Source organism: Brevundimonas sp. GW460-12-10-14-LB2 (assembly GCF_001636925.1).
GTDB classification, from domain to species: domain Bacteria; phylum Pseudomonadota; class Alphaproteobacteria; order Caulobacterales; family Caulobacteraceae; genus Brevundimonas; species Brevundimonas vesicularis.
On record NZ_CP015511.1, the window covers coordinates 112,706 to 337,449 of the forward strand.

At 66.5% G+C, this 224,744-nt stretch carries 227 protein-coding genes, 2 tRNA genes and 2 other RNA genes (2 of these 231 running past the window's edge); 93 read left to right on the forward strand and 138 right to left on the reverse strand.

Translation table 11 applies throughout. From position 1 onward, the window contains the following. The 3 genes in view from A4249_RS00625 to nadC are tightly spaced (each overlapping or abutting the next) and all read left to right on the forward strand, a layout consistent with a single transcriptional unit that may run on beyond the window. A protein-coding gene (locus A4249_RS00625) for a metalloprotease (protein ID WP_066549918.1) crosses the window boundary here: on the forward strand, nt 1-483 show its 3' portion. It extends 378 nt beyond the left edge of the window; 483 of the gene's 861 nt are visible here — the last part of the coding sequence; the start codon falls outside the window, past its left edge; its stop codon occupies nt 481-483. Then, on the forward strand, nt 480-1,994 hold the full coding sequence (locus tag A4249_RS00630; protein ID WP_066549921.1) for an L-aspartate oxidase: 1,515 nt from the start codon (nt 480-482) through the stop codon (nt 1,992-1,994). Before A4249_RS00625 ends, A4249_RS00630 begins: the two co-directional genes overlap by 4 nt. Further along, nucleotides 1,991-2,848 (forward strand): carboxylating nicotinate-nucleotide diphosphorylase, encoded by an 858-nt coding sequence (gene nadC / locus A4249_RS00635; protein WP_066549924.1) that lies wholly within the window; start codon nt 1,991-1,993, stop codon nt 2,846-2,848. Before A4249_RS00630 ends, nadC begins: the two co-directional genes overlap by 4 nt. Nucleotides 2,849-2,869: 21 nt before the next feature. Here nadC and A4249_RS00640 read toward each other — a convergent pair whose 3' ends face one another. After that, the gene (locus A4249_RS00640; protein WP_082853989.1) at nt 2,870-3,994 is read right to left on the reverse strand and encodes a cell wall hydrolase; all 1,125 of its coding nucleotides are present in this window, start codon (nt 3,992-3,994) and stop codon (nt 2,870-2,872) included. A 448-nt stretch (nt 3,995-4,442) separates the two neighbouring features. Here A4249_RS00640 and A4249_RS00645 point away from each other — a divergent pair, with 448 nt between their 5' ends. Then, nucleotides 4,443-4,628 carry a hypothetical protein gene (locus A4249_RS00645; protein WP_066549928.1) on the forward strand — a complete coding sequence of 62 codons (186 nt, stop codon included), beginning with the start codon at nt 4,443-4,445 and terminating at the stop codon, nt 4,626-4,628. Between the two features lie 246 nt (nt 4,629-4,874). After that, nucleotides 4,875-5,231 carry a DUF6481 family protein gene (locus tag A4249_RS00650; RefSeq protein ID WP_055752926.1) on the forward strand — a complete coding sequence of 119 codons (357 nt, stop codon included), beginning with the start codon at nt 4,875-4,877 and terminating at the stop codon, nt 5,229-5,231. A 79-nt stretch (nt 5,232-5,310) separates the two neighbouring features. Here A4249_RS00650 and A4249_RS00655 read toward each other — a convergent pair whose 3' ends face one another. Next, nucleotides 5,311-8,550 carry a PAS domain S-box protein gene (locus A4249_RS00655; RefSeq protein ID WP_231868737.1) on the reverse strand — a complete coding sequence of 1,080 codons (3,240 nt, stop codon included), beginning with the start codon at nt 8,548-8,550 and terminating at the stop codon, nt 5,311-5,313. Between the two features lie 235 nt (nt 8,551-8,785). On the opposite strand from A4249_RS00655, the gene A4249_RS00660 reads away from it, so the two are divergent. The 4 genes from A4249_RS00660 to A4249_RS00675 all read left to right on the forward strand — a co-directional run bounded on the left by A4249_RS00660 (nt 8,786) and on the right by A4249_RS00675 (nt 13,486). Continuing rightward, nucleotides 8,786-9,967, forward strand: coding sequence for a cell wall hydrolase (locus A4249_RS00660; RefSeq protein WP_066549932.1), 1,182 nt, complete (start codon nt 8,786-8,788; stop codon nt 9,965-9,967). Between the two features lie 79 nt (nt 9,968-10,046). Next, the gene (locus tag A4249_RS00665; RefSeq protein WP_231868738.1) at nt 10,047-11,984 is read left to right on the forward strand and encodes a PAS domain-containing protein; all 1,938 of its coding nucleotides are present in this window, start codon (nt 10,047-10,049) and stop codon (nt 11,982-11,984) included. 63 nt (nt 11,985-12,047) lie between these two features. After that, on the forward strand, nt 12,048-12,455 hold the full coding sequence (locus tag A4249_RS00670; protein ID WP_066549933.1) for a response regulator: 408 nt from the start codon (nt 12,048-12,050) through the stop codon (nt 12,453-12,455). A gap of 71 nt (nt 12,456-12,526) precedes the next feature. Beyond that, a complete protein-coding gene (locus A4249_RS00675) occupies nt 12,527-13,486 on the forward strand; it encodes an aldo/keto reductase (RefSeq protein WP_156494565.1) in 960 nt (319 codons plus the stop codon). A 16-nt stretch (nt 13,487-13,502) separates the two neighbouring features. Here A4249_RS00675 and trxB read toward each other — a convergent pair whose 3' ends face one another. Continuing rightward, entirely contained in the window at nt 13,503-14,510 is a 1,008-nt protein-coding gene (gene trxB, locus A4249_RS00680; protein ID WP_066549935.1) for a thioredoxin-disulfide reductase, read from the reverse strand. A gap of 69 nt (nt 14,511-14,579) precedes the next feature. Between trxB and A4249_RS00685 the strand changes: the two genes are divergently transcribed. Continuing rightward, on the forward strand, nt 14,580-14,870 hold the full coding sequence (locus A4249_RS00685; RefSeq protein WP_066549938.1) for a hypothetical protein: 291 nt from the start codon (nt 14,580-14,582) through the stop codon (nt 14,868-14,870). A 124-nt stretch (nt 14,871-14,994) separates the two neighbouring features. On the opposite strand, the gene A4249_RS00690 is transcribed toward A4249_RS00685, so the two are convergent. From A4249_RS00690 to A4249_RS00710, 5 genes are all read right to left on the reverse strand, one after another. Next, entirely contained in the window at nt 14,995-15,975 is a 981-nt protein-coding gene (locus A4249_RS00690) for a mitochondrial fission ELM1 family protein (RefSeq protein ID WP_066549940.1), read from the reverse strand. A 5-nt stretch (nt 15,976-15,980) separates the two neighbouring features. Continuing rightward, nucleotides 15,981-16,454 carry a transcription elongation factor GreA gene (greA, locus tag A4249_RS00695; RefSeq protein WP_055752933.1) on the reverse strand — a complete coding sequence of 158 codons (474 nt, stop codon included), beginning with the start codon at nt 16,452-16,454 and terminating at the stop codon, nt 15,981-15,983. A 147-nt stretch (nt 16,455-16,601) separates the two neighbouring features. Further along, entirely contained in the window at nt 16,602-16,802 is a 201-nt protein-coding gene (locus A4249_RS00700) for a hypothetical protein (protein ID WP_055806048.1), read from the reverse strand. 54 nt (nt 16,803-16,856) lie between these two features. Next, entirely contained in the window at nt 16,857-17,522 is a 666-nt protein-coding gene (locus A4249_RS00705) for a glutathione S-transferase family protein (RefSeq protein WP_066549942.1), read from the reverse strand. Nucleotides 17,523-17,592: 70 nt separating this feature from the next. Beyond that, nucleotides 17,593-17,793 (reverse strand): hypothetical protein, encoded by a 201-nt coding sequence (locus A4249_RS00710; protein ID WP_055752936.1) that lies wholly within the window; start codon nt 17,791-17,793, stop codon nt 17,593-17,595. Between the two features lie 128 nt (nt 17,794-17,921). Between A4249_RS00710 and A4249_RS00715 the strand changes: the two genes are divergently transcribed. Then, a complete protein-coding gene (locus A4249_RS00715) occupies nt 17,922-19,220 on the forward strand; it encodes a dicarboxylate/amino acid:cation symporter (RefSeq protein WP_066549945.1) in 1,299 nt (432 codons plus the stop codon). Here the strand turns inward: A4249_RS00715 and A4249_RS00720 are convergent. The 5 genes from A4249_RS00720 to A4249_RS00740 form a co-directional block, all read right to left on the reverse strand. Continuing rightward, nucleotides 19,210-19,488 (reverse strand): DUF1294 domain-containing protein, encoded by a 279-nt coding sequence (locus A4249_RS00720; protein ID WP_066549948.1) that lies wholly within the window; start codon nt 19,486-19,488, stop codon nt 19,210-19,212. The genes A4249_RS00715 and A4249_RS00720 overlap by 11 nt on opposite strands. Nucleotides 19,489-19,558: 70 nt before the next feature. Continuing rightward, on the reverse strand, nt 19,559-22,858 hold the full coding sequence (gene carB / locus A4249_RS00725) for a carbamoyl-phosphate synthase large subunit (RefSeq protein ID WP_066549952.1): 3,300 nt from the start codon (nt 22,856-22,858) through the stop codon (nt 19,559-19,561). 25 nt (nt 22,859-22,883) lie between these two features. After that, nucleotides 22,884-23,201: a ribonuclease E inhibitor RraB gene (locus A4249_RS00730; RefSeq protein WP_231868739.1), complete on the reverse strand. Its 318-nt coding sequence runs from the start codon at nt 23,199-23,201 to the stop codon at nt 22,884-22,886. Between the two features lie 231 nt (nt 23,202-23,432). Continuing rightward, nucleotides 23,433-26,753 (reverse strand): TonB-dependent receptor domain-containing protein, encoded by a 3,321-nt coding sequence (locus A4249_RS00735; RefSeq protein ID WP_066549957.1) that lies wholly within the window; start codon nt 26,751-26,753, stop codon nt 23,433-23,435. A gap of 274 nt (nt 26,754-27,027) precedes the next feature. Continuing rightward, nucleotides 27,028-27,729, reverse strand: a complete 702-nt coding sequence (locus tag A4249_RS00740; RefSeq protein WP_066549961.1) for an HAD family hydrolase — start codon at nt 27,727-27,729, stop codon at nt 27,028-27,030. A gap of 41 nt (nt 27,730-27,770) precedes the next feature. On the opposite strand from A4249_RS00740, the gene A4249_RS00745 reads away from it, so the two are divergent. Next, the gene (locus A4249_RS00745) at nt 27,771-28,481 is read left to right on the forward strand and encodes an SDR family NAD(P)-dependent oxidoreductase (protein ID WP_066549964.1); all 711 of its coding nucleotides are present in this window, start codon (nt 27,771-27,773) and stop codon (nt 28,479-28,481) included. A gap of 50 nt (nt 28,482-28,531) precedes the next feature. Then, nucleotides 28,532-29,803, forward strand: a complete 1,272-nt coding sequence (locus A4249_RS00750) for a S41 family peptidase (protein ID WP_231868740.1) — start codon at nt 28,532-28,534, stop codon at nt 29,801-29,803. A gap of 1 nt (nt 29,804) precedes the next feature. Here the strand turns inward: A4249_RS00750 and A4249_RS00755 are convergent, their stop codons facing one another. The 6 genes from A4249_RS00755 to tkt form a co-directional block, all read right to left on the reverse strand. After that, nucleotides 29,805-30,044 (reverse strand): YbdD/YjiX family protein, encoded by a 240-nt coding sequence (locus A4249_RS00755; RefSeq protein WP_066549975.1) that lies wholly within the window; start codon nt 30,042-30,044, stop codon nt 29,805-29,807. Next, nucleotides 30,028-32,115: a carbon starvation CstA family protein gene (locus A4249_RS00760; protein WP_066549978.1), complete on the reverse strand. Its 2,088-nt coding sequence runs from the start codon at nt 32,113-32,115 to the stop codon at nt 30,028-30,030. The genes A4249_RS00755 and A4249_RS00760 overlap by 17 nt, the downstream gene beginning before the upstream one ends. A gap of 252 nt (nt 32,116-32,367) precedes the next feature. Next, nucleotides 32,368-33,564, reverse strand: a complete 1,197-nt coding sequence (purT, locus tag A4249_RS00765; RefSeq protein ID WP_066549981.1) for a formate-dependent phosphoribosylglycinamide formyltransferase — start codon at nt 33,562-33,564, stop codon at nt 32,368-32,370. 5 nt (nt 33,565-33,569) lie between these two features. Further along, nucleotides 33,570-33,974: a VOC family protein gene (locus A4249_RS00770; RefSeq protein ID WP_197458422.1), complete on the reverse strand. Its 405-nt coding sequence runs from the start codon at nt 33,972-33,974 to the stop codon at nt 33,570-33,572. Next, a complete protein-coding gene (locus A4249_RS00775) occupies nt 33,971-34,810 on the reverse strand; it encodes an alpha/beta hydrolase (RefSeq protein WP_066549983.1) in 840 nt (279 codons plus the stop codon). The genes A4249_RS00770 and A4249_RS00775 overlap by 4 nt, the downstream gene beginning before the upstream one ends. A gap of 197 nt (nt 34,811-35,007) precedes the next feature. Further along, on the reverse strand, nt 35,008-36,957 hold the full coding sequence (gene tkt, locus A4249_RS00780) for a transketolase (protein WP_066554575.1): 1,950 nt from the start codon (nt 36,955-36,957) through the stop codon (nt 35,008-35,010). A 136-nt stretch (nt 36,958-37,093) separates the two neighbouring features. Here tkt and A4249_RS00785 point away from each other — a divergent pair, with 136 nt between their 5' ends. The 5 genes from A4249_RS00785 (at nt 37,094) to A4249_RS00805 (ending at nt 39,359) form a co-directional block, all read left to right on the forward strand. Further along, complete coding sequence (locus tag A4249_RS00785) at nt 37,094-37,357, forward strand: hypothetical protein (RefSeq protein ID WP_066549987.1); 264 nt, start codon at nt 37,094-37,096, stop codon at nt 37,355-37,357. Beyond that, complete coding sequence (locus A4249_RS00790) at nt 37,357-37,680, forward strand: cell division protein ZapA (protein WP_055752950.1); 324 nt, start codon at nt 37,357-37,359, stop codon at nt 37,678-37,680. Before A4249_RS00785 ends, A4249_RS00790 begins: the two co-directional genes overlap by 1 nt. 63 nt (nt 37,681-37,743) lie before the next feature. Then, nucleotides 37,744-37,904, forward strand: a non-coding RNA gene (gene ssrS / locus A4249_RS00795) — 6S RNA. Between the two features lie 50 nt (nt 37,905-37,954). Beyond that, on the forward strand, nt 37,955-38,527 hold the full coding sequence (locus A4249_RS00800; RefSeq protein WP_231868741.1) for a 5-formyltetrahydrofolate cyclo-ligase: 573 nt from the start codon (nt 37,955-37,957) through the stop codon (nt 38,525-38,527). 10 nt (nt 38,528-38,537) lie between these two features. Continuing rightward, nucleotides 38,538-39,359 (forward strand): TIGR00282 family metallophosphoesterase, encoded by an 822-nt coding sequence (locus A4249_RS00805; RefSeq protein WP_045809851.1) that lies wholly within the window; start codon nt 38,538-38,540, stop codon nt 39,357-39,359. Here the strand turns inward: A4249_RS00805 and A4249_RS00810 are convergent. From A4249_RS00810 to purL, 7 genes are all read right to left on the reverse strand, one after another. Continuing rightward, nucleotides 39,338-40,429, reverse strand: coding sequence for a glycosyltransferase family 4 protein (locus tag A4249_RS00810; protein WP_231868742.1), 1,092 nt, complete (start codon nt 40,427-40,429; stop codon nt 39,338-39,340). The two genes, A4249_RS00805 and A4249_RS00810, sit on opposite strands and share 22 nt — an antisense overlap. 65 nt (nt 40,430-40,494) lie before the next feature. After that, a complete protein-coding gene (locus tag A4249_RS00815; protein ID WP_231868799.1) occupies nt 40,495-41,037 on the reverse strand; it encodes a phosphatase domain-containing protein in 543 nt (180 codons plus the stop codon). 26 nt (nt 41,038-41,063) lie between these two features. Next, nucleotides 41,064-41,852, reverse strand: coding sequence for a COG4705 family protein (locus A4249_RS00820; protein ID WP_197458423.1), 789 nt, complete (start codon nt 41,850-41,852; stop codon nt 41,064-41,066). Between the two features lie 61 nt (nt 41,853-41,913). Then, nucleotides 41,914-43,317 (reverse strand): cytochrome P450, encoded by a 1,404-nt coding sequence (locus A4249_RS00825; RefSeq protein WP_082853994.1) that lies wholly within the window; start codon nt 43,315-43,317, stop codon nt 41,914-41,916. A 94-nt stretch (nt 43,318-43,411) separates the two neighbouring features. Continuing rightward, nucleotides 43,412-43,873 (reverse strand): hypothetical protein, encoded by a 462-nt coding sequence (locus A4249_RS00830; RefSeq protein WP_066549995.1) that lies wholly within the window; start codon nt 43,871-43,873, stop codon nt 43,412-43,414. 2 nt (nt 43,874-43,875) lie between these two features. After that, nucleotides 43,876-44,325, reverse strand: a complete 450-nt coding sequence (locus A4249_RS00835; protein WP_066549998.1) for a DUF305 domain-containing protein — start codon at nt 44,323-44,325, stop codon at nt 43,876-43,878. After that, nucleotides 44,322-46,550: a phosphoribosylformylglycinamidine synthase subunit PurL gene (purL, locus tag A4249_RS00840; protein ID WP_066550001.1), complete on the reverse strand. Its 2,229-nt coding sequence runs from the start codon at nt 46,548-46,550 to the stop codon at nt 44,322-44,324. Before purL ends, A4249_RS00835 begins: the two co-directional genes overlap by 4 nt. Before the next feature lie 110 nt (nt 46,551-46,660). Between purL and A4249_RS16445 the strand changes: the two genes are divergently transcribed. Further along, complete coding sequence (locus A4249_RS16445) at nt 46,661-46,801, forward strand: hypothetical protein (protein ID WP_156494566.1); 141 nt, start codon at nt 46,661-46,663, stop codon at nt 46,799-46,801. Then, entirely contained in the window at nt 46,798-47,043 is a 246-nt protein-coding gene (locus A4249_RS00845; RefSeq protein ID WP_066550003.1) for a Tat pathway signal protein, read from the forward strand. The genes A4249_RS16445 and A4249_RS00845 overlap by 4 nt, the downstream gene beginning before the upstream one ends. Nucleotides 47,044-47,046: 3 nt before the next feature. Here the strand turns inward: A4249_RS00845 and A4249_RS00850 are convergent, their stop codons facing one another. Beyond that, complete coding sequence (locus A4249_RS00850) at nt 47,047-47,844, reverse strand: hypothetical protein (protein ID WP_066550006.1); 798 nt, start codon at nt 47,842-47,844, stop codon at nt 47,047-47,049. 75 nt (nt 47,845-47,919) lie between these two features. On the opposite strand from A4249_RS00850, the gene A4249_RS00855 reads away from it, so the two are divergent. Both A4249_RS00855 and A4249_RS00860 read left to right on the forward strand, forming a co-directional pair. Further along, a complete protein-coding gene (locus A4249_RS00855; RefSeq protein WP_197458424.1) occupies nt 47,920-48,339 on the forward strand; it encodes a hypothetical protein in 420 nt (139 codons plus the stop codon). A 55-nt stretch (nt 48,340-48,394) separates the two neighbouring features. After that, a complete protein-coding gene (locus A4249_RS00860; protein WP_197458425.1) occupies nt 48,395-48,598 on the forward strand; it encodes a hypothetical protein in 204 nt (67 codons plus the stop codon). 6 nt (nt 48,599-48,604) lie between these two features. On the opposite strand, the gene A4249_RS00865 is transcribed toward A4249_RS00860, so the two are convergent. From A4249_RS00865 to purC, 6 genes are all read right to left on the reverse strand, one after another. Next, complete coding sequence (locus A4249_RS00865; RefSeq protein ID WP_231868743.1) at nt 48,605-49,456, reverse strand: hypothetical protein; 852 nt, start codon at nt 49,454-49,456, stop codon at nt 48,605-48,607. A 13-nt stretch (nt 49,457-49,469) separates the two neighbouring features. Continuing rightward, nucleotides 49,470-50,132, reverse strand: coding sequence for a phosphoribosylformylglycinamidine synthase subunit PurQ (purQ, locus tag A4249_RS00870; RefSeq protein WP_066550011.1), 663 nt, complete (start codon nt 50,130-50,132; stop codon nt 49,470-49,472). 33 nt (nt 50,133-50,165) lie between these two features. Beyond that, nucleotides 50,166-51,368: an MFS transporter gene (locus tag A4249_RS00875; RefSeq protein WP_066554589.1), complete on the reverse strand. Its 1,203-nt coding sequence runs from the start codon at nt 51,366-51,368 to the stop codon at nt 50,166-50,168. A gap of 60 nt (nt 51,369-51,428) precedes the next feature. Then, nucleotides 51,429-51,908: a YbhB/YbcL family Raf kinase inhibitor-like protein gene (locus tag A4249_RS00880; protein ID WP_066550013.1), complete on the reverse strand. Its 480-nt coding sequence runs from the start codon at nt 51,906-51,908 to the stop codon at nt 51,429-51,431. A gap of 96 nt (nt 51,909-52,004) precedes the next feature. After that, nucleotides 52,005-52,241, reverse strand: a complete 237-nt coding sequence (purS, locus tag A4249_RS00885; RefSeq protein WP_066550016.1) for a phosphoribosylformylglycinamidine synthase subunit PurS — start codon at nt 52,239-52,241, stop codon at nt 52,005-52,007. Further along, a complete protein-coding gene (gene purC, locus A4249_RS00890) occupies nt 52,241-52,999 on the reverse strand; it encodes a phosphoribosylaminoimidazolesuccinocarboxamide synthase (RefSeq protein WP_055752965.1) in 759 nt (252 codons plus the stop codon). Before purC ends, purS begins: the two co-directional genes overlap by 1 nt. Nucleotides 53,000-53,287: 288 nt before the next feature. Between purC and A4249_RS00895 the strand changes: the two genes are divergently transcribed. Further along, nucleotides 53,288-53,611: a DUF1476 domain-containing protein gene (locus tag A4249_RS00895; protein ID WP_039244540.1), complete on the forward strand. Its 324-nt coding sequence runs from the start codon at nt 53,288-53,290 to the stop codon at nt 53,609-53,611. Nucleotides 53,612-53,796: 185 nt separating this feature from the next. Here A4249_RS00895 and A4249_RS00900 read toward each other — a convergent pair whose 3' ends face one another. From A4249_RS00900 to purB, 5 genes are all read right to left on the reverse strand, one after another. Next, entirely contained in the window at nt 53,797-54,429 is a 633-nt protein-coding gene (locus tag A4249_RS00900; protein ID WP_055752966.1) for a fasciclin domain-containing protein, read from the reverse strand. Between the two features lie 148 nt (nt 54,430-54,577). Then, nucleotides 54,578-55,087, reverse strand: a complete 510-nt coding sequence (locus A4249_RS00905) for a DNA-deoxyinosine glycosylase (RefSeq protein ID WP_197458426.1) — start codon at nt 55,085-55,087, stop codon at nt 54,578-54,580. Then, a complete protein-coding gene (locus tag A4249_RS00910) occupies nt 55,084-55,812 on the reverse strand; it encodes a 2OG-Fe(II) oxygenase (protein WP_066550018.1) in 729 nt (242 codons plus the stop codon). Before A4249_RS00910 ends, A4249_RS00905 begins: the two co-directional genes overlap by 4 nt. Beyond that, a complete protein-coding gene (locus A4249_RS00915) occupies nt 55,809-56,144 on the reverse strand; it encodes a hypothetical protein (protein ID WP_066550020.1) in 336 nt (111 codons plus the stop codon). Before A4249_RS00915 ends, A4249_RS00910 begins: the two co-directional genes overlap by 4 nt. Beyond that, the gene (purB, locus tag A4249_RS00920) at nt 56,141-57,442 is read right to left on the reverse strand and encodes an adenylosuccinate lyase (RefSeq protein WP_055805957.1); all 1,302 of its coding nucleotides are present in this window, start codon (nt 57,440-57,442) and stop codon (nt 56,141-56,143) included. Before purB ends, A4249_RS00915 begins: the two co-directional genes overlap by 4 nt. 162 nt (nt 57,443-57,604) lie before the next feature. Here purB and A4249_RS00925 point away from each other — a divergent pair, with 162 nt between their 5' ends. From A4249_RS00925 to A4249_RS17015, 3 genes are read left to right on the forward strand one after another with little or no spacing between them, the layout of a single operon-like run. Continuing rightward, nucleotides 57,605-57,925: a DMT family transporter gene (locus A4249_RS00925; protein WP_066550022.1), complete on the forward strand. Its 321-nt coding sequence runs from the start codon at nt 57,605-57,607 to the stop codon at nt 57,923-57,925. Nucleotides 57,926-57,947: 22 nt separating this feature from the next. After that, nucleotides 57,948-58,616 (forward strand): glutathione S-transferase family protein, encoded by a 669-nt coding sequence (locus tag A4249_RS00930; protein ID WP_066550036.1) that lies wholly within the window; start codon nt 57,948-57,950, stop codon nt 58,614-58,616. A gap of 35 nt (nt 58,617-58,651) precedes the next feature. Next, nucleotides 58,652-58,783, forward strand: coding sequence for a hypothetical protein (locus A4249_RS17015; protein ID WP_257722452.1), 132 nt, complete (start codon nt 58,652-58,654; stop codon nt 58,781-58,783). Between the two features lie 4 nt (nt 58,784-58,787). On the opposite strand, the gene A4249_RS00935 is transcribed toward A4249_RS17015, so the two are convergent. After that, nucleotides 58,788-60,473, reverse strand: a complete 1,686-nt coding sequence (locus tag A4249_RS00935) for a lytic transglycosylase domain-containing protein (RefSeq protein ID WP_066550039.1) — start codon at nt 60,471-60,473, stop codon at nt 58,788-58,790. A gap of 84 nt (nt 60,474-60,557) precedes the next feature. Further along, nucleotides 60,558-61,370 carry a uracil-DNA glycosylase gene (locus A4249_RS00940; RefSeq protein ID WP_066550041.1) on the reverse strand — a complete coding sequence of 271 codons (813 nt, stop codon included), beginning with the start codon at nt 61,368-61,370 and terminating at the stop codon, nt 60,558-60,560. 195 nt (nt 61,371-61,565) lie between these two features. Here A4249_RS00940 and A4249_RS00945 point away from each other — a divergent pair, with 195 nt between their 5' ends. From A4249_RS00945 to glyS, 6 genes are all read left to right on the forward strand, one after another. Then, nucleotides 61,566-63,221 (forward strand): electron transfer flavoprotein-ubiquinone oxidoreductase, encoded by a 1,656-nt coding sequence (locus tag A4249_RS00945; RefSeq protein ID WP_156494734.1) that lies wholly within the window; start codon nt 61,566-61,568, stop codon nt 63,219-63,221. A 64-nt stretch (nt 63,222-63,285) separates the two neighbouring features. Then, a complete protein-coding gene (locus A4249_RS00950) occupies nt 63,286-65,163 on the forward strand; it encodes a tetratricopeptide repeat protein (protein ID WP_082853996.1) in 1,878 nt (625 codons plus the stop codon). 3 nt (nt 65,164-65,166) lie between these two features. Beyond that, nucleotides 65,167-66,045 carry a 4-(cytidine 5'-diphospho)-2-C-methyl-D-erythritol kinase gene (locus tag A4249_RS00955; RefSeq protein ID WP_066550046.1) on the forward strand — a complete coding sequence of 293 codons (879 nt, stop codon included), beginning with the start codon at nt 65,167-65,169 and terminating at the stop codon, nt 66,043-66,045. 203 nt (nt 66,046-66,248) lie between these two features. Then, nucleotides 66,249-67,145: a fasciclin domain-containing protein gene (locus tag A4249_RS00960; protein ID WP_066550049.1), complete on the forward strand. Its 897-nt coding sequence runs from the start codon at nt 66,249-66,251 to the stop codon at nt 67,143-67,145. 100 nt (nt 67,146-67,245) lie between these two features. Next, nucleotides 67,246-68,139 (forward strand): glycine--tRNA ligase subunit alpha, encoded by an 894-nt coding sequence (locus A4249_RS00965; protein WP_066550052.1) that lies wholly within the window; start codon nt 67,246-67,248, stop codon nt 68,137-68,139. After that, entirely contained in the window at nt 68,139-70,304 is a 2,166-nt protein-coding gene (glyS, locus tag A4249_RS00970) for a glycine--tRNA ligase subunit beta (RefSeq protein WP_066550055.1), read from the forward strand. The genes A4249_RS00965 and glyS overlap by 1 nt, the downstream gene beginning before the upstream one ends. Nucleotides 70,305-70,433: 129 nt before the next feature. On the opposite strand, the gene A4249_RS00975 is transcribed toward glyS, so the two are convergent. Continuing rightward, nucleotides 70,434-70,787, reverse strand: coding sequence for an endonuclease domain-containing protein (locus A4249_RS00975; protein ID WP_066554596.1), 354 nt, complete (start codon nt 70,785-70,787; stop codon nt 70,434-70,436). A gap of 209 nt (nt 70,788-70,996) precedes the next feature. Here A4249_RS00975 and ppdK point away from each other — a divergent pair, with 209 nt between their 5' ends. Further along, nucleotides 70,997-73,678: a pyruvate, phosphate dikinase gene (gene ppdK, locus A4249_RS00980; RefSeq protein ID WP_156494569.1), complete on the forward strand. Its 2,682-nt coding sequence runs from the start codon at nt 70,997-70,999 to the stop codon at nt 73,676-73,678. A gap of 232 nt (nt 73,679-73,910) precedes the next feature. Further along, on the forward strand, nt 73,911-74,438 hold the full coding sequence (locus A4249_RS00985; protein WP_066550058.1) for a porin family protein: 528 nt from the start codon (nt 73,911-73,913) through the stop codon (nt 74,436-74,438). A 72-nt stretch (nt 74,439-74,510) separates the two neighbouring features. Here the strand turns inward: A4249_RS00985 and A4249_RS00990 are convergent, their stop codons facing one another. After that, nucleotides 74,511-74,771: a hypothetical protein gene (locus tag A4249_RS00990; protein WP_105625219.1), complete on the reverse strand. Its 261-nt coding sequence runs from the start codon at nt 74,769-74,771 to the stop codon at nt 74,511-74,513. A gap of 145 nt (nt 74,772-74,916) precedes the next feature. Here A4249_RS00990 and A4249_RS00995 point away from each other — a divergent pair, with 145 nt between their 5' ends. Beyond that, complete coding sequence (locus A4249_RS00995; RefSeq protein ID WP_066550064.1) at nt 74,917-76,122, forward strand: M48 family metallopeptidase; 1,206 nt, start codon at nt 74,917-74,919, stop codon at nt 76,120-76,122. A gap of 40 nt (nt 76,123-76,162) precedes the next feature. Further along, nucleotides 76,163-76,624 (forward strand): DoxX family protein, encoded by a 462-nt coding sequence (locus A4249_RS01000; protein ID WP_066550066.1) that lies wholly within the window; start codon nt 76,163-76,165, stop codon nt 76,622-76,624. A 4-nt stretch (nt 76,625-76,628) separates the two neighbouring features. Here the strand turns inward: A4249_RS01000 and A4249_RS01005 are convergent, their stop codons facing one another. The 5 genes from A4249_RS01005 to A4249_RS01025 form a co-directional block, all read right to left on the reverse strand. Further along, nucleotides 76,629-77,783 (reverse strand): beta-ketoacyl-ACP synthase III, encoded by a 1,155-nt coding sequence (locus tag A4249_RS01005; RefSeq protein WP_066550069.1) that lies wholly within the window; start codon nt 77,781-77,783, stop codon nt 76,629-76,631. Nucleotides 77,784-77,897: 114 nt separating this feature from the next. Next, nucleotides 77,898-79,952, reverse strand: a complete 2,055-nt coding sequence (locus tag A4249_RS01010) for a capsular polysaccharide biosynthesis protein (protein WP_231868744.1) — start codon at nt 79,950-79,952, stop codon at nt 77,898-77,900. A gap of 52 nt (nt 79,953-80,004) precedes the next feature. Further along, nucleotides 80,005-80,841 carry an HpcH/HpaI aldolase/citrate lyase family protein gene (locus A4249_RS01015; RefSeq protein ID WP_066550072.1) on the reverse strand — a complete coding sequence of 279 codons (837 nt, stop codon included), beginning with the start codon at nt 80,839-80,841 and terminating at the stop codon, nt 80,005-80,007. Continuing rightward, entirely contained in the window at nt 80,841-81,518 is a 678-nt protein-coding gene (locus A4249_RS01020; protein ID WP_066554615.1) for an SDR family NAD(P)-dependent oxidoreductase, read from the reverse strand. Before A4249_RS01020 ends, A4249_RS01015 begins: the two co-directional genes overlap by 1 nt. 60 nt (nt 81,519-81,578) lie before the next feature. Further along, nucleotides 81,579-82,076 carry a GAF domain-containing protein gene (locus tag A4249_RS01025; RefSeq protein WP_066550075.1) on the reverse strand — a complete coding sequence of 166 codons (498 nt, stop codon included), beginning with the start codon at nt 82,074-82,076 and terminating at the stop codon, nt 81,579-81,581. A gap of 143 nt (nt 82,077-82,219) precedes the next feature. Between A4249_RS01025 and A4249_RS01030 the strand changes: the two genes are divergently transcribed. Beyond that, nucleotides 82,220-82,717, forward strand: a complete 498-nt coding sequence (locus tag A4249_RS01030) for a hypothetical protein (protein WP_156494571.1) — start codon at nt 82,220-82,222, stop codon at nt 82,715-82,717. Between the two features lie 261 nt (nt 82,718-82,978). After that, nucleotides 82,979-86,227, forward strand: coding sequence for a S8 family serine peptidase (locus A4249_RS01035; protein WP_231868745.1), 3,249 nt, complete (start codon nt 82,979-82,981; stop codon nt 86,225-86,227). Between the two features lie 62 nt (nt 86,228-86,289). Here the strand turns inward: A4249_RS01035 and A4249_RS01040 are convergent, their stop codons facing one another. The 4 genes from A4249_RS01040 to A4249_RS01055 all read right to left on the reverse strand — a co-directional run bounded on the left by A4249_RS01040 (nt 86,290) and on the right by A4249_RS01055 (nt 91,910). Next, nucleotides 86,290-86,967, reverse strand: coding sequence for a hypothetical protein (locus A4249_RS01040; protein ID WP_156494573.1), 678 nt, complete (start codon nt 86,965-86,967; stop codon nt 86,290-86,292). Nucleotides 86,968-87,240: 273 nt separating this feature from the next. Then, a complete protein-coding gene (locus A4249_RS01045; RefSeq protein WP_066550086.1) occupies nt 87,241-88,365 on the reverse strand; it encodes an osmoprotectant NAGGN system M42 family peptidase in 1,125 nt (374 codons plus the stop codon). Between the two features lie 10 nt (nt 88,366-88,375). After that, the gene (gene ngg, locus A4249_RS01050; RefSeq protein ID WP_066550088.1) at nt 88,376-90,145 is read right to left on the reverse strand and encodes an N-acetylglutaminylglutamine synthetase; all 1,770 of its coding nucleotides are present in this window, start codon (nt 90,143-90,145) and stop codon (nt 88,376-88,378) included. Next, nucleotides 90,135-91,910, reverse strand: a complete 1,776-nt coding sequence (locus A4249_RS01055) for an N-acetylglutaminylglutamine amidotransferase (protein WP_066550089.1) — start codon at nt 91,908-91,910, stop codon at nt 90,135-90,137. Before A4249_RS01055 ends, ngg begins: the two co-directional genes overlap by 11 nt. A gap of 65 nt (nt 91,911-91,975) precedes the next feature. Here A4249_RS01055 and A4249_RS01060 point away from each other — a divergent pair, with 65 nt between their 5' ends. Continuing rightward, nucleotides 91,976-92,488 (forward strand): MarR family winged helix-turn-helix transcriptional regulator, encoded by a 513-nt coding sequence (locus A4249_RS01060; RefSeq protein WP_055805891.1) that lies wholly within the window; start codon nt 91,976-91,978, stop codon nt 92,486-92,488. Between the two features lie 86 nt (nt 92,489-92,574). On the opposite strand, the gene A4249_RS01065 is transcribed toward A4249_RS01060, so the two are convergent. From A4249_RS01065 to A4249_RS01085, 5 genes are all read right to left on the reverse strand, one after another. Beyond that, nucleotides 92,575-94,350 (reverse strand): SLC13 family permease, encoded by a 1,776-nt coding sequence (locus A4249_RS01065; protein ID WP_066550090.1) that lies wholly within the window; start codon nt 94,348-94,350, stop codon nt 92,575-92,577. A gap of 218 nt (nt 94,351-94,568) precedes the next feature. Then, entirely contained in the window at nt 94,569-95,030 is a 462-nt protein-coding gene (locus A4249_RS01070) for a DoxX family protein (RefSeq protein WP_066550093.1), read from the reverse strand. Next, nucleotides 95,027-95,812: an HvfC/BufC N-terminal domain-containing protein gene (locus A4249_RS01075; protein ID WP_066550096.1), complete on the reverse strand. Its 786-nt coding sequence runs from the start codon at nt 95,810-95,812 to the stop codon at nt 95,027-95,029. Before A4249_RS01075 ends, A4249_RS01070 begins: the two co-directional genes overlap by 4 nt. Further along, a complete protein-coding gene (gene bufB, locus A4249_RS01080) occupies nt 95,793-96,656 on the reverse strand; it encodes an MNIO family bufferin maturase (protein ID WP_066550099.1) in 864 nt (287 codons plus the stop codon). Before bufB ends, A4249_RS01075 begins: the two co-directional genes overlap by 20 nt. Nucleotides 96,657-96,670: 14 nt before the next feature. Next, entirely contained in the window at nt 96,671-96,961 is a 291-nt protein-coding gene (locus tag A4249_RS01085; protein ID WP_066550102.1) for a BufA1 family periplasmic bufferin-type metallophore, read from the reverse strand. 197 nt (nt 96,962-97,158) lie between these two features. Here A4249_RS01085 and A4249_RS01090 point away from each other — a divergent pair, with 197 nt between their 5' ends. After that, nucleotides 97,159-97,686 (forward strand): sigma-70 family RNA polymerase sigma factor, encoded by a 528-nt coding sequence (locus A4249_RS01090; protein ID WP_153922620.1) that lies wholly within the window; start codon nt 97,159-97,161, stop codon nt 97,684-97,686. Continuing rightward, nucleotides 97,676-98,317, forward strand: a complete 642-nt coding sequence (locus tag A4249_RS01095) for an NrsF family protein (protein WP_066550112.1) — start codon at nt 97,676-97,678, stop codon at nt 98,315-98,317. The genes A4249_RS01090 and A4249_RS01095 overlap by 11 nt, the downstream gene beginning before the upstream one ends. A 311-nt stretch (nt 98,318-98,628) precedes the next feature. Here A4249_RS01095 and A4249_RS01100 read toward each other — a convergent pair whose 3' ends face one another. The 3 genes from A4249_RS01100 to copM are packed head-to-tail and all read right to left on the reverse strand — an operon-like array spanning nt 98,629 to nt 101,155. Next, nucleotides 98,629-99,300, reverse strand: a complete 672-nt coding sequence (locus tag A4249_RS01100; RefSeq protein WP_066550114.1) for an MBL fold metallo-hydrolase — start codon at nt 99,298-99,300, stop codon at nt 98,629-98,631. A gap of 11 nt (nt 99,301-99,311) precedes the next feature. Further along, complete coding sequence (locus A4249_RS01105) at nt 99,312-100,751, reverse strand: YncE family protein (RefSeq protein WP_055808301.1); 1,440 nt, start codon at nt 100,749-100,751, stop codon at nt 99,312-99,314. Then, complete coding sequence (gene copM, locus A4249_RS01110) at nt 100,748-101,155, reverse strand: CopM family metallochaperone (RefSeq protein WP_066554618.1); 408 nt, start codon at nt 101,153-101,155, stop codon at nt 100,748-100,750. Before copM ends, A4249_RS01105 begins: the two co-directional genes overlap by 4 nt. 115 nt (nt 101,156-101,270) lie before the next feature. Between copM and A4249_RS01115 the strand changes: the two genes are divergently transcribed. The 7 genes from A4249_RS01115 (at nt 101,271) to A4249_RS01145 (ending at nt 106,781) form a co-directional block, all read left to right on the forward strand. Next, a complete protein-coding gene (locus A4249_RS01115) occupies nt 101,271-102,155 on the forward strand; it encodes a LysR substrate-binding domain-containing protein (RefSeq protein WP_055808299.1) in 885 nt (294 codons plus the stop codon). Between the two features lie 110 nt (nt 102,156-102,265). Then, on the forward strand, nt 102,266-102,757 hold the full coding sequence (locus A4249_RS01120; protein ID WP_162237593.1) for a uracil-DNA glycosylase: 492 nt from the start codon (nt 102,266-102,268) through the stop codon (nt 102,755-102,757). A gap of 127 nt (nt 102,758-102,884) precedes the next feature. Next, entirely contained in the window at nt 102,885-103,406 is a 522-nt protein-coding gene (locus A4249_RS01125; RefSeq protein WP_066550120.1) for a hypothetical protein, read from the forward strand. A 22-nt stretch (nt 103,407-103,428) separates the two neighbouring features. Continuing rightward, entirely contained in the window at nt 103,429-104,610 is a 1,182-nt protein-coding gene (locus A4249_RS01130; protein WP_055808292.1) for a TDT family transporter, read from the forward strand. A 33-nt stretch (nt 104,611-104,643) separates the two neighbouring features. Next, nucleotides 104,644-105,267 (forward strand): DsbA family protein, encoded by a 624-nt coding sequence (locus A4249_RS01135; RefSeq protein WP_066550121.1) that lies wholly within the window; start codon nt 104,644-104,646, stop codon nt 105,265-105,267. Between the two features lie 7 nt (nt 105,268-105,274). Then, nucleotides 105,275-106,264 carry a malate dehydrogenase gene (locus A4249_RS01140; RefSeq protein WP_066550122.1) on the forward strand — a complete coding sequence of 330 codons (990 nt, stop codon included), beginning with the start codon at nt 105,275-105,277 and terminating at the stop codon, nt 106,262-106,264. Nucleotides 106,265-106,355: 91 nt separating this feature from the next. Continuing rightward, nucleotides 106,356-106,781, forward strand: a complete 426-nt coding sequence (locus A4249_RS01145) for an OsmC family protein (protein ID WP_055808285.1) — start codon at nt 106,356-106,358, stop codon at nt 106,779-106,781. Nucleotides 106,782-106,879: 98 nt separating this feature from the next. Here the strand turns inward: A4249_RS01145 and A4249_RS01150 are convergent. Continuing rightward, nucleotides 106,880-108,069, reverse strand: a protein-coding gene (locus A4249_RS01150) for an IS3 family transposase (RefSeq protein WP_156494575.1) whose coding sequence is annotated in 2 segments (ribosomal slippage) — nt 106,880-107,811 and nt 107,811-108,069 — 1,191 coding nt in all. Because the reading frame shifts where the segments join, the coding sequence is not laid out codon by codon here. Between the two features lie 510 nt (nt 108,070-108,579). Beyond that, nucleotides 108,580-109,440 (reverse strand): DNA adenine methylase, encoded by an 861-nt coding sequence (locus A4249_RS01160; protein WP_066550130.1) that lies wholly within the window; start codon nt 109,438-109,440, stop codon nt 108,580-108,582. 171 nt (nt 109,441-109,611) lie between these two features. Here A4249_RS01160 and A4249_RS01165 point away from each other — a divergent pair, with 171 nt between their 5' ends. Beyond that, nucleotides 109,612-109,881: a hypothetical protein gene (locus A4249_RS01165; protein ID WP_066550131.1), complete on the forward strand. Its 270-nt coding sequence runs from the start codon at nt 109,612-109,614 to the stop codon at nt 109,879-109,881. Nucleotides 109,882-109,884: 3 nt separating this feature from the next. Then, the gene (locus tag A4249_RS01170; protein ID WP_066550132.1) at nt 109,885-110,223 is read left to right on the forward strand and encodes a hypothetical protein; all 339 of its coding nucleotides are present in this window, start codon (nt 109,885-109,887) and stop codon (nt 110,221-110,223) included. 320 nt (nt 110,224-110,543) lie between these two features. Here A4249_RS01170 and A4249_RS01180 read toward each other — a convergent pair whose 3' ends face one another. The 3 genes from A4249_RS01180 to A4249_RS01195 all read right to left on the reverse strand — a co-directional run bounded on the left by A4249_RS01180 (nt 110,544) and on the right by A4249_RS01195 (nt 114,520). Then, nucleotides 110,544-112,868, reverse strand: coding sequence for a P-loop ATPase, Sll1717 family (locus A4249_RS01180; protein WP_156494577.1), 2,325 nt, complete (start codon nt 112,866-112,868; stop codon nt 110,544-110,546). 735 nt (nt 112,869-113,603) lie between these two features. After that, nucleotides 113,604-114,011, reverse strand: coding sequence for a hypothetical protein (locus A4249_RS01190; RefSeq protein ID WP_066550147.1), 408 nt, complete (start codon nt 114,009-114,011; stop codon nt 113,604-113,606). Beyond that, entirely contained in the window at nt 114,008-114,520 is a 513-nt protein-coding gene (locus A4249_RS01195) for a TIGR02594 family protein (RefSeq protein WP_066550150.1), read from the reverse strand. The genes A4249_RS01190 and A4249_RS01195 overlap by 4 nt, the downstream gene beginning before the upstream one ends. Before the next feature lie 351 nt (nt 114,521-114,871). On the opposite strand from A4249_RS01195, the gene A4249_RS01200 reads away from it, so the two are divergent. Then, nucleotides 114,872-115,063 carry a hypothetical protein gene (locus A4249_RS01200; protein WP_066550153.1) on the forward strand — a complete coding sequence of 64 codons (192 nt, stop codon included), beginning with the start codon at nt 114,872-114,874 and terminating at the stop codon, nt 115,061-115,063. A gap of 576 nt (nt 115,064-115,639) precedes the next feature. On the opposite strand, the gene A4249_RS01205 is transcribed toward A4249_RS01200, so the two are convergent. From A4249_RS01205 to A4249_RS01255, 12 genes are all read right to left on the reverse strand, one after another. Beyond that, nucleotides 115,640-116,107 carry a hypothetical protein gene (locus A4249_RS01205; RefSeq protein WP_156494578.1) on the reverse strand — a complete coding sequence of 156 codons (468 nt, stop codon included), beginning with the start codon at nt 116,105-116,107 and terminating at the stop codon, nt 115,640-115,642. Between the two features lie 113 nt (nt 116,108-116,220). Next, entirely contained in the window at nt 116,221-116,736 is a 516-nt protein-coding gene (locus tag A4249_RS01210; protein WP_066550156.1) for a hypothetical protein, read from the reverse strand. Beyond that, nucleotides 116,733-117,074, reverse strand: a complete 342-nt coding sequence (locus tag A4249_RS01215; RefSeq protein WP_066550159.1) for a hypothetical protein — start codon at nt 117,072-117,074, stop codon at nt 116,733-116,735. Before A4249_RS01215 ends, A4249_RS01210 begins: the two co-directional genes overlap by 4 nt. Before the next feature lie 56 nt (nt 117,075-117,130). Continuing rightward, nucleotides 117,131-117,460, reverse strand: a complete 330-nt coding sequence (locus A4249_RS01220) for a hypothetical protein (RefSeq protein WP_066550162.1) — start codon at nt 117,458-117,460, stop codon at nt 117,131-117,133. Nucleotides 117,461-117,486: 26 nt separating this feature from the next. Further along, on the reverse strand, nt 117,487-117,621 hold the full coding sequence (locus tag A4249_RS17020; protein WP_257722453.1) for a hypothetical protein: 135 nt from the start codon (nt 117,619-117,621) through the stop codon (nt 117,487-117,489). A 26-nt stretch (nt 117,622-117,647) separates the two neighbouring features. Next, nucleotides 117,648-122,702, reverse strand: a complete 5,055-nt coding sequence (gene gpJ, locus A4249_RS01225; protein WP_066550170.1) for a TipJ family phage tail tip protein — start codon at nt 122,700-122,702, stop codon at nt 117,648-117,650. Nucleotides 122,703-122,730: 28 nt separating this feature from the next. Next, nucleotides 122,731-123,177 carry a hypothetical protein gene (locus A4249_RS01230; protein WP_156494580.1) on the reverse strand — a complete coding sequence of 149 codons (447 nt, stop codon included), beginning with the start codon at nt 123,175-123,177 and terminating at the stop codon, nt 122,731-122,733. A 7-nt stretch (nt 123,178-123,184) separates the two neighbouring features. Further along, on the reverse strand, nt 123,185-123,658 hold the full coding sequence (locus A4249_RS01235; RefSeq protein ID WP_066550173.1) for a hypothetical protein: 474 nt from the start codon (nt 123,656-123,658) through the stop codon (nt 123,185-123,187). Then, on the reverse strand, nt 123,658-124,575 hold the full coding sequence (locus A4249_RS01240) for a hypothetical protein (protein WP_156494582.1): 918 nt from the start codon (nt 124,573-124,575) through the stop codon (nt 123,658-123,660). Before A4249_RS01240 ends, A4249_RS01235 begins: the two co-directional genes overlap by 1 nt. Beyond that, entirely contained in the window at nt 124,575-127,094 is a 2,520-nt protein-coding gene (locus tag A4249_RS01245) for a hypothetical protein (RefSeq protein WP_066550181.1), read from the reverse strand. Before A4249_RS01245 ends, A4249_RS01240 begins: the two co-directional genes overlap by 1 nt. A gap of 5 nt (nt 127,095-127,099) precedes the next feature. Further along, nucleotides 127,100-127,945, reverse strand: coding sequence for a hypothetical protein (locus A4249_RS01250; protein ID WP_066550184.1), 846 nt, complete (start codon nt 127,943-127,945; stop codon nt 127,100-127,102). Beyond that, nucleotides 127,945-128,934, reverse strand: coding sequence for a phage tail tube protein (locus A4249_RS01255; protein WP_066550186.1), 990 nt, complete (start codon nt 128,932-128,934; stop codon nt 127,945-127,947). The genes A4249_RS01250 and A4249_RS01255 overlap by 1 nt, the downstream gene beginning before the upstream one ends. A gap of 39 nt (nt 128,935-128,973) precedes the next feature. Here A4249_RS01255 and A4249_RS01260 point away from each other — a divergent pair, with 39 nt between their 5' ends. Beyond that, nucleotides 128,974-129,210 (forward strand): hypothetical protein, encoded by a 237-nt coding sequence (locus tag A4249_RS01260; protein WP_066550189.1) that lies wholly within the window; start codon nt 128,974-128,976, stop codon nt 129,208-129,210. A gap of 65 nt (nt 129,211-129,275) precedes the next feature. On the opposite strand, the gene A4249_RS01265 is transcribed toward A4249_RS01260, so the two are convergent. The 23 genes from A4249_RS01265 to A4249_RS01375 form a co-directional block, all read right to left on the reverse strand. Further along, on the reverse strand, nt 129,276-129,785 hold the full coding sequence (locus A4249_RS01265) for a hypothetical protein (RefSeq protein WP_066550192.1): 510 nt from the start codon (nt 129,783-129,785) through the stop codon (nt 129,276-129,278). After that, entirely contained in the window at nt 129,785-130,654 is an 870-nt protein-coding gene (locus A4249_RS01270; protein ID WP_066550199.1) for a DUF6441 family protein, read from the reverse strand. The genes A4249_RS01265 and A4249_RS01270 overlap by 1 nt, the downstream gene beginning before the upstream one ends. Continuing rightward, nucleotides 130,630-130,968 (reverse strand): head-tail joining protein, encoded by a 339-nt coding sequence (locus A4249_RS01275; RefSeq protein ID WP_066550200.1) that lies wholly within the window; start codon nt 130,966-130,968, stop codon nt 130,630-130,632. The genes A4249_RS01270 and A4249_RS01275 overlap by 25 nt, the downstream gene beginning before the upstream one ends. Before the next feature lie 17 nt (nt 130,969-130,985). Then, nucleotides 130,986-132,065, reverse strand: a complete 1,080-nt coding sequence (locus tag A4249_RS01280; RefSeq protein WP_066550202.1) for a major capsid protein — start codon at nt 132,063-132,065, stop codon at nt 130,986-130,988. Nucleotides 132,066-132,160: 95 nt separating this feature from the next. After that, nucleotides 132,161-132,559 carry a head decoration protein gene (locus A4249_RS01285; protein WP_066550204.1) on the reverse strand — a complete coding sequence of 133 codons (399 nt, stop codon included), beginning with the start codon at nt 132,557-132,559 and terminating at the stop codon, nt 132,161-132,163. Between the two features lie 56 nt (nt 132,560-132,615). Continuing rightward, nucleotides 132,616-134,178, reverse strand: coding sequence for a S49 family peptidase (locus A4249_RS01290; RefSeq protein WP_066550206.1), 1,563 nt, complete (start codon nt 134,176-134,178; stop codon nt 132,616-132,618). A 9-nt stretch (nt 134,179-134,187) separates the two neighbouring features. After that, nucleotides 134,188-135,870 (reverse strand): phage portal protein, encoded by a 1,683-nt coding sequence (locus A4249_RS01295; RefSeq protein WP_066550208.1) that lies wholly within the window; start codon nt 135,868-135,870, stop codon nt 134,188-134,190. A gap of 10 nt (nt 135,871-135,880) precedes the next feature. After that, nucleotides 135,881-136,093, reverse strand: coding sequence for a gpW family head-tail joining protein (gene gpW, locus A4249_RS01300; RefSeq protein ID WP_066550210.1), 213 nt, complete (start codon nt 136,091-136,093; stop codon nt 135,881-135,883). After that, complete coding sequence (locus A4249_RS01305) at nt 136,093-137,961, reverse strand: terminase gpA endonuclease subunit (protein WP_066550216.1); 1,869 nt, start codon at nt 137,959-137,961, stop codon at nt 136,093-136,095. The genes gpW and A4249_RS01305 overlap by 1 nt, the downstream gene beginning before the upstream one ends. A gap of 149 nt (nt 137,962-138,110) precedes the next feature. After that, nucleotides 138,111-138,677 carry a hypothetical protein gene (locus A4249_RS01310; protein WP_156494585.1) on the reverse strand — a complete coding sequence of 189 codons (567 nt, stop codon included), beginning with the start codon at nt 138,675-138,677 and terminating at the stop codon, nt 138,111-138,113. A 237-nt stretch (nt 138,678-138,914) separates the two neighbouring features. After that, nucleotides 138,915-139,712, reverse strand: a complete 798-nt coding sequence (locus A4249_RS01315; protein WP_066550221.1) for a hypothetical protein — start codon at nt 139,710-139,712, stop codon at nt 138,915-138,917. Beyond that, nucleotides 139,705-140,682, reverse strand: a complete 978-nt coding sequence (locus tag A4249_RS01320) for a hypothetical protein (protein ID WP_066550224.1) — start codon at nt 140,680-140,682, stop codon at nt 139,705-139,707. The genes A4249_RS01315 and A4249_RS01320 overlap by 8 nt, the downstream gene beginning before the upstream one ends. Further along, complete coding sequence (locus tag A4249_RS01325; RefSeq protein WP_156494587.1) at nt 140,679-141,020, reverse strand: hypothetical protein; 342 nt, start codon at nt 141,018-141,020, stop codon at nt 140,679-140,681. Before A4249_RS01325 ends, A4249_RS01320 begins: the two co-directional genes overlap by 4 nt. After that, nucleotides 141,017-141,247, reverse strand: a complete 231-nt coding sequence (locus tag A4249_RS01330) for a hypothetical protein (RefSeq protein ID WP_066550242.1) — start codon at nt 141,245-141,247, stop codon at nt 141,017-141,019. The genes A4249_RS01325 and A4249_RS01330 overlap by 4 nt, the downstream gene beginning before the upstream one ends. Further along, nucleotides 141,237-141,632: a hypothetical protein gene (locus tag A4249_RS01335; protein WP_066550244.1), complete on the reverse strand. Its 396-nt coding sequence runs from the start codon at nt 141,630-141,632 to the stop codon at nt 141,237-141,239. Before A4249_RS01335 ends, A4249_RS01330 begins: the two co-directional genes overlap by 11 nt. Next, nucleotides 141,629-142,774 carry a phosphoadenosine phosphosulfate reductase domain-containing protein gene (locus tag A4249_RS01340; protein ID WP_066550247.1) on the reverse strand — a complete coding sequence of 382 codons (1,146 nt, stop codon included), beginning with the start codon at nt 142,772-142,774 and terminating at the stop codon, nt 141,629-141,631. The genes A4249_RS01335 and A4249_RS01340 overlap by 4 nt, the downstream gene beginning before the upstream one ends. Continuing rightward, nucleotides 142,771-143,187 carry a helix-turn-helix domain-containing protein gene (locus A4249_RS01345; RefSeq protein WP_066550249.1) on the reverse strand — a complete coding sequence of 139 codons (417 nt, stop codon included), beginning with the start codon at nt 143,185-143,187 and terminating at the stop codon, nt 142,771-142,773. Before A4249_RS01345 ends, A4249_RS01340 begins: the two co-directional genes overlap by 4 nt. A 13-nt stretch (nt 143,188-143,200) precedes the next feature. Next, nucleotides 143,201-143,551, reverse strand: a complete 351-nt coding sequence (locus A4249_RS01350) for a hypothetical protein (RefSeq protein ID WP_066550252.1) — start codon at nt 143,549-143,551, stop codon at nt 143,201-143,203. A gap of 166 nt (nt 143,552-143,717) precedes the next feature. Further along, a complete protein-coding gene (locus A4249_RS01355) occupies nt 143,718-144,368 on the reverse strand; it encodes a hypothetical protein (RefSeq protein ID WP_156494589.1) in 651 nt (216 codons plus the stop codon). Between the two features lie 34 nt (nt 144,369-144,402). Further along, nucleotides 144,403-144,804 (reverse strand): hypothetical protein, encoded by a 402-nt coding sequence (locus A4249_RS01360; protein WP_066550257.1) that lies wholly within the window; start codon nt 144,802-144,804, stop codon nt 144,403-144,405. Continuing rightward, nucleotides 144,801-145,247, reverse strand: a complete 447-nt coding sequence (locus A4249_RS01365; RefSeq protein WP_066550259.1) for a hypothetical protein — start codon at nt 145,245-145,247, stop codon at nt 144,801-144,803. The genes A4249_RS01360 and A4249_RS01365 overlap by 4 nt, the downstream gene beginning before the upstream one ends. After that, nucleotides 145,244-145,492, reverse strand: coding sequence for a DUF6525 family protein (locus tag A4249_RS01370; RefSeq protein WP_066550261.1), 249 nt, complete (start codon nt 145,490-145,492; stop codon nt 145,244-145,246). The genes A4249_RS01365 and A4249_RS01370 overlap by 4 nt, the downstream gene beginning before the upstream one ends. Continuing rightward, nucleotides 145,489-145,950 (reverse strand): hypothetical protein, encoded by a 462-nt coding sequence (locus A4249_RS01375; protein WP_066550263.1) that lies wholly within the window; start codon nt 145,948-145,950, stop codon nt 145,489-145,491. Before A4249_RS01375 ends, A4249_RS01370 begins: the two co-directional genes overlap by 4 nt. 47 nt (nt 145,951-145,997) lie before the next feature. Here A4249_RS01375 and A4249_RS16455 point away from each other — a divergent pair, with 47 nt between their 5' ends. Then, on the forward strand, nt 145,998-146,615 hold the full coding sequence (locus A4249_RS16455; protein WP_156494591.1) for a helix-turn-helix domain-containing protein: 618 nt from the start codon (nt 145,998-146,000) through the stop codon (nt 146,613-146,615). Between the two features lie 652 nt (nt 146,616-147,267). Here A4249_RS16455 and A4249_RS01390 read toward each other — a convergent pair. Beyond that, complete coding sequence (locus A4249_RS01390) at nt 147,268-147,498, reverse strand: hypothetical protein (protein WP_066550271.1); 231 nt, start codon at nt 147,496-147,498, stop codon at nt 147,268-147,270. Between the two features lie 181 nt (nt 147,499-147,679). On the opposite strand from A4249_RS01390, the gene A4249_RS01395 reads away from it, so the two are divergent. The 10 genes from A4249_RS01395 to A4249_RS01440 are packed head-to-tail and all read left to right on the forward strand — an operon-like array spanning nt 147,680 to nt 155,495. Continuing rightward, on the forward strand, nt 147,680-148,150 hold the full coding sequence (locus A4249_RS01395) for a hypothetical protein (RefSeq protein WP_066550274.1): 471 nt from the start codon (nt 147,680-147,682) through the stop codon (nt 148,148-148,150). Between the two features lie 13 nt (nt 148,151-148,163). Next, nucleotides 148,164-150,125, forward strand: a complete 1,962-nt coding sequence (locus A4249_RS01400) for an HVO_A0114 family putative DNA-binding protein (protein ID WP_066550277.1) — start codon at nt 148,164-148,166, stop codon at nt 150,123-150,125. Further along, the gene (locus tag A4249_RS01405; protein ID WP_066550280.1) at nt 150,125-150,541 is read left to right on the forward strand and encodes a hypothetical protein; all 417 of its coding nucleotides are present in this window, start codon (nt 150,125-150,127) and stop codon (nt 150,539-150,541) included. Before A4249_RS01400 ends, A4249_RS01405 begins: the two co-directional genes overlap by 1 nt. Further along, a complete protein-coding gene (locus tag A4249_RS01410; RefSeq protein WP_066550283.1) occupies nt 150,541-151,209 on the forward strand; it encodes a hypothetical protein in 669 nt (222 codons plus the stop codon). The genes A4249_RS01405 and A4249_RS01410 overlap by 1 nt, the downstream gene beginning before the upstream one ends. Nucleotides 151,210-151,211: 2 nt before the next feature. Next, a complete protein-coding gene (locus A4249_RS01415) occupies nt 151,212-152,318 on the forward strand; it encodes a DUF5131 family protein (protein WP_066550287.1) in 1,107 nt (368 codons plus the stop codon). A gap of 29 nt (nt 152,319-152,347) precedes the next feature. Beyond that, entirely contained in the window at nt 152,348-153,004 is a 657-nt protein-coding gene (locus A4249_RS01420; RefSeq protein WP_197458429.1) for a hypothetical protein, read from the forward strand. After that, nucleotides 153,001-153,507, forward strand: coding sequence for a hypothetical protein (locus tag A4249_RS01425; RefSeq protein ID WP_066550295.1), 507 nt, complete (start codon nt 153,001-153,003; stop codon nt 153,505-153,507). Before A4249_RS01420 ends, A4249_RS01425 begins: the two co-directional genes overlap by 4 nt. After that, on the forward strand, nt 153,504-154,196 hold the full coding sequence (locus A4249_RS01430; protein ID WP_066550297.1) for a DUF7168 domain-containing protein: 693 nt from the start codon (nt 153,504-153,506) through the stop codon (nt 154,194-154,196). Before A4249_RS01425 ends, A4249_RS01430 begins: the two co-directional genes overlap by 4 nt. A gap of 52 nt (nt 154,197-154,248) precedes the next feature. After that, the gene (locus A4249_RS01435) at nt 154,249-154,443 is read left to right on the forward strand and encodes a hypothetical protein (protein WP_066550299.1); all 195 of its coding nucleotides are present in this window, start codon (nt 154,249-154,251) and stop codon (nt 154,441-154,443) included. Between the two features lie 5 nt (nt 154,444-154,448). Then, a complete protein-coding gene (locus A4249_RS01440) occupies nt 154,449-155,495 on the forward strand; it encodes a tyrosine-type recombinase/integrase (RefSeq protein ID WP_066554623.1) in 1,047 nt (348 codons plus the stop codon). A gap of 49 nt (nt 155,496-155,544) precedes the next feature. On the opposite strand, the gene A4249_RS01445 is transcribed toward A4249_RS01440, so the two are convergent. After that, nucleotides 155,545-155,620, reverse strand: a tRNA-Ile gene (locus A4249_RS01445). A gap of 212 nt (nt 155,621-155,832) precedes the next feature. On the opposite strand from A4249_RS01445, the gene A4249_RS01450 reads away from it, so the two are divergent. After that, the gene (locus A4249_RS01450; RefSeq protein WP_066550302.1) at nt 155,833-156,624 is read left to right on the forward strand and encodes an SIMPL domain-containing protein; all 792 of its coding nucleotides are present in this window, start codon (nt 155,833-155,835) and stop codon (nt 156,622-156,624) included. A 72-nt stretch (nt 156,625-156,696) separates the two neighbouring features. Here A4249_RS01450 and panD read toward each other — a convergent pair whose 3' ends face one another. Then, complete coding sequence (panD, locus tag A4249_RS01455; RefSeq protein ID WP_039246844.1) at nt 156,697-157,053, reverse strand: aspartate 1-decarboxylase; 357 nt, start codon at nt 157,051-157,053, stop codon at nt 156,697-156,699. A 227-nt stretch (nt 157,054-157,280) separates the two neighbouring features. Between panD and sppA the strand changes: the two genes are divergently transcribed. From sppA to A4249_RS01530, 15 genes are all read left to right on the forward strand, one after another. After that, nucleotides 157,281-159,059, forward strand: a complete 1,779-nt coding sequence (gene sppA / locus A4249_RS01460) for a signal peptide peptidase SppA (protein ID WP_066550303.1) — start codon at nt 157,281-157,283, stop codon at nt 159,057-159,059. Between the two features lie 105 nt (nt 159,060-159,164). Further along, nucleotides 159,165-159,488: a hypothetical protein gene (locus tag A4249_RS01465; protein WP_066550306.1), complete on the forward strand. Its 324-nt coding sequence runs from the start codon at nt 159,165-159,167 to the stop codon at nt 159,486-159,488. 13 nt (nt 159,489-159,501) lie between these two features. After that, nucleotides 159,502-160,263, forward strand: a complete 762-nt coding sequence (locus tag A4249_RS01470; protein WP_066550309.1) for an N-acetylmuramoyl-L-alanine amidase — start codon at nt 159,502-159,504, stop codon at nt 160,261-160,263. Nucleotides 160,264-160,295: 32 nt separating this feature from the next. Next, nucleotides 160,296-160,673, forward strand: an RNA gene (rnpB, locus tag A4249_RS01475) — RNase P RNA component class A. Nucleotides 160,674-161,157: 484 nt separating this feature from the next. Further along, nucleotides 161,158-161,634, forward strand: a complete 477-nt coding sequence (locus A4249_RS01480; RefSeq protein ID WP_017504538.1) for a division/cell wall cluster transcriptional repressor MraZ — start codon at nt 161,158-161,160, stop codon at nt 161,632-161,634. Beyond that, entirely contained in the window at nt 161,631-162,611 is a 981-nt protein-coding gene (gene rsmH / locus A4249_RS01485) for a 16S rRNA (cytosine(1402)-N(4))-methyltransferase RsmH (RefSeq protein ID WP_066550311.1), read from the forward strand. The genes A4249_RS01480 and rsmH overlap by 4 nt, the downstream gene beginning before the upstream one ends. Beyond that, nucleotides 162,608-163,057 (forward strand): cell division protein FtsL, encoded by a 450-nt coding sequence (gene ftsL / locus A4249_RS01490; RefSeq protein ID WP_066550313.1) that lies wholly within the window; start codon nt 162,608-162,610, stop codon nt 163,055-163,057. The genes rsmH and ftsL overlap by 4 nt, the downstream gene beginning before the upstream one ends. Further along, entirely contained in the window at nt 163,054-164,838 is a 1,785-nt protein-coding gene (locus A4249_RS01495) for a peptidoglycan D,D-transpeptidase FtsI family protein (RefSeq protein WP_017504535.1), read from the forward strand. The genes ftsL and A4249_RS01495 overlap by 4 nt, the downstream gene beginning before the upstream one ends. Next, nucleotides 164,835-166,295, forward strand: coding sequence for a UDP-N-acetylmuramoyl-L-alanyl-D-glutamate--2,6-diaminopimelate ligase (locus A4249_RS01500; protein ID WP_066550322.1), 1,461 nt, complete (start codon nt 164,835-164,837; stop codon nt 166,293-166,295). Before A4249_RS01495 ends, A4249_RS01500 begins: the two co-directional genes overlap by 4 nt. Further along, nucleotides 166,288-167,706: a UDP-N-acetylmuramoyl-tripeptide--D-alanyl-D-alanine ligase gene (locus tag A4249_RS01505; RefSeq protein ID WP_066550325.1), complete on the forward strand. Its 1,419-nt coding sequence runs from the start codon at nt 166,288-166,290 to the stop codon at nt 167,704-167,706. The genes A4249_RS01500 and A4249_RS01505 overlap by 8 nt, the downstream gene beginning before the upstream one ends. Nucleotides 167,707-167,715: 9 nt before the next feature. Then, entirely contained in the window at nt 167,716-168,825 is a 1,110-nt protein-coding gene (gene mraY / locus A4249_RS01510) for a phospho-N-acetylmuramoyl-pentapeptide-transferase (protein WP_017504532.1), read from the forward strand. 4 nt (nt 168,826-168,829) lie between these two features. Further along, nucleotides 168,830-170,215, forward strand: coding sequence for a UDP-N-acetylmuramoyl-L-alanine--D-glutamate ligase (gene murD, locus A4249_RS01515; protein ID WP_066550328.1), 1,386 nt, complete (start codon nt 168,830-168,832; stop codon nt 170,213-170,215). Further along, on the forward strand, nt 170,212-171,387 hold the full coding sequence (locus A4249_RS01520; RefSeq protein ID WP_055805836.1) for a peptidoglycan glycosyltransferase FtsW: 1,176 nt from the start codon (nt 170,212-170,214) through the stop codon (nt 171,385-171,387). Before murD ends, A4249_RS01520 begins: the two co-directional genes overlap by 4 nt. A 285-nt stretch (nt 171,388-171,672) precedes the next feature. Then, on the forward strand, nt 171,673-172,764 hold the full coding sequence (gene murG / locus A4249_RS01525; protein ID WP_066550329.1) for an undecaprenyldiphospho-muramoylpentapeptide beta-N-acetylglucosaminyltransferase: 1,092 nt from the start codon (nt 171,673-171,675) through the stop codon (nt 172,762-172,764). Between the two features lie 170 nt (nt 172,765-172,934). Next, the gene (locus A4249_RS01530; protein ID WP_055805830.1) at nt 172,935-174,110 is read left to right on the forward strand and encodes a mechanosensitive ion channel family protein; all 1,176 of its coding nucleotides are present in this window, start codon (nt 172,935-172,937) and stop codon (nt 174,108-174,110) included. Here A4249_RS01530 and A4249_RS16190 read toward each other — a convergent pair. The 8 genes from A4249_RS16190 to A4249_RS01565 all read right to left on the reverse strand — a co-directional run bounded on the left by A4249_RS16190 (nt 174,031) and on the right by A4249_RS01565 (nt 181,941). After that, on the reverse strand, nt 174,031-174,417 hold the full coding sequence (locus tag A4249_RS16190; protein WP_082854001.1) for an endonuclease domain-containing protein: 387 nt from the start codon (nt 174,415-174,417) through the stop codon (nt 174,031-174,033). The genes A4249_RS01530 and A4249_RS16190 overlap by 80 nt on opposite strands. A gap of 72 nt (nt 174,418-174,489) precedes the next feature. Next, a complete protein-coding gene (locus tag A4249_RS01535) occupies nt 174,490-174,903 on the reverse strand; it encodes a surface-adhesin E family protein (protein ID WP_066550331.1) in 414 nt (137 codons plus the stop codon). Then, nucleotides 174,900-178,337 (reverse strand): chromosome segregation protein SMC, encoded by a 3,438-nt coding sequence (gene smc / locus A4249_RS01540; RefSeq protein WP_066550333.1) that lies wholly within the window; start codon nt 178,335-178,337, stop codon nt 174,900-174,902. The genes A4249_RS01535 and smc overlap by 4 nt, the downstream gene beginning before the upstream one ends. A 12-nt stretch (nt 178,338-178,349) precedes the next feature. Next, entirely contained in the window at nt 178,350-178,961 is a 612-nt protein-coding gene (locus A4249_RS01545; protein ID WP_066550334.1) for a thioredoxin domain-containing protein, read from the reverse strand. A gap of 15 nt (nt 178,962-178,976) precedes the next feature. Continuing rightward, a complete protein-coding gene (locus A4249_RS01550; RefSeq protein ID WP_066550336.1) occupies nt 178,977-179,621 on the reverse strand; it encodes a DsbA family protein in 645 nt (214 codons plus the stop codon). A 107-nt stretch (nt 179,622-179,728) separates the two neighbouring features. After that, on the reverse strand, nt 179,729-180,184 hold the full coding sequence (locus tag A4249_RS01555) for a response regulator (RefSeq protein ID WP_082854002.1): 456 nt from the start codon (nt 180,182-180,184) through the stop codon (nt 179,729-179,731). Then, nucleotides 180,185-181,279: a PAS domain-containing protein gene (locus A4249_RS01560; protein ID WP_066550338.1), complete on the reverse strand. Its 1,095-nt coding sequence runs from the start codon at nt 181,277-181,279 to the stop codon at nt 180,185-180,187. Between the two features lie 107 nt (nt 181,280-181,386). After that, the gene (locus tag A4249_RS01565; RefSeq protein ID WP_066550340.1) at nt 181,387-181,941 is read right to left on the reverse strand and encodes a DUF721 domain-containing protein; all 555 of its coding nucleotides are present in this window, start codon (nt 181,939-181,941) and stop codon (nt 181,387-181,389) included. Nucleotides 181,942-181,961: 20 nt separating this feature from the next. Between A4249_RS01565 and mutY the strand changes: the two genes are divergently transcribed. Beyond that, nucleotides 181,962-183,011, forward strand: coding sequence for an A/G-specific adenine glycosylase (gene mutY, locus A4249_RS01570; RefSeq protein ID WP_066550343.1), 1,050 nt, complete (start codon nt 181,962-181,964; stop codon nt 183,009-183,011). Between the two features lie 3 nt (nt 183,012-183,014). Here mutY and A4249_RS01575 read toward each other — a convergent pair whose 3' ends face one another. The 4 genes from A4249_RS01575 to A4249_RS01590 all read right to left on the reverse strand — a co-directional run bounded on the left by A4249_RS01575 (nt 183,015) and on the right by A4249_RS01590 (nt 189,260). After that, nucleotides 183,015-185,162 carry an amylo-alpha-1,6-glucosidase gene (locus A4249_RS01575; protein WP_066550346.1) on the reverse strand — a complete coding sequence of 716 codons (2,148 nt, stop codon included), beginning with the start codon at nt 185,160-185,162 and terminating at the stop codon, nt 183,015-183,017. A gap of 148 nt (nt 185,163-185,310) precedes the next feature. Then, nucleotides 185,311-186,726: a VWA domain-containing protein gene (locus A4249_RS01580; RefSeq protein WP_066550358.1), complete on the reverse strand. Its 1,416-nt coding sequence runs from the start codon at nt 186,724-186,726 to the stop codon at nt 185,311-185,313. Between the two features lie 119 nt (nt 186,727-186,845). Next, nucleotides 186,846-187,958 carry a glycosyltransferase family 4 protein gene (locus A4249_RS01585; RefSeq protein WP_066554628.1) on the reverse strand — a complete coding sequence of 371 codons (1,113 nt, stop codon included), beginning with the start codon at nt 187,956-187,958 and terminating at the stop codon, nt 186,846-186,848. A gap of 210 nt (nt 187,959-188,168) precedes the next feature. Next, nucleotides 188,169-189,260 carry a site-specific DNA-methyltransferase gene (locus A4249_RS01590; RefSeq protein WP_066554632.1) on the reverse strand — a complete coding sequence of 364 codons (1,092 nt, stop codon included), beginning with the start codon at nt 189,258-189,260 and terminating at the stop codon, nt 188,169-188,171. Between the two features lie 193 nt (nt 189,261-189,453). On the opposite strand from A4249_RS01590, the gene A4249_RS01595 reads away from it, so the two are divergent. Beyond that, the gene (locus A4249_RS01595; RefSeq protein WP_228763748.1) at nt 189,454-189,657 is read left to right on the forward strand and encodes a hypothetical protein; all 204 of its coding nucleotides are present in this window, start codon (nt 189,454-189,456) and stop codon (nt 189,655-189,657) included. 7 nt (nt 189,658-189,664) lie between these two features. Here the strand turns inward: A4249_RS01595 and A4249_RS16715 are convergent, their stop codons facing one another. From A4249_RS16715 to A4249_RS01625, 7 genes are all read right to left on the reverse strand, one after another. Next, complete coding sequence (locus tag A4249_RS16715; protein ID WP_174085204.1) at nt 189,665-189,841, reverse strand: hypothetical protein; 177 nt, start codon at nt 189,839-189,841, stop codon at nt 189,665-189,667. Nucleotides 189,842-189,891: 50 nt separating this feature from the next. Further along, the gene (locus tag A4249_RS01600; protein ID WP_066550361.1) at nt 189,892-191,007 is read right to left on the reverse strand and encodes an HlyD family secretion protein; all 1,116 of its coding nucleotides are present in this window, start codon (nt 191,005-191,007) and stop codon (nt 189,892-189,894) included. 13 nt (nt 191,008-191,020) lie between these two features. After that, nucleotides 191,021-192,718: an MFS transporter gene (locus tag A4249_RS01605; RefSeq protein WP_066550362.1), complete on the reverse strand. Its 1,698-nt coding sequence runs from the start codon at nt 192,716-192,718 to the stop codon at nt 191,021-191,023. Beyond that, entirely contained in the window at nt 192,718-193,293 is a 576-nt protein-coding gene (locus A4249_RS01610; RefSeq protein ID WP_066550364.1) for a TetR/AcrR family transcriptional regulator, read from the reverse strand. The genes A4249_RS01605 and A4249_RS01610 overlap by 1 nt, the downstream gene beginning before the upstream one ends. Before the next feature lie 46 nt (nt 193,294-193,339). Next, nucleotides 193,340-193,849: a GNAT family N-acetyltransferase gene (locus tag A4249_RS01615; RefSeq protein ID WP_066550366.1), complete on the reverse strand. Its 510-nt coding sequence runs from the start codon at nt 193,847-193,849 to the stop codon at nt 193,340-193,342. Beyond that, a complete protein-coding gene (locus A4249_RS01620) occupies nt 193,846-195,924 on the reverse strand; it encodes a S46 family peptidase (protein ID WP_066550369.1) in 2,079 nt (692 codons plus the stop codon). The genes A4249_RS01615 and A4249_RS01620 overlap by 4 nt, the downstream gene beginning before the upstream one ends. Before the next feature lie 171 nt (nt 195,925-196,095). Next, on the reverse strand, nt 196,096-198,189 hold the full coding sequence (locus tag A4249_RS01625) for a S46 family peptidase (protein WP_066550372.1): 2,094 nt from the start codon (nt 198,187-198,189) through the stop codon (nt 196,096-196,098). A gap of 214 nt (nt 198,190-198,403) precedes the next feature. Between A4249_RS01625 and A4249_RS01630 the strand changes: the two genes are divergently transcribed. The 3 genes from A4249_RS01630 to A4249_RS01640 are packed head-to-tail and all read left to right on the forward strand — an operon-like array spanning nt 198,404 to nt 201,367. Beyond that, nucleotides 198,404-199,576, forward strand: coding sequence for an ABC transporter permease (locus A4249_RS01630; RefSeq protein ID WP_055805778.1), 1,173 nt, complete (start codon nt 198,404-198,406; stop codon nt 199,574-199,576). Further along, on the forward strand, nt 199,573-200,328 hold the full coding sequence (locus A4249_RS01635; protein ID WP_066550374.1) for an ABC transporter ATP-binding protein: 756 nt from the start codon (nt 199,573-199,575) through the stop codon (nt 200,326-200,328). The genes A4249_RS01630 and A4249_RS01635 overlap by 4 nt, the downstream gene beginning before the upstream one ends. Before the next feature lie 34 nt (nt 200,329-200,362). Further along, nucleotides 200,363-201,367, forward strand: a complete 1,005-nt coding sequence (locus A4249_RS01640) for an HlyD family secretion protein (RefSeq protein WP_039248126.1) — start codon at nt 200,363-200,365, stop codon at nt 201,365-201,367. A gap of 9 nt (nt 201,368-201,376) precedes the next feature. Here the strand turns inward: A4249_RS01640 and A4249_RS01645 are convergent, their stop codons facing one another. Together A4249_RS01645 and A4249_RS16720 are read right to left on the reverse strand one after the other, a co-directional pair. Then, nucleotides 201,377-202,174: a crotonase/enoyl-CoA hydratase family protein gene (locus tag A4249_RS01645; protein ID WP_066550377.1), complete on the reverse strand. Its 798-nt coding sequence runs from the start codon at nt 202,172-202,174 to the stop codon at nt 201,377-201,379. 116 nt (nt 202,175-202,290) lie between these two features. Next, nucleotides 202,291-202,443, reverse strand: coding sequence for a hypothetical protein (locus A4249_RS16720; protein WP_017505113.1), 153 nt, complete (start codon nt 202,441-202,443; stop codon nt 202,291-202,293). A gap of 156 nt (nt 202,444-202,599) precedes the next feature. Here A4249_RS16720 and A4249_RS01650 point away from each other — a divergent pair, with 156 nt between their 5' ends. Together A4249_RS01650 and A4249_RS01655 are read left to right on the forward strand one after the other, a co-directional pair. Then, the gene (locus A4249_RS01650) at nt 202,600-202,821 is read left to right on the forward strand and encodes a DUF1289 domain-containing protein (protein WP_066550378.1); all 222 of its coding nucleotides are present in this window, start codon (nt 202,600-202,602) and stop codon (nt 202,819-202,821) included. Nucleotides 202,822-202,896: 75 nt separating this feature from the next. Next, nucleotides 202,897-203,412: a retropepsin-like aspartic protease family protein gene (locus tag A4249_RS01655; RefSeq protein ID WP_066550379.1), complete on the forward strand. Its 516-nt coding sequence runs from the start codon at nt 202,897-202,899 to the stop codon at nt 203,410-203,412. Here A4249_RS01655 and pgsA read toward each other — a convergent pair. The 6 genes from pgsA to A4249_RS01685 are packed head-to-tail and all read right to left on the reverse strand — an operon-like array spanning nt 203,409 to nt 208,204. Continuing rightward, nucleotides 203,409-204,053, reverse strand: coding sequence for a CDP-diacylglycerol--glycerol-3-phosphate 3-phosphatidyltransferase (gene pgsA, locus A4249_RS01660; protein WP_026108402.1), 645 nt, complete (start codon nt 204,051-204,053; stop codon nt 203,409-203,411). The genes A4249_RS01655 and pgsA overlap by 4 nt on opposite strands. Before the next feature lie 44 nt (nt 204,054-204,097). Continuing rightward, nucleotides 204,098-204,721 (reverse strand): carbonic anhydrase, encoded by a 624-nt coding sequence (locus tag A4249_RS01665; RefSeq protein ID WP_055753092.1) that lies wholly within the window; start codon nt 204,719-204,721, stop codon nt 204,098-204,100. A gap of 21 nt (nt 204,722-204,742) precedes the next feature. Next, on the reverse strand, nt 204,743-206,623 hold the full coding sequence (uvrC, locus tag A4249_RS01670) for an excinuclease ABC subunit UvrC (protein ID WP_055805754.1): 1,881 nt from the start codon (nt 206,621-206,623) through the stop codon (nt 204,743-204,745). 16 nt (nt 206,624-206,639) lie between these two features. Further along, on the reverse strand, nt 206,640-207,086 hold the full coding sequence (locus A4249_RS01675; RefSeq protein WP_066550381.1) for a DMT family transporter: 447 nt from the start codon (nt 207,084-207,086) through the stop codon (nt 206,640-206,642). Beyond that, nucleotides 207,083-207,691 (reverse strand): hypothetical protein, encoded by a 609-nt coding sequence (locus A4249_RS01680; protein ID WP_066550383.1) that lies wholly within the window; start codon nt 207,689-207,691, stop codon nt 207,083-207,085. The genes A4249_RS01675 and A4249_RS01680 overlap by 4 nt, the downstream gene beginning before the upstream one ends. 42 nt (nt 207,692-207,733) lie before the next feature. Further along, complete coding sequence (locus tag A4249_RS01685; RefSeq protein ID WP_066550386.1) at nt 207,734-208,204, reverse strand: NUDIX domain-containing protein; 471 nt, start codon at nt 208,202-208,204, stop codon at nt 207,734-207,736. 251 nt (nt 208,205-208,455) lie between these two features. On the opposite strand from A4249_RS01685, the gene A4249_RS01690 reads away from it, so the two are divergent. From A4249_RS01690 to A4249_RS01715, 6 genes are all read left to right on the forward strand, one after another. Continuing rightward, nucleotides 208,456-211,527: a TonB-dependent receptor gene (locus A4249_RS01690; RefSeq protein WP_082854212.1), complete on the forward strand. Its 3,072-nt coding sequence runs from the start codon at nt 208,456-208,458 to the stop codon at nt 211,525-211,527. A 267-nt stretch (nt 211,528-211,794) separates the two neighbouring features. After that, the gene (locus A4249_RS01695) at nt 211,795-212,556 is read left to right on the forward strand and encodes an SDR family oxidoreductase (RefSeq protein ID WP_066550388.1); all 762 of its coding nucleotides are present in this window, start codon (nt 211,795-211,797) and stop codon (nt 212,554-212,556) included. Nucleotides 212,557-212,559: 3 nt separating this feature from the next. Beyond that, the gene (gene folB / locus A4249_RS01700; RefSeq protein ID WP_197458431.1) at nt 212,560-212,958 is read left to right on the forward strand and encodes a dihydroneopterin aldolase; all 399 of its coding nucleotides are present in this window, start codon (nt 212,560-212,562) and stop codon (nt 212,956-212,958) included. 82 nt (nt 212,959-213,040) lie between these two features. After that, nucleotides 213,041-213,697 carry a hypothetical protein gene (locus A4249_RS01705; protein ID WP_066550390.1) on the forward strand — a complete coding sequence of 219 codons (657 nt, stop codon included), beginning with the start codon at nt 213,041-213,043 and terminating at the stop codon, nt 213,695-213,697. A gap of 10 nt (nt 213,698-213,707) precedes the next feature. After that, nucleotides 213,708-214,091, forward strand: coding sequence for a hypothetical protein (locus A4249_RS01710; RefSeq protein WP_066550392.1), 384 nt, complete (start codon nt 213,708-213,710; stop codon nt 214,089-214,091). A gap of 54 nt (nt 214,092-214,145) precedes the next feature. After that, a complete protein-coding gene (locus A4249_RS01715) occupies nt 214,146-214,430 on the forward strand; it encodes a GNAT family N-acetyltransferase (RefSeq protein ID WP_082854005.1) in 285 nt (94 codons plus the stop codon). Between the two features lie 42 nt (nt 214,431-214,472). Here the strand turns inward: A4249_RS01715 and A4249_RS01720 are convergent, their stop codons facing one another. From A4249_RS01720 to msrA, 6 genes are all read right to left on the reverse strand, one after another. After that, the gene (locus A4249_RS01720; RefSeq protein ID WP_066550395.1) at nt 214,473-215,459 is read right to left on the reverse strand and encodes an SDR family oxidoreductase; all 987 of its coding nucleotides are present in this window, start codon (nt 215,457-215,459) and stop codon (nt 214,473-214,475) included. A gap of 78 nt (nt 215,460-215,537) precedes the next feature. Beyond that, on the reverse strand, nt 215,538-215,855 hold the full coding sequence (locus A4249_RS01725) for a hypothetical protein (protein WP_039248149.1): 318 nt from the start codon (nt 215,853-215,855) through the stop codon (nt 215,538-215,540). A 112-nt stretch (nt 215,856-215,967) separates the two neighbouring features. Further along, a complete protein-coding gene (mdoH, locus tag A4249_RS01730; RefSeq protein ID WP_066550397.1) occupies nt 215,968-217,932 on the reverse strand; it encodes a glucans biosynthesis glucosyltransferase MdoH in 1,965 nt (654 codons plus the stop codon). 153 nt (nt 217,933-218,085) lie between these two features. Continuing rightward, entirely contained in the window at nt 218,086-219,933 is a 1,848-nt protein-coding gene (locus A4249_RS01735; RefSeq protein ID WP_231868746.1) for an acyltransferase family protein, read from the reverse strand. A gap of 86 nt (nt 219,934-220,019) precedes the next feature. Next, entirely contained in the window at nt 220,020-221,342 is a 1,323-nt protein-coding gene (locus A4249_RS01740; protein WP_082854006.1) for a VOC family protein, read from the reverse strand. Nucleotides 221,343-221,413: 71 nt separating this feature from the next. Continuing rightward, the gene (gene msrA, locus A4249_RS01745; RefSeq protein WP_066550400.1) at nt 221,414-222,064 is read right to left on the reverse strand and encodes a peptide-methionine (S)-S-oxide reductase MsrA; all 651 of its coding nucleotides are present in this window, start codon (nt 222,062-222,064) and stop codon (nt 221,414-221,416) included. Nucleotides 222,065-222,203: 139 nt separating this feature from the next. Here msrA and A4249_RS01750 point away from each other — a divergent pair. Beyond that, nucleotides 222,204-222,293: transfer RNA gene (locus A4249_RS01750), tRNA-Ser, on the forward strand. A gap of 402 nt (nt 222,294-222,695) precedes the next feature. On the opposite strand, the gene A4249_RS01755 is transcribed toward A4249_RS01750, so the two are convergent. The 3 genes in view from A4249_RS01755 to A4249_RS01765 are tightly spaced (each overlapping or abutting the next) and all read right to left on the reverse strand, a layout consistent with a single transcriptional unit that may run on beyond the window. Next, complete coding sequence (locus A4249_RS01755) at nt 222,696-224,282, reverse strand: recombinase family protein (protein ID WP_066550402.1); 1,587 nt, start codon at nt 224,280-224,282, stop codon at nt 222,696-222,698. After that, a complete protein-coding gene (locus A4249_RS01760; protein WP_066550403.1) occupies nt 224,282-224,671 on the reverse strand; it encodes a DUF2924 domain-containing protein in 390 nt (129 codons plus the stop codon). The genes A4249_RS01755 and A4249_RS01760 overlap by 1 nt, the downstream gene beginning before the upstream one ends. Next, nucleotides 224,668-224,744, reverse strand: partial view of a DUF3489 domain-containing protein gene (locus A4249_RS01765; protein ID WP_066550406.1) — the final stretch only. The gene runs 364 nt beyond the window's last position; only the last 77 of its 441 coding nucleotides appear in the window; its start codon lies beyond the right edge, outside the window; it ends in the stop codon at nt 224,668-224,670. The genes A4249_RS01760 and A4249_RS01765 overlap by 4 nt, the downstream gene beginning before the upstream one ends.

Sequence of the window (224,744 nt, forward strand, 5' to 3'; positions counted from 1 at the left end):
GGACCGGCCTTCGGCCTGCTGGCCATGATCCCGTTCGTCGGGGTCTGGATGGTTCTGGGGCAGGGAGAGTGGCTGATGGGCGCCTTCTTCATCGCCATGCTCAATCTGGTGAACCTCGTGCCGGCGCCGCCTCTGGACGGGTCCAAGGCTCTGGGCCCGGTGCTGACGCGTGTGCATCCGCGTCTGGAGCAGATCGTGCTGCTGGTCATCGGCGTGGCGGTGGTCTGGTGGGGGCTGACGACCGGGCGGTTCATTCTGGCCGCCTTTCTGGCTCTATCGGTGTTCAGCCATTTGAAGCGCGGCGTCTGGCGTGCGGCCTGGGGAACGCTGAGCTGGCCCGAGGCGGGCAAGAGCTTGGCCCTCTATCTGCTGACCCTCGCGATCTGCGCGGCGGCGGCCGTCGGCGCCTTGATGCCGATGACCGGGGGCGATCCGGCCGGCGCGGTGCAGTTCGGCCTCAACTATTTGGGCTTTGGACGATGAACCGAACGCGGCACGATGGACCTCTGATCGTCGGGGCGGGGCTGGCGGGGCTGTCGGCTGCGCTTGAGGCGGCGAAGGCTGGGGCCAAGGTTCTGGTCGTGACGCCCGAGCCGTTGCTGAACGCCTGTTCGTCCGCGTGGGCGCAGGGCGGGATGGCGGCGGCGCTGACAGGGCAGGACTCGGCCGCATTGCACGCCAAGGATACCGAGGCGGCGGGCGCGGGTCTGGTCGAGCCGGTCGCGGCGCGCGCCCTGACCGAAGCCGGGCGCGAGACGGTCGAGTGGTTGGCGGCCTTGGGCGCGCCGTTCGACCGGGATGCGGACGGCGGCTTTGTGGTCAGTCTGGAGGCGGCTCATTCCGTTCCTCGCGTGGCCCGGGTCGGCGGCGACGGCGCTGGCCGAGCCATCCTGTCTGCTGTCGTTGCGGCGGTGCGGGCTGAAAAGTTGATCGAGGTCTGGGACGACGCGCGGCTGAAGGCCCTGTCGCAGGATGCCGACGGCCGAGTGGTCGGGGCGATGGTCGTGCGCGGCGACCGCCTGGTCGAGATCACGGCGACGGCGGTGGTGTTGGCCACGGGCGGGGCGGGCGGTCTGTTCGCAGCGACCACGACCCCGGCGGCGTTGAAGGGCGAGGGGATGGCCCTTGCCGCGCGCGCCGGCGCGGAAATCCTCGATCCCGAGTTCGTACAATTCCACCCGACGGCTATCGACGTGGGACTGGACCCCACGCCGCTGGCGACCGAGGCTTTGCGGGGCGAGGGCGCGCGGCTGATCGATGGTCAGGGGCGCTTTCTATTGGGCGAGGCGGACGACGCCGATCTGAAACCGCGCGACGTGGTGGCGCGGGCGGTCCATGCGGCGCGCGCCGACGGGCGAGGGGCCTTTCTGGATGCGCGGGCAGCGATCGGGGGCGAGTTTCCTCACGCGTTTCCCGCCGTCTTCGCCGCCTGCATGCGCGCCGGGCTGGACCCACGCATCAGTCCGATCCCGGTGATGGCGGCGTGCCACTATCATATGGGCGGGACCGCCGCCGACGCGGACGGCCGTACGACGGTTGCGGGCCTTTATGCGGTCGGGGAGTGCGCGGCGACCGGCGTGCACGGCGCCAACCGGCTGGCGTCCAACTCTCTGCTGGAAGCGGCGGCCTTCGGTCGGCGCGCGGGCCGGTCGGCGGCCCAGGAAGTCGGCGGCGGCCGCGCGTTGGCGGCTGATATCTCGCCTGACCTGCCGGATGCGGCGATGGCCGAACTGCGGACCGCCATGACGGCGCATGCGGGTGTGGTGCGTGATGCGGAGGGACTACAGACCCTCATCTCCCTGATTGACCGGCTGCAGAGCCAGCACGGGCCGGCGGCCGTCCTGTTGGCGGCGAGGCTCATTGCCCAGGCGGCTCTGGACCGGCGCGAGAGCAGGGGCGGGCACTACCGCTCGGACTATCCGCAGACGGACGGGGTCGCTGTGCATACGCGGGTGCGGATGCCATACCCGGCGGCGTTGGAGGCGGCGGAATGAGACGACTTCCAGACGTTCTGATCGAGCCTGTCGTACGCCTGGCGCTGGCCGAGGATCTGGGTCGGGCCGGCGACATGACCGCCATTGCCTGCATCCCTGAGGGTGCGCGGATGAAGGCGGCCTTTTCGGCCAGAAAGCCCGGCGTGCTCGCGGGCATCGACTGCGTGCGCTTGGCCGTGCTGGCCATGGACCCCAAGGCCTCGGTCGATCTGCGGCTGAGAGACGGCGACGCCTTCGAGGCCGGCGACGTGCTGGCGGTGGTGGAGGCTGACGCGCGCGCCTTCCTGTCGGCCGAGCGGACAGCGCTCAATCTGGTCGGACGGCTCAGCGGCGTGGCGACTCTAACGCGCACCTATGTCGAAGCCGTCGCCGGGACCAAGGCGCGGATCGCGGATACGCGCAAGACCACGCCAGGCCTGCGCGCGCTGGAGAAGCACGCCGTGGCCTGCGGCGGCGGTATCAACCATCGCTTCGGGCTGGATGACGCCATCCTGATCAAGGACAACCACGTCGTTGTCTGCGGCGGCGTCGCCGAGGCGGTGCGGCGGGCCAAGGCCTTCGCCCCGCATTTGATGAAGGTCGAGGTCGAGGTCGATGGGCTGGATCAACTGGGCGCCGTATTGGCCCTGATCGACGAGGGCGCGGCGCCCGATGTCATCATGGTGGACAACTTCAGCCTCGACGACCTGTGCGCCGCCGTGGCGCGCGTCGCAGGGCGGATCGTGCTTGAGGCCTCGGGCGGGGTCGATCTGACAACCGTGCGCGGCATCGCCGAGACGGGGGTGGACGTCATCTCGGTCGGCGCCCTGACCCATTCGGCGCCGGTTCTGGATATCGGCCTGGACGCGCTCTGACGGCCTCCAGGCCTCCGCCGATCAAGCGGGGCTGGAGGCCGTTTCGGCGACGTCGGTCTTGGCCGAGGTCTCGTTCGCCCGCGCAGGGCGGGAAGCCGGTTGGGACACGGCGGCGCGCGTGGCGGCAGGCGAGGACGTCGTCGACTGGGCCGCCGGCGCGGGCAGGGCGCGGCCTTCCTGCGCCAGCACCATCGAATAGGCGACCGCTTGTCCGGCTTGGCGCGCGGTTTCGACCGGGTTTAGGCCGGCCTGGATCAGGCGCGGCTGGTCCGCCGGCGCCGCGCGACGGGCGGCGTAGGTGAAGGTCCCGCCGGTGCTTGAACGGCCGCCGAAGCGATAGAACAGATGGCTGCCGACCTGGCTGACCTGCACAAGCGACGAACGCCAGCCCGGCGTCACGGCTGTGGTGTGGAAGTGGGTCGCATTGCCGACGCGCGAGAAGACCGACCCCGACATGGCGTTCGAGGCTACGGTCTTGGCGCGGTTCCAGGCGGCCTGGTTGACGCGGCCGCGCATCGCGCCCGAGCAGGTGAAGGAGAACTGGCAACCGGTGCTGCGCGCCGCGCCTTGGAAGACGACGCCGCAGACGGTCTTGGGGAAGGCGGGGTGGCGCACGCGGTTCAGGACGACCTGGGCCACGGCCTTCATGCCGTCGGCGCCCTCGCCGCGGGCTTCATAATAGACGGCCTGGGTCAGGCAATCGAGATCGCGGCTGGCGTCCAGGGCGTTGGCGACGCGGAACGCGGGCGCGGCGGTCGGTGCTGTCAGGCTGGCGCGGCGAAGGTTGGGGTCGCCCGGCGCACGGAGTTGTTCGAGACGGGCGGCCAGCAGTTCGGCCTGGCGATCGCGCTGGGCCGAGCCCGCGCTGGTGTAGGGATCGTGTCGACGCGCGATGGTCAGGGCGCTGGCGTCGAGGCCGCCGGCGGCGGCGGCGAGAGCTTCTTCCGTGAAACCGGCGGCGGTGGCGCCTTGAATCCGTTCGGCCTGGGCGCGCAGCGTCGTCGCGCGCGCCGTCGTGCCGCCCAGATAGGCGCATCCGATCGCCAGTCCCAACAGACCGCCAAAGGCTGCAGCAGCCGTCATGGGCTTGATCTTGGCCACACGATCGGCGCGCAAAATGGCGCGCGTCTGCGAGGAATGCGACAACGAGATAGTCCTGTTCAGCAGGGCGAGAAACGCGGCCCCCGGGGTAGTCTTGCCGGCGAGGCGACCCATTGCGGTCGCGGTCCAGCCTGCAAATTCCGGCGCTCGGCTCAGTGGCCCGGGCGTCGAGGACGGGCCTTTAGCCAGCCTTTTATGGCCTCAATGTGTTCGATTCGCAATCCGATGGTTAACGCATCGGATTCGGTAGGTATTTTTCAGTCGCGGCGACCCGTGTGGCTGCAAAACGGCAAGACTGGATAAATCTATAGGCCGAATACTGTATCCATCAACTGTTGAACTTGTTATGTCTATATATGCTGCATCGCAGCAAACTAAATGGAGCGAACAAAGCTGTTTAGAATTGTGGCGGTGGTTGTCGGCGCAACTAGACCCCAAGCCAGGAACCGCTATGCCGCGTTCGCGTTCAAGCGTGGCCTTTGGAGAGAAGCTCATGACGAAAATCATCACCCTGACTGCGGCCGCTGCGGCGGCGTTCGCCCTGTCTGCCTGCGGCGCGACCATCGAACAGAAGGCCGCCAGCGGCGCTATCGCGGGCGCGGTCGTCGGCGGGCCGGTCGGCGCCGCCGTGGGCGGTGCTGCTGGGACGGCTGTCGGCCAGGCGCAAAAGCCGAACTAAGACCGCCTCGATCGACGCACGCTCTTATCGCCGCGCTTGCGATCAGGGCTGCGTCGCCTATCTGAACGAAGTGTTGCGGCCACGCCGCCGCGACGCCCCAAATGACGCATCAAGCCGATTTGCGGGCTGCGAACCTTGATTTTCGCGCGCTTATCGGCTTTGTGCGCCCCGCTTCGGGCCGTGCGTGGCGCAGCCTGACCCCCGACGACCGCCCTGGTCGCTCACAAGGAACCCTGACGCTTTCGCATGAAAGATCTGAAGACCGGATTCTCCGACCGCATTACCGCCCAGCAAGAGGCCAAGAAGGCCCTGCTCGCCAAATTCAAGCCCAAGGCCGCCGCGCCCGATCCCGAGTTCGAGCGTCTGGCTGAAAAGCGCGCCGCCGAAAAGGAAGCTCTGCGTCAGCAGCACGAACTAGCCAAGGCCGAGCAGCGTCGTGAAAAGGCTGAAAAGGAAGCCGCTCGTCTGGCCGCCGAACTCGCCGCTCAGGAAGAGATCGACGCCGAAAAGCGCGCCGACCGCAAGGCGCGCAAGCAGCTAACCAAGGAAGAGCAGAAGGCCAAGCGCGACGCGCGTTACGCCGCCCGCAAGGCCCGCCGCTAAATCCAGCTGCAGCTCCAAATAGATCGACGCGTCGCATTGCTGCGGCGCGTTTTTCTTTGGCCGTCAGTTCCCTTGTTAGTTAGTTCGTCGTCGCGGCGCTGAGGCGTTCCAGCAGAGCACGCAACTGGTCCGACGAATAGGGTTTGCGCAGCAGGGGCCAGACCGTGTCGGCCAGCACCGCATCCACGTCCTCGCCGACGTAGCCCGAGGTCAGCGCGATCCGCAGATCCGGCCAGCGCGCCGCCGCCTCGCGCGCCAAATCGATCCCGCTCATGCCGCCGGGCATCACAACGTCGGTCAGCATCAGGTCGAAGTCGTCGGCTTGAAGGAACTTCAGCGCATCGTCGCCCGTCTCGGCCCAGTCGACCTCCAGCCCGAAACCTTCCAGGATTTCGAGCGCGATGGCGGCGACGCCCGCGTCGTCCTCCACCAGCAACATCCGCCCGCCCTCGACCAAGGGGGCGCCATCGGCGGCGACCAGGTTCGACGTCATCGCGGCGTCTTCCGCCGACAGGGGCGGCAGGAAGATGCAGATCTCGGCCCCGCGCCCCGGCTCGGAGATGATCTGGACGCCGCCGCCGGATTGGCGCGCGAACCCATAGACCTGGCTCAGCCCCAGGCCCGTCCCCTTGCCGACGCCCTTGGTGGTGAAGAAGGGTTCGAACACTCGGTCGCGGATGTCCGGCGACATGCCTTCGCCGTTGTCGGCGACGCTGACGCAGACATAGTCGCCCGCCGCCAGTTCGGCGATCTGTCCGGCCTCGACGGTGCAGGCCCGCGTCTGCACGGTGATGCGGGCCTGGCGGCCCTTGGCCCCGGTCACATCGCCCAGGGCGTCGCGCGCATTGACGATCAGGTTCAGCAGCGCGGCTTCGAACTGGGCCGGATCGACATTGGCGGGCGCGCCGCCACGCTTCAGCTTGACCTTGAAGTCCACGGCCTCGCCGACGGCCCGACGCAGCAGCGGTTCGCTCTCGCGGATCAGGGCGTTCAGATCGATCGGCTCGGGCCGCAGAGCCTGACGACGCGAGAAGGCCAGCAACTGATGCGTCAGGCTCTCACCCCGACGCGCCGCCGCCAACGCCGCCTCGCCCAGCTTCTTACGCTTGGCCGCGTCCTCGCTGCGCAGGATGATGTCCAACGCCCCGATCACGACGGTCAGCAGATTGTTGAAGTCGTGCGCGACCCCGCCGGTGAGCCGCCCGACCGCCTCCATCCGCTGGGCATGGACCAGTTGCGCCTCGGCCTGAGCCTTTTCGATCAGGGCCTCGTCGACCCGTTCTTCCAGCAGTTCATTGATGCGTTTCAGGTCGTCTTCGGCCCGCTTGGCGTCGGTCACATCTAGACAGGCGCCGACATAGCCCTGGAAAAGGCCCGAGGCGTCGAAGCGCGGCACGCCTTCAGTCCGCAGCCAGCGCGGGCCGAGCGTTGGATGATTGATCCGCGTCAGCGCCTCGAACCGATCCCGGGCCTCGAAGGCGCGCATGAAGGCGGCGGCGAAGACCCCCTCGTCGTCCGGATGGATCAGTCGCCTCCAACTGTCGGGCAGATGCGCGTCCGCCTCGACGCCGAAGAAGGTGCGATAACGCCTGTTGGCGAACACCATCTGCGCGGCGTCGTCGCTCATCCAGATCAGGGCGGGCGCGCTGTCGGCGACCGTGCGGAAGCGGTTCTCGGATTCTTCTAGGCGCGCCTGGGCCGTACGCATGTCCGTCACGTCGAACGCCACGCCCACGAAGCCGACGACCTCCTGGCCCGCCAGACGGGGACGGGAGAAGGACTTCAGCCAGCGCCATTCGCCATCGTGACGGCGATAGCGCGCCTCCATCGAAAAGGGCTCGCGCGTCGCTTCCCCGTTAATCGATTCCGCCAGGATGCGCGCCTGATCTTCGGGATGCAGCGCGCTGCGCCAATCCAGGTTGAGCACGGTCTGATAGTCTGAGCCGTGGAAATCGACATAGGCGCGGTTCACGAAGGCGCGCGTGCGATCCTGTTTGGTGACCCAGATCAGCACCGGCGCGGTGTCGGCGATGGCGCGGAACCGCTGTTCGCTCTCACGGGTCTCGTTTTCCGCGCGGGCGCGCTCGACCTCGGCCCAGGTGCGCGCCGCGACTTCTTCGACAAGGCTGACCTCGGCCTCGGTCCAGTCGCGCGGTGTCGCCGAATGGACATAGAGAAACGCGCGCAAACGTCCGGTGCGGATCAGCGGTGCGCGCACCAGGGCGCGGGTCTGGATGGCGTCGAAGGCGTCGGCGACCGCCGCCGTGCGAGGGTCCTCGCGCACATCTGAAATCTGGATGGTGCGGCCTTCATTCAGGTCCGAGATCAGACCTTCGCCAAAGGCGTTCAGGCTGAACTGTCCCTGGGCACTCTCGACGCCGGCGGTCCAGTCGCGGCTCATGGACACGACGCCCGCCGACTGATCGACCTCGCCATAGCCGACCCGGTCGACGTCCAGCAGCGCGCCAAGCGTGCTCTCCACGTCGGCCATGATGTCTTCGGGATCGGTCAGGTCGCGGAGCCGGTCGCTGAGGTCGAGCAGGAACGCCTGACGTCGCGCGGCGCGCGCCGCCGCATCCAGCGCCTCACGGGTTTCGGTCACATCGAACGAAATGCCGGCATAGCCGACGAAGGCGCCTTGCCCATCGAAGCGCGGCCGCACGACGGCCCGCATCCAGCGCCAGACGCCGTCCTGCCCCTGAACGCGCGCCTCCATCTGAAACGGCTTGCGATCAGCGGCGCCGGCCTTCTCGGCCGCCTTTACGGTCTCCAGATCGTCGGGGTGGACGGCGGTCTTCCAGCCGCCTTCGCGCAACGCCTCGATGTCCAGTCCATGCAGGGTGAAGACGGCGGCGTTGACGAACTCGAACTCGCCCTTGGCGTCCAGCAGCCAGATCGGCGAGGGGGCGGTATCGGCCAGTTCGCGGAACCGGGTCTCGCTTTCACTCAGCCGCGACAGGGCCTTGCGGAGCGACGCCCCCACCGCCGCGATGAACAGGCCGACGAGAACGAAGTTCCAAGTCGCCGCACCACCGATGGCGTCAAGCACGCCATCCCGGCCGGTCGCCGTCAGCGCGACGATCGCCCAGCCGCCGCCGGTGCACACCGCCAGCGCCGTCAAGGCTCCGGTCCAGCCGGCCGCCAGAGCCGCCAGGGTCACCGCCGGCAACAGGATGGTGAAGCCGGTCACCTCGCCATACAGCGGCGACGCCGCCGCACGGATCGCCAAACCCGCGAGGGCGACGCCGATCCCGATCAAAAGGCGATGCGTCGGCGAGGCCGTCGACAGGCGCGCCAGGCCGATCAGCCAGCGATCCATGACCGCGATCCGCCGTTTCGATCCGCCTGCGCTCATATCGTCGGTTCGCCCCACCAGCGACGCGTTTGCCTCGCTGGAACATAGTTTTACACCTTGCGTTTGGGGCGACCACCCCTGACGCGCAGGGGGTTTGATAACGGCGGTCGTCGTGACGCCGGAAAATGGCCTATAAGTCGGACTAGACGCGCGATCTCAGCGAAAGGCCGGTGCGCCGATCGCGGCTATTGGACCCTGAATGACCCGGTTGCCCTGGAAGACGATGTGGAAGGCGCTGCGGCGTTCGGCGGCGGCCTTGCCCGCAGCCGGCGCGGTGCTGGGCGTCGCCATGGCGGCGGGGTCCAGCGTGCGGCCCGATATGGATCGGACTGCTGAGGCGGTTTCGCGCATCACTGGCGGCGACCTCGGTGCGGGCGGATTGGCCGCGATCAAGGGGCGACTGACGCCGTCACAGCTGGCCGTCGCCATGCGGCATGATCCCAACCTTCTGCAGCCGGCTCTCTACGGGCTGACGCCAGGCTGGGAGAGTTTGACGCTGGCCGGAAAGCCAGGTCTGGAATCGGGCAAGAGCGGCCTTGAGGCCCAACGTCTGAACGCGGCCATGGCGCCCGCGTCCGGCGCGCTGCGTCCCGCCTTGCCGTTCGTGTTCAAGGGCAGCGCCGAGGATCGCAGGCGGGCTTTGCGCTGCCTGACCCAGGCGGTCTATTATGAGGCGGCGCTTGAGCCGGACAACGGCCAGGCGGGCGTGGCGCAGGTGGTCCTGAACCGCGTGCGCGATCCGAATTACGCCAGCACCGTCTGCGGCGTGGTGTTCGAGGGCGCCGAACGCGTCACCGGCTGTCAGTTCAGCTTCACCTGCGACGGTTCTCTGGGCCAGGCGCCGGTCGGCTGGGCTTGGGAGCGGGCGCGCAAGGTGGCGGAGCGTGCGCTGAACGGCGCCGTGGCTCAGGAGGTGGGGACCGCCACACACTATCACGCCGACTATGTGCATCCCTGGTGGGCGCCGACGGTGGCCAAGGTGACGCAAATCGGCGCGCACATCTTCTATCGCTGGAAGGGCGTCTATGGCGAAACGGCCGCCTTCCGCAAAACCTACAATGGGCGCGAGCCGGCGATCGACGAGGCGCGTTTCTCGCGTCCGCGCATGACGATCGCGGCCGGCTCTGCAACCGGCGGCGCCGATCCCGACGCTCCGCTGAAAGACGCGCCGTTGAAGACGGTCGAGATCCATGGTCAGCAGCGGGTCGTCGGCGTGGTCAGCCTGGGCGGTCGCCGCCTGCCGACGCGTGATGAAGTCGCCGCCATCAACGCGCGCCTGAACGCTCTGGAGCGGCCAGCATCGTCGACCAAACCCGCCGACACGGCGCCCACAGGCGTCACGACAATGGATGTGGAGGAAGTCGGTCGCCCCGCGAACTGACATCCTGCATTGCAACGCTTCGCCACTCCAAGCATTGATGTCGATGGCCGGACCTGACCGGCCCAGCGAGGACGCCTGCTTGACCCACCCCGAAGTCGATTGTCCGAGGTGGGACGAAGCCGACCGTCTGAAGGCCCTGACAAGCTACGGCGTCCTGGACACGACGCCCGAAGGGTCGTTCGACGATCTGGCGTCGCTCGCCGCGCGCATCTGTGAAGCGCCTATGGCCGCCTTCAGTCTGGTCGATTCCCAGCGTCAGTGGTTCAAGTCCGAGGTCGGTCTGGGCGTGCGCGAAACGCCGCGGCCGCTGTCGTTCTGCGCCCACGCCATGCTGGGCGACGACGTCATGGTCATCCCCGACGCGACGCAGGATGACCGCTTCATCGACAATGACCTGGTGACGGACGCGCCGCACATCCGCTTCTATGCCGGCTATCCGCTGAGGACGCCCGACGGCGTGCCGCTGGGCGCCTTGTGCGTGCTGGACGACACGCCGCGCCCGCAAGGTCTGACCGAGCTTCAGCTGATGGCGCTCAAGACCCTGGCGCAACAGGTGATGACGCAACTGGAGCTGCGTCGCGCCCTGTTGGACCGGGACCTCAGCGACCGCACCGCGCGGTTGGCGATGGAGGCCTCGGCCTATGTGGGGGCTTGGGACTGGGACATTCCTGAGAACCGCGTGATCGCCGACGAACGCTTTGCGCGGATGTATGGCGTGGATCCCGAAGCGGCGCGCGAGGGCGCGGCCATCGAGGTTTTCACCTCCAGCGTCCATCCCGACGACGCCGAGCGGGTCGCCGACGAAATTGACCAAGCCATGACGGGCGACGGCGCCTTCGTCAGCGAATATCGTTTGGGCCAGAGCGATGACGTGCGTTGGATTCTGGCGCGCGGTCAGGTCTATTTCGACGCGGAGGGTAAGCCGATCCGCTTCCCCGGCGTCGCGGTGGACATCACCGAACGCAAGACCATCGAGACAGACCTCGCCGAAACCGCCGTGGCCCTGAGCGAAAGCGAGAGTCGGTTTCGGGTGTTGGCTGACGCCATGCCGCAGATGGTGTGGTCCACCCTGCCGGACGGTTTTCACGACTACTACAATGCGCGCTGGTACGAATTCACGGGCGTGCCCCTGGGCTCGACGGATGGCGAGGGCTGGAACGACATGTTCCATGCCGACGACCGCGAACGGGCGTGGACCGTGTGGCGCAACTCGCTGGAAACCGGCGAGCCCTATGAGATCGAATACCGGCTGAAGCATCACAGCGGCGTCTATCGCTGGACCCTGGGCCGCGCGGTGGCGATCCGCGACGAGGCGGGCGAGATCACCCGCTGGTTCGGCACCCTGACCGATATCGACGAGTTGAAGAGGCTGGAGCAAGGCCGCGAGCTGGTCAGCCAGGAGCTGAGCCACCGGATCAAGAACATCTTCGCCGTCGTCACCGCCCTGGTCGCCCTGTCGGCGCGCCAGTATCCGGAGGCCAAGGCGTTTTCGGCCTCGCTGCGCACGCGCATCGCCGCCCTGGCCCGGGCGCATGAGTTCGTGCGGCCGCACACCGAGACGTCCAAGACCACGATCGGGGCGACGACCCTGCATTCCTTCCTGTCCGACCTGTTCAAGGCCTATGCGGACGAGACGGGCGGTTCACGCGTCGTCATCCGCGGCGAGGACGCCGTGTTCGACGATCAGGCAGCGACCTCCGTGGCCTTGCTGTTCCATGAATTGGCGACCAACGCCGCCAAATACGGCGCGCTATCCGAGCGTGGCGGCGTGGTCACGCTGACGACGGAACGGCAGGAAGACCGCTTCGTCCTGACCTGGTCGGAAACGGGCGGTCCGGTCATCCAGGGCATGCCGCAACGCACCGGCTTCGGCTCGTCCCTGGCCAGCCTTTCAGTCGAGGGACAACTCGGCGGGCGGTTGTCGCGCGAGTGGCGGCCGGAGGGGCTCCAGGTGGTCGTGGACCTGCCGGCGACGGCCCTGTCGAGGCGCCGCGCGGCAGGCGGATATTCAAATTAGTCTTCTATTGAAACCTATCCCTCACACTGACGTTACGTACGCTCCCGAGCACTGATTGAACCCATGACTGCGCGTATCCTCATCATCGAAGACGAAGCTCTCGTTGCGATGGAGCTCAGGTTCGTCCTGGAGGATCTCGGTCACGAGGTTCTGGGCGTCGCCGCGACCGCACAGGCCGCGCGCGATCTGGTGAGCGAGAATGACGTTGATCTGGCGCTGGTCGATATCCACCTTTCCGATGGTCCTACAGGGATCAACCTGGGTCGCGAACTGGGTCAGGATATGGGCGTCTCCGTCCTGTTCATGACGGCGAACCCCGGCATGGTGCGAGACGGCGTCGCCGGCACCATCGGCGTCTTGTCCAAACCGACAGACGAACATGCAGTGCAAACGGCTGTGGATTACGCTCTTCGTCGTCGCCAGGGGCAGCCGGTCGATTACGCGCCCCCGGGTCTTCAACTCTTCGCCTGACCGCCGCCGAGGCGGTTGCGGTCGCCGCCATGCGGCATATGTCGAGGCCTCCCTACAAGGAGACCTCCCCCATGACGACCCTGACCAAACGCAAGCTCGGCTCCAGCGACCTGGACATCGCCCCCCTGGTGTTCGGCGGCAACGTCTTCGGCTGGACGGCGGACGAGGCGACCTCCTTCGCCCTGCTGGACGCCTTCGTCGAGGCCGGTTTCGACGCCATCGACACCGCCGACGCCTATTCGCGCTGGGTTCCGGGCCACTCCGGCGGCGAAAGCGAGACGATCATCGGCAAGTGGCTGAAGGCGCGCGGCCGGCGCGACGACGTCAAGATCCTCACCAAGGTCGGATCGGACATGGGACAGGGCCACAACGACCTGTCGCCAGCCTGGATCGAGACGGCGGTCGAGGCGTCGCTGCGCCGGCTGCAGACCGACTATATCGACCTGTATCAGACCCACTGGCCCGATCCGAAGACACCGCAGGAGGAGACGCTGCGCGCGCTGGATAAGCTGGTGCAGGCCGGCAAGGTGCGCGCCATCGGCACGTCCAACCATTCGGCCGAACAGGTGTCCGAAGCTCTGGATATTTCGCAGCGCGAGATTTTGGCCGCCTATGCGACGATCCAGCCGCATTACAACCTCTACAGCCGCGACACCTTCGAGGGCGAACTTCAGGACCTGGCCGTCGAACAGGGCCTGGGCGTCATCACCTACTTCAGCCTGGAGAGCGGTTTCCTGACCGGCAAATACAAAAGCGTCGATCAGATCGCCGGGACCAAGCGCGAGGGAATGCTGAAGGACAAGTTCGACGTGCGCGGCGTGCGTATCCTGGCGGTCCTGGACGCCGTGGCCCAGAAGGCCGAGGCCACCTCGGCCCAGGTCGCCTTGGCCTGGCTGCTGGCCCAGCCGGGCGTGACGGCCCCGATTGTAAGCGCGACCTCGACCGAACAGCTGGCCGACACGCTGAAGGCGGCGACCCTGATGCTGTCGGACGAGGACGTGGCGGAACTGATGGAGGCGAGCGCCTACTGATCGCGCAGGATCGGGGTCACCAGACCCCGATCTTCTCCGCCTCGGCGTGGCTGATGGGGTTGTGGGCCTTGGCGTGGTCTTCCTCGGCGAGGAAGCGGCTGACTTCCAGGGCGGCCATACAGCCCATGCCGGCGGCGGTGACGGCCTGGCGATAGACGTCGTCGGTCACGTCGCCGGCGGCCCAGACACCTTCGATCTCGGTCGAGGCCGTGCCGGGCTTCACCCGCAGATAGCCGCCGGCGTTGGTCTCCAACTGGCCCTTAAACAGTTCCGACGACGGGGCGTGGCCGATGGCGATGAAGACGCCGTCGGCGGGGATTTCCCGGGTCGAGCCGTCCTGGACATTCTTCAGCCGAACGCCGGTGACATTTTTGGCCATGCCGTCCACGACGCCGACAATCTCCTCGATCGCCGAGTTCCAGATCACCTCCACCTTGGGGTGGGCGAACAGCCGGTCCTGGAGGATCTTCTCGGCGCGGAATTCGTCGCGACGGTGAACGACCGTGACCTTGGAGGCGAAGTTGGTCAGGAACAGCGCCTCTTCGACGGCGGTGTTGCCGCCGCCGACGACCACGACTTCCTTGCCGCGATAGAAGAAGCCGTCGCAGGTGGCGCAGGCCGAGACGCCGAAGCCCTGATAGGCGGCCTCGCTCTCCAGCCCCAGCCATTTGGCCTGGGCGCCCGTGGAGATGATGATGGTCTCGGCCAGCATCTCTTCGCCGCTGTCCAGCTTCAGGCGGAACGGGCGTTGCGACAGGTCGGCGGAGACCACGATGTCGTGGATGACTTCGGTCCCGACATGCAGGGCCTGGGCCTGCATCTGCTCCATCAGCCAGGGGCCCTGGATGGTGTCGGCGAAGCCGGGATAGTTCTCGACGTCGGTGGTGATGGTCAGCTGGCCGCCGGGCTGAATGCCGGCGATGACGACGGGGTTCAGCGAGGCGCGGGCGGCGTAGATGGCGGCAGTCCAGCCGGCGGGGCCGGAGCCGATGATGGCGACGCGAACGGTACGAGCTTGGGTCATGGCCCCTATTTAGGCGGTGATTCCCGTTTGCGCGATGCTAGTCTCGCCTGACACGCAGGGGAGATGGGGATGACGAACAAGAACGCAGCCTTCCTGCCGATCGGGATCGGCATGGGCTTGTCGATCGGCGTGGCGCTGGGCGTGGCCCTAGACAATGTCGGCCTAGGTCTCGCGCTGGGCACGGCCATCGGATCGGGCTTTGGCGTGGCCCTGATGAGCGCGGCGAACGCCAAGGCCAAGAAGAGCGGCGGGTCGGACGGCGGCGCGGTTCTGCCGTCGTCGGATACGTCGCAGCACAGCGGCTCAGACTGCAGCGGGGACAGCGGCTGTGACGGTAGCGGCGGTGGCGGCGGCGACTGAAAAGGCCACTCCAGAATCTGTTAGTGCACTTTCGTGCAGATTTTTGTGAGCCGTTCTTTGAAAATCTCCTGATGACGGTCGTCACCATGGGGCATGACGGCGTCAGGAACGGATGTGGGTCTCGCTATCGCGTCTGCATCGCTTCCAGGACGGCGCGCGCGGCGCGGTCGGTTTCGGCCAGCGGGTCGTAGGTCCAGCCTTCCAGCGCGCCGTCGAACGGACGGGTTGCGCCGCGCGATTGCAGGTCGTCGTACAGGCGAGCGAACTTGTCGCCGGCCTTCAGCGGGATCATCGGCAGGACGTGGACCGGCTTGCCGGTCGAGGCGGCCTCGGCGGCCATGTTGGCGCTGTCCTCGGTGACCAGGATGTGGTCGGCGAAATGCAGGAAGCCGAACAGAGGGTTGTCGCCTGTCCCGTCCCAGATCCAGCCCGGCAGGTCCGACAGCCGAGCGGTCATGACGGCCTTCGCCGCGTCGGGCGTGCGACGTGAGAAGGTCAGCATCAGTGCGCCGCCAGATGCTCGCACGGCGTCCGCGATCTGGTCGGCCAGGTCCGCCGCATGGGCCTCGGTCAGGTCGAAAGCCTTGGACTTGCCGCCGATCAGCACGGCGATACGCGGATGGGGCAGGGGGGCGATCCGGTCGGCGAAGAGCGGCGCGGCCTCGGCGATCCGCTGCGGTGTGATGCGGTGGGGTGAGCCGGTGATTTCGAAGACATTGTCGCCCGACAGACCGTCATGGGCGGGCGCGACGATCAGGTCGTAGCGATCGTCGGCCCAGCGTGGATCCTGGGTCTGGACGACGAAGGTCTTGCCGCCGCTCCAGGCCTTGACGCGGGTCGACAGCGGCAGGGTCGCACGACCCGTGGCGATCCACAGATCGGGCCAGGGGGCGGTCAACGGCGCGGACGCCAGCATGGCAGGAATCTTTAACGCCGACGGCAGGCGGTCGAAGATCGGCCGCCAGCGGGTATGTTTGATCGTAACCTCGGCCGGGGTCAGGCGCTGGACGGCCTCGGCGAGACCCAGCGCCTGATTCTCGATGCCGGCGCGGCCGTCGGAGACGACCCAGATGGAAAGGGGCTGCGCGGACGCTGCCCCAGCCACCGCTATTACTTCCACTCGACCTTGAGGATCTCGTAGGCCTTCACGCCGCCGGGGGTGTTGACCTCCACGACGTCGCCGACCTCCTTGGAAATCATGGCGCGCGCGATCGGCGAGGCGATCGAGATCTTGCCCTTCTTCACATCGGCTTCGTGTTCGCCGACGATCTGATAGGTGGCCTCTTCCTCGGTGTCCTCGTCCACCACGGTGACCGTGGCGCCGAACTTGACCTGACTGCCGGACAGTTTGGACACGTCGATGACCTGGGCGCGGCTGATCTTGTCCTCGATCTCGGCGATCTGGCCTTCGATCCAGCCCTGACGCTCCTTGGCGGCGTGGTATTCGGCGTTTTCGGACAGGTCGCCGTGCTCACGCGCCTCGGAAATGGCGGCGATCACGCTCGGCCTTTCGACCGACTTCAATTGCTTCAGTTGATCGTCGAGGGCACGGTAGCCCTCGCCCGTCATCGGCACTTTTTCCATTTGTGTCGTGATTTTTCTGGTTCGCCCGGAGACTGGAAAGACGCGAGATAAGCACACAAAAGGCCGCGGGGCGGGCGCGGCCGGGCATCAAGACTAGGGTTTCTCGCTCAGGAATTCAAGAGCGCGATGCCCGCGCCGGTTGACCGCTCAAGCGCGGGCCGGCGGTTCGGGCTTGTGGTCGCGGCGCAGGACGCCCTTTATGAGGCTGTAGGCCAGCCAACCGACGGCGGCGAGGCCGGCGAGCATGAACAGGCCGGAAATCAGGGCGGCTCCTGCCGCCATGAAGGCGAGGACGAAGGCGACGGCCGCAGCCAATCCGGCGACGATCTGAATGGTTTGAAGGCGCATGAGACCTTAACGCCCTCGACCACGGCGGGTTGCGCCGCCGCGATCACGATCCGATCACGCGTAGCTGTAGGGACCGCCGCGTTCGAGCGCGCGTTGATAGGCAGGCCGCGCGTGGATGCGGTTCAAGAAGGCCTTCAGATGAGGTTTGGTCTCGGCATTGAAGGCGCGGTCGGCACCGGCCTCGACTGGAAAGCTCATCATGATGTCGGCGGCGGTGAACTGATCGCCCGCGAACCATTCCGAGCGGCCCAGTTCGTCCTCCCAGAAGCCGACATGGGTGCGCAGCTGTGGATCGACGAAACTGGTGATCGCCTTGTTGGCGACGCCATTGACGATCGGCTTCAGCAGGGCCGGCGCACGGCGTGGGAGCATGCTGAACACTAGCTTCAGCAGCAAAGGGGGCATGGCCGACCCCTCGGCATAGTGCAGCCAATAGGTGAAACGACGGCCGTCCTCGGTTCCCGCCGCCGGACGCAGCCGGCCCTGACCATAGGTATCGAGCAGATATTCGACGATGGCCCCGGTCTCTGCGACCTTGACCGCGCCGTCCTCGATGACCGGCGACTTGCCCAGCGGATGGATCGCCAGCAGTTCGGGGGGCGCCAGCCGGTTTCCAGGGTTTCGTTCGTAGCGCACGACCTCATAGTCCAGGCCCAGCTCTTCGAGTAGCCACAGGACGCGTTGCGAGCGGCTGTCGTTCAGATGGTGGACTTTGATCATGGGTCGGCTCCGGGCGGCGAGGCGTGACTATTCGCAACGCCGCCCCAGAAGTCGAGCGGCGATTGCGGCCTCAGCGCGGGCGGCGGCCGCTCCAGCGTCCGCGGGGTTGCGGCGCGACCTTGGGCTTGGCGCCTTCGCGGCGGTTGCGCCAGACCTCATAGGCCAGGGTCGCCAGAGCCAGTTTGCCGGCGTGACGACCGGCGACGCGGCGGCCGCCCTTGGAGAGCAGCAGGCTGCCGATCAACGGGACGAGTTTGTTCAGACGGGACATGATTGAGTTCCTTTCGTCGTCCCAACGCGCCGTGCGTGATCGGGGTTCGCCCTGCGACGACATGAACTGTCAGCGACCCACAGAAGGTTTGGCGCGCGCGACGCGCCGAGCGGTGCTAGCGCTAGGGCATGAGCCAATCCCGCATCGCCGCCTTCTTCACCTCTCTGAGCTTTTTCGTCATCGCCGCCCTGGTCGCCGGCGTCGTCGTCGGCGCCCTGGCGCAAGGGTCGCAGGCCGCCTGGCTGACCGGCGCCTTGGGCGTGGTCGAGAGCCTGGGCCAGGTGTGGCTGAACGCCCTGCGCATGACCGTCATTCCCCTGGTGTTCAGCCTGCTGGTGACCGGCATCGTCTCCATCGCCGATGCGGCGGCGACGGGCCGGATCGCGGTGCGGTCGCTGGTGGTGTTCGCGGTGCTGCTGGTCGGGGCGACGATCTATGCGATCCTTGCGGGCCTGGGCCTGCTGGCGGTCTGGCCGATCGATCCGGAGGCGGGGCGTGGCCTGCTGGCGGGCGTCAGCGCCGAATCCTTGGCGACCGTGGGCGAGGCGGCGCGCACCGACGGCCTGCGCGCCTTCCTGGCCAGTCTGGCGCCGGCCAATGTCATCAAGGCGGCGTCCGACGACGGGGTGCTGGCGGTGGTGGTCTTCGCCGTCGCCTTCGGCTTCGCCGCGACGCGGATCAAGGCCGAGCTGCGACGGCCCCTGGCCGGCTTCTTCGAGGCGGTGGCCGAGACCATGGTGGTCATCGTCCACTGGGTGCTGCTGGCCGCGCCTTTCGGTGTGTTCGCTTTGGCGCTAGGCGTGGGTTTGCGTGCGGGCCTCGGGGTGGCGGGGACGCTGGCCCATTATGTCGCCATCGTCTGCCTCAGCCAGATTGGGCTGATCCTGATCATCTATGTCGTGGCGATTGTGTGGGGGCGGATTTCGCTGGCCCGTTTCGCGCGCGCCGTGGCCCCGGCCCAGGTGGTCGCCGTCTCGACCCAGTCGTCGCTGGCCAGCCTGCCGGTCATGATCGAGCGCGCGCGCGACTGGCTGGGCGTGCCCCAGACCTCCGCCGGCCTCGTTCTGCCGCTGGCGGTGGCGGTGTTCCGCATCACCAGCCCGGTCGCGAACCTGGCGGTCTGCCTCTATGTCGCGCAGTTGCACGGGGTGGAGTTGGGGCTCGGCGTGCTGATCGCCGGCGGTCTGACGGCCATCGCCGTGTCCATCGCCTCGGTCGGTTTGCCGGGCCAGGTCAGCTTCTTCGCCGCCATCGGCCCCATTTGTCTGGCCATGGGCCTGCCGCTGGGGGTGCTGCCGCTGCTGCTGGCGGTCGAGGTCATCCCCGACATCTTCCGCACCGTCGGCAATGTCACCGCCGACCTGGCCGCAACCCGGATCGTGGCGGGCGAAGATGGGGCGGGCGAAGACGGTCGCGCTACAGAATGACCCAGGCGGCGCCGCCCGCCAGCAGGATAACGTGGAGCAGGACGACCAGGCCGAACTGCGTCCTGAACGGCTCCTTGCGGGTCTTGTGGCGCAGGATGTGCTGACCCATCCAGGCGCCCAGACCGCCGATCAGGTCGAACAGGAGCAGCGTCGATTCCGGCGTGCGCCACAGGCCGGCCTTGGCGCGCTGCTTGTCCCTGGCGAAGGCGATAAACCCTAGGACTTCGCCGCACAGAATGGCGATCAGGGCGAGGTCGAGATTGGACATCGGCGTGGCTCCGGCGTTCGGCCGCTACAACCTTGCGGCGTGCGGCCGAAAACCGGAGATTTCGTCAACGTCAGGCGTAGTCCTGGATCGCCCGCACATCCAGGTCGCCGGCCTTGATGGCGCCGATGGCCTGGGCCGCCGCCAGGGCCCCGGCTGTGGTGGTGTAGTAGGGCATCTTCATCATCAGGGCGGTGCGGCGCAGCGAGAAGCTGTCCTGCAGCGACTGCTTGCCCGATGTGGTGTTGAAGACCAGCTGGACCTCACCGTTCTTCATCGCGTCCACGATGTGCGGGCGGCCTTCCAGCACCTTCTTGACCAGCTTCACCTCCAGCCCCTGTTCGACCAGATAGGCGTGGGTGCCGCCGGTGGCCATCAGGCTGAAGCCTTCGGCCAGCAGCGTCCGGGCGGCGTCGACGATGAAGGGCTTGTCCTCATCCTTGACCGAAATGAAGGCGCAGCCCGAGGTCGGAAGGGTGGTGCCGCCGCCGATCTGGGACTTGGCGAAGGCGCGGGCGAAGGCGGGGGCCATGTCGGCCTCTCCCGGCCGCTTGAAGTCCAGCCCCATGACCTCGCCGGTCGAGCGCATTTCCGGGCCCAGGACGGTGTCCACCCCGGCGAAACGGGCGAACGGGAAGACCGCTTCCTTGACGGCGATATGGTCGTAGGGCTTGTCCGTCAGCCCGAACGACTTCAGCGGCACGCCAGCCATGACCTTGGCGGCGATGGAGGCGATAGGCTGGCCGATGGTCTTGGCCACGAAGGGCGCCGTGCGGCTGGCGCGCGGATTGACTTCCAGCACAAAGATGCGCGGGTTTTCGCTGTGCGGCTCCTCGATGGCGAACTGCACGTTCATCAGGCCGCGCACCTTCAGGGCCTTGGCCATTTCGGTGGTCTGACGCTTCAGCTCGTCCACGATCTCGGGCCGCAGCGAGAAGGGCGGCATGGAGCAGGCGCTGTCGCCCGAGTGCACGCCGGCTTCCTCGATATGTTCCAGAACGCCGGCGACGAAGACCGTCTCGTCGTCGCACAGGGCGTCGACGTCCACCTCGGTGGCGCGGTTCAGATAGTGGTCGATCAGGACCGGATCGTCGCCCGAGACGCGCATCGCCTCGTGGACGTAGCGGTCCAGTTGCTCGCGGTCGTGGACGATCATCATGCCGCGTCCGCCCAGAACGTAGGAGGGGCGCAGGACGACGGGATAGCCGACCTCCTCGGCCGTCTGCGCGGCCTCTTCGGCCGAACGGGCCAGGCCGTTGGGCGGCTGGCGCAGGCCAATGCCCTCCAGCATCTGCTGGAAGCGTTCGCGATCCTCGGCCAGGTCGATGGAGTCGACGCTGGTGCCCAGGACCGGAATGTCATCCTCCTGCAGGGCGTGGGCCAGTTTCAGCGGGGTCTGGCCGCCGAACTGGACGACGCAGCCGATCAGGTCGCCGTTCGAGCGCTCGACCTCGATCAGCTCCAGCACGTCCTCGGCCGTCAGCGGCTCGAAATACAGGCGGTCGGAGGTGTCGTAGTCGGTCGAGACGGTTTCGGGGTTGCAGTTGACCATGATGCTCTCGACGCCGATCTGGCCGAACGCAAAGGCTGCGTGGCAGCAGCAGTAGTCGAACTCGATGCCCTGGCCGATCCGGTTCGGACCGCCGCCCAGGATGATGGCCTTCTTCTTGTTCGTCGGCTCCGACTCGCACTCGGGAATTTGGCCGAGCGCGCCGGTCTCATAGGTCGAATACATATAGGCGGTGGCGCTGGCGAACTCGGCGGCGCAGGTGTCGATCCGCTTGAACACCGGGCGGACGTTCAGGCCGCGACGGGCGGTCCGGACGGATTTTTCGCTCTGGCCGGTCAGTTGCGCCAGACGGGCGTCTGAGAAGCCCTTGGACTTCAGGCGGCGGAACTCGGTCGGGTCGGTCGGCAGGCCCTTGACCCGCACATGGCCTTCCTCGCGCACGATGTCGGCGATCTGGCGCAGGAACCAGGGTTCGTAGGAACAGGCGGCGTTGACCTCCTCGACCGTCAGGCCGTGGCGGAAGGCCTGGGCGATGACGCGGATACGGTCGGGGGTCGGAACGCCCAGGGCACGCACGACGGCGCCGCGGGCCGTAGCGTCGTCTTCGGCGCCGGCCACACCTTCAATCTCGATCTCGTCGAAGCCCGACAGGCCGGTCTCCAGCCCGCGAAGCGCCTTCTGCATCGATTCCTGGAAGGTGCGGCCGATGGCCATCACCTCGCCCACCGACTTCATCGAGGTGCCCAGCAGGGGCTCCGAGCCCGGGTATTTCTCAAAGGCGAAGCGCGGGATCTTGGTGACGACATAGTCGATCGACGGCTCGAAGCTGGCCGGCGTCACCTGGGTGATGTCGTTGGTCAGTTCGTCCAGGGTGTAGCCGACCGCCAGACGCGCCGCGACCTTGGCGATGGGGAAGCCGGTGGCCTTGGACGCAAGGGCCGACGAGCGCGACACGCGCGGGTTCATCTCGATCACGACCATGCGGCCGTCGGCGGGGTTGATCGCCCACTGGACGTTCGAGCCGCCCGTCTCGACGCCGATCTCGCGCAGCACATTGATCGAGCCCGTCCGCATCCGCTGATATTCCTTGTCGGTCAGCGTCAGGGCAGGGGCGACAGTGATGGAATCGCCGGTGTGGACCCCCATCGGGTCGACGTTCTCGATCGAGCAGATGATGATGCAGTTGTCCGCGGTGTCGCGGACGACCTCCATCTCATATTCCTTCCAGCCCAGGACCGATTCCTCGATCAGCACCTCGGTGGTCGGCGACAGGTCCAGCCCGCGCAGGACGATCTCCTCGAACTCCTCGCGGTTGAAGGCGATGCCGCCGCCTGTGCCGGCTAGGGTGAAGGACGGGCGGATCACGGCGGGCAGGCCGACGAACTCCAGCCCCTCCAGCGCTTCTTCCATCGAATGGGCGGCCTTGGAGCGGGGCGATTCCAGGCCCAGCTTGTCCATCGCGTCGCGGAACTTCTGGCGGTCCTCGGCCTTGTCGATCACCTCGGCCTTGGCGCCGATCATCTCGACGCCGTGCTTGGCCAGCGCGCCGGATTCATGCAGGGCCAGGGCGGTGTTCAGCGCGGTCTGGCCGCCCATGGTCGGCAGCAGGGCGTCGGGCTTTTCCTTGACGATGATCTTCTCGACCATCTCGGGCGTGATCGGCTCGATATAGGTGGCGTCGGCCACCTCCGGGTCGGTCATGATGGTGGCGGGGTTCGAGTTGACCAGGATGACCCGATACCCTTCAGCCTTCAGCGCCTTGCAGGCCTGAACGCCGGAATAGTCGAACTCGCACGCCTGGCCGATGACGATCGGGCCGGCGCCGATGATGAGGATGGACTTGATGTCTGTGCGCTTGGGCATCGCCAGCTCTTCTTCTTATTGAACGCTAGTGGGTCACGACCGCGCATTCCCAGCCGTCATACTCCAGCTGGAAGGCCGCGGCCCAGGTCTGCATCATGGCCGAGACGGGCGCGAAACTGACCGCATCGACCGCCATGGTGGTTTCGAGAATCGTCATGTCGCCCTCGCCACGGGCGATGAAGCCCGCCCGTCGCGCCACCTCGCACAGGTCGCCGTGCGCGTCCTCGTCGCCGAGGAAGAAGAACAGCGTATGGCGCGGCGTCACGCCGCTGTCGCCCTGTTCGGCCAGCGCCGCGCGCACCATGGCGTCGCGTTCGTCATGACAGATGTCCGAGGCGTCCAAGGGAGTGCGTCGTCCTTCGTTCTCTACGCGCGCGAGAAGCCCCCGCAGAGCCTGGCCCTGCGACGCTCACGTCTGCTTGTCGGTCAAGCGGCCCGTTTAGAGAGGGAGGGGCGAGGGGGCAAGATGCAAAGCAGAATTCCCAGTGTTTGGGCGCGGCATGGATTGCGCAAAAAGAAAGGGGCGACCGTCGCCGGTCGCCCCCTCGTTTCAAGATCATAGGATATGTGAGTCTTAGAACACCTTGTAGTTCAGGCCGATGAAGAAGCGGCGGCCGTAAGGATCAAAGTTCGAATACAGCGTCGTGCCGAGGTATGGCGCTTGTTCCGAATCGAAGGCGTTCACGACGCCGGCGCGCAGCGTCAGATCTTGGTTGACGTTGTAGCGGACGGTGAAGTCGTTGCGCACGAAGTTGCCCGTGTCCAGCTGATCGGCCGAACGGCCGTCCGCATTGTTCACGAAGTCGCGGCGGAAGACGATGTTCTGAGCCGATTGCCAGTCCGCAGTCCAGTTCACGCTCCAGGTTTCGTTGGGGGTCCAGGTCAACGAGGAGGTGAAGCGAACGCGCGGGTATTGCAGCGTGCTGGCCAGTTCATCGAAATCGCCGGGATCGGCTTCATTCAGGAACTGCTTCTGTTCGATCAGCCACGAGCCGGCGAGCGAGTAATCGAACACACCCCAGTTACGGCCGAAGCTGTCGCTGGTGTCGAGGCGATAACGACCCGTGAAGTCCAGACCGCGGGTTTCCAGCGACGCATAGTTGAACGAACGCTCGATGAAGCCGCCGATCGGATCGCTAGCCGGCGCGCCAATGCCGAACGGAATGTTCGGATTGTTGCGGAAGATTGTCGAGCAGGCATCGACGTTCAGTTCCGCACCATTAACGCAGTTCGCCGCCGCAGTATCGGCGGTGACAGCCGCAATAACGCGGTCAATCTTGATCTCGTAATAATCGAGCGCAAGGCTGAAGTTTGGCATGAAGCGCGGACGCAGCACCGTCGAGAAGGTGAAGCTGTTCGACTCTTCAGGTTGAAGGTTCGGGTTGCCGCCGGAGACGCCCGAGATGCCCGAAGTGTAGGTCGGGTTGAAGTCGTCGGTATTTTGCGGTGTCGCGCCGGCGAAGTCGAACGTCAGACCTTGCTGCGCGGCCAAGGCCGTGCAGTTCCGGATGCGGTTGGCCTTCGTTTCATTGTCGTTGACCGCGGCGATCGCAGCCGTGGTGCAGGGATCGGTGAACGAGTTGAGGAAGGTCTCGCTGTTCGGAGCGAAGTTTTCGGCCAAGTCGGGAACGCGAACCGAGGTGTTGTAGCTGGTCTTGAAGGTGATGTCCCGGATCGGACGGTAGACCAAGTTCACGCCATAGACGTCGACATTTCCGACTGTCGTATAGTCGGCATAACGATACGAACCGCTAAGTTCGGCATATTCGCCTAGCATGCTGTCGCGGAAGAGCGGAAGCGAGACTTCCGTGAAGACTTCCTTAGACTCATAGCTGGCTTCGGGGAAATCAGGGCCGGAGTTGAGGAACAGCAGGCGCCCGTCGGTGTCGCGGTCGCGACCCGTGGCTTCCGTCGTTTCCTTGCGATACTCACCACCCAGAGCGACGCCGATCGGGCCAGCGCCCCAGAAGTCCCAGAGGCTACCGGAAACCGACGCGATCGCCTGCTGCTGCTCATTACGCTCGGTGATGCCGATTTCGGCGCCGACATAGTCAAGCGCTGCGGCGCTCTGGTTGCCCTTGCCAAACACGTTCAGCGGGGCGCATTGCGCCACCGAGTCGCGACCATACTGCGTATCACGCAGATCTCCGCCACGCTGATAGTCGTCCAGGGCGGCGCCCTGTTTCAGCAACAGTTGCGACCGGCAGACAATCTCACCGGCTCGGCCATTTACAACACCCAGGGTGTCGACAACCGCGTCCGCTGCGAGCGCGAAGCGTTGACCGTCGACCGCGCGTTCACGGTTTTCGATCTCAACCTTGCCGTAGGTGTAGCCGATATCCCAGCTGACGTCCTTGACGAACGAAATCTGGTCATGGTTGCCGCGGAGGCCCAGCACGTAACGCTGCAGTTCACGCGTGTTGTCTTGCGTACGATCCGGCCCGAACAGGGTGTGGCGCGCATTCTGAAGCAGGACGCCCGTTTGCGCGGCGCCCGGGTTGGTCGCGGTCGGCGGCGCGTAGGGCGTAACGACGTTGGTGCGGATCGCATCCTTGATGTTTTGCGGCAGGAAGGCGTTGTCCGACCAACGCAGATCGAAGTTGTTGACGGCATAGATCGGGTTCACGGCGTTTGCGCCGTAAGAGTTCACCAGGTCGATGTCGAAGAAGGTCGGCTGACCCACGTCGAAGGTGTCTTCCGTCACATATTTGGCTTCGGCGTACGCTTCGATCGAGTCGGTGACCTTGAAGGTGCTTCCGACTTGATAGCGTTGCGATTCCGAGCGCGGAACGCGCGAGCCGGTCGAGAAGTCGGCCGGGTTTTCGCCGTCACCGCCGATGTTGTACGGACGGTTGATACCCGTGTTGCCGACCCGCTGGCCAAAGTCGGCCAGGCGCGCGGTCGTGCCGTCGTACCAGTAAGTCTTGCCAGGCGTCACGCCGAAGCAGTTGGCGCTGTAGCTGAAGTTTCCGGCAGCATTGCCACCCGGGAAGCAGTTTGCGTACGGGACGTTCGGATTCGTCAGGTCGCTCGGCTGCTGCACATTAGCGAGCGTGGTCTGACCCCAGCGCGGGATGTCGAGGCGACGAACGCCGGTGAACAGGAAGGCGTCCTGACGACCGTCAAAGGGCGCCGAGGTTGGGTCGGCATCGACGCCGATGCGGACCGGCGCGCGACGGATCCAATCGATGTCCATCGACGTGACTTCATCGACCTTCTCATACTCGGCATGAGCGTAAACGTTCAGGCGATTGTCGAAGAAGTTCTTGCCGATTAGCGCCGAGACACGCTGGTTGGCTTCGCCGTCCTGGTTGATCTGGCCATAGTTGGCGTCGATTTCCAGGCCTTCAAAGTCCTTGCGCAGGATGAAGTTCAGAACGCCGGAGACGGCATCTGCGCCATACACCGACGAGGCGCCGCCCGTGACGATTTCGATGTTCTGGATCAGCAGGCGCGGAATGGTGTCGATATCCACCGAAAGCGAACCGCCCGACGAACCGACGTGACGGCGACCGTCGACCAAGGTCAGCGTGCGGTTGGAGCCCAGCGAACGCAGGTTCGGCAGCGACAGGCCGCCGTCACCCAGGTTGGAGCCCGTCGTATCCGACGGAACGACCGAGTTCGACAGGGCCGGAATGGTGGACAGGTAATCGATGACCGTGGTCTGGCCGGTCGACAGCAGTTCGTCGCGCGACACCTGGATCAGGGGGGTGGGGGCGTTGGTTGCGTCGCGACGGATACGCGACCCGGTCACCACGATTTCACCAAGCTCGGCGGCTTGTTGGCTATCAGCAGCGGGGGCGGTGCTGATGGGCTGATCTGCAGTCTGGGCGAAGGCGCTAGAGGCCGCCAAGGCGCCCGCAAGGACCGTCGAAGTCAGAAGGAAGTTGCGCATTTACTCTCCAATGATCGCAGCAGGGGGGATCAGGAGTGCTAGTAGAGCCGTCGCTGAACTGCCGCAGGCGTGCCACAGACCGGACACATCCAAAGGGGTCAAGCTTCGCCTTTGACTTTCGTGTCAATATAACGTCGGTATTGCGATAATGTGGTCTCAATGCAACGCCTTATTTGTCGCATTGATTTTCAGTCAGATGCCGTCTTCCAGTCTAAAAATGAGTGGTAAGGGCGTTGGATTATTGAGCTAATATTGATCTGGTGTTGGATGAAATCTATTCAGTACACCAACTGTCGATTGTGTCTTTTAAATCCGCAATGCTGTACAAGGAAGTATAGCGGGACTCGTCCACCGGGGCGTCGGCCAGTTCATGGGCCCAGGTGACGTGATAGGGGATGTGGACGCCGAAGGCGCCGGCGGCGATGGCGGGCAGGACGTCGGACTTCATGGAGTTGCCGGCCATGACGGCTTCGGCCGGGCCCGTGCCGTGGCGGGTGAAGACCCGCTCGTAGGTGGCGCGATCCTTTTCGGAGACGATCTCGACGGCGCTGAACAGGTCGCCCAGGCCTGAGGCGGCCAGTTTGCGCTCCTGGTCCAGCAGGTCGCCTTTGGTGATCAGGACAAGTCGGTATTTTTCGGACAGTTCGGCGACGACCGCGTCTACGCCGGGCAGGGTCTCGACCGGGTGGGCCAGCATCTCGCGACCGGCGGCCAGGATCTCGCGCACGACATGGGGCGGAGCCTCGCCGTTCGTCAGCTCCATCGCCGTCTCGATCATCGACAAGGTGAAGCCCTTGATGCCGTAGCCATAGAGCCGCAGGTTGCGTTGCTCGGTTTCGGCCAGGCGCGCCTCGATGGTCGCCTCGTCGCCGTGGTCGGCCAGAAGATCGACGAACCGCGCATGGGTCAGGCGGAAGATCGTCTCGTTGTGCCAGAGGGTGTCGTCGGCATCGAGGCCGACCGTGGTGATGCTCATGCCGCGCCCCTATCATGGGACGAACGAGGAAGGGAGACGCGATGAACGGATCGGCGGTGGTGATCGGGGCGACGGGCGGCATCGGCCGGGCGATGGTCGAGCGGATCGTGGCGGACGGCGCGTTCGAGACCGTGTGGGCCGTGTCGCGCTCAGGCGCGGATTTGGCGGGCGCGCAGGCGCTAGCCGCCGATCTGGAGGATGAGGCCAGTCTGGCGACCGCCGCCGAGCGGATCGGCCATGGGCCGGCCCCAACCCTGATCGTCATGGCGACCGGGGTGCTGCACGACGGGCTTCAGCCGGAACGGTCGTTTCGTCAGTTGGATGCGGAACACCTGTTGCGGGACTACCGCGTCAATGCAGTGGGGCCTGCGCTGGCGGCGAAACATCTGCTGCCGCTGATGCCGCGCGATCGGCGGGCTGTGTTCGCGGCCCTGTCGGCGCGGGTGGGGTCGATTTCCGACAATCGGCTGGGCGGGTGGCATGCCTATCGGGCGTCCAAGGCGGCGCTGAACATGATCCTGCGCACTCTATCGGTCGAGATGGCGCGCAGCCATCCGCAGGCGGTGATCGCCGGTTTGCATCCGGGTACTGTGGCGACAGACCTAAGCGCGCCGTTCCAGAAGGGGGTGGCGGAGGGCAAGCTGTTCACGGCCGACCATTCCGCAGAGCGGTTGCTGGCGGTGCTGTCGGGCCTGACGCCGGGCGACAGCGGCGGGGTCTTCGCCTGGGACGGGGCGCGGGTGCCGGAATAACGCGCAGTCGTGACTTGAGCGAAAGAGGCGTCTGGCGTCAGATGCCGTTCATGCGCGTCAGAGTTTCCGCTCGGCTTTTCAGCCTCCTGTTGCTCGGCCTGCCGTTGAGCGGCCCGGCCATGGCCCACCCGGGCGGTTCGACCCTGTCCATCCAGTCCATAGCGGCGCCCCAGACGCGTGACCGCGCGCGGCTGAATCAGCGGGTGTTCGACCGGGTGTGGAGCGAGGTGCGGCGGGGCTATTACGATCCAACCCTGCACGGCGTGGACTGGAACGCCGCGCGGGCGACGTTCCGGCCCCAGGCCCTGGCGGCTAGCGATGAGCGCGGGCTGTACCGCGTCATCAACGCGATGCTGGATCTGCTGGACGACGGTCATGCGGCGGCCAGTCCGCCGGCGGCGGTGCGGCGTCAGGAGGCGCAGTTCGCCCGGCGCGCCGTGATGGGCCTGACCCTGATGCGGGGCGAGACGCCGGACGACTGGACCGTCGAGCGTGTCCGGCCAGGGTCACCGGCCGAGGCGGCGGGGGTGCAGATGGGCTGGGCCCTGAAGTCGGTCGATGGGAAGCCCTGGGGACCGGATGTCGAGACCTATGACGGGGTTCCGGTGCAGTTGGTCCTGACCGACGATGCGGGACAGAGGCGCGAGATCGCCCTGACGCCGCGGGTGATGGAGGCCATCGAGCCGTTCACCGCCGACAAGTCGCGGCCGGGGGTGCTGGTGCTGCGCGTCGAGCAGTTCGACAAAGGCCTGGGCGCCTGGATGGGCAGTGAACTGGAAGGCCTGCCGCCGGATGTCGACGTGGTGCTGGACCTGCGCGGCAATCCCGGCGGGCGGCTGATGGAGGCGGAATCGGTCCTGACCTGCTTCCTGCCGCGCGATCAGGTCTGGGCGACGCGGACGGGGCGCAGCGGCCGGCCGGTGGTGCTGAGGGCGGCGGGCGACTGCGGCGATCGGCGCGATCCCCTGGCCAATGATGTGGCGGTTCTGGTGGATCAAGGCAGCCGCAGCGCCGCCGAACTGACGCCGGCCGCCTTGCAGGAGGCGCGGCGCGGCATCGTGGTGGGCGAGAAGACGGGGGGATCGGTGCTGATTGCGCAGGAGACCAATCTGCCGGACGGCGGGCGGCTGACGCTCAGCCGGGCGGACTTCGTGACTTCGGGCGGGATTCGGCTGGAGAAGCGGGGGGTCACGCCTGACATCGCCGCGCCCCGCACGGTGGCCCAGCGCCGCGCGGGCGACGACCCGACACTGGAAACGGCGATCGCCGCCCTTCAGGCCGAGGATCGCGCCAGGGCCGACACCCGCGCCAGCGGCCTCTAGATCAGCAGCATTTGAACCCGCCGGCGCCGCCGAAGCGGCGCTGTTCGTGCAGGCGGAAGAAGGCGGTCTTGTCCAGCGGCGGCTGGTCGGGATGGGTCGCCGCCGCGTGATCGACATAGGCCTGATAATCCGGCTGACCGATCATGGCGCCGGCCGTGCGCCTGACGCCGCGACCCCACCGCAGGGCGGTGTCGCGGCACAGGCAGAGCAGATCGTCCTGGACCTCAGGCACGGGCCGCATCCGCCGCCTCGTCGGCCGCCGTCAGTTGGTGGCTTTCCGGATATTCGCGGACCGTCGGGCGGTTGTTCGCATAGGCCTTGCGGCACGCCAGGACGCCATAGACGACCATGGTCACGACCACGAAGAGGAAGCCCGCCGTCAGCGTCGAGTTGACGTAGTCGTTGACCACGATGCGGTGCATGTCGCCGATGCTCTTGGCCGGGGCGATCAGTTCGCCGGCGCCCAGCGCCTCCTGATATTTGCGGGCGTGGGACAGGAAGCCGATGCGGACATCCGGGTGGAACAGCTTCTGGAAGCCCGCCGTCAGTGTGCAGATCAGCAGCCAGGTCGCAGGAACGACCATGACCCAGGCGAACTTCTCGCGCTTCATCTTGAACAGGACGACGGTGCCCAGGATCAGGGCGACGGCGGCCAGCATCTGGTTGGCGATGCCGAACAGGGGCCACAGGCTATTGATGCCGCCCAGCGGATCGACCACGCCGGTGTAGAGGAAATAGCCCCACAGACCGACCGTCAGGGCCGTGGCGACGACGTTGGCGCCCCACGACTTGGTCTCGCGCATCTTGGGCACGGCGACGCCCAGCAGGTCCTGGATCATGAAGCGACACACGCGGGTGCCGGCGTCCACGGTGGTCAGGATGAACAGGGCCTCGAACAGGATGGCGAAGTGATACCAGAAGGCCATCATGGCCTTGCCGCCGATCACGCCGGACAGGATGTGCGCCATGCCGACCGCCAGGGTCGGGGCGCCGCCTGCGCGCGACAGGATCGAATGTTCGCCCACGTCGCGCGCCAGCTGTTCAAGCTCTCCGGGCGTGATGTGGAAGCCCCACTGGGCCACGGCGGCGGCGGCTGAGACCGCATCGTTGCCGATGACGGCGACCGGGCTGTTCATGGCGAAATAGACGGCCGGGTCCAGAACCGTGGCGGCGATCAGGGCCATGACGGCGACGAAGCTTTCGCACAGCATGGCACCGTAGCCGATCATGGGGATCTGGGCTTCGTTCTCCAGCAGCTTGGGCGTGGTGCCCGACGAGATCAGGGCGTGGAAGCCCGACACCGCGCCGCAGGCGATGGTGATGAACAGGAAGGGGAACAGGGCGCCGGCGAAGACCGGGCCGGTGCCGTCGATGAAGGGGGTGATGGCCGGCATTTGAAGGTGCGGACGCACGATCAGGATGCCGACGGCCAGGGCCACGATCGCGCCGATCTTCAGGAAGGTCGACAGATAGTCGCGCGGCGCCAAGAGCAGCCACACCGGAATGACCGAGGCGATGAAGCCATAGACCATCATCAGGATCGCCAGGGTCGGGCCGGTCAGGGTGAAGGCCGGACCCCAGAACGGATCGGCCGCGATATGGCCGCCGCCGATGATGGCCAGCATCAACAGGACGACGCCGATCACCGACACCTCGCCCACGCGGCCCGGCCGCAGGAAGCGGGTGTATAGGCCCATGAAGATGGCGATGGGGATGGTGGCGGCGACGGTGAAGGTGCCCCACGGGCTTTCGGCCAAGGCCTTGACCACGACCAGGGCCAGAACCGCCAGGATGATGACCATGATCATCAGGACGCCGACCTGGGCGATGATGCCGGGGATGTTGCCCATTTCGGTGCGGATCATGTCGCCCAGCGACTTGCCGTCGCGACGCGTGGACATGAACAGGACCATCATGTCCTGCACTGCGCCGGCCAGCACGGCGCCGACCAAAATCCACAGGACGCCCGGCAGATAGCCCATCTGGGCGGCCAGCACCGGCCCGACCAGCGGGCCTGCGCCGGCGATGGCGGCGAAGTGGTGGCCGAACAGGACGTTCTTGGGCGTCGGCACATAGTCCAGCCCGTCGTTGCGGCGCATCGCCGGGGTCAGGCGCGCGGGGTTCAGCTGCATTACCTTGTTGGCCAGGTAGCGGCTGTAGAACCGATAGGCGATCGCATAGGTGCAGACGGCGGCGACCACCATCCAGACCGCGCTGATGCTTTCGCCCTGATGCAAGGCGATGATGCCGAGGGACACCGCCCCCAGGATGGCGATGGCGCCGAAGATTATGGGTGTGCTGAGTTTGCCCACGACAGATCCCTCCCGGCCGGCTGACTGCGACCCTCGCCCTTGGTTTGCACCACAATGCGGGACAAGGCCAATCGACTAAAGTCGTAGAAATGAGGGATCAGGCGTCTCCTCCTTGCGGAGCGGGAGGTGGCGCGGCGCGCCTTCGCGTCGTGACGGAGGAGTTCTGCGACGCATCGCGGGCGCGAGTGGGATTTCAACAACCTCAACCGCTTCGTGGTCCCCCTCCCCACAGGTGGGGAGAAGACGGCAGTGTCAGTTCCGAACGACTTTCACACAGCCTGCGGCTTCACGCGCGCGTTCGCGGGCCTGTTCGACGTCGGTCCCGCGGGCGACAGCCACGCCCATGCGGCGGCGCTCGAAGGCTTCGGGCTTTCCGAACAGACGCAGATCGGCGGTCGGGACCGACAGGGCCTCCGCAACGCCCTCGAAGGCGATCCCTTGCGCGTCAATGCCGCCATAGATGACGGCGCTGGCGGCGGGTTCACGTTGGCTCACGTCGATGGGCAGGCCCAGGATGGCGCGGGCGTGCAGCGCAAACTCACTCATGGTCTGGCTGGCCAGGGTGACCAGGCCGGTGTCGTGCGGGCGGGGCGAGACTTCGGAGAACCAGACCTGGTCGCCCTTGACGAACAGTTCGACGCCGAAGACGCCGTAACCGCCCAAGGCCGCAGTAACCTTGGCGGCGATGTCCTGGGAGGCGGCCAGCGCAGCGGGCGTCATGGGCTGCGGCTGCCAGCTTTCGACGTAGTCGCCCTTGACCTGGCGGTGGCCGATGGGCGCGCAGAAATCGGTGCGGGTCGTGCCGTCGGCGTCGCGCGAGCGGACGGTCAGCAGCGTGATCTCGAAGTCGAAGTCGATGCGTCCCTCGACGATGACGCGGGCGCCGGCGACGCGACCGCTGTCCTGGGCGTAGGTCCAGGCGTCGGCGATTTCATCGGCGCTTTCGACGAAGGATTGCCCCTTACCGGATGACGACATGACCGGCTTGACGAAGTTGGGATAGCCGACGGCCTCTGCGCCGGCGGCCAGTTCCTCGGCCGAGCCCGCGAAGGCGTAGGGGCTGGTGGTAAGACCCAGCTCTTCGGCGGCCAGTTTGCGGATGCCCTCGCGGTTCATCGTCAGTTGCACGGCGCGAGCCGTCGGGATGACCGTCGCCAGGCCGGCGGCCTCGATATCGGCCAGAACCTCGGTGGCGATGGCCTCGATCTCGGGCACGATGAAGTGCGGGGCCTCGGCCAGGATGACGCCGTTCAGCACCTGTGCGTCGGTCATCGGAATGACGTGGCTGCGGTGCGCGACCTGCATGGCCGGCGCGTTGGGATAGCGATCGACGGCGATGACCTCGACGCCGAGCCGCTGAAGCTCGATGGCGACCTCCTTGCCCAGTTCGCCCGAGCCCAGCAGCATGACGCGCACGGCGGTGTCGGAAAGCGGGGTGCCGAGTTTCATGGGCGTCAGGCTCCGGTAGCGGGTTCGATCAGGTCCCAGGCGTTGCCGTAGAGGTCTTCGAAGACCACCACCTTGCCATAGGTCTCATGTCGCGGGGTTTCGCGGAAGTGGACGCCGGCGGCAAGCCAGGCGGCGTGGTCGCGTATCAGGTCGTCGGTTTCCAGAAACAGCCAGACCCGGCCGCCGGCCTGGTTTCCGACCTGGGCCTTCTGGGCGTCTGTCATGGCGCGGGCGAGCAGCAGGCTGGTCTCGCCACCTTTGGGCGTGACCCGCACCCAGCGTTTACCTGCGCCCATGTCGGTGTCTTCGCTGAGCGCGAAGCCCAGCTTGCCGACATAGAAGGCGATGGCCGCGTCATAGTCGTGGACCAGCAGGCTGATCGCGCCGAGCCGGTGCATGGGCCGGCTCATTTCGCAGGCTCCGCATAGAGCTGGCGGAAGGCGTCCAGGGCCGCGCCGTGATAGATGGTGGCGTGGGTCTCGGTCGGGCGCGGCGTGAAGCTCCAGGTCACACCGGGCATGGCGTAGTCGCGCAAGTTGCCGGTCAAAACGTCCATCGGCGCCTGCATTTCCGGGCCTTCGTCGCCCAGGGTCAGGATCAGGGTCCGCGGGTCGTTCGATTGGTCGCGCAGACGGGCCCCCGCCTGACGCGCCAGCTCACCGCCATCCCACCACAGGCTGGGGCTGACGGCGACATAGGCGTCGAACATCTGCGGTTCCTTCAAGAAGGTTTCGACCACGAACAGGCCGGCGAGCGATTCGCCCACGAGGGCGGTTTCGCCGCTGGTGCGGAAGCGGGTCTGGATAAAGGGCAGGACCTCTTCGGCCACGAAACGGCGGAAACGGTCCGAATGGCCCTGGGTCGGATAGCGGGCGATCAGGTCAGGATCGGTGGTGGGCAGGGCCAGTTCGTCGCGGCGATCCACCGAGGCGATCCCGACCACGATGACGTCGCGGGTCGTGCCGACGACGGTTCCCAACTGGGCGATGCCCGAGATGTGGTGAAAGTCCTGATCCTGACCGCCGTCGAGTACATAAAGGACGGGATAGGTCTTGCCGCTGTCGGCATAACCAGGCGGCAGCCAGATGTTGATCTCACGCGTCGCGCCCATGATCCCGGAGGGCAGGGCGTAGGACCGGCCGATGACGATGGGGGTTTCGGCTATGGCGGGCGTCTGGGGAACGGTCTGGGCGAGGGTCGGTGCCGCGCCGAGAGCCAGAAGAAGACCGAGTGTGAGGCGTTTCATCGGAGGCTCCTGAAATCCTCCCCCGTGAAGCGCAGCGAAACGGGGGAGGGGGACCGCGAAGCGGTGGAGGGGGCGGACCTCGCACCGGCGGTCGCCATTATAGTTCGAGAGCCGGCGGATACATCTCGCCCATATCCGCCCTCTCCACCACGCTGCGCGCGGTCCCCCTCCCCCGCAAGCGGGGGAGGACCTGAGACTTACAGGCGCGCCTTGACCGCCGAGACGATGGCGTCCGAGGTGATGCCGAACTTCTCGTACAGAACCTCGGCCGCGGCCGAGGCGCCGAAGCCGGTCATGCCGACGAAGGCGCCGTCTTCGCCGATGAAGCGTTCCCAGCCTTGCTTGATCGCGGCTTCCACGGCGACGCGGACCGTGCCGCGGCCGATGACCGAGGCCTGATAGGCGGCGTCCTGCTGTTCGAACAACTCGAACGAGGGGACCGAGACGACGCGGGTCGCCACGCCCTCGGCTTCCAGCGTCTCGGCGGCCTTCAGCGCCAGAGCCAGTTCCGTGCCGGTGCCGAACAGGGTGGCCTTGGCCTCGCCGTTGGCGGCCTTGATCTCATAGGCGCCCTTGGCGGACAGGTTTTCGGTCGCGGCGACGGTGCGGACGGCCGGGGTCTTCTGGCGCGACAGGGCCAGGGCCGACGGCGCGGTCTTGGTCTGCAGGGCGATCTGCCAGCACTCCATCGCCTCGATGGTGTCGGCGGGGCGGAAGACCAGCAGGTTCGGAATGGCGCGCAGCGCCGCCAGATGTTCGACCGGTTGGTGCGTCGGGCCGTCTTCGCCCAGGCCGATCGAGTCGTGCGTCAGGACGTGGATGGCGCGTACCCCCATCAGGGCGCCCAGACGGATGGCCGGGCGGCTGTAGTCCGAAAACACCATGAAGGTGCCGCCATACGGGATGACCCCGCCGTGCAAGGCCAGGCCGTTCATGGCGGCGGCCATGCCGAACTCGCGGATGCCCCAGTTGACGTAACGCCCCTCATAGGTCGGCGCGTCCAGGATCGGCGTGCCCTTGACGAAGGTGTTGTTCGAGCCGGTCAGGTCGGCCGAGCCGCCGACCAGTTCGGGAATGGCGGCGAACAGTTCGTCCAGCGCCGCGCCCGACGACTGGCGCGTCGCCTGGGCCGGCTGGGTCTCGACCAGTTCGGCGATCTTGGCGTTCAGGGCGTCGAAGGCGGCCTCGGGCAGGTCGCCCTTCATGGCGCGGGTGAAGTCGGCGGCCTTGGCCGAGGCGGCGAGGCGGGCCTCCCACTTCTTGCGGTCCTTGGCGCCGCGACGGCCGACCTTCTTCCAGGCGTCGGCGATCGTGTGGGGCATTTCAAAGGGATCGTGATCCCAGGCCAGGCCGAGGCGCGTGGCGGCGATCTCGGCGGCGCCCAGGGCCGCGCCGTGGGTCTTGTGGCTGCCTTCCATCGTGGCGGCGCCCCTGCCGATCTTGGTCTTGCAGGCGATCAGGGTGGGCTTGTCCTGACGCATGGCCCACTTCATCGCGCCCTTGATGGCGTTCATGTCGTGGCCGTCGATGGCCTTGACCGCCCAACCGGCGGCCTTGAAGCGAGCCTTCTGGTCGGTTGTGTCCGACAAGGAGACCTTGCCGTCGATGGTGATCTCGTTGTCGTCCCACAGGACGTGCAGCTTGTTCAGCTTGTAGCGGCCGGCAAGCGCGATCGCCTCCTGCGACACGCCTTCCATCAGGCAGCCGTCGCCGGCGATGACCCAAGTGCGGTGATCGACCAGATCATCGCCATACTTCGCCGCCAGATGGCGCTCGGCCATGGCGAACCCGACCGAGGTCGCCAGGCCCTGGCCCAGCGGGCCGGTGGTGACCTCTACGCCCGGCATATGGCCGTATTCCGGGTGGCCCGCGGTCTTGGAGCCCCACTGGCGGAAGTTGGACAGCTCTTCCTTCGTGGCACCCTTGTAGCCGGTCAGGTGCAGCAGGGCGTAGATCAGCATCGAGCCGTGGCCGGCCGACAGGATGAAGCGGTCGCGGTCAGCCCAGTCGGGGCGCGAGGCGTCGAACTTCAGGAACCGAGAAAACAGCACAGTGGCGACGTCGGCCATGCCCATCGGCATGCCGGGGTGGCCGGACTTGGCCTTCTCGACGCCGTCCATGGCGAGGACGCGAATGGCGTTCGCCATCTGCTCGGGCGTGGCCTTTGGTGCGGTTTTGGCGTCGGTCACTGTGGAGACCTCTGTTGGGAAGGCGGAAAAAGGGGGCGCGCCCCTTTACCCCGGCGCGTCCTCGGCTTCTATACGGAATCTAAAGGAGCGACCGATGGCAGACGCCACCACGGCCGCACGGGCGCGTATCGACCGCGCCCTGGCCGAATTGGAACGCAAGATTCTGGAGCTGAAGGCGCGGCCCGCCTCGGCGCCCGCGATCGCGGACGACGATCTGTTCGCGCCCCGGTCTTCGGATCATGGGGCCGCAGATCAGCGCGTGGCCGAGCTGGAGGCCGCCGGGCGCGAGGCGTCCGATGCGCTGGGCCGCGCCGCCCAGGCCGTGCGCGACGCCCTGGCCGAAGGCGAGGCCGGCTGATGGCGACGGTGACGGTCGAGGTCAACGGACGCCCCTATGCAGTGGGCTGCGCCGACGGGCAGGAAGAGCGGGTCCGCATCTTGGCCAAACAGTTCGACAACCAGGTGCGTCAGGTCGCAGGCGACGTGGGCCATGTCGGCGATCTGCGGCTGTTTCTGATGTCAGCCCTGATCCTGGCCGATGAACTGCATGAGGCGCGGCTGAACGCCGGCAAGGCGGGGCCTTCGTCAGCGACAGCCCCGGCTCCGGCCTCGACGGACGGGGTCGCCGAGGCGTTGAACGCCGTCGCCGCACGGATCGAAAAGATCGCCCAAAACCTGTAGTCGATTATTCGTCTGCGGATGCTGGCGTCGGGGCCGGTGAACGCCTATCTTGATCGACGGCGGGTCATGCTGCGGCTCACGTCGAAGACAACATATCCTTCTGACCTTAATTCACTCTACGGGATCTGTCCCTGTCCGGGCTTGAGGGCTTGGGCATACGGAGCCCACCTGGCTACCCAGGTCGAGAGGATTTAAACGTTCTTCACGGTTCGCGCGGCGCCGCCACCCTCTCTCTCTGTGATGTGCTATCGCTCGCCGCGCGGCGGCTCCCTGCATGAGCACGCGTAGGGGCGGTTCGATGATCCAGGACAAGCACGAACTTCGATCGGCCGCCCGCGCCTTGCGCAAGCGTTTGGCCGAGGCCGATCCGCTGGCCGCCAGCCGGACGGCGGACCATGCCGGTGCGCTTCCGGCCGCCCAGATCGTCGCGCTCTATCGCGCCATGGGGTCGGAGCTGGATACCGACGGCCTGGCCGCGGCACTGGAGGCGGCGGGCCGTCGGCTGTGCCTGCCGGTCGTGGTCCAGCGCGACGCGCCGATGGCGTTCCGCGCCTGGTCGGCCGGCGAACCGCTGGAGATGGACACCGCCGGATGCCCCGCGCCGCTGCCGCTGGCCGAGGTCGTCCTGCCGGACCTGATCCTGACGCCGCTGCTGGCCTTTGACGATCAGGGCGGGCGCCTGGGGCAGGGCGGCGGCTATTATGACCGGACCTTCGCCGCGCGACCCGACGCCATCCGCATCGGTTTCGCCTACGCCGGCCAAAGGGTCGAGCGGCTGGCGTTGGAGCCGCACGACATTCGACTGCATGGCGTTCTGACCGAGACCGGCTATACGGCTTTCGAATGAGACTTTTTGCATGAGACTGGCATTTTTCGGCGACGTCATCGGCAAGTCCGGCCGTGACGGGATCAGCGATCATCTTCCGGGCCTGAAGCGGGACCTGAAGCTCGACTTCGTGGTCGTGAATGCGGAGAACGCCGCGGGCGGCTTCGGCATCACCGAGAACACGGCGCGCGAGCTGTTCATGGCGGGCGCCGACTGCCTGACGCTGGGCAACCACAGCTGGGACCAACGCGAGGCCCTGACCTATATCGTGCGCGAGCCGCGCCTGATCCGTCCGGCCAACTATCCGCGCCTGATGGATGCGCCAGGGGCCGGGGCCAATCTGTTCGAGACCCATTCGGGCCGGACGGTCCTGGTCATGAATGTGCTTGGCCGAGTGCACATGGATCCGATGGACGATCCGTTCGGAGCGGTGGAGCGCGAACTGGCGGCGGCGCCGCTGGGCGCGGTGGCGGACGCCGTTATCGTGGACATGCATGCCGAGGTCACGTCCGAGAAGATGGCCATGGGCCATTTCTGCGACGGCCGCGCGTCGCTGGTGGTCGGCACCCACACCCATGTGCCCACCGCCGACTGCCAGATCCTGCCCGGCGGCACGGCCTATCAGACCGACGCCGGGGGCTGCTGCGACTACGACAGCGTGATCGGCAACGAAAAGGAAGAGCCGCTGCGCCGCTTCACCACCCGGATTTCGGGCGGTCGCTACATGCCGGCCTCCGGACCCGCGACGGTATGCGGGGTCTTCGTCGAGACGGACGACAGGACAGGGCTGGCCGTGCGGGTCGAGCCGATCCGGGTCGGCGGGCGGTTGTCTCAGGCGATCCCGGTCGTCTGACGCGCCCGGCGACGGTCGATCGCGGTCTGGCGGACGGCCGCCAGTTCGGCCGCGCGGCGCTCAGGCGTATGGGTCGCCAGCACATAGGCCTGGGCGAATCGCGCCAGCGCCAATCGTTCCTCGGGTGAAGAGATCAGCCGATCCATCGCCGCCGATAATGTCTTCGGCGTCACCGCATCGATATAGACGGCGTGTGGTCCGCTGGCTTCGCGCAAGCCCCCTCGTCCGGATGAGATCAGGGCTGCGCCTGCCGCATGGGCCTCGATCGCTGTCAGTCCGAACGGCTCGTCCCAGACGGACGGCGTCAGGGCGATGGCCGCCGTCTGCATCCGCCGCCGCACCTCGGCCAAGGGTGCCGACTTCAGCACCTCCACCCGACCGCCATACCGCTCCAGCGGCGCGACATGTCGGGCCGCCCAGCGCACATGATCGTCCCAGTCGTTCAGCATCAGCACAGCGCGCCAGTCGGGATGGGCGTCCAGGACGGCGGGCAGGGCGGCGCACAGCGCATCGACGCCCTTTTCCGGCATGGCGCGCCCGGCAAAGGCGATAACCGGCTGTCGATCCTCAGGCGATGCCAGCCACGCGCCGGCATCGATGGGGTTGGGCACCGCGAACGCCCGGTCGTGCAGATCCGGGAAGGTGCGCACGAAGGCATCGCGCTCCGCCACGCTGACGAAGACCAGGCCGTCCAGCCGCTCATAACGCGCCCGATAACGCCAGCGGTCGATGGGGTGGCGCGGGGCGCGCAGGGCGTTGTGGCGATAGAGCAGGTGCGGGGTGTCCGCCAGCGCTTGCTGGACCGCCAGCGCTTGCTTTACCTGCTGATGATGTTCGATCACATCGGGTCGAAAGGCGCGCAGCCGTTCGATAAGTGTCGGCATGCGGATGCGCCCCGCCGGCAGGGCGTCGACGGCCGTCGAAACGCCGTCGTTCGCGCCCTGACAACAGAAGATGCGCGTCTCGCCACCTTGATCGGCACCCGCCATCGTCCGCACCACCGTCTCCATCGAGTTCGGTTGGGCTTTGGAAAACAGGCATCCCGGAGGGAGCAGGATGGCGGTGCGCAAGGTCGCCTCCAGTAGGAAGGTCGGCGCGACCTATAGACGGTTCGTGGCGGAACGGCGACGGCGCCTTAGCTGTTCGGGTAGCCCAGTTCCGGCTCCATCCTCTCGAAGGTGCGGTTCATGGCGTAGGCGTCCAGATTGGGCAGGGCGATATGGCCGAAGCGCAGCGACAACTGGTCCTCTGCGGCGGACTCTCCGCCCTTCGATACCGCCGCGACGTAGAAGGCCGACGCCAGCCCGGTGCGATCCGATCCGCCGGCGCAATGGATCAAAAGGGGTTTTGGTGCATCGCGCATGATGGCGATCAGGGTGCGGACCTCCTGCGGCGTCAGCTCTTCCTTGGCCGACATGCGAAAGTTGATGTGCTGGATGCGCAAGCGACGACTTTCGGCGACCTCGTCGTCATACCAGGGTGAGCCGGGGTTGTGGCCCCGCAGGTTCAGCACGGTGCGGATGCCGTGCTGGCGCTCCATCCGGTCCAGCAGGCCGGGGCGCGGCTGACCGGCCCGATAAATCTCTCCGGCGATGACGGTGTGGACATTGCCGCTCAGGGCGACGCCGAAGATGTAGGCGATCAGGCAGACGAGACTGACGGCGGCCGAGATCAGCACGAGCTTCAAGGGTGAGAGCCGGCGGATCACGCGGGGCGCGCTCCCGTAAACCATTTGCGATAGTTGGCCGTGGTGGCGATCAGCAGCACGACCAGCAGGCCTAGCAACGCCGCCGTCGATCCGATGGTGCCCAGGTCCAGTCCGCCCTTGGCGTGCGATTTCGTCAACAGGTCACCCATTGTGGCTCCGAAGGGGCGGGTCAGGACGAAGGCGATCCAGAACAGGACGGTGGTCGAAATCCGGGTGAATTTCCAGGCCAGGATCGTCAGGACGATGCCGCCCGAGATCAGGGCGTTGCTCCACAGATACCCCAGGCCCGAGGTGTCGGCCAGAAAGTCGCCCAGGGCCGTACCCAGCGTGTTCGACGCCAGGATGGCCAGCCAGTAGAAGGTCTCCACCCCCGGCTCGCGAATATGATCGACCTTCAACGAGCCATAGGTCAGCCGCCAGGCCGCCAGAACGGCAATCAGGACGCCGGCGATGATCGTCGCACCCGTGGCGTAACCCAGGCCGAGGCTGCGATCCATGAAGTCGGACAGGGTCGTTCCCGCCGTGCTGGTGGACAGGATCACCAGCCAATAGAGGGCGGGATTAAACCGCTTTGACCGCAACTGAGCGATCAGGGTGATGACGAAGAAGCCCAGCAGGATCAGCGAACTGACGGCATAACCGACCTTCAGCGTCATCGACACCAGATCGCCGCCGGTCTCGCCGACCGTCGTCGCGCAAATCTTCATCAACCAGAAGGCCAATGTGACCTTCGCCACCTTGTCCACCGTGCCGGCGATAGACGGTTCAGCGGGCGTGGTGCTCATCGTGGCGATCCGGTTTCGACGGCCCACGACGCGCCGGATTTGCGGCCAAGTTTGGGCTGGATCAGCCCTTGCGCCTCGCCCTCAGCCGCAATCGCATGGGCTCGCGGCTGCGCAGGGTGATCTGGTGGACCGGACGGGGTTCCACCGTGGTCAGGGCCTCGACATCGGCGATGCGCAGGATGGCGGCCAAGGCGATCATCGCCTCCTGCAGAGCGAAGGCGGCGCCGATGCAGACGCGAGGTCCGGCGCTGAATGGGATGTAGGCGTAGCGATCAATGGCCTTGCGGTTCTCAGGCAGGAACCGCTCGGGTTTGAAGGCGTCTGGGTCGTCCCACAACAGCTGGTGACGCTGGAGGATCCACGGCGAGATGATGACGGTGGCGCCGGCCTTGATCGTCTGTCCGCCGATCTCGTCGTCGGCCAGGGCCTTGCGGGCCATGGTCGGGGCGGGCGGAAACAGGCGCATCGTCTCCTCCAGCACGGCCCGGGTCCAGGGCAGGGCCTCGGCCCATTTGGGATCGGAGACGTCGAAGGCGTCGGCCTCGGCCTGGAGCCGCGCCAAATACTCCGGCTGGCGCGACAGCAGATGCAGGGCCCAGCCCAGGGCGCGGGCCGTCGTCTCGTGCCCCGCCAGGATGAAGGTCAGAATGTTGGCCGCGACCTCTTCGTCGGTCAGACCCGGACCGCCGTTCTCATCCCGCGCCAGCAGAAGCGCGCTGAGCAGATCGGCCGGCGGCGCATCGCCCGTTTCGACGCCACGCTCGATCCGGGCGCGTCGGGCCTCGACCAGCTTCGTGACGCGCTGCTCGAAGAAGCGGGCCGAGCGGAAACTGGCCAGCCGGCCCAAGCGCGGCGCCCAGTCCGGCGCGCCCAGCACGTCCAGCGGATCGATGCGCGCGCCGTTGGCCAAGAACTGGTTCAACGCCCGCTCGAAACCGCGCGCCTCACCGCCCAGCTCGTCCGAGAACATGGTCGCGGACAGGATGTCGAAGGTCAGGCCCGACATTTCGCTGTCGATATCCAGCACCCGCCCGCGCGCCGACAGCGACCAGGCGGCCACGCGCGTGTGACAGACCTCGGCCATCCGGGCGTTCAGCGTCGCCATCTTGGCGGGGGTGAACAGGGGCGCGAGGATACGCCGGGCGCGACGCCAGACCTCGCCCTCGGTCAGCAGCAGGCCCTCGGCCAGCATCGGCCCCAGCACACGCCGTTGCAGATCGCCCTTCACATAGTTGGCGGCGTTCTCGGTCAGGACATGCCGCACGCCCTCGGGATGGCTGACAACCAGGATTTCGCCAAAGGCCGAAGATCCATGCAGTTGCGGCTCGGTGAAATGCCGCTCGGACCACATCTGGATCGGATCGCGCCAGCTGATCCACAGGAAGGGCAGCAGCGACAGCGGTTTGCCCGCGCGCCGGGGCGGTATGGCAGGGCGGAAAATGGTGTCGGCGGTCGTCGCGTCCATCAGACGCTCCCTGTTCAAGTCGCCGGTTCAGCCAGGCGCATCGCTTCTGAAACGCGCCATCCGGCTCCTGCGTTCATGCGGGATCAATGCGAAGTCAACGCGACGGGCGCGCCCTGCCGATCGCGGCGAGCAAGCGCGTCATATCTTCAGCAGCCAGATCTTTCGCGCGCTGGCTGGACACGGCGGGTTTTGAAATCGTCGCTGCGGGGGCCGCGGCTTGAGCCGCTCTCTTCTTTTCGCGCCTTTCGAAAAGGAAGCGTTGAAGACCCCAGACCAGGTGAGGCGTCCACGGCTGGCCGCAGGCGGTGCTCTTTCCCGCCTTGTTCAGCAGGCCGGCGACCTCGTTAGGCCGGGTGAAGCCGCTTTTGAAACAGGCGCGGAGCAGGGGGTCGAGCTCGTCCAGAAATGCCTCTTTGGAGCGATCACGAAACGCGAAATGCCTCAGCTCGTCTCTGGTGATCTGCGAAGGCTTGGACGACGGGCGCCCAGTCGACGGAGCCTTGGTGCGGGTGGGCGCCGCTGGCTTTCCGCCGCCGCGATAGGGTCCCTTGGCCAATCTCAGTTCGCCGGAGGGGCGGTCGGCGCCCAGGCCTTCATCTCGGCGATCTCGCGCGTCTGCGTGTCGACGACGCTCTGGGCCATGCGGCGGATTTCGGGGTCGCGGCTGTCGCGCAGGGCGACCTTGGCCATGGCGACGGCGCCTTCGTGGTGGGCGATCATCTTGGCGACATAGGCCTGATCGATCGTCTGACCCGAGGCGGCGGCCATCTTGCGGTGCATCTCGGCCTCGGAGGCGGCGAAGGCCCGATCTCCAGACGTGGCTTCGGGGGTAGAGCCGCCCATGTCGTGACCGGCATGACCCGCGGCTTCCATCTGTTCCGTCGTGCGCGCCGCCGCAGCCTGGTTGGCGGCGGAGGTATCCCGAAGCGCCTGCTGCACCGGATCGCCGCCGCCATCGCAGGCGCTCAGCAGGCCGAGCAGGGCGAGCGGCGTCAGGACGCGGATCATGCGGCGTCGCCCAGCCAACCCGGCATCCAGCCTTCGTGCCATTCGCGCAGGTGGGCGATATGGATGCTGAACAGTTCGCCCTTGTCGCCCTTGGAGGCGAAGGCGGCGCCACCCGCATGGCCGACGACCGAAGCGTGCAGACCCGCCTCGCGCGCCTTGGCGATGATGGCGTCGGCGTCGGGGACGGCGACCAGGTAACGGGCCTGATCCTCGGCGAAGAGGAAGATGTGGGCGTGGGCCGCGCTGGAGGCGTCCAGGGTCACGCCGACGTCGGAGGCCAGCACGAGATCGGCGGCGGCGCCGATCAGGCCGCCGTCCGAGAGGTCGTGAACCACGGTCAGCTCGCCCGCCTCGATCCGGTCGCGCACGAAATCACCGGTCTTCTTTTCGAGCTTTAGGTCCACGGGCGGCGGAGCGCCGTCCTCACGGCCCAGGACCTCGCGCAGATAGATGGAGGCGCCCAGTTCACCCTGGGTCTGGCCGATCAGGACCAGCGCATCGCCTTCGGCCATGGTCGAGAAGCCGGTCACCACGTCGTAGTTGGGCAACAGGCCGACGGCGCCCACGGTCGGGGTCGGCGGAATGGCGACGCCGTTGGTCTCGTTATAGAGCGACACGTTTCCGCTCACGACCGGGAACACCAGTTCGCGGCAGGCCTCGGCCATCCCGTCGATGGCGCGCACGATCTGGCCCATGATCTCCGGGCGCTGCGGATTGCCAAAGTTCAGGTTGTCCGTGATGGCGATCGGACGCGAGCCCACGGCCGTCAGGTTGCGCCAGGCCTCGGCCACCGCCTGTTTGCCGCCCTCATAGGGGTCGTTCTGGACGTAGCGGGGGGTGCAGTCCGAGGTGACGGCCAGACCCTTGTCCGTGCCATGCACGCGCACCACGCCGGCGTCGGCGCCGGTCGAGGAGTCCTGCAGCGTGTCGGCCATGACGTGGCGGTCGTACTGTTCCCAGATCCAGCGCTTGGAGGCCATGTCGGGGCAGGCGACGACCTTCATCACCGCATCAGCCCAGTTTTCGGGCGCAGGAATGTCCGAGTGGTTCAGCTTGGGCTGAAGCGCCGGCTGGACCCACGGGCGGTCATACAGGGGCGCGTCGTCGAACAGGGGCGCCAGCGGCACGTCGCAGACGGTCTCGCCGTGATGCTTCAGCACCAGATGGCCGGTGTCGGTGGTCACGCCGATGATAGCGAAGTCCAGGCCCCACTTCTGGAAGATGCGATAGCCGACGTCCTCATAGCCGGGCTTCAGCACCGCCAGCATCCGCTCCTGGCTTTCCGACAGCATCATCTCATAGGCCGTCATGCCGGTTTCGCGCTGGGGCACCTTATCGAGGTTCAGTTCGATGCCGACGCCGCCTTTGCCCGCCATTTCGACGGAGGAGGAGGTCAAGCCCGCCGCGCCCATGTCCTGAATGGCGGCGACAGCGCCGGACGCCATCAGCTCCAGCGTCGCCTCGATCAGCAGCTTTTCGGCGAAGGGGTCGCCGACCTGGACCGTGGGGCGCTTGGCCTCCGACTCGTCGTCGAACTCGGTCGAGGACATGGTGGCGCCGTGGATGCCGTCGCGACCGGTCTTGGACCCGAAATAGACGACGTCATGGCCCGCCTCCGGCGCGGCCGAATAATAGATTTCGTCGGCGCGGGCCAGGCCGACGCACATGGCGTTGACCAGGATGTTGCCGTTGTAGCCCTTGTGGAAGTTGGTCTCGCCCGCGACAGTGGGCACGCCGACGCAGTTGCCATAGCCGCCGATGCCCGAGACGACACCCTTGACCAGACGCTTGGTCTTCTCATGGCTGGGATCGCCGAAACGCAGGGCGTTCAGCAGGGCCACCGGCCGGGCGCCCATGGTGAAGACGTCGCGCATGATGCCGCCCACGCCGGTCGCCGCACCCTGATAGGGTTCGATGTAGGAGGGGTGGTTGTGGCTCTCCATCTTGAAGATGCAGGCGTCGCCGTCGTCGATGTCGATCACGCCGGCGTTCTCGCCTGGCCCGCAGATGACGCGCTCTCCGGTCGTGGGGAACTTGCCCAGGTGGATTTTGGACGATTTGTAGGAGCAGTGCTCGGACCACATGACCGAGAAGACGCCCAGCTCGACGTGGTTGGGCTCGCGCCCCAGTCGGTCGAGGACGACCTGATATTCGTTGGGGGCCAGGCCGTATTCGGCGGCCAGTTCAGCCATCGACTTCTGGGGTGTCTTTTGCGGAGCGCTCATGGGCGGCGCTTCTAGCCGCAGATGGGCCGAATGTCAGCCCGCGCGGCGCAAGAACGGGGAACATCGTCCATCGCAGGTGGTTGATTTCGTCGACAGCCAAAGGAGCCGCCATGACCGACACGCCCATCGACCCCGCCGCCACCCCCGAAGATGACGACCTGCCCGAGATCGCCGCCGACGACGCCGGCGCCTCCGCCCTGGCCGAACGGGCTCAGAAACAGGCCGATGACGCCGAGGAGGAAGAGGCGTGAGCAAGCCGCACACCGACCGCATCCTTCCGGCCTCGGGCCAGCAGATGGATCGTTCAAATGATCCAGAAACCACCGCAGAGATGGACGCCGCGGCGCCGCAAGCGGCTCTGGCCAGCCGGCGTCAGCGGCTGACCGGTTCGGCCGTCGGGATCGGCAGCGTCGGCTTCGATGAAACCGGCGCCTTCGACGTGGGCGCCGATGACCACGCGCCTCAGGACGACGCGGTCACCGACAAACCTTGAGGCTTAGCGAGCGCGTTCGACGCCGGGTCGCAGGCGGAAGGTCAGCAGCAGGCCGCCGATCAGCAGGACAATCGCGCCGGCCAGGGCCGTGAAGGCGACGGTCGGCTTGTCCGCCTGTTCGGCGACGAACGCGCCCAGAAGACCCCAGGCCGTCGGCAGCGGATAGGCGAGGGTGCGCAGCACCGCCGTCACCGCCAGTGCGATGACTGTCACGGCGACGATGGCGACGATGGCCCACAGGTCAGGCGACAGGGCGGCGGGAAGAGCGTTGAACGCGGTCGCCGTCGTGATCAGGTTCAGCGGCGCAGCCACCGTCAGCCAGCCCGCCAGGGCCGCCAGCGGCCAGACCAGCAGGATGCGCTCGCGATCGAACATCCTCAGCGCGCGGATATGGCTGGATACGGCCAGCATCGGCAGCAACAGCGCGATCAGCGAGGCGAAAATCACGCCCACGCTGGCGGCCTTCAGGTTCAAGGCCGCCACGATGATCCAGAATCCGATGCCGAAGAAGGCGACGGCGGACGGCAGACCTATCCGGCCCAGCAGCGGGCTTTCACCCGTCTGCGGCAGGGCCTGACGGATCGCATAGGCCAGAATGCCGATATAGATCAGGCCCCAGATCGAGAAGGCGTAGCCCGCAACGCGCAGGGTGCTGTTGCCGTCTGCGGCGAACTCGGCCTGATTCAGGCCCAGGCCCGCCAGGTTCTGAACCAGGGGCACGACGATGGCGAACAGGGCGGCGGCCAGGACGACCAGACGACGGGTGCGTTGGCGGGGCGTGGGACGGATGATGGAGGACATTCGAGTTCCAGTGCGACGCGTGTTCCCGCCTTTACGCCTCGCCACGCCAGAAGGTTCACCGCGGCCGGCAGAAAAGTGAAGCTTGCATTGGCCGCCGGCGGCTTCATCCTGCCCGACATGACGCTCAAAGCCTCCCTGCCGGCTCTGTTCATCGCGATCGTCGTGGCAGCGGGCCAAGCGTCCGCCCAGACGAGCGGAGCGGCTTTGCCGACTTCAATCCAGACCGCTTGGTTACGTGTCCGCGCAGCCTTGACGCCTCAGCAGCAGGCCAATGAGGTGCGGGGTTTCCTGTCGGCGCTCGCCAATGAGAACGGGCGGCCGACGACGCCGGCGCTGGATGCGCGCGATATCGCCTCGGGCCGCGCCGTGTCGCTGGATGATCCGGCCCTGCTGCAACGTCCGCAAGCGCATGAGGTCACAGTGACGGTGGACGGTCAGTTCCTGATCTTCCGCCCGCTATCCCGCGCCAGCCTGGACCCGTTTTTCGGCCGTTAGGAACAATCGGCCCGACCACGTGGTTGTCAGGGGCAGTCCATACTCAAGGGAGCCCATGATGGCCGATATCGACAATACTCAGCCCTCGCTCGAAGACGAAGTCGCCGCCAACCGCGCCATCGAACAAGGTCTTGGTGTCGGCGCCCGCGAACTGGCCGCCCAGCGCGAAGCCGGCGAAAAGGCGTTCGATGATGAAGAGACGGAAGACGATCAGGCTGATGACCTGTCCGACGGGCGCTCTCAAATCAAGGACGCCTGACCGGTTCTAGGGCTCAACCTTGAAGTTGACTGAGAAGCGAACCATCCGGTCAGCCAATGTCAAACGAGCTGCCGACGCTTCATCCGATAGCTTGAGCCGTGCTCGCGGCAACGACCGCTCAACCGCCTTCCACAAATCATATCCTGCTGGCTGCTCGCTTTCAGGCTGACACTCGGTCAACTGGCCCGAGGCGGTGACGACGCAAGAGAGCACAACGTAGCCCTCGAGCGGAGATCTGTCCCTGACGGGATTTGGGAAGGTGGGTCGTGGCATTGTTTGCCACTGAACTGTATTCGGCAGTCCGTCTTGACCATTGCCGTCAACTTCGGCTGCTCGGGTTTCGCGCGGATCAACCATCGGCCGGCCACAAGCCGTCAAGGTTTGTTCGATAGCAGTGCTCGACGGATCAAGCTCCATCACATAACGCGTGCGCGGCCCGCCGTTGTTTCCAGGCACGATAACCTGCAGCTTGCCGCCTTTCGCCAAATCGCGGGCGACCACGGCAGGGAGGCGACTGAACGCCATGCTGCGTTGCGTGCCTACAGTCCACACGGATGTGTAGGGCTGTTCTTGATCGCCGGCCTGGATCCCGAGTTCCCGCGACGTTGACCCTCTCGTGGCCTCAGGCAATCCGGTGATCAGCACGTCGTACGCATTATCAACGCAACGTGCTGCGATCGTCAGACCTGAGGTGAAGTCGATCGTGGCCAGCACCGCCTTGCGTTCAGGGGCAGAAGTGAGAGTCCAGTCTTCACTCTGGGGCGTGATCTCCTGCGCGAAGGCAGGGGTGGTGGTGGCGACCGCCACAAGATAGGCGGAAAGTAAAAGAAGGCTTCGCATACGCTCAATGCGCACCAACTTGCGATTGCCGTCAAGCGGCCGCGTAGATGCTCTGGAACAAAGTTGCGCCGTCGGCGGAGCCGAGTTCGGCTTCGAAGGCTCGATCCGGGTGGGGCATCATGCCCAGGACGTTGCCGCGCGCGTTCTGGATGCCGGCGATATCGTTGACCGAGCCGTTCGGGTCGTCGACGTAGCGGAAGACGACCTGCCCCTCGCCCTCGATCCGGGCCAGGGTCTCGGCGTCGGCGAAGAAGTTTCCGTCGCCGTTGCCCTGGGTCATCGTCACTTCGCGCTGGCCCTGATAGCCGGCGGTGAAGCGGGTCTGGCCGTTGGCGACGGTCAGGGCGATCGGCTTGCAGACGTATTTCAGACCCTTGTTGCGCAGCAGGGCGCCGGGCAGCATTCCGGCCTCGCACAGGATCTGGAAGCCATTGCAGATGCCAACCACGGCGACGCCGTCGTCCGCCGCCTTCTTGACCGCCTGCATCACCGGCGACTGGGCCGCCATGGCGCCGCATCGCAGATAGTCGCCGTAGGAGAAGCCGCCGGGAATGACGATCAGGTCCAGGCCTTGGGGCAGTTCGGTCTCGGCGTGCCACACCATGGAGACCGGCTCGCCGGTGGAGCGTTCGACGGCGACCTTGCAGTCGCGATCACAGTTGGAACCGGGGAAGACGATGACGGCTGCGCTCATGGCGCGGGCCTTTAGCAGGGTTCTTTGGCCTTGTCAGGCCGTCGCGCGCGCCCGACCGGTCAGCCAGGCGATCAGGAAGATGACGAAGCCGCCCAAGGACAGGCCCATGCCGACCCAGCCGGTCGAGGCCCAGCCATAGCCGGCCGCGATCGCCATCCCGCCGAGCAGCGGGCCGATGGCGTTGGCCGTGTTGAACGCCGAATGATTGAGCGCCGCCGCCAGGGTCTGGGCGTCGCCGGCGACGTCCATCAGCCGCGTCTGGAGGATCGAACCCAGGCCGCCTCCGCCGCCGATCAGGAAGACCACGACCATCACGGCCCACAGGTGAGGCGCCGCGAGCGGATAAAGCGCCAGCGCCGCTGCGCTCCAGAGCAACAGGCCGCCCGCCGCCTTGAACCCGAGATGATCCGCCGCCCAGGCCCCCAGGATATTGCCCAGGAACATGCCGACCCCGAATACGGCGAAAACCCACGGCAGCACGCCGGGGCCGGCGCCCGTCACCGCCTCAAGCGTCGAGGCCAGATAGGCGTAAACCGCGAACATCCCGCCAAAACCGATGGCGCCCACGCCCAGCGTCAGCCAGACCTGGCTGCGCTTCAACGCGCCCAGTTCGCGCCAGGGGCTGGCGTCAGGGTGGGCCGGATCGCGCGGGGCGAACAGGGCGACCAGGGCCATGGTGATCACCGCCAGCACGCCGACGATGGCGAAGGTCCAGCGCCAGCCGTGGGCATGGCTGATGATGTTGACGACGGGCACGCCCAAAACGGTGCCGACCGTCAGCCCCATCAGGATGGTCGATACTGCACGGGTGCGGAAATGCAGCGGCACGATGGAGGCCGCGACCAGGGCCGCCACGCCGAAATAGGCCCCGTGCGGCAAGCCGCTGAGGAAGCGAAAGACCAGCATCCAATGGTAGGTTGGGGCCAGGGCGCTGGCCACATTGCCGATGGCGAACAGGGCCATGAAGGCGATCAACAGCAGCCAGCGTGGGTAGCGTGCGCCTAGGACCGCTAGGATCGGCGCGCCGACCACGACGCCGGCGGCATAGGCGCTGATGACATGGCCGGCGGTCGGCGCATCGACGCCAAGCCCGGCGGCGAAGTCCGGCAGGATGCTCATGGCCGCGAACTCGGTCACGCCGATCGCGAACCCGCCCATGGCCAGGGCGATCAGCACGAGGGCGACCGCCCCGCGCGAGCGGACGGGAAGGCGGGTGTCAAGGGCGGCGTCGGTCATGTTGCGCTGCAAACTAATCAGCGTTCATGACGCCACAAGGGCCACGCCGCCCTGCAACGATCACGCTTTGTTTTCGTAGGTGGCGGTGATCGACGCCTTGGCCAGGGTGTGGAAGTGCAGGTTGAAGCCGAATACGGCGCCGGAGTTGTCGGCCGTGACGTCCAGGCTTTCGACATCCACCGCAAAGACGGTGAAGATGTAACGGTGCGGGCCATGGCCGGGGGGCGGGGCGGCGCCGCCGAAGCCGGGCTGACCATAGTCGGTGCGGCCCTGGATGGCGCTGTGGGGCAGATGCCCGCCCGGCGAGCCGGCGCCGGCCGGCAGCTCTGTCACATCCGCCGGAATATTGGCCACCGTCCAGTGCCAGAAGCCCGAGCCGGTCGGCGCATCGGGATCAAAGCAGGTGATCGCATAGCTTTTGGTCCCCTCCGGCGCGCCTGACCAACCCAGTTGGGGCGATTGGTTGCCCTTGGCGTGAACCTGAGCATCCGGCAGCACGCCGCCGTCCTGGATATCGGTGGAGGTAAGGATGAAGGTCATGGGCGCTCCGTCAATCAAGCCGTTTGCTAAACTGGCGTGGATGCCGAAGGATGCAACCGTCTCCTTCCCGCGACATGAGAAAGGAGACAGCAGAGTTTACGCCGCCTCGATGCGGTAGCTTTCGATCACCGTATTGGCGAGCAGCTGCTCGCACATCTTCTTGGCTTCCCCTTGCGGGTCTTCGGCGCCGGCGAGGTCGAACTCGATCAGCTTGCCGACGCGGGCATTGGAGACGCCCGACCAACCCAGACCCTGCAATGCGCCTTCGACGGCCTTGCCCTGAACGTCCAAGACGCCGGGCTTGAGGAAGACGTGAACTTTTACCTTGGCCATCAGTGCAGTCCTCCCTGGATCACCGTCGGCATACCCTTCATGATGCCCAGGCGACGCGCGACTTCGGTATAGCTTTCAATCACATTGCCCAGGTCGCGGCGGAAGCGATCCTTGTCCAGCTTCTCGCCGGTCGAGGCGTCCCACAGGCGGCAGCTGTCGGGGCTGATCTCGTCGGCCAGCAGGACGCGGCTGAAGTCGTTTTCCCACACCCGGCCGAACTCGATCTTGAAGTCCACCAGGGTGATGCCGACGGCGCTGAACATGCCGGAAAGATAGTCGTTCACCCGCACCGTCATCGCCAGCATGTCGTCCAGCTCCTGGGTCGAGGCCCAGTTGAAGGCGGTGATGTGCTCTTCGGTGACCATCGGGTCGTTGAGCTCATCCTTCTTGTAGTAGAATTCGATGATCGAGCGGGGCAGGGGCGTGCCTTCCTCGATGCCCAGGCGCTGGCTCATCGAGCCGGCGACGATGTTGCGGCACACGACCTCGAGCGGAATGATCTCGACTTCGCGGATCAGCTGCTCGCGCAGGTTCAGACGCTTGATGAAGTGGTTGGTCACGCCGATGCCGTTCAGGCGCGACATGATGAACTCGCTGATCTGGTTGTTCACCACGCCCTTGCCTTCGAGAACGGCCTTCTTCTGCGCGTTGAAGGCGGTAGCGTCGTCCTTGAAATACTGGATCAGGGTGCCGGGCTCGGGTCCTTCGTACAGGATCTTGGCCTTGCCTTCGTAGATCTTCTTGCGCTTGCTGTTCATGGTCCGGTCCCGGCTTACGGGCGCCCTCCAGAAACAAAAATCGCGCGGCCATATGTGGAGGGGGAAGACCCGGTCCTGGCGGCGCGTTTCGGAATCGTTCGGGCAGTCAATCTCGTTCGCGGTCTCCTTAGCCGAAGGCGGCCCTCTATACAAATGAGATGGCCTGCGGCGCATTCATTGGGGACAGGATGTCCATGCGACGGAAGTCAGGTTGCGTTCGCGGGCGGGCGGTCTATAGACGGCGCTTGCCCCGACGTTAGCGGGGTGGACGGAGCTTTGCTGAGCGAAATGACGACCTTCGACGATCGGGAAAAGGCCTTCGAAGCCAAATACGCCCTCGATCAGGAGCAGGAGTTCAAGGCCATCGCCCGGCGCAACCGGATGCTGGGCCTTTGGGCTGCGGAAAAGATGGGCCTGTCGAGCGAAAGCGCGGACCAGTACGCCGCCGCCGTGGTGCGCGCCGATTTCGAGCAGCCGGGAGACGAGGACGTGTTCCGCAAGGTCGCCGGCGACTTCAAGGCCTCGGGCCTGTCGGTGTCGGAGGGCGAGATTCGCTCCAAGATCGACGAACTGGCCTCGATCGCCCGCGAGCAGATCCGCGCCGGCGAGTAATCGCCTCGGTCTTTGGACTGATCTGAGAATTCGAAAGGGCCGCACCCGGGGGAAAGTGCGGCCCTTTCTTCTTGCCGGGGACGTTGGGGGGATGTCTCACCCGGCGTACTGTGCGTCTCGCGCCCCTGAAGAACACCAGGGCCGAGATTTGGTTTCAGGCGTCGCCGCCCGAAACCAAATATTTTTTACGGCATCAGAACCGTGTCGACGACGTGGACGACGCCGTTCGATTGGCCCACGTCGGCCTGGGTGATCGTGGACTTGCCGCCCTTGGCGTCGGTGATGACCCAGGTGTTGTTCGGGCCGGCCGAAACCTTCAGTTCTTCACCCTGAACCGTCTTCAGCGTGGCGGTGCCGCCGTTGGCCTCGGCCTGGGCTGCGATATCGGCGGCCGTGAGACGACCGGCGACCACGTGGTAGGTCAGGATCTTGGTCAGATCAGCCTTCATCGCCGGCTGCATCAGGCTGGTGCGCGTCGCCTCGGGGATCTTCTCGAATGCGGCATTGTCAGGGGCGAAGACCGTGAACGGACCCGCGCCCTGCAGGGTGTCGACAAGGCCGGCGGCCTTCACGGCGGCGACCAGGGTGGTCAGATTGGAGGCTTTGGAGGCGTTAGCGACGATAGTCTCGTTCGGGCTCATGGCAGCGCCGCCCACCATCGGGTCGGTCGCGGGGGCCATGGCGGCGCCGTCGGCCGGAGCCATGGCGGTCGATTCCGCCGGCGTCGTGGCGGCCGGCTCGTTGTTGCCGCAGGCGCCGAGCGCCATCAGCGCGCCGCCGGAGACGGCGACGAGCATAAGATTGCGAAGTTTGGTCATGTGTTTCGTTCCCTTTGGGCCGCTCTCAAGGCGGTAACGGGAACGTTACGCGCGACACCGCACAATGGATGCATGCCGCGCGACAAGACATCGCAGCTTCACCATTCAGTTTTCGCGCGCATTTCTATGCTGCTTTGCAGCAAGAGAACTATCGTTCGATCAGATCAGTCAACGAATTCCAGATCTTCGCCTTGCCTGCCAGTGGAATCGCATGAGCCGGGCTGGATGAAGGCAGGTCGATAAGGCCAACCCCTGCGACGTCGCCGATAATGCGCCGTCCCAACTTGGCCGCCAGCTTGCCGTTGAAGGCGACCGCTCTCAGCTGCGGCAAGCTGCCGATCAGGCCGCGCAGATCAGCCGCCTCCGGCGAGCGGATCGCGGCATCCAGACTGCCCGACCTTTCCGCCGACGCAATCACATCCCACAGGCCCACGCCGCGCGCCTTCAATCGATCCAGCCGCTGCTCGTACGGCAGGACCGCCAAGTCTTCACCCAGCATCCCGCTGATCAGCGGCCAAAAGGCGTTGCGCGGATGGGCGTAGTACTGGGCCGCCTTCAGCGAGGCGTCGCCGGGCAGGCTGCCCAGGATCAACAATCGGGTTTCCGCATCGACGACGGGTGCGAACCCCAGCCTGCGACCGCCCGTATGGTCCGTCACTTGACCGGCGGGTCGTCGCGCAGCCAGCCGGTGATCGAGCGGCGCTTGCCGCCTGCGTAAGCGGCGACTGGTGCCACAGAGTGCTGGCGGGGTGTCCTGAACACCGTCCAGACGTTGAAACCCGGCTTGAAGCCGCGTTCGATATCGCCGTTTGCGTCGTGAAACAGCAACTGGCCGCCCCAATCCGGCCGCCAATCGCGCGACAGACCCAGCGTATAGGCTGCGCGCCGCTCGCCGACACCTGTGTCGTCGTGCTGGGTCAAGAAGTCGCCGGGCCGGAACCAGGTGGCTTGCGCGTCGATCTTGGTCACGCTCGCTTCGCCGGTCACGGCCTTGGCGAATGTGGTGAAGGGCGTGTCGTTGAAAAACTGCACCAGGGCGTGCGTCGCATGGCCTTCGTCCTTGCCAGTCAGCAAGGTCGTGATGATCGGATAGGCCAGATAGATGAAGGAGAAGCCGTCGCGACCCTCCGCCAGCGCGCGCTGTATCTGGGCCCCGATCGCATCGCGGCCCATGGCCTGCATGTCTTGCGGCGACAGCAGCTTGCCGCCTTCCGACGTTTTCAAAGACAGATGCCAAGACGTGTCGTGTTCGAGCGCAAGCTCCAGCCATTCGGCGCTCGCCTCATCCAGCAGATCGGGCACCTGCACCATGCCGTCGCGCTCATAGGCCGCCGCATAGTCGCGGGGATCGAGCCGGGGATTAAGCCGGATTACCCTGTTCAACGCGCGTTGACCGTGATTGTCACGACCATCGTCCTGCCGACTGAAGATGCGGATGGAGCCGATTGTGTTTGGGCGATACAGCGCAGAGTTTCCAGATCGCGCACGCTCATATGACGGTCGTCAGTCAAGTCGCAGCCGCCCAACTGCCTGCCCGCACTCACCACGCATCGCATGTCTGTCTTGATCGAGCGCGAACCCTTGTGACGCCGCAGGCAGACTTCAGCCCGGGCGTCATCAGACAGCAGAGCGGTAGGTGCATACACCGACCAGCCGATGTAGCTGATCTCAGGCGTGTTGGCCTGAATGAACAGAGCGAGCAGCGCGGCGATCATGCCTCATTGAACACCCGCTTGAACACCACGTCCACGTTCTTGGTATGGTAGCCGAGGTCGAACAGGGCCTCGAGCTGGTCGGCCGGCAGGGTGACGCGGTCGTCGGCCTTCAGGAAATCCAGGAAGGCGCCCTCGCCGCGCCAGACCTTCATGGCGTTCTCCTGAACGGCGGCATAGGCGTCTTCGCGCGACACGCCGGCCTGGGTCAGGGCCAGCATCACCCGCTGCGAGTGCACCAGACCGCCCAGGCGGTCGATGTTCTTCTGCATATTCTCTGGGTAGACGTTCAGCCGCTCGACCACATTCGCCAGCCGGTGCAGGGCGAAGTCCAGGTGGATGGTCGCGTCAGGGCCGATGCCACGCTCGACCGAGGAGTGGCTGATGTCCCGCTCATGCCACAGGGCGACGTTTTCCATGGCCGGCGTCACGGCCGAGCGGACCAGACGGGCCAGGCCGGTCAGGTTCTCGGTCAGAATCGGGTTGCGCTTGTGCGGCATGGCCGACGAGCCCTTCTGACCCTTGTCGAAGAACTCCTCGGCTTCGAGGACTTCGGTGCGTTGCAGGTGGCGGATCTCGACGGCGAGACGTTCGACCGAGCTGGCGACGACGCCCAGGGCGGCGAAGAAGGCGGCGTGGCGGTCGCGCGGGATGACCTGGGTCGAGACGGGTTCGACGGTGAGGCCCATCTGGTCGGCGACATATTGTTCGACCGCCGGATCGACATTGGCGAAGGTGCCGACGGCGCCCGAAATGGCGCAGGTGGCGATCTCTTCCTTGGCGGTGATCAGGCGGCGTTTGGCGCGCTGGAACTCGGCGTGATAGCCGGCCAGCTTCAGGCCGAAGGTGACGGGTTCGGCGTGAATGCCGTGCGAACGGCCCACGGTCGGGGTGTATTTATGCTCCTTGGCGCGGGTCTCCAGCGCGGCCAGAACTCGATCGACGCCCTCGATCAGCAGGTCCGAAGACCGCGCCAGCTGAACCGCGAAACAGGTGTCCAGCACGTCCGAAGAGGTCATGCCCTGGTGCAGGAAACGCGCTTCCTCGCCGACGATCTCGGCGACGTGCGTCAGGAAGGCGATCACGTCGTGTTTGGTGGTGCGTTCGATCTCGTCGATGCGGTCGGCGTCGAAGGTCGCATCCTTGCCTTTGGCCCAGATGGCGTCGGCCGATTCCTTGGGGATCACGCCCAGTTCGGCCATCTTGGTGGCGGCGTGGGCCTCGATCTCGAACCAGATCTTGTACTTGGTTTCCTGGGACCAGATGGCGGCGGCGACGGGGCGGGAGTAGCGCGTGATCATGGGCGGGTCGTGTCGGTCGTGGGGGGCGCGGAGTCAAGGTTTGCGGGACGGCGCGGTTGACTTTGCCGGCCGTTGTCCCTGATTCAGCGCGCTTTCAGGAGGACGACCTCCCCCACATTGGACCAACGCCGGGACGACCCGACGCCATGCAGGGAGAATGTCATGGCCTGGATATTCCTTGTTTTCGCCGGCCTGCTCGAAGTCGTCTGGGCGTTTCTGATGAAGGCGTCGGCCGGCTTCACGCGACCGTGGCCGACCGTGGGCATGATCGTCGTCATGATCGGTTCGTTCGGTCTGCTGTCGCTGGCGATGAAGACCCTGCCGCTGGGCACGGCCTACGCCATCTGGACCGGCATTGGCGCGGTCGGCGCCGTTGTGGTGGGCGCGGTCTTTCTGGGCGAGCCGCTGACGCCGCTCAGGATCGCGGGCGTCGCCCTGGTCGCATCGGGCCTGGTTGTGCTGAAGCTGGCGGCGAGCCATTGATGGCGGCGACAGGAGACGCGTGATGGAACTGGTGATCGGCGACAAAGCCTATTCGACGTGGTCGCTGAGGCCGTGGCTGGTTCTGAAACATTGCGGTGCGACCTTTGACGAAATCCTCGTGCCGCTGAACCAGCCCGACACCGATCAGCGCATCCGCGAGCATTCGCCGTCCGGTCTCGTCCCGGTGTTGAAGGTCGAAGGCGAGGTGATCTGGGATTCGATGGCCATCGCCGTCTGGGCGGCCGAACGCTATCCGCAAGCCCGCCTCTGGCCGTCGGACGCCCATGCGCGCTGGCTGGCGCGTTCGGCGGCGTGCGAGATGCACGGCGGCTTCACCGCCTTGCGCACGGCCTGTTCGACCGGCCCGGATCACTGGATGGTCGGCCCCAGCCGGGCGCCCGCACCGGACCATCCGGGACTGGCCAAGGATCTGCGCCGCATCGTCGAACTGTGGCGGAGCCTACGTGAGCGGTTTGGCGCGGGCGGGCCGTATCTGTTCGGCGACTGGTCCGTGCCAGACGCCTTCTTCACGCCGGTCGCCGCCCGCATCCGCCATTTCCAGCTCGACCTCTCAGCCCATGGAGACGACGGCACGGCCCGGGCCTATGCCGAGACCTTACTGGCCCATCCCCACTTCAGTGAGTGGGAAGCCGACGCGCTGGGCTTAACGCGCGACAACCATCCCGGCTGACGCAGCATTAAGCGGACGCTGTTATCTCGATGGGGATGACGAGCCCGATCCTGCCCAGCCCTCCGACCCAAGCCGCTGCGCGCGGCCTCAATCCGGTCATTGCCTATGGGCTTGCGGCCCTGGTCGGGGCGGCGTTTTGGGCCAGCCTGCTGTTCGCGGTCGTCTAGGAGGTCAGCGCGCGCCGGCGATGGGCGTGGTCTCGGCGATCAGAACCGGCTCGGCCTGCGGAGGCGGGGCGACGTAATCCAGCGCCATCGGCACGGCGCGCGCGCCCGACGCGACGGCGTCCAGCGTCTTCAGCGGGCCGCCGAACAAGCGCTGATAGATCCAGTAGCTGGCCATGACCTTTTCGACGTAGTCGCGCGCCTGGGGCACGTCGATCGTCTCGATCAGCAGCAGGGGATCGGCGTCCGCGCCCAACTTCCTGACCGCCGCCAGCATCGGCCCAGGCCCGGCGTTGTAGGAGGCCACGGCCCGCAGCAGATCGCCCTGGAAGGCCGGCAGGGCCAGCATCTTGTTGATGTAGGCCTGGCCCAGACGCATGTTGACCGCCGGAACCAGCAGCTTGGTCGGGTCCGAGACGAAGGTGCGATCGCCGGTCATCTCGGCCGCCGTCGTCGGCATGACCTGCATCAGCCCATAGGCGCCGACGCTGGAACGGGCGTTCGGATTGAAGTCGGTCTCCTTGCGCGCCAGGGCATAGACCAGCGCCCGCTCGATGACGAAGCCGCCTTCGGGCGCCAGGTCCGGCATCGGATAGCGGGTCGCATCGATGCGCGTGGCGTCGCCGTTGTTGACCGGCAGAATGGCGCGCGCCAGGGCGGTCCACATCTTGGCCGCATCGCCGACGGCGGTGCGCAGCCCGGACCGCAGCTCGGTCTCGGCATCGGCGTTCCGCCCGACCTCATAGAAGGCGACGGTGCGTTTGGCGCGGGCATCGGCTTGGACGAAGGCTTCCAGGGCGGTCGGTTCGACGGCGGCGCTCTGGGGCACATAGGCCGCGCGGCGCAGGCGTGGCTCGGCCTCGTAGGGGCGGGGCCCCATGTTCTCGATCGTCGGCTCTTCTCCCAGCTGACGCAGGGCGATCTGGCCATAGAAGGTGGCCGGCCACTGAGCCGACAGGCGCAGATAGTCGGTGACGCGATCCTGGCGACCGGACTGGGCGGCGGCGCGCGCGGTCCAGAAGGCGGCGCCGGCGCGGACCCAGGCGTCCTCGGTCGGATCGTTGGCGACGCGTTCGAAGGCGGCGAAGGATTCGTGGAACTGGCCCAGACGCCATTCCGCCAGGCCGACCGTCCACCAGTCGCCGATCTGGCGCCCCAGGGCCGAGGCGCCGGTCAGGTCGTCGTTGTTGTAGGCGACGCGCGCCGCCTTGGCCGGATCGGTCACGCCGCCGTCGCCGGACACGGCGCTGACCAGACTGTTCCAGGTGCGACCCAGCACACCGCCGGGACGCACCGGCTCGGGCGCGCCGTCGGGGCGACGACGCAGCGCCAGCGTATAGACGCGGTCCGCGCACGGCAGATCCGAATAGGTCTCAAGCCAAGCCGTCAGCTCTTCGTAGGTGGCGACATGATCGGGATGGAACAGGCTCTCGAACTCGACCTGACCCAGCAGCACGCGGTCCTGCGCCTGACGGGCCGCCATGCGGGCCGTCTCGATGTCGCCGCGGCGCAGGGCGTCGAAGGCGGTGGTGTAGGAGATTCTGTCGGCCGAGCTCAGCGCGGTGGGACGTCCGGAACCGGCACTGGCCTCGGCGGTTGACCCGTAGGGCGTCTCGGCGGTCGCGGCCGTCGTGGCGGCGCAGAACGCAAGGACAAGCGTCGACGCGAGGATCGCGCGGCGGAACAGAAACATAAGCGGCGGCCCCCTCGTTGGCGACGCGCGTAAGAGACAGGCGCGTGTATGGCGATCGGTCGTCAGCATGCGAACATGCCGCGATTAGCCTTGTTCTTCAACCGAGTCCGTTTCAAGGCGAACGGCCAGCGAAAGCAGGTCGCTCCAGACCTGTCGTTTCGCTTGTGGCTGACGCAGCAGAAAGGCGGGATGCAGGGTCGGCATGACGGGCGCCGACACCGCCCCTTCCAGCAGGCGCCATTCCTTCCAGTTGCCGCGCAGCTTCATGATGCCTTCCTCGGCGCCGAGCACCGACTTTGCCGAGGCTGCGCCCAGCAGCAGCACGGCTCTGGGCTTAAGCAGGGCGAAGGCGCGCTCGACGAAGGGCGCGCATACCGCCTGTTCCTGCGGGCTGGGGGTGCGGTTGCCGGGCGGACGCCAGAAGACCGTGTTGGTGATGAACACCTTGTCAGTCAGGCCTGCCGCCGCCAGCATCCGGTCCAGCAACTGCCCGGCCTTGCCGACGAAGGGTTGCCCCGCTCGGTCCTCTTCCGCGCCGGGTCCTTCGCCGATAATCAGGACCGAGGCGTTGGGGTTGCCGCGTCCGAACACCGATTGCGTCGCGCCCATGCCGCGCAGCGGACAGCCCTCGAACGCCGCGACCGCCGCCGCCAGGTCCTGAAGCGTCGCGGCGCCGGCGGCCAGCCGCCGCGCCTCGGCGAGGGCGTCATCGGCGTTGACGCCGGCCAGGGGCATGACGACCGAGGCCGTCGCCCTCTGCACCGCCTTGACGGCCGGCGGCGGGGCGATGTGGGTGTGATCGACGGGCGCATCGCCATAGCAGGCGTCGACCCCCGCATCCCGCCAGAAGGCGAGCAGGCTTTCGACTGCAGCGATGTCATGGGGTTGCGCGTTCATGTCTCGAACCACCGATAAGCCTTGACCGCCCTCGCGTCACCTTCCGATAAGCGGCATAACCACACAGATAACCGGGATTCAGGGGAAACCATGGCCGAAGACGCCATCGAAGGCGGCGCGGAGAACGCCCGTCAGGACGCCATCATCGACAATCTGCCGCCGCTGGAGGCGCTGAACGGCGTCGAGCGCGAGATCATGGAATATGACGTCGTGATCGTCGGCGGCGGCCCCGCCGGCCTGTCGGCGGCCATCCGCCTGAAGCAGCGCGCGGAAAAGGACGGTAAGGAGATCACCGTCGCCGTTCTGGAAAAGGCGGCCGAGGTCGGCGGTCATATCCTGTCGGGCGCGGTCATCGATCCCAAGGCGCTGAACGAACTGTTCCCCGACTGGAAGGAACGCGGCGCGCCGCTGGAGACGCCGGTCACCAAGGACAAGTTCCTGCTGCTGGGCCCGCAGGGGTCGGCGTCGCTGCCCATGCCGCTGATGCCGCCCTTCATGCACAATCACGGCTGCTACATCGCCTCGCTGGGCAACGTCACGCGCTGGCTGGGCGAGCAGGCCGAGGCGCTGGGCGTCGAGGTCTATCCCGGCATGGCCGCCAGCCACGTCGTCTGGGAAGAAGAGATGGGTCAGGTGAAGGGCGTCGTCGCCGGGGTCTTCGGCATCGACCGCGAAGGCAAGCCGACCGGCGATTTCCAGCCTGGCATCGAACTGCACGGCAAATATGTTTTCATCGCCGAGGGCGTGCGCGGCTCCCTGGCCAAGACCATCATCGCCAAGCACAAGCTTCAGGACGGCAAGTCGCCCCAGAAGTACGGCATCGGCCTCAAGGAGTTGTGGCAGGTGCCGGCCGACAAGCACCAGCCCGGCCTGGCCCAGCACACGACCGGCTGGCCGCTGGACGAACACACCGGCGGCGGCAGCTTCCTGTATCACTTCGGCGATCGCTACGTGGCCGTCGGCTATGTGGTTCACCTGAACTACAAGAACCCGTTCCTGTCGCCGTTCGACGAGTTCCAGCGCTTCAAACACCACCCTGAGATCGCTCAGCACCTGGAAGGCGGAACACGCATCTCCTACGGCGCGCGCGCCATCACCGAGGGCGGCTTGCAGTCGATCCCGAAGCTGAGCTTCCCCGGCGGCGTGCTGATCGGCTGTTCGGCCGGCTTCGTGAACGTGCCCCGCATCAAGGGCAGCCACAATGCCATGAAGACCGGCATGCTGGCCGCCGACGCCGCTTACGAGGCCGTTCAGGCCGGGCGCGCGGGCGACGAACTGGTCGAATACCAGACCGCCTTCGAAAAGAGCTGGGTCTATAAAGAGCTGTCGGTCGTAAGGAACGCCAAGCCCCTGCTGTCCAAGTTCGGCACGACGCTGGGCGGCGCGCTGGGCATGTTCGACATGTGGTGCCGCACCCTCTTGGGCGGCCTGTCGCCGATCCCGACGCTGAAGCACGAAAAGACCGACGCCGCCTCGACCGGCCTGGCCGCCGACCACAAGGCGATCGCCTATCCGAAGCCGGACGGCAAGCTGTCGTTCGACAAGCTGTCTTCGGTGTTCATCTCCAACACCAACCATGCCGAGGACCAGCCGGCCCACCTGAAGCTGCTGGATCCGTCGATACCGATCCGCGTCAACCTGCCCAAATACGGCGAGCCGGCGCGGCTTTACTGCCCGGCCGGCGTGTACGAGGTCGTCTATGGCGACGAGGCGGCCAAGGCCGATCCCCGCTTCGTCATCAACGCCCAGAACTGCGTTCACTGCAAAACCTGCGACATCAAGGATCCGTCGCAGAACATCGTCTGGACCACGCCCGAGGGCGGCGGCGGTCCCAACTATCCGAACATGTGACGGAACGGGACAGGGGCGGCGTTCCGCCCTTGCCCGCCGCTGCAAAAGCGTGAAGGGTCCGGGCATGATCGCCTCCCGTTCTCGCCTGTTCGCCGCCTCCCTGACCGTCCTCGCCGTGGCGCTTGCCGGCCACGCCTCGGCTCAGGAAACGACCCCGCCCGCCCCGACGCCGGACACCCATCCGCCGGCCGTCATCTTGGAGCCGGGCCAGACGGCGCCGGGTCAGGCTGCACCGGCTCAGGCGCCGACCGAGGCCGCGTCCGATCCTCACATCATCATCACCGACACGCCCGCAACGCCGGCGATCCCGGCCGTCTGGGCGCCGATCCCGACGAACGCCGAGGGCCGCAGCGCCTATGGTCTGTATCTGGCGGGCAAGCTGGCCCTGATGCAGGGCGAGGGGGCGACCGGCTCGGACTATCTGGCCCAGGCGGAACGACTGACGCCGGAACAGCCGCGCGTGCGCGAACAGGCCTTCACCTCCGCACTGCTGACCGGCGATCTGGATGTGGCGGCCGCCCTGGCCCCGACCGATGCGACCGCGTCTCCCGCGTTTGTGGAGGGTGGGCGGCTGGTGCGTCTGGTCCAGGACTTCGTGCGCGGCGACGCCAGGACGCCGAACGCCGAACTGGCCCGTCAGCCCATCGGCACCCCGCACGCCCGCGCCGGCCTGTTGGTCGCGCCGTGGATCGCGGCGGCGGCGGACGACTGGACCCGGGCGCTTCAGCCGGTCCCGACCGCCGGCGATCCCCTGACCCTGGCCTTCGCCCGCATGAATCGCGCCGCCCTGCTGGAGAAGCGCCGCGATTATGCCGAGGCCGAGGTCGAGCTAAAGACCGCTTCCGAAGTCGCCGGCGTCGGCGCCCTGTTCAAACGCCCCTATGGCGAGTTTCTGGAACGGCGCGGTCGCCGCGACGACGCCGTCGCCCTGTATGAAGCCGCCATGGCGGTGCAACCCGTGGATCCGGGGGTGGCGCGCGCGCTGCAACGGCTGAAGGACGGCGGCCGCCCGCCCGCCTTGCCCGACTTCCGCGAAGGCGCCGCCCAAGGCCTGATTACCGCCGCCGCCCAGGCTTCGGCCGAGCGCGGCAACGAGTTCGCTGCCGTCTATCTGCGCCTCGCCCAGAACCTGCACGACGATGACGAGACGGAATATCAGCTGGCCCAGGTGCTCTCCCGCGCCGGTCTGAAATCCGCCGCCCGCAACGCCCTGTCGCGGGTCGGGACCGCCGATCCGCAGCTCTACGCCGCCGCCCGCGCTCAGCTGGCCGTGGCGCTGGAAGAGGACGGCCAGTCGCAGGACGCGCTCACCGAGCTGCGCCGCGCCGCCGCCGCCAGCCCAGACGATCGGCAGATCGCCTTGGTCTTGGCCGGTCAGCTGATGCAGCTGAAACAGCATGACGAGGCGCTTGCGTTGCTGGACGGGCCGCTTCTGAACACCGCCGATCAGGGCGCCAGCGTTCACTTCCTGCGCGGCGCCGCCTATGAGGCGCTGGGTCGTGTTCCCGAGGCCGAGGCCGAACTGTGGGCCGCGCTTCAGACCGCGCCGAACGACGCCGATATGCTGAACTACCTCGGCTATCTTTGGGTCGATAAGGGGCTGCGGGTTCAGGAAGGCGCCGAGATGATCGCCCGCGCCCATGCGTTGGAGCCCGACAACGGCAACATCCAGGATTCGCTGGGCTGGGCGCAGTTCAAACAGGGCCAGTACGAAACCGCCGTCAACACGCTGGAAGAGGCTGTCGACAAGGAGCCGTCCAACGCCGAGATCAACGATCACCTTGGCGACGCCTACTGGAAGGTCGGCCGTCAACGCGAAGCCGTCTGGCTGTGGAACCGCGTCCTGGTGCTGGAGCCCGAACCCGAACGTCGGGCCGAGGTCGAACGCAAGATCGCCAATGGGCTGGACAGCGCGCCGAGCGCTCAGGGCGTCGCGCAATAGGTCATGCCTGCCCTGACCGCCTTGGCGCCGGCCAAGATCAATTTGTTCCTACACGTCGGCGCGGTGGACGCTGACGGCTATCATCCGCTGTCCAGCCTGGTCGCCTTCGCCGATGTCGGGGATCGCGTGTCGGTCGAGCCGGCGGATCGCTTGTTGTTGACTATCACAGGTCCTTTCGGCGCTGGACTGGGGGCGACGGACGACAATCTGATCTTGCGCGGGCTGCGTCAGCTGGGCGAGGCCTGCGGCATCGGAGAGCCGAAACTGAAGGTCACGCTGGACAAGCGCCTGCCCATCGCGGCGGGGCTGGGTGGCGGATCGTCCGATGCGGGCGCGGCGCTGAAGCTGGCGCGCGACGTCCTTGCGCTCGATCTCGACGACCACGCGCTTGAGGCGGTTGCGGGCGTCGTCGGCGCGGACGGGCCGATGTGTCTGCGGATGCGCACGGCCTGGGCCGAGGGGAGGGGAGACGTGCTGACCGACGAACCCCGACTGCCGCCGCTGCCGACCGTGCTGTTCAATCCCGGCGTCCCATCGCCGACCGGCGCCGTCTATCGCGCCTATGATCAAGGGCCGGTGCAGGCCGCCGACAGACCCACGCCGCCCCAGGACTGGTCAATCGCCGCTGTCATCAAATGGCTGTCGGCCCAGCGCAACGATCTTGAAGCGCCTGCACTGTCCCTGACGCCGGCGATCGACGCGGCCCTGTCGGCGGTGGCGGTGACGGACCAGATCGCCCTGACGCGAATGTCCGGCTCAGGCGCGACGGTGTTCGGTTTGTATCCCAGCGACGACGCGGCCCAATCTGCTTCGCGCGCATTGTCCGCCGCACATCCCAAGGCCTGGGTCAAAGCAACGCAGCTGTCCGTACAGCAACGCTAAAGCTTTGTGGCCGAATACCGGCCATCAGACTGCAAAACCGGCGATTTCGCCCAGGTCTCGCCCAGTTCATCACAAACGTTACGCATTGTTTCGAAATCTCGGAACCAGATCACGGCGTTCTGATTTGAGTCGGCAGTTCCGATGTCTGGAACGGGTCGCCGTCTCCCCCGTGGCGATCCTCAAACAGGAAAAAGGAAATCGCCATGCTTCGTGCAAAACTGCTTGCCGCTACCGCCGTCGTCAGCCTGATGGCCGCCCCCGCATTCGCTCAGGACATGACCGCCCCGGCGACCACGACGACGCCCGCCCCGGCGACCATGCCGCAAACCGATCCGGCCATGCCAGCCACGCCGCAGACGCCGGCTCCGACGGCTGAGGCCGCCGCGACCACGACCACGACTGCAGAGGCGACCACGCCCGTCGCCGGCGAAACCGTCGTCGACAAGCTGAAGGCCAGCGGTCAGTTCACCACTTTGCTGGCCGCGCTGGACGCCGCCCAGCTGACCGACACCCTGGCCAGCCGCCCGGCCATCTCGATCTTCGCCCCGACCGACGCCGCCTTCGCCGCCGTGCCCGAGGCCGAGCGTACCCGTCTGATGGACCCGGCAAACGCCGCCGAACTGCGCCAGCTGCTGCTGTATCACGTCATCGTCGCCGACGTGACGCCCGACCAGATCATGGGCAAGAAGGGCGGCGTAGAGACGGCCGCCGAGAGCCAGGTCCTGCTGGACGGCACCGGTTCGGCCATCAAGGCTGACGGCGCGACCGTGGTCAGCGCAGAATTGGACGCCTCGAACGGCGCCATTTTCCCGATCGACAAGGTCCTGAACCCGGCGAATTCCATGGCCGCCATGGGCGATGAAGAGGCCGCCGCGCCCGCCCAAGCCGCCGCTCCGGCCGCTGAGGCGACGCCGGATGCTGAAGCGACGCCGGCCCCGACCGCGCCGAACGGCCAGCCCGCCGCGATGACGACCACCACGTCCTCGTCGCCGGTCGTCAATCCGACTGACGGTCAGGTCGACACCCCGGCCACGCCGCCGGTTGATGCGGCTGATCCCGCCGCCGACGGCGCGGCCGAAGCCAAGCCGACCCCGAACTGATCAGGGTCATCCACGCGCTCGCTCGGTAGCGTGTTGAAGCGGAAGGCGGCGGGCCCTATGGTCCGCCGTCTTTTTTGCAGCCCCTCCCCAAGAGCCCGATTTGACCACCTCGACCGAGCCGCTCGCGTTTCAGGACCTGATCCTGACTCTCCACCGTTATTGGGGCGAGCAGGGCTGCGCCATTCTGCAGCCCTATGACATCGAGGTCGGGGCTGGCACGCTGCACCCCGCCACCGTCCTGCGCGCGCTCGGCTCCAAGCCGTGGAAGGCCGCCTACGTTCAGCCCAGCCGCCGCCCCGGCGACGGCCGCTATGGTGAAAACCCCAATCGCCTCCAACACTATTACCAATACCAGGTCATCCTGAAGCCGAACCCGGACAACCTTCAGGAGCTGTATCTGGGGTCGCTGGCAGCCATCGGCATCGATCCGAAACTGCACGACATCCGTTTCGTCGAGGACGACTGGGAAAACCCCACCGTCGGCGCCTGGGGTCTGGGCTGGGAGGTCTGGTGCGACGGGATGGAAGTGACGCAGTTCACCTATTTCCAGGGCGTCGGCGGCATCGAGGTCGATGTGGTTTCGGGCGAACTGACCTACGGGCTAGAGCGTCTGGCCATGTATGTGCAGGGCGTGGACAACGTCTACGATCTGAAGTTCACCAAGGAGGGCCTGACCTATGGCGAGGTCTTCCTGGAGAACGAGCGGCAACAGTCGGAAGCCAACTTCCACGGTTATGACGTGGACGGCCTGAAGCGCCGGTTCGAGGACATGGTGTCCGAGGTCTCGCGCCTTCTGGCCATGACCGGACCGCAGGGCCAGCCCCTGGTCCTGCCCGCCTATGACCAAGTGCTGAAGGCCAGCCACCTGTTCAACCTGATGGACGCCCGCGGCGCCATCGCCGTCGCCGAACGCCAGAGCTACATCGGCCGCATCCGCGAACTCTGCAAAGCCTGCGCCCTCGCCTACGTCGAACAAGAGCGGAAAACCGCCTGATGCCCCAACTTCTCCTCGAAGTCTTCTCCGAAGAAATCCCCGCCCGGATGCAGCAGGGCGCCGCGCGCGACCTGGAGCGGATGGTCTCCGACCGTCTCAAGGCCGCCGGCCTGACGTGGGAGGCGCTGACGACCTATGCCGGTCCGCGCCGCCTGACGCTGGTCATCGACGGCTTGCCCACGGCCACGCCGGACCGCGAGGAAGAGGTCAAGGGCCCGCGCGCCTCGGCCCCGGAACAGGCGCTGGAAGGCTTCCTGCGCAAGACCGGCCTGACCCGCGATCAACTGACCGAGCGCGACGGCGTCCTGTTCGCCGTCCTGTCGTCCAAGGGCCGCGCCACGACAGACCTGGTCGCCGAGACGGTCGATCAGGTCATCCGCACCTTCCCCTGGCCCAAGTCGATGCGCTGGGGGTCCGGCACCCTGCGCTGGGTGCGTCCGATCAAGCGCATCCTGTGCCTGTTCGACGGCCAGGTGGTTCCGTTCGAGATCGACGGGATTCAGAGCGACGCGATCACCGAGGGGCACCGCTTCCTGGGTTCGGGCGAGCTGCTTCGCGTCAGCGACTTCGTCGATTACCGCACCCAACTGGAAAAGAACTTCGTCCTGCTGGACGTCGCCGATCGCAAGCTACGCATTTTGGAACAGGCCAAGGCCGCCTGCGCCGCGCGCGGCCTCGCCTTGGTCGATGACGACGGTCTGCTGGACGAGGTGGCGGGTCTGGCGGAATGGCCGACCCCGATCCTGGGCGACATGGACCCGCAGTTTCTGGCCCTGCCGCCGGAGGTCGTTCGCCTGTCGATGAAGGTCCACCAGAAGTATTTCGCCGTCCGCGATCCGTCCAAGGATGGCCTGGCTCCCAACTTCTTGGTCGTCGCCAATGTCGAGGCGACCGACGGCGGCAAGGCCCTGGCCGCCGGCAACAGCCGCGTCTTGTCCGCCCGCCTGAACGACGCCCGCTTCTTCTGGGACGAGGATCAGAAGGTCGGCTTCGACGCCTGGAACGCCAAACTGTCCGGCGTCACCTTCCACGCCAAACTGGGCACATTGGCCGAGCGCGTCGAGCGCATCGCCGCCCTGGCCCGCGAAATCGCGCCGCTGGTCGGCGCCGACCCCGACGAGGCCGAAACCGCCGCCCGCCTGTCAAAGGCCGACCTGTTGTCAGGCATGGTCAGCGAGTTCCCGGAACTGCAGGGGATCATGGGCGGCTACTACGCCCGTCTCGCCGGCCATTCCGACGCCATCGCCGACGCCGTGCGCGACCACTACAAGCCCCAAGGCCCCGCCGACACGGTCCCGACCGCGCCCGTCACGGTCGCCGTCGCCCTGGCCGACAAGCTGGACACCCTGGTTGGCTTCTTCGCCATCGACGAGAAGCCCACGGGGTCGAAGGACCCGTTCGCCCTGCGCAGAGCGGCGCTGGGCGTGATCCGGCTGTTGATAGAAAATGGTGCTCGTCTGCCTGTCCGGGAGATTGCTTTATTCCAAGCAGGACTTGGATTCGAGCAAGCGGCGCAGCGTTATGCGGCTCAACAAATTGCGACCGCTCCGAAGAAAGTGATGTTCAACGGGCAAGAAGCCGAACTGGCCGGTTTCATTGCCACTCCTGAAGACGGCCTAAAGTCTGTTGCCGATTTCCGTCCGGCTGAGTTGTCTGCCTTCTTCGCGGACCGCCTGACGGTCCTGCTGCGGGACCAGGGCCAGCGCCACGATCTCGTCGCCGCCGTCTTCGCCCTGGGCGATGACGATCTCGTTCGCATCGTGCGGCGGGTGGAGGCGCTGGCCGCCTTCCTCGCTACGGACGACGGCGCCAATCTGCTGGCCGGCTACAAGCGCGCCTCCAACATCCTCCGCGCCGAGGAGAAGAAGGGGCCTATCCCGACCGGCATGGTCCAGACCGGCCTGCCGAACCAGCCCGAGGCCGAGACCACCCTGGCCTTCGCCGTCGGCGCCGCCCGCACCGCCGTCGAGGCCGCGCTGGAGACCGAGGACTTCGCCGCCGCCATGACGGCCCTGGCGCGCCTGCGCGCGCCCGTGGACCGCTTCTTCGACGACGTTCTGGTCAATTCCGACGTCCCCGCCGAACGCGAGAACCGGCTGAAACTGCTGGGCCAAGTCCGCGACGTGATGGGCCAGGTCGCCGACTTCGGCCAGATCGCGGGGTAGGGCAGAACCCCTCCGTCTCTCCGCTGCGCTCCGAGCCACCTCCCCATGGAATGGGGAGGAGACGGGACTTCGCCGCATCGTCTCCTCCCCACCTGTGGGGAGGGGGACCGCGTAGCGGTGGAGGGGCTCTTAGCCTCGGATTCGGTCTCTCGCCCTGTCGGCGATGAAATCGAGCACTTCACCCAGGTCCACCCGCACCTGTTCGGCGGAGACGCGGATGACGGCAATGCCCTGGATCGCAAGCCAGCGTGTGCGCCGGGCGTCGTGTTCGCCTCGGCCTTCATGGCTTTCGCCGTCGACCTCGACGGCCAGCATCGCCTCGGCGCAATAGAAGTCGAGCACATAGACGCCCGCCGGATGCTGACGGCGGAATTTCAGCCCACCCAGCGCCCGGCGGCGCAAATGGACCCAAAGTCGGGCTTCGGGCGGGGTCAGGGCGCGGCGCAGGATGCGGGCGCGCGAGACGGTGCCTTCGTGCGTCAAGAACCCCTCCACCGCTTCGCGGTCCCCCTCCCCATTTCATGGGGAGGAGACGATGACGTCAAGGTTGTGCGCGCACGTTGCTAGGAAACCGCCCACCCCCTCACGCATTGTTACATCCGCAATGGTCAAGGCCGCTCTCACGCGCTAGATCATGCTGCATGTGCGAGCGGGGCCAACCCGCCGGACGATCCGAAAAGCTCAGGGACTGCATGATGACTCAGTGGGTGTACGGCTTCGGCGGAGGCTCCGCCGACGGCGACGCGTCGATGAAGAACCTTCTCGGCGGCAAGGGCGCCAATCTGGCGGAAATGTCGTCGCTGGGTCTGCCGGTTCCCCCGGGCTTCACCGTCACCACCGAGGTCTGCACCCACTATTACGCTAACAACGAGACCTATCCGGCCGATCTGGACGCCCAGGTCCAGGCCGCCCTGGCCAAGGTCGAGGGCGTGGTCGGCAAGACCTTCGGCGATGTCGAAAACCCGTTGCTGGTGTCGGTGCGGTCCGGCGCGCGCGCGTCCATGCCGGGCATGATGGACACGGTGCTGAACCTGGGCCTGAACGACCAGACGGTCGAGGGCTTGGCCAAGCTGTCGGGCGACCGTCGCTTCGCCTTCGACAGCTATCGCCGCTTCATCACCATGTATTCCAACGTCGTGCTGGGCCTGAGCCACGACGACTTTGAAGAAGTGCTGGACCAGCACAAGGATCGCCTGGGCGTCACGGTCGACACCGACCTGACCGCCGCCGACTGGGAGAAGGTGGTCGCCGACTACAAGGCCGTGGTCGAGCGCGAACTGGGTCACGCCTTCCCGCAGGATCCCAAGGACCAGCTGTGGGGCGCCGTGGGCGCCGTGTTCGAAAGCTGGATGAACGACCGGGCGAAATTCTATCGCCGCATGCACGACATTCCCGAAAGCTGGGGCACGGCGGTCAACGTCCAGTCGATGGTGTTCGGCAATATGGGCGAGACGTCGGCGACCGGCGTGGCCTTCACCCGCAACCCCTCGACCGGCGAGGCGCGCCTGTACGGCGAGTTCCTGATCAACGCCCAGGGCGAAGACGTGGTCGCCGGCATCCGCACGCCGCAGTCCCTGACCAAGATCGGCCGCGAGGAGATGGGCGAGACCGCCCCCTCGATGGAAGAGGCCATGCCCGAGGTGTTCGCCCAGTTCGTCGATGTCGTCGGCAAGCTGGAAAGCCACTACCGCGACATGCAGGACATCGAGTTCACGGTCGAACAGGGCCGTCTATGGATGCTACAGACCCGCAACGGCAAGCGCACCGCCAAGTCGGCGCTGAAGGTCGCCGTGGACCTCGCCGCCGAGGGCGTGATCTCTCAGGAAGAGGCCATCAGCCGGGTCGAGCCGTCGGCGTTGGACCAGCTGCTGCACCCGACGCTGGACCCCAATGCGGCGCGCACCGTGGTCGCCGCCGGCCTGCCGGCCTCGCCCGGCGCCGCGACCGGCAAGATCGTCTTCGACGCCGACGAGGCCGAGCGCATGTCGGGTCTGGGCGAAGCGGTCATCCTGGTGCGCGAAGAGACCAGTCCCGAAGATATTCACGGCATGCATGCGGCGCGCGGCATCGTCACCGCCCGCGGCGGCATGACCAGCCACGCCGCCGTCGTGGCGCGCGGCATGGGCCGGGCCTGCGTCTCGGGCGCTGGCGAGATCCACATCGACGAGGCCAAGGGCGTGTTCACCGCGCGCGGCCGCACCTTCAAGGCCGGCGAGGTCATCACCATTGACGGCTCCAAGGGCGAGGTGCTGGACGGCGCCGTGCCCATGATCGAGCCCGAACTGACCGGCGACTTCCAGACCCTGATGGGCTGGGCCGACAAGGTGCGCCGCCTGAAGGTCCGCGCCAACGCCGAGACCCCGCTGGACGCCAAGACCGCGCGTGGCTTCGGCGCCGAGGGCATCGGCCTGTGCCGCACCGAGCACATGTTCTTCGACGACACCCGGATCGCCGCCGTGCGCGAGATGATCCTGGCCGACGACGAGAAGGGCCGTCGCGCGGCTCTGGCCAAGATCGCGCCGTTCCAGAAGTCGGACTTCGTCGAACTGTTCGAGATCATGGCCGGCCTTCCGGTGACGGTGCGCCTGCTGGACCCGCCGCTGCACGAGTTCATTCCCCACACCGAGGAAGACATCGACGCCCTGGCCGCCTCGTCCGGCATCGACGCCGAGAAGCTGAAGCGTCGCGCAAAGGAACTTCACGAGACCAACCCCATGCTGGGCCATCGCGGCTGCCGCCTGGGCGTCGCCTATCCCGAAATCTACGAGATGCAGGTCCGCGCCATCATCGAAGCGGCGCTGGAGGTCAAGCAGAAGTCGGGCGCCGCGCCCCTGCCGGAGATCATGCACCCGCTGGTCGCCCTGGGCCTGGAGATGAAATATCTGCGCGAGCTGACCGACCGCACGGCCAAGGCCGTGTTCGAGGAGACGGGCCAGAGCATCGACTATCTGGTCGGCACGATGATCGAACTGCCGCGCGCCGCCATCCGTGCGGGCGACCTGGCCGAATACGCCCAGTTCTTCAGCTTCGGCACCAACGACCTGACCCAGACGACGTTCGGCATTTCGCGCGACGATTCCGGCCGGTTCCTGCAGGCCTATCTGGACAAGGGCATCTTCGAGACCGATCCCTTCGTACGGCTGGACCAGGACGGCGTCGGCGGCCTGATCGAGATCGCCGCCGAGCGCGGGCGCGAGGTCCGGCCCGAGGTCAAGCTGGGCATCTGCGGCGAACATGGCGGCGACCCGTCGTCGATCGCCTTCTGCGAACAGGCAGGGCTGGATTACGTCTCCTGCTCGCCCTACCGCGTGCCGATCGCCCGTCTGGCGGCGGCCCAGGCCGCGCTGAACGTGGAGCGCGAGAAGGACCGCTAGGCCTTCTTAGCAAGACGAACCGAAGAAGGGCGGTCTCTGTCGAGGCCGCCCTTTTTGCTGCGGCGCCACAAAGTCGCCGATCTTGACGGAACGTTGTATGTGTCCCGGCGTCCACAGGCATTCGTCGTGTTTTCGCGCCTCTGGAACAGATGACGCCGTGACCTATTTAAGCACTCGCTGGATGGGGCTGATGATCGGTCTGTTCATCACATCTAGGAGTTAATAAGAAACAATGCGTCACATTCTTCTCGCTGCTGTCGCCGTTTCCGCAATCGCCGCTCCGGCATTTGCTCAAACCAATCCCGAGCCGCGCGGTTACGGCTCGCTGGGCTACACTCATCTTGAAGACGACAATGCAACGACGGGCGCTGTCACCGGTCGTCTTGGCGTCAACCTCAACCGTTACATCGCTGTGGAAACCGAAGCCTCGGTCGGCGTGAAGCATGACGACTTCACCGTCGCGGGCGTCGATGGCGAGATCAAACATGAGTGGGACGCCGCCGGTTACGTGGTCGGCAAGGTGCCGGTCTCTGACAAGCTGGAACTGTTCGCACGCGGCGGCTACGGCCACACCGAGCTGAAGCAGAAGTTCCCGGGCGCCAACACCGACGTGGGCGGCGACAGCTGGAACTACGGCGCGGGCGCCAACTACTACCTGGACGGCGTCAACGGCGTCCGCGCCGACTGGACCCGTCGCGACTACCGCGACAACGGTGGTGAAGCCGACGCCTATTCGGTCAGCTACATCCGTCGCTTCTGATCTGATCGATCAGTCCTAACGACGAAGGCGCGCTCCGCAGGGAGCGCGCCTTTTTCGTTCAGGACATTCAAATCAGCCGAAGTCGCCGGCCAGGGCCCAACGCTGCGAGCCTTCGCCGAACGGGCGAACGAACCAGTCGCGATAGTATTCAAAGGTCTCGATGATCTTTTGTCGAAGATCGGGCGGGTTGACCGCCTCGCCGCGCTGGCGCTTCATCGCCGCCACGCAATCGACCACCATGTTCTGATGCGCCGAGCCACCCATGCTCTTCAACACGGTGGCGATATCATGAGCCAAGCTTTCCAGGACCTGCTTGGGCGTCTTGTGAGCCATCTGGGACATCCCCTGTTCTCGACAGGAGAATGCGTGACAAAAAGTCGTGAAAGATTCAAGCGTGGCCGGGCGAGAATCATCATGGATGCGAATTAACCTGACATAACGCGGGTCGCGCGGTTTGGTTCTCTCAAGGGAGAAAACCATGACGAATTTCGATCCGGCGGCCGCGACGGCCCAATGGCTGGCGACCTTGTCGCCCCAGGAAACGGCCCGCGCGATCGCCTATACCCACGGCTCGCATTGGCTGATCCTGTGGAGCTTCCTGGTCTCGGCCCTGGTCGCCTGGATCATCGTGCGCACCGGCCTGCTGGTCGCGATCCGCAGCCGGATCGAACGTCGCCGTCGTCGGCCGATCCTGGCCAGTTTCGTCGTCGCCCTGGTCTATTCGGCCATGAGTTGGGCGCTGACCCTGCCGTGGGCGATCTATCAGGGCTGGTGGCGAGAGAAACAGTATGGACTGACCAGCCAGGCCCTGGGCGGCTGGCTGGGCGAGGCTGTGATCGGCGCAGCCATATCGGTCGTGGCGACCTCGCTGCTGCTCGTGGCGATCTATGCCCTGATCCGGCGCGCGCGTCGGTTCTGGTGGGCCTGGGCGGCCGGCGTGACGGCGGCCTTCATCGTCATCGGCCTGGTGCTCGCGCCCCTGGTGATCGAGCCGATCTTCAACACCTATACGCCCGCGCCGAACGGGCCGGTGCGCGACGCCGTCGTGACCCTGGCCAAACAGACGGGCACGCCGTCGGACAAGATCTTCATCTACAACGGCTCCAAACAGTCCGACCGCTACACCGCCAATGTCTCGGGCCTGTTCGGTACGGCGCGGGTGGCGATGAGCGACACCATGTTCAAACAGGGCGCGGATCTTGCCGAGGTGCGCGGCGTGGTCGGCCACGAGATGGGCCATTATGTCCGGGCGCACATTCTCTGGACCGTCGGCATTCTGGTCCTCCTGTCGGTGCTGGCCTTCTGGCTGACCGACCGGCTGTATCCGGTGGCGCATCGTGTGCTGAGGGCGGATCGCGTCGGCGACATCTCCGACCCTGCGGGCCTGCCGGTCCTGGCCTTGGTGCTGGCTTTCCTGGGCGTGCTGGGCACCCCGGTCTTCGCTACCATGACCCGCACGATGGAGGAGGACGCCGACCACTTCTCGTTGGTTCACGCCAATGAACCGGACGGTCTGTCCAAGGCCCTGATCAAGACCGCTGAATACCGCGCGCCATCGCCGTCGGCGATCGAGGAGTTCCTGTTCTACGATCACCCCAGCGTGGAGAACCGCATCCGCCGCGCCATGGAATGGAAGGCGACACATCCGCCACGCGACGGGGCCCAGCAACCGACGCGCCCGTAAGGCATTGAAGGCTTCGCCATTCCAAGCGGAGCCTTCGCCCATGATCGACCTTTATCGCGGCCTCGGCCTGGGCGTTCCGGCCCTGATCGACATCGCACCCTTGATCGCACGGGTCGTGGTCGGGGGAATGTTCTTCCTGTCCGGCTTCTACAAACTGTTCACCCCGGCCCAGGCCGAGAAGATGAGCAAGACGATGGTCGAGGCCGGCATCGCCGCGCCGCGCCAGACCGCGAAGTTTGTTTCTGTGTGCGAGTTCGCCTTCGGCGCCCTGCTGATCATGGGCCTGTTCACCAGCTTGGCGGCCCTGGTGCTGCTGATCATCAGCCTGGTCGCCCTGGTGACGGTGGCGTCAAAGTCGGTGGAGGGGACCAGCCTCGGCTATCGCCTCTCCAGCTATTTCGACCTGCCGGAGACCCTGCTGATGGTCATCCTGATCTGGCTGATCGCCAATGGACCGGGGCTGTGGAGCCTGGACTTCGTCCTGTTCCTGCCCCGGCTTTAGGGCTTCAGGCGGCGCGCTTCCTGACAAAGACCGTCCCGGCCGAATAGCCGGCGCCGAAGCTGCAGATCAGCCCCGTATCGCCCGCCTCGAATCCGTCGTTGTGCAGGTGGAAGGCGATGATCGACCCGGCCGAGGAGGTGTTGGCGTATTCGTCCAGGATGATGACGTTCTCATCGGCCGACGGCTCGCGACCCAGCACCTTCTTGCCGATCATCGTGTTCATGTTGATGTTGGCCTGGTGCAGCCAAAGGCGCTTTAGCTCGTGCGGATCCAGGCCCAGTTCGCTGGCGTGATCCACGATCATGTCCGACACCATCGGCACCACGTCGCGGAAGACCTTGCGGCCCTGCTGGATGAACAGCTTGTCGTTCTGGATGCTGTCGTCGGCCTCGGGGCTGTCCAGATGCGCGGTGTCGCGCGCATTGCGGTTCAGAAAGCCGAAGTTGTTGCGGATATTGTTGGAGAAGGTTGTCTTCAGCCGCGTGCCCAGCACGTCCCAGCCGCCCGGTCCCGCCGTATCCGACGACTCCACGATCACCGCCGTCGCCACATCGCCGAAGATGAAATGGCTGTCGCGATCGGTGAAGTTCAGGTGGGCCGAACAGACCTCCGGATTGACCATCAGTACGGCCTTGACCGAGCCGCCGGCGATGAAGTCCGCCGCCGTCTTGATGCCGAAGGTCGCCGAGCTGCACGCTACATTCATGTCGAAGGCGAAGCCCTCGATGCCCAGCGCCTGCTGCACTTCGATAGCCATGGCCGGATAGGCGCGCTGCATGTTCGACGCGGCGCACAGGACGGCGCCGATTTCCGAAACCGGCTTGCCCCACGCCTCGATCGCCTGACGCGCCGCCTTGACCGCCATCTCGGCCAGGATCGAGATTTCGTCATTGGAGCGTTCGGCCAGGTTCGGCGCCATCCGCTCGGGGTCGATGATCCCGGCCTTGTCCAGCACGAACCGGCTCTTGATGCCCGACGCCTTCTCGATGAACTCGGGCGAGGAGTGCGACTTGGCCTCCAGCTCGCCGGCCTCGATCTGGGCGGCGTGGCGGGCGTTCCAGCCGTCGGCCCAGGCGTTGTAGCTGTCGACCAGTTCGGCGTTCGAGACCGACTGTTCGGGGGTGAAGAGGCCGGTGGCGGCGATCACTGCATTCGACACTTTTTTGTTCCTATCGCTCGACGCGCGGCGTCTCGCTGCTTGAGGAGTGTGTTCCTATCGCTCGGCCCGCGGGACCTTGCTGCTTGAGGACAGTCCGTTTCCTATCAGAACGCGTCAATAGGACGGCGGCGGCTTGCGGTCGAGACTGGCGATGATGCCGGCGGCCCAGCGCTGCACCTGGCCGCGCGGCGCCTTGGGCGTTGGCTGGTCGCGCGCGGCGATCAGCCGGTTCACCAGATCCTCGGCCTCGCAGGGCCAGCCCTCGGGCGTGACATAGAGGGGATAGGCGATCAGGGCGGCGTGGACCAGGTGATCGACGCCGGCGCGGCGGCTGCGGCGCTCGAACGTCAGCCCGTCGTCGGTCAGCCCCCATCCGGCATAGAAGGGCCGGCCATAGACCGATACCGCCTTGCCCCGCATCAGGGCCTCGAACCCGGTCAGGGAGGTCAGGGTCGCTACCCGGCGACAGGCGTTCAGACAGTCCACGATATCCAGCCCGTCGCCCACAGCATCGACCGAGGCCATGGCCCCAGCGTCCAGCCGCCCCGGCCGGTTGCCCGCCAGCACGTCGGGGTGATTGCGATAGACCATAAAGGCGTCCGGATGATCGCGCCGCGCCGCCTCCACCAAGGCCGAGTTGGTGTTCAGATCCGGCGCACAGCCCAGCAGGATCGACTTGTCGTTCTCGACCTGACCGACGACCAGCAGGATGTCGCGATCAACAGGCCAGTCCGTCGGCGCCTGACCCCTCAGATTATATTTCGACAGGCCGGCATCGACCACGCGCGTCCGCAGGGCGGCGGCCCGCGCCAGCTGAACCGGCGACAGGTCCGAGGTTTCGATCAGGGTTTCCAGCCGCGAAGGCCGCGACGGATCGTAATAAACGCCCTGATCGTCCAAGGCGACCGACAGGGCGCCGACGAAATCGGAACCCAGGCCCCGCGAACGGATAAAGCCGTCTTCCATCCGCACGGTCGGGCCGTCAAATGCAGCCGCCGCCTGACGCGTCGCCTCGCTCTCCTTGCCCGCCCACCAGATCAGCCGGCCGTCGCTCGCCTTGGCATGGGCGGCGGCCCGCGAGGGCGACATGAAATAGCGCATCGACGCCTTGGGCGAGTTCAGCAGGCGGCGCACCGGCGGACGCTTGGCGGGCGCAAACCCCACCGCCGACCAAGAGCCCGCTAGCCGGTCGGCCCGGTCGCGCAGCGCGATCAACCGCTCCAGCGCCTGTTCGGCCTCGCATCGCTCGCCCATCACCGGATCGACATAGCGGCTGTAGGCGATCAGGGCGGCGGCGGCGACCTGTTCGATCGACCGCGCGGCGCCACGCCGCCCCGTCTGGACCGCATCCTTCGTCAGACCCCAGCCGGAATAGAAGGGCGCACCGAAGCACCGGACCGGCAGGCCGCGCAACAGCGCCTCGAATCCCAGCGCCGAGGTGACGCAATAGACCGCATCCACCGCCGCCAGCAGGTCGGTCGGCCGCACATCGGCGTCCACCAGGGTGACGCCCGTCAGATCCGTGACGCAGCCGCGTTTCTTGCCCGCCGCCACCGCCGGATGGCGTTTGACGATCAGCTGGGCTTCCGGCTCGTCGCGGCGGGCAGCGGCGATCATGTCGTCAAAGCTCTGAGCCGTCGCGAGGCCACAGGCGATGGAGGCGTCTCCAAACGTCTGGTCCACGATCAGCACACGCCGACCGGGCTTCAGCAGGCCCGGATCCAGCGGCCCGCCCATATTGGTCTTGGACACGCCCGAAGCCACGATCCGGTCGATCAGCCCCCGCGCCCGCGCGATCATGGCCGCGTCGGACCAGTCGTCCGCCTTCTGGATCAGTTGCTCCAGCCGACTGGGCCGCGTCGCATCATAATAGACGCCCAGATCATCGACGATCAGGCTGAGGCTCGTCGCGCCCGCCTCGCCGATGCCGACCGAACGCAAAAACCCGTCCTCCAGCGCCACATAGGGCCGCCCGTTCTTCTCGGCCCACCGTCGCCCCGCCGCCGCTGTCGGCTTCATCCCCCAGCCCAGCACCGCCTGCACATCGTCGCTCGGCAACCGACGCAGGTCGTAGTCGGACAGAAACACGTCGAGGAACGGGACCTTCAGGACGCCGGGCGCGCAGACCCAAGCCGGGATTGTCGAAGGCGTGTCGGAGGGTAGGGGCAAGGCGTGTCCGCTGAGGTTCGACGCGAGCTTTACGGCGGTTGCGTCGACGCGACTAGGCCCCATCCACCCGCGCCAGCAGCGCCCGCGCCTGCTCCAGATGCAGCCGTTCGACCATCGCCCCGTTTACGCGGATCGCGCCCCGCCCCTCGGCGTCTGGTGCGTCGAAGGCGGCGACGATCGCTCTCGCATCGGCGATCTCGGCTTCGGACGGCGAGAAGGCGGCGTTGGCGGCCGCGATCTGCGACGGGTGGATCAGGCTCTTGCCGTCGAATCCGTACAGTCGCCCCTGCAGTGCCTCGGCCGCCAGGCCTTCGGCATCGTCGATCCGGTTGAACACCCCGTCGATGGCCAGCAAGCCATTGGCCCGCGCGGCGGCGACCAGCAGGGCCAGCCAAGGCTTGAACGGCTCGCGATCCGGCGACGCCCCGGTCCCCAGCGCCTTGGCCAGGTCGTTGACCCCCAGCATCAGCCCGTCCAGCGCCCCATCCGACTTGGCGATGTCGGCCAGGGCCATCAGCGCGCGCGGCGTCTCGATCATGGCCCACAGGGCGCAACCCTTGCCCAGGCCGGCGGACAGGGCGTGCACGGCCTCGGGCGTCTCCACCTTGGGCGCTACGACCAGCGTGGCCCCCGCCGCCTTCATTGCCGCCAGATCGCCCAGCCCCCAGTCGGTGTCCAGCCCATTGATCCGAACGCCCAGGCGCGGCCCGAACCCACCGCCGCGAACCGCCGCGACAGCGGCTTCGCGGGCGTCAGCCTTGGCCTCGGGAGCCACGGCGTCTTCCAGGTCCAGCACGGCGACATCGCAATCCAGCGTCCGCGCCTTCTCGATCGCCCGTACGTTGGAAGCGGGCAGATAAAGGACGCTGCGGACCCGGTCGCTTCGCATCAGACGCGGCCCGTCACGGGGATCAGGGCGCCGGTCATGGCCCGGCTCTCAGGCGAGGCCAGGAACAGAATCACCGCCGCCAGATCGGCCGGCGCGACCCAGGTCGCCGGATCGGCGTCGGGCATGTCCTTGCGGTTCGCCGGCGTGTCGATAATCGACGGCAGGACGGCGTTGACCGTCACCTTTGTCGTCTTCAACTCCTCCGCCAGTGCCTGGGTCAGGGCGTGGACGCCGGCCTTGGCCGCCCCATAGGCCCCCATGCCGGCCCCGGCCTTCAACGCGGCGGCCGAGCCGACATTGACGATCCGACCCTCGGGCGAGGCCTTTAGCGCATCCAGCGCCGCGCGGCTGGTGTTTACGGCGGTCGTGATGTTCAGCGCATGCATCCGGTCCCAGGCCGGTTCCGCATCGTCGGTCGTCTGCCAGACGAAGCCGCCGGCGATGTTCAGCAGGGCGTCCAGCCGCCCTAACCGGGCGATCACGGCATCGACGGCCTTCTGCGCCTGGCCGGCGTCCGTCAGATCGACCCCGCCGACTTCCAGCACGCCGTCGGGCACGGCATGGCCCGAGGCATGGTCGATGACAGCGACCTGCCAGCCGCCTTTTAGCGCCGCCTCCAGCACCGCCCGGCCCAGGACGCCGTGCCCGCCCGTAATTGCGACTGTCCGCTGCATCATCCGATCCTCCATGTCGCCGGGGACCATAGAGCCGGCTGCGGCCGGATCAACCGGCCCCGATCAAGCGTCGGCGAACACCTTCGCCATCAACCGCTCTAGCGCCTCCTGATCGTCCGTATCGAAGGCGGCCGGCGTCGTCGCATCCACGTCGAACACCGCGATCAGGGCGCCCGAAGCGTCGCGCACGGGCACCACGATCTCGCTGGCCGAACGGCTGTCGCAGGCGATGTGGCCAGGGAAGGCGTGCACGTCCTCGACCAACTGCGTTTGACCCGTCGCCGCCGCCGCGCCGCACACTCCGCGCCCGAACGCGATGCGCAGGCACCCCAGCGTCCCTTGATAGGGCCCGACCACCAGTTCGTCCGCCTTGTCCGTCGCCACGACATAGAAGCCGGTCCAGAAATAGTGCTCGAACGCATCGGCCAGCATTGACGCCACCGTCGCCATTCGCGCCGTTACATTCTGCTCGCCGTGCAGCACCGCCAAGATTTCGGCCTCGACCTCCAGATAGCGCGCCGCCTTGTCGGCGGGACGATCGTTGCGGGCGACATAGGCCATGGGAAAACTCCGGAGCGGGACAGGCTGGCGATATAGGCGAGCGGCCGGCCGAAGGGGAGGGGCGCCGTCATTCGCCGCCGCTTCGCCGGGAACGCTTCCATGCGCCCCCGTGTTGGCGCTGGGAGACAACGACGGAGGCTCGCGTGACATCAACCCTTTCACGATCGCTCAGCCTGATCGCCGCCCTGATGCTGTCGGCCGCCGCAGCGGCCTGCGGTCAGGACGCCGGCGCGCCCGGGCCGGCTGACGCGACGCAGACCCCCGCGCCGTCCGCGCCAGAGCCGACAGCACCGCCTCCGGAACCGGCGAAGACCGGCGCAAGCCCCGCCACCTCGCCGTTGACATCCGCGACGCCGGCGGCGTCGCGCAAGTCCTGCTATCTCTCGGTCGACGGCAAGGTTCTGCTCGACGAGCCCTGCCTGGTCTATCCGTTTGGCGACGGCGGCTACACGATGAACGCCTGGTCCGAGGGCAAGCCGAAGAACTCCCATTTCGCTGTCGTCGTCCTCATGGCCGACGGCACAGCCGACGCCACCTGGAACGCCGATCCCGACGACGATAAGGCCGGCGATCACTTGGGGACCGTGCGCCTCAGCGACGGCTGCTGGATCAACGACCGCGTGCGCATCTGCGCGGGATAACCGTGTTCAGGAGGGCGAGGCAGGATCCAATCCGTGCCTCAAGCTTGAGCGCAAGCGCATGATTTATCCCAAACAAAACCATTGGGACGAAACGTCTCAAGGTGAAAATGTGGTTGACGACAACGCAAAACACCTTCGATTTGTGCGCCTGAGTTGCGTCGCGGGGGCGCAGTAGAGTCGTCGGCCGCAGGCCGCAGGGGGTAGGTTTTGGGTTTCAGTTTCAAGGGCGGGCTTTTAGCCGCAGCGGCCGGCGTCGCGATCATGGTGGGCACGACGGCGGCGGCGCAGACCACTCCGGCTCCCACGGCGCCGACCGGCGGCTTCTACATGGCCAACGGCACGCGCACGACGAACTATCAGACGGCCATCGCGTCCTGGCGCGCGGACAGCCAGTTCTCCGTCGATTACTCAAAGGGCTTCCTGGGCTTGGAACACGCTTACGCCATGGGCCTGAGCGGACGTGGACAGACCGTCGGGGTCAATGACGCCGGCGTCTACATGGCCCACCCGCTGTTCGGATCGGCCGGCAAGGTGACGGGCCTGCGCAGCCAGGCGGTCGCCGGCTATGGCAACGACGGCATGATCAATCCGCGTCGCCAGTGGGAAGGTCACGGCACCCACGTGTCCGGCACCATCGCCGGCGATCGCGTGACGGGCCAGCCGATGTTCGGCAACGCCTTCAACGCCAAGCTTTACGCCGCCACCGCCAACTTCTCGGCTGGCGACTTCCTTTGGTACAAGGACGCGATCATCGACGGAAAGATCGTCGCCACCCAGAACCAGAACATCGTCGATCTGGCCAATACCGGCCAGGTGCGCATCATCAACAACAGCTGGGGCAGCGGCAACTCCCTGCCGTTTAACGCCTCGCTGCCCACCGTGCTGGCGTCGTTCAACCGCAACTATGGCGATTTCTACAAGCCGGTGCTCGACAAGGACGTCCTGGTCGTCTTCTCGGCCGGCAACGGCTTTGGCGTGCACGCCGGGATTGATGCGGCTGCGCCGCTGAACGATCCGCGCTTGCGCTCCAACTGGCTGTCGGTCGCCAACTATTCGAGCTTCACCGCCGCCGACCCCTCGACCAGCTTCTGCGGTCAGACGGCGACCTGGTGCGTCGCCGGACCGGGTTCGGCCGTCGTTTCGTCGGTGCCCGCTTACACGATGGACAGGGCGGGCATCCTGGCCCTTTATCCGCGCGCCAACTACGCCGGTCTGTATTCGGCGACCACGGTCACCGCTCTGCAAAACGCGTCGATGAACCAGTTCATCGGCGTTTTGAACGCCTATTTGGCCGCTCGCGCCGCTGGTGGCCCGACCTACAATGAAGACGCATGGCGCCGCGAAGTCGGACGTCAGGCGGCCGCCATCACCTTGGTTTCGGGGGCGCGGCTGGGTGATCCGGATGGCTTCACCTCCGTTCTGGCAGGGCTCCTGACCTCGACCAACAACATGGCGCTGTTGACCCCGGCCTTCTCGGGCGCGGTTTTGCAGTACGCCAATGACGAGCTTCAGCGCGTGCTGAACCAGTATATCAAATACACGGGCGGCGGTTATGCAGCCTACACCGGCACGTCGATGGCGGCGCCGAACATCTCGGGCTTTGCGGCCCTGCTGATGGAAAACTTCCCCGAATATTCGACCTCCCTGATCTCGGACATTCTGGTTTCCAGCTCCAAGGATCTGGATACGCCGGGCGTCGATCTGCGCTCGGGCTGGGGCGCGCCGCAGATGGACGTGGCCCTGCGCGGACCGACGGCGCTGCGCGACACCCGCGACGTGACCGTCGCCGTGGGCACGGTCGATATCTGGAGCAACAACATCGGCGATGCGCGCGACCGCTATTCGGCCGAGGTCAAGGCCAACTTCGGCAATGACATCGGCGGTCTGGTCAAGAAGGGCGGCGGTCAGCTGATCCTGACGGGCGCCAACGACTACAGCGGCCCGACCCGGGTCGAGGGCGGCCTGCTGACCGTCAACGGCAGCCTGCTGCGCTCCAGCGCCACCGTCGGCGGCGTCGGCATGATCGGCGGCACGGGCACCTTGGCGAACCTGACGGCGGAAAGCGGCGGCGTGGTGTCGCCCGGCGACGGCGTCAATCCGTTCGGAACCCTGACGGTCGCCGGCAACCTGAATTTCAAGCCGGGCTCCTTCCTGTGGATTCGCTCCAGCGTGAACGGCGCGGCCTATTCTCGCCTGAACGTGGGCGGCACGACCAAGATCGACGGCGGCCAGGTCATCCTGAAGGCCGACAATGGTGAATGGAATCTGCGCACGCGGATGAACATCATCAACTCGACAGGCGCGGTGACGGGCACGTTCAGCGGCGCCCAGAGCGATCTGGCCTTCCTCGCTCCGGTGCTGACGTATTCGACCAACGGCGTGGTCCTGACGGTGCGGCGCAACGACGTGACCGTGGCTTCGCTGGGCCGGACGGACAATCAACAGTCGGTCGGCGGCGCGCTGGACGTCATGATCAACAACACCGCGACCGGGACCAACCGCGATCTGTCGCTGGAAAACGCCCTGCTGGACGCCAGCGTGCCGGCGGTTCAGGGCGCGCTCAGCGGCCTGACGGGTGAGGTCCACGCCACCCTGGGCGGCTTGGCCGTTTCGGATGCCCGCGTCATCCGCGACGCCATGTCCGAGCGCGGACGCAGTCAGGGCGGCGCGGCCACCTATGTCGGCAACGGCGTGTCGGTCTGGGGCAGCGGCGTCTTCGGCAACGGCCAGGGCTCGGCGCATGACGGCCTCGCGGGCTTCCGCAACGAAGCCTCCGGCTATCTGGTCGGGGCTGAAAAGGCGTTGGCGAACGACGTCCATGTCGGCGTGGCGCTGGGCGAAACCCGCGCGGAACTGCGCTCGCCGCGTTTGCGCTCCACTGGCCGGGTCACCAGCGAACAGATCGGCGTCTATGGCGGCGCCGGCGTCGGCGACTTCCAGATCCGCGTCGGCGGATCCTGGGCCAGCGCCGATGTTCGCACGGATCGTACGGCGCAGCTGAACGCCTTCACCAACGCCCTGGTCGGCGACTATGATGGCGACGTCTGGCAGGCCTATGGCGAGGTGGCGTGGAGCCGCGCCGTCGGCGGCACGATGTTCGAGCCCTACGCCGCCTACAGCCACGTCGAATACGACGCCGATGTCGCTGAGACGGGCGGCGACGCCGCTCTGTCGGGCAATGTGAAGCAAAAGGCCGATCTGCTGACCGCCGGCTTCCGCACACGCACCGTGCTGGCGGGCGGCGAGGGGCGTGCGCGTCTGTCGGCGGTGACCCACCTGGCCTACACCCATGACCTGAACGGCGACGGCCCGGTCTTCGACGCCGCCTTCGCCGACGGTCCGCGCTTCCTGATCGATGGAGCCAATCCTGGCGACGACGTGATCTCGGGCGGCCTGGGCTTCAACATACAGGCGACCGAACGCACCGCGATCGAGCTGGGCTATACCGGGCTCTACAAGGACGAGTATCGCGACAACCGCATCTATGGCCGGTTCAGCGTCAAGTTCTGATCTAACGGCAGGATAAGACGGCGGCGGCCCCGATCGACGATCGGGGCCGTTGTTGTTTGCGCCTAGTTCGTCTGGGCGGACAGGGCGTCGTTGTCCTGGGTGAACGGTCGATCCCGCTCGGCCGTTCGGTTTTCGATCCAGACGCCCCTGCGCCCCGTCACCCGCTCGACCGCCTCCACCGCAGCGCGAATGAAGACGGCCGGGCTTTCCACTTCATTGGAGCGTCGAACGGGTATCGTCGGATCGCCTTCCAGCAGGGTCGAGGCATAGACGTTCAACTGATGTCCCCGACGTCTCCCATCGCGATAGGGGAACAGGCACAGGGTGTATTGCTGCTCGATCCGCGCCTCCAGACGCTGAACCGCCTCGGCGCGCCAGCTCGCGCCCGTGCACACCACCGTTCGCGGCGCGCTCAGCCACCCGGCCGGCGCGCGTGTCGCCGGCGCTTGCAGACCAAAGGCGCTCTGCGCTGTCGGATCGACCAGGGTGAAGCGGCCGGGCGACCGCGGCGCATCGGCCATGCTCAGCTGACGATAGGTCACTTGCATCGGCAGGCGATCGAGATAACGCTGCAGGGCTTGCGCGATTTCACGACCGCTGCGCGACGTCTGGAAATCCACGATCGCATAGGCTTGATCGATGCTGTGCCGATCCGCCCGCGCGGACTGAGCCGCAGCGCCTGACGCCTGACCCAGCGCAACTAGCGTCACAAGCGCCACAGACCGTCGAGAGATCGCCATAGGCCATGACGTTCACGACCGACTGATCTGTCAAGGCGTGCCTCGATATGGGTTTCGGGACCACTTGCAACCGGATCGAGCGCTGACTGAATTCGCACCAAATTCTCGCGACCAAAAACCCCGTTGATCACTGGACAATGCCTCAATCGGTCTGGATCTGGGTCGGCTGTAGTGCGGCCCAGCGCCAAGAGAGGGGGGACCTTTCGAAGGCTACCTCAGTCTGACGTGCATTGGCTGAGTTTAGGCGGCTAAGCGAATGCGATCCCCTAAGCACTAATCCCCCTCGTCACCCACGGGTTGGTGGGTGAAGCCTTTTGCTCCGCTCAAAGACTTGGCATCACGGCTGATTTCGACATCGCTTTCGGCATAGGCGATCAGCAGGCGAGACAGGTCTTCCAGCGCGCTTTCGTGGATGCGTTCATAGCCGTGGCTGGCGTCGATGCCGAAGGTGACCAAGGCGGTCCGGATGTCGGCGCCGGCTTCCAGGGCCGAGGCCGAGTCCGAGCGATAGTATCGGAAGACGTCCTTCTGGTGCGGGATGTCGTGGTCGCGGGCCAGTTGAACCAGTTTGCGTGACAGGTGCCAGTCGAAGGGTCCTGTCTGGTCGGCCATGGCGATGGTGACGCCGAACTCCGAAGAGTTCTGACCAGGTGCGGTCGTGCCATTGTCGACCGTCACCATGGCGGCAACATCCGGAATCAGCACCGACGAGGCTCCCAGCCCGACCTCCTCGGCGATCGTGAACAGCCACCAGGTATCGACCGTCGGTTTGCGATCTTCGCGGATCATGCATTCCAGCGCAGCCAAAAGGGTAGCGACGCCCGCCTTGTCGTCCAGATGGCGTGAGACGATGAAGCCAGTATCGATGAACTCGGGCTGCGGGTCGATGGCGACGATGTCGCCGACATCCACGCCCAAGGCCAAGGTGTCTTCACGACCGTGGGTCACGGCGTCGATGCGCAGCTCGACCTGGGCCCAGTTTACCGGCTGGGTGTCCACCTCTTCGTTGAAGGTATGGCCGGACGCCTTCAACGGCAGGATGGTGCCACGATAGGCGCCGCCTTCGGAGAAGATCGTGGCCCGCGCGCCCTCGGCGAATCGCGACGACCAGTGACCGATCGCGACCAGTTCCAGCCGGCCGTTCTCCTTCACCTGTTTGACCTGGGCGCCCAGGGTGTCGACGTGGGCGACGATGGCGCGCGCCGGTTTTGGCGTACGGCCCGGCAGGCGGGCGCGAAGGGCGCCGCGGCGGGTCATTTCATAGTCGAGGCCCAGCCTCTGGAGTTCTCGGCACAATAGCCAGACGGCCTCGTCCGTATAGCCGGTCGGGCTGGGCGTGTTCAGCAGGTCGGCCAGGCGGGCCTTCAGGTAGTCGAGGTCTATCGCGGGGCGGGCCAAGGGGCCTCCTTCAGGCTTCGGATCGCGGAAATGTCCGTGCAGCGGCCGGGGCGGACAGTGGAAAGAGCAGATCTACGAAACGCTCGGCAGTCGGTTGGGGTTCGTGGTTGGCCAGGCCCGGGCGCTCATTGGCTTCGATGAAGGCGTAGTCGGGTTCGCGCGGCGACTTCACCATCAGATCGATGCCGGTGACCGGGATATCGATGGCGCGGGCGGCGGCGACGGCGGCGCGGATCAGCGCGGGATGCACCTCATCCGTCACATCATGGATGGTGCCGCCCAGGTGCAGATTGGCCGCTTTGCGCACCAAAATCCCGGTCCCTTCCGCCGCCACGTCGTCGAGACGATAGCCGGCCTCGGCAAGGGTACGCTCGGTCTCGGCGTCGATGGGGATGGTCGATTCCCCGCCGGTGGCGGCGGCGCGACGACGGCTTTGGTGTTCGATAAGGGTGCGCAAGGTCGAGCGCCCGTCACCAACGACGCGCGGCGGACGACGCAGGGCGCAGGCGACGACCTTGTAGTCGATCACTACCAGCCGGAGGTCCTCGCCCTGGACCTGTTCCTCGACCAGAACCTCGGAACAGATGCAGCGCGCCCGGACCAGGGCCGTCTGGACCTCGCTCATCGTCGTCAGGCCCACCGCGACGCCTTGCCCCTGCTCGCCACGCGCCGGTTTGACGACCAGGGCGCCGAACTTGGTCAGCGCCGCATCGATGGCCGACGGGTTTTCGGGATCGATCCTCTCGGGAACGCGCACGCCGGCGGCCTCGACGATGCGTCGCGTCATCCGCTTGTCGTCGCAGATGCTGAGCGCGACGGCCGAGGTCAACTCCGACAGACTTTCGCGACATCGGACCGAGCGGCCGCCCCAGTTCAGGCGAAACAGCCCGCCCTCGCCGTCGATGATCTCGGTATGGATGCCGCGCCGACGCGCCTCGTCCACGATGATGCGGGCATAGGGATTCAGGTCATGATCGTCGGTCGGGCCGACGAACAGGGCCTCGTTGATCGGGTTCTTGCGTTTGACCCCAAAAAAGGAGACGCGACGGAAACCCAGCTTTTCGTACAGGGCGATGGCTTGATCATTGTCGTGCATGACCGACAGGTCCATGTGCGCCAGGCCTTGGGTCTTGAAATGTTCCGCCAGACGCCGAACCAGGGCCTCGCCAACGCCCGGCTGGGTCGCCTGGGGATCGACCGCCAGGCACCACAGCGAAGAGCCGCATTCCGGATCCTGAAAGGCGCGGGCGTGGTTGACGCCCGTCACGGTGCCGATCACAGCCCCCGTCACCGTATCCTCGGCCACGAAATAGGTCAGGGTCCGGTCGTCCCGATGCGACCAGAAGAAGTCGGGCGGGACCGGCACCATCTTGCGCTTGGCGTAGATGTCGTTGACCGCCTGCGCATCCGTTTCCGACGTCAGACGGCGCACGGTGAAGCCTCGGGGCTGACGTCGGCTGGTGCGATAGGTCGCCAGATCCAGCCGATAGGTGTGCGACGGATCCAGGAACAACTCCTGCGGCGCCGAGGCGAGCAGGACGTGCGGATTGCGAACATAGAAGGCGATGTCGCGCCGGTCCGGCCCTTCGGCGCGCAGGGCCTCGACCAACGGCTCGGCCGTCTCGAAGGTTTGGGCGAACAGCAGTCGGCCCCAGCCGCAATCCAGCACGGCATCGGGGGTCGGTCCCTCCCCGGACTGAACCGGGGGCTTCAGGCCCTCGTGCCGCAGACGTTTCAGCCGATGCGCCTTTGATCGCTCGGGGCGGATATCAGACGCCATGCTGCTGCATCCACATTTCCAGCACTGCGACCTGCCAGAGTTCGGAGCCGCGAAGGGGTGTGATGTGCTCGGTGGGATTGGCGAACAGGGTGTCCAGATAGCCCCGGTCGAACAGGCCGCGATCGCGCGCCGCCTGATTGGTCAGGGCCTCGCGCACCATCTCCAGATACGGACCCTGGATGTATTTCAGCGCGGGCACGGGGAAATAGCCCTTCTTGCGATCAATGACCTCGGAGGGGATCACCAGACGCGCCGCTTCTTTCAGCACGCCCTTGCCGCCTTGCGCCAGCTTGTGCTCGGGCGGGATGCGGCCCGCCAGTTCGACCAGTTCGTGATCCAGGAAGGGCACGCGCGCCTCCAGACCCCAGGCCATGGTCATGTTGTCGACCCGCTTCACCGGGTCATCGACCAGCATCACCTGGCTGTCCAGACGCAGGGCTTGGTCGACCGGCGTCGCTGCGCGGCCTTGCGCGAAATGAGCCTCGACCAAGGCGCGGCTGACGTCGGTGTCGGCCATATAGGCGCCGTTCAGCTGGGTCTTCAGCGTGGCATGGCTGCGGTCGAAGAAGGCCTTGGCATAGGTTTCGACCGGATCGGTCGCGCCCAGCATCGGCGGATACCAGTGATAACCGGCGAACACCTCGTCGGCGCCCTGGCCGGACTGCACCACCTTGATATGTTTCGAGACTTCCTGGCTCAGCAGGTAGAAGCCGACGTTGTCGTAAGAGACCATCGGCTCTGACATGGCGCCGATGGTGCCCGGCAGGGCTTCCATCAGCCGCTGGTGCGGCACGAAGATCTGGTGATGCTTGGTCCCGTAATGTTTGGCGATCAGGTCGGAATAGACGAACTCGTCGCCCTTCTCGCCATTAGCCTCCTCGAAACCGACCGAGAAGGTCATCAGGTCCTTCTGACCCAGTTCGGCCAGCAGACCGACGATCAGGCTGGAATCCACTCCCCCCGACAACAACACGCCTACCGGCACGTCGGCGACCATGCGGCGCTTCACCGCTGCGCGCAGACTTTCCAGGACCCGATCGCGCCAATCCTCGGCCGTCAGGGCCGCGTCCTCAGCATGGCGGGTCATATCGGGCTGCCAGTAGAGGCGGTCCTTGGCCCTCCCATCCGCCTCGATCACGCGGATGGTGGCGGGCGGGAACTTCTTGACGCCCTTCAGGATCGTGTGCGGCGGCGGCACGACCGCATGGAAGGTCATGTAGTGGTGCAGGCCGACGGGATCGATGGTCTTGTCCACGTCGCCCGCCGCCAGGAGGGCCGGCAGGGTCGAGGCGAACCGCAGACGCTGGCCCTGTTCGGCCAGATACAGCGGCTTGATGCCGAAACGGTCGCGAGCGATCACGGTGCGGCCGGTGTCGCGCTCATGAAGCACGAAGGCGAACATGCCCTTGAATCGCTCGACGCAGGCTTCGCCCCACGCCTTCCAGGCCTTGATGATGACCTCGGTGTCGCCGTGCGAGAAGAAGCGGAACCCCATCCCCTGCAGCTCTTCGCGCAGTTCGGGATAGTTGTAGATGCAGCCGTTGAACGCCAGGGTCACGCCCAGGTCAGGGTCCACCATCGGCTGCTGAGCTTTCTCACTCAGGTCGATGATCTTCAAACGGCGGTGACCCAGCCCCACCGAGCCGCGCATAACAATGCCGGAGCCATCCGGTCCACGGGGCGAGAGCGCATCGGTCATGCGTTGAACGGCGCCGGCATCGGCCGGTCGTCCGTCGAAATTGATCTCGCCGCTAAGACCGCACATGGGTCCTCCTTGAATTGTGGAAGCAGCGGGTACAAATGGTTAGGGCACGAAAGAGTTCAACCTGAATGGCCGATATTTCCCATGAGCCAAGCCCTGACGCGGCGGTTGACGCCACCGCATCCCTTGTCCGGTCAGTCCGACGCATCGCCCAGGCGATCGATGTTCGGTCTCGAGAAATTTCACGTCTGACCGGGCTGACGCTGCCGCAGCTCCTCGTGCTGCAATCCATCCGCGCATTGGGTGAAGTCAGCACCAGCGCGATATCGCGGGACGTTTCCATGTCGGCGCCGACCGTCGTCGCCGTGCTGGACAAGCTCGAAGCCAAGGGCATGGCCGCCCGCTATCGCTCCACCGTGGATCGCCGCGTCGTCCATGTGCGTTTGACCGACGCGGGGCGGCAGGCATTGCAGACGTCCCCGGGCCTGCTCGGCGACGGCTTTCTCGCCGCCTTGGCTGAACTTCCACACAGCGAACGACTGGCGATGGCTGAAGCTGTCGAACGCCTCGCAGTTTTGATGCAGCCTCGCGACTCTCAGGCCTCTTTGAAGCCGCATTATCAGGCTGTCAGGCCCTCATAAGCGGCTCGGGATGTCGAGCCGGCGACCAGCCGGAAACGGTGATCCTGACCTGTCTGTTCCAACGCTATCTTCTGACCTCGAGCCAATCAAAGAGGCCAAAACAGCAAGATGAGCGAGGGCCCCGTGACCAGAACGAGCGCGCTCAAAGGCGCGCCCAGCCTGGGATAATCAGAAAACTTATAGCCGCCAGGTCCCATAACCAGCGTGTTGCACTGGTGACCGATGGGCGTCAGGAAGTCGCACGCGGCGCCGACCGCGACCGCCATCAGGAACGGGTCTGGATTGTAGCCAAGCTGCTTGGCCAGCGTCGCTCCGATCGGGGCGACGATCAGAACGGTCGCCGCATTGTTCAGGAAGGGCGTAACCGCCATTGAGGCGAGCATGACGCCGGTAATGGCGACGACGCCCGGCAAGCCTGTGAACACGTGGCGAAGCAGTCCTGCGATCAGGTCGGACCCTCCCGTGGATTGGATCGCGTCTGAGACGGGAATGAGGGCCGCGATCAGAACGAGGAGGGGTCCATCGAGCGCGGCATAGGCCTCACGCATCTTCAAGCCGCCTAATGCGACGATCACGACGGCGGCGCCGAAGAAGGCGACGGCGACTGGAACCAGGCCAAGGCCGACGAGCGTCATGGCGCACGCAAGAACAACAGCCGGCATGAAGCGCCTGCGCACGCTCCCGAGTTGAACCTGACGCTCCGCCAGGGGGAGTAAATCCAGCGCCCTCAGCGCGACCGGCAGCGCCTGTTCGGCGCCTTGAAGCAGGATGATATCGCCGGGCGCCAGTTTTGCCGTCCGCAGATGCTGGGTGAGTTGAAAGCCGCTTCGCGACACGCCCAACAGATTGATCCCGTGCTGGCCGTACAGATCCGAGCTTCGAACAGACTGCCCTTGAAGCGGGGAGTTTCGGCCGATGACCGCCTCTACGATCGCAATCTCCTCGGATGCGGTCGCTATGGGAACCGGGCGATCATCGCGGATGAGATTCATCTGAGCCCGACTGACGAAGCCCTCCAGCGCCTGCTGCTCGCCCTCGATCAGCAGCGCGTCACCCGCTTTGACGACGACATTGCCTCTGGGGCTCAGCCGCCGTTTCCCTGAACGGATGAGCGCCATGATCTTGACCTCGTCGTCGCCGAGGGCGGCAAGAGCGGACACGGTCATAGACCCCGGAGCCCAGCCTTCAGGCGCCCTGACTTCCGTGGCATAGGCGTTGGCGGCCAAGGCCGCGCTCATGGACGTTGCGCCCTGTCGATCGCGGGGCAACAGGCGATAGCCGAACGCCAAAAACGCCAAGGCGATCAGCGTGAGCGCTAAGCCCACTGGTGCGTAGTCGAACATGGCGAAGGGTTCGCCAACGATGGCTTGGCGCACTTCGGCGACGATGATGTTCGGAGCGGTCCCGACCAGGGTGACCATGCCGCCCGCCATGGCGCCGAAAGCCATTGGCATCAGGAGCCGGGACGGAGACGACTTCGTCTGGCGCGCCAGCTGAAGCGCCACCGGCATCATGATCGCCAGGGCTCCGACATTCTTCGTCGCCATGGAAAGCAACGTCACAGCGCCGGTCAGAACCGGGACTTGAGAACGCTCAGTCTTTAGCAGCGGCATCACCCGCCGCATCGCGAGTTCAATGACCCCCGATCGGGCGAAGGCGGCCGAAACGATCAGCGCGCAGGCGATGATGACGGTGACGTCGTTTTTGAAACCGTCAAATGCAGCCTCGGCGGGGATGATGCCGATCGCCAATCCTGCAACCAACGCGACGACCGCGACCAGGTCGTAACGAAACCGACCCCAGATGAAGGCGCCGATTGTCAGCCCGACAAGGCCAAAGGCCAGTCCCTGTTGAAACGTCACTCGCCTAGCGCCCTTGCCTGATCAGCACGCAGCGTAGGCTCAATGTTGATAGGCAGCCAACCCTCTGGAGTATCCAACGACAGAAGGACATCCGCTGTCAGTGCTGACCTCATCCTGGCGGCAGGGCATGACGACCCAGCCGCCCCAGGATGGACGATGAAGTTTGAGGTCAAGCAGTAGATCAGGGTGAAAAATGCAGACCTGAGCAATTCTTCGGATCAGCTTCGCCGGCCCAGCCAGTGATCGAAACCAATCGGCCCGGCGCCGAACCTGATGATGTAGAGCAGCACCGTCGCCCAGAGCAGGTGGGTCGGCCAACCGAGGGGATAGACGAAAACCTCGATCACTATGGTCATGCCAAGAAGCGCGAGCGCGGCGAAACGGGCGCCGAGGCCGAGCACCAGCAGGATCGGGAACAGATGTTCTGAATAGGTCGCCAGGTGGGCGGCGATATCGCTGGGGATCAAAGGCAGTCGGTATTCCTCGGCGAACAGAGCATAGGTGCTGTCGGTGACGGTCAGCAGGCCCTCCACCTTTGTCCGGCCGGAGAGGAAAAAGACCGCCGCGATCGATACACGCGCGATCAGGCTGAGCACCGGCAGGGGGATCGCAGCCTGGGCCAGGCGTGGGAGGACCGCCAAGGAGGGGCGCGGCGACGATACGGCGGTCAGTTCGGTCATTGTGGCGCTCCGGTTTCGATACGGGTGAAGGCGCCGCTCAGAAGCAGATCTCTGAACAGCTCGGACAGATTGGCTGCGGGATCGGCAGCGAGGGCGGCGAGAGCCGCCGCTCCGACGGTGTGGCCGTGCCGGCAGGCGTCGAGGAAGGCGAACTGGGGCCGGTTCAACCGATGGGTCTGGACCTCCATTTCCGGACGCACGATCAACACGCCCTCGGGGGACTGGTCCCACACCATGTCGTCCGGAGGCGTAGCCAGGCGATTGGCCAGCCAGATCGATGGCGCGGTCCAGTCGAACCAAAAGACTTGCGCAGACGGATGCAGGACCGCGTAGCCGGCGTTGAGAGCAGCGTGCGAAAGGGTGGCGACCGTCCCAGGGAGCAGGGTCGGTGCGTCAGCGGCGCGGTGCGCGCGGCTCCATGCGCGATCAAGACGGGCGACAGGCGGCAGAAACTGAAATTCAAACGCGGGCGGAAACGTCGCCAGCCACTCCGGGAAGCCCTCGCCATAGGCATCGAGAACCGGGGATGAGGGAGGCGCGCTGTCGGCGTAGATCAGAGCGGCGTCGCGAAACCAGTCCAGACCGACCAGCCGTTCGACGGTCGGATAGAGACCCGCCAGGGCGTCGGCCCGCCCCTTGGCCACCGTGTTTCGATAAACCGCCAGTCCGGGCGCATTTGGATCCGCCAGCCACGGTGTGAGCACGGAGCCCTGCCCCTGCAACGCCAGGGAGAAGCACGCATGAAATGTCCGCATCAGATCGTCAGGCGGCGCACTGGACATGGCAGGCCTCCATGATGGCGACGGCTTGATCGCGTTCGGCGATCAACTCGGCGAAGTCGGGAATGTTGTTGTCGCGCTCGATCAGCGTGGGACGCGGCCCGATCCGGGCGAGGATCTCGGCATAGAGGGTCCAGACGGCGTCGCTGACCGGCGCGTCGTGGGTATCGATCAACAGCGTCTCTGCGTGGACGGGATCGGGCGCAAAGCCGGCCAGATGGATCTCGCCGATGAGATCGGCCGGAACGGCCGCCAGATAGTCCCGCGGGTCGGCGCCGAGATTGTTGGCGCTGATGTGCACATTGTTCAGATCGAGCAGCAGGCCACAGCCTGTCGCGGCGGCCAGTTCGACCAGGAAATCCACTTCCCCCATCTCATGGCCTTTCAGGTCGAGGTACAGGGACGGGTTCTCGATCAGCAGGCGTCGGCCCAGCACGTCCTGCGCTCGCGCGACGTTGTCGCTGACCCGCTTCAACATCTGTCGGGTGCGCGGAAACGGGAGCAGATCAGGATGATAGACGCCGCCGCCCCGCGACCAGGCCAAGTGCTCGGACATCAGAAACGGCTCGAACCGGTCAGCGAGCGTCTTGAGCCGCGCCAGATGCTCCGGGTCCGGCGCCTCGTCGCCGGCGAGCGACAAGCCGACACCGTGCAGGGACAGAGGCTTTTCTCGACGGATGGCCTCCAGCCATTTCAAGCGAGGGCCGCCATCGACCATATAGTTCTCAGGATGGACCTCGAACCACAGACCGGCCGCCGGAGACGCCAGCGCCTCGTCGTAATGGCGGGCCTTGAGGCCCAGTCCCACGGTGGGGACAGGCGTCGTGGCGGTCGATCCATGGTTCATCGGTCCAGCTCCGATCAGCGCGAGACGGGCGTCAGCGAGCCGTTGCCGCGCGGGGTGCGGATGCTGGTGCAGGTGCCGGCGGGCGTGTGCTTCCAGGCGTTGCCCTGATAGTCGCGCACCGAAGTGCCGGCGCAGGTCGTGCCAGGGCCGGCGGCGCAGTCGTTCTTGCCGGCCAGAGCGATGCCGTAGCATTTCTCCATAGCGGCCGGTTTGGTCTCGGCGTTCCTGGTCGATTGGGCGTGGGCCATGCCGGTGCCGGCCGTCAGGGCGACAAGGGTTGCGGCGGCGATCTTGGTGCGGGTCATGCAAGAGGTCCTTCTCAAAAAGCACGGCCGTTCGTGGCCGCTGAATCCGCCTTTCGCCGACGACCCGCCGCGCGTTACATTTTCGAGCCAACTATTTTTCGTGCATCATTTTGCGAGACGCCATGTAACCGTCGCGGTCTCCGCAGCGTAGGTCGCAGTCGCACGTGCTTGACCGGGAATCACAACTCAAAGCCTTGATGCTCAATGGCCTGGATGGTGACGCGCAGGCTTGGCGCGTGCTGCTGTCGGACCTGGCCGCGCACCTGCGGCCTTTTTTCAAACGCCGTCTTTTCAACGGAGAAAGCGACGCGGAGGACCTCGTGCAAGAGACCCTGATCGCCATTCACGCCAAGCGCGCCACATGGGATCGCAACCAATCGTTCACGGCCTGGGCCTTCACGATCGCCCGCCACAAGCTGATCGATCACCTGCGCCGCCAAGGCCGACGCCTCACCGAGCCGCTGGATGACGCAAGCGTGCTGCTGGCCGAGCACACGGTTGAGGACGGGGTCATGCGACGCGATTTGACCCGCGCCCTGTCGATCCTGCCGGCGCGACAGCGCGCCCTGATCCATGATGTGAAAGTCACCGGGCTGAGCGTGGCCGAGGCGGCCGAGCGTCACGGCTATTCCGTCGCCGCCGCCAAGGTCAGCATCCATCGCAGCTTCAAGGCTCTGACCGCGCGCTTCGCGGCTGGAGCAGCAGGGTCCAACGATGAAGACTGACGACCTGATCACCAGCCTGGCGCTGGACTTGCCGCCCACGTCTCAAAGCGACGTGGACCGTCGTGTCCTGCTGTTCATGCTGCCGGCGGCGGGCGTCGCCCTTTCCGGTGTCGTTTGGTGGCTGGGATTGCGACCAGATCTGATGTCGGCCGTCGCCGGGCCGACCTTCTGGGCCAAGGCGGCCTATACGGCCGCCTTGTGCGCCGCCGGCTTCTGGCTCCTGGATCGACTGGGGCGACCGGGCGCTTCGCCGCGCCGTCCCGCAATCCTGCTAGCCGCCATTTTGGCCGTCGCTGCCGGATGGGCTGTCGTGGAGTTGCTGGGCGCTGCGCCTGACGCGCGGATGGACATGGTCATGGGGCGCTCCGCCAGGGTCTGTCCGACGAACATCCTGTCGCTGGGCGCTCTGGCGGCGCCGTTCATCTTCTTCGCCGCAAGACGATTCGCCCCTGTGAAACCCGCTTTCGCCGGCGCCGCCGCCGGTCTTCTGACCGCAGGACTGGCCGCGACCGTCTACGGCCTGCATTGCCCCGAGCACACGGCCGCCTTTGTGGCGGTCTGGTACACCTTGGGCGTCGGCCTCGTCGCGGTTTTGGGCGCTGCTCTGGGTCGTTTCACCTTCCGCTGGTGAGTGTGTTTTCCGCGATACTGCCGTGAAGCGGTCTTGAGCCGTTTTCGGGTGGTCCCGACTGTCGGGACCACTTAAGACTGGCTCAAACGCTGCCTGAAAAAGCGTGTGATTTTTCCAGCCACCACATAGCTGACCACCTAACGGCGCCTCAGTCGTCTACTGCACAGCTGCACGAGGGTAGGGCGCGTTAGCGCCATGAGCGGACATGACAGTCACCGCGCAAAGGCGACATTCACCTGAGTTACCACGCCGAGCCGCCGCCATTTTATCGCGATCGCAATCGCGCGAAACCGGTGGAGGTGCAGACTGCGTCAGTCATGGTCAGAGACGTCGAACCCGTCTCCGGGCGCCATCGGCCGGTGCAGTTTGATCCCGGCCTTGTCCAGATAGGGCTCGTAGACGTCGTAACGCTGCCTGAGGAAATAGTCGCGAGCGTAGCCGTCATGGACCGGGACGACCGATTTTGGCTTCATCCGTTTGGCGAACGCATGGACAGTGAGCTCGGTCAGGTAAGGCGCCATCACCGGAAGGGCCAGCACCTCCACGCCCGCGAACCGATCCAGACGGCTGTCGAAACTGTCGCCCGGGTTGAGGAAAACGTCGTTGACGAGGAAGGCTGTCAGTTGCGGGCTCTCGTCCGACAGGATGGGCTCATGCGCGACCGGCTGAGCCTGCAGCCGGAACGCGCCGAAGGTCCGTTCGCCCTCCTCGAACACCGTGACCGACAGCCCCTTCTCGCCGAGCTTGTCGGCGACCTCGCCGTTGCCGACGAGTGTCGCGCCACTCGCCTGCACGATCCTGGCCAGAGCGTCAGGGTCGATGTGGTCGGGATGGCCGTGCGTCAGGACGATCGTCGAGACATCCGAAAAGACAGCAGGATCGACCCGTCCGTCGACGAACGAAAACTTGCCCGAATCGAAGAGCAGTCGATCTGCACCGATCGTCAGGCGCAGGCAGCTATGGACGAACTTGTCGATCCGCATGGCGGCCGGTCCTATTCCGACTGTCTCTGGACGACCGCGCCGATCGCCTCGGGCGTGCCCGAGGCGATGACCAGCCAACGGCGGGGTGCGCCGGCGTCGGCGGCGACCACCTGACGGATCGGGCCCACGGCGTTGACGACCGCAGACCCAGCCGGATTGGTCATGAACTTCGTCAGAGGCTCGAGCGTCCCCGATCCGTCCGCCGCATTGGCGAAGGCGAGGACATAGGGCTTGCCGGGTTGGAGGCCTGCGGCGGCGATCTGCAGCATCTGGACCTGCCCCTGCTCGAACAAGGTCGCCTGGGACCGGGTGTCGCCCTCGCCCGTCAGAACGAGTTGATGCGAGGCGCGAGCTGCGCCCAGGGGCGTGAGGTTGGCCCTGCCGTCACCCTGGGTGACCGCACGCGGCACATAGGTGACCCCTTGCGGTCCCTGACCGATCGGCACGGTGGCGATCACGCGGTTGGCCAGGGTGTCGATGACCGCCACGCCGTCGCCATTCTCCAGCCCGACGTAAATCCGCGAGCCGTCGCCGGAGGGCCACAGACCGTGCGGCAGCGACCCCACCTCGATCTCCGTCACGAGCGTGAAGGTGTCGGTGCGATAGACCTTGACCCGGTTCTCGGTCCCGACGGTCACATAGGCGAACTGGCCCGCCGCGTTGCGCACGATGTTGACGTGGTTGGTCAAGGGGCCGGTGTCGAGCGTCTGTAGGACAGCGAACGGCGGACGGGCGTTGAAAACCATGGTCTTGCCCACGTCCTTCAGCGTCATCCAGACCTGGCTTCCATCGGGCGTGGCGGCGATGTCTGGGCAGAACGGACTGGCCTGGGCCACCCGACCGACGATCTGACGGGTCGCGGTCTCGACTACCACCGTCTCGGGACTGAAGCTGGAGCAGATGTAGGCGTAGCGGCCGTCCGGCGAGAAGATGGTCATGCCCGGCCCGTTGGGCGTCTCGACCCGGGCGGTCTCCTGATAGGTCGCGGCGTCCAGCACCGAAACATAGGCCTCGCCCCGCACCGTGACCCAGACCTCGCGGCCGTCCGGCGTGAAGAAGGCCTCGTGCGGAGAGCGCCCGACATAGGTGGTATGTTTGACGGTGTTGCTGGCCGTGTCGATGAAGCTGACCGAGTTGGACCCGATCGAGACCACGGCGATCGTCTTGCCGTCCGGCGCCGCGCCGATGCCGTGGACCAGCAACTGGCCCTTGTAGAGCGGGCTGAGGTTGGCCGGAGTCGGCTCGCCGAGGGAAATCACCCCCAGCAGGCCGTTGGTCGAGGGATCGACCACCGAGACGGTGTTGGAGAACTGGTCGGCCGAATAGAACCGATCCTGGCTGCTGATCGGGATGGCGGGCGCCGCCGCCGCGCCCGGAACCTGATCGGCCAAGGCGTGTCCGGCGGACAGGCTGAGAACAAGGGCGGCGATGGCGCGGGCTGTCAGGGTCATGATCCGTGTCCGTGATGGGTCGAGGTCGCGCCGCCGGTCGGCGTCGGCGCATCAGAATGGCGGGTCAGGTAGTCGCGCATCAGGGCGATTTCCTGGGTCTGTTCAATGATGATCCCCTGGGCCAGACGCTTCATGGTCTCGTCCTGCCCGTACAGAAGCTCGACGCGCGCCATGTCGATGGCGCCCTGATGATGCGGGATCATCATGGCGGCGAAGTCCACGTCTGGGTCGCCGGTGGATTCTACCGCCATGTCGCGGTGCATCCGCTCCATCGCCTCGGCCATCGCCGCATCGAAGTCCGAGCCGGGCATCTGTGCGAAGGCCATAACTGCGGCACCGGCAATCGCCGAGCCAAGCGCCAGGACGCCGGTTCTGATCCATCGGGAGGGTGGGGCGTGGGTCATGATCCGATCCTGCAGGCGATCGTCCCGGACGACCAACGCGATGTTCCGCTCGGAACGTTCGCCGTCGCCGAACGTTCCCTGTCGAAGTCGCCGCTTCGTGGGTTAGGATTGTCCCATGACCCTGGACCAGCTCCGCATCTTCGTCGCCGTCGCCGAGCGCCAGCACGTAACCCGCGCCGCCGAGGCCCTGAACCTGACCCAGTCGGCGGTCAGCTCGGCGGTGACGACGCTGGAGGGCCGCCACGGCGTCGCCCTGTTCGACCGCGTTGGCCGCAACATCGTCCTGAACGAGGCGGGCGCAACCTTCCTCGTCGAGGCCAAGGCGATCCTCGCCCGTGTCGAGGCGGCGCAGGACGCGCTCGACGACCTGGGCGGCCTGAAACGCGGACGACTGTCGATCCACGCCAGCCAGACCATCGCCGGCTGGTGGCTTCCCGCCCGACTGACCCGGTTTCATCAGGCTCATCCCGGCATCCGCATCGAGGTCTCGATCGGCAATACGCGCGAGGTGGCCGACGCTGTCCTGGAGGGCTGCGCTGAACTGGGTCTGGTCGAGGGCGAACTGAACGAGCCGGCGTTGAGCCGTTCGGTTCTGGATCACGACGAACTGGTGCTGGTCGTCGCGGCCGACCACCCCGCCGCCCAGGACGGCGCCGGGCCGCCGGACCTGAAGCAAATGACCTGGGTGTTGCGCGAGCCCGGCTCCGGCACCCGGTCGGCTTTTGAGACGGCCCTCAATCAGCGCGGGCTGGCCATCGACGCTCTGGACGTGGCCATGACCTTGCCCGGGAATGAGGCGGTCGCCGCCGCCGTCGAGGCCGGTGCGGGAGCGACGGTCGTGTCGCGCAATGTCGTCGCCGCGCGCCTGCGCGCCGGCATCCTCGCCGCCCTGCCCCTGACCTTGCCCGACCGCCCGTTCTGGCTCCTGCGGCACAAGCAGCGCTATCGCTCAAAGGCGGGCGAGGTGTTCCTGGCGTCCCTGACGGCGTCACGCCATTGAGCGCGTCGGCTCGTCAAGGCGGTGTCTGGCCTTCACTGGTGAATGACCGCGCGCCGCCTCACACGCATCTCGAGGGACTGAACGGATTCCTGAGAGCTCTGGATAGGGGCGTGGGCGCTCAACAAGGTACGCCGAAGTTCGACCCCCTCGACGGTGGAGACGAGGCGGAAATCCTTGTGCTTCTGGAGACACCGGCCCCGGGACCGCAAGCGGATCGCCTCGTCTCCATCGACAATCCCACGGGCACCGCGCGCAACCTGAAGCGCGCGATGGAAGCAGCGGGGCTCGACCGCCGCCGCATCGTCCTTTGGAACACGGTCCCCTGGCTTCGCTCGGGGTCCGCGCGACCGCTGACAAGACAGGAGATCGCCTCCGGCCTGGCCACGCTAGAGGGACTGGTCACCCCGCTTCATCGCCTCAGGGCCGCGGTATTGTGCGGCCGCGTCGCCGCGATGGCGGCTCCGACGCTGACCCGCCTGCGGCCTGAAGTGGAGCTGTGTCTCGCGCCACACCCGAGCCCGACGTTCATCAACACCGCCCCCGAGCATCGTCTTGGCCTGCAGGCCGCCTTTGCGTGGGCAGCCGCGCTGATCACCCCCTAGGGCGTTCATTCGATCAAAGCGAACAAACCTATCTAAAACATCCGTTGGAGCTGATGATCCAAGAGGCGCATCCCGGATGTCGAGGAGCGCGCCGAAGACTGGCCTCCACTCCGAAAGGAGAGCCGCCATGACCACCCTTCTCGCCGCTCCGGCCATGCGCCAAGGCCGCAGGTCCGTCGCCAGGCGCCAGGCCATCGGTCCTGAGAATGTAAAACCGCAGACGCCTTTCATTCCGCCTTCTCCCATCGCCGCGACCCAATCCGGCGAGACCTTGCACCGGGTCCAGCCTGGCGTCGGCCTTACCGGCGTTCACCCCGCAATGGTCAAGGCGGTCGCGGGTCTCTACGCCGCCATGGTGGCCGCGTTCTGGCTGGTGTTCGGTCACGGCGAGGCGATGCTCGCCCTGGGCTTCATCACCGTTCTCGGCCTGATGTTCTTCGGCCTTCTCACCGGGATGAGCCTGCTGGCCGATACGCCTGCGCCGGGCGAGCGCATCCGCTCCTTGAACGATTGCCTCGCCGGTCGCGTGATCATCGACACGGGCTGGATCAGCGGCCGCGAAGCCGCGTTGCAGATGCTGACCCTGCCCGCCTGCCTTCTGGTCACCGCCGTCGTGCTCGGCGCCGTCTATCGCTTCACCGCGGGCTGACCGCTCGTCTGGATAACCTCTCATGGCTCATGACATTCACGTTCGCGACGTCGCCTTCGGCCTTCGCCCGTTGGCGAGTCTGCAATCGCCCAGGGAGATCGTGCGGCAGTTCACGCCGAACTGGTTCGCCGCCACCATGGGAACCGGCATCCTCGCCCTGGCGCTGAACCAGCTTCCGGTCCCCATACCCGGCGTAAAAATCGTCGCCGAAGCCCTGTGGGTTTTCAACATCGGCCTGTTCGCCCTGTTCACCGTTCTCTACGCGGCGCGCTGGATCTTCTTCTTCGACGGCGCGCGACGAATCTTCGGCCATTCGGTCGTGTCGATGTTCTTCGGCTGCATCCCGATGGGGCTGGCGACCATCATCAACGGCCTGATGGCCTTCGGCCTGGCGCGCTGGGGCGAAGGCGTCGTGCCGGTCGCCGAAGCCCTGTGGTGGATCGACGTGGCCCTTGCCGTCGCCTGCGGCATCGGCATCCCCTTCATGATGTTCACCCGCCAGGAGCACGCCATCGACCAGATGACGGCCGTCTGGCTGCTGCCGGTCGTGGCGGCCGAGGTCGCGGCCGTCACCGGCGGCCTGATCGCGCCGCACCTCGCGGACCCGAACGCCGCCCTGTCGGTGCTGGTAGTCAGCTATGGCCTGTGGGCCCTGTCCGTGCCGCTGGCGATGAGCATCCTGGTCATCCTCGTGCTCCGCATGGCGATCCACAAACTGCCGCACGCCGGTATGGCGGCCTCCAGCTGGCTGTCGCTGGGCCCGATCGGCACGGGCGCGCTCGGCATGCTGGTGCTCGGCCAGGCCGCGCCCGCCATCTTCACCGCCGCCGGTCTGGGCCAGTACGGCGACGCCGCGCGCGGGATCGGCCTGATCGGCGGCCTGCTGCTGTGGGCCTACGGCCTGTGGTGGGCCGCGATGGCCGTGCTGATCACCCTGCGCTACTTGCGTCAGGGCCTGCCGTTCAATCTGGGCTGGTGGGGCTACACCTTCCCACTCGGCGTCTTCTCTGTCGCGACGCTGAAGCTGGGAACCCTGCTCCCCATCCCGGCCTTCAACCTGTTCGGCATGGCCCTGGTCGCCGCACTGCTGGTGCTGTGGCTGATCGTCGGCGCCCGTACGGTGCGCGGCGCCTGGCGCGGAGACCTGTTCGTCGCCCCCTGCCTCGCCGAGGCGGCCAAGCGCGACATCCCTTGCGCACGCTGATCCGCCTCCACTCCGTCCTTTCTGGAATCACCAATGCCTCATGACCTTTTCACGCCGTCACGCCGCGTCCTCATGGCGGGCGGCGTCGGCGCCTTGATCACCGCCTGTGCGCCGCGCGCGGCCGAAGCCGACGACATGGTGCTGGGCCAGGCTGACGCGCCCGTGACCCTGATCGAATACGCCTCGACCACCTGCGGCCCCTGCGCCCGCTTCGCCATCGAGGTGCTGCCCGAACTCCGGCGGCGCTACATCGACGCCGGGCGGGTCCGGCTGATCTATCGCGAATTCATCACCGGCCCCGCCAACCTCTCCGCCGCCGGCGTTCTGCTGGCGCGGTGCGCAGGCGAAGATCGCTATTTCGAGGTCATCGACGCCCTGATGCACGGCCAGTCCGAATGGGCGAACGGCGGCGGCCCGCGCGACGCCCTCCTGAGGATCGCGGCGCGGTTCGGCATCAGCGAGGCGCGGCTTCAATCCTGCATCACCGATCCCGAGGCCATCGCGGCCCTGGAGCGCCGTGTCGCCCGTGCCCGCGACGCCGGGGTGAATGGAACGCCGACGCTCTTCGTCCAGGGCCGACGTCTGGACACCGCCCTGACCCTCGAAGCCGTCTCCGCCTCGATCGACCAAGCCCTTTCTCAAACCCCGCAATCCTGAGGCTCCGATGCCCAACGCCCCCGTCAAGGTCGCCGTCTCCGGCGCCGCCGGCCAGATCGCCTACGCCCTGCTGTTCCGCCTGGCCCAGGGCGATGTGTTCGGGCCCGACACCCCGATCGATCTTCGCCTCCTCGACCTGCCTCAGGCTCAGGCGGCGCTCCAGGGCGTGGTCATGGAGCTGGACGATTGCGCCTTTCCGCTACTAACCTCCATCCAGACCACCGACGACCCCATTATCGCCTTCGACGACATCGACGCCGCCTTTCTGGTCGGGTCGCGCCCCCGCGCCAAGGGCATGGAGCGCCGCGACCTGCTGGCGGCCAACGCCGCCATCTTCAAGACCCAGGGCGCGGCCCTGAACGCGGTCGCCAAACGCTCCGTCAAGGTTCTGGTGGTTGGCAATCCGGCGAACACCAATGCCTGGGTGGCGATCCAGTCCGCGCCGGATCTGCCGCCCGGCGCCATCACCTCGATGATCCGCCTCGACCACAACCGCGCCGCCGCCCAGTTCGCGCGCCGCGCGGGCGTCCCCGTCGATGCCGTGGAGAAGCTCGCGGTCTGGGGCAATCACTCCCCGACCATGTTCGCCGACTGGAGCCATGCGACCGTGGAGGGCCAGTCTCTGGCCGGGCTCATCAACGACGAGACCTGGTATCGCGACACCCTCATCCCTGAGGTGGCCCGTCGCGGCACGGCCGTGCTGGAAGCCCGCGGCGCCTCCTCGGCGGCCTCGGCCGCCAACGCCGCCATCAACCATATGCGCGACTGGGTGCAGGGCTCGAACGGCCGTTGGGTTTCGATGGGCGTCGCCTCGATCGGCCAGTACGACATTCCCGAAGGGCTGGTCTGCGGTGTGCCGACGACCTGCCGCGACGGCGTCTATGCGCCCGTCACGGGTCTGGAGCTCGACGCCTTCACGCGCGCCGGTCTGGCCGCTTCGGTGCAGGAGTTGATCGAGGAGCGCGACGCCGCGCTCGCGGTCCTGGCGGACGCCTGATCATCCGACGCCGTCGAACATGCTCATGTAGTCGCCGTCGCCAAGGCAGGCGACGGCGTCCCTGTTTTCCAAACTTCGCCGAAGGATTCCCATGACCGACGCAGCTTCCCGGCCCTCGATCGCGACCGACGCCGGTCTCGGCGGCCTACAACTGACGATCACCGCGGGCCCCGCCCGCTTCGTGGTCGACGAACCCGTCGCCCTGGGCGGGCTGGATCTCGGTCCGACCCCTCACGAGCTGGTGCAGGCGGCGCTCGCCTCCTGTACGGCCCAGACCCTGCGCCTGTACGCCAACCGGAAAGGCTGGACCTTGGGCGCCATGTCCGTCGAGGTCTTGTTGACCCGGGACTTGGGGGCGACACCGTCGGATCAGTTCACCCGAACAATCACTCTGCCGACTGGGCTACCGGAGGAACAGAGGATCCGGTTGCTGGAGATCGCCGACAAGTGCCCAATTCATCGGATGCTCGTAGGTACAGTTTCGATCGAAACGATCTGGTGCAAGGCGACCATCTAGCTGCGAGGCGAAGGCCATCGCCACGTCCCGCCCATCCCCCTCTTTCTCAGTGTTGGTCGGGACACGAAAAGTGTGGTCCCTGACGTGACCCCCGTTTCTCATCCAGCCATAACGAGAGTCCTTTGGTGATCTGAGCTGTGATCGGCTGGGTTGGCAAGAGGCCGGTCTGCGCAGCCATCAACCAGCGCAGCAGGCCGGCCGATGTGTCCGGTGAGCGCTTCTGCATAAGCCTGCGGCGTCAGCCACCCGAGCTTCGAGTGCGGACGCTGCTCGTTGTAATCGCGTCGCCACGCCTCCAGCACGGCGCGAGCGTGCGGCAGCGAGCGGAACAGCGTCTCGTTCAGCAGCTCGTCACGCAGCCGCCCGTTGAAGCTTTCGTTGAAGCCGTTCTGCTGGGGCTTGCCCGGCGCGATGTAGTGCCAGCCGACGCCGGTGTCGTCGGCCCAGGCCAGGACCGCGTTCGAGGTGTACTCCGTGCCGTTGTCGCTGACGATGGTGTCGGGCCGCCCTCGCTGCCGGATGACGGCGTCCAACTCCCGCACGACCCGCGCGCCCGACAGCGAGGTGTCGGCCACCAGCGCCAGGCACTCGCGCGTACAGTTATCGATCACCGTCAGGATGCGGAAGCGCCGCCCGTCCGTCAGCTGGTCTGCGACGAAGTCCAGCGACCAGCGCTGGTTGGGCGCCAGCGGCAGGTCCAGCGGTCGCCGCGTGCCCATCGCTCGCTTCCGGCCGCCCCGCCGGCGCACCGTCAGTTGCTCGTCGCGATAGATCCGCTGGACCCGTTTCCTGTTGACCGCATGGCCCTCGCGCCGCAGCAGCACGTGCAGGCGGCGATAGCCGAACCGGCGACGCTCCTGGGCCAGGGCCTTCAGCCGGTCGCGCAGGGCGCCGTCGTTCGGGCGCGTCGCCTGATAGCGCACGCTCGTCCGATCAACACCCAGCACACGGCACGCCCGCCGTTCGCTCATCTCGTAGGCGGCCTGCAGATGGCCAGCCGCCTCGCGATAGCCGGCGGGCGTCACCACTTTTTTCCCAGCAGCTCCTTCAGCGCCACGTTGTCCAGCATCGCGTCCGCCAGCATCCGCTTCAGCCGGGCATTCTCATCCTCGAGCGCCTTCAGCCGCCGAGCCTCCGACACATCGAGCCCGCCGAACTTGGCCTTCCATTTGTAAAAGGTCGCCGAACTGACCCCGTGCCGCCGGCACACCTCCGCCGTCGTCACACCGGCCTCCTGCTCCCGCAGGATCCCGATGATCTGCTCTTCCGTGAACCTCGATCGCTTCATTCTGTCCGTCCTTCGTTGGGCGGACTCTAGCTATTCCTGGAGGAGTTTCAGGGGGTCACGTCAGCAGCCGCAGCGCCGGTGCCTCCTATGCCGACGCATACCTTCAGTGATGACGATGACATCTCATTCTAAGCCTGGGGCTTTTGAGGGCGAAATCGGGGCTGCCGCTTTGTGGGCTCAGCCTCTCCTTGTGAGGAAGGACTCCCGCCGCAAGACTGCCTCTTTGAGGGAGGCCGTCGGAATGTCCGAGAGGAGTTTCATTCGGACAATCAGCTGGTCAGTGGGAGGATGAAACCGACCGCTAAGCCACTCTTAGGTGGTTTTGAGCCACTTCTAAGTGGTCCTGACACCGACAGGATGTGGTAGGCCCGGAGGGCGTAGGCTTCCAAGCCATACCAACGACTTAGGCTGTCAAACCCTTGTCTCGGAAAGCGCGCAGCCTCTGGACGACAGCGGCACGTGTCAAACCTAAATCGGGCCGGGGAGGGCGCCTAGTTCACGCTCTTGCGCTCAGATGAGCATCGCCTGCGGGGCGGCTGGGGCAAGCTCCACACCTTTGGCGATCAGCAGCTCGGCCGCGCCTGGCGCATTGCCGCCCTGGATCGAATAGACCGTCTTCACGGCCTCAATATCGGCCCAGGCGAACATCTCGCGAATCTCCGGCCGGTCGTTGATCGACAGCAGGAAGCGCCCCTCGATCGACCGCAGCTTGTCGGCCATCCGCTGGAAATCGTCGCGCGAGAACATCCCGGCGCCGTAGTCGCCCTCGCCGCCCCAATAGGGCGGGTCTAGATAGAACAGGCTACCGGCGCGATCGTAGCGCGTGATGAAGGCCAGCCAGTCCAGGTTCTCGATCACGACCCCAGCCATGCGATCGTGCAGCTGGCGCAGGCGCGGCTCGATCTTCGTCAGGTCGAAGTTGTGGGGGCTGGTCGGACTGACGCCATACGACCGCCCGGCGACCTTGCCGCCAAAGCCCAGCGTCTGGAGGTAGAGGAAGCGGGCCGCCCGCTCGATGTCCAGCAGATCCCCGTCGGGCGTCTCGCGGATCCGCTCGAACTCGGCCCGCGCCGCCGGCCGCCAAGCCAGTTCGCGGATCAGGGCGTCGGGGAAGCGCTGGGCGACGCGGAACAGGGTCACGACGTCGCCGCTCAGGTCGTTGATGACCTCCACGGCGGGGCGGACCCGCCGGCGCAGGAAGACGCCGCCCATGCCGATGAACGGCTCGCAGTAGGCGTCGTGGGGCGTGGCGGCCAGCACGCCGCAGATCCGACGGGCCAGATGCCGCTTGCCGCCCAGCCATGCCGTTGGCGGCTCGCAGGGCGCGACGGGGCGCTGGTCAACGCTGAGAACATTTCGAGAACAATTCATTTGCGGAGTCGCCTTTTGCACGAGTAGGAGTCCCCGGCTCGCGTGAGCGGGGGCGGCGATCAGCCGGACGGCCGATCGGTCCTGGTCGTGCGGGGTAAGGCCCGCAGATCGACGCGTTGGCGCGCGCCGATCCCGCCCCGGACGGGGGCGAAATGAAGGAGGAGGAAGGGCATGCCGATCGACAAACCGGGTTCGTCACGACCGATGCCGCTGTCGGAGTTGATGCGATTGGAGGCCGAGCTGGCCGCGCGTGTCGTGCGCAATCCGCCGCCGCATCTCAGCCTGCCGGCGACGCCGGGGCCGGGATCGAACGTCGCCTATGTTACGAAGGAAGAGAACGACCGCCTGGTCAGCGCCGCTTTGGCGCTGGGCATGGGCCAATGCGCCAAGATGACGGCGGACGAAACCCATAGGCTCGCGGCGCGCCTCTCGCGCCGATGAGCCGTGGGCTACAAGAAGCCGGAGAACCGAGGCCTCGGCCATCACCTCAGCATCGCCCCTCACATGACGGTGTCGCAGCTGCGCCGCGATCACTGGACGATCTCGACGCGGTGCCCGCGATGTCATCTGGATTGCTGGGTGGAGCTGTCGGTCGTCATTCGACTGTCGGGGCCACAGGTGAAGCTCTGGAACCGCTGGGCGCGCTGCCGGCGCTATGGATGCCCCGGCCGGATGGTCTTCCTGTTCACGCCGCCCGGCGAGCCGAAAGGCGTCTTCTGGCCGATGCACGATCCGCCCGAGGCGCGCGTGAAGGCGACGATCAGCGACGATCCGGAGCTGTGACGCCTTGCTGAACTTCTATCGCGACGACACGACGCCTGACGACATCCGACGCGGCGATCAGTGCGCCCTGGTCTGCCAGTGCGGCAGCAGCGTCATCCCGGCGTGGGCGAAGCTGCCTCAGGCGCAGCGGTTCACGCCCCTGCGGGATATGCGCACGAAGATGGTCTGCAAGCGATGCGGCAGCCGCCGACCACAGATCGTGATCAGGGGGCATCATGGTAGCGGGGGTCAGCTGACGGAGTTATGGCGATGGCCGCCGGCGAACCAGACCTGACACATCGAGACGCGGACCCAACCGATCTCGATGAGCCGCATATTAGCTACTCAGCATCACATAACTCTAATCCGGTCCAAAACGCCGGATTGACCTGAAGCATAGGGTCATCTTCCCCGAACTTGCTCATGGACGCCTGAAGCCTTTTCAAGTCGTAGTTCACGTCGAAAATGTACTTCAGCTCGTCGCGGCCTCGTCGAAAACCGACGACCCCGTGCCAGAGAAGCATCAGCAGGATGTTCATTCGATCCTGCTCTGCTTTGATTGTTTTGGTGAGGAGCGACAGCAGATGGCTTTGTCGCATTTCCTTTGGCTCGCCAATAAAAGCGTAGAGCACGTCGTGAGAGTCAGTGAGGACGTCGCGGATTTCTAAGTCCACCTCCGTGATGACATCGGTCGAATAAGCAGATTCCCCCAGCTCGATATCGCTCCATTCGATACGGCTTCGCTCAAAGTTTACAGCGTTGGCGAGGCAGTAGTTAAGGAGTCGAAGAAGATAGCGAGGTCGCATGAGAGAGCGGTTGACCATATAGTCGAGGCTGCTTTCGCCCGTGCTCTCTATGATCGGAATGCATATGCGATTCCACATGCTTTCGAGAGATGCCGTAGGCGTTCCGAATGCGAAGGCAAGCCTACGGCGGATCATTTGCTTAAGCAGGTCTGCATGCTGCCAATCAACGAGAACTCGGGTCAACTTGCCGCGATCTGCCATCTTCGAAAGCAACATCTCGAAAATGTCGTTTCGTAGGAAAATAGTGCAGTGAAAATCAGTACCCGAGCGCCTGAAGTCATTTTCCATTTTCCTGCCAGCATCAAGCAGGGTGCGGATCATGATGATGTCAGTCTCTTCAAGACCCTCCGCGTTCCAGCCCTTATCGAGATTGTCGAACAGCACGTGGATGCCGTCCTTCTCTAACGCATACAGTTCGATTGCCGATCGCAGATCCGGAAGTGTCGTCTCGTAGAGAATATTAGTCAGCTGATCGCGCGATAGGTCGACTGACGATTTTGAGCCGAAAGTTGATCTGTGTCGCTCGGCAATCCGGTCGATCAGTTTCAGAAGTCGATCCGAGAAGCTGGCCCCTTCAGTAACCGGGTCCGCTCGAAACACAGCGAGCAGCCTCTGATACGGTTCAAATAGTTTGTGGTTTCGCTTGTGTATGTCCTGATCTTTTTCGAGAATCTTGGCGCAGACTTCCAGAAGGAGCACATATTCCCAGAATGCTGACAGCAAGAATTCCTTGCTTCCGGCGGCGAGAGCCTGAAGCACCACGTCCTTGAGTTGTTTAAGCTGATGCGCCTCAGGACTGAGATCGACAATCACCTTTGCCCTATTGTCGCGAAGTTGGTCTCTCGCCCGGACATATACAGCCGTTTTACCGGCACCCTTCCGACCCACCACGACGTTGGTGCGCCCTTCGAGCACTTGCCGAAATTCACCGCGCTCTAAGAAGTAGGACTGTAGAGACGCTTCCTCATTTTCAGCTGCAGGATCGCCTAAATAAATCTCTGACAGATCACTGCGATTGCCAGCCGCAGAGGTCGGCATGGCGTATTTGGCTTCGTGGACGCGTTCGGCAAAGCGCGTGAAAAGCGCCTGGAGCTGCTCGTCGTTGTGGTAGGTCTCAACCTCGTCACGAATGTCGAGAGGGGTCGCCCAATCGCCTTTTTTGAGCAGAAGTGTTGGACGGCCCAAAGCATGGCTAACACCTGCAACGAAAGCACAACGCAGGTTATGCACCGAGGATTGACTGCGTGCCGGGTCCAAAAGTGGGATCACGATCCCGGTGGACACAGCTACTGACTTCACAGCTTGCGACGCTGAAAGCCTCGGCTGCTCGCCAGGGTCAAACGTTCGCGGGATCAGTCCTGCTCGCCGCGAGCGCGACACCAAACTCGTGATATCGTCTGTCTTGATTTGCGGCAGAACTATAAACAGCGGCGATGGGTCGGCCGGGTAGTTGGTGGCGATGCGCTGGCCGGTTTCGGCTCTAGCCATATGGTTAAGCGCACCATCGGCGTCGGCATAGCTTTGACGCAACAATGTGTCGTAGAGGCCGATCGCAAGAATGTCCGCGTCTTCGGCTGGGTAGGCTTGGAACTGGAGCGGCAGGACGCGCTTCCCGAGTCCGATGGCGTAGCCAAGTTCGTAAGTGACGTTGAAATTCAGCGCCGTCACATCAGCCGCAACAACGTCGGCTTCCTGGATGGCTTTGACGATTGGCTGGATGAGTTGCTGCCCCCCCAGATCATCTCGTGCCCACGTGGTGATCTCTAGGTCGGTACTGGAAGCAGACAGATCCTTCGCGCGCTCGATAGTCTCGCCAATGTCCGTTGGCCTCGCTGGGTAGGCCACAAATATCTTTTTCAACGCGCGCCCCTTTGGATGAGGCAGAGTAGGGTCATGAACACCCGTATTTCAACTACGAGTACCCTTATTTTGCGCGCTCGCTCATACGAACCGGTTGGAAACACTTCGTATTCGTTGCGAATGGCTCGCAGATTAAAAATAATTTTCTTGCATCTCGAGCGAGAGGAGGTCATTGAGACCGGACCCAACGGCCCGTGCGCGGGCCCTGTCCATCCGTGCCCAGGGGTCGAAATGCGAATCTAACCATTAGAAGGCTGGCAACCCACAGACGCCGGCCACCAACTGGTTTAACAGGCGAGCCTCTATGAGGCTCGCCTGTTTGCTTTTGGGCAATCGCATTGTGCGGTCAAGACCGCAAAATCTCTGCCATCCCCGATCGGCCGCGCACTGCTACCCGAGCCTATAGTCGGAAGGTGAAGCACCGCGATTGAAGGCCAGCGGCGGCGTGCCGCCCTCAAGGTCTTCAGGGCAAGAGGGAAGGGGGGCTGGTGCCGACCCTACCGACGCCCCGCCCTTCACGGTAAGACGCGAGACAACCAGCGCTGACGTCGCTGATCCTTTAGTTTCAACCACTCATCGACCAGCCGCCTCTCCGCGATCAGCGTTTCGACGGCAAGGGCGCGGGCCGCGTCGCAGCTGACCACCTGGGCGCCGCGCTGCATATAGGTCGCGTCGAGATCTGCGGCGGTTGGATGATCCGGCAGCACAGCCAGCGCGCAGGGTCGGGTCGCCGCATCAGGGAGCGCTAGGCGCGGCGGGGCAACCGGCCGAGGCGATGTCGCACAGGCGGCGGTCATGATCGCGAAGGCGAGCGGCGCGATCGGCCGCGAGAAGATCGGTCGCATCAGGGGCGCTCCGGGCTTGAGTGATGGATTCGGCGGTGGCGGCTTCGACGCGCACGCGGATGTCGCCATAGGCTTCCGTGCGTCGGACCTGCTCGGCGTTGCCCTGGGCTTCCAGACCGCGCGCCGACGCGTCGCTCTCTGCGCGATCGACCCGCGCCTCCGCCCGATCCAGACGTGCCTCGGCCGACCACGGCAGCCACGCCCAGAGATTGTTCCAACCCCAGGCGATCAGCGCGATGGCCATCAGCAGGGCGAGGCCGGCGATCAACCACCCCAGCGGCGTGAGGGTGCGGGTCATGCTTCATTCACCGTCACGGGCACGCCGGCGGCGTTGAGACGGATCACTTGAACCGTCGGCAGCACGACGCCGGCCGGCCAGCGCATGCCGCCCTTGGCCAGCCGATCCTTGGCGATGCGGGTGATAGAGACGGCATTGCCCTGATTGCCGCCCAGGACGTGGAAGTGGGTCGCGTCCTCGCCGATGTAGAAGCCGACGTGCCCGCCGCCCGTGCGCGTGAAGACCAGAACGCAGCCGAGGCGAGGCCCGATCAGCTCACGCCCCCAAGTCCCCCAGGCCGAGGCCCGCACGGCGATCGCCGGCGACGCCAGCCCGGCGATCATCATGCACATGGCGACGAAGGTGCCGCACCAGGCAGTCTCGTCGTCGACGACCTTGATGCCCAGCACCTTGGCGCCGAGCTTCTGGATCCAGCCCATGATGATCGGGCTGTGTTTGGGTCCAACGATTTCACGCACGCCGATTTGCTGGCGGGCGAACGCCAGCCAGGCAGGCTCTTTCGAGGCCATGGTCAGTCTCCGATTGTTAAGGGTTGCGCGCGTAGGCTGCGCCGCATAGCGTGAGAGTTGAGCCTTGCGGCTCGCTCTAGCGGGGAGTTTCAGGCCGGCGGTTCCGCAAATGCCCCGGCCTATCCATTGGGGGATGGATGGCGATGGATCAGAAGAAAGTCGCGCCCATCCTGATGACGATGCTCGCTTGGATCACGGGACTGATCTTTGCGGGCGTGCCCCGGATCAGGTGACAGCCAGCGTCACAGTCAGCTAAGCCATAAACGTCGCGGCTCATGCCCGAACTGCGTCAGGCGGCCCGGCCGGGCGAGGACATCAACGGCTGGGCCGCAAAGCCATTGGGGACGTGGAATGGATGACGGGACGCTGGAGCGGCGCGCCATGGGCGCGGAACAGCTGATGACGGCTAAGATTACCGAGTTTGCAGCCCATCTGACGGCGGGCGATCGATCTGCCGCAGAGCGTGCCCGAACTGAGGCCATTGCGGCGTTGGAGGTCCACTTGGACCTGACCGATCAGCTGATCACGCAGACTTTCGCGTGAATCGCCAAGGTGCCGTAGGTCCGCTTTCAGCACTCATGCCCATGGCCGAAATCGACCCGTAGCGGTCTTTCGGATGATCATCGTTACGGCTCTCCCCAACGACCCGATGATATGCAAGGATCATCCGGGATTGTCCGTCAACCATCCTCAGATACGGGGAAGAAGATGATCATTGCTGCATTTTTGAGTGCCAGCCTCATGGCGCAGGATGCAGGGCCTCCGATCATCACTCCCGCGAACACTGACGCCGCCGAAGCCGTCGCCGCATTCATGGGTTTGGGAAGATACGCCGGTACGTGCGCTGCTCACCTACCCGCCGGTGCCAAGGCGCGGCTGGATAGCCTCACGTCCGATCAGGCACCTCCGGGCGTGCCGACTTGGCTAGTCTCGAGTTTTAGGCAGGGGTATGAGCAAGGTCTCGCAGACCCTAGCCGCCCTGACAAAACTGCTGCTGAGTGTGGAGACATGGAGCAGGCAGCAAACTCTAGGATGCAGGCCGCCGCAGAACGGCTAAAAGGCCGCCTTTAAGAGGTTCGGCTCAGTTCCGCTAACCAACCATTGCGGACAGCCACGACGTCAGATTTGCTGAGTTAGAATATCGATTTCTCGAAACCGAAGTAGCGTTCCCAAAAGCGAGACGAGTGGCAGCAGGGCTAGACCTCCAAAATATAGAGACGTGGCGACCGCTGTGCCGCCCCAGCCAAATCGGCCATCTGCCATCGGCGCGGCCCACATCAACGCCCCTGCCAAAAATAGAATGATAACTAGAGCAAGCGACGGCGCCATCATCCTAGCAAGTTCAGCTTTCTGACGCTCCGTAGCGGCTTTTCTTTCTACTCTCGTAGTGTTGAGAAGGTCGATGAACCCAGATTTCACAAGCAGCACGAGGCCGAGAACCAATGTGCTGACCGGGATCATAACAGAGTAGATGAGGCCGGATGGATAAGCCCCATCTGGCGCGAGCCGCCAAAAGATCGCACCAGCTATCATGACCAAGGCGATGCCGCCGACCACAGCAGCCCGCCGCCGTCTATCTGTCGTCATTGTATTTGTCGCCCAGGTCCGCCGTCCATTCTAACCAGATCATGCCCCCGCCGATGTCTACATTCCACCCATCTCTGACATTCGCCGCGTCCGGTTGTGGCGAACCGGGTTCGTCAGCTGAACAGGCCGTTGAACCAGATCGTCAGGGCGGCGGCGGCGATGATTACCAGCGCGAAACAGATGACGGTGATGCGCAGACCGTGATGCGGCTGATCTGAAAGCGGCCGATCGAGCAGGCCTGCCGGCGGCAGCTTCATCGCCGCCTCGGCCGCCCAATCCTCGCGGCGGATCAAGGTGAAGAGGCGGATCGCCATGACGCTCCACGGCGGCGGGCTGCGATCCCGCTGCACGAAGTCCAGGACGATGAGGGAGAAGGCGAGCGAGCAAAGCGCGCCAAGCGGCAGCAGGGGCGACATATGCTCGACCCGGACCAGCCGCCCTGGAAACACTGTCGTCGCGCCCCTCACCATCAGGAAGATCGCGATCAGTAGGACGACGGTTCGCAGGAACAAGCTGCCCGAGATCCGCGTGTGATAGGTCGGCCCGAGTAGTCGGAACACGACCGTCATCACTCCACCTGCCGACAGGAACAGCATTCCCGTCAGAACGACCCATGCGTGATGCGTCATGACGACGCCTCCTTGCTTTCCACGGCGGCCCGAAGGCCGGCCTTAATGATGCGCCCCACCAGATTGAAGAAGCCGCGCGGGTCGTTGGCGGCCATCCAGCCGATCGCCAGCGCCACGACCCGGAAGTCCAGCACCTTGACCAAGGCAACGATCGACGGCGTCGCCGCCTCGGCCGCCACCGGCCCGGCGAAGACGCCGATGCCCAGCGACAGCCAGGCCCGCACCCGCGCCTCGCGCGTCGCGCCCTTAGACCCATAGGCCGGGATCATGCCGAGGCCGCCCGCAATGAGGCCGCCGCAGAGGCCCCAGAACAGAGGCAGTTCACGCGGGTCGAACATCCGCCCCTCCGATAGTCAGGCCGTGGTGGAACAGCCGTTGGGCGGCTTATTGATCGTCAGGCTTCAGTCGTCTCGCCATCGCCCTCAGGCGTCGGCACCGGTGCGGGGGGAGGGTTGACGATGGCGTCCAGCCGCTCGAAATCGGCGTCCATGCCGGTGCGAACGTCGGTGAACCACTTCGCCACATTGGGAAGGTTGACGGCGACCGACGTGCCGTTCGGCAGACCGTCGCTCAGCAGCTCGGCGATCTTGGCTTCAAAGGCCTGGGCCTCTGGTCCGGTCATGACGGCGCGGGCCGCTTCGACACGATCGAGATAAAGGCCGGCGATAATCACCTCGGCGGCTTCGGCTTCGGCGATGGTCTTGGGCTTGGGGAAGGCGGCCATGTCAGGCTCCTGTTTCGAGGTTCAGATCAGTGGGCGTTGCTGTCGGGGTGTGTGCCCCGGCCGGCGCCGGGTCCCTTGCCGGATTGCTTGATCCGGTGGCGGGCGAAGACGATCACGCCAATCAGGGCAGCGATGATGGCGAGAGCGATGCCGAGTTCCATTTTTAGTCTCCTTGGGTTGAGTGGGGTCAGGTGCCGTTGTCGGACAGATCGACCTGGACGTAGACGACGGCGGATTGGCCGCCCTTCGTGATCGAGCCCATGAAGTAGGCCGAGATCACCTCGCCGGCCCCGATGGTGGCGTAGGCGCCGGTCGTGAAGGCGGTGGCGTTGTTCATCTGGATGCGGCTGTCGCCGCTGATGCGGGTCCAGCGGATCGTGGCGCCGGACGTGCCGCCGGAAACTGTGACCGTGACCTGGTTGGACGTGTTGACGTAACCCGCGCCTGACCGGCCGCCGCCGATGAAGCCAGTGTTCGCCGTCGCGGTCAGCGTTCCGCCAGGGCCGATGACATCGGAACCGCCGAAGCGAGGGCCGCCGACGGTGTTTTGGCTCATGTAGACGTAGGCGTTGCCTTTGGTCTCTGAGCCTTCCTCCACCGAAGTCGGCCCGGTCCACCAGACCAGCTTCTGGTCACCGCCGAACGCCTTGCCATAGCGCGTTCGGGTGTTCTCGGACGGGCTGTAGACATACCAGTTGCCCGCCCGATACTCGGTCCGCTCGCCAGAACCTGGTGCCCGGATGCCGAACTTGTCGGCGCTGACCTCGAAGGCGGCGGACGTGCCGTCGTTGGTCGACGAATAGCCGCTGACGTAGCCATTGACGTCCAGCACGACGCCTTTGATCGCCTTCGCCCGGCCGTCTGCGGACGCAGCGACGCTTTCCACGTTGGTCAGGCGCGCCGCCACTCCGGTTCCGGGCGTGTTGACGATGGCCTCCAGCGACGTAACGCGTGAAGCGTCAGCCTTCCCGGCCTGCAAGTTGCTGGTCGCCGTCTCCAGACTGGCTACGCGCGAATATGCCGATTGGGCCGTCGCATCATCGGTGAACGCCCGGCGCGGGTCGTCGGTTGGCATGACGTAGTAGAGGCCAAGATAGGCGCCGGCGTTGACGCCAATCGCTTCGATCTGGACGCGAACTTGCGTCGTTCCTGGTGGCGTCAGTTGGCCGACCTGTCCCGCGAAAGTCTGCGCACCAACCGCCTGTCCAGCCGGGTAGCCGCCGTTGAAGAACTGCACCGCCTGACGAGTGCCGGTCGAGTTGCCAGCCGCGTCATAGCAACCGATGTAGATTTGCAGGACGCCCGAAGTGATGCCGTTAGCGTAACGGCGGCCAAGAAGGCCTATCGGCTGGTTCTCACCCCAAGGGATCATTTCGCCGTAAAGCAGCGCCGTCTCACCGGCTGTGGCAGGACCAAAGAGCGCCCAGGACGCATCGCCCCCCAGCAACGCAGAATAGCTCCATGCGCCGATCCTGATCGGCCAAGCGTCCCATCCGTTCAGCCAGCGCGGATTGCGTTGCTTATTGAACCCGCCAGCCTTCGCCTCCAAGGCTGTGACCCGCGACGCATCGGCTTTCTGACCTTGAAGATCGACGATGGCCGACTCTGCCGCAAGCGTCCGCGCCAGCAGTCCGGTTCCAGCTGCATTCACCGTCGCCTCAAGCGCGCTCACGCTCGAAGCGCTGGCCTTGCCCGCAACCGTGCTCTCGACGGTGTTGAGCCGAGTGTTCAGCGACGCCGCGCCGCCGCGCGCCGTTGTCACTTCGGTCTGAAGCGTGGCCAAGTCAGAAGCGTTCGCCTTACCGCTATTCAGGTCGCTGACGGCCGTCTGCAATCCTGCAACCCGGGCGGACAGGCCGGTGCCTGCCGTGTTCACCGTCGCTTCCAGCGCTGACAGCTGGGAAGTCGCAGCGTTGTTGTTGGCGGTGATGGCGCTCTCTGCCGTCGCCAGCCGGGCGGTCAAACCTGTCCCGGCGGTGTTGACCGTGGCCTCCAGGGCGTTCAGCCGTTCCACCGCCGCCGTGTTATTGGTCGAGATCGCCGTTTCGGTAGCAGTTAGGCGCGCCAGCACGCCGGTCGTCGGCGTGTTCAGGCTGGCGAACATGGCGTCCGACCGCGCCTTCAGCCCGGTCCCGGCCGTATAGACGGTGGCGTTCAGCGACGCGACGGCCGTGTTGATCGTCCCGATGCCTTCCTCAGCGAGATTAATGGCGTCCTGCATCGCCACGATCGTCGGGGCGGTCGGGGAAACATCGCCCGCAATCAGTCCCGGCGCTGTGTATGGCCCCAGAACGCGACGCTCGCTGGGAGCAGACGCCTGCGCCGTCCAATAGGTGATGGCGATCCAGCACTCCGCACCGGGCCGCATGCCCAAGATCGGCGCGCGGACAACCCCTTGCACGGGGGGACCATCAAACGCGGCATCCCACGGCCCGTCGGATGTGGCGCCATATTCGACCGTCACGCGTCGCGGATTGATGGAGCCGACCAAGCCGACGACCAGAAATCCTGATTGCCGTGAGCCGTCAGGCCCCTCCGTCAGTTCGGTCACCGACCAGTCGCCAGAAGGCGGCTGCTGAATAGCAGACTCCTGCACCGTCACCTGAAGCGCGGGCGACGCGCGGCCGTCGGCCGTTACGGCGACGATCTGCACCTGGGCGCTTGTGACGTTCGTGCCCTCGGCCGGCAGTTCGCGAAGCGGCGGGGTCACGGCCGTCATGGCGTTGGCGGGCAGGTCGGGCAACGGCACCCAGGCCGAGGATTGACCGGCCGCCGGCGTCTGCCGCCAGCGGACGGTGAAGCCGGTGATCGGCGACCCGCGCCACGGCGGCATCGAGAAGCCGATCCGCACCCCTTCCTCATTCGCCTGCCAGCCGAGCAGGGTCGGCATCGGCGGGTCCATCGCCCGGTCGCGCGTCAGGCGGCTTTGCAACGGAGGAATCGGCCCGGTTTCACCGGCCATCAGCAGCGGCGCGACATAGCGGATGCCGACCATGTTGGCGGTCAGATCCGTGCCGGGCGTGATGCCGATGATCTCGACATCCTCGCTGATCCGTTCCGGCTCGCCGAAGGCGACCAGATCGCCGCCCCGTGGCGTGACGTTCGCTGCGCGCAGATCCGCGAACATGACTGATCGGGTGACGACGGCGGCCGTCGTCGCTGGGTTGACGATCGGCACGCCGGTGATGACCTGATCGGGCAGGCGAAGGTCCAGGGCATAGACCCGATCCGGCTCCATCCGCACCGGCTGGCTGAGCCGCAGTCCCGACACCAGACCGCCCGACCAAAGCCGGTTGCGCACGGTGGCGTTGGCTGTGCCGACGCGGTCCCAAGCCAGGCGAACGCGATCGCCATAACGGCAGACGATATGCTCGATGTCCGTGGCCCAGCTATCCACGCGGCGCTGATGCATCCGCGCGCCGAGGTTCCAGCGGCCATCACGATAGGCGCGCTCGATCGTCTGCTGACCTTCCAACCGCAGAGCCTCGACCAGCGTCGCCGGCAGGATATTGTTAGCCGGGTCGGCCGTCTCGCCGTAACCGTCGGCATAGACATAGATCTCGTCCGCCTCGCCGCCCTGGTCGATGTTCTGGAATTCGACGCGCAGGGCATGAACCGGATCGGGATAGACGATCTCCCATCGATGATCCTTGAGGTTGGATCCGGCGAACAGCTGACGCGGCGCAGGCTTTTCGACCCATGGCGCCGAGACCAGCTGCGTCCCGTCCCAGAACAGGCTGGCGCGGCCGTTCATGCCCAGCAGCTGCATGACCGCATCCTGTTTGCGGTCCTCGGTCAGATAGATGTGGCTCTTCCAGTTGTACTGGTCGCAAAGGGCCGCCCAGGTGCGCAGGCCGACATCGGCCTGCGGCTTCGTCAAAGCCACGGCCGGCGCCGGTCCGGTCATCAGCCAGCGGGTGATCGCAGCCGGGTTCGACGTCGGGACCGGCGCACCCCATTGCGTTCCGGTCCAGGTCTCGCAGATGGGCGTGATGCGGCAGGTGAAGGGCGCGAGGTTGCCCTGGTTCAGCGCGGAGGCCCGCACCGCGAACTCGATCAGCGACAGGGTTTCGTCCATCACCGGCTTGCGGAAGGCGATCGCGCGAATGGCGGTCCAGCCGATGTCGGTCTTTCGCTTGGCGTTGTCGTCTTCAAGCTTCGACCGCTTGACCTCGAACTCATAGCGGCCGAGCGGCAGCGAGATGGAGCGCATGATCCGCCATGGATCGCTGGACGCGGACGACAACGGGATCGTCAGGCCGTCGGCCCAGGCGCCCGATCCGGTCGGCACTCCGTTCTGGTCGATCGGGCGATAGCGAATGGTGACGGTCAGGGATGCGCCGATCTTGCGCCCATCATCCTTCGCGAAATACAGGCCCTGCGGCATGAAGAAGTCGAACTCGAACCGCTCACCCTCGGCCGACGCGGCGCGAACGACGGCGGTCGATCCGCTGACCGTCGCCGCCAGCTCTTCCTGAAGGTCCAACTGGTCGGTGTCGTTGGCGACGATCGAGAAGGTGCGCGGCCCGGGCGTCAGGTGATAGGCCACGCGCACGTCGCCCGCGCCCATCGAACTGACCAGGGTGTCGCCGATCTTCAGGTCTTCGGCCGTGCACGGGCCGTAGTGCAGACCCAGGATGCCGTAGATCCACTGATCTTCGCCCTGCGCTTGGGTGAAGGTCTTCACGGCCAGGTCCGGCGCGACAACCACTTCGCCCAACGCCATCGGCATCGACGCCCACGGCCGATATTGGTTCGAAGCTGACGATAGGGCGTAGCGGTCGTTCGCCTTGGAGACGTTGCTTTCGGGCTTGAAGATGGCGGCGATCGCCATCTGCCCGGCCGTCAGGATTGCAGCCGCTGCGACCTGACGCGCCAACATCGGCCACGCCTGAAGCGGACCGGCCGGGCCGCCCACCCACATGCTGACCGCAATGACGGCGATCGTCAGCAGGATTTGACCGACGTCCTTCTTTCCACCGCCCCCGCCGCCGAGAGGCTCGACCACCACGTTGACGATCTGACCCTCGACCAGGACCAGCGACAGCGCCTCATCGCGATCGATACGCGCCCCGTCGACATAGACATTGGTGCGCGGCAGATCATCGAGCTTCAGGTGGCCATTGGAGACGGCCGAGGCGAGCATCGTCCGCACCGTGCAGCCGGCCGGCGACTCGACATAGGTCGTCGTCCGCGCGAACGGCTCGGGCGACAGCACAATGGGAACGCCGCCGTCAGCCATGGAACCTCACGAAAGTCTGGCCGCGCCGTCAGGCGTGGCGAATGTCTGTGACGAAGGCCGGGACGAAGGCGCCCTTCAGCCTGTAGGCGGCCGCCGGATCGTCCAGATCCAGAACCGCCGTTCCGACGCGGATGTCCGCGTGGAGGATCTTGGTCGGCGACAGCATGAAGCCGACGTGTCCCGCCTGACCCAGCCAGGACAGAAGGGCGATGACGCCGGGCTGCGGATCGATCGGCCGCCACATTGAGGCCAGCCCTTCGGCCAGCAGCCTTGCTCTTTCGCGCCGACCGCCGGCGGACACGATGCCAGCGGCATAGAGATCGAGGTAGTCCGGGACATCGACCCCGCACCACTCCCGAAGGCACCAGCGCCCCAGCCCCCGGCAGTCCCAACCGTCGCGGCTGTCGCCCTTGGGCTTGAACGCCACGCCGATCAGACTGGACGCGCGCGCTTCCAGATCCGCCGGCACGATCATCTGCACCTCAGAACATGCCCGGCACGGTCGAGGGCACGTATTTGACGGCGCACGCTGGCTCTTCACTGAAGTCGCGAGGACGGATCACGGCGCTGACGCGCATGGCGTCGCCCTCCACGTTCGGCACCTTCGCCCCCAGGACGGCCCTCTCGACGATGTCCGGGGCCTCGACCCGGACAAGCGACAGATCGACCTCAGGCGGCGTCAGGGCGGCGTCGCAGGCCTCCTCGATCCGCTTGTCCACATTGCCGATCGTCAGCTTGCCTTTGCCGAAGGGTTCATCCTTGCTGGCGCCGTGCCAGACCAGTTCGAAGGGGTAGTGCGGATAGTCCACCCCGTTCGACGTGATGCCCTCTGGCCAGTCCGTCACTGTGATCGGTGTGGGGTCCGCATCGGATCGGATGACGATCAGCTGCGCGACAGGATCCTCTTCCCGCCGCCACGCCGCCTCGATCATGTCCTCGCTTACAGGGACGGGCATCAGGCGGTCTCCATCCAGAGGCCGACCTGCATCAGGCACGTCAAGCCGCGCTGTTCGGTCATCAGGGGCGCGCCGTCGGCGGTCCAGCTGGCGATGCAAAGACGATCAGTGTCAGGCTCGACGATCCAGAAGTCGCCCGGACCTTCGCGCCAGAACTGTTCCAGGGCGGCTCGCTCGACACCGTCGCACCGCAGCTGACCCAGGAACCGCCGAACCGGGTCAAGCGCGACGCGCCGCGATTTAGGTCGACCAGCGCCCGCCTGGTACTCGACACGCCCCGGCTGAACCTCCCCGCCGGCACCGGACCTGAACGGTCTCAGGATGTCTGGCCAACTGGCGAACGCCAGATCCGCGCCGTCATGCTGGCCGGGCGTCCAAAGCAAAGGCAGAGTTCGGCCGACTGGAACACGCGCCACCATCGGCTTCAGCAGGAGAACTGAAACCGTCTGGTTGGCCATTGAGGAATACGCCTCGACATACAGGCTCGCGCTGACCGTTCCGGCGGGGGCGATCTCGCGCTGGCGAACGGAATAAAACGTCTCACGCACGCCAGCCCAGCCCAGGCCATGCTCCGCGACCTCTGGCGTCCGAACGGTTAGCGGACGGCTCGCGATCACTTCACCAGCGGCATTGTAGAAGACACCGTAGGCGATGGGCGCGACAGGGGTTTCGACGGCGCCCAGCAATCCGAGGATGCCAGCTGACAGCTCGACCGCTTCTCCCTGTGATACTGCGGCGCGGGCGGGTGCAGCAGGTTCAACCTGAAGCGCTGCTCCCGAGGTTGGCATCACCTTCGTCGCCCGCAAAACAGCGCGCCCCGGCGCGCCCCGATCCTGCTCGTTGACCGACATGAGGCCGGGCGAACTCCAATGATCTGCGCCCTGAAGGAAGCCCGCATTCCAGAGACCATTCGGCATCAGCGCGTCTTTCCTCTGGGCGTCTGCTGGTAGGACTTCGCCAGCGAGCCGTCCGATCCCATCTTGCCGACCGCCTTGCGGACCATCGGTTCGAGCAAGACATCGATGCCGTCCGCAGACTGTCGCGTGGTAGCCTGAAGCTTTTCCGAGCCATTGTTCACGACCGTGACCGGCATGTTGAACGTGGGCTGAAGCACGCCGCCGCCACCTCCTCGACCCGCGCCCGAGGTCGCGTCGCGCAGGATCCGCTCCGTCCGCTCGGTGTCGTAGATCCGCGCGCCTGCCGGCATATCCATCAGTTCGATGCCGTATTCACCGACTGGAACCAGACCGCGCGACGGGTTCAGTCCGCCGCGCGCCTTGCCAGCCTTGATCGGCGTCTTACCCGAACCGCCGAGCCCGACGGACCCCATGATGTTGCTCATCAGATTGCTGAGGAAACCGCCGCCGCCGCCGGACTTTCCGCCACCAAACAGGGCGTTGGTCAGCGGCTGGATGATCATCTGCTGGATCGCGACCTTCATCAGCGCATCGCGGATCTGACCGAGGGCGTCGATTCCGGCGCGGCCCATCCGGCTCAGTGCGTCGCCTGCGCCGTCGGCGTTTTTCCAGGCGTCCATCAGACCCTTGTTCATGCCGTCCAGCGCGTCCAGCGCCTCGCCTTGCAGCCATTCCTGCGTTTGCGGCCCGGTCATCTGCGCCTCGCGCCAGGCGGCGAACGGCCCCGCATTGTCGCGCGTCACCCGATCGGTTTGCGCAGCATGGAGAGTCGGAAGATTTTCCAAGGCAGCGATCAGCCGCGCTCGCGCGGCCGGCTCCTTCTCCGCCTCGATCGCCGCTTCCAGATCCGCTTTCTGACGACGCTGGGCGATCTCGAGGATGCTCAGCTCGATGGCGCGCCGTTCGTCCGAGGTGCGCGCGCTGGCCGAGGCCAGTGAAAGGATCTCGGCTTGAATGTCGCTATAGGCCTGCTCGGCCTGAAGGCGGGCTTCCTTCTCAGCCTTGGTCTGTTCTTCGATGATGCGGTTGTCTGCCAGAGCATCCGCCTCGGCATTCATATCGGCGATCTGACGCAACAAAAGCTGCCGGCGTTCATCCAGCGCGCCCCTGCGCTCGAGATCCTTCCGCATCTCCTCGATCTTGTCGTCGCGTTCCTTGCGATCCAGGGCGGCCAGACTCTTCGCCAGCTGGGCGCGATCCGCTGGCGCGTCGCTCGACCAGCGTTCCTGGGTCACATCGCGGCGGCTGGACGTCACCTCCCGGTCCAGCTGCTCATAGAGCCGTTCGATCTCGCGCCGCTTACGCTCGGCCTCGGCCGCGCGACGGGCCGCGCCGCTGTCGCCTCCACCGCCGCCGCCCTTGGCGTCATGGCCTTGCATCTGATAGCCGCCGCCCGTCGCCGCCGCTGCGACGGCATGGCTCTGGCGCCTGAGCGCCGGATCATCCAGGTCCACGCCGGACTGACCGGCGCTGATGCCGGGGGTAGGCAGGGTGCGCGGTCCACGCCGGGCGCGGATTTGTTGCGCCACAATGTATTCGCCGACCTGCTGGATCGCGCCCGTCCCCGGCATGACCCGCGATAGAGCCATGAAGTTCTGGATCCAACCGGGCGTCCGCGCTTCGATCCGGCTGAACTCGAGCGACAGGTTCGCCAGATATGAGCCTGCATTTGCCATGGCGGTCGCCAGCGGTTCGACCGCGCCATGGGCCAGGGTCTTCAGCTGCTGGCCCGCAAGTTCAGCTTTCCGGTCCGCCTCATCCAGCTTCTGGACGGTCTCGGCGTCCAGCACGACACCCAGTTCCTTGGAGGCCTCCAGCAGATCGCGAACACCCTGCTCGCCGAGACGAAGCGCCGGCAGAGACGCCTCGATCCCGAAGGCGCGGGCGGCCGCCACCTGTTTCGATCGGTCGGTGATCTGCCCCAAACGGTCGGCGAGCATCAGCATCAGCTGATCCGCGGTCGAGATGCTGTCCAGGTCAGACTTGCTGATACCCAGCTCCTGAAACCACGGCTTCAGCTTGGCGTCGCCAATGCCCATCTTGAACTTGCCGAGGACGCCGTTCAGCTTCTCAAGATCCGCTTCGAGCGCCTGGACCGGAACCCCGGCCTCATCCGCCACATAGCGCCACTGCTGAAGCGCCTCCGTCCCCACGCCGATCCGATCTGCGGCGTCGGTAAGGTCCGCAGCAGCGGTCGTCGCCTGATTGGCGATCTGGATGGCGGCGGCGGCGGCGGCGGCGACAGCGGCGAACCCGGCGGCGGCGGCCATACCCCATCCGCCAAAGGATTGGAGGACCGAGCCGACCGGCCCCGCGCGAGAGGCGAAGCCATCGAGACCGTTTCTGGCCTCGCGCATTCCGGTGTCCAGCGCCTTCATGCCCCCGGACGGCTGACGTAGCGCACGATCGAGATCGCGCGCCATCCGGTTGCCGGCCGGGCCGATGCTGGCCAGTTCGGCGCGCACCTGTTCCGCCCCCTTCAGCGAAAGCCGAAGGTTGATGCCGCCGCCATCCGCCATCGTGGTCAGTCCTTAGCGTTCGCGTCTGCGTCAGCCTTGGCCTGCTCGGCCTCGGCTTCCAGCCGGCCGGCCTCGATTGCCCGGAAGGCGGCGAAGGCGGCGGCGAAGTCCAGCTGCTCGCGACCGCCGCTGCACTGGGCCTCGAAAACCAACAGGGCGTCGCGGAAGTGCAGCCCCGTAACGGTGCCGGACATACCCCCGCGCGCCCACAGTCCAGCCGCGCCGCTGCTGATTTCCCAGGCCGCGACGCCCTCGGGCGTCAGGGGCGTATTCTTCAGACGCGGGCAGATCTCGCCTTCGATCGACCCACCCTTGGCGCAAGGGTCGGACTCGTCCGCGCAGGCCCGGCACCGCTCCGCGCCGCCGCTCCAATGATCTTTCGCCAAGGCGCGCAGGCGCACAGTCTCGGCGCCCATCGGGCGACGCGGCGCATCGATCCAAGCGAGAAAGGGTGAGAGCAGAGGCGCCCCGCCACCGGGAGGGCCGAAGACCAGAGCGTCGTGGACAGCATCCGGATCGCTGCAATCCAGCTTTGCGCCTGTCTCGGGATGATCGACACCTTCCCAATCGATCAGGCACAGCCGAGCATACCGCGTGGCGGTCAGCAGCGAACTGTAGCCGACGATCTGATCGAGACTTAGGACGTGATCGCCGGCGGCCATTTCATTCTCGAGACCGAGAGCCTCGAGTTCAGCGCGCCCCTGATAGATGCGCGACATCGCCTGAGACACGTCGGACGACACGATCATCTTGTCCGCGCCATCTGGACGGCGCAGCAACCATTTGACGCCCGGCGCCAGCGGCACCCATTGCGGCTCCGCCGGGGTCCAGGCGTCATGCTTGGGCTGCATCAGGCGTAGCTCGGCGTGGTGTTGGTCAGCACCGCCGTGACCATGGAGGCGTTAGCGCCGATCTCGGCGCGCCCACGTAGAGGCACGTCCAGACGACCAGGGCCGCTGGTGCCGATGCCGACGCGGGCAAAGCGGACGTTGCGGATGGTCAGGACCAGTTTCAGATTCGGCGACAGCGCCCATTCCAGATCGAAATCCGAGGCGTCCTGGATGAAGCTGCCGACCGGCACCTTGCCGAGATCTCGCATGGCGGTGCCCTTGAACCGGCCGGTGATGTTGATCGCGGCCGTCCGGCCTTCCAGCGCCACGTCGTCGACGAACTTCGATCCGGCGTAGTTGTCCTCGCCCAGGACGTTGGCGATCGTCGCATCGCCGGAGATCACGGCCGCCAACTGGGTGCCGCCGCGCTTGATCGTGCCGACGGCGCGCGGCACGCGACTGTTGATTGTGGGCGTTTCGGGCGTGCCGGCGACCGAGACGGCGTATTGTTCGAGGGCCTCGCGAGCGAAGTAGTCGGCGGTTACCCGTGTGTAGCCTCGATCCGCCCCGATCGGGAACTGGAGTGAGCGAGCGACGGCGCCGACGGCCCCATCAAACTGCCCGGCTGCGAGCCGGCGTTCGAAGATGCGGCTGGGGATGACCGTCGTCGCGCTGTCGAAGGTATGGACATAAGGCGAGGCGCCCGTCGTCGTGGGCGCCCCCAGCAGTTCGGTCAGGACGAAGCCGATTTGCGCGAGATCCAGCGGCCAGGCGACACGCAGCGAAGCACGATGGATGTCCGGCGCGCCCGGCCGAGCGTCGATGGAGTTGGCGAAGCCGCCGCCCATCAGTTCGTCGTCCTGCGGCTCTTCCTGCGGCGACGGCGTCCAGTCGTAGAAGTGGCGGCGCTGGAAGGTTTGACCCGGCGCAACGGCCGGAGTGATCAGGGCCGTCTGAGAGGCGCTGTAAAGTTCGGCCAGACGGCCGCGCGGATCGTTCGAAGTCGTCATGACGGAGGCTCCGTTAGAGGAAGATCAGGCCGTCCAGGAATGGACGAAGGGCTGGGCCAGCTCGACCTCGACGTCGGTGGCGACCCGGACACAGTCGGTCGCCAGCAACAACTTGGCACCGGCGTCAGAAACCGCGATCACCTGGCCATGGACGAGGCGTCGTTCGGCATCATCCTTGATTACGGCCAGGTGCTGGACAGCCGGGACGGGCGCGACGCCGCCTTTGCGACCATCACCATCGTGGTCGAGAGGATCGCGCGCGGATGGGGGCGCTGACGCCGCTGACGAACCGGGTTTGTCGGCGGGGGCGTTGTCGACGTCTCTTGGCATCGAAGTCTCCTTCAGGAAGCCGCGTCGCGGCCGGTGTAGAGGATGCGGATCGGGATCAGGGCGGTGGCTGACGGCAAGGCGTTGACAAACGCCACGTCGTCATCGCGAGCGGGCGGCATCACCTCGGCATAGACTTCAGCCTCGACGCCAAGCGTGCGATTCTGAGCAATCAGATCGGCGATCAGCCGGACGCCTTCGTCGCGAGCCTGACGCCGGGCAGCGCGCAGGGTTTCCACTGTGTCGCCAACGCCCGGCTTGGCCTGAACGGCGTAGGCGATGATCGGGGTGAACTCGAGTTCTTCGCCAGCCTCATCGATCTCGGCGCCCCTCACGAAGGCCAGCGTTTCTGGCGTGGCGTCCTGGACGGCTAAGGCGTGCAGCAGTTCCCCCGCGATCGGCGCAGCGCCCATGCGGGCTAGCCAATGCGACGGCTCCGGTTCATCCAGCGCCGCCGGGGGCAATGAGGGCTCGCCGGCTGTCAACGCCACGAGGGCTTGAAGGAGGGCCTCGCGATTGGTCATCAGCCGCCCTCTCTTTGATCCACGGCCAGTTCGCCCATCAGGGCGTGGACGAAGTCGCTGGGGAAGTTCTTCATGATCTCGTCGAGCAGCGCCCGACCCTTGATCCGCTTGCGAAGCGTCGCCGTCTTGGCGAGGGCGAACAGCGGGGTCGGCGGCTTGGACAGACCCTTGGCCTTGCGTCCCGTCGGGGTCAGCGCCCGCTTATCCGCCGCCACCAGCACGCCCGTCTGGCGATCCGGCGCAATGATTGGGACCAGATCCACGCCCATGGCGCGCGCCACCTGCTCGACGTAGGAATCGTCCTTCTCGAACCGACCCCAGGCGTTGCGGCCGATCAGGCCCTTCTTCTTCTGTTTCTGAAGGCGACGGACGATCGCCTTCGCCGGTCCCAAGGGGATGGCCAGGAACTGGGCGTTGCCGGCGACCTTGATGACGGTCGCCTCTTCGAACACCGAGATCAGCATCCCGGCGCGGGTGTAGATCCAGCCGGCGACATCGAGGCTGTTCTTGTCGCGGGGATAGGCGTTGCCGCGCCAGGTGTTCGCCAGAGAGCGGGCGTTGTGGAAGCCGCCGGCGATGATATCCGCCCGCAGCCGCCCCTTGCCGGCCTCGACCACCCGGTTCATCGCTCGCCAGTAGGCGCCGTGCAGCGCCTTCAGCTGGTCATCGATAGAGGCCTGAAGCTTGCCTTGAAGAGCAAGGCCCAAATCGCCGGCCGAGGCGTCCTCGACCGTCAGCTTAACTGCCGCGCCGCCCTCACTGTAGCGACCGATCCGCGACGGACGCGACGCCCCGCTGTCGGCCGTCGCCAGCCCCCAGGCCGAACGGCCCGAAAGGCTGGCCATCAGCGGCTGACCGGACAGAGCCAATCGCGGCCATTCTGCTGCGCATCGCGCCAAGGCTCGCCATGCACGACCGCCTGAACGCCGCCTACAACGAAAACATCGCCCGACCGTGGCGGCTGGCCAGGCCGGCGGATTTCAGCTTCGGCGACCGATATCCGCACGACATCGGCGAAGTCGATCATGGACATCCCGCCGATCGAACCCGACTGCTCGACGCGATCGAACATCGCCGCCACCGTCGTCGCAAACACGTTTGGGCGCGACCAGATCGCGGCCGTATCGTCACTGAGATGCGCAAACACGGCCGCGTCTAGGGCGGCGAGATGTTGACCGAACATTCGCCGCCCCTTTCGGTTTAGGCCGAAGCCGCCGCGCTCAGCTTGACGAGGGTCGCGGGACGACGCCACAGCGGCAGGGCGTTCATCTGACCTGACCACTCAAGGCCGCGACCGTGCTTCAGCGGTTCTTCGCTCAAGTGGATCAGATCATCGTCCGAGCCGCCGTCGGTCGGCTCGCCGTCCAGTTCGCGGATATCGAGCGGCGGGGCGGCGTAGGTGACGTGGCTGTCCAGGGTGCCATCGGGATAGGCGACGCCCGTGTCGCCGGGGAAAGGCGTCCAAAGCGACTTGTCCGCCATTGGAATCTTGGCGTTGTATTCCTTGAACAGCAGGCCGCCATGCGCGAACTCACGGGGGCGGTACTGGCCATCGTCAGTCCGGACGATCGCCGCCAACGCCAGGGCGTTGACCGTATTCAAGTACAGCTCCCGAACCGACTTGTGGGCGACGAGCTTGTTGAAGAAGCCCGGCGACACGCGCGCCACGACGCCGTTCATGCTCTCGTCGTTGAGGTTCTGACCGATGATGTCGATCACTTCGCCGCACTTGGCGTTGACGTCGGTAGCGGCGTTGCCCAGGTCGAAATAGACGGTCTGCTGGACCACGTTGAAGGCAGTGAACAGGTCGTACACCTCGCCGCCGCCGCCATCGATGATCTTGCCCGACAAGGCGGAGACTCGCAGCAGCTCGAGCGTCAGGTCGAACTTGCGGCGCAGTTTTTCCAGACGCTTGTTGACCAGATTGACCAAGGTCTCGGGGCGCCGCGTGCGCTGCGCCGCTGCCAGCCAGTTGCGGATGTCGTTGGCCAGCACGCTGTCTTCATGGGTGATGTTCGGGATCTTGAAGATCAGCGACTGCCCCTTGTCGCGACGGGCGATCGTGGCGGGGCGGCCCTCGTCCGTGATCGGCAGGGCGTAGATCGCACCGCCTTCCGAGACGATCTCGACGTAGGCCGAGGCCAGAGGCTCGATCGGGAACATCCCGTCGCGAGCCATCTGACCGAACTGCGGCGGAAGGGTGTTGATGGACTGGGTCAGCTCCACCGTGGTGAAGGGCAGGCGCAGGCCCGCGTCCTGAGTGACGACGGTCGTCGGCATGGATGTGTTTCCTTGGATTGCGGTCGCTGGCCGAGGCCTTCAGCGGACCGGTGAGTTCAGAGGGTTGAACGCCGGCCCGCTGGGGGGCCGATTGATCAGATGCCGGTCTTGGCCAGGATGCCGAGACCCAGAAGGGTGGCGAGCGCCGCCGCCTTGTTGGCGTCGGACGTGCCGGCCGGCCACGCAATGCTTTCGGCGTGGATGATCGCCGGACCCCGACGGAGATATTTGATTTCCCCGTCGACGCCGTCCGCAGCTTGTGCGGGCAGAAGGCTGACGCCGTAGGCGGTGTTGGCGCCGCCGGATCCGGCGAAGTCGATCTGCTGCAATTTCTTGCTGGCCGACACCTGAGAGATCACGGCAAACTGCGGCACGTCGCGAACACCGCCCGCGCCGGCCAACAGCACGCCGTCTTCGGTCGTGAAGGTCGGATTGACCTCCCAGTGAATCAGATCGCCGAGCGTCGCTGGCTGGTTCGTTTTGATGACCTGCATGGCAAGCCTCCCATATGGAAAACGCCGGAGCCGACCCGGCCAAAAGGCTGGAAAGTTCAGCGACCGCGAGCGGTAGCGGCGGCCCTTCGCCGCTGGGCATCGGCGACAAGCGCCCCGCCTAGCCCCTGCGCCGAGGCGCCAGGCGTGTCCGGCGTGAGCCGGCGCGAACCATTCATAGCCGCATCCAGCCGCGAGACACGCGGCGCCGCGCCAGCCGCTGAAGCCGTCGCCTGGAACTGCTTCAGCGACATGCCGCTCTGGATAGCCGCGAGAGCGAGCTGCGGATGTGTTCGGGCCTCGGCTGACGCCGCGATCGCCTGCGACTCGTCCTGATCGTCGTCGGTCGGCTCATCGCCGTCTTCACCGGCGTCGTCACCCAAACCTTCGCTCGGCTCGGTCGCCTGATCGTCGTCATTGTCTTCGTCTTCAGGCGGGGCGTCGGTCGCCTCTGCGCGGGCAAGGTTCGCCTGCGCCAACTTCAGCGCCTTTTTCGCAGACGCGACCTGCGCGGCGCGGGTCGGCTTGCCGCCCGCTTGGGTTCGTGTGGCCATTGGCCTCTCCTGTGGGGTGGAAGCCGACGCGCGCTGCCCAGGCGCGGCGGCGGAAAGATCGTCCGCTGGGTCGGATACGTGAGCGACGAGGGCAGCGAAGGCCGCTTCCTCGGTCGCAATCTCATCAACGAGCTGGAGCGCCAGACCCGATCGGCCGACGTCTGTGTGATCAGCCATGAAAGCATCGGCGCGCATGGCCAGCATGGCGTCGTGCGTCAGCGCTGGACGCCCGGCTGTGACGTCCGAAAAGAACATTTCGCCGACATGGCTGATGTCTGCCTGCCAGGCGGCGCGGCCGGCCTCGCTCAAGGCCTTCCACCAAGCCCCTTCCGTCTTCACACCGCCCTCGGGAAACTCGATCGAGGTGATGGCGATGCCGTCCTGCTCGAGCGCGCCGGACCAGTCCTCATGAACCATGACGGCTCCGAGCGATCCGACATAACCGACGCTTGGAGCGAGAATCCGGTCGGCTTGGGCCGCGATCCAGTAGCCGGCAGAGCAGGCCATGTCCGCATAAACCCAGATCGGCTTGCCGCCCGCGCTCTCGCGCGCCTCACGCATGAACTGCGCAAGGGCCGGCAGGCCGCCGCCTACTACGCCGCCCGGCGTGTCCAGGCGCAGGAAGACACCCCGAACGCGCGCGTCGGCCAAAGCCTCGCGCATGGCCAGGAGCAGCGTGTCATAGCCGTGCCAGACCATGCCGCAGAACTCGTCGCCCCGTTCGACCAAGGGCGTGTCGCAGCAGATCAGCGCGACCCCATCTTTAAGGGACCAGCAGAAGCCCGTGTCTTCCACGTCGCCCAGCCAACGCGGCGAATAGGCCAGCTGCTCTTCCATCGGAACGGGCGGCGGACCGTCATAGTCGCCGTCTTCCATGGCCTGGATGCGACCAACCTTGCCTCCATTCGCCAAACCGACCCGACGGAGGAAGGCGCCGATGCGCGAGGGCCGCTCGAACGCTCGAGCATCGACGCCGCGAACCCGGTTCGCCAGATCGCGGGCCGCGTTCGGCGTAAGCAACAGGGGACGGCCCGCATAGCGGGACGCCAGCAGCTGAACATCTTGCATGGTGTGTCCTCAGGCGCCGGAGCGCTGATCCAGATGGGCGGCATGTTCCGCAGAGCGGGCGATGCCGCGAACGCGGGCCAAGGCCCCAGGACGGGCGTCGCGCGCCTGTTCCTGCTCAGCGTCGGTTTGCGACGGCGAAACGCCGCCGAGGCTTGTCGCGACGTCCAGGTCGAGTTCGCGAAGGCGATCGCGTTCCCGTGCACGCTGGTCAAGCACCTCTTCCCAGTCCTTACCCTGGTCCGCGCATTCGTCTTCCAGCGTCGAGACGCCCGCCTCGATCCGCGCAGCCGCAGCGTCGATTTCCTTGGTCGGATCGACATAGCCGCGACCGGGACCGATCCATTTCGCCTCTGCATAGGCGTCGATGGCGTCGTAGAAATCCGGGGCGCCGGCTGGGACCGTCAGATAGCCCCTGTCGAACGCTTCCTCCAGGAAAGCGACGTAATAGGGCCGCACGATCTGGGCCTCGAGAACTGACGCGAGCGACTGGGTCGCGGCCCAGGCATGCACCATTGCGGCGCGGGCTGACGAATAGTTCGTCTGACTGTAGTCCATCGACAGCTCTTCGTAGGTCACGTCCAGAGACGCCGCGATGAGGCGAATATTGGCCCTGACAAACGCGTCGAAGCTGGCGACATCCCGCGAGGCGGTCTGCATTTCGATCTCGTCGCCGAACGGCAAAACCGGCATGCGCGCGCCGCCGGAAAGCGACACGGGATTTTCTTCGTAGAAGCCCTCCCGCGAGGTTTCGAACCCCTTGAGATCGTCGACGGCCAAATACTCGCTGACCGCTTCCGGGCCAGCGCTGGATTTTACGAACGCGACCATCAGGGCGTTGATCGTGGCAGCCTGAAGCGTCGCATCTGCGAACTTCGACAGCGACCGGAAACTCTTCAGCGCCGCAGCGAAGCGGGAAACGCCGCGCGTCTGCTCAGCGCGCTGCGGATCGAAGGCATGCAGCACCTGGGGGCGCCCCCATGCCGTGAAACGGTCGTAACCGGTCCAGGTGTATCGCTGGCCATCGACGCCCAGGTCGGCAGGATGCCGCTCCCGGAAGAAATACCGGATCGGCACGCCCACGCCGTTCCGCTCGATGCCGCCGCGCAGGAAGCGATCGTCCATCCGCCCCATTGGATTGGACAGTCGATCGGGATCGACCAGGCGCAAACGGGTTGCATAGCGCGTGCCTTCGTCTGGCGCCCATTCGATGAGCGCCGGACCATCGCCGTCCACCATTAGATGCGCGGTCGTGACCCGAAGCAACTGGCCGAAGTTCAGACGCCGCTCGGCATCCATCTCGAACGCGTGGCCATAGGCGTGAGATCTGAACTCGATCTCCATTTGAGAGCCTAGATCACGCGCGACCGCAGGATCGATGCCGAGTGCACGCGCATTCGGCCGGGCCGAGAGACGCCAGCCGCGCCCGATCGCCGAATTCTGCCGGCGCGAGACCGCTGACGCCCCAACGGGATCGTTCCGAACGATGTCCCGCGCTCTCGCGACGGACGGGTTGCGGTTGGGAATCCATTCGAGATCCGCCGATCGGATTTGGGCGAACCAATCAGCCATCACCGGGCCACGCGTCCCGCCTGAATCGTAGGCGGACGTAAAGTCGAAGCCGCCGGCGAGCGCCTGGACACGCCGCTGCGGCGCCGAACTGATGGGGCGCCCCGAGGCGTCGAGCAATGTCATGCAGACGCTCCTAAAAGCGGAAGCCGATAGCACCGCCGCGACGGCGGCCAGCGCGACGCTCGAGACCCGAGATGATCTCTTCCAGTTTCGGCAGGCTGGCCTGGCTATATTCGACCGAGCGACCGTTAGACGTGATCTTGGCGACGTTCTCGCCTGAGATCAGGCGCAGGCGAACGGTGCGGAGACGGCCCAGCTCGGCCTGTTCTTCGATCGATAGAGCCATCACAGTTTCCTTCGGCTCGAATGCCAGGCGTTGTTCGTCGGTCCGGGGTTCGACGCCGGTTCAGCCGGCATCACCATCGGGATCTCGACTGCGTCGAACAGAGGCAGCACCGCTTCCGGCCGCTCAGCCCGCGCCTCGAACAGGGCGCGCCACTCGTCTTCCGTCCGGGTGTAGGCGCCCCGCGACCAGAACATCCCGCGCGCATAGATGGCGTTGTCGAGACGTTCATTCGACCGGCCGGGGAGCTTGTCCCAGTGACCGATAGCTCCGGCGCGTTGCGTCGCTGGCTTGCGATAGACCTCGGCTGTGTATTGCTTGAAGTCTTCCAGCGTGGCGTCCGCCGGATTGTAAAGCCCGCCCGGCAACCGTTCGGTCTCGGCTTCAAGGCTGGTCTGAAGCATCGAGTAGATGTCCAGCTTCAGACCGTGACCGCCGATCAGATGCGGCTCGATCGTCAGCGTGGAGCCATCCTTGAGACGAAGAACTCGCCGCTTGCCCTTTCTTAGCGGCACCTCATCGGGATTAGAGGAACCCTTGACGGCGACGACGTTCGGGCGGGCGCGAACGAAGCGGTACACCCGCTCCGTCGTGCCCTTTTTGCCGCCCAGATCCACGCCGACCATGTCCCATCCCAGCGGAATGGTGACTTCACCGGGATAGCGGCGACCGACGACCTCCGCCAAGCTAGCCCAGGCCTCCGCCGTCAGCGGATCGTGCTCAATGACCCCCCAGTCAAAGCGGGCCATCGAGAGGTCAGGCCCCATCGCATAGCCATCCCACTCGATCCGATCGCCCTGGTTGTCGACGGCCAGCACCAGTTCGCACGCCCAGGCTGGCACGACGCCGCGCCGGACGAAGCGGCCCCGCGCTTCGAACAACTTCTGCTCGTCTGGAGCGTCCGTTGCCGGATCCCATGCCCTGCCGAGTTTCTGTTGCCAGAAGACTTTAAGGTCCGCGTCGTCCTTCGAGGCCTCGAGGTACTCGCCCCACAGGACGCTCCAGGACTTGAATGGCGAATAGGCTTGCCAGAGGTGGAAACTGGGATCACGCCCCTCAGAACTTCGCGCTCGCCAGTGCGCAATTTGGTCGGCGGGGAAGTGTAGGGGAGGAGCCGGATTCGCCGGATCTTCCGATGTGTAGGTTTTGATCCACCTGCCGCCGGCCAGCATCGCGGGCTTGTGGATCTCGTCAATGTCCGAACCGCACGCCAGACAGCCATAGGCGACACGGGGGTTCTCGACAGTCGGCGGCTGCAACTGCTCGAAGACCAGCTGCTGCGCTTCTCCGCAGTGCGGACAATCGACATAGTAGATGCGGTGATCGCCGGCATGCAGCATCTTTGTTATGCGACAGCCGGGCAGTTCCTTCGGCGTCGAGGTGTACAACGCTTTGAAGTCGTCGTGCCCGTCCCCACGCGTCTCGGCCTGCTTGATCGGGTCGCCTCGTCCGCCTGTATCAAGCGGAAACTCGGACACCTCGTCGCAAGCGAGCCGCTTCACCGACCGACCCTGAAGGCCTTTCGACGACATGGCCGTCGTGACCATCAAGAAGCCGCCGCGAAACGCCTTGAAGTTGGTGGTCGACCCCGCGCGCGATCGCTCGACCCGTTCAAAGACACGGCGCTTAAGCGCCGGCGTGGCATCGAGCGTCGGTTGCCATTTGGTCGAGTTCCAGTTCCGAAGCTCATCCAAGCTGGGCAGCACCAGCATCATGGGCGCCGGATCATCGCAGATCGTTTGCCCAGCCCAATTCAGAAACAGTTCCGACTTTATGAGTTGTGCGGCGGCACTGACGATCACCCGGCGAGCCGGATAGTCGTTGTCCAAACACTCCATCATCTCCACGCCGTAAGGCGTGGTGGCGTTCATCCATTTGCCAGGCCGTGACGACCCAGATTCCGCTGCAACCCAACGATCCTGGTCAGCCCACTCAGCGACGCGACGGCTGGGCGCGGGTTTAGCGGCCGCCGCGATCGCGCCGAAGACAACGGCAGCAGCTGACGCCAATCCCGAACGGCTCATACTGCCAGGCCCTCAGCCTCCGGACGAACCGGGTTTGTTTCGATCGCGTCTTCGCCGTCGTCGAATGCAAGCACCGCCATGGCTCGCGCGAAGCGACCTAGCGCCCTCTCGTCGCGCGTGTTCAGTTCACGAGCCAGTGCGGTCGCGCGTTCCGCAGGAATGCCAAACTTGGCGCAGATCTGATCGGCATCCTCGCGCCGTCCCGCTGCCATCGTCTCCCGCAACGCCTGGACGGCCTCGTCGGCCTTTCTCTCCACGTCCGCCGTTTCGAGCAGCTCGCCCTTACGCTGCGCCAGCTCCAGTTCGGCCAGTTCGGCTCGCGCTTCGTCGTGCCTTGCTTTCCCCGACAGAGCCTTGCCGGCGGTCCCTGATCCGGATGGCCGGGGCGCTGAGGGCGACGCTGCCCGTCCGCCCCACATGGCCAAGGCCCGCTGGCGCTTCGTTTCGTCCAGTCGGCCCTCGAGCCGAGCGAGACTTTCCTCGACGTCGACGTCAGCGCCGTCCAGGAGGACTGCGCCGTCAGATACATACTTGCCGACTTGCTGTTTGGAGACGCCGATCAACGCGGCGAACTGGGATCGCCTCATGCGTCAACCACCCCGTCAACCGTCAACCGTTTTCGTAAACCGGTTCACTAAAAAGATTACACGCCCAGCCCGACCGTATTGCGAAGGGGACCGGGGAAGGACCCATGAAGTTGGCGCGGCCCACGAGAAACCCGCCTCGGCAGGGCCGGGCGGGCTGGGGTCGCACCTCTGGAAGTGAGGGAACGGATGCACTTAGCGTTCCCGTCCGACAACCTACATTTTCTCGACCGATCGAACTTTGTCGGAAAGTGTAAGTGCCTCGATCAGCAGCGACCGATTCGTCTGCCACCGACGACCGCCGCCCGTAAGTCCCCGAATGCTCTCACCGCGACCAGCGACGGCCTGAAGCACAGTGGCCTGTTCCGGCGTCAGCGCCGCGTGCTTTCTCGACAGCAGCGCGCCGGCCTGTCCTCGCTCGATCGCCGCCGCCATCGGAGCCTCTGGATCCGCCCATGCCAGGCCCACGCGTGGCTCGATCGTCGCGACGCCGATCGGCGGGCGGGCCGCCTCGACCAGCTGGCGATACTCGTCCGCGATCCGCAGCTGGTCGTCGTCGAGATGCCCGGCCCGATAGAGGCTGGCGATCCCATCGATGCGCCGCGCCCGCCGAACGGTCTGAACGTCGAGGATGGGCTGACCCTTCAGCCGCGCCAGCCCGCCGTTGTCGTCGCGCCGGAACTCGCCGACCGCCACCGTCTCGACCTCGAACGCCTCGCCGCGCGCCTCGGCCCGCAGCAACGTGTCCTCGATCGCCGCCTCGACGGCCGCCCCATCGCGCGCCGCCTTCAACTGCCCCTCGACCAGACGGACCAGCATGGCCGCCTTGCGTCGCTCAGCCAAGCCGCCGCCGGCCAGACGCTCGGCTTCCATCAGCGCATCCCGCTGCGAAGGGCGCAGGGTCACGCCCGACACCACCACCTCGACGGGACCGGCCACGCGCCGCGCCCGGCTGGCCTCCATGCGCGCCAGCTGCTCTGCGCTCAGCCGCATCGACATCGCCGTCTTACCCATGCGCCGCCCCCTTCGTCATCACCCTGACGCCCAGCGCCTTCAGCGCCGAACCCGCCCCATCCGTCAGACGCTGCGCCCCGATCTTCGTCGCCGCGACGACCGCGCAGAGCCCGTCGTCCCAGCCCGCGTGATTGAGGTAGCTGGCCACGCCCGCTTCCCCCATCGCGTCCATGACGGCCGCCCTCACGTTCGCCGGTCCCGCCCAGCCCAGGACGATCGGGGCCTGCGCCAGCGCGCCGTCGTCCGGCAGCCAGGCCATGAACCGATCCTCGTCCAGCCAGCGGTCCAGGTTCATCGCCTTGCCCCGGCCGAAGTCGGGATCACGAGCGACGCAGGCCCGAACCGCGCTCAGCATCCGGTCGTCGGTTTCACGGCTGCGCTCGACGGCGTTGAGCCATGACGCCTCGACCCGTGGCGGGGCGACCCGCTCCGGCGCCTTCGTCGCCCAAGCCTTCCCGGCAGCCTCACTCGCGCGCACGCTCGCGGAGGGTTTAAACCCTTGAGTAATTCCCTTCCCTATTTGGGTGACACCCGTGTCACCCCGTGGGGTGACAGATGCGACATCTTGGGGTGACACCTTGTCACCCGGCGACCCCGGATTTTCCCCGCCTTGGGGTGACACCCTGTCACCCCGCGCCGCCGCCCGTTCGGCCCTGCGACGACGGGCCGTGCTGGCGTGACCCGTCTCTAGCGGCAGCTGATAATAGGGGTACAGACGCCCCTCCATGTTCTTCTTTTCGCCCGTCGCCTTGATCAGCGACATGGCTTCCAGCGCCCTCAGGCCGCGCTGAACCGACCGCTCCGAGACATCCATCTCCATGGCCAGGACGGGCACCGACGCCCAGCCCACGCCCAGCGCATCGACGTAGGACGCCAGATGCACCAGCGTCTGTTTGGCGTTGCGATCCTTCTTGCCGGCCGCATCGACGCATTCCTGCGCCTTGGCCCACGTCACCGCCACGTCGCTCATGACAAGGCCCCCAGCGGCGCGCTGGGCGTCTTCAGGGCCAGGGCGCTGGTCCGCTCGATCGGCGGCAGGTCCGCCGCCGCCACGCGGGGCCGCGTGACCGTCTCCGGCGCAATAAGGATCCGCCCAGCCTCGACGGCTTCCAGCGTGCTGATCGCCCGCCCCAGCTGCCCCATCTCGTTCAGCGTCTGGACCATCAGCGCGTGCTGATGCTTCGGATCTTCAGCCCTCAGCGCCTCATCGCTGGCGATCTGACGGCGCACGTCCGCCACCGCCCGCAGCTGCTCGCGCAGCAGGTTCAAGGCCGCCTCGAACGCGCCGGCCTCCCCAAGCTTACTCACATCCACCCCCGTTCCTGGGCCAGCCAGGTCGGCATGGTCCAGATGTTCTCGTCGCGGCCGTCGCCGCGTTTCGCATGCGACTTCGGCGCCCACTGCGCGTCGCGTCGATCGTTGGTCTCGGCCAGCAGCCACGCCTTGTCGGTCTGCCCGTGCAGCACCATCGCCAAGGCGATCTCGCCCGCCTTCGGGGCCGGCCGAGGCGTCTCGCCGAACAGGTCACGCGTCATCGCGCACCTCGCGCTTCCAGCCGGATCCGCGCAGTTGGATGGCCGCCCGCTTCGGCGCGCGGATCCACAAGCTGTAAGACATGTCGTCGAACAGCGCCGAGATCCGATGCGACAGCTCAGGCCGCACGATGCCGATAGATCCGGGCAACCACGCCCAGCCCTGACCATCCTCGCGCTCTTCGACGTAGCCGCCCGCAAGAATGATCCTCAGCGCGGATGCGGGGTGCGTGTGGAAACAGCCGGGATCGTCGGGACCGACCATGCGATGCAGCGCCAACCGCCAGCCTCTCCATTCCAGAAGTGTCCGCGACCAAAGCGTCGCCCGGCCATCCTGCGTGCCGCGCCAGTCTTCGAAGCGCACGCGATCAAGAAGACGTCTGATCATGCTGCGAGCCTCAACTGACGCTCGACGGCGACCCTTTTCCGAGCGGCTCGCGTCGCCGTTTTTGCATCGCGATCAACCATCAGCTGCTCGAACCTTGCGATGACCGAGCCGGGCGTCGGGAACAGATCTGGCAAGCCGTGGTGATCGAGGATCACATGGCGCGCCGCGACCACCTGTTCCGCTTCTGCCCAGTTCGGCGCCCGTAGCGGCCAGCCTTTGACGTAGCGCAGGCCTTCCGGCAGTCCCGCTTCAAGGGATCGCCGCTGAAGCGCCATAGCCTTGCCGCGACGAACGTCCGAGGCGAGACCTTCGCTCAGCAACGTTGGCGCGACGTCGGCCAGCCAGCGCGCCGGCTGGAAGCTGAAGCTCGACCCCGCCTCCATGGCGACGAGGTGTCGGTATAGGTCTATGTTGCTGGCGCAGCGCACGGCGGCCGCCTGGTCCCCGACGCTTTGCATGACGCAGAAGGCGCAGCTGACCCGGCTGGATCCGTAGACGGAATAGGCCTCATGCAGCGGCAGGCCCGTCACAGCATGGCGCGCGAAGACTGCCTGCGCCGACCAGTTCAGCACCGGATGCCAGGTCATCATGCGCGACCCATCAGCCCGATCCCGCGCGGACTCCGGCTTACTGATCTGCGCCCCGGCCCGCTTGACGCTTTCGTCCCTGCGAATGCCGACGACAGAGACGATCGTCTCTCCGGGAAAGGCCCGCTGAAGCGCAGGCGCGATCACCTGTTGCTTCATCTCCGACGTGCAGAACCTCAGGCTAGATGACGACCACGGACCGATGAGATTGAACACGGACAGTTCAGCATATCGCCGCTTGCCGTGGGTGAACCGGGTCTCCCAGCGCGAGACCATGTCGTGCGTTCGATGACGCACCACCATCAGCGGCAGGCCTAGGTGACGGGCAGTAGCGGCGACAGCCTCGGGCGTCGCTTTCCACTCGGCTCGCCCGAGATCGGCATGGATCGCAACGCGCCGATCCCTTGGATGACCGACAGCATCGAGGAACCGCTGACCGGCCTCGCCCGCCGCCCCGGAATCCTTTCCGCCCGACAGACTGAACGCGAAGACCGCGCCGCTTCGGGCAGCCGCAACGATCGCGTCATCGACAGCAACGGACCAGTCATGGGTCATGCCGCCACCTCGACAATGGCGGGCACGTCAGGCCCGAATACGACCCGCCTCAGCGCGGCTGCTGCATTCGGGCGCATGCGATAGCCGACGCCCCAGACCGTCTCAATCCCGTCGTTGATGCCGACCGCCGCCATCGCCCGGCGCACCTTGTGCACCGTGACCTTGGCGCTTGTGCAGGGGTCGGCAAGGTCGTCGAAGTGTCGGCAGGTCGCCCTCGCGATCGCGTCGTAGCGGACCGCGCGCCCCTCACGTTCGACCAGCAGGATGACAGCCTGCGACAGCAACGGGGCCAGACGCAGCGTCCTGGACCAGCGGTCCCGAAGCTCGCCGTGGACGACGACGCTGCGCTCTTCCGACGCCTGTCGCCGCCATTCGGCCAGCTCATCCTTCATCTGCGCCAGCTCGGCCGCCAAGAGGTCGCATCGCTCACACATCGCGCGACCTCGCGATCTCGGCGAAGGCGATCACCGCATCGCCCTGATCCATCCAGGTCCGCCAGCGCAGGGCGGCGAAGGCCTCCGGATCATGGTCGGCGGCGCGGAAGGCCAGCACGTCCGGCGCGCAGTTCAGCCGACCGACACCCAGCATCTTGCCGGCGCGATTGGTAACGCCCATCACCACCCCATCGTCATCGACGGCGGCGACAGGCCAGGCCGCCCACAGTCCGACGGTGGCGTTGAGGCAGAGGACGACGATGTCACCCGCCGCCGCGAAGCGGCGCACGCGGACAGGCTCGCCGGCCGGGCGAGCGGGGAATTCGACGATGTCGGCGGTCATGGCTCGAACGCCTCGCAATCACACCCGCGCCAAGCCTCGCAGCCGCAATCGAGAACATCAGGGTCTTCGACCGCGTCATATACCGGAGCAGGGCATTCCCGGTCCGCCTGAAGCGCGCATCGGCGGCAGCCGCAAAGGTCCGAATGGGGGACGTAGCGCGTTCCCATTAGGCGGCCCTCGCTAGTTCGGGCTTCAGGCGGCCAGCCAAGGCCTCGACGTCGACGTCGAACAGGTCGGCCAGGTCGCCGATCGGCACGCCGCGCGACAGGTAGATCCGCGACCAGCGCACCATGTTGTCGCTGACGGCCTTCAGCGTTTCGACCGCGCCGGACCGCGCCGGCGTCGGCCGCGAACGAACCGGGTTCGTCGCGGCGGGACGGGGGCGATCGGGTTCGGGGGGCTGGGCGGGCGGCGGTGGCGGGGGCGAAGGCGGTGGGGCGACCGGGCGATCCGGGCGCGTCTGAACCGGCGAGGGCTTACGCGCCGACGCATCCGCGTCCGCCGCCTTTGGCTGTGGGCGCGCGCCATCCAGCACGCCGCCAGTCCGCAGCGCCTCCGCGACGGTCAGAAGGTGGTCCGCCTCGATGTCCGCGTTGCGCAGCATGGACGGGGCCAGCCGCGACCGATCGACCTTGAACACCCCGGCGACGTCGCGGGGCTTCAGCTTCAGCGCCGTCATCAGGCCCGCCGCCGCGATCAGTCGGGCGCGTTTGTTGCCATGGGCCGGGCCGAACACGGCCTGCGGATCCGCCCCCGTCATCCGACACGCCGCCACGACCGCGAGCGCCACATGGGCGGCTGTGATCTGCGCGCTCATGTAGGCCACCGGCCGATAGCGCCATCGAGAATGCTCATCCCCACACCTCCGGACGGCCGCGATGGGCCTGTCGAAAATCCCGGTCCGCCAGGCCGGTCAGCTGCTGATCCAAAAACATCGAAAGGTCGGCGACCGAGGCCGCCAGTCGCCGCCGCACCTCGCCGGGCGTCTCGCGCCGCGCGAACGCCTTGGCGGCCAGCACGAAAGCCTTCGCGGCGTCCGTCGTCGCCGCCCCAGCCTCGCGCGCGAACACCTCGGTCGAGGCGCCATTGACCCGGTTGCCCAGGCTGGCCAGACGCAGTTCGGCGTCCTGACCGAACGCCTCCTCGGCGGCGTCGTCGGCGCAGGCCTTGGCCAGCTCGACCAGACCGCGCCAATCGGCTCGGCTCTTGACCCCGGCGGGTCGCGACTGCGGTTTGCCGGGGCGCCGGTTCACTGACCGGCCTCCCAGGCTTCAGCCAGCCGCGACACGACGACCAGATCGGCGGGCGTCAGCCCGAACCCTTTTTCGCGGAAGGTCAGGCCCAGCCGCGCCTTCGCGATCTCTCGCGCCGTGACGCAGACCGCGCGCGCCGCGCCGCCGCCGGCGATGCCCTGGGCCAACTGTGCGCTGGGCAGAACGGCGCCGTTGGCGTGCCACAGACGGGCGACGATGGCCGCTGCATCCTTACCCAGGCCAGCCTTCACCAGCGCGCGTTCCGCCTTCTCGCGCGGCGACAGGGCCGGTTTGAGGATGGGCACGGCGGGCACGGACGCGTCGAACTTGCGCCGCAGCTCCAGCTCCGAACATCCGGTCATCCCGGCGATCGCGCTCCAGCTGGCGCGCAGGGCGCGTTTGCGCCGCACGAAGTCCGCATCGACGTGATCGATCCGCGTCATGCCGCCGCTCCCATCGCGATACGGCCGAGGCCGCGATCCAGCTTGGCCAGCAGGGCGTCGTGCCGTTCGGAGGCGTCACCGATATCCGAGCGCCAGAACCGCAACAGCGGCTCGCTGGCGACATTGCACGGCGCGTCGCGCAGCCGCGCCCGCACCAGCGGCGGCAGGGCGTCGAAGGCCGCCATGTCCTTTTGCGGGGTCGTCGGGCACACGCCCAGCCGGGTGCGGAAGGTGTTGCCGCTCATCGCGCCGCCGCCTCTCCGGGCCGCATCGCCTCGGCCAGAGCCTGACGCGCCTGGTGCAGATCCTCGAAGAAGGCGTCCAGCATCACGCCGATCTCGGCGCCCTCGCGCGGATCGACCTGACCATCCGCCATCGCCGCCCGCACCGCCTTGGACAGGTCGCCGCCGCGCTCGATGACATCCGCCACCTCGTCGCGCAGGCATCCGACCACGTCGCCAGCCGGGCGCGCCTCGGCCATCGCGGCCGTGACGATCGGCTGGCCGCAATAGGCTTCCAGGCACAGGACGATGTCGATGGGCAGGAAGTCGGGGCCGTCGGGCCGCTGGCAACGGGACAGGTGCGGCACCGAATAGGGCCGGCATGATTCCGCGCAGGCGGCCGAGGCCTCTTCCAGCCCGCCACAGGCCTTGATCAGCAGCTTCGTCTTCAGCTTCAGCCAGCGATTGGGTTCGGCGCTCATGCCGCGCCTCCTGCTGGGGAGAAAACAGCCAAGCTTTTCTCGGCGCCATGATCCGCGCCCGGCGCCACAACCGCGTCATCAGAAGACGAGGACGCCGCGCCATTATGGGACCAACACTCAACAGCCACGCCAAGCTCAGCCTTGATGCGCAGAGCGAGCGGCAGAGATGGCATCCGCGCACCGCTAATGAGCTGGTGCGAGTAGGGCTTGCTGATGCCGATCCGTTGGAGATCAGCCGCCTTGATGTCAGGAGGAACCTTCATACAGGCGAAGGTATGCTATCAACATACTCACTAGCAAGGTCAAAAGTATGCGCAGAGCGAAACGACAGCCGCCTTCGACAAGCGCACAATGTATGGATGGAGCATAACTATCTGCGCGCCTGGCGGAAGTTCCGGCACATGACGCTGGACGAGGTGGCTGCGGCGATCGACTCAACCAAAGCGGTTGTGCAGCAACTTGAAGTCGGACGGATGAGTCTGTCCCACAAATGGCTGGTGAAGATCGCCCCTGTGCTCGGGACGACGCCAGGCATGCTGCTAGATCATGACCCAAACGATTTGCCGACCAGCGTCCTCGAAACTTGGGCAGCAATACCTGCTGAAGATCAACCAACGGCTCTTCGCGTGTTGGAAAGCTTCAAGCGGACAGGCACAAACGACTAGCGGCTGAGAACCGGGTTAGCGGAACTCAGCCGCAACTCACACTAGTTCTGGGTCAAGACCACTCGCTTGGTCTCCCCGCCGCTGACTTCCACCCTCTGAAACAATGGGCCACCTTGACGCTCGGTGTAGTATGCCGACTGCGGGACTCCCCAGACGACCATCGTGACGATGTAGTAAGACCCGTCAGCGATGTTCGCGAATGAGAAGTTGCCCTGACTGTCGCACGTCTCAGTCCGGCCCGCTTCATTTTCGTAGTGAGGGTTCGCGGGGCTAAAGGTCTTTCCCTGGCTGAGCGGAATATAGCCACTCTGGGAATTCCCATAGATCGCGGTGAACCTCTCGGTAGCATAGGCTGTCACTGGCACGATGGTGACCGGGTAGCCCGCACACGTCCGAACATCGCCACCGACAGTCCGAAGGACGGCGTTTCCTGATATCGAGTTGGATCCGGGGCGAATAACTTGCTCCGCTGGATCGTAACTCGAAGACAACGGAATCGGCGGTGAAGTTGGCATTGTGGCGCAGCTGGCGACAGCAACTGAGGCCGTGCAGGCCGCTAAAAGCGTGAGATGTTTCATTGCCCCTCCAAGGCCCACTGCATTGTTGCAGGGATCCATCTTACACAGCCTATCCGCGAGCGGAACAGATAGCCCTAGGCTGCTGGGGCGTCTCCATGCACGACGACCACCTCCGCCTCATCCCAATGATCCGCACCCGGCTCTCCGCACAGGGTGAACACTGCAACGCCTGACGCATCGCCGGCCTTGAACTCGCCGTAGGCCCTCGCGGCATCCTCCGTGAGAAACTGTTCGATAGGTCCGCCCTCTAGCCGCCCATCAACCCGCCAAAAGATCTGGACACAGTGAATGGTCTTTCTCGCCATTGGTCACCTCCTGTCGCGTTAACGAATCGCCAGCTCTGGAGCGGAGTCGAGTCCCCCCGACTAATGCGACGACCGTTTTTGACGTAGACGCCCACCCGTCAGGTATGCGCTCCGCATATTTTATGTTGCGCTCCTCGGTATGCCGTGCACATACTTCGCTTCATTTCGGAGCGTCCGCGCCATGTCCAACGTCCTGCCCTTCCCGACGAACCCGGTTCGTCACCTCTCCGTCGGATCGACCCTGCGCTTGGCGCAGCGGGTCGACGCCATGGTCGCCCGATCCGTTCGCCCCGGCGTCGATCGCGTCGCCGACTGCGTCCTTGCGATGGAGGCGTCCTGCTACACCGAGCCGTGCATCGTGGCGGCGCGCAATATCGCCCGAGAAACGCGCATCGCCGTCGTCATGCCCGGTTACGACCGCCTGCTGACCTCGGACGACGCCCGCGCCGTCGCTGACAGACTGCGCGCTGACAACGCCTTCGCCGGGGCCTTCGGCACGGCCCTCCGCCTCGATCAGGTCGCCGACGAGGCCGATCGACGCTCGCCGGATGGCGGCCCGCTGAACCCCCGCCCGAATAAGACGGGCGCCCGCTTCCTCATCATCGCCACCCTGATCGCCGCCGCCATCTTCGCGCTGCGCGCCTTCGCCTGACCGGATCCCGATCATGACCGCCTTCGCCCTTAACCCCGTCGCCGTGTCCGCCGCCGCCCTATTGCGCGCCATACAGGCGGGTGAGTGGAGCACCCGCTCCGAACTCGCCACCGCCGCAGGGCGCAATCCCAGCAATATCGCGCGGGATTTGACCATCCTGACCAACGCGGGGCTGATCACCGAGCGGCCGGACCAGGCCTGCGGCCGGCCTGTCGTTTTAACCGATGACGGCGATCAGCAGCTCGAGGCCATCAACCGCGCCGAAACCGCGGAGGGCGGGGAGGGCCTTCCGGACGGCCTGCTGGCGCTTCGCCACGACCAGATCCTGCCCGACCCGGACAACGCCCGTCAGGACTGGACCAGCGACGAGGCGAAGGATGAGCTGGACGCCCTGCGTGCAGACATCGTCAAGAACGGCCTGCTTCAAAACCTGGTCGTGCGGCCCATGGCCGAGGATGATCTTCAGGATGCGACGATCACCGTCGTCACCCCGGCCGGCGAACTGACCCTACCGCGCTATCGCTTGGTCGCCGGCGAGCGCCGCTGGCGCGCCATCGGCGAGGCGATCAACGACGGCGACTGGGAAGCCGAAGAGCCGATCCTGACCCGCCTGCTGGACCGCGACGCCAAGGAAACCCGCTTCGCCGCCATCGCCGAGAACCTGCTGCGTCGGAAGCTGAACCCGATCGAGAAGGCCAAGGGTTTCGAGCAGCTGGCGGAGCTGGGCTTCGAGAACAAGCTGATCGCCGAACGCCTCGGCTACACCCCCGAACACGTCCAGCAGCACCGCCGCTTCCTGAAGCTGGACGAGGCCGACCAGAAGCGGATGACCCTGCCGCGTGACGACCCCCAACACCTGTCGGTGCGGGACGCCCGCCAGAAGCTCACGGCGAAGGACAACGCCCCGAAGCCGATCGACCTGACTCCAGCCGAATGGCTGGCCACCGTCGAAACCATCTTCGCCGCCTACGAGATGACCGAGTACGGCAACCTGTGGAACGAGATTGTGGTTGCCCCGGATGCCAGCGCATCGCCTGAAGGTGCGCGCCTCCAAGAGCTGGGCGTCTTGGATTTCTCAGGCATCAAGCAGTTCGGCTCGCGCCTCGGCCGCTTCGTCGTCAAACGCGGCTACGGCGCGCCCCACGGCGTGGATTGGTGCAATCCCCCGCTGCCCGCAGGACTGCATGCCAGCGAATCGCGGATCGCGGCCCTCCGCGAGGCCCAGGCGAAAGTGTTCGGGGCTGAAGCGCCGAAGTGGGACGATGAGGCGCCTGTCCTCGGCACACCCTGGCTGGCTGATCCAGGCGAGTTGACGGCTGAAGGCACCGCACTGGTCGAGGCCGCGCGAGTGGCGTCGGAACAGCGCGCCAAGGAAGATCAGGACCGCGCCGCCGCGAACGCCGCGCGTGTCGCGGTCTGGGCCGAGGCCCGCCAGCGTCATCTGCGCCTTCTGGCCGCCGCCCAAGAACGCCCGGAGGCGGGCCAGCCGGATGAAGTCGTCAGCATCGCCAGCGACCTCGACCGCCCCCTGCCGTGGCAAGCCTTGCCCTCCGGGATCATCGCCGCCGCCAATGGCAAGACGGTGAAAGACCGCCTCAATCACTACGCCGCGCCGAGCGAGCAGGAACTGGCGATCAATCAGATGATCGTCGTCGCCGCCAACGCCGCCGGCGGCGTTCTGACCCCAACGCCGGCCCAAGCTGACGCGCCCAGCGAAGAGGAGTTCGTCGAGGCGATCGCCGCCGTCGCCGCCGACCGCCGCCCCGATCTGACGGAGGAGCAGGCCGCCGAACTGGCCGCGCAGATCCTCGCCAGCTTCCTTGACGACAATGGCGTCGCGTTCGGCGACGACGGCTTCGACTGGACCCACGAGGGCGCCGTCATCCTGACCGACGAACACCTCGCCGCCGGCGACACGCCGACGGGTGACGACGGCACGGCCGACGCCGGCGCGGATCAGGAAGGGGCCGCCTGATGGACCGCCCCTGGATCGAAGGCGTCGCCCTGCTGGCCGCCCACAACCACCCGACCCCCGCACCCCGCAACCTGTATCGCCGGAGATACCGCATGTCCCACGACGTCCGCTTCGCCATCCTGACGGCGAACCCCGCCGACAAGCCGAAAGCCTTCCCCGACCTCGAAGCCTTGGCCCGCCACATACAGCGCGAGCGCGGCCTTCAGGCCCTCGAACTGGTCGAGGTCGAAGATCTCGAGATCGACGGCGACACCCATAACCGCCGCGCCGTCTCCGTCTTCGCCCTGGACGCCGGCAACGACCGCGACCGTCTGATCGGCCACGCCTACCTCGACGGCCAGGGCATGGCCGTCCTGCAAGCCGCCCTGCGCCGCAACCGCCTCGTGATGGCCGACGACATGAAGGACGCCGCCTGATGGCCGACACCACTGACCTGATCAACAAAGCCGTCGCCGAAGTCATGACCCCGGACTTCGTGAAAAGTCAGGTGGCGAGCCGCGTCCAAAAGCTGGTGGTAGAAGCCGTCGACGACGCCCTCCGCAGCTACAGCGACATCGGCAAACAGATCAAAGAGGCGGTGAAGGCCAGCCTTGCGGTCAACGACCTCAACCTTCCGTCCTACGGGCTTCTGGTCACCGGCATGATCGAGAAACAGGTCACGGATCACGCCAGCGCCTTGATCGACGCACGCTTGGCCGAAGACATCCGAGAGCTGCTGAACATAGCCCCCGCCGAGATCAAGCTGTCAGAGATCGCCAAGGGCATGATCGAGGGCAGGCATGATGATGGCTATGGCGAGGTCATCACGGTTATCGTCGAGCGGTCTGAATACGGCTCGGTCTGGCTCTATCTGGACGAAGAGCAGCACCATTCGTCCCGCGACAAGCACCAGTGCCGGCACAGCCTGCTGCTGAACCAGGACGGCACGATCAGCAGCGCACGGATAGACAAGCGGGACCTCAAAGACACCCAGAATATCGGGCGTTGCTACGGCCTGTCCGACAGGATCCGCGCCTACTATGCCGCCGGAACCAAGATCGTCTTGGACGAGGACGCCGTGGTGACCTCGGTCGGGGATTACTGACCATGGCCGATCACACCCACATCGAATGGACCGACGCGACCTGGAACATCGTCACCGGGTGCAGCGTCGTCTCGCCGGGCTGCACGAACTGCTATGCGATGAAGCTCGCCGGCACCCGCCTGCGCGACCACCCATCGCGCAAGGGCCTGACGACCGACACCAAGGCCGGGCCGGTCTGGAATGGTCAGGTTCGGTTCAACGCCGACTGGCTGACCCAGCCGTTGCGCTGGTCCAAGCCGCGCAAGATCTTCGTCGCCGCCCACGGCGATCTGTTCCACGACAGCGTCACCGATGACCAGCTGGACCAGATCTTCGCCGTCATGGCGCTGTGCCCCCAGCACGTCTTCCAGATCCTGACCAAGCGACCGGAGCGGATGCTGGCCTATTTCGTCCGGCTTGCGGAATCCCAGGAAGCCCTGGACCACATGTCCTTTCTCGTGCCCCAGGTGCTGGAGGACGCCGCCGCCCGCATTGATGGCGCATCCCATGGCGTCAGTTTTGACGACACCCCCTGGCCCCTGCCGAACGTCTGGCTGGGCGTCAGCGCTGAGGACCAGACGCGCGCAGCCGAACGCGTGCCGACGCTGCTGCGTGTCCCCGCCGCCGTCCACTGGATCTCGGCCGAACCGCTGCTCGCTCCGCTCAACCTCGCCGCCATCGACGACCAGAAGCAGGACATCAAGATCGATGCGCTTCATGGCAAGTGGACCGCCTATTTTCCAGCGACCGAAACCGAGCGCGGCAGCGGCCCGACGGACTCGCGGATCGACTGGGTCGTCGTCGGGGGAGAGAGCGGCCAAGGCTCCCGCCCCATGCACCCGAACTGGGCACGGGACATCCGCGACGACTGCGCTGCCGCTGGCACGCCATTCCTGTTCAAGCAATGGGGCGACTGGACGCCGGGCGAGAACGCTCAGAACACCCTCGGCCGCACCGTCGAAACCGCTGACTGGTTCAATGATCAGTGGCACTTCGAAACCCTGACCCCGGCGTCGGCCGAGGGCATGCACATCGACGACGAGCCGACCTGCTACCGCGCCGGCAAGAAGGCCGCTGGCCGCCGCCTCGACGCAGTCCAGCACGACGGATACCCGGAGGTGCAGCCGTGAGAGAGCGACCGATCCTGTTCAGCGGCCCTATGGTTCGGGCCATCCTCGACGGCCGAAAGAGCCAGACGCGCCGGGTCATCAAGGGAGCGCCTCACGAGGAGCGGCAGCTTGAGGCCGTCATGGTCAGAGACGAGGCCTGCTTTATCGAACGGGCGCACGTCGGCACGCCGCAGGAGACTTGCCACTACCGCTACGGGGGGGAGGGCGAGCAGCCTGCCATTGCCTGCCCCTACGGCGCGCCGGGCGACAAGCTATGGGTTCGTGAGACCTGGGGTCTGAACCATTACGAATACGAGCGCGCCCCGATTCCGAAGGTCCGCCCCCCCGATCTCGAAGACCAGTACCTCGCTTATCAGGCCACGGAAGATGACAGCGAAGTTCGCAACGAGCTTCGCTGGCGACCTTCGATCCACATGCCGCGCTGGATGTCCCGGCTGACGCTGGAGATCGCTGAGGTTCGCGCCGAACGGTTGCTCGCCTGCTCCGAGAATGACGCGAAGGCCGAGGGCCTGGAGTGGACGACGCCCGGCATGTGGTCAGTGGCGACGCACCTTCCGATCATCGGCGATGATCCCCGCAGGGTCTATTTCGAGCTGTGGGATCACATCAACGGCGCAGGCTCGGCCGCCGCCGATCCGTGGGTTTGGGCGGTTAGCTTCCGCGTTCTGGATGAGGCCGCGCAGTGAGCAACTTCCGCTTCCAGGATTATGTGACCTCCGGCGTCTTCACCCTGTCGCTGGCCCGCAGCCAGGTCATGGCCATGCATCGGATCGCCAGCGGCGCGGACCACTACGCCTGCGCCGCCACGGCCGCCCTTGAGCGCAAGGGGTTGATCGTCCCTGTCGCCGCGCCCGACGACTATGCGCCCGACCGTCAGGAGTATCGGGCCACAGGTGCGGGCCTGATGGTTGCCGCCCTGCTGACCGAGGCTGGCCTGACCCAGGACCAGCGCGACGCCACCGCCGCCGAGGTGACGCGTCTTCAGCAGGAGATCGAGGACCGCCGCGCCGAGGCCCATACCGCCCGCACCGCCGCACGCTCAGCCCTTGCTCGCCTCGATCGGCTCGAGACGGACCTCGCCAATGAACGGGCGAAGCAGCGGCGCGGGAAGCTGATCGTGCCGATCCTGCGCCGCGACCCACTGCCGAACGCCTCGCGCGCCGAACTCGACGCCATGGTGCGCGAATGAACGAGCGTGAACGTATCGCCGCCCGCATCCGCGCCCTGCGGGCCAAGACGGTCGAGAACGGCTGCACTGAAGCTGAGGCCATGGCGGCGGCCGAGAAGCTCGCCCAGCTGCTGGCCGACTACAATATGACGATGGACGAGGCCGATCTGCGCGCCTCGCCCTTCGGCGACCATGTCCACGACGCCGCCGGGACGGTCGGGCTGAAGCTTTGGAAACCCGCGAGCGCGATCGCGAAGTTGACCAACACCCGGTACTGGACCGGCGGCCGTGCCGCGCCGACCCGGATCACCTTCGTCGGCCTGACGCACGAGGTTGAGATCGCCGCCTATCTGCTGGCCATCTGCGAACGCGCCATGCGAACGGAATCGGCAGCGATCATGAAGGCCGTCCGCCGCCTGCCGCACATCAAACAGGCCGCACGCGTCATGCCCTTCCTCGACGGCATGGCGGACCGGCTCGCCGCGCGGATCATCGCGATGATCCCGCCCCAGCCGCCGGGCCGAGGACTTGTCGTCCTGCGCAACGCCCTGATCACCGAAGAGCTGGCCAGGCGCGGCGTCGAGATCGAGACGGGATCCGCGAGGCGGCCGATGAACTGGGGTGCCTACCGCGACGGTCAGCGCGCCGGCGATGGCGTCGCCCTCAATCCCGGCGTCGCCGCAACCTCGGCGGCGAGGGCGCTGCGATGACAAACCCGGTTCGGCTCAACATCAGGGCATTTGCCGATGAGGCGGCAGCCGCATGACCACCCGCGTCGCCTTCACCGCAGCGGACATCAAGCGCGCTATGGGCGTGATGGAGAAGTGCGGCCACCAGGTCGCCGCCGTTGACTTCCCCAAGGAAGGCGGGTTTCGATTGGTGTTGGGCGACCGGATGGATGTCGCCGCAGCAAAGGCGAGCGGGCGGAACGAGTGGGATGACGTTCTGCCCCAATGAACGGCATGGCGACGATCGACCTGGCCTATGTCCAGCGGTTCAAAGACCGCCATGGACGGATCCGCCATTACTATCGGCGCAAGGGCTATGCGACCGTCGGCTTGCCGGGCGATCCCGGCTCGGCCGAGTTCATGGCGGCCTATGCCCTGGCGCACGGCCGCGCGCCCAAGGCTGACCCTGCAACGAAGGTTCAGCCGCGCTCGATCAACCACCTGATGATCGAATACTATCGCTCGGCCGACTTCCTCGATCTCGAGCCTCAGACCCAGAAGACCTATCGTCAGATCCTGGATCGCTTTCGGGCTGGGGCTTGGGGCGGCCGGTCCGCCGTCTCGATCGAGCCGCAGCATCTGAACGGCATTTTCCACCAGATGGCCGATCGGCCCGGCGCCCAGCGCAATCTGCGCAAGCGTCTGATGAAGGCTTTCGCTGTCGCCGTCGAACTGGGTTGGCGCAAAGACAACCCGGTCCGAGAGACCAAGTCCCGAAAGCGCAAGTCCAAGGGTTTCATCCCCTGGTCGGAGGCCGAGATCGAGACGTTCGAAGCGAAGTGGGGGGAGGGCACGCGCGAGCGCCTCGCGCTGTACCTCTTGCTTTATACGGGCGTCCGCCGGTCCGACGTCGTCGGCATGGGGCAACAGCACGTCAAGAATGGCCGAATCGCCGTGACTCAGGACAAGACAGACGTCCCGATCTGGATTCCGGTCCACCCGCGTTTGAAAGCCGAGATCGCCCGGCACGGCGCCGGGATGACGTTCATTCTGACGCAGTACGGCAGGCCGTTTTCACCGGCCGGCTTCACCAGCTGGTTCGTAGAGCGCGCGACGCTTGCCGGCGTGACGGGCCGCACCCCGCACGGCCTGCGCAAGGCGGCGGGCCGGCGGCTGGCCGAAGCTGGCGCGACGACCAAAGAAATCGCCGCCGTCCTGGGCCATACCAGCCTCGACGAGGTGGAGACCTACACCCGTTCTGCGGACCAGGCGAAGCTTGCAGACACGGCGATCGCCAAGCTCGAAAAGGCCGAAAAGAGAACGGCCGGTGTCAAACCCTGAGTGTCAAACCATCTAAACCCGTTGTTTTCATTGTCGAAAACGAAGAGGGTGGTAGGCCCGGAGGGACTCGAACCCCCAACCAGACCGTTATGAGCGGTCGGCTCTAACCATTGAGCTACAGGCCCCCAAGGCGCGCCTCGGCGGTAGGGGTTTCGCCTAGCAGGCGCGGGCGCGGCTTGCCAAGCGGGGGCGGGCAAGAAGGCGATCTTTCGGCGATTTCACGAAGATGAACGGAAACTGCCACGGCGCACGGGCGTTGGTTCAGGCGAGAACGGCCAAGGTCGTTGCAACGGATCGGCGAACGCGCCGGTCCCGGATCGCTCACGGAGAAGACTGCATGACCCGCACCCTGGCCGCCGCCCCCCTGAAGACCCTGTCGTTGAAGACCGTCGCCCTGGGCGGTGCCGTCGCCGCCGCCGCCTTCCTGGCCGCCGCTACGCCGCGCGCCATGGCTCAGACGGCCGAACCCATGGGAGCCGTGCACATGATGCAACCCGCGCCGTCGCTGAACCTGTCGGCCTATGGCGAGGTCAAGGCCGCGCCGGACATGGCCACCATCACCTTCGGCGTTCAGACCGAGGCCGTCACGGCTCAGCAAGCCATGCGCGATAACGCTGCGCAAATGACGCGCGTCGTCGCCGCCCTGCGTCGCGCGGGCATTGCTGAACGCGATATCCAGACCTCCGGTCTGAACCTGTCGGCGCAATACGACTATGTCCAGAACGAACCACCCAAGCTGCGCGGCTATCAGGCGGTCAACCGCGTGACGGTGGTCATCAACGACCTGAGCAAGGTCGGCACGACGGCCGACGCCGTGGTCGCCGCCGGCGTCAACCAGATCGACGGCATCAGCTTCGGCCTGAAGGATCCGACCGCCGCCGAAAACCAGGCGCGCCAGCTGGCCGTGCGCAACCTGCAGGCCAAGGCCCAGCTGTACGCCCAGTCGCTGAACGTCCAGCTCTCGGGCATCCGCAACCTGACCGAGGGCGGCGGCTATGCGCCCCAGCCGCCGATGCCGATGTTCGCCGCCCGCGCCGTGTCGATGGACCGGGCCGAGAGCACGCCGGTTTCCGCCGGCGAACTGACGGTGCGGATCGACATCACGGGCGTCTACGACATCGCCCGCTGATCGCATCAATCGGATGAAGAAAAGGCCCGCCGTCGCCGGCGGGCCTTTTTGCATTCTGAGAAGCGAAGCGCCTTAGCCGGCGGTCTTGATCGCGTTGGCGTCGTCCAGCAGGACCACGTTCGGGTTCCACTGGCGGGCTTCTTCTTGCGGCAGCTGGCCGTAGGTGACCACGATCACCTTGTCGTTCTTCTGCACCAGGCGGGCGGCGGCGCCGTTGACGCCGATGACCTTGGAGCCGCGCGGCGCCTCGATCGCATAGGTGGTGAAGCGCGCGCCATTGGTGATGTTCAGCACATCGACCTGCTCGTGCGGATAGATGCCGGCGGCGTCCAGCAGGTCCATGTCGATGGCGATCGATCCCTCGTAATCGAGATCGGCCTGGGTCACCGTGGCGCGGTGCAGCTTGGACTTCATCAGGGTGACCAGCATCGTGCGGTCTCCAGCAAGAAAAACGCGGGGCGCAGGCCCTCGCTCACAGGCGGCTCATATAGGGATTTCCGGGCCTCGCATCAATCCGCACGCTGCGTCGCAGCAATCGGGTGCGGCTGCGAACGCTAGGTCAACCGACGGATTGCACGCGCGTCATTTGACGACGGCCCGCGTCCCCCTATGCTGGCGACGCCATTTCCGGCCTGCGAGCGCGCGTTTTCCCTCCGATGAAGCAATTCTTCCTGACGGTCCTTGGTGTCTTCACCGGGCTGATCCTGTTCGTCGTCGTTATTCCCGTGGTGCTGCTGACGGTCGCCGTCGCCTCGTCGTCCAAGCCGACGACGCCGGCGACCACCGTGCTGGAGCTGGACCTGCGCGGCGGCGTCAGCGACCAGCCGTCGTCAAATCCGTTCGCGGCCTTCGGCAGTTCCGGCCTGGCCCTGACGGACGTGGTCGATGGCCTGCATCAGGCCCAGAGCGACAGCAGCGTCAAGGCTCTGCTGATCCGCCTGCCGGAAAGCGGCATGACACCCGCCACCGCCGACGAACTGCGCCAGGCCATCCACCGCTTCCGCAACGCAGGCAAGCCGGTCATCGCACACAGTCAGGGCTTCGCCCCGTCGGGCGCGGTGATGTCCACCTACATGGTCGGGGCCTCGGCGTCGGAGCTGTGGATGCAGAACACCGCCGGCTTCCAGGCCACGGGCTTCTCGGCCGACAGCCTGTTCCTGGGCCGCGCCTTCCAGAAATACGGCGTCAAACCCGAGTTCGAACAGCGCTACGAGTACAAGAACGCCGTCAACGAATACACCCAGAGCGACTACACCGGCCCCCACCGCGAGGCGATGACGGCCTGGATGACGTCGATCTACGACACCGCCCTGGCCAACGCGGCCAAGGATCGCAAGACGACGGCCCCGGCGCTCAAAACGGTGATCGAGGCCGGCCCATATTCGGCCGAGCAGGCGCTCAGCAACCGGCTGATCGACAAGGTGGGCCAGGTCGAAGAGGCCGAGATCGCCATCAAGACCCGCGCCGGCAAGGGCGCCGAGATCGTCGAGTTCGGCAAATACGCCAGCCAGAAGGGCGAACGCACGGGTTCGGGCAAGAACGCCATCGCCATCGTGGGCGGGGAGGGGGCCATCGTCACCGGGCGCGGCGGCGGCGCCAGCTTCGGCGGCGGCTCGTCCATCCATTCCGACGACACGGCAGAGGCCATCTACGACGCGATCGAGGACAAGAGCGTCAAGGCGATCGTCTTCCGCGTCTCTTCGCCCGGCGGTTCGCCCGAGGCGTCCGAGCAGATCCTGGCCGCCGTGCGCGCGGCGCGGGCGGCGGGCAAGCCGGTGGTGGTGTCCATGGGCGCCTATGCGGCCTCGGGCGGCTACTGGATCAGTTCCGAGGCCGACTGGATCGTGGCCCAGCCGACGACCCTGACCGGCTCGATCGGCGTGTTCGGCGGCAAGTTCGTGCTGGCCGATGCGCTGGGCCGGTTCGGCGTCGATATGCGTGAGCTGACGGTGGGCGGGGAATACGCCGACGCCTTCTCGCCGACGCAAGAGTTCACCCCCCAGCAGCGCGCGGCCTTCGCCGGTTCGATGGACCGGATCTACGACGACTTCATCACCCGTGTGGCGACGGGCCGCAAACTGTCGCCGGACCGGGTGCGCGAAATCGCCAAGGGTCGCGTCTGGACCGGCGCTCAGGCCCTGCCGCTGGGCCTCGTCGATCAGCTCGGCGGCGTGACCGAGGCGGTGAACAAGGCCCGCCAATTGGCCAAGATTCCCGACAACGAGCCCGTCCGCTTCAAGCATTTCCCCAAGCAGCAGTCGCCGTTCGAGGCCCTGTCCGAAATGTTCGGCGTGCAGACCGAGGCCGCCAAGGCGCTGGTCATGCTGGGCGGCGTCATGGCCGATCCACAGGCCCAGGCCGTAATGCGCCGGATCGACAGCGATCGCATGCGCAGCCAGGGCGCGGTGGTTCTGGCCGATCAGCCGGTCTTTTGACGGAGCGCGGCGCACGCGACCGTGCGTCGCGGTCCATTGACCGCAGGCCCCGATGGACCGACATTGCGTGTCAGGCGTTCCCCGGATCGCCTGAAAGGATGATCCATGTTCCAGCCTGAACGTCTCGCCGCCATCGGCCATGCCGCCCGCCGCCGTCCCAACGGCCTGGTGGCGTCCGTCATGTGGGTCGCCGGCATGATCGCCGCCGTCTGCGCCATGGCGGTCGGCGCCGTCCTCGCCGTCTTCACCGCTGCGGCCGTGGCGGTCATCGCCCTGTTCGCCGGCGTTCTGGTCTTTCTGGTCGGTCTGGTCATGCGCACCCGCCGCAATATCGCGCCGCGTCGCCGCAACAGCGATCCGGACCTGATCGAGGCGTACAAGGTGGACGGCGCCTGGGTCGCCTATGGCTGGGAGCGCAACGGCCGCTGAGCCGACGCCGCCCATGACGTCCTACATCGACGCGCCTTCGCCCAACTTCGACGCGCGCCGTGCGCCGCCTGACATGCTGGTGTTGCACTACACCGGCATGCAGACCGGCGAGGCCGCTCTGGCCCGCCTGCGCGACCCCGAGGCCAAGGTGTCGGCCCACTATCTGGTCGAGGAAGACGGCCGCGTCTTTCAACTGGTGCCCGAGGAGCGCCGCGCCTGGCACGCCGGTCGCGGCGTCTGGCAGGGCGAGGACGACTGCAACGCCGCCTCAATCGGGATCGAGATCGTCAATCCCGGCCATGAGTTCGGCTATCGCGCCTTCCCCGAAGCCCAGATCGCGGCCGTCATCGCCCTGATCTCCGACATTCGCAGCCGCTGGACCATCGCCGACAACCGCATCATCGCCCATTCCGACCTGGCGCCGGATCGCAAGGAAGACCCGGGCGAACTCTTCCCCTGGAAACGCCTGGCCGAGGCCGGGCACGGCCTGTGGTTCGAACCGGCGGCCGAACGGGTGCAGGCCTTGGGCGGCCTGTTGCAGAAGGGCGATCAGGGCATCGGCCCGATGGTGCTCAGCGCCGGGCTGCATCGGTTGGGTTACGGCCTGAAAGCCAGTGGCGACTACGACGCCGCCGTCGAAACCGCCGTGCGCGCCTTCCAGCGTCATTGGCGCCCGGCCCGCGTCGACGGCGTCGCCGACGGCGAAACCCGCGCCCGCCTGGTCGGCCTGCTCCAGCTGGCCAGCGCCGAGAGCGTCACGGGCGTATTGAATTGACGTTCGCGCCGCTAACGCGCATCTAGCGCGCGCCAGACGGCTGGGCGGTCGCGGCGGACTTCGCGTCCGTCGAGGAAAGTCCGGGCTCCACGGTGAAAAGGCGGCGGATAACTTCCGCCCGGGGTGACCCGAGGGATAGCGCCACAGAAAGCAAACCTCCGGCCTTGCGAGGCCGGTAAGGGTGAAAGGGTGGGGTAAGAGCCCACCGCGGACCTGGCAACAGGGACGGCATGGCAAGCCCCGCCTGGAGCAAGACCAAATAGGGACATCGCGCGGGCTCGCTCGCGGGGCTCACCGCCTCAGATGTCCGGGTAGGTCGCGAGAACCGATCAGCAATGGTCGGTCCAGAGGAATGATCGTCGCCGTTCTCAAGAGCGGAACAAAACCCGGCTTACAGGCCGTCTGGCATACTTTTCTTTAGGCCTATCGGCCTTCGGCCTGCTTGAGGCCGATTTTCTCGGCCTACCGCGCTTCGCGCTGCTTGAGGCCGACTTTTTTCTTCGGGCCTATCGGCCTTTGGCCTACTTGAGGCCCGTAGGTTTGGCGTCGGCGCCCTCCCTGAGCGCGTCGCCTAATCCGAACTCGGATTATCCCCGCATTTCAGCGTTCTGGCGGCGATCCCGCGTGTTGGCGGGCGTTAACCTATTGTCTGGCAATGGAAGGTTAGAACAGCTCACAGCCTGTGAATACTTCGTTTGTTCCGTGTATGTTCCATCTGTTCGAGCGTGCTTAAGTCGTCACACGTCAAAACATGGTTAAATCTTGGCTTCGATCCCATTGAGGCCCATTTCATCCCATGCTATCCCAGCTGCATGATTTGGGGCTGAGAGGCGGGCGCGGCGGGCGTTCGTCAGGGCATCTAGGGACGGGCCGAAGGGCTCGATTGGACAGGGCGTGTTTCTCTCGACCTATGAGAAGCAGCTGGACGGCAAGCGCCGTCTCCTCATCCCCAACGATTTCCGCACGACCGAAAACGGCGCCGCCGGCGGCGTGTTCATCTTCCCTTCGATCGAGGCCGACTGTCTTGAAGCGGGCGGCGACCGCCTGTTCGCCGTCTATGCCGAGATGATCGAGGCCCTGCCGTTCGGTTCCGAGGAGCGTTCGGCGCTGGAGTGGCAGGTGATGGGCGAGCAGGTGCGTCTGGCCTACGATTCCGGCGGTCGTATCACCTTACCCGAGGCGCTGTGCGCCGAGGCGGGTTTGGGCGACACCGTCGTCATCGTCGGCCTGAACGACCGCTTCCAGATCTGGTCGCGCGAGAAATGGGCGGCCCGCCGCGCCGAACAGCGCGCCCTGGCCAAGGCTGGCATGGCCCAAATCGGCGCCTTGAAGCTGGCGGCCCAGATGAAGCTGGCGGGAGGCGGATCGTGACGGACGCTCCCCCCAATTCTTCCCATGCCCCCGTCCTGCTGGCCGAGGTGATCGAGGCCCTGGCGCCCGCGCCCGGCGATGTCGTGATCGACGCCACCTTCGGCGCCGGCGGCTATACCCGCGCCATCCTGAAAACGGGCACCCAGGTCGTCGCCCTGGATCGCGACCCGACGGTCCAGCCGCACGCCGACGCCGTCGCCAGCGACTTCCCCGGCCAGTTCCAGCTGATCCGCACCCCCTTCTCGGGTCTGGCCCAGGCCTTTGCCGACAGCGGTAAGGCGAAGCTGGACGGCGCCGTCTTCGACATCGGCGTCTCGTCGATGCAGCTGGATCAGGCCGAGCGCGGCTTCTCCTTCATGCGCGACGGTCCGCTGGACATGCGCATGTCCGATGAGGGCGCGACCGCGGCCGACATCGTCAACAGCTGGGACCACGGTCCCTTGGCTCACATCTTCAAACTGTATGGCGAAGAGCGCCAGTCGGGCCGCGTCGCCACCGCCATCCTGCGTCGCCGCGCCGAACAGCCTTTTACCCGCACCCTGGATCTGGCCGAGGTGGTCGAAAAGGCCCTGGGCGGCCGTCGCGGCGCGCCCATCCATCCGGCGACACGGGTCTTCCAGGCCCTGCGCATCGCGGTCAACGACGAACTGGGCGAGCTGGAGCGCGGTCTGGAGGCCGCCGAGGCGACGCTCGCTCCGGGTGGACGCCTCGCCGTCGTCACCTTCCATTCGCTGGAAGACCGCATCGTCAAGGCCTTCCTGACCGAGCGCACGGGCAACAGCCCGGCCGGTTCGCGTCATGCGCCGATGGCCGTCGATCCGCGCAAGCCCAGCTTCACGCTTCAGTTCAAGGGCGCGCGCGAGGCGGGCGAAGAAGAGCGTTCCACCAACCCCCGCGCCCGCTCGGCCAAGCTGCGCGCCGCCGTGCGCACCGACGCCCCGGCCTGGGGTCGGATCGATGGGAGAGCGGCGGCATGACCACGGCGCCATTCTTCGCCTATTCCCGCACCGCCCTTCAGCGCCTGTTCGACTGGAAGGTGCGCGGCGTGCGCTGGGTCGAGATCATCGGCGTGGCCCTGGTCGCGATCATGATCGTCTCGGTCTATGCGGCCAAGGCCGCCGCGGCGCGCGAAAGCAGCCGCATCGCCCAGATCGAACAGGACATCCGCGAGAACGGACAGCGCGTCCGCCTGCTGCGCGCCGAGGTCGCCCGGCTGGAGCAGCCCGCCCGTCTGGAAAGCCTGTCTCGCCAGATCGGCATGGCTCCCGTCGCCGTCGCCCGTCAGGCCAAGGAAGGTCAGCTGACCGCCCTGAAGCCCGTCCCCGCTCAACCCGCCGCATCTGCTCCCGCAGCCGCGCCGGCGCCCGCCGCCGTCGCCGATGACGCACCCGTCCCAACGCCTTCGCCGGAGCCGGCGCAATGAGCGTTCAGGATCATCGCTACCACCGCCCCGCGCCGGGCGCCGATTTCCAGGAACGACTGCAAGGCCGCCTGTCGCCCTTCTGGCGCTGGCTGACCGAACTGGTCTGGCGGCTGGAGCATGGCTTCGAGCGCGCCCGCGCCGACGCCCGCCCGGAAGAGGACACCCGCGTCCGCATCTTCCTGATCCTGATCGTCTTTTCCTGCGTCTTCGGCGGCCTGGCCATCGGCGCGTCCTACAAGGCCCTGTTCGCACCGGCCAATGGGCTGGGGCGCGGCGTCAATCCGAACGCCCTGGTGCGCGGCGACCTGACGGACCGCAATGGCGAACTGCTGGCCACCAACATCGTCCACTACGGCCTCTACATCGACCCGGCCGAGATCTGGGATCGCGACCTGGCCTATCGCCAGATTCGCCGCGCCCTGCCGCGCATCTCCGCCGAGCGACTGAAGAAGGTGCTGGGCGGCGACCGTCGTCTGATCGCCTTGACTGGCCTGACGCCTCAGGAAAAGGCCGCCGTCCACGACCTGGCGCTGGGCGGCGTCACCTTCGAGCCCGAGGATCGCCGCGCCTATCCGCTGGGAACGTCGGCCGTCCATCTGATCGGCGACGCCGACACGGGCGGGCAGGGCGTCTCGGGCGCCGAACTGGCCTTCAACGACGAGATCCGCGCGGCGGGTCAGCGCGGCGAGGCCTTCCCCCTGTCCATCGACCTGCGCGTCCAGGGCGTGCTGGAAAACGAACTCGCCGCCGCCGCGATCAAGAACCAGGCCAAGGGCGCCGTCGGCATCGTCACCGACGTCCAGACCGGCGAGGTGCTGGGCATGGCGTCCTGGCCGACCTTCAACTCGGCCGATCGCGGCGCGGCGCCCGACGGCGCCACCCTGAACCGCGCCGTCTCGGGCCACTACGAGATGGGCTCGGTGTTCAAGACCTTCACCGTCGCCGCCGGCCTCGACACCGGCCGGGCCGACATGAATACCCTGTTCGACGCCTCCCAGGCCTTCCAGATCGGCGATCGCAAGATCAAGGACTTCCACGCCCAGAACCGGGTGATGACCCTGGAAGAGGTCTATCTGCACTCCTCCAACATCGGCACGTCGCAACTGGCGGTGCAGATGGGCCCCAACACCATGCGCGACTATTTCCGCCGCCTGGGCCTGCTGGACGCCGCCAAGATCGAGCTGAAGGAATCGGCCAAGCCCGTCGTGCCGCGTCGTTGGGACAACTCGACCCTGGCGTCGCTGTCCTTCGGCTACGGCATTATGATCACCCCGGCCCAGATGGTTCAGGCCATGGGCGCCCTGACCAATGGCGGTCGGATGATCCCGCTGTCGCTGCGCAAGGGCGGCGCCCGCAACGTCCAGCCGCAACAGGTCGTCACCGAAGAGACCTCGCGCGCCATTCTCGACCTGCTGCGTCGCAACGTCGTCAAGGGCTCGGGCGGGTTCGCCGATGCGCCGGGCCTGCGGGTCGGCGGCAAGACCGGCTCGGCCAACAAACTGGTCGGGGGTCGTTATGACCCCAGCCACGCCCTGGGCTCCTTCGCGGCGGTCTTCCCCGTCGATGGCCCGCTGAACGGCAAACGCTACGCCATCCTGATCGTGATGGACGAGCCGGGGACCTATCCCAAGACCGGCGCCTATGTCGCTGCGCCGGCCGTGCACAATATCGCCGACCGCATCGCCGGCTTCTTGGGCGTCGAACGCCGCGACGACCGCTGGCGCACGGCCTCGGGCGAGAAGATCCCGCAATATCAGGACGTGGCGGGGGACGGGCTTTGAGCGCGCTTCACTTGTCCGACCTGCTGCGCCGCGACGTGTCCTCGGACCCGGTCATCACAGGCGTCACCGCCGACAGCCGCAAGGTCTCGCCCGGCGCCCTGTTCGTCGCCCTGCCGGGCACGGCCGCCGACGGCCGCGCCTTCATCCCCCAGGCCCTGGCGCAAGGGGCCGCTGCGGTTCTGGCGCCGACCGACACGCCGGATGGCGCGGCGCCCGTTCTCGTCACCTCGGGCGACGTGCGCCGGGCCTACGCCATCGCCGCGCGCGGCTTCTACGGCGCCCAGCCCAAGACCTGCGTCGCCGTCACCGGCACCAACGGCAAGACTTCGGTCGCCACCTTCTGCCGCCAGATCTGGGCCGGCGTCGGCCACAAGTCCGCAAGCATGGGCACGCTGGGCGTCATCGGCCAGAAGGGCGTCAAGACCTACGCCCTGACCGGCCCCGGCCTGACCAGCCCCGACGCCGCCGAGGCCGCGCGCCTGATGGCCGAACTGGCCGCCAAGGACGTGACCCACGTCGCGCTGGAGGCCTCGTCCCACGGTATCGATCAGCGCCGCCTGGACGGGGTCGCCCTGAAGGCCGCCGCCTTCACCAACCTGACCCAGGACCACCTCGATTATCACGGCACCATGGCGGACTATCGCGCCGCCAAGATGCGCCTGTTCGAGACCCTGCTGCCGCGCGGCCGCACTGCCGTGCTGAACGCCGATTCCGACGCCTATTCGGTCTTCGCCTCGGCCTCGATCATGGCGGGCCTGGGCGTCATGGGCGTGGGCGAGCGCGGGCGTGACCTGACCCTGATCGGCCGTCGCGCGACGCCGGAGGGCCAGCGTCTGACCATCGACGTGCGCGGCGACATTCGCGAAATCCTGCTGCCCTTGGCCGGCGCGTTTCAAGCGTCCAACGCTCTGGTGGCGGCCGGTCTGTGCATCGCCGCTGGCGACCCGGCCGACGCCGTCATCGGCGCGCTGGAAGGCCTGACCGGGGCGCAAGGCCGCCTGCAACGCATCGACGGTGGCCAGGAAAGTCGGGGCGAGGTCTATGTCGACTACGCCCATACGCCCGACGGGCTCGAGACGGTTCTGAACGCGCTTCGTCCTCACGCGACCGGCCGACTGATCGTCGTCTTCGGCGCCGGCGGCGACCGCGACCGTGGCAAGCGCCCCCTGATGGGCGAGATCGTTGGGCGTCTGGCCGACATCGCCATCGTCACCGACGACAATCCGCGTTCCGAAGACGCCGCCGCCATCCGCGCCCAGGTCCGCGCCGGCTGCCCGGACGGGATCGAGATCGGCGACCGCCGCGCCGCCATCGAGGCCGCCGTCGAAATGATGCGTGACGGGGATGTGGTGGTCATCGCCGGAAAAGGGCATGAACAGGGTCAGATCGTCGCGGGCGTGACCCACCCCTTCGACGACGCCACTGTCGCGTCCGAGGCCCTGTCTCTCTATGCCTGAAAACTCCGCCCGCCCGCTCTGGTCGGCCGCCGAAGTCGCCGCCGCCACGGGCGGCGTGCTGCACGGCGACGACCGCCCGATTACGGGCCTGACCTACAACAGCCGCGAGATCGTCCCAGGCGATCTGTTTCTGGCGCTGAAGGGCGAACGCGACGGACATCAGTTCGCCAGCGGCGCCTTCGCATCGGGCGCTGCGGCCGCCCTGGTCGAACATCCGGTCGAGGGCGGCCCTTGCGTCGTCGTGCCCGACACCTTGCGCGGCCTGGAAGCCCTGGGCGTCGCCGCCCGCGAGCGCGCGCCCCATGTGAAGCGCGGCGCCGTCACCGGCAGCGTCGGCAAGACCAGCGTCACCCAGGCCATCAAGGCGGGCCTTGATCTGGCGGGTCCAGCGCATGGCTCGATCAAGAGCTACAACAACCACATCGGCGTGCCCCTGACCCTGGCCCGGATGCCGGTCGAGACCCAGCGCGCCGTCTTCGAGATCGGCATGAATGCGCCCGGCGAGATCGCGCCCCTGTCGCGCTTCGTCGCCCCCCACGCCGCCTGCGTCACCACCGTCGGCCCGGTCCATATCGAAGCCTTCGCGGACGGCGAGGCCGGGGTCGCGCGTGAAAAGGCGACCATCTTCCAGGGTCTGGTGCCGGGCGGTGCGGCGGTGGCGAACGGCGACGTCGCCTTCTCGGCTGTCCTGTGCGACGCGGCCAAGGCGGTCGGCGCGCGCCTGCTGACGTTCGGATCCGACGCCGGCCATGACGCCCGCCTGCTAGATTTCCGGCCTGACGCCGAGGGCGCGGCGGTCGCCGTCGAACTGTTCGGGCGACGCATCGACTATCGCCTGGCCCAGTCCGGCGCCCATTGGGGCCTGAATAGCCTGTGCGTCCTCTTGATGCTCGACGCCCTGGACGTGACGCTGGATACGGGTCTCGAAGCCCTCGCCGGATTTCAGCCTCTGGCCGGACGCGGCCAGACCCGCACGGTCACGACGCCGGACGGCGCCTTCACCCTGATTGACGAGAGCTACAACGCCAATCCCCTGTCCATGGCCGCCGGGTTCAAGACCCTGGGCGCGCGCTCGACCTCGGGCCGCCGCGTCGTGGTGCTAACCGACATGCTGGAGCTGGGTGAGCAGAGCCGCGACCTGCATGAAGGCCTCGCCGGCCCAATTGACGCCGCCGGCCTCGACCTGGTCCACGCCGCCGGGCCCGAGATGCGCTGGCTGTACGACGCGCTTCCGGTTTCTCGACGCGGCGTCTGGCGCGCGACGGCGGCGGAACTGGCGGCCGAGGCGGCCCTGCTGGTCGCGCCCGGCGACATCGTCATGGTCAAGGGTTCGAACGGCTCCAAGGCCTCGCTGGTGGCAAAGGCGCTGGCCGAACTTCAAGGCCGCGACACGACGCCCGCGACGCGATAGGGAAGCCGAATGTTTTACCTGCTCTATCTCTACTACGCCGACGTGGCGCACCAGTATCCCCTGCTGAACCTGGTGCAGTACCAGACGGTGCGCGTGGCCCTCGCCATGGCCACCGCCATGATCGTCGCCGTCGCCATGGGCAGCCGCTTCATCAACTGGATCCGCGCCAAACAGGGCCGGGGCCAGCCGATCCGCGACGACGGCCCGGTGTCCCACCTGTCCAAGGTCGGCACCCCCACCATGGGCGGTCTGATGATCCTGGCCGGCATCGGCGTGGCGGTGCTGCTCTGGGGCGACCTGACCAATCCCTACATCTGGATCGTCAGCTTCGTGACGGCGGCCTTCGGCGTGCTGGGCTTCATCGACGACTACGCCAAGGTGACCAAACAGACCTCGGCCGGCCTGACCTCCAAGCAGAAGCTCCTGGCCCAGACCGTCGTCGCCGTCGTCGCCGGCGTCCTGACCGTGCTGTGGATGACCGTCTCGCCGACCTCGCCGGGGCTTGAGACGTCGATCGCCTTCCCCTTCTTCAAGGCCGTGCTGCTGAACATCGGCTGGTTCTATGTGGCGTTCGCGGCCTTCACCATCGTCGGCTTCTCCAATGCGGTGAACCTGACCGACGGTCTGGACGGTCTGGCGACCGTGCCGGTGATGATGGCGGCGGGCGCGTTCGGCGTGATCAGCTACCTCGCCGGCAACTTCGTCTTCGCCCAGTATCTTCAAGTCCACCACGTGCCTGGCGCGGGTGAACTGGCCATCTTCTGCGCGGCCATGATCGGCGGCGGCGCGGGCTTCCTGTGGTACAACGCCCCCCCGGCCAAGATCTTCATGGGCGACACCGGTTCGCTGGCTCTGGGCGGCGCCCTGGGCGCCATCGCCGTCACCACCAAGCACGAACTGGTCCTGGGCATCGTCGGCGGCCTGTTCGTCATGGAGGCCGCCTCGGTCATGATCCAGGTCGGCTATTACAAGCTGACCAAGAAGCGCATCTTCCTGATGGCGCCGGTCCACCACCATTTCGAGAAGATGGGCTGGCCGGAATCCACGGTCGTCATCCGCTTCTGGATCATCGCCGGCGCCCTGGCCCTGCTGGGCCTGTCGACGTTGAAGCTGCGCTGATCCGATGATCCCCGTTCCCGGCTTTGAAGGCAGGCGGGTCGCGGTCTTCGGCCTGGGACGGTCGGGGATTACGGCCGCGCGCGCCCTTCAGGCCGGGGGCGCGATCCCGATCCTGTGGGACGACGGCGAGGCCGGCCGCGCGCAGGCGAAAGGCGAGGGCTTCACGGTCGAGGACCTGGCCGCCGCCGACTGGTCCGACTTCGCCGCCCTGGTTCTGTCGCCCGGCGCACCGCTGACCCATCCCAGGCCCCACTGGACCGTGGACCTGGCCCGCGCGGCCGGCGTGCCCGTCGTCGGCGACATCGAACTGTTCGCCCGCGCCCTGGCCGCCCAGCCGAAGGATGAGCGGCCGCGCGTCGTCGCCATCACCGGCACCAACGGCAAGTCCACCACCACCGCCCTGATCGGCTGGGTGCTGAAGTCGGCGGGCCTGACGGCCCACGTCGGCGGCAATATCGGCGTCGGCGTCCTGGCCTTGCCCGAACCCACGCCCGACGCCGTCTATGTGATCGAGGTCTCCAGCTATCAGCTGGACCTGACCACCACTTTCGCCCCCGACGTCGCCATCCTGACCAACATCAGCCCCGACCACCTGGACCGCCACGGCGGCATGGACGGCTATGTCGCGGCCAAGGCGCGCATCTTCGCCAATCAGGGGCGGGATGATGTGGCCCTGGTGGGCGTGGACGACAGCTGGGGGCAGGGGATTGCGCGTGAGCTGTCAGATCGCGCCACCGTCATCTCGACCCACCCCTCACAGAGAGCAGAAGGATATGTCGCGCAGCCGGGTGCTATTCTGAAGAACGGCGAACGGGTCGCCGACCTCACCGCCGCCCGCTCGCTCCCCGGTCGTCACAACGCCCAGAACGCTGCCTTTGCTTATGGTACGGCCGTCAGGCTCGGCGTCTCGCACGACGCCGCCGTCTCCGGCCTGCTGTCCTTCCCCGGCCTGGCGCACCGAATGGAGGCGGTCGGCCGCCTCGGCTCCGTGCGCTTCATCAACGATTCCAAGGCCACCAACGCCGACGCCGCGCGTCAGGCCCTGGCCTCCTATCCGTCCGTCTTCTGGATCGCCGGCGGCGTGCCCAAGGCCGGCGGCATCGCGGACCTCGCCGACCTCTTTCCCCGCATCGCCAAGGCCTATCTGATCGGCGACGCGGCCCCGGCCTTCGCCGAAGCACTTGCTGATACGCCCCACGTCATCGCCCGCACCCTCGACGCCGCCGTGGCCGCCGCCGCCGCCGATGCGGCCTTTGCCGGCGGCGACCAGATCGTCCTTCTGTCCCCCGCCTGCGCCAGCTTCGATCAGTTCAAGGACTTCGAGGCGCGCGGCGAGGCCTTCCGCGCCGCCGTCCTGGCGCTCGGCGCCGTCCCGGAAACCGCGTCATGAGCGCTCCCTACACTCCCGCCTTTTCCCGCAACGACCAAAGCCATGTGGCACAGTGGTTCTGGACCGTGGATCGCGGCCTGCTGGGCGCGGCGCTCGCGCTGATGGCCCTGGGCGTGGCGCTCAGCTTCGCCTCCAGCCCTGCCGCCATCCTGGCCGATGAATCGATCACTGACCCCTTCCACTATTCCTGGCGGATGATGGTCTTCTCGGGCGTGGGGCTCAGCATCATGCTGACGACCTCGCTGATGTCGCCGCGCGGCGTGCGACGCATCGCTGTCCTGGCCCTGTTCGGCGCCATCGTCGTGATGATGGCTCTGCCCTTCATCGGCGACACGGTGAAGGGGGCCGCTCGCTGGGTGAACTTCGGCCCCTTCAGCCTGCAACCGTCCGAGTTCGCCAAGCCCGGCCTGATCGTCTTCGCCGCCTGGATGTTCGCCGAGGCGCAAAAGGGCCAGGGGGTGCCCGGCGTCACCATCGCGTTTGGCTTCTACGCCCTGACCGTCTCGCTGTTGCTGATCCAGCCCGACATCGGCCAGACGCTTCTGATCACCACCACCTTCATGGCCGTCTTCTTCATGGCGGGCGTGCCGTTCAAATGGATGGCGGTTCTGGCCAGCCTGGGCATGGCGGGGCTGGTGTCGCTGTATTTCGTCTTCGGCCATATGCGCGATCGCCTCAGCCGCTTCTTTTCGCCCGAGACGACCGACACCCACCAGATCGACAGCGCGTCCGAGGCCATTCGCGCCGGCGGCCTGCTTGGACGCGGCATCGGCGAGGGCGTGATGAAGCGTCGCGTGCCCGACCTGCACACCGACTTCATCTATTCCGTCGGCGCCGAGGAGTTCGGCCTGATCCTCAGCCTGATCATGATCAGCCTCTACGCCTTCATCGTCATTCGCGGCATGCGCCGGGCGATGAAGCTGACCGATCCGTTCGAGCAGACGGCGGCGGCGGGCCTGTTCATGCTGATCGGGCTTCAGGCCTGCATCAACGTCGCGGTGAACCTGAACCTGATCCCGACCAAGGGCATGACGTTGCCCTTCATCAGCTATGGCGGCTCCTCCATGCTGGCCATGGGCCTGACCATGGGCTTTGCACTCGCCCTGACGCGGCGCCGCCCCGGCGCCTACGAACCCGGCGCCAGCCTGACCATGGGCCGGCGGTTGCTGTAGTTCTCTTTCGTCGTCCCTCGATCTCGCTACGCCAGTCGTAGGAGGACGAAAGAGCGGTTAGCCAGCCTTCTTTGACGAAAACATGCGGATGATTTCCGTCGCTTACCGCTCGCGATCGACCGTCTCCTGCCCACGCTGCAAAACCGTGCGATCCTGTCGCCGCCCCATTCCTCGCCGCACCGTTCCTGTCCGACATTAGACAGATTAGACGAATTAGACGGTGTTTTTGCCTGCCCACCGTCTGAACTTCAGACTATTCAGACCCTCTTTTTCGGAGCCTCGCCCATGACCAAGCTCTGCGTCGTCGCCGCCGGCGGCACCGGCGGCCATATGTTCCCGGCCGAGGCGCTGGCGCGCGAGATGGCGGCGCGCGGCTGGCGCGTGGTGCTGGCGACCGATCACCGGGGCGAACAATACGCCCACGCCTTTCCCGCCGAGGAACGGCTGGCGCTGGACGCCGCCACCGGCTCCGGCCCGCTGGGCCTGATCAAGGCCGGCGTCGCCATCTTCAAGGGCGTGGTTCAGGCGCGAACGGCTTTCGACCGGCTGGGCGCCGATGTCGTCGTCGGCTTCGGTGGCTATCCGTCCGCCCCGGCTCTAGTCGCCGCCGTCACGTCCCAGCGACCGACGGTGATCCATGAACAGAACGCGGTCCTGGGCCGCACCAACCGCCTCCTGGCCCCCTATGTCGGTCAGGTCGCTTCATCCTTCCCGACGCTCGAACGCGCGCCGGCCAGGGTCCAGGGCCGCTCGCACGTCGTCGGCTCGCCGGTGCGGTCCGAGATCCGCGCCCTGTTCGACCGCCCCTATGTCGCCCCCGCCGCCGACGGCCCGATCCATCTGCTGGTCACCGGCGGCAGCCAGGGCGCCCGCATCCTGTCTGAGACCACGCCCCGCGCGCTGGCCGCCCTGCCGGAAGCCCTGCGTCGCCGCCTGAAGGTGCAGCAGCAGTCCCGCCCCGAGACGCTGGAGGCCGCCCGCCAGATCTATCTGGAGGCCGGGATTGAGGCCGAGGTCGCCCCCTTCTTCCGCGACATGGCTGAACGGCTGTCCAGGGCCCATCTGGTCGTCGGCCGCTCCGGCGCCTCGACCTGCGCCGAACTGGCGGTCGCAGCCCTGCCGTCCGTCCTGATCCCGCTGAAGATCGCCACCGACGACCACCAGCGCCTGAACGCCAAGGCCCTGACCGATGCGGGCGCGGCCGAGGTCATTCTGGAAGACGACCTGACCGTCGATCGCCTGGCCTCGACCCTGACCGACGTCCTGTCCGATCCGGCGCGCCTGTTAGCCATGTCGGCCGCCGCCCGCAGCGTCGCCATCCCCGACGCCGCCCAACGCCTGGCCGACCTCGTCGAGGCGACCGCGGGGCGTGCATGATGTCTCCTCCCCACGTGTGGGGAGGGGGACCGCGTAGCGGTGGAGGGGCTCTTCACGCCGAAAGAAGAACCCCTCCGTCACGGCGCAAAGGGCGCGCCGCGCCACCTCCCCATCGCTTCGCGACAGGGAGGAGACATCAACCCTCTCGGCCCTGACGCGTTAGGAAGCTCATGCCTCCCGAAATCATCGCCGTCACTCGCCAGATCCGCGCCCTGTGGCACCGGTTCGACTGGCTGCCCGAATGGGCGGTCATCGGCCTGGTCCTGCTGGTCTTCGTCGGCGGCGGCTGGCTGACGCACAAGATCGTCTTCGCCATCCTGCGTCGCGTCGTTCGGAACAAGGACCTCTTCTGGCGCGGTGTGGTCGAGCGCGCCCGGGTCAAGCTGCGCGTTCTGATCATCATCATCGGCATCGGCATCGGCGTGACCGTCTCGCCGATGGATCCCGGCCCGTCCGAGGATATCCGCAGCGCCCTGCTGTTCCTGTTCATCCTGACCCTCGGCTGGATGGCGTCGGGCGTGCTCGACATGTGGTCGGTCATGCACCTCAAGCGGTACAATATCGCCGTCGAGGACAATCTGCTGGCCAGGAAGCACCTGACCCAGACCCGCATCCTGCAGCGGGTGGCCAAGGTCGTACTGTTCATCGTCACCGTGGGCCTAGCCCTGATGACCATCGCCGGCTTCCGTCAGTGGGGCGTCAGCCTGCTGGCCTCGGCCGGCGTGGTCGGCATCATCGCCGGTCTGGCGCTTCAGCCGATCCTGACGAACATGGTCGCCGGCATCCAGATCGCCCTGACCCAGCCCATCCGCCTGGACGACGCCGTCATCGTCGAGAACGAGTGGGGCAATGTCGAGGAGATCACCTCGACCTATGTGGTGGTCAAGCTGTGGGACTGGCGCCGGATGGTGCTGCCCCTGTCCTACTTCATCACCAAGCCCTTCCAGAACTGGACGCGCGAGAACGCCCGTCTGATCGGCGTGGCCTTCTTCTACGTCGACTACGAAGCGCCCATCGACCGGCTGCGCACCGCCTTCGAGGGCATCGTCAAGGCGTCCAAACACTGGGACGGCGACGTGCAGGTGATGCAGGTCACCGACATCACCGAACGCGTGCTTCAGGTGCGCTGCCTGGCCAGCGCCCGCTCGGCACCGGTCGCCTTCGACCTGCGCTGCGAGATCCGCGAGAAGCTGATGGCCTTCATGCGCGACGAGTGCCGCGAGGCCCTGCCGCGCGACCGCATCGAATGGCCGCAAGGCGAACCCTCTAGTCTCCCTCCCCGTCTCGGGGAGGGTGGCCGCGAAGCGGCCGGGTGGGGGCGGCCGCCATCAGTTCGCGAAGAATAAAATCCATGACATCCGGGAGTCGATCCCGAACATCGGAGGCCGCTATGCGCAGTGTCTTTACGCCGTGATGAGCCAATGCGGCGTCACGGCGGGCGTCCCAGTCGCCACGCCCCTCGTGCGAACTACCATCGACCTCCACCGCCAAGCCGCGTCGGAGACAAATGAAGTCGACATAATAGCCGAGGAGAGGATGCTGGCGTCGGAAATGAAAACCTTGTTTTCGAAGGTCGCGCAGAGCCAACCAAAGCCTCGCCTCCGGCGGGCTCATGGCTTTTCGCATCGCTCGGGCTTTTGCGATCTTCGCCATTCTGGGCCGCCCCCACCCGGTCTCGCTGCGCTCAACCACCCTCCCCTGAAGGGGAGGGAGATGGCAAGAGGCTTAGTCCGCCAGCGCCCTTTGTCCCTGGCTGATGGCCTGCTGCAGCGTCAGCGCCTGGGCCGGCCGTTCGGCTCCGCAGGCGATGGCCAGCAGCTCGGCTGCATCCCCGCCCGGCGCGGCGTCATAGGCGGGGGCGGCGTCCGGCGTCGCCGGCCCTTCCGTTCCGTCCGCCTTCAAAGAGGAGAAGTCCAACCGATCCGCCGTCCTCGCCCGACAGTCGAACGCCCACCGCGACCAGCCGCCGACATAGGTCACGTCTCCGACCTTGAAGCCGGCCTCGGTCACCTGCAGCTCCCGCATCCGCGCCACGTCGCCCTCGCGTTCGATCGAGGCCGCGTCGGCATAGATGGCGAACCTTCCCACGCCGGTCGGGACCAGCTGAGGATCGGCGAGCGCGAGCAGCAGGGCGATCATGCGATCAGGGTCTCCGCCTGTTTCAGGTCCACGCTGACCAGCTGGCTCATGCCGCGTTCCGGCATGGTGACGCCGTACAGCCGGTCCATCCGGCTCATGGTCACGGGGTTGTGGGTGATGACGATGAAGCGGGTGTCGGTGCGGCTGCGCATCTCGTGCAGCATCCGACAGAAGCGGTCCACGTTGGCGTCGTCCAGCGGCGCGTCCACCTCGTCCAGCACGCAGACCGGCGCGGGGTTGGCCAGGAAGACGCCGAAGATCAGGGCCGCCGCGGTCAGCGCCTGCTCGCCGCCGCTCATCAGGCTCATGACCGACAACCGCTTGCCGGGCGGGCAGGCATAGATCTCCAGCCCCGCCTCCAGCGGATCGTCGCTCTCGACCAGCTTCAGCTCCGCCTGGCCCCCGCCGAACAAAGCTTCGAACAGGGTCTTGAAGTTGGCGTTGATCACGTCGAACGCCGCCACCAGTCGCTCGCGGCCCTCGGCGTTCAGCTCGTCGATGCCGTCGCGCAGCTTGGCGATCGCCTGGGTCAGGTCGATCCGCTCCGACTTCATGCTGTTCAGCCGCTCGCCGTATTCGACCGCCTCGTCCTCGGCGCGCAGGTTGACGGCCCCCAGGGCCTCGCGTTCGCGCTCCAGCCCATAGAGCAGGCTCTCGGCCCCGGCGGCGTCGGGCGGGCGGGCGATGGCGTCGTCCGTCAGCTTCTGACCCAGCTCCTGCGGCGACATCTGCGCCGTCTCGCGCAGGGTGGTCTCGGCCTCGGCCAGCTTCTCGGCGGCGGCCTCGGCGCGGGCGGACAGGCCGGCGCGCGCCTCGCGGGCCTGCGACGCGGCGGTTTCGGCGGCGCGCGACGCGCGGTCGGCCTCGGTCGCCTCGGTCTCGGCGACGGCCATAGCGTCCGACGCCGCCTGTTTCCTCTGCTCGGCGGCGACCAGCGTGTCCAGTAGCTTGCCGCGCTGCTCGGCGAAGCCCTGAGGCGCGACCTCGGCCTGCTTCAGCAGGGCGGCGGTCCGGTCGGCGTCCTTGGCCAAGGCGGCGACGCGGCCGGCGCTGTCCTTGGACCGCGTGACCCAGCCTTCGCGCGCGCGGGTCAGGCTGCCCAGCCGCTGCTCGCGGCCCTGACGATCGCGGGCCTCGGCATCGCGGTCCGACCGGGCGGTCTGGGCCGCAGTGCGGGCGGCGTCGGCCGTGGCGCGGGCGGCGGTCAGTTCGTCGCGCAGTCCGGCGATCGTCTCCGACGGGGCGTCAGTGGTCTGGGCGGCGTCCAGGGCGGCTTGCGCCTCGGCTGCGTCGGCCGCCAGCCGGCTCACGGTGTCGTCCAGCGCCTGGGCGCGGGCCTCGCGGCGGGCCTGCTCGCGGGCCAGGGTTTCCACGCGGTCGCGGGCGGCGGTCACGGCCTTGTCGGCGGCGAAGGGCTTCAGGCGCGCGGCCTTGACCGTCTCTTCGGCGGCGCGAAAGGCTTCCGTCGCCGACTTCTGGGCCGCCTGTGCCTGATCCAGCGCCGGTCTGCCCTTGTCGATCTCGGCCTCCAGCTCGGCCAGGCGCGTGCGCTGTGCCAGGCGCACGGCGGCCGGGCGCGGCGCCTCGGCGCGGCTGACGAACCCGTCCCAGCGATAGAGGTCGCCCTCGACCGTCACCAGGCGCGCGCCGGGCGGCAGAAGCCCCGCCAGCCGGGCCGCCTCGGCCTTCGGCGCCACACCGCAAAGAGCGAGGCGCGCGGTCAGCTGTTCCGGGGCCTGGACATGGTCGGACAGGGGCGCGATCCCGGCAGGCCATGACGGGGAGGGCGCATCCGCTCCGCCCCAATAGGCGGCGGCTTTGGCGTCCAGCGCCGCGTCCAGATCGTCGCCCAGGGCGGCGGCCAGGGCGGCCTCGTAGCCCTTGTCGGCGCGGACCTTGTCCAGAGCCGGGGGATGGTCACGCTTGCCGGTGACCAGCAGTTGGGCCAGGCCGCGCGCCTCGGTCTGAAGCCGGCCCAACCGGTCCTCTGCGGCGCGGGCGGCGGTCCGGGCCTCCTGTTCGGCGCGGGCTAGGTCGCCGCGTGTCGACTCGGCGGCCTCGACGGCGTCGCGCGCCGCGGCGAGGTCGGCCTGCGCCGCTACCAGCGCCTGGCGGGCGTTCTCCAACTCGGGCGTTTCCAGCGGCCCGAGAGCCTCGCGTTCACGTCTGGCCTGATCATGCTGGGCGGTGACGCGGGCCAGTCGAGTCTCGGCGTCGCGTTTGCGGGCTGTCTCGGCGTTGGCGCGGGCCTCGACGGCGGCCAGCATGCCCGCCAGCCGTTCGACCTCGCCGTCGGCGGCCTTGCGGGCCTCCTCGGTGGCGGCCAGGGCCTTGTCCAGTTCGGGACCGCGTTCGGGGGCGGCGGCGATCTCGGCCTTCAGCCGGCTCAGTTCGTTGTCGAGCCGGTCCAGTTCGCGCTGGGCGTCGGCGGCAATGCCGTCTTCGCGCGCGGCGTCGGCGGCGATGCGAGCGGCCTCGGCCTTGAGGCGATCCACTTCCGCGCGGGCCGCCTGTTCGGCCATGTCCAGCCGATCGCGCTCCAGGCTGGCGCGGTGCAGCAGGGCCGAGGCGACGGCGTCCTCTTCCCGCGCGGGCTTCAGGGCTTCTTGGGCGGACAGGGCGGCCGTCTGGGCGGCGGCGGCGGCGGTCGTGGTGTCGGCCACCGCCCGGTCGGCGTCGCGCAGTTCGGCGGCGGCGGCCTCTGCGGCCAGGCGCGCGTCGTTCCAACGCACATAGAGCAGCGCGGCCTGAAGGGCGCGGATCTCTGCCGAGATCTTCTTGTATTTCTCGGCTTGGCGGGCTTCGCGCTTCAACCGGTTCAGCGCCGTCTCCAGCTCGCGGCCGATGTCGTCCAGCCGGTCTAGATTGGTCTCGGCGGCCTTGAGGCGCAGTTCGGCCTCGTGCCGACGGGTGTGCAGACCGGCGACGCCGCCCGCCTCTTCCAGGATGCGCCGGCGGTTCTGCGGCTTGGCGGCGATCAGTTCCGAGATCTGGCCCTGACGCACCAGGGCGGGCGAGTTGGCGCCGGTGGAGGCGTCGGCGAACAGCAGCTGCACATCGCGGGCGCGCACCTCCTTGCCGTTGATGCGGTAGGTCGAGCCCTGTCCCCGGTCGATGCGGCGCGACACCTCCAGCACGGGGCTGTCAGTGAAGGGCTGCGGCGCGCGGCGCGCCGCGTTGTCGATGGTCAGGCTGACTTCGGCGTGGCTGCGCGGAGGGCGCCCGGCCGCCCCGGCGAAGATGACGTCGTCCATCCCCTGGCCGCGCATGGCCTTGGCCGAGTTGGCGCCCATGACCCAGCGCAGGCTTTCAAGGACATTGGATTTGCCGCAGCCGTTGGGGCCGACGACGCCGGTCAGGCCGGATTCGATATGCACCTCCGCCGGATCGACGAACGACTTGAAGCCGACGAGCCGGAGGCGCTGGAACTGCATCGTCCCGACGGACTACCGAAGCAGCGGATCGATGGCGGCCGACAGGGCCTCCAGCGAATGCTCCATAACCATCGTCCCGTTGACGAAGAAGGTGGGCGTGCCGGTGACGCCGGCCTTGTCAGCGCCCTCGATCTGGGCGTCGAGGGCCGCACGGATGGTCGGGCCGTTCAGGCAGGCCTCGATCTGCTCGCGGGTCTTGCCGCTGGCGGCGATGCCGGCCGCGAACCAGGGCTGGGCGCCGGTGGTCTGCAGGTTGGCCTGATCGCGCATGAAGACGGCCGCCACGTCGAAATAGCGTTCGGGCGCGGCGCACAGGGCGACCGCAGCAGCGGCGGCGGCGACATTGGCGGGCGCGGTCGGCAGGTTGCGGTGAACCAGCCGGACCTTGCCGGTGTCGATATATTTGGCCTTGAAGGCCGGCAGCACGGTGTTGTGGAAATCCGCACAGTGCGAGCAGGTGAAGGACGCGTATTCGATCACCGTAACCGGCGCATTCGCCCGACCCAGGATATGATCCTGGGCCGTGACGGGCGGGGGCGCATCGGCGGCTAGGGCCGGCATCGCCAAGCCGCCGGTCAGGGCGGCGAGGGCGAAACCGGCGGCGATGAAGGCGCTTCGCATCATCTGATTTGGCCTCGGTTACTTGGCCAGGGCCGCGTCGATGGCGGTGGACAGGTCGGCCAGGCTGGCGCCTTCACCGCCGGGCGAGATAACCTGCGTCTCATTGACGTAGAAGGCGGGGGTGCCGGTCACGCCCTGGGCGCGAGCGGCCTGGACGCGCTTCTCCATGGCGGCGACGGCGTCCTTGTCGGTGACGCAGTCGTTGAACTGCTGCTCGGAAAGGCCGGCGGCCTGGGCGGTGCGCAGCAGCCAGTCGCGGGGCGAGGACGTCAGCATCTCCTGCTGTGTCGCCATCAGCTGGTGAACCACGTCGAAATACTTGTCCGGACCGGCGCAGCGCGCCACCAGGAAGCCGGCGGTGGCGGCGTCGACCGGCGGGGTCGGCAGTTCGCGGAAGACGTAGCGGACCTTGTTGGTGTCGACGTATTTGGCCTTGAACGCCGGCCAGGTGTTCTTCTGCCACAGGGCGCAGTGGGGGCAGGTGACCGAGGCGTATTCGACCACCGTGACCTTGGCGCCTTCGGGCGCGCCCAGACCCATGTCGCCTTCCGCCGCACCCTTGGCGCCGCCGCCGCAGGCCGCCAGAGTCATGGTCGCCAGAGCGGCGCCGGTGATGGCCGCACGACGGCTCATGCGGGCGAAGCGGGATTCAGTGTCGGCCATGAAGGTTCCTCGGATCGGATCGTTGGCGATGATCGCGCGATTCCCCGGGAATGGCGCAACCCTAAACTAGTCTGGAACAGGTGCGGCGAAGTTTTGTCAACAGAGCCTTATTCGCGTGCCCACGCCCGATCGATCGCCGGTGCGGGGATGAAACTTTGCGGCCTGTCCTGGCGGGGCGGCGGATCGCTTATGCCCTGCTGAATGAAGCGCATCGCCGACAGCAGGCCGGAACGCGAGAAGGGCTTGGGGATCACGCCATGCGCGCCCAGGAAGTCCTCGGGGATCATCTTGGGGTTTGCCGTCAGAAAGACGACGGCCGTGGACGGCCAGCGATTCTTGATCAGGCGACACACGTCCAGACCGCTGGAGTTATCCGCCAGCTGGATATCGACGAAGGCGATGTCGGGCGGCGCGTCGAGCGACAGCGACTCGACCTCGCTCAGGGACATGGCTTCTCCGACCAGCCGGTGGCCTTCGTCCTCAAGCATCGCCTCGAGGTCCATCACAAGCAGGGCCTCGTCCTCGACGACCAGGATGTCGAAGTGAGGCCCGGCGCCGCGCACCTAGCCGCTCACGGGGAAGTCGACGACCGCGCGCGTTCCGGGGTCGGCTGGCAGCCACAGCGTCTTGCCGCCGATCTGCTTTGAAAGACGACCGATCAAAGTCTTGCCCAATCCCTGATGCGCAGCGCCGGGAATGCCGGGGCCGTCGTCCTGAACAACGACCTGGCCGCCTTGTTCCGTTCTTTTGGCCGAGACGATCAATCGGCCGCCGCGATCCTCGGCGAAGGCGTGCTTGATCGCATTGGTCAGCAGTTCGTTGATGATCAGCCCGATCGACGAGGCATGGGTCGAGGGAATGAACATGGGCTCCACATCGACGGACACCTCGATATCGGTGCGTCCTGTCGAGCCAATCACATCGGCGACCAGGGTGTTGGTAAAGGCGCCGACGTCGAACTGGGTGACGTCTTCGGACTGATAGAGTTTGCGGTGAACGGTCGCCAGGGCGTCCACCCGCTCCAACATGGAGTCCAAGGTGGCGGTCAGGGCAGGATCGGACAGCGAGCGCGATTGCAGGCGAAGCAGCGAGCCGATCATGGTCAGGTTGTTCTTGACCCTGTGATCGACCTCGTGGAGCAGCAGGGTCTTGGCGGCGAGCGCCTCTTGCAGATCGGCGGTGCGGGCGGCGACTTCGCGTTCGACCAGGGCCTTCTGCTTTTCGACATAGGCCTGGGCCTCGATCCGCTCGGTCACGTCCAACTGCGAGGCGAAGAAATATTCGATGTCGCCGTGGGCGTTGCGCACCGGGCTGATGAACAGGGCGTTCCAGAAGGTGCTGCCGTCCTTGCGATAGTTCAGCAGATCGATGTGGATGTCGGCGCCGGCCTCAAGAGCTTCGCGGATCTTGGCGACGGCGGCCTTGTCGGACTTCGGCCCCTGAAGGAACCGACAGTTCTGGCCGATGATCTCGTCGCGCTCGTAGCCGGTCAGATCCTGGAAGGCCTTGTTGGCGAAGACGATAGGATTGTCGTCGCGACGCGGGTCGGTGATGACCATCGGCATGCGCGTGCCGCGTATGGCGGCGGCGAACGGATCTCCACGCCCGATTTCGTGTTCGACGACATCGGTAAGTCGCCAGTCGTCTTGCTGCTTCATCGGGACTCGGAATACAGGCGCGCGACCGGAAGCGCCGTGCGGATATTTGTCGCTTTACAACCTCTTCCTACAGCACCGGGGGGCGACTGCCAACCAAGGCGCGGCGCTCAGTCGGACTTGATGTCGGAGCGCGACAGGGCGACGCGGCCCAGCCGGGCCAGGGCGGCGCGCAGATCGTCGGGGGCTGAAGCGATCGATGCGGCCAGATCGGACTCGGCCTGGGCGGGCAGGGGCGGCGGCTTGGCGCTGCGTTTGGGCCGGGCGGCGGCCTCCTTCAATGGGGCGACCGGGCCCTGGGCGATGCGCAGCCGATCCACCGTCCCGGCGCCCAGGAACAGGTTGACGCGGGCCAAGATGTCCTCGGACTGGTGCTGGATCAACAGGGCGGCGGCGCCGGCGACGCGCAGCTCCAGCACGCCGGGCGCGCCGCCCTTGCCCTTGGTCAGCTTCTGCGGGCGGGTGACGCGGGCTAGGCGGTCGCCCACGATCTCGCGCCAGCGGGGCTCCAGCGCGCCGGCGCCGCGTCCGAACTGCTCGTCCAGCTTCTTGATCATCGGCGTCAGCGCCTTGCCTGCGCGCGGCGCCGGGCGGGGAGCCGGGCGGGTGCGGCGGCGAGACAGGATCTCGCGGACCTCGGCGTCTGTGGGCAGCGTGCGGCGCATGGGTCTATATAGCGCGAGCGATGCCTGACGTCTCTCCCGACATAGACCTGATCCGCTCCCGGCTGCTGGCCTGGTACGACGACCATGCGCGCCGCCTTCCGTGGCGGGCCGCCGTCGGCGCGCCGCGGACGGAGCCTTACCGTGTCTGGCTGTCGGAGGTCATGCTTCAGCAGACGACCGTGCCGCATGCGACGCCGTATTTCCACGCCTTCACCACGCGCTGGCCGACGGTCTCGGACCTGGCGGCGGCCGAGGATGCGGAGGTCATGGGGGCCTGGGCGGGGTTGGGCTACTATGCGCGTGCGCGCAATCTGCTGGCCTGTGCGCGAGCGGTGGCGGGCGAGCATGGCGGGGTGTTTCCGGACACCGAGGCAGCGCTGCTCGCGCTGCCGGGCGTGGGCGCCTACACGGCCGCAGCCGTCGCCTCCATCGCCTTCGACCAAGCGGCCAATGTCGTGGACGGCAATGTCGAGCGGGTCATGGCGCGTCTGTTCGCAGTCGAGACGCCGGTGCCCGCCGCGCGGCCCGAACTGAGGCGGTTGGCGGGGCTGTTCGTCACCGACGAGCGGCCGGGCGATTGGGCGCAGGCGTTGATGGACCTGGGCGCGACGGTTTGCCGGCCCAAGTCGCCGTCGTGCGGGACCTGTCCGGTAGCCAGCGAGTGCCTCGGCCTGGTCACGGGCGACCCGGCCCAGTTTCCGATGAAGGGCAAGAAGGCGGAACGGCCGCACCGGCGGGGCACGGCCTATCTGCTGATCGACGATCAGGGGCGGGTCGCGGTCGAGACGCGACCCGGGAAGGGGCTGCTGGGCGGAATGCTGGGCCTGCCGACCAGCGATTGGGCGATAGACGAGCCTGCTGCGGCATCTCCGATGGAGGCCGCTTGGCGCGAGGCGGGGGCGGTGGAGCACGTCTTCACCCACTTCAGCCTAACGCTGACGGTGATGACCGCGCGCGTCGATGCGGAGGGCCCCTATCGCTGGATGCCGATCGAGGCGGCGCGGGCCGCCCTGCCGACGGTCTTCGCCAAGGCGCTGGATCGAGCGAGCGCGCCTGATCTGTTCGGCTGAGGCCTATCGCAACGTGCGGATCGAAACCTTGCCCCGCTTGTGATGCGGGATGACCACCGCGCGAGCGTCGGCGTGCTGGATGTTCAGATCCACGACGGCGCCGCCGACTTCCAGGCCGGTGATCTTCAGACGATCCAGACCGGCGGGCAGGACCGGATCGGCCAGATCGATCGTCTCGGTCCAGGCGTCGATCGACAGGCCCAGGGTCGCCTGAAGCATCAGGAAGACCGAGCCCGCCGCCCAGGCCTGAGGCAGACAGGCCACCGGATAGGCGATCGGCGGCTCGCCCGGCTCACGCGGGAAGCCGCAGAACAGTTCGGGCAGCCGCAGGTGGAAGTGGGCGGCCGCAGCGTAGATCTCGGCCAGGATTTCCGCGACCGCATCGCGCTCGCCGTAGGCGGCCATGCCGGCGGCGGCCATGGCGGTGTCGTGCGGCCAGACCGAGCCGTTGTGATAGCTCATCGGATTGAAGCGGGCCTGTCCGACCTCCAGCGTGCGGATGCCCCAGCCGGTGCGGAACTCGGCGCTCAGCAGGCGTTTGGTGACGCGTCGAGCACGTTCAAGCGACGGCAGCCCGGTGAACAGCAGATGGCCGGCGTTGGAGGCGATGGCGCGACATTGCTGGCCGTCGCCGTCGAGGGCCACAGCATAGAAGCCCTCGTCCTCCATCCAGAACTTTTCCTCGACCAGGGAGCGGACCTGTTCGGCGCGCATCCGCCATTCGGTCGTGCGGTCGTCGTGCAGGCGCTCGCCCAGATCGCCCAGCGCCTTCCAGGCGGCGAAGGCGTAGCCTTGAACCTCCAGAAGCGCGATAGGACCCTTGGGGAAGCGGCCGTCGGCGTGGAAGATGGAGTCTTCGGAATCCTTCCAGCCCTGGTTGGATAGGCCGGTGTCGGCGCCGCGCTGATAGTCGATCAGGCCGTCATTGTTGCTGTCGCCATAGTCGCGCATCCAGTCGGCGGCCGCGATCAGATTGGGCCAGAGCTTGCGAATCAGATCCAGATCGCCGGTGCGGTTGGCATAGGCGCCGGCCAAGGCCACGAACAGGCAGGTGGTGTCGACCCCGCCATAGTAGAGACCGAACGGCACCTCGTGCAGGGCGCTCATCTCGCCGCCGCGGGTCTCGTGCATGATCTTGCCGGGCTGGCTGTCCCGATAGAGCGAGGTCTCAGTCGCCTGGCGCGAGGCGAGATAGGTCAGCACGCCCTTGGCTAGCGACGGATCGAGCCAGAGCATTTGCCAGGCCGAAATGATGCCGTCGCGGCCGAACGGGGTCGAGAACCACGGCGTGCCCGCATAGGGGTAGGGGCCGGTCGGCAGGTCGGTCGTCAACAGCGCCATGTCGGCGCGCGACTGGTCCAGCCAGTCGTTAAAGCGCGGGCTGCGCGGGCCGCGCACCGAGGCGCCGCGCCGGCGTTTGGCGCGCATGGCCAGGCGGGCCTGGATGGCGTTCTGGCGCCAGCGATCGGCGTCCGGCGTCTCGCAGGCATCGACGCCGCATTCGATGAACAGATCCAGCGAGCGGCCCTTGGGTAGGCTGAACATGAACTCGGCGCGTTGATGTGTCAGGCGCGCGGGCGGTTCGGAAAAGGCGATGCAGCTGGACCGGTCCACGTCGTCCAGGCCGGTGTAGCGGAAGGTGACGCGGCGGCCATCGGTGGTCGGCGTGCGTATGGTCCCACGCTTGGCTCGCGGCGTGCCGCGCACCTGGAAGATGTCGAAGAAGTCTGCGCCGAAGTCGAAGGCGAGCGGAAGCAGGATGTCTTCCACCCCATGGTTGACCATGCGGATGCGCTCGAACATCCGCCGGTTCCACAGAAACCGCCGGCGCTCGATATGCAGGACCCCGGCCGGAGCTGACCGGCCCCCCATCGGGGGCAGGGGACGGTTGGTGGTGTGGCAGGAGAAGAAGACGTTGTCCTGGCTGACGCCGGACGACAGGCGTGACGGCTTCAGCAGGCCGACGGTCATGGCCCAGCGCGACAGGACGCGGGTGTCGCCCGCGAACAGGCCGTCGGCGCCGCCCTTCATGTCGCCCCACCCGTCGGCGACCAGGAAGGTGTCGCCTTCCTTCAGCGCCATCAGCTGTTCGAGACCCGTGGCCTCGACCGATTCACCGGCGGTCAGTTGAGTGGAATAGGCGTCGTCCATGCGGTCTCTTCCCCGTCGTTGTGAGGCCTCGGCCGAACGTGTCGCACCCGAATGCGGCGCTCAGGGGCCGCTTGCAGACTTTAATGGGCAAGTCGCCGACGAGTTCAGGCGAACCTGTGCTTTTTCATCGCCAAGCGACCTGAGAGACTTACTTGATCAGCCGTACGACGCCGATGGACCGCGCGATGTCGCGGAAGGCGGCTTCCAGAGCGGCGCTGTCTTCTGCCAGGAAGGCATGGTCGGAATCGCTGGCGCAGGTCCTCAGCAAATTGCGCCCGTTCTGCGTGGGCACGTTCAGGCCGACGGTGAAGACCTCGATCTTGTTCGACTTGGCATAGGTGCAGATCGAACCGAAATCGGCATCCGTCGCCGCCAGCTCATTGGCTTTGGCCGTTGCGACGTGCGCGCCGTCCGACGAGCGGTAACGCAGGGTGTTCACACCGTCGGTCATCAGCACCAGAATCTTGCGCGGCGTGCGGTTCGCTGGGTCATAGGCGCCGCCTTCCTGGAACGGCGCGGTGGGCGACAGCAGATTGATGCCCCAGATCAGGCCGGATGGAATGTGCGTCTCGGGCTTGTAGCCGCCGACATTGATGACAAGATTCTTGATCGCGTTCAGGACGCTGGATTTGCTCTTGGACAGGGGGCTGACCGCATTCAGGCAGCTCTGGCCTGTCGTCAGGAAACCTTTGTAGGGCGTCGCCGGCGACTGGTCGTTCAGCCGCGTCGTGCCGACGTTGCGCGAATAGACGCAGCCGAACCACTTGTAGCTGACGTTGCAAGCATAGGGAGGGACCGTGACCGTCTTGACCACCTGATCCTTGTAGCAGGTGCCGGTCTCGCTGACGCCGTCGCGCACGGTGGTGCAAGGATAGGGCGTGCCGCCGCTGTATGTCGTCTTGGTCGTGCAGGTGCGCTCCTGAACATAGTCGTCGGGCACGGAAATCCACGGGGCCTTGCGATTGGCAATCCCGACATTGACGTAGTCTGCATAAGGCACGACGCCGATCGAGACCTCGTCGCTTTCGGTCGCCATCAACTCGTTGACTAGCAAACTGGCAGAGGTCTTCAGCGCATCGATCCGCTTGATCGACCGGCTGTCCTTTTCGCTCATGGACCAGGTGTTATCGAGCACCAGAACAGTCTCGATCTTCTGCGCCACGCCACGCGTCGCCTCGGACAGTGCGTTGATATCGAACTGTTTGACGCCGGCCAGACCCGCAAAGATGGGTTTGACCCCGCCCTTGAACGTCACCGTGACGATTTTGCCATCGACATATTGGGTGCCGGTCTTCCAGCCGTCGATCAGTTGGCCGGTCTTCAGATTGGCCTCCAGATAGGGATCGCTGACCGCTTTCAACTCCTTGACCGTCTGGGCGCGGGAGGCCGCAGCGCCCAACGCTGCTGCATCGAGCGCTTCCTGCACCTGGTTCCTGACCGAGACATAGCGATTGATGTCGATGGCCAGGCCGACCATCAACGTCAGTCCCATGGCGGACAGAGCGAAGAAGGTCGCAATGTTGCCTGCGGTATTCCGGCGCAGATGCGCCAGCCGCCGCCTCATCGCTGTCCAATGCATAGTGGTCGCCCCGATTTGGGACGACCGTATATGGATAAGCTTAACTTTTAGGTGAACGCCGTTACAGACTCAGGATTGCGACGGCGCCTCGGCAAGGTATTGCTTCAGGCGGTTGCGGCGAAGCTGCGTTCTTCACGCGGACGCAACGGCGTGACCACGTCATCCAGCGCGGTTTCCGCGAACGGGCGGCGGGCCAGCAGATCGCCGTAGACGTCCAGATACCGGCGCGCCATGGCGGTGGCCGAGAACCGCAGATCAAACCGCGCGCGGATCGCCTCGCGGTCCAGCAGATGCGCGCGTCCGGCCGCGGCGATGGCCTGTTCCATCGTATCGACCAGGAAGCCGGTGGCGCCATCTTCGATGACCTCAGGCGTCGAGCCGCAGCGGAAGGCGATCACCGGCGTGCCGCAGGCCATGGCCTCGATCATCACCAAACCGAACGGCTCCGGCCAGTCGATAGGGAAGAGCAGGGCCTCGGCGCCGCCGAGGAAGGCGGACTTCTGGTGATCGCCGATCTCGCCGATGAACTCGATCAGCGGATTGCCCTCAACCAGTGGGCGAATCGTTTCTTCCCAATAGCGTTTGTCGGCGGCGTCCACCTTGGCGGCCATCTTCAAACGCTTGCCCAGTTTGGTGGCGATCTCGATGGCGCGGTCGGGGCGCTTCTCGGGCGAGATGCGACCCAGGAAGGCCAGATAGCCCTCGGACTTCGGGGAGAAGATGTATTGTTCGCCGGGCATGCCGTGATGGACGGTGGCCTTCCAGTTGGCGAAATGCAGCGGCTTGCGCTGATCGTCGGAGATGGAGACCAGCCCAAACTCGCTCCAACGCGCATAGACGCCGGGCAGGTCCTTCATGTCCAGACGGCCGTGAAGGGTCGTCAAAGTCTTGTCCGCATATTTCTGGAACAGCGGGAAGTGGACCATGTCGGTATGGAAGTGGATGACGTCAAACTCGTCGGCGCGGTCCAGAACTTCGCCCAGCATCGACAGGTGAGCGGCGAGGTCGGATTTCAACGGCGCCGGATCCAGACGGATGGCCTGATCGCGCACGGGCACCAGACGGGCCTTGGTCTGGGCGTCGGCGCTGGCGAACAGAGTCACGTCGTGGCCCAGATCGACCAGTGCGTCGGTCAGATGCGCCACCACACGCTCCGTGCCGCCGTACAACTTGGGAGGCACGGCCTCATACAGAGGGGTGATCTGCGCGATTTTCATGGTGATGTGCTCCGACACCGCATCCTGGCGGGCCGTTGACATCAATGTTCTCGCAACTGCGAAGTTCCATCGCAGTTGACTAATTTTTACATAGGTTTCGCGGGGTTACAGCGACGCTGGCCCGTAATGAGTGTGCGAAATCGTACGTTTCAGCGACGCATTGTCAGCTAAGTGATTGATGCGGCTTATGCGACGCGCGGTCGCAGCGGCTCACATCGCGGCGCGAACTTCCGAGCGGAGGGCGTCGATGGATTTCAGCCCCTGGTCGGTCTTGAACCGCCAGTAGGTCCAGCCGTTGCAGGCCGGCGCATTCTCCAGCAGCGCGCCCAGCTTGTGGATCGAGCCGCTGAGCGAACCGTGAACCAGCGAACCGTCCGCACGAACACGCGCCTCACGCTCGCCCTTGGGGCAATAAAGGCGATCGCCGGGTTGCAGCAGACCGGCCTCGACCAGGGCGCCGAACGGCACCTTGGGCTCGGCGCGCTTGGAGCCTGTGACCATCAGGTCCTCGGGGCGGGCAGGGATGACCGAGGCGATGCGGGTTTCGGCGACCTGGGCATAGGTCTCGTCACGCTCGATGCCGATGTAATGGCGGCCGAGGCGTTTGGCGGCGGCGCCGGTGGTGCCGGTGCCAAAGAAGGGATCTAGGATTACGTCGCCGGGGCGCGTCGCCGACAGCAGGACGCGGTGCAACAGGGCTTCGGGCTTCTGGGTCGGATGGGCCTTCTTGCCGTCGGCGTCTTTGATCCGCTCCTCGCCCGTGCACAGGGCGAAGGTCCAGTCGGAGCGCATCTGTGTGTCTTCGTTGAAGGCCTTCAGCGCATCATAGTTGAAGGTGTAGCGCTTCTGATCCCGCGACTTGGCGGCCCAGATCAGGGTTTCATGGGCGTTGGTGAACCGGGTGCCCTTGAAGTTCGGCATCGGGTTGGACTTGCGCCAGATGATGTCGTTCAAAACCCAGAAGCCCAGGTCCTGGATCGCGGACCCCAGGCGGAAAACGTTGTGATAGCTGCCGATCACCCAGATCGAGCCCTCGGGCTTCAGGACCCGGCGGCATTCCGCCAGCCAGGCACGGGTGAAGGCGTCGTAGTCGGCGAAGCTGGCGAACTTGTCCCAGTCGTCATCGACCGCATCGACCTTGGAATTGTCGGGACGCAGCAGGTCGCCGCCCAGCTGCAGATTATACGGCGGATCGGCGAAGACCATGTCCACCGAGGCGTCGGGCAGGCTCTTCAGCACCTCGATGCAGTCGCCACGATAAATGACGTCCTTGGCGAGGACAGGGGTCTTCAGATCGGACATGGAAACGCGGCCCCGCAACAGTGAGACCACTATGGTGAATCCTTGTGGTTAAGTTGGATTAAACGGCAGGGTCAGCCGGACGATTTTGCGATCCGACCGCGCCATCCACAGCCTTCTTGGGTCAGCGTGTTCCGGATTTGTTCCGTATGTGCTCTAACTGTCTGCGGCGGTCGGCGGCGTGATGGAGGATCAGATGAACGACGGAATCCTGGCCCATATGATGGCCGAACTGGATGCGGAGCTGGCGCGGGCGGAGCCGTCCTTGCCCGCCCATCCCGAACATACGCGCCAGACGGAGATCATGCGCGCCCTGGCCTTGGGGCTGGGCAATTTCGAGCGGATGCGGGCGCACGACGTGCATCTGCTCGCCGCCAGCCTGTCGCCGCGATCGGCCTGATCCGGCGTCAGGGCTTGCGCTTGAAGGTGTCGCCGATCTCAGCGGCGTCCGGGCCGTCTGGTCCCGCGCTTTGGCGCTCGGCCTGACCGACCGCCTTTGTGGCCTTCTCAGAGGTCAGGGCGTCCGGTTTGCCGGCCGGGTCGGCGCCGTTCTCTTCACGACCCTTGGTCTGTTCGCGGTCCATGGTGCTCTCCGTAGCTGGGACAGTAGCGCGATGGAGAGCGGCGCGTTCCGTCAGCCAGCCGTATTCACCTTCGCCACCACCGACATGCCCGGCGCCAGACGCTCGGCGGCGGGCTGGTTCGGGTCGATGCGGATGCGGACCGGGATGCGCTGGGCCACCTTGGTGAAGTTGCCGGTGGCGTTGTCGGGACGGATGACGCTGAACTCCGATCCGGCGGCGGGGGCGATGCGTTCGACATGGCCGCGCAGGGTCTGGCCGCCCAGGGCGTCGACGGTGATCTCGACCGGCTGGCCGACGCGGATGTTCTTCATCTGCGTCTCCTTCATATTGGCCGTGACCCAGACCACGTCCGGCACCAGACCCATCAGCTGGGTTCCCGCCGTCACATACTGGCCCTGACGCACGCCGATCTCGCCCAGGCGACCGGCGCGGGGCGCCACAATGCGGGTGTTGGCCAGATCGATCTGAGCCAGGCGCACGGCGGCCTGGGCGTTCTCGACGGCGGCGGCCAGGCTGTCGCGGCCGACGACGGCGGAGGTGACGCCGGTCTGGGCGATGCCTTCGGCGGCGCGGGCCTGGGCGACCTGGGCCTGGGCGCTGCGCAGGGCGGCTTCGGCGACGTCCACATTGGCCTGGGCGACCCAGCCGCCGGCCTTCAGGGTGCGGGCGCGGTTGGCGTCGGCTTGGGCCCGCGTCAGCGTCGCTTCGGCGGCGGCGATGGAGGCGCGCTGCTGGGCCACCGATCCGCGCGCCGACGCCTGGGTCTGGGTCGAGTTGGACAGGGCCGCCTGGGCCGAGTGCAGGCTAGCCTCGGCCTGCTCCAGCCGCTGGCGATAGATGCGGTCGTCCACCTGGGCCAGCAACTGTCCCTGGTGGACGGTCTGGAAGTCCTGGACCGGCACCTGGACGACATAGCCGTTCACCTGCGGGCTGATGATCGTCACCTGGCCGCGCACATAGGCGTTGTCCGTGCGCTGGATCGCGCCCCGGAAGGGCGGCAACTGCCAGGCGTACAGCACCATCAGCACGCCCAGCAGGGCGACCCCGGCGGCGATGACGGTCCACATGACGTTCTTCTTCGGCGCAGGCGCAGGTGGAGCAGCGGCGGGCGCTTGCGGGGCGGCGGGGGCGGAAGAGGCGGGGGCGGGCGGGGCGGCGTCGGTCATTGTGGGTCTCGGTTCAGTCGGCGGCGGCGACGGCGGCGCTCTGGACCGCAGCGTCTGCATTGTTGTTCTTGGCGTCGCGGCGCGCCTTCCAGCGCGGCCGCAGGTGGGTGACGGTCACCCAGGCGGAGCCCAGGGCCGCGATCACGGCGATGACCAGAAAGACGTCGTTGTAGGCCAGCACATTGGCCTGTTGCGTCACCTGTCGGCCCAGCAGGACGGCGCCTTCGGCGTTCGCCAGCGCGGGGTCCGTTATCGTCGAGGCATAGGCGCCCGACAGCTGACGCAGCCGCAAGGCGACCTGCGGATCCAGCGCCGAAATCCCGGCCGCCAGCTGGTTGGAATGGTATTTCTCGCGGATGATCTGCAGCGTTCCGGTCAAGGCCGATCCCGCCAGACCGCCGACGTTCTGAAGCACGCTGAACATGACGATGAAGCTGATCAGGTTCTGCTTGCCCTGGGTCAGCACCTTGACGATGCCGATCATCAGCGCCGGGCCGATGAACATGGCCGAGGCGAAGGCGATCAGAGCCTGGCTGAAATACAGCTGCGCCGGGCGCGTCAGCACGGTCGAATGGCTGTCGATCCAGGCGCCGATCGCGATCAGCGCCAGGGCGATGGCGATCGGCTTGTTCAGCTTTTCCATGTTCAGGGTGAAGGCGCTGACCAGGGTGCCGGCGATCATCGACAGCAGGATGACGACGAACAGGCCGTGAAGCTGATCCGGTCCCAGGCCGACGACGGTCAGGAAGCCCACCGCGCCGGAGGTCTGTTCCGACAGCACGATGCGGATCAGCAGGATCGCCCCGAACAGGCGCAGCAGATCCGGCCCCGTAAGCCAGCGGGTGTTGATCAGCGGGTTCTTGCGATTGTGCTCGACCAGGAAGGCGGCGGTCAGCAGGATGACGGAGCCGATCAGAGCCCAGCCGATCCAGGCGGCTTGCGTCCACCAGACGATCCGCCCCAGACCCAGGGCCGCACACAGCAGGGCCACGCCTGGCGCAAACAGGGCGAAGGTCAAAAAGTCCAGCCGGTCGAAGACCCGCAGCCGCTCGGACGGCGGCAGTTTGACGACCTGCACCGCACCCCAGGCGACCAGGCACAGGCCCAGCTCGAACAGATAGAAGGCGCGCCAGTCGCCCAGCTGGAGCAGGCCGGGCATGACCAGGCGCGAAATTGGCACGGCGAAACTGGCCAGGCCGATGCCGATGATCAGACCTTTGAGCCGGTGTGCGGCCGGGAAGGCCTGGATGATGTAGAGGAAGCCCAGGCTGGAAAGGCCCGCGCCCGCCATGCCGGCGATGGCCCGCACCAGCAGGGTCGATTGATAGTTGTCGACGAACAGGTGGGCGGCGCAGACCAGCACGAAGGCGCCCAGGAAGATCTGGGTGAACAGGCGCAGGCCGTACTGCATCCGGAACTTGACCAGGATCAGGTTCATGCAGGCGTTGGTCATGACGAAGACGACCGGCAGCCATGCGGCCTCGGTGATCGTGATCCCCAGCGAGCCTTGCAGGTTCTGAATGTTGGCGGTGACGGCGGCGTTGCCCAGCGATCCGACCATGGCGACCAGCAGGCCGGTCAGGGCGTACTGGATCCGCATCGGCCAGGCGTGATCGGGGGTGGCGGGCGAGCCGGGCATCATCGGCCGCTCATGCGGCTTCAGCGTCTCGACATACTGTTCCCAGGGCAGATGCCAGTTGTTGCGGGCCATCAGCGCGCCCCCCCTCGAGGTCTCAGCCCGTCCAGAACAAGCGCGCGGGTGCGCAGCGACACGGCTTGACGCTCGGCTTCGTCTGCGCCCTGAAAACCGGCGCCCAGCAGGGTGGCGATCAGACGGATGTCCATCGGCCGCAGATCCTCCCTCACCAGGCCGGCGGCCTGGGCCCGCTTCAGCGGTGCGGCGCCCGCCTCCATCAAGCTCTGCCGCAACGGGGTAAGCGCATCTGGCGACCGCACGTTCCGCACGACGCCGGCCAATCCCGCATTGCGCACCATGTCCTCGGCCAGCCGGTCCAGAAACCAGAAGAAGGCCTGCGGATCATCGCCCTGTTCGGCGGTGCGCCGACCCAGGTCCGCGACGTCGGCCTCCAGCACCGCCAGGGCCAGTTCCGTGCGGTCTGAGAAGTGCCGATACAGGGTGCCGCGCCCCACCCCAGCCCGCTCAGCGATCAGATCCAGGGGCGCATCCAGCCCTTGGTCGGCGAAGACCGCGCGCGCGGCCTCCAGCACCGCCGCCCGGTTCAGAGCGGCATCCTTGCGGACAGGTTTTTCGGCATGGCGCGTCATGGTGAGGCGCGTAAATGGACACGACTGTCCGTTTTGCAAGGGGCGGCTAGAGCGCTTTTTCCAGCACCACGAAATCCAGCTCGGGCCGCGGCGGATCGACGGGGAAGGGGCGGGTTTCGCCGGTCGGGGCGTAACCGCGTCGTTCGTACCAGGCGATCAGTTCAGCCCGTCGGTGGATGACCGTCATCTCCATGCGGCGCGCGCCGAAACGCGCGACCGCTTCACTTTCGGCGGCGGCGAGCAGACGACGGCCGAGGCCGCGCGCCTGCAAGGTCGGCTCGACCGTCACCATGCCGAGATAGGCCAGGTCGTCGCCGGCGCGGGCGACCTGGACGCAGCCGATCAGCGCGCCGTCGCGATGGGCCAGCAGGATGACCCGGTCGGGATCGGCGATCAGGGACGCCAGCTCCGCCGCGCTGGTGCGATCATCGAACAGCAGATCGGCCTCATGCGTCCAGCCGGCCTTGGCGGTGTCGCCGCGATAGGCGCGCTCGATCAGTGGATGCAGCGCGGCGACGTCGTCGGACGTCGCCGCGCGGATGGCGATCTGCGTCACCGGCTGACGCCCAGCTCCGCCAGCAGATGATCCATCCCATAGACGTCGCGCAGGGCCACGGTGACGGCCTGGGTGGTGACGATCACGCTGCGGTTGGTGTTGCGGTCGTAGCCATAGGCGTTGCGCTGGGTCAGGACGGTGGAATCGAAGTTGGCCCCGATGATCTCGCCCCGGGCGTTGACCGCGGGCGACCCGGACGAACCGCCGATCGTGTCGGTCGAGACGGCCATGTCCATCACTGCGTTCGGATCGATCCGGTCCCTGGCGGCCATCAGCTTGGGCGCGACCTTGAACGGTTCGGCGCCGGTGGCGCGATCCCACAGGCCGGCGAAGGTGGTGAAGGCGCCGAAGCGCTGGCCCGGCACGTCGGAGCCTTCGACCTTGCCATAGGTCAGACGCAGGGTGCCGGTGGCGTCGGGATAGACGGCGTCGCCATAGGCGGCGAAGCGGGCGGCCGCCAGCTGTTCCGACGCGCGGTCGGTCGGCGCCTTGACCTTATTTTCCCATTCGGTGCGGACGGCGCGGGCGTCGGCGTCGATCGACAGCACATACTGGATCATCGGATCATCTGACGCCTGAACCGCCGCCAGGCCGCCGGTCCACAGGGCGCGACGCACGGCCGGATCGGCCAGCTTGGTGCCCGAGACGACACGGGCCGACAACTCTTCGGGGCTTTCCTTGCCCAGCAGGGTGCGAACGTAGGGGCTGTCCACCGTCAGCCATTCGCGCGTCTTGGACAGCCACCATTCCAGCCGGATCTGCTCCAGCTCGGGATAGGTCGGCCGCTCGGCGAACAGGCCGGATTCGACGCCCGGCAGGCGGCTGTCGGCGAACTCGGCCAGACGCTGGTCCGACGGCTTGGCCCGCTCCTGCGCGCCGCGCACGATGGCCTTGGCCCACTGGAACAGCTGCGATCCGCCGGCGACGGAGGTGGTCCCCAGGCCCGTGCCGCCTTCCAGCAGGGCGGTCGGCGCATAGAGTTCACGCGCGATGGGCTGGACCGCTTCCAGCGCGCCCCAGGGATCGGGACCATTGCCGTTGGCGGCGGCGTAGCGTTGCATGAAGTCGACCTCGGCCGCAGCCTTGGCCTGGATGAACTGGGCGTCGGTCAGGGCGCGCATACGGCCCAGGCCGCGCTTGTAGGTGTTCTCCACGCCCACGATTGGGTCCATGGCGATGAAGGCCTGGTCCTCGCCCTCTTCGGAATAGCGGATCAGACGACCGCGCAGCTCCGAGGCGATCAGCTGATCCAGCGGCAGGACCACGTCGCGGATGGTGGCCAGCTGGTCCATCGTCAGAAGGCGCTGGGTCGCCCCAGGATTGCCGGTGATGAAGACGGCCTCGCCCTCGGTCGGCTTGTCGGCGTTCCAGGCGAAGTGGATCGGCGTCTCGACCGGTTTGCCGTCCTCGTACAGGCGGATGAAGGCCGCATCGATGGCGAAGCGCGGGAAGGAGAAGTTGTCCAGATCGCCGCCGAAGGTCGCGGCGCGGTCTTCCGGCGCCCAGGCCAGGCGCACATCGCTGTATTTGCGGTATTTGTAGAGTTTGAACTGGCCGCCCCGGTACAGGCTCACGACCTGGCAGCGGATCTTGGGATCGTTTCCGCAGGCTTCGGTCTCGATCCGCCCGGCCTCGGCCTCGCGCGCCTGGGTGAAGGCCTGGCCCTCAAGCCCTTCGCCGGCCTTGTGCATCCGCTCGGTGACATCGGAGATGTCGGTCAGGATCTCGGCCGTGGCGCCGGGGCATTTGCGCTCTTCCTCGCGCGTCTTGGGCGTAAAGCCCGTCTCGCCATACTGCTGTTGCGGCGTGGACAGGTTGGCGACGCAGGTGGCGACGCAGTGGTTATTGGTCATGACCAAGCCCTGGCCCGACACCACGCCCGCCGAACAGCCGCCGAATTTCACCGACGACAGCCGCACCCGATCCAGGAAGGCCTGGTCGATATTCGTGCCCAGCGCCTGGTTGGCGCGGGCGATGGGGAAGTTGTCGTAGGTCCACATGCCTTCCTCGGCGCTGGCCGAGGTGGCGGCGGCGAAAGCGAGAACGGCGGCGGAGGCGAGGAGAAGAGGGCGCATGAAAAACTCCTGATCCTTCTCCCCTCGGGGGAGAAGGTGAGCCCAAGGGGCTCGGATGAGGGGGCTCTGTCCGCATTCAGAACGGAAAAAGGGGGCCTGGGTCAACCAGCCCCCTCATCCATCTGGCTCGCGCGAGCTGCCTTCTCCCCCGGAGGGGAGAAGACCTTTGGATCAGCGACGCACGCCCAGTTCGCGCAGCAGGCGCGGCTGGTTGTAGACGTTGCGCAGGGCCTCGGTGATGGCGGCGGTCGAGACCGTCACCGTGCGGTTCAGCTCGGGGTCGTAGCCGAAGCTGCCGCCCAGCGAGTGGATGTTGCCGTCGAAGGCGGCGCCGATGACTTCGCCCTTGGCGTTGATAACGGGCGAGCCCGAGTTGCCGCCGATGATGTCGTTGGTCGAGACGAAGTCATAGACGGTCGACTTGTTGACCTTGCCCTCGGCCGCCAGCCAGTCCTCGGCCGCGTTGAAAGGCTCGGCGCCGGTGTTGCGCTCATACAGGCCGCCGATCTGGGTGAAGGGTTCGACCGTCACGCCGCGATAGGTCCAGCCCTTCACCTGACCGTAGGACAGGCGCAAGGAGAAGGTCGCGTCGGGATACAGGTTGGTGCCGTAAACCGCGAACCGGGCCTGGGCGATCTTTTCGCCGGCGCGGCTGGTCGGGCCGGACACCGCCGATTCCCACTGGGTGCGGACGGCCTGGGCCGCATCGTCGTTGGCCAGCACGAACTGGATCAGCGGGTCGCCCGAGGCGGCCAACTGTTCCGGCGTCATGGCCAGGGCCTGGGCGCGGAAGGCGGGATCGGCCAGACGCGTGCCGTCGACCAGACGCTCCGCGATCTGCTCGGGGCTTTCCTTGCCCAGCAGCGCCTTCACGTTCGCATTGTCGACCGTCAGATATTCGCGGGTCTTTGACAGCCAGAAGTCGAGATAGATCTTCTCCAGGTCGTTCGAGATCGGCGTCTCGGTCGCCAGGCGACGGCCCAGCGAGGCGATGTCGGCATCCGAGTAGCCGGCGCGGCGTTCAGCGACGGGCTTGGCGCGCTCCTTGGAGGCGCGGACGATGGCCTTGGCGTAGCTATAGAGCGACGAGCGCTGACCGGCCGCCGATTCCAGCTGGCGATAGGGCAGATACAGGTCGCGTTGGGCGGTCGAGGCGCGTTCCAGATCGGCCCACGGATCGCCGATGCGCTGGGCCAGGGCCGGGTCGGCGGCGACGCGCTGGCGCAGCTCCTGCTCTTCGCGGCGCTTGGTGGCCATGAAGGCTGGGTCGGTCAGGGCGCCCTGCTGGCCGTAGTTGACCTTGAAGCCGTTCTCCAGGCCGAAGATCGGATCGACCGAGACGCGCTTGGCCTCTTCGCCGGTCGTCGAATATTCCAGCAGGCGACCGCGCAGTTCGGAGGTCTGGATCAGGCTGATGGGCAGTTGCTGGTCACGCAGGGTTTCCAGCTGGGCCACGGTCAGCAGGCGCTGGGTCGAGCCGGGGTTGCCGGCGACGAAGGTGACGTCGCCTTCCTTGGGCGCATTGGCGTTCCAGGTCAGGTGGTTCGGCGTGGCGACCGGCTTGCCGTCCTCGTAGATGCGCAGGAAGCCGGCATCCAGGGCGTAGCGCGGGAAGTTGAAGTTGTCCGGGTCGCCGCCGAAGAAGGCCGCCTGGAACTCTGGCGTGAAGACCAGGCGCACGTCGTCATACTTGCGGAACTTGTAGAGCTTGTACTGTCCGCCGCGATAGAAGCTTATGACCTGGCAGGTCAGCTTCTGATCGTCGCCGCAGGTCTCCTTCTGGATCTTGTCGATCTCGGCGGCGCGGGCCTGGACGAAGGCGGCGCCCTCAAGACCGGCGCCAGCGCTGGTCACGCGGTCGGTGACGTCGACGATGTCGGTCAGAATCTCGGCCGTCTGGCCGGGGCACTTCTTCTCTTCCTCGCGGGTGGCGGGCATCCAGCCGTTCTTGACGTAGTCGTTCTGGGCCGTGGACAGGTCTTGAACGCACGACACCACGCAGTGGTGGTTGGTCAGCACCAGGCCTTCGTTCGACACCAGCGAGGCCGAGCAGCCCTGCAGGCGGACGGCGGCGTTGCGCACGCGGTCCAGCCAGGCCTGGTCGATGTTGGTGCCGTACTTCTCGTTCACCGTGGCGATTGGGAAGTTGTCGAAGGTCCACATGCCCTCGTCGGCGCGCGCGGAGGTCGCGGGCGCGGACAGGACGGCGGTGGCGGCGCCGAGCGCGGCCAGAGAGGCGGTGAGACGAAGCGAGGGCAAGGACATGAAGGCGTGTTTCCCAGAGCGTGGGACGGCCTGTCCCATCTGTTATGTTGTAACTAGCGCCGACGAAGGGCGGGCGCCAAGAGGCTGTAAGGCCCTTAATCCCCTGATTTCGAACCCGCAATGACAAGGGTTCACAAGCCTTACCCCGATTTAACTTGGCGGTGAGGGGGCGCACGGTCAGATAGGCGCAAGTACCGGGGGTTTATCGACGACAATGTCGCTTGCGCTATCAACACTGCTGTTCGAGTGGCGTCGCTATATGGCGGCGGTCATGGCCCTGGCCCTGTCCGGGCTTCTGGTCCTGGCGATGACCGGCGTCTTTATCGGCATCGGCAAGGGATTCACCGCGACCATCGAACGGTCGAACGCCGACATCTTCATCATGCAGCCCGGCGCCAAGAGCCTGATCGGCGGGCCGTCGGGCGTGCCGCGCCGATTCATCCCCCTGGCCTACAATCACCCTGAGGTGGTCGAGGTCATGCCGCTGGACGGCGCCGGCGGAACCTTCCAGAACATCAAGAACGTCGATCCAACCAAGAGCCAGGCGGACAATGCGTCGCAGGGCGCGCCGCGTCAGAAGTTCGTTCAGGCCAGCATCATCGACACCCGTCCCGGCTCGGTGACCATCCCGACCGACTATTCGCAGGAACTGGTCGATGCGTTGCGCCAACCCTACACCGTGGCGGTCGACGAGACGGCCCTGACGACCCTGGGCGTGAAGCTGGGCGACAAGGCCCTGTACAACGGCCAGACCGTCACCGTCGTCGGCGTGACGCGCGGTTATCCCAATATGATGCAGCCGGGCGTGGTCATGTCGCGCGACACCCTGCGGATGCTGGGCCAGGCCGACACGGGTCCGCGCGTCGGTCCTTTGATGGTCAAGCTGCGTGATCCGGCCCGCGCGCCCATCGTGGTGGCTCAGCTGAACGCCATGGGCGCCGGTCAGTGGAAGGCGTGGACCAAGCAGCAACTGGCCGACGCCAACGCCGGCGCCATGTTCGAGGAAGGCATCCTGGTCATCATCATCGGCGGCTGCGTCGTCTTGGGGATCATCATCGGCGTGGCCATCACCTGGCAGACCCTGCGCGGCGCCATCATGGCCAACATCAAGGAGTTCGCCTCTCTGCGGGCCCTGGGCGTCAGCATGGGGTCCTTGCGTCGGATCGTGGTCGAGCTCAGCTTCTGGGTCGGCGTCGTCGGCGTCATCGCGGCCATCGTCCTGACCTGGCTCGTCTCGCTGCTGGCGATGATGGGGGCGGTGATCATCGCCTTGCCGCTATCGCTGCTGATCATCGTCGGCATCGGCCTGATCGCCATCGCCATGGTGTCCGGCCTGCTGTCGCTAGGCATCCTCAAGAACAGCCAACCGGCGGACCTGCTGCGATGAACGTTCATACAAAGGTTCACGGCAAGCACGGCGACTTCGCCATCGAGGCCAAAAGCCTGGTCAAGCGGTTCAAGTCCGGCAAGGCCTGGGTCGAGGTGCTGAAGGGCGTCGATTTCGATGCGCGGCATGGTGACCTGACCATGGTCATGGGGCCGTCCGGCTCGGGCAAGTCCACCCTGATCGCAGCTCTTTCGGGCCTGCTGAAGCCCGAAGAGGGCCGGGTGGACGTGCTGGACGTCGACGATCTGTGGAAGCTGTCCTCGGGCCGCATCGACAAGTTCCGCCTGGATAACTGCGGCTTCATCTTCCAGGGCTTCAACCTGTTCCCCGCGCTGACGGCGCTTCAGCAGGTCGAGACGGTGCTGAAGTTTCAGGGGCTGACAGCAGGCCAGGCCAAGAAGCGCGCCACCATCGCCCTTGAAGAGGTCGGCCTGGGCCACCGTCTGCACCAGCGGCCGGCGGCTTTGTCGGGTGGTGAAAAGCAGCGCGTCGCCATCGCCCGCGCCCTGGCCAAGGATCCCAAGATCCTGTTCGCGGACGAACCGACCTCGGCCCTGGACGGCGAGAACGGCCAAGTGGTCATCAAGCTGCTGCGCCGCGCCGCCACCGAACACGGCGCCGCCGTCATCTGCGTGACCCACGATCCGCGCCTGGAGGCCTGGGCCGACCGGGTCATCCACATCGAGGACGGCAAGATCCTGGACGACCAGCGCCGCATCCCCGATCCGAACGCCATCCTGGCGTCCCACTAACCGACACGACGATTTCCCTTAGGACGACACGCCAATGCCCGGCTTTCTGAAGAAAAAACGCACCTGGATCGGCCTGCTGCTGGTGATCGTGCTGGCGGTCGGCTTCATGCTGTTCCAGTCCGCCGCCAAGACCAAGAAGGCCGAGCAGGAGAAGGCGGCGGCGACCAAGGTCGACAGCCCCTATGCGGCCATCGCCAACGGCAAGGTCGACGTCGAGGGCGGCATCATCCAGATCGCCGCCCGTCGCGGCGGCATCGTCCGTGACGTCCTGGTTCAGGAAGGCGATCGCGTCGTCGCCGGTCAGATTCTGGCCCGTCAGGAAGACGACGAGGCGCGTCTGGCGGTGCAGGCTGCGGCGGCGGCCGTCAGCCAGGCCGAAAGCCAACTGGCCCAGATTCGCGTGGACATCCGCACCGCCCAGCGCGAGCAGGAGCGTCTGCAACGCCTGGTCGCCACCAACTTCGTCGCCGCCCAGCGCATGGACCAGGCCCAGGACGCCATCGCCACCGCACAGGCCCGCCTGGGGTCGCAGGTCGCCGCCGTCCAGACCGCACGCGCCCAGCTGGATCAGGCCCGCTACAATCAGGAACTGACGGTCATCCGCGCCCCGACCAACGGCCGGATCGTGCGCCGCTACGCCAACCCCGGCGCCGGCGCCTCGACCCTGAACGTCTCCAACATGTTCGATCTGGAGCCGGACGCGCCGCGCATCGTCCGCGCCGAGGTGGTCGAGAGCGACCTGCCGAACCTGACCGACGGCCAGGCCGTCGAGATCAGCCCCGAGGGCGACGCCAGCAAGGTCTATATCGGCGCCGTCATGCGTCGGGCCGCCGTGTTCGGCGCGCGCAAACTGGCCTCGGACGATCCCTCGCAGCGCAGCGACGAGCGGGTGGTTGAAGTGGTCGCCTCGGCCGGCGATGCGCCCCTGCTGATCGGACAGCGGGTGCTGGTCAAGTTCATGAAGCCGGGCGAGACCGCCGGGGCCAAACGCGCGGTCGCCGCCGGCGTCGGGCCCAGCGAGGCCATGAAGACGAAATAGAACGTCGGATCAGCGGCCGGTGAAATCGCCCGGCCGCTTTTCAAGTACGGCGGCGACGCCTTCCTGATGGTCCTCGGTCAGATGGGCGAGCGCCTGCATGGCCGCCGACATCTCCAGCATCTGGTCGAAGGTCGTGTCGCGGCCCTGGCGCAGCAGGGTCTTGGCCATACGCAGGGCCTGGGGCGGCTGGGCCGCGACCTGGGCGGCGACAGCCAGGGCCTCGGTCATGAGGTCCTCGTGCGCGACCACGCGGTTGACCAGCCCCCATTCGGCGGCCGTCGCTGCGTCGATGGATCGGGCGGTGAACAGCAGTTCGGCGGCGCGCGCATAGCCGATGTTGCGTGGCAGCAGCCAAGACCCGCCGTCGCCGGGAATGATGCCCAGCTTCAGGAAGGGCACGCCGAAACTGGCGCGCTCGGACGCGATGCGGATATCGCCCAGGCCGGCGATGTCGCAGCCTAGCCCCATCGCCGGCCCGTTGACGGCGGCGATCAGCGGAACCTCAAGCCCATACAGAGACCGCACGATCCGGTGGACGACGCGGCGATAGCGTTCGCGGATGGCGGCGCCTGAACCCTCGAACAGGTCGCGCCCGTCCCGCATCGCCGTCAGATCGCCGCCCGCCGAAAAGGCCCGCCCGGCGCCGGTCAGGACCACGCAGCGGATCGACGGATCGGCATTGACCCGCTCGCACGCCCCCGCGACCTCGTCGCCGTCGCCCAGGTCGGGCAGGGCGTTCAGCCGCGCCTCGCGATCCAGCGTCCAGATCAGGATCGCGCCCCGCTTCTCTTCGGTGATCAGGCCCATGCATCGTCTCCGTCTTCGCGCCCGTCATCGACCGCGAACGCCGCGTCAGGCAAGCCCGGAATTGCAAAAGCCCCGGCGAGACCGGGGCTTCTTCAGGCTGTGAACCGAGCGGGTCGTCAGCGTTTCTTGATCGTATAGGGTACGAAGTTGGACGGATGGCTGACCACCCGGCCCGAGTTCGACGGCATATGCCGACTGTTGACCAGCATCCCGCCCCAAAGGGCGAAGGACATCATGGCGTGTTGGAGGTTACGCTCCTTATCGTTCATCTTGGCGTCTCCTTTCGCGGAACGATGAAAAGAGACGCGTCGTACCAATGGGATTCCACCGTCAGTCGTTTCGCGTCATCAGCCGATATAAGACAGTTTCGTGAATTTGCAACTTTATTCGTCAGGAGTCGGAGTGATTTTCGCCGCTGTGTCACAATGAGCGCGACGACCCCGAACCGGCCCGGACCGCCCAAGGCCATCGCCACGCCCTGCGTCATGGTGTGCGCGGTCGATGGCGAGAGCGGCCTGTGCCTGGGCTGCTTTCGTACGCTGAAGGAGATCGCCGGCTGGCGGGCGCTGAACGACGCCGAGCGCGCGGCGGTCATGGCCGAACTGCCGTCGCGCCGTAGTCAGGTCGATCCGGCCAAGCTGGGCTAGCGCGGTTAGCGGCTTAAGCTTTCGTCAGCCACGTCGTTTCACCCCATCCAAACGCCGCGCCTTTAAGACAGAGGCATGGTTCGCATCGATACCCAGTCTGTCGTCGTCCTCGGCTTCGCTCTCGTGGCGTCGTTCGGCACGGCTCTGACGATCCGCCATCTGGAAGGCGACGGCATGGCCCAGGCGGCGACGCCCGTGGCCGAGGCGGCGGTGGGCGCCTCCGGCACCGACGCCCAGGTGGTGAAGGGCGCGGACGGCCACTACTGGGCCGAGGCCAATATCGACGGCAAGGCGGTGCGGGTGCTGGTGGATACGGGCGCCAGCGTGGTCGCCCTGACGCGCGCCGACGCCCTGAGACTAGGCGTCGATCCCGAACCCGAAGCCTTCACCGGCAAGGTCCAGACCGCATCGGGGGTCGTGCGTGCCGCGCCGGTTCAGCTGAAGACGATCTCGGTCGCAGGCGCGCGGGTGGACCGGGTCGAGGCCCTGGTGGTGGAGCAGGGGCTGGAATACTCCCTGCTGGGCATGAGCTATCTGGGCCGGCTTTCCGCCTTTTCCGCTACGCCGGCCGGGCTGACGCTGCGACCTTAAAGATCCCGCATCTGGCGACGGGCTTCGCTGAAATACTGCCAGCCGGTCCACAGGGTGATGATGGCGGCGAACCAGATCAGGAAGATGGCGAAGGATTCGAACGCCGGCTGCCAGGCCAGCGGCGATCCGTCGTCGTTCTGCAGGCCCAAGGCGCCCCACAGCAGGGTCAGTTGAAGCGCGGCGAGCGCCACCATCTGCACCGTGGTCTTCCACTTGGCGGCCAGGGTGACCGGCAGTTCGATGCGGCCGGCCATCGTCTCGCGCAGGGCGGAGACGGCGAATTCGCGGAACAGGATCAGGCCGCAGGGCAGGGCGATGCCGGGCAGGGATCCCGAGGCCAGGACGCCCAGAATGGCGCCGGTCACCAGCACCTTGTCGGCGATGGGATCGAGAATGGCGCCCCAGCGCGTGGTCGCGTTCCAGCGCCGGGCCAGATAGCCGTCGACCCAGTCAGTCGAGGCGGCGATGACGAAGATCCAGAAGGCCCAGACGCTGAACCGCCCCTGGGTTTCCGGCGACAGCCAGGCCTCCAGCGCGCCCGGCGCCGCCCCGGCCATCATGGCGAACATCACGACCCCGGCCGCCAGGCGCAGCCCGGTCAGGATGTTGGGAATGGGGTTGGCGCGGTGGGCGGAGGTCATCGTCATGTCCGTTGCAACGCGCCGGGTGTGGCACGGTTCGCCGCTCAATCCAACGGTTCGAACCGGGGCTTGTCGGTGAGGGCCGTAAGCGCGCCCTCGGCGATGCCGAAGTGCAGGCCGCTGAGCTGAAGCTCGCCCTTGGCTTCGCGCTCGGCGATCCACGGGAAGGTGCGCAGGTTCCGGATCGACAGCCGCACGATGGCCTCTTCGGCGGCGCGCTCCAGCTGGTCGGGGGCGACGGTTTCGGCGACGTGCTGGACGACAGGCGCGCCTTGGGCGATCCAGGGGGCGACAAAGTCGGCGACGATTTCTGGGGCGCCGTTGATCATGGCGTTGACCCCGCCGCAGTGGGCGTGGCCCATGACCACGATCCGCTTGACGCCCAGCACCTTGACCCCGAACTCCAGCGCCGCCGACACGCCGTGGAGCTTGCCGTCCGGCTCGTAGGGCGGGACCAGATTGGCGACGTTGCGCACGACGAACAGCTCGCCCGGCTTGGCGTCGAAGATCAGAGCCGGATCGGCGCGGCTGTCGGAACAGGCCACGATCAGGGTGTGCGGCTTCTGGCCCTTGGTCGCCAGGGTTTCGTACTCGGCGCGGGCCGTCGGCCAGTGCTCGGCGCGGAAGCGGCGATAGCCGGCGGTCAGTTCGTCTTCGATGTCGCTCATGGTCGGTGTCTTAGCTCCGGCTCAGCTTTTACGGAAGAAGGCGTGGATGCGCTCGGCGAGGGGTTGGTTGATGCCGTCGACCTTGACCAGGTCGGCCAGGGAGGCGCGGCTGACGCCCTTGGCCGAGCCGAAGGCGTGCAGCAGAGCCTTCTTGCGGCCGGGGCCGACGCCTTCGATCTCGTCCAGCGGGTTCTTCTTGATGTCCATCGAGCGGCGCTTGGCGTGGGCGCCGTTGGCGAAGCGGTGGGCTTCGTCGCGCAGCCGTTGGAGGTAGTAGAGGGCCGGCGACTTCAGCGGCAGCATGAAGGGGGCCTTGCCGGGCATGAAGAACTTCTCCAGCCCCGCGTCGCGATCCGGCCCCTTAGCCACGCCGACGACGGTGATGTCGTCCAGCCCGCCCAAGTCGGCCATGACCGCCAGCACCTCGGCCAACTGTCCCGCGCCGCCGTCGATCAGCAGCAGGTCAGGGCGCACCACGTCTTCGCCCTTGGCCTCGCCTTCCTCCTCGTCCTTGATCAGGCGTGAGAAGCGACGGCGCATCACCTCGCGCATCATGCCGTAGTCGTCGCCGGGCGTCAGATCCTCGCCCCGGATGTTGAACTTGCGATACTGCGACTTCTGGAAGCCCTCGGGGCCGGCGACGACCATGCCGCCCACCGCATTGGTCCCTTGAATGTGGGCGTTATCGTAGATCTCGATCCGTTCAGGTCGGCTCTCCAGTCCGAAGGCCTCGCACACCTCGTCCAGAATCTTGCCCTGCGCCGAGCTTTCGGCCAGGCGCCGGCCCAGGGCCTCGCGCGCATTGGTCAGGGCGTGGTCGACAAGGGCCAGCTTCTCGCCGCGCATCGGTCGGACGATCTCGACCTTGCGATCCGCCTTCATCGAGAAGGCCTCTTCCAGCAGTTCCAGCTCGTGCGGGCGCACGTTGGACAAGATCAGGCGCGGGATCGGTTTGTCCTCGTAGAACTGGCCCAGGAAGGCGGCCAGGATCTCGGGATCGGTGTCGGTCTTGTCCACGCGCGGGAAATAGGCGCGGCCGCCCCAGTTCTGGCCGGCGCGATAGAAGAAGACCTGGACGCAGGCCTGGCCGCCGTCGGAATGCAGGGCGAAGACGTCGCCTTCGGCGACGCTGTCGGCGCTGACGGAGTTCTCCATCGCAATGGCCGACAGGGCGCGGATGCGGTCGCGCACGCGGGCGGCCTGTTCGAAGTCCATCTCGTCCGACGCCGCCTGCATCTCCTTGGACAGGCGGCCGATGACGGCGCGGGACTTGCCGCGCAGGAACTGTTCGGCCTCGGTGACCAGTTCGCCGTAGTCCTCGAGGCTGATCAGGCCGGTGCAGGGGGCCGAGCAACGCTTGATCTGGTGCAGCATGCAGGGGCGGGTGCGGGTCTCATAGACGCTGTCGGAACAGGACCGCAGCAGGAAGGCCTTCTGCAGGGTGTTCAGCGTACGGTTGACCGCCCAGGTCGAGGCGAAGGGGCCGAAATAGTCGCCGGGCGTGGTGTGGGCCCCGCGATGCTTCCTGACCTGGGGCGCGCGGTGGTCGCGGCGGATCATCAATTCGGCGAAGGACTTGTCGTCGCGCAGCACCACGTTGAAGCGGGGCTTCAGCTTCTTGATGAAGTTGGATTCCAGCAGCAGGGCTTCGGTCTCGGTGGCGGTGACCACCAGCTCCATCGACCGGGTCTGCGACACCATCAGGCCGATCCGCTGGGTGTGAAAACGCCCCTGCGCATACTGGATGATGCGCTTCTTCAGCGACTTGGCCTTGCCGACGTAAAGGCACGACCCGTCCTCGCCATACATGCGATAGACGCCCGGCTTGTCCGGCGCCCGGCGCGCCTCGTCGGCGATCAGGGCGGCGGCTTTCAGTTGGGAATCAGGCGTCTCCTCGGTCATCGCGCCCGATATAGGGTCAAGAGCGCCGGACCAGAAGGACGCCAGCCAGAACAAGCCCCACCCCGGCGACGCGGCCGATGTTCAGCGGCTGGCGCGGCACGCCCAGCGCCCCGAAATGATCCAGCGCCAGGCTGAGCAGCAGCTGGCCCCCGACCATCAGGGTGATGGTCATGGCCACGCCCAGGCGCGGCACGCCCCAGGCGGCCGCGACCACGAAACAGGCGCCGTAGGCCCCGCCCAGCCAGGCATACCAGGGCAGGGCCCGCGTCGCCGCCATGTCCGGCCGGGTGTGCAGGACGGCGGCCAATATCCCCAGCACCGTCGTACCGACCGCAAAGGAGATGAAGGCGGCGTTGACCGGCGAGGCCACGGCGGTCGCCAGCCTGGCGTTGGTCGGGGCCTGAAGTGCGGTGGCGCCCCCGGCGAGGATGACGACGAGGATGGCGAGCAGGGACGGGTTCATGGCCCCTGGCTAACATGGCTTTCATGGCTTGCAGAGGGCGGCGTTCGGCGGTGGGCGCGACGCAGGCGGCGGCGCTCGGCCCGATTGAGGGACGCGCCGGACCGGCTTAGGTCGTCCGAAGATGAATCATGGTGCAATTCGTGCGCTTCACCCGGTCCGGACTCGGCGTCGTCCGTCGAAGGGTGAGGGTCGGGCGCGTCGGTCCGATCAGACGGTCGGGGCGAAAAATCAGAGTGCAATGTGTGCACATCGCCGGTCGCCGACGCCATCGACGACAGGGCTTCGAAAATCCTGAGCCAGCGCTGGGCCTCGGTCGCCTCGCCGTCCATCAGGGCCAGTTGCAGGCGACGGCGCGCCGTGTCGGCCATGTCGGAAAAGGCGACAGGCTCGACCGCCTCGAGCTCGAGTGCGGGGTCGTACAGGTCGGGGTCGTCCTGATCGCCGCGCCGCCATTCGCCCTTGCGGGCGCGGATGCGAAAGGCCGACAGGCCCAGGTCGTAGCGGCGGCAGACGATCCGCGCCGGCTCGCCCGCCAGATAGTCGTCGCGGGCCATATCCCAGATCTCCTGCGAGCGGACGCGATAGACGGGGGCGACTTGGGTCATGGGCGGACGCTGGCACGCGCCTGCGTCAGATGCGGACGTCTCTCACCAGTCCGGATCGACCGGGGCGCCGTCGAAGATTTCGGCCAGGCGCGCGCCACAGCCCCGGTTCACATCGTCCGGCAAGGCGTAGGGCGAGAACCAGCCGATCTCGGCGATCTCGCCGTGGCTGGTGCGCTCGCCTACATCGAAGGCGTCGATGCGGAAGACGGCGACGTGATCGCCGGGAAAGAACCGCTCGTTGGAATGGATCGAGATCAGGCGCGGCGCCTCGCGCGCGACCAAACCGGCCTCTTCGCGCAGTTCGCGCACCACGGCGGCGTGCGTCGTCTCGCCTGGGTCCACCCCGCCGCCCGGCAACCACCAGCCCCTGAGATAGGTGTGCCGCACCATCAGCACCCGCCCCAGCGCATCCACCGCCACCGCCCGCACGCCCAATGTCTTGCCCCGCGTCAGCCGCGACCAGGCGAAGAAAAGCGGACGAGTGAAGGGTTCGACGTGAATGCGCCAGTTCATGGGTGGGTCAACTCTATGAAAATTCGGCGTGTTCGAGCCCTAACGTATCCATTTGGGGTCGCAAACCATTGCGGAAAATCAATCGTTATAACGTCGCAATCCGAAGTGTGGCTTATGCGTGGCAATATTGGCACGACGTGACGCTGTTTTATGACGACCGTGTAATAATCGTGGCGAACGCGGCGCGTCTGCTTAGGCTCCCTGTCATCACACCCGCCCTGGGTGTGCGTCGGGCGCCCATCGGCATGGGGATGTCGATCGGTCGTCGGGCTCTTTTCAAGGAGGGGTTCGTTTTGAACAGTCGCAGTATCCGTCAACGCCTTTTGGCCAGCACCGTCGTAGGCGGCGCCTTGCTGGCCGCGATTCCCGTCATGTCGCTGGTCGCTTTGCCGAGCGTGGCGCACGCGCAGTCTCAGACGGGCGCGCTTCGCATTTCCATCCAGGCGGGCGGTCAGCCCGTGGCTGGCGCAACGGTGACCGTTAATTCTTCCGTCAGTTTGGTGACGCGAAGCGGGGTGACGGACTCTGCCGGTTTCGTGCGCCTTTCGGGTCTGGATCCCGCGATCAACTACTCCGTCAATGTCGTCGCGCCGGGCTATGATGCCTTCACTGCGAACAACGTCGCCGTTGTCAGCGGTCAAGAGCGCTCTCTCGGCTATGTCCTTAAAGGGGGCGACGTCTCGACCCTGGGCGATATCGTTGTGACCGGCACGTCGCTGGCCTCGGTGGACGTCACCTCTGCGACGGTTGGAACGACGTTGACCCTCGGCGTGGTGGAGTCGCTGCCGACGGGACGCAGCTATCAAAGCTATCTGCAGTTGGTGCCCGGCGTGAAGCCGTCAAGCGGCGGCAACCCGTCCTCACGCTCCGGCATCAACTATTCGGACATCGGCGGTGCGACCGGCACTTCGACCGACAACGTCTACTATCTGGATGGCGTCGACGTGACCGACCCGTCGACCGGGACATTCGGGTCCAACTTCAACTCTGAAATTATTCAGGAGCAACAGGTCATCGTCAGCGGCGTGCCCGCAGAATACGCCGGTGGTTCCGGTCTGATCTCGCGCGTCGTCACCAAGTCCGGCGGCAACGAGTTCCACGGTTCTCTGAACTACTACTTCCAGAACGACGGGTTGGTGGCCAAGGACGAGCACACCACTTCGGGCGGCTTCTCGACCTACGACACCGCCGCGACCCTGGGCGGGCCGATCATCCGCGATCGTCTGTGGTTCTATGGTTCGTACCAGAAGAAGCACCGTGAAGATGAGGTTCTGGACGTCAACAGCGGCAACGTGCTGCGCACCGTCACCAATGACGGCGAATACACCTTCGGCAAGCTGACCTGGCAGATCACAGACGATGATCGTCTGACGGCCAGCTACTTCGAGGATCCGACCAGCATCAGCGGCTCCAGCTCTTCGGCGACCTTGAATAATCGCGATGTGGCGCAGGAGCAGGGGGGCAAGAACTATAAGGTCGAATACGGCCGGACCTGGGGCGACCTGCAACTGGGCGCCTATTGGTTCCGTCACGAAGGCGAAGTCACGACGAGCGCTGCGGACCAGTCGGTGCGTGATACCGTCACCTTCCGGAACTCGGCTGGATCGACCCTAGCTCAGCGTCAACTGGGTGGCGCAGGTTCGAATCTGGAAACGCATCGCAATCGCGACGAGTTCGGCCTGAACTTCGAATACTATCTCGACACCGCCTTCGGCAGCCACACCTTCAAGGGCGGCTATATCAACACCGAGAACGTGTATGAGGAAAACGGGACTGTTCCGGGCGGCGTGACCTATCAGTCGCTGGCTCCGATCTATTCGGGCACCACCTACCTCGATTACACGACAGCCAGCGGCGCGAACGCATGGACCGGTCGTGCGATCGTGCAGGCCGACAATGCGCGAGTTCTGGCCGCGATCCAAGGTAACGCCACGGCGCGTGCGGCGGTCGACACCAACCTGGACGGCACTGTCTCCCAGGCTGAATTGAACGCCTATCGCTTCACGAACACGGCCGGCGCGCCCTACGGCAACGTCAACGTCTATCGGGCCCTGCGCACCATCAGCGCGCCTTACGAGGTCAAGAGCGAAGGCCAGAGCCTGTATCTGCAGGACACCTGGACCCTTAATCAGTTGACCATCAATGCGGGCGTGCGGGCCGAGAAGTGGGAGCATTTCGCCTCGGACGGCTCCAAGACGGCGACCTTCGACTGGGAATATGCGCCGCGTCTGAGTGTCGTCTATGACGTGCTCGGAGACGGTCGTTCGAAGGTGTTCGGTTTCGCGGGCCGCTATTACGACCCCATCCGCAACAACATGTCGGACTTCGCAGGCGCCCTGACAGGACCGGTCGATGAAGAGCAGATCAACATCAACGGCACCTGGGTCACCTTCCGCACCCGTGGCGGCGCGACCACGCCGGACGCCCTGTTCTCGCCAGCGACCAAGACGCCTTACACCGATGAGTTCATGCTTGGCGCATCGACCACCTTGGGCTCCAGCGTCGGTCTGACCGCGACGGTGACGCGTCGTGAGACGCGCGACATTCTGGAAGACTTCGATCTGACGCTGTACTCCGACCCGACGCTGACGGCCGCCACGGCGCCCTTCGGTTACGCCTATCCGGGCTCGTTCTACTATCTGCCGTATTCGTACTTCGGCTACGCGTCCAAGCCGAACTCGAATTACGTCATCGGCACGCTGCCGGGCGGAGAGCGCAACTACACCGGCTTCGAAGTCACGGTCACCAAGTTCAAGACCGACAACTGGCAAGGGCAGGCGTCCTATACGTACAACAAGGCCGAAGGGAACTCGAACTCCGACTCCAACGCCGACTTCCAGGGCGACTGGATCGCGCTCGATCCCCGCGCGCCAAACATGTACGGACCGCAACCCGGCAACATCGAACACCAGTTCAAAGCGTATGCCTCGTACGACTTCAACTTCGGTCTTCAGGTGTCGGGCGTCTTCAACTGGAACAGCGGCGCGCTCTACACGCCGGCGCAGTTGATCAGCGGTCGCTATCTGCCGCTGATGGACAACGGTTCGACGTCGGGCGGGGTGCAGGACACCTTCGTTCTGCCGAACAACGTCGGCTCGGCGACGGGTCCGTCGTATTACACCTTCGACATGCGCTTCCGCTATCAGCGGCCGCTGCCGATCGGAAACGCCGAACTGTTCCTGGACATCTTCAATATCCTGGACAACCAGGCCGCCACCGCCGAGCAGAAGCTGGTCGCGGGCAGCGGTCAGTACGCCTTCGGTGAAGCCAATGCGTGGGTTCAACCGCGTCGTGCCTATCTGGGTGTTCGCTACACGTTCTGATGAGGATCGGGCAGGGCGTCGCGGCTTGCCGTCGGCGCCCGGCTTGTCTTCAAACCTCACCTGCGGCGGCCGGAAAACTTCCGGCCGCCGTTTCTTTTACGTTGCGCGGGGCGACGAAGATCGGGTCCGCCCGTCGTTCGGCTTGAACCCCGCCCCATCCCGCTCTAAGCCAAGACGGACAACAGGAGCATTCCATGCTGGCTCTCGGCATCATCTTCGGCTTCATCGCCGTTCTGGCGGCGTTCAACGTGTTCGAGTTCGGTCGGGTTGACTGAGGCGGCTGCTCGCTCTGAGCGGGGCGTCGCCCTGGTCACGGGCGGGGCGCGGCGGATCGGGCGGGCCATCTGTCTGAAGCTGGCCCAGGCCGGGTTCGACGTGGCGATCCATCATCATGCGTCGGGCGACGACGCCCGGACCCTGGCCGACGAGATCGCGGGCCTGGGACGGCGCGCGTGCCTGTTGCAGGCGGACCTGACGGACGAGGCCAGGGTGCGGGCGCTGATCCCCGCGGCGGTCGAGGCGCTGGGGCCGGTCAGCGTGCTGGTCAACAACGCCTCGGTGTTCGAGGACGACCGGATCGGCGAGCTGACGCGCGACAGCTGGGACCTGCATCTCGACACCAATCTGAGGGCGCCGATCGTTCTGGCCGAGGCGTTCGCGGCGCAAGCCGTCGAGGGCGCCATCGTCAACCTGCTGGACCAGAAGGTGCTGAAGCCGGATCCGCGCTTCTTTTCCTACAGCCTGTCGCGGAACGGCCTGTGGTGGGCGACCCAGACCCTGGCCCAGGCGCTGGCGCCGGGCATCCGGGTCAATGGGGTGGGGCCGGGGCCGACCCTGCCGTCCATCCACCAGACACCCGAAGAATTCGCCGCCGAGGCGCGCGCTACCCTGCTGGAAACGCCCGGCAGCCCCGAGGCGGTGGCCGAGGCGGTGCTGTGGCTGATTGACGCCCGGATGGTCACCGGCCAGATGATCGCCGTCGACGGGGGCCAGCATCTGGCCTGGCGCACCCCCGACATCCAGGAGTAGCGCGTGGTTTCCTCTCCTCTGGCGACGCCGGCTCCGGCGGACGATCGGCTGCGTTTCGAGCGGCTGAGCGTGTTCGTGCGCGGGCTGGAGGTCGAGGCCGGGATCGGGGTCTATGACCATGAGCAGGGGCGGCTGCAGCGGCTGGTGATCGATGTGACGCTGGAGCTAGCGCCACGCCCCATCGAGCGGCTGGGCGACACCATCAACTATGAAACCGTGGCCGACGCCGCGCGCGCCATCGCCGCAGAGGGACATGTGGGGCTGGTGGAAACCTTCGCCGAACGGCTGGCGCGGGCGTGCCTGGAGGACGGCCGGGTACAGCGGGCCACGGTGCGGATCGAAAAGCCCGGCGCCCTGGCGGCGGTGGCGGCGCCGGGCTGCGAGATCGTGCTGGGGCGGTAAGGGCGGTTGCTTCGCGCCGCGCCGACCGCCATTGTCGTCGGCAGATTCCAGCCGGGCGTCCGGCGTGACAGAAGCGTTGTTCATGGCCGAACCCGGCGATCCGAAAGACCCAGCGGCGCCCCGCGATCACGACCACGATCATGACGCCGAGGTCGGCTTCGTCTCGCCTGCGTCGCTGGCGGGCCGTGCGCGCGAGCGCCAGCCGGAGCCGTTTACCGCCGAGGAGCGCGAACCAGACCTGTTCGACCCGCCCGAGCCGGGGCCTTTCGACCGGTCTGGCCCGACGACCCGGCCGACGGCGCCGTTTCCGCCCCGCTCCGAGCCGACGCCTGTCAAGGCCGAGCCGGCGCCCGCCGTGCGCGCGGTGCACCAGCGTCTAACGGCCGAGGCCGCGCCGCGCCGCGAAGGACCGGTCGTGCCGATGCGGCTGTATGCGATCTATGTGCTGATCCTATTGGCGGTGCCGACGCTGGGCGTGTCGTGCCTGGTCGCGCTGCTGGCGGTGATGCGGCGCGACGGGGCGACGGATCAACTGGAGCACAGCCACGCCGTCTATCAGCAACGCACCATCGTGGGCGCCGTCGGGGCGGCGGTCGTCGGAGCCCTTCTGATCGTGGTCAACATCGGCGTGCTGGTGCTGTTCGCCCTGGCGATCTGGGTTCTGGCGCGCGGCGCGTTCGGGGTGCTGAAACTGAAGAGCGGACAGGCCGTTCCTCACCCCCGCAGCCTGTTGTTCTGAAGGACCGACGATGACGAACGAACCCCATTTCATCGCCGGGCAGCCGTCCGAGGGCAAGGTCGGGGCGCTGATCGCCTGGGCCCTGTTCATCCTGTCGATCCCCAGCGCCAATGTGCTGGTTCTGATCGGGCTGGTGGTGTCCTATGTCACGCGCGGGACGGCGACTGGCGTGGCGCGCCAGCATGTCGAGGCGCAGATCCGGCTGTTCTGGTCGGTCTTCTGGTGGACCATCGCGGCCTGGATCGGGATCTTCGTCAGCGCCCTGGCGTCGGTGGTGCTGATCGGCATTCCGTTCCTGCTGCTATTCCTGTTGGTCTGGTTCCTGCTCAGCGTCTGGTTCACGATCAAGAGCGTGATCGGCCTGCTGAACCTGCTGAACGACAAGCCGATCTGACGCTGACGGAACGTCCCGACGGCCTTGGCGGTTGATCCGTCAAAGGAGAATCCGATGGGACAGTTCAAGGATGTCGAAGGCGATAACCGGTTCGAACAGGCGTTCGACGACGACAAGGGCGCGGGCCTGGTCTGGGCCGACTATGCCGTAAAGGGCGATGCCCGCATCATCCTGCATGTCGAGGCCGAGTCGTCGCTGCGCGGGTCGGGCGCGGCTGGGCGGTTCATGCAGTCGCTGGCCGATCATGCGCGACAGACGGGACTGAAGCTGTTTCCCCGTTGCAGCTACGCCGTCGCCTGGCACAAGCGGCATCCGGATTACGACGACGTATTGGCCTAGGAAAATGCCGCCGCCCCGCGATCGCAGGGCGGCGGTTTCGGTTCAGCCGCCGGCGTAGCCGCCGATGATCGGCAGGATCTCGCCGGTGATGAAGCTGGACATCTGGGGCGAGGCCAGAAAGACGTAGGCGGGCGCGATCTCTTCGGGCTGGGCCGGGCGTTTCATCACCGTGTCAGCGCCGAACTTTGAGGTCGCCTCGGCATCCTTGTCGGCGGGGTTCAGCGGGGTCCAGACCGGGCCGGGGGCGACGACGTTCACGCGGATGCCGCGCGGCGCCAGATGCGTGCCCAGCGAACGGGCGTAGGCGTGGATGCCGCCCTTGGTCAGCGAATAGTCCAGCAGATCCTTGTTGCCCATCAGACCGGTGACCGAGCCGGTCATGACGATGGCGCCGCCGGCCTTCATGTGCGGGACCGCCGCCTTGGTCATGTTGAAATAGCCGTAGAGATTGGTCTTCAGCGTGCGGTCGAAATGCGCGTAGGTCAGGTCCTCGAAGGCGGGGACGTGTTCCTGGAAGGCGGCGTTCGGGACCAGGACGTCCAGCCGGCCGAAGGCGTCGAGCGTGGCCTTGACCGCCATCTCGGCGAAAGCGGGGTCCGAAACATCGCCCTTCAGCACCACGGCGCGGCGACCCTCGGCCTCGACGGCGGCCTTGGTGGTTTCGGCGTCGGCGTCTTCGTCCAGATGGCAGATGACGACGTCGCAGCCCTCGCGCGCGAACAGGACGGCGACCGAACGGCCGATGCCGGAATCCGCGCCGGTGATCAGGGCGGCGAACCCGTCCAGCTTGCCCGAACCCTTCCAGAAGGGCGCATCATAGAGGGGCGCGGGATCTAGCGCGGCCTCGTCACCCGGCTTGGTCTGGTGTTGTTTCGGGAAGGGCGGTTCGGGGTAGGGGCGGGCGCCGGCCTGCATCGCGCCGGACGGTTTGTCATCGCCGGACGCCTTGTCCCGGGCGTCGATGTCGCGCTGGATGGCGCGTTCCTGATCGGCGATGTCTTCGGCGCGCGCCTGGGTCCGGTCGTCCATGAATGTCGTCTCCTGAAGATGGGGTCTTCAGGAAAGCGGACGGGCGGGCGCGTCGTTCCGAACGCTCCGCTTCGGTTTTCAGCCGACGCGGTGGACGATGGTCTTGATGGTTTCGGCCTTGGTCGGCAGATCGGCGGCGAGGCGCGAGGCGATCTCGCGCGCGCCGACCGGATAGGCGTCGCCGCCGTCCGCGATGGCCTTGGCCTTGGCGGCGGCTTCGAGCAACAGCTTTTCCAGACCTTCGATCTCTTCCAGAGCCAGGGCGTGGGCTTCGAGCTGGAGGCGTTTGACGCGATCGGCGGTGGTTTCAGGCGCTTTCATCAGGTCGTAGATCTCGGCCTCGGCCGCGACGAGCCGCAGGTCAGGCTTGGCGTCGGAACCGGTGGATTTGGCCATGGAATCAGGTCTCCCCGCAAAGGTCAGGGGAGTAGAGTGCGGCCGATTGGCGTTTTCGTCGAGCGCCGCAGTAGCGGTTGTGGCGGCACTGTGGCCGCCACGCATCGGTCGATTACCGCTCGGGCGCGCGGGCCGGGACCATCGCAGGCGCAGCCACAGGGGCCAGGACGCCGCCGGCGACCGCACGCAGCGGCGAGCGCGGCGTGTGCAGGACGGCCGGCGAGACGCTGACGCCGTCCTGAACCGGGGTGACCAGATAGCCCTTGGCGGCCAGTTTGTCGCCCGAGCGGACGCGCGACGTCCAGACGGTGATCGGCGCGGCCAGCAACAGGGGCAGGACGATCGGGGCGAACCAGGTCGCCAGGTCGGGACGAACGGCCAGCGGGATCAGGAAGCCCACGCCGGCGATCATCTGCCAGCGCATGGCGCGGAAAGCGTCCGACCAGGCCAGGCCGTCGGCCTCGCGCTGCTGGGTCGACCAGCCGGTGTCGTGGCCAGAGACGATCTGGATGAAAGCCTTGGTGTTGGCGACCATCAGGATGGGGGCCAGGATGGCCGACAGGGCGATCTCGGCCGCCATGCCTTTGGCGATGGCGCGACGGCCGCCGAAGGCGCGCAGCTCGGCCGGACGGCTGAGGACCAGGGCGGCGCCCATGAACTTGGGCCCGATCAGCAGCACGCCGGACAGGAAAGAGGCCAGCATGAAGGGCGTGAACTGGGGGTTCAGGATGTAGAAGAAGCTGGTCCAGTCGACCGGATAGAACATCTGGATGAACAGGCCGACCATCAGCGACGCCAGCCACAGGGGCGACGACAGGTAGGCCATGCAGCCCATCAGCAGCTGAAGGCGGCTCATCGGCGACAGGCCCTTGGCCGTGATCAGGCCCAGGTGCTGCAGGTTGCCCTGGAACCAGCGGTGGTCGCGGCGGATGAAGTCGGTGATCGACGGCGGGGTCTCTTCCCACGATCCGTCCAGCGAGGCGGTGACGTGGACGGCCCAGCCGGCGCGGCGCATCAGGGCGGCCTCGACGACGTCATGGCTCATGATGTGACCGCCGAAGGGCTTCCTGCCCTTCAGGTGCGGCAGGCCGCAGCAGGCGGCGAAGGCGCGCGTGCGGATGATGGCGTTGTGGCCCCAGTAGCTGGATTCCGAACCGGTCCAGTAGGCCAGGCCGGCAGCGGCGACGCGGCCGTACAGGCGCACCGAATACTGCGACACGCGCGCGAAGATGGTGCGGCCCTTGATGATGACCGGGGCGGTCTGGATCAGGCCGACGCCGGGGTTGCGCTCCATGGCGTCGACCATGCGCAGCAGGGTCTCGCCGGCCATGGTGCTGTCGGCGTCCAGGACGATCATGTTCTCATAGGCGCCGCCGAAACGACGGACCCATTCGGCCAGGTTGCCGGCCTTGCGCTCGGCATTGTCGGTGCGGCGACGATAGAAGGCCTTGGAGTTGGCGGCCAAACGGAACGCCTGGAAGACCGAACGCTCGGCGGCGGCGGTGTCTTCCTTGGTCGAGTCGCTCAGCACAAAGATGTCGAAGGCCGACGAGGCGCCCAGACGCGCCAGGCAGGAATCGATCTGCGACAGGCGCGCGAAGGACGAACGGGCGTCCTCGTTGTACAGAGGCATCAGCAGGGCGGTGCGGGTGCGCGGCATCGGCGGATGCGGCGAGAAGGCGAGGTCCGCCTGATCCTTGCCGCGCAGCATGACGAACAGACCCATCAGGCCGCTGACGAACCAGCAGGAGATGGCGGTGATCAGGACCATGAACAGGCCGAAGGCCAGGATCTCGGTGCCGTCCCAACCCTTGCGGGCATAGAGGTAGAAGGGGGTGATGGCGGACAGGCCGGTCAGGACGATGGTGCCGGCCAACAGGGCCAGGCGGCGCGTCGCGACCGTGCGCGGCGAGGTCGCGGGCGTCACGTCGGCGACGGCGTCGGGCGCGGACAGGGACTGGACCGGCATGGCCAGCGGCGCCTCGTCGGGCAGCCACGACCAGCTAGGCGTTTGCGCGCCGCGGATCGTCGTCTCGATTTCAGCCTGTTCGACAGGCCGGATCGCCAGCTTGTTCATGCCGCTCTGGACGCCCCCGAGTGAACCGGATGCCGTCCCGAGGGCTGGGGACGACGCGGAGTGCTGCACTGCAACACGGGCTGCATAATCGATCACATTCGCGCGATTTTCAATCACGCAATGTTGATGAAACCAAAAAATGTGGGGGTGAAGTCAGGCCGGAATGTCGAACGAGGCGGCAGCCGGGCGACCGTGCGGCGACTCCGTGGCGACCGACAGCAGTTTACGGTCCAGGACCCAGGCTGCAACCCCCACCCAGCAGACCAGAACGATGGCGTAGAGCCGCTCCCACCAGCCGACGTTGGCGTCATTGACCGTGCCGGGGAAGACGAGGTGCTTGGTCAGGACCGTCAGGATCGCCATGACGACGAAGGTGACGACGAGGAAGAGCTTCAGGCGCGGCACGTCCCGGCGTTTGGCCAACCCCCACAGCAGCAGCATCGGCGCCAGCTGGATGCCCAGGGCCAGGTTGATGATCATGTGGCGTGGATCGGGCCAGGGCCACAGGGTCGAGGCCGACATGCCGCCGCCGGCCAGGATGAAGACGATGGCGATGACCCAGGCCGCGACCCGCGCGCCGGTCAGAGCGTAGATGGCCAGGCCGAAGCCGATCCCCGCCAGCCCGGCCATGACGCCGGCGACGAAAACCCCGCCGTTGAAGATGATCGGCGCCTTGGCCGTCGCCCCGCCCAGTTCGCTCAGATACTGGGTCGAATTGTTGAAGCCGGGGTAGGCCAGGATGGCCACGGCGACCACCGTCAGGGCCAGAAGCGGGGCCGCGACGCCAACGCCCAGCAGACGACGACGGCGGTCATAGCGAAGCTGCGGCTTCAGCAGGGCCTGAAGGTCCAGCGGCCAGGGCCGGCCGTCCAGCGGCTTCAGCCCCCACAGGGGGCGAATGGCCGGGATGCGACGCACGACCTCATAGATCGCCAGACTGCCGACGAAGGTGACGGCGATCAGGGACAGCAGTTCGACCGGCGCCGGCAGGTTGGCCGGGCGGATGATCCAGACGGCCGCGACCAGCACCGTCTGGTGCGCCAGATAGAGGGGGAAGGTGGCCTGGGTCAGATAGTTGAGCGCAGGGCCGCCCCGGTCGCGCAGATGGCGATAGCCGAAGCCTAGGATGGCGACGATCACCGCCCATTGGTCGATGCCGTACACGGCGGCCTTGGGCACGCCCCAGAAGGCCCGCGCGCCGGGATGCCAGACCTGGACCATCATGATCGGCAGGGCGACGGCCGCCAGGGCCAGAGCGATCCAGCGATACCGCTCCATCGTGCGCCAAAGGCTCTCGCGCCCCATGATGCTGAAGCCAAACAGGAAGGCGACCAGCGACAGGGCGTGGTTGTACCAGTCGTTGTGCAGGGTGTTGGTCAGGCCGAACCAGGGAAACAGCAGCCACCGGATGGCGAAGAGATAGAGGATCGGCAGGATCAGCAGACGCGGGCCGGTCAGCGCCTTTTCCAGCCCGTTGCCCAGCCGGTCGATCAGGCCGGGCTGGCGCCACAGAACCACGGCGACCAGGCTGTAGACGGCGATATAGACGATGAACCACAGATGGTTGACCGGCACGCCGTCGGCGAGACCGCTCCAGCCGAACTCATGGCCCAGCCAGGCGATGAAGCCGGCGACGCCGCCCGGCCAGCCGCCCTTGTCCATTGACTCGATCCACGACTGGATCGGCACCAGAACCAAGGCGCCGAAGATCAGAGGCGGGACCAGCCGCTCGAACCGGGCGCGGGCGACCTCGCGCGGGGTGCGCCGGAACGTCATGAACCGCAGGGCGGCGCCCGACACCAGAAACAGCAGGGTCAGCCGCCAGGGATTGGTGACCAGGATCGCCTCGCGCATCCACTCGAAGGTGTGGGCGCTGTGGATGTGCCAGTCATAGACTCCGTAGACCAGGCCCACATGATACAGGATCAGCAGGCCGAAGGCGCCGACCCGGATCCAGTCGAGATCGTAACGGCGCTGGGTCGGGGAAGCGGACGGGTTCACGGCCGCGTCTATGATCCGCGTCTGCGCATCAGGCAAGACGCCGGATGGACGCGGGGCGCCGCCCGCCCTGCATACCGGCGAACGGACTAGACCGTCTCCGTCAGGCCCAGGGCCTTCAGCGTCGCTGTGATCGAGGCGTCCTGTTCGGCGCGGTACAGGGCCATCTCGTCCTGGACCGGGCGGCCCAGCGCCTGTTCGAAATCGGCCTTGGCGGGATCGACGGCGTAGGCGGTTTCGCGGGCCTCCGAGCCCAGGTTGGACTGGAAGATGCCGGCGGCGCTGACGGGCAGGAAGTCTTCGTAGGTGATGGGTTCGGCGACGACGTGGCCCGAGGCGATCAGGGCGTCCAGATCGGCGGCCTCGGCGCGTGCGGCGAGACCCTCAGGCGTCGCGCGATAGCGGAACCAGGCGAGGTCTGCGCGGCGCAGGGCGTCCCAGTCGTCGGGCAGGGCGGAGAAGTCCTTCTTCGCCAGGGCCTCGTCATACAGGGCGCGACCGGCGGGGGTCAGTGCGCAGCCGCGCTGTTCGATCTCGCCGAAGCGGGCGGTGTGGGCGCCCGCCGTGGGGCCGTCGGCGCCGGGGAAGGTGATCGCCTCTTGCAACGCCTTGAAGCTGGTCTGGCGAAGCAGGATGGGACAGGCGCGGGCGGGCGGACCCTCGATGGTTTCCTTCGGGCTGATGCCGCGTGCGGGCATGGCGGCCTGGGCCGCGTCGATATCCAGCGTGCGCGGCGTCAGATGGTTGATGTGCGGACCCTTGAAACTGACCACATCCGCGATCAGTCGGTGGGCGGCGACCAGCCGTTCATAGGTCTCGGCGCTTACGGTCGCCTGGGCGTGCCAGCGGAAGGTCTCCAGCAGTTCGGACACGAAACGATCGGCCTGAGCCTCGTCCAGACCGCCGGCGGCCTCCGCCGTCTCGATCAGCTCACGCGCGCCGGGGGTGAAGATGTCGCGGCGGGCCAGGGTCTCGGCCGCTTCCGCGCGCAAGGCTTCGTCCTCGATCAACTCCAGCCGCAGCAGCGAGGTGAAGACCCGGAACGGATTGCGCGCCAGGGCCGCCGGATCTACGGGGCGGAAGGCGGTCGAATGCACCGGCACCCCTGCGGGGGCCAGGTTGTAATAGCTGACCGGCTCCATCCCCATGACCGCAAAGGCGCGCGCAATCGTGGCCAGTTCATCGGCCGTGCCGACACGGATGGCGCCGTGGCGTTCCTCCGACAGACGCGCCAGTTCGCCGGACGCCGCCAGCCCGTCCGCACCGCCCGCATCCGCCTTCAACGTCTGCGCATTGACGAACGCCACCAGCGTGAGCAGGTCGCTGTATTGCGGCACTTCGGCCCGGTACATGGCGGACAGGGCGGCCGAAAACCGGCTGCGGATCTCGTCAGGATGGACGAAGGCGGACATGAGCGCTCCCATTTTTCGCCGATCCATAGGCCGACTGGCCGCCGGTTGAAACCCGGCGGCCGTCGCATAGGTCAGGCGTCGACGCCGACCCCGATGGGGCAGACCACGCCGGTTCCGCCGATGCCGCAGTATCCGGCCGGGTTCTTGGCCAGATAGCCCTGGTGATAGCCCTCGGCGTAGAAATAGTCGCCCGCCGGCTCGATCTCGGTGGTGATCGTCCCGCGCCCGGCCTGCGTCAGGGCGGCCTGATAGGCGTCGCGAGAGGCTTCCGCCTCCGCCTGCTGCTCGGCGTTCAGCGTATAGATGGCCGAACGATAGGTGGTGCCGATGTCGTTGCCCTGGCGCATGCCCTGGGTCGGGTCGTGGTTCTCCCAAAAGGCCTTGAGCAGTTCGGCGTAGGTAATGACGCTCGGGTCGAACACGACCTTGACCACCTCGGTATGACCCGTCCGGCCGGTGCAGGTCTCTTCATAGGTCGGGTTGGGCGTCAGACCGCCGGAATAGCCGGCCGAGGTCACCCAGACGCCCGGCAACTGCCAGAAGATGCGCTCCACGCCCCAGAAACAGCCCATGCCGAAGATGGCGGTTTGGAAACCGTTGGGATAGGGCCCCTTCAGCGGGTTGCCGCTGACATAGTGGTTCACATCGGTGTCCAGCGGCTCGGCGCGGCCGGGCAGGGCGGTTTCGGGCGTGGGCATTTCGGCAGTCTTCTTGAACAGCATTTGCGGCTCCCTCATCGGAAAATGACGTTGAAGTCCATATGGGGATGCGAGAGGCGCTTGCCGAGGGGGCGAGGGTGTTCTATCAGGCCCGCCTCCCGCCGGATCGACCTCCGGCGGCGCGCAAGACGCAGCGTGAAACGGACAGGTGGCGGAGTGGTCGATCGCGCACGCTTGGAAAGCGTGTGTAGGTGAAAGCCTACCGAGGGTTCGAATCCCTCTCTGTCCGCCACGCACCCCAGCAACTCCTCTTGCTCTGCGTACCGACCTCTAAGCTTGCGAGAGCTGGCGGCTTTTCCTACCCATCGTGAACCGCCATCGGCAGTTTTCCGGGCATTCCACGCGTTTCGCGGCGGCTCGGCGATGCGTGTCTCTGCGCGCTTTTGGCCGCACCCGGTTTCGTCGCAAAAGCCTCTTTCACCTGTTATGTAGATTTGTGGCGGGTCCGAGTCGTCGCCGATTTGCGCTCCAGGACAGTCATGTCACGGACAGCGCGCGTCTTTTTCGCTCTTTCGTCGGCCTGAACGCCGCTAGAATAACAGGCTAGGAACAGGCCCTGTTATCTGATGGATCAGGGCCTGTTTGTCCGCCGAACAGGCCCTGTTTGATGCTTCATCAGGACAGTCGTTAGCCCTCAGTCCAGTTGGAAGCCCAACTGCTCTCGTTGGTCGGTCCAGGACATCGGGATCTCCCGGTCCCGGAGGGACTGCAGCGTCAATCCGACCGGCTGGCGGCCGTCCATGATCGTCGCCTGAATGTCGGGAGCCAGGAAGGCGAGGGGGACCAGCCGTCGCAGATAGCTGTCGTTGATGCCGACGACGTCACGCCAAGATGTTGCGTTGGGCGCCGCCGCGTTGACCCCGGCCTTGGCGAGTTCCGCGTGGGCGCGGCGGAGAGCCGCGATCAGGATCCGATCCGGTCGGCGACGCGGCGCGCTCGGTCGAGCGGATTCCAACCAGGCCCGCCCAGATCGGTGCTTGAGCACGACCGGCACGTTGAGCGTGATCGAACCATCCGCCGCGACGGGAGGCAGCGGGCATACGGCGCGCGCGGCGGCCTCGATCGCCAAGCCGATAGAGACCCGCTCGGCATGGACCTGCACTCGGGTGATCAGCGGACGCAATTCCGGCCAAGGCGCGGTCGGCTGGCCGATCAGATCGCGCAGGGTTTCGGCGACGAGTTGTTCAACCGGCGCGGCGGCGATGCGATGGAGCCCATCCGGCGGCAAGTCTGAACGTCTAGCGCCCTGCTGAGTGGAGGCGGTGACGTAGTAGCGCCATCGACCTTCGCCTCGACTGGCGGTGACGGGGCTCATAGGGGCGCCATGCGCGTCGCTGATCAACCCGGTCAGCACGGCCGGAGATCGTTTGGCGCGGGCCTGCCTCGGAACGACCTGCCTGGCCAGCGCGGCCTGCACGGCATCGAATAGGGACCGATCCAGGATCGGCGGATGCAGCCCCGGCCAGACGCGCTCGCCGTGAACGATCTCGCCGACGTACAGCCGGTTGCGCAGCAGGTGAAAGACCGCGCCCCGACTGAAGGGCCGCCCCCCGGTGGTGTTGCCCGCTTTCGAGGTGCGCACGCGCGAGACGATGCCGGCCGCCTTCATCTCGCGTTCCAGGGCATGGACCGAGCCGAGCTCCAGATATCGAGCATGACACCAACGAACGGTTTCCGCTTCGCTGGGTTCGATTTTCAAGCTGCGACCGTAAGGGAGATAGCCGAAAGGCGCGTTGCCGCCCATCCACATACCCTTCTTCTTGGAGGCCGCGATCTTGTCGCGGATGCGCTCGCCGGTGACCTCCCGCTCGAACTGGGCGAAGGACAGCAGGACGTTCAGCGTCAGCCGACCCATGGAGGTGGTGGTGTTGAAGGCCTGCGTCACCGAGACGAAGCTGACATTGCACCGGTCGAACCGCTCGACGATGCGAGCGAAGTCCGACAGGGACCGCGTCAGCCGGTCGACCTTGTAGACGACAACCACGTCGATCCGGCCCGCCTCGATGTCCGCCAGCAATCTCACCAGGCCCGGACGGTCCATGTTGCCGCCCGAGAAGCCGCCGTCGTCATAGCGGTTCGCCAGCTCCAGCCAGCCCTCGCCCTTCTGTGAGGCCACATAGGCCGAGCAGGCCTCGCGCTGGGCGTCCAGGGAGTTGAAGTCCTGCTCCAGACCCTCCTCGGTGCTCTTGCGCGTATAGATGGCGCAGCGAGAAGGCTTCATCAGCTTGGCCTCAAGCCGAAGAACCTGGGACCATTCCAGCGCGCCCCCGTAATCTCGAAGGCGATCGGCGAGAGGCTTTTGAACCGGCGGCCGTTCCAGAGATAGCCGCCGTCCACCACCTCCACCTCATGACGCTGGCCGCGCCACTCGCGGATGATCCGACCGCCATGCTCCAGCCCCTCGCCCACGCGGCCCTGGCCCCGAAGGCGTCGTCTTAGGCCCGGTTCGATGCCGCCATTGGCCTGGGTTTGTAGCCGCCAGGCCAGGCAACGCCGCAGGAGTTCCGGCGAGCGAAGACGGGGAGGGGCCCCGAAGCGCGCGCGCCACACCTCTCGAAGATCCCGCAGGCCCAGGCTTTCCAAAGCCCGCACCTCGTCGTCGATCGTCATTGGGTCGGCAACCGATACACGCGTCCGCCCTCGGCCGGTTCGGATACGACGACGAGGCGGTAGGTCTTTCGCA

Coding starts and splice junctions, on each gene's coding strand:
- A4249_RS00630 (WP_066549921.1), top strand. CDS start 480: ATGAACCGAACGCGGCACGATGGACCTCTGATCGTCGGGGCGGGGCTG.
- nadC (WP_066549924.1), top strand. CDS start 1,991: ATGAGACGACTTCCAGACGTTCTGATCGAGCCTGTCGTACGCCTGGCG.
- A4249_RS00645 (WP_066549928.1), top strand. CDS start 4,443: ATGACGAAAATCATCACCCTGACTGCGGCCGCTGCGGCGGCGTTCGCC.
- A4249_RS00650 (WP_055752926.1), top strand. CDS start 4,875: ATGAAAGATCTGAAGACCGGATTCTCCGACCGCATTACCGCCCAGCAA.
- A4249_RS00655 (WP_231868737.1), bottom strand. CDS start 8,550: ATGGATCGCTGGCTGATCGGCCTGGCGCGCCTGTCGACGGCCTCGCCG.
- A4249_RS00660 (WP_066549932.1), top strand. CDS start 8,786: ATGACCCGGTTGCCCTGGAAGACGATGTGGAAGGCGCTGCGGCGTTCG.
- A4249_RS00670 (WP_066549933.1), top strand. CDS start 12,048: ATGACTGCGCGTATCCTCATCATCGAAGACGAAGCTCTCGTTGCGATG.
- A4249_RS00675 (WP_156494565.1), top strand. CDS start 12,527: ATGACGACCCTGACCAAACGCAAGCTCGGCTCCAGCGACCTGGACATC.
- trxB (WP_066549935.1), bottom strand. CDS start 14,510: ATGACCCAAGCTCGTACCGTTCGCGTCGCCATCATCGGCTCCGGCCCC.
- A4249_RS00685 (WP_066549938.1), top strand. CDS start 14,580: ATGACGAACAAGAACGCAGCCTTCCTGCCGATCGGGATCGGCATGGGC.
- greA (WP_055752933.1), bottom strand. CDS start 16,454: ATGGAAAAAGTGCCGATGACGGGCGAGGGCTACCGTGCCCTCGACGAT.
- A4249_RS00700 (WP_055806048.1), bottom strand. CDS start 16,802: ATGCGCCTTCAAACCATTCAGATCGTCGCCGGATTGGCTGCGGCCGTC.
- A4249_RS00705 (WP_066549942.1), bottom strand. CDS start 17,522: ATGATCAAAGTCCACCATCTGAACGACAGCCGCTCGCAACGCGTCCTG.
- A4249_RS00710 (WP_055752936.1), bottom strand. CDS start 17,793: ATGTCCCGTCTGAACAAACTCGTCCCGTTGATCGGCAGCCTGCTGCTC.
- A4249_RS00715 (WP_066549945.1), top strand. CDS start 17,922: ATGAGCCAATCCCGCATCGCCGCCTTCTTCACCTCTCTGAGCTTTTTC.
- A4249_RS00720 (WP_066549948.1), bottom strand. CDS start 19,488: ATGTCCAATCTCGACCTCGCCCTGATCGCCATTCTGTGCGGCGAAGTC.
- carB (WP_066549952.1), bottom strand. CDS start 22,858: ATGCCCAAGCGCACAGACATCAAGTCCATCCTCATCATCGGCGCCGGC.
- A4249_RS00735 (WP_066549957.1), bottom strand. CDS start 26,753: ATGCGCAACTTCCTTCTGACTTCGACGGTCCTTGCGGGCGCCTTGGCG.
- A4249_RS00740 (WP_066549961.1), bottom strand. CDS start 27,729: ATGAGCATCACCACGGTCGGCCTCGATGCCGACGACACCCTCTGGCAC.
- A4249_RS00745 (WP_066549964.1), top strand. CDS start 27,771: ATGAACGGATCGGCGGTGGTGATCGGGGCGACGGGCGGCATCGGCCGG.
- A4249_RS00750 (WP_231868740.1), top strand. CDS start 28,532: ATGCGCGTCAGAGTTTCCGCTCGGCTTTTCAGCCTCCTGTTGCTCGGC.
- A4249_RS00755 (WP_066549975.1), bottom strand. CDS start 30,044: ATGCGGCCCGTGCCTGAGGTCCAGGACGATCTGCTCTGCCTGTGCCGC.
- purT (WP_066549981.1), bottom strand. CDS start 33,564: ATGAAACTCGGCACCCCGCTTTCCGACACCGCCGTGCGCGTCATGCTG.
- A4249_RS00770 (WP_197458422.1), bottom strand. CDS start 33,974: ATGAGCCGGCCCATGCACCGGCTCGGCGCGATCAGCCTGCTGGTCCAC.
- A4249_RS00775 (WP_066549983.1), bottom strand. CDS start 34,810: ATGAAACGCCTCACACTCGGTCTTCTTCTGGCTCTCGGCGCGGCACCG.
- tkt (WP_066554575.1), bottom strand. CDS start 36,957: ATGGCGAACGCCATTCGCGTCCTCGCCATGGACGGCGTCGAGAAGGCC.
- A4249_RS00785 (WP_066549987.1), top strand. CDS start 37,094: ATGGCAGACGCCACCACGGCCGCACGGGCGCGTATCGACCGCGCCCTG.
- A4249_RS00790 (WP_055752950.1), top strand. CDS start 37,357: ATGGCGACGGTGACGGTCGAGGTCAACGGACGCCCCTATGCAGTGGGC.
- A4249_RS00800 (WP_231868741.1), top strand. CDS start 37,955: ATGAGCACGCGTAGGGGCGGTTCGATGATCCAGGACAAGCACGAACTT.
- A4249_RS00805 (WP_045809851.1), top strand. CDS start 38,538: ATGAGACTGGCATTTTTCGGCGACGTCATCGGCAAGTCCGGCCGTGAC.
- A4249_RS00820 (WP_197458423.1), bottom strand. CDS start 41,852: ATGAGCACCACGCCCGCTGAACCGTCTATCGCCGGCACGGTGGACAAG.
- A4249_RS00825 (WP_082853994.1), bottom strand. CDS start 43,317: ATGGACGCGACGACCGCCGACACCATTTTCCGCCCTGCCATACCGCCC.
- A4249_RS00835 (WP_066549998.1), bottom strand. CDS start 44,325: ATGATCCGCGTCCTGACGCCGCTCGCCCTGCTCGGCCTGCTGAGCGCC.
- purL (WP_066550001.1), bottom strand. CDS start 46,550: ATGAGCGCTCCGCAAAAGACACCCCAGAAGTCGATGGCTGAACTGGCC.
- A4249_RS16445 (WP_156494566.1), top strand. CDS start 46,661: ATGACCGACACGCCCATCGACCCCGCCGCCACCCCCGAAGATGACGAC.
- A4249_RS00850 (WP_066550006.1), bottom strand. CDS start 47,844: ATGTCCTCCATCATCCGTCCCACGCCCCGCCAACGCACCCGTCGTCTG.
- A4249_RS00860 (WP_197458425.1), top strand. CDS start 48,395: ATGATGGCCGATATCGACAATACTCAGCCCTCGCTCGAAGACGAAGTC.
- purQ (WP_066550011.1), bottom strand. CDS start 50,132: ATGAGCGCAGCCGTCATCGTCTTCCCCGGTTCCAACTGTGATCGCGAC.
- A4249_RS00875 (WP_066554589.1), bottom strand. CDS start 51,368: ATGACCGACGCCGCCCTTGACACCCGCCTTCCCGTCCGCTCGCGCGGG.
- A4249_RS00880 (WP_066550013.1), bottom strand. CDS start 51,908: ATGACCTTCATCCTTACCTCCACCGATATCCAGGACGGCGGCGTGCTG.
- purS (WP_066550016.1), bottom strand. CDS start 52,241: ATGGCCAAGGTAAAAGTTCACGTCTTCCTCAAGCCCGGCGTCTTGGAC.
- purC (WP_055752965.1), bottom strand. CDS start 52,999: ATGAACAGCAAGCGCAAGAAGATCTACGAAGGCAAGGCCAAGATCCTG.
- A4249_RS00895 (WP_039244540.1), top strand. CDS start 53,288: ATGACGACCTTCGACGATCGGGAAAAGGCCTTCGAAGCCAAATACGCC.
- A4249_RS00900 (WP_055752966.1), bottom strand. CDS start 54,429: ATGACCAAACTTCGCAATCTTATGCTCGTCGCCGTCTCCGGCGGCGCG.
- A4249_RS00915 (WP_066550020.1), bottom strand. CDS start 56,144: ATGATCGCCGCGCTGCTCGCTCTGTTCATTCAGGCCAACACGCCTGAG.
- purB (WP_055805957.1), bottom strand. CDS start 57,442: ATGATCACGCGCTACTCCCGCCCCGTCGCCGCCGCCATCTGGTCCCAG.
- A4249_RS00925 (WP_066550022.1), top strand. CDS start 57,605: ATGGCCTGGATATTCCTTGTTTTCGCCGGCCTGCTCGAAGTCGTCTGG.
- A4249_RS00930 (WP_066550036.1), top strand. CDS start 57,948: ATGGAACTGGTGATCGGCGACAAAGCCTATTCGACGTGGTCGCTGAGG.
- A4249_RS17015 (WP_257722452.1), top strand. CDS start 58,652: ATGACGAGCCCGATCCTGCCCAGCCCTCCGACCCAAGCCGCTGCGCGC.
- A4249_RS00935 (WP_066550039.1), bottom strand. CDS start 60,473: ATGTTTCTGTTCCGCCGCGCGATCCTCGCGTCGACGCTTGTCCTTGCG.
- A4249_RS00940 (WP_066550041.1), bottom strand. CDS start 61,370: ATGAACGCGCAACCCCATGACATCGCTGCAGTCGAAAGCCTGCTCGCC.
- A4249_RS00945 (WP_156494734.1), top strand. CDS start 61,566: ATGGAATATGACGTCGTGATCGTCGGCGGCGGCCCCGCCGGCCTGTCG.
- A4249_RS00950 (WP_082853996.1), top strand. CDS start 63,286: ATGATCGCCTCCCGTTCTCGCCTGTTCGCCGCCTCCCTGACCGTCCTC.
- A4249_RS00955 (WP_066550046.1), top strand. CDS start 65,167: ATGCCTGCCCTGACCGCCTTGGCGCCGGCCAAGATCAATTTGTTCCTA.
- A4249_RS00960 (WP_066550049.1), top strand. CDS start 66,249: ATGCTTCGTGCAAAACTGCTTGCCGCTACCGCCGTCGTCAGCCTGATG.
- glyS (WP_066550055.1), top strand. CDS start 68,139: ATGCCCCAACTTCTCCTCGAAGTCTTCTCCGAAGAAATCCCCGCCCGG.
- ppdK (WP_156494569.1), top strand. CDS start 70,997: ATGATGACTCAGTGGGTGTACGGCTTCGGCGGAGGCTCCGCCGACGGC.
- A4249_RS00985 (WP_066550058.1), top strand. CDS start 73,911: ATGCGTCACATTCTTCTCGCTGCTGTCGCCGTTTCCGCAATCGCCGCT.
- A4249_RS00990 (WP_105625219.1), bottom strand. CDS start 74,771: ATGGCTCACAAGACGCCCAAGCAGGTCCTGGAAAGCTTGGCTCATGAT.
- A4249_RS00995 (WP_066550064.1), top strand. CDS start 74,917: ATGACGAATTTCGATCCGGCGGCCGCGACGGCCCAATGGCTGGCGACC.
- A4249_RS01000 (WP_066550066.1), top strand. CDS start 76,163: ATGATCGACCTTTATCGCGGCCTCGGCCTGGGCGTTCCGGCCCTGATC.
- A4249_RS01015 (WP_066550072.1), bottom strand. CDS start 80,841: ATGCGAAGCGACCGGGTCCGCAGCGTCCTTTATCTGCCCGCTTCCAAC.
- A4249_RS01020 (WP_066554615.1), bottom strand. CDS start 81,518: ATGATGCAGCGGACAGTCGCAATTACGGGCGGGCACGGCGTCCTGGGC.
- A4249_RS01025 (WP_066550075.1), bottom strand. CDS start 82,076: ATGGCCTATGTCGCCCGCAACGATCGTCCCGCCGACAAGGCGGCGCGC.
- A4249_RS01035 (WP_231868745.1), top strand. CDS start 82,979: ATGGTGGGCACGACGGCGGCGGCGCAGACCACTCCGGCTCCCACGGCG.
- A4249_RS01040 (WP_156494573.1), bottom strand. CDS start 86,967: ATGGCGATCTCTCGACGGTCTGTGGCGCTTGTGACGCTAGTTGCGCTG.
- ngg (WP_066550088.1), bottom strand. CDS start 90,145: ATGGCGTCTGATATCCGCCCCGAGCGATCAAAGGCGCATCGGCTGAAA.
- A4249_RS01055 (WP_066550089.1), bottom strand. CDS start 91,910: ATGTGCGGTCTTAGCGGCGAGATCAATTTCGACGGACGACCGGCCGAT.
- A4249_RS01060 (WP_055805891.1), top strand. CDS start 91,976: ATGGCCGATATTTCCCATGAGCCAAGCCCTGACGCGGCGGTTGACGCC.
- A4249_RS01070 (WP_066550093.1), bottom strand. CDS start 95,030: ATGACCGAACTGACCGCCGTATCGTCGCCGCGCCCCTCCTTGGCGGTC.
- A4249_RS01075 (WP_066550096.1), bottom strand. CDS start 95,812: ATGTCCAGTGCGCCGCCTGACGATCTGATGCGGACATTTCATGCGTGC.
- bufB (WP_066550099.1), bottom strand. CDS start 96,656: ATGAACCATGGATCGACCGCCACGACGCCTGTCCCCACCGTGGGACTG.
- A4249_RS01085 (WP_066550102.1), bottom strand. CDS start 96,961: ATGACCCGCACCAAGATCGCCGCCGCAACCCTTGTCGCCCTGACGGCC.
- A4249_RS01090 (WP_153922620.1), top strand. CDS start 97,159: ATGCTCAATGGCCTGGATGGTGACGCGCAGGCTTGGCGCGTGCTGCTG.
- A4249_RS01095 (WP_066550112.1), top strand. CDS start 97,676: ATGAAGACTGACGACCTGATCACCAGCCTGGCGCTGGACTTGCCGCCC.
- A4249_RS01100 (WP_066550114.1), bottom strand. CDS start 99,300: ATGCGGATCGACAAGTTCGTCCATAGCTGCCTGCGCCTGACGATCGGT.
- A4249_RS01105 (WP_055808301.1), bottom strand. CDS start 100,751: ATGACCCTGACAGCCCGCGCCATCGCCGCCCTTGTTCTCAGCCTGTCC.
- copM (WP_066554618.1), bottom strand. CDS start 101,155: ATGACCCACGCCCCACCCTCCCGATGGATCAGAACCGGCGTCCTGGCG.
- A4249_RS01115 (WP_055808299.1), top strand. CDS start 101,271: ATGACCCTGGACCAGCTCCGCATCTTCGTCGCCGTCGCCGAGCGCCAG.
- A4249_RS01125 (WP_066550120.1), top strand. CDS start 102,885: ATGACCACCCTTCTCGCCGCTCCGGCCATGCGCCAAGGCCGCAGGTCC.
- A4249_RS01130 (WP_055808292.1), top strand. CDS start 103,429: ATGGCTCATGACATTCACGTTCGCGACGTCGCCTTCGGCCTTCGCCCG.
- A4249_RS01135 (WP_066550121.1), top strand. CDS start 104,644: ATGCCTCATGACCTTTTCACGCCGTCACGCCGCGTCCTCATGGCGGGC.
- A4249_RS01140 (WP_066550122.1), top strand. CDS start 105,275: ATGCCCAACGCCCCCGTCAAGGTCGCCGTCTCCGGCGCCGCCGGCCAG.
- A4249_RS01145 (WP_055808285.1), top strand. CDS start 106,356: ATGACCGACGCAGCTTCCCGGCCCTCGATCGCGACCGACGCCGGTCTC.
- A4249_RS01160 (WP_066550130.1), bottom strand. CDS start 109,440: ATGAATTGTTCTCGAAATGTTCTCAGCGTTGACCAGCGCCCCGTCGCG.
- A4249_RS01165 (WP_066550131.1), top strand. CDS start 109,612: ATGCCGATCGACAAACCGGGTTCGTCACGACCGATGCCGCTGTCGGAG.
- A4249_RS01190 (WP_066550147.1), bottom strand. CDS start 114,011: ATGACCCGCACCCTCACGCCGCTGGGGTGGTTGATCGCCGGCCTCGCC.
- A4249_RS01195 (WP_066550150.1), bottom strand. CDS start 114,520: ATGGCCTCGAAAGAGCCTGCCTGGCTGGCGTTCGCCCGCCAGCAAATC.
- A4249_RS01200 (WP_066550153.1), top strand. CDS start 114,872: ATGGATGACGGGACGCTGGAGCGGCGCGCCATGGGCGCGGAACAGCTG.
- A4249_RS01205 (WP_156494578.1), bottom strand. CDS start 116,107: ATGACGACAGATAGACGGCGGCGGGCTGCTGTGGTCGGCGGCATCGCC.
- A4249_RS01210 (WP_066550156.1), bottom strand. CDS start 116,736: ATGACGCATCACGCATGGGTCGTTCTGACGGGAATGCTGTTCCTGTCG.
- A4249_RS01215 (WP_066550159.1), bottom strand. CDS start 117,074: ATGTTCGACCCGCGTGAACTGCCTCTGTTCTGGGGCCTCTGCGGCGGC.
- A4249_RS01220 (WP_066550162.1), bottom strand. CDS start 117,460: ATGGCCGCCTTCCCCAAGCCCAAGACCATCGCCGAAGCCGAAGCCGCC.
- A4249_RS17020 (WP_257722453.1), bottom strand. CDS start 117,621: ATGGAACTCGGCATCGCTCTCGCCATCATCGCTGCCCTGATTGGCGTG.
- gpJ (WP_066550170.1), bottom strand. CDS start 122,702: ATGGCTGACGGCGGCGTTCCCATTGTGCTGTCGCCCGAGCCGTTCGCG.
- A4249_RS01230 (WP_156494580.1), bottom strand. CDS start 123,177: ATGATCGTGCCGGCGGATCTGGAAGCGCGCGCGTCCAGTCTGATCGGC.
- A4249_RS01235 (WP_066550173.1), bottom strand. CDS start 123,658: ATGCCCGTCCCTGTAAGCGAGGACATGATCGAGGCGGCGTGGCGGCGG.
- A4249_RS01240 (WP_156494582.1), bottom strand. CDS start 124,575: ATGCCGAATGGTCTCTGGAATGCGGGCTTCCTTCAGGGCGCAGATCAT.
- A4249_RS01245 (WP_066550181.1), bottom strand. CDS start 127,094: ATGGCGGATGGCGGCGGCATCAACCTTCGGCTTTCGCTGAAGGGGGCG.
- A4249_RS01250 (WP_066550184.1), bottom strand. CDS start 127,945: ATGCAGCCCAAGCATGACGCCTGGACCCCGGCGGAGCCGCAATGGGTG.
- A4249_RS01255 (WP_066550186.1), bottom strand. CDS start 128,934: ATGACGACTTCGAACGATCCGCGCGGCCGTCTGGCCGAACTTTACAGC.
- A4249_RS01260 (WP_066550189.1), top strand. CDS start 128,974: ATGGACGAAGGGCTGGGCCAGCTCGACCTCGACGTCGGTGGCGACCCG.
- A4249_RS01265 (WP_066550192.1), bottom strand. CDS start 129,785: ATGACCAATCGCGAGGCCCTCCTTCAAGCCCTCGTGGCGTTGACAGCC.
- A4249_RS01275 (WP_066550200.1), bottom strand. CDS start 130,968: ATGTTCGGTCAACATCTCGCCGCCCTAGACGCGGCCGTGTTTGCGCAT.
- A4249_RS01280 (WP_066550202.1), bottom strand. CDS start 132,065: ATGCCGACGACCGTCGTCACTCAGGACGCGGGCCTGCGCCTGCCCTTC.
- A4249_RS01285 (WP_066550204.1), bottom strand. CDS start 132,559: ATGCAGGTCATCAAAACGAACCAGCCAGCGACGCTCGGCGATCTGATT.
- A4249_RS01290 (WP_066550206.1), bottom strand. CDS start 134,178: ATGCAAGATGTTCAGCTGCTGGCGTCCCGCTATGCGGGCCGTCCCCTG.
- A4249_RS01295 (WP_066550208.1), bottom strand. CDS start 135,870: ATGACATTGCTCGACGCCTCGGGGCGCCCCATCAGTTCGGCGCCGCAG.
- gpW (WP_066550210.1), bottom strand. CDS start 136,093: ATGGCTCTATCGATCGAAGAACAGGCCGAGCTGGGCCGTCTCCGCACC.
- A4249_RS01305 (WP_066550216.1), bottom strand. CDS start 137,961: ATGAACGCCACCACGCCTTACGGCGTGGAGATGATGGAGTGTTTGGAC.
- A4249_RS01315 (WP_066550221.1), bottom strand. CDS start 139,712: ATGGGTAAGACGGCGATGTCGATGCGGCTGAGCGCAGAGCAGCTGGCG.
- A4249_RS01320 (WP_066550224.1), bottom strand. CDS start 140,682: ATGAGCGACGTGGCGGTGACGTGGGCCAAGGCGCAGGAATGCGTCGAT.
- A4249_RS01330 (WP_066550242.1), bottom strand. CDS start 141,247: ATGACGCGTGACCTGTTCGGCGAGACGCCTCGGCCGGCCCCGAAGGCG.
- A4249_RS01335 (WP_066550244.1), bottom strand. CDS start 141,632: ATGATCAGACGTCTTCTTGATCGCGTGCGCTTCGAAGACTGGCGCGGC.
- A4249_RS01340 (WP_066550247.1), bottom strand. CDS start 142,774: ATGACCCATGACTGGTCCGTTGCTGTCGATGACGCGATCGTTGCGGCT.
- A4249_RS01350 (WP_066550252.1), bottom strand. CDS start 143,551: ATGACCGCCGACATCGTCGAATTCCCCGCTCGCCCGGCCGGCGAGCCT.
- A4249_RS01355 (WP_156494589.1), bottom strand. CDS start 144,368: ATGAGCGCGCAGATCACAGCCGCCCATGTGGCGCTCGCGGTCGTGGCG.
- A4249_RS01365 (WP_066550259.1), bottom strand. CDS start 145,247: ATGACGCGGATCGATCACGTCGATGCGGACTTCGTGCGGCGCAAACGC.
- A4249_RS01370 (WP_066550261.1), bottom strand. CDS start 145,492: ATGAGCGGCAACACCTTCCGCACCCGGCTGGGCGTGTGCCCGACGACC.
- A4249_RS01375 (WP_066550263.1), bottom strand. CDS start 145,950: ATGAGCGCCGAACCCAATCGCTGGCTGAAGCTGAAGACGAAGCTGCTG.
- A4249_RS16455 (WP_156494591.1), top strand. CDS start 145,998: ATGATCCGCGCCCGGCGCCACAACCGCGTCATCAGAAGACGAGGACGC.
- A4249_RS01390 (WP_066550271.1), bottom strand. CDS start 147,498: ATGGCGAGAAAGACCATTCACTGTGTCCAGATCTTTTGGCGGGTTGAT.
- A4249_RS01395 (WP_066550274.1), top strand. CDS start 147,680: ATGTCCAACGTCCTGCCCTTCCCGACGAACCCGGTTCGTCACCTCTCC.
- A4249_RS01400 (WP_066550277.1), top strand. CDS start 148,164: ATGACCGCCTTCGCCCTTAACCCCGTCGCCGTGTCCGCCGCCGCCCTA.
- A4249_RS01405 (WP_066550280.1), top strand. CDS start 150,125: ATGGACCGCCCCTGGATCGAAGGCGTCGCCCTGCTGGCCGCCCACAAC.
- A4249_RS01410 (WP_066550283.1), top strand. CDS start 150,541: ATGGCCGACACCACTGACCTGATCAACAAAGCCGTCGCCGAAGTCATG.
- A4249_RS01415 (WP_066550287.1), top strand. CDS start 151,212: ATGGCCGATCACACCCACATCGAATGGACCGACGCGACCTGGAACATC.
- A4249_RS01420 (WP_197458429.1), top strand. CDS start 152,348: ATGGTTCGGGCCATCCTCGACGGCCGAAAGAGCCAGACGCGCCGGGTC.
- A4249_RS01430 (WP_066550297.1), top strand. CDS start 153,504: ATGAACGAGCGTGAACGTATCGCCGCCCGCATCCGCGCCCTGCGGGCC.
- A4249_RS01435 (WP_066550299.1), top strand. CDS start 154,249: ATGACCACCCGCGTCGCCTTCACCGCAGCGGACATCAAGCGCGCTATG.
- A4249_RS01440 (WP_066554623.1), top strand. CDS start 154,449: ATGGCGACGATCGACCTGGCCTATGTCCAGCGGTTCAAAGACCGCCAT.
- A4249_RS01450 (WP_066550302.1), top strand. CDS start 155,833: ATGACCCGCACCCTGGCCGCCGCCCCCCTGAAGACCCTGTCGTTGAAG.
- panD (WP_039246844.1), bottom strand. CDS start 157,053: ATGCTGGTCACCCTGATGAAGTCCAAGCTGCACCGCGCCACGGTGACC.
- sppA (WP_066550303.1), top strand. CDS start 157,281: ATGAAGCAATTCTTCCTGACGGTCCTTGGTGTCTTCACCGGGCTGATC.
- A4249_RS01465 (WP_066550306.1), top strand. CDS start 159,165: ATGTTCCAGCCTGAACGTCTCGCCGCCATCGGCCATGCCGCCCGCCGC.
- A4249_RS01470 (WP_066550309.1), top strand. CDS start 159,502: ATGACGTCCTACATCGACGCGCCTTCGCCCAACTTCGACGCGCGCCGT.
- ftsL (WP_066550313.1), top strand. CDS start 162,608: ATGACCACGGCGCCATTCTTCGCCTATTCCCGCACCGCCCTTCAGCGC.
- A4249_RS01495 (WP_017504535.1), top strand. CDS start 163,054: ATGAGCGTTCAGGATCATCGCTACCACCGCCCCGCGCCGGGCGCCGAT.
- A4249_RS01505 (WP_066550325.1), top strand. CDS start 166,288: ATGCCTGAAAACTCCGCCCGCCCGCTCTGGTCGGCCGCCGAAGTCGCC.
- mraY (WP_017504532.1), top strand. CDS start 167,716: ATGTTTTACCTGCTCTATCTCTACTACGCCGACGTGGCGCACCAGTAT.
- murD (WP_066550328.1), top strand. CDS start 168,830: ATGATCCCCGTTCCCGGCTTTGAAGGCAGGCGGGTCGCGGTCTTCGGC.
- A4249_RS01520 (WP_055805836.1), top strand. CDS start 170,212: ATGAGCGCTCCCTACACTCCCGCCTTTTCCCGCAACGACCAAAGCCAT.
- murG (WP_066550329.1), top strand. CDS start 171,673: ATGACCAAGCTCTGCGTCGTCGCCGCCGGCGGCACCGGCGGCCATATG.
- A4249_RS01530 (WP_055805830.1), top strand. CDS start 172,935: ATGCCTCCCGAAATCATCGCCGTCACTCGCCAGATCCGCGCCCTGTGG.
- A4249_RS16190 (WP_082854001.1), bottom strand. CDS start 174,417: ATGGCGAAGATCGCAAAAGCCCGAGCGATGCGAAAAGCCATGAGCCCG.
- A4249_RS01535 (WP_066550331.1), bottom strand. CDS start 174,903: ATGATCGCCCTGCTGCTCGCGCTCGCCGATCCTCAGCTGGTCCCGACC.
- smc (WP_066550333.1), bottom strand. CDS start 178,337: ATGCAGTTCCAGCGCCTCCGGCTCGTCGGCTTCAAGTCGTTCGTCGAT.
- A4249_RS01545 (WP_066550334.1), bottom strand. CDS start 178,961: ATGATGCGAAGCGCCTTCATCGCCGCCGGTTTCGCCCTCGCCGCCCTG.
- A4249_RS01550 (WP_066550336.1), bottom strand. CDS start 179,621: ATGGCCGACACTGAATCCCGCTTCGCCCGCATGAGCCGTCGTGCGGCC.
- A4249_RS01560 (WP_066550338.1), bottom strand. CDS start 181,279: ATGAAGCAGCAAGACGACTGGCGACTTACCGATGTCGTCGAACACGAA.
- A4249_RS01565 (WP_066550340.1), bottom strand. CDS start 181,941: ATGCGCCGCACGCTGCCCACAGACGCCGAGGTCCGCGAGATCCTGTCT.
- mutY (WP_066550343.1), top strand. CDS start 181,962: ATGCCTGACGTCTCTCCCGACATAGACCTGATCCGCTCCCGGCTGCTG.
- A4249_RS01575 (WP_066550346.1), bottom strand. CDS start 185,162: ATGGACGACGCCTATTCCACTCAACTGACCGCCGGTGAATCGGTCGAG.
- A4249_RS01580 (WP_066550358.1), bottom strand. CDS start 186,726: ATGAGGCGGCGGCTGGCGCATCTGCGCCGGAATACCGCAGGCAACATT.
- A4249_RS01585 (WP_066554628.1), bottom strand. CDS start 187,958: ATGAAAATCGCGCAGATCACCCCTCTGTATGAGGCCGTGCCTCCCAAG.
- A4249_RS01590 (WP_066554632.1), bottom strand. CDS start 189,260: ATGTCCGATCTGAAGACCCCTGTCCTCGCCAAGGACGTCATTTATCGT.
- A4249_RS01595 (WP_228763748.1), top strand. CDS start 189,454: ATGAACGACGGAATCCTGGCCCATATGATGGCCGAACTGGATGCGGAG.
- A4249_RS16715 (WP_174085204.1), bottom strand. CDS start 189,841: ATGGACCGCGAACAGACCAAGGGTCGTGAAGAGAACGGCGCCGACCCG.
- A4249_RS01600 (WP_066550361.1), bottom strand. CDS start 191,007: ATGACCGACGCCGCCCCGCCCGCCCCCGCCTCTTCCGCCCCCGCCGCC.
- A4249_RS01605 (WP_066550362.1), bottom strand. CDS start 192,718: ATGGCCCGCAACAACTGGCATCTGCCCTGGGAACAGTATGTCGAGACG.
- A4249_RS01610 (WP_066550364.1), bottom strand. CDS start 193,293: ATGACGCGCCATGCCGAAAAACCTGTCCGCAAGGATGCCGCTCTGAAC.
- A4249_RS01620 (WP_066550369.1), bottom strand. CDS start 195,924: ATGCGCCCTCTTCTCCTCGCCTCCGCCGCCGTTCTCGCTTTCGCCGCC.
- A4249_RS01625 (WP_066550372.1), bottom strand. CDS start 198,189: ATGTCCTTGCCCTCGCTTCGTCTCACCGCCTCTCTGGCCGCGCTCGGC.
- A4249_RS01630 (WP_055805778.1), top strand. CDS start 198,404: ATGTCGCTTGCGCTATCAACACTGCTGTTCGAGTGGCGTCGCTATATG.
- A4249_RS01635 (WP_066550374.1), top strand. CDS start 199,573: ATGAACGTTCATACAAAGGTTCACGGCAAGCACGGCGACTTCGCCATC.
- A4249_RS01640 (WP_039248126.1), top strand. CDS start 200,363: ATGCCCGGCTTTCTGAAGAAAAAACGCACCTGGATCGGCCTGCTGCTG.
- A4249_RS01645 (WP_066550377.1), bottom strand. CDS start 202,174: ATGGGCCTGATCACCGAAGAGAAGCGGGGCGCGATCCTGATCTGGACG.
- A4249_RS16720 (WP_017505113.1), bottom strand. CDS start 202,443: ATGAACGATAAGGAGCGTAACCTCCAACACGCCATGATGTCCTTCGCC.
- A4249_RS01650 (WP_066550378.1), top strand. CDS start 202,600: ATGAGCGCGACGACCCCGAACCGGCCCGGACCGCCCAAGGCCATCGCC.
- A4249_RS01655 (WP_066550379.1), top strand. CDS start 202,897: ATGGTTCGCATCGATACCCAGTCTGTCGTCGTCCTCGGCTTCGCTCTC.
- pgsA (WP_026108402.1), bottom strand. CDS start 204,053: ATGACCTCCGCCCACCGCGCCAACCCCATTCCCAACATCCTGACCGGG.
- A4249_RS01665 (WP_055753092.1), bottom strand. CDS start 204,721: ATGAGCGACATCGAAGACGAACTGACCGCCGGCTATCGCCGCTTCCGC.
- uvrC (WP_055805754.1), bottom strand. CDS start 206,623: ATGACCGAGGAGACGCCTGATTCCCAACTGAAAGCCGCCGCCCTGATC.
- A4249_RS01675 (WP_066550381.1), bottom strand. CDS start 207,086: ATGAACCCGTCCCTGCTCGCCATCCTCGTCGTCATCCTCGCCGGGGGC.
- A4249_RS01680 (WP_066550383.1), bottom strand. CDS start 207,691: ATGACCCAAGTCGCCCCCGTCTATCGCGTCCGCTCGCAGGAGATCTGG.
- A4249_RS01685 (WP_066550386.1), bottom strand. CDS start 208,204: ATGAACTGGCGCATTCACGTCGAACCCTTCACTCGTCCGCTTTTCTTC.
- A4249_RS01690 (WP_082854212.1), top strand. CDS start 208,456: ATGTCGATCGGTCGTCGGGCTCTTTTCAAGGAGGGGTTCGTTTTGAAC.
- A4249_RS01705 (WP_066550390.1), top strand. CDS start 213,041: ATGGCCGAACCCGGCGATCCGAAAGACCCAGCGGCGCCCCGCGATCAC.
- A4249_RS01710 (WP_066550392.1), top strand. CDS start 213,708: ATGACGAACGAACCCCATTTCATCGCCGGGCAGCCGTCCGAGGGCAAG.
- A4249_RS01715 (WP_082854005.1), top strand. CDS start 214,146: ATGGGACAGTTCAAGGATGTCGAAGGCGATAACCGGTTCGAACAGGCG.
- A4249_RS01720 (WP_066550395.1), bottom strand. CDS start 215,459: ATGGACGACCGGACCCAGGCGCGCGCCGAAGACATCGCCGATCAGGAA.
- A4249_RS01725 (WP_039248149.1), bottom strand. CDS start 215,855: ATGGCCAAATCCACCGGTTCCGACGCCAAGCCTGACCTGCGGCTCGTC.
- mdoH (WP_066550397.1), bottom strand. CDS start 217,932: ATGAACAAGCTGGCGATCCGGCCTGTCGAACAGGCTGAAATCGAGACG.
- A4249_RS01740 (WP_082854006.1), bottom strand. CDS start 221,342: ATGTCCGCCTTCGTCCATCCTGACGAGATCCGCAGCCGGTTTTCGGCC.
- msrA (WP_066550400.1), bottom strand. CDS start 222,064: ATGCTGTTCAAGAAGACTGCCGAAATGCCCACGCCCGAAACCGCCCTG.
- A4249_RS01755 (WP_066550402.1), bottom strand. CDS start 224,282: ATGAAGCCTTCTCGCTGCGCCATCTATACGCGCAAGAGCACCGAGGAG.
- A4249_RS01760 (WP_066550403.1), bottom strand. CDS start 224,671: ATGACGATCGACGACGAGGTGCGGGCTTTGGAAAGCCTGGGCCTGCGG.